We start from the raw sequence: 230686 nt of genomic DNA, 5'->3' as shown, positions 1-230686 counted from the left end.
CCCGTCCGAGGGGCCGTTCGCCCCGTGAGCATCCCCGCCGCTGCCCGGGGTCTGGATGTAGTAGCCACTGAGCCCGCCGGTGGGGTAGGAGGCGGTGACGACGCCGCGGGCCGTGACCGTCTGCCCGGCCATGGGGCTGGTGTCGCCGGTGCCCTGGATGTCCGCGATGGCGGTGGGGGCGACCGGGGTCGCCGAGGTGGGCGCCGGGGTGGGTGCTGAGGTGCCCGTGCCCGTGGCCGTGGGCTCGGGGGCGGGTGCATCCGCCACCGCATCGGGGGTGGGCGCCCCCGCGGCCCAGGCGGCGGCGGTGCGGGCGATCGACGCTCCTGGCCCGGCAGCCGCGCCGGTGGGCTGGGCATGGCGTCCGCGCAGCGCCTGTGGGGTCTGCGACCCACCGGAGGCGGTGATGCCGCGCCCGCCGGTGCTGCCGCCCACCTGCTCGAAGTCGACGAGGGCTCCGGTCGCATCGATGGCGAACGCGGATGGGCCGTAGGCACCATCGGCGGCCGAGCCCTCCTTGACCGTGTTGCTCACGGGCACCCGCACGGCCAGGGCTCCCGAGGGGCCCACCGCGGTGCCGGCCGGCAGCGTGGTGGTGTACGCCGGTGCCTGCACGCTCCCGCCGCGGGAGACGGAGCCCACCTGCCACCCGGAGAGGTCCGTGCCGGCGGGGGCCGCGAGCTCGATGAAGTCGGTGCTGTCGTCTCCCGCGTAGGCGATTTCGGAGATCTGGGCGGCGCCCTGCGCCACGGGGCCGGCGAGTGCTGCCGGGGCGAGGCACGGGGCGGCGATGAGGCCGGCGGCCGTCCCCGCCGCCGCGAGGGCCCGGGCTGTGGTCTGGGGGATCATGGCTTCCTCGGGGCTGGGGATCGGTGGACTGCCAGCGTATTCAGGAAGCGCTCAGGAAGTGTGGAGCGCTGGGCGCGAGCAGGTGAACAGCACTCGAATTGTGATGTCCCCCCTGGTCACGCGCGTGTTCTCGGAGGACGGGCAATGCTGTGATGCACGCGCTCCGTGTCCTCCTTGCCCCGTTTCCGTGCCCGCCCGGTCCGGCGGGCCGTCAGGCCGGCGCGGGCTTGATCTCCACCTCGACGAATGAGCACTCCGCGTCCGAGGCGTTGCGCACGTTGTGCGTGCTGCCCACCGGGCGCGTGTAGGACGCGCCGGGCACGAGGATGTTCTCCCCCGTCCCGTGCGGCGTGTCCACGTGGAGCGTGCCCGTGCTGGTGGGTACGACGACGTAGGGCAGCTCGTGGGTGTGCATGCCCGTCTGCGTGCCGGGCGGGAACCGCCACTCGGTCACGCGCACGCGCGTCGTGTCGATCTGCACGGTGGCGATCGCGGTGGTCTCCGTCGTGTCGTCCATGGGCCGAGCCTAATCGCGGTCAGCGTCGCCGCGCAGGCTGTCCGCGAGCGCGCGGAACTCCCGGCTGGGGTTGCCGAAGCGGTGCAGCGTCATCGACACCGCCTGCTCCTGGACGAAGTAGCGCTGCTCGACCCGCCCGGAGCCGGTGACCGCGTCGTCGAGGACCGCGACCTCCGGGCGCTGGGCCGCGGCGGTCCGGAGCTCCGGCTCGAGGTCGCCGAGCACGCGGATCCGCGCCCCCACCGTGTCGTCGAGGTCCCCGCGGGCCACCGCCGCAGCGAAGGTCCGTGCGTCCGCCGTCTCCGCGCGCACCGCGGCCTCGTCGACCCGGCGGGCGATCTCCGGGCGCTCGGCCGCGGCAGGCGAGAGCGAGACGAGCACCCGGGAGCCCACGGTCGCGGCGGCGTGGAGGGTGCGGGCCAGCGCATGGGCATCGGCGCCCTTGCCCACCCGCACCGTGACGGCGCGCGGCAGGTAGCGGAAGATGTTGGCCTCCGCGTGCAGGCCCGTCGGGTCGTGGGCGATCCCGAACTCGTGGGCCCACGCGCCCTCGTCATCGGCGTAGGCGGCGGCGAGCCAGGCGTCCGCGGCAGCCTCGGCATCGCCCGGACCAGCACCGGGGCGAGCCTGCTGGTCCCCACCGCCGCGCGCCTCGGCGCCCGCGCCGCCCGGCGCACCGGGCAGCGAGGCGTCGTGCCAGCTGCCGAACTGCATAAGGTAGTTCGGGCCGCCGGCCTTCGAACCCAGCCCGACGGAGGACTTCTTCCAACCGCCGAACGGCTGGCGGCCGACGATCGCACCGGTGATGCCGCGGTTGACGTAGGCGTTGCCCGCCTGGACGCGGTCCAGCCACTGCCGAACCTCGTCCGTGTCGAGCGAGTGGATGCCCGCCGTGAGCCCGTAGTCCACGGCGTTCTGCCACTCGAGGGCCTGCTCGAGGGACTGCGCGTGCATGATGCCCAGCACGGGGCCGAAGGCCTCGGTGAGGTGGAAGAACGAGCCCGGTGCCACGCCGGTGCGGATCCCCGGCGACCACAGCCGGCCCGTGTCGTCGAGCCGGCGGGGCTCGAGCAGCCACTCCTCGCCCGGCTCCAGGCGCGTGAGGGCCCGCTCGAGCTTGTCCGAGGGCTGCTCGGTCAGCGGGCCCACCGTGGCCCGCCCGTTGCGCGGCCAGTCGACGACGAGGGAGCGGGCGGCATCGACGAGCTGGCGGCGGTAGCGCTGCGAATCGCCCACCGAGCCCACGAGGATCGCCAGGGAGGCCGCGGAGCACTTCTGCCCCGCGTGGCCGAACGCGCTGGCCACGAGGTCGGCCACCGCCAGGTCGCGGTCCGCGGCGGGGGTGATAATGAGCGCGTTCTTGCCGGAGGTCTCCGCGTTCACGCGCAGCTCGGGGTTGAACTCCTGGAACAGGGCCGCGGTCTCCGAGGCACCGGTGAGCACGACCCGGTCCACTCCCGGGTGCGCGACGAGCGCGCGCCCCAGCTCCCCCTCGACCGGCGCCGCGAGCTGGAGGACCTCGCGGGGGACGCCCGCCTCCCACAGGCACGCGCAGATGAGGGCGGAGGCGTGCGGCGTGGGACTCGAGGGCTTGTGGATGACGGCCGCCCCCGCCGCGAGGGCCGCGACGGTGGAGCAGGTGGGGATCGCGATGGGGAAGTTCCACGGCGGCGTGACGAGCACGAGCGAATCGGGTTCGAACCGTGCCCCGGGGACGTCCTCGAGTGCGAGGCCGCGGTGGGCGTAGTAGCGGATGAAGTCGATCGCCTCGGAGATCTCGGCATCCGCCTGGAGCGGGGCCTTGCCGACCTCCGCGGCCACGGTCTGGAGGAACTCGCCGCGGCGGGCCGCGAACACCTCGGCGGCGCGCAGCAGGACCTCGCCCCGGGCACGGGCGCCCAGCGCACGCCAGTCCGCCGCAGCGGCCCGACCACGCTCCACCATGGCCGCGGCCTGCTCCGGGGAGTCGAGCGGCTCCGGCGCGGGACGCGAGTCCAGCCAGCCCGGGGTCAGCGCCTGCCCGAGGAGGTCGGAGATCCAGCGCTGGTTGGCGGGCAGGGAGGGATCCGTGTCCGGCTCGTTGCGGAAGTCCTCGAGTCCGTGCGCGGGCGGACGGGGCCCTGTCGCGGCCTGCGCGGCGCGGTCCTGCGTGCGATTGGGCTCGGGCGGCCGTTCGCCCTGGTCGCGCAGCGTGTCCGCGAGCTGGTCCACGGAGGCGCGGAAGGCGGCCTCCTCCTTGCGGAAGACGGCGTTGCCGTTGCGCAGCTCGAAGATGCCGGACATGAAGTTCTCCGGGGCGGAGTTCTCCTCGAGGCGACGGACCAGATAGCTGATCGCGACGTCGAACTCCTGTGGGCGCACGGCGGGCACGTAGAGCAGGAGGTCTCCCACATCGGCGCTGACCGCGGCGCTGTGCTCGGCGGCCATGCCGTGGAGCATCTCGAACTCGACGCGCTGGGAGACTCCGCGCTCGTCGGCCAGGAGGTGGGCGAACGCGATGTCGAAGAGGTTGTGGCCGGCCACGCCGAGCCGCAGGCCGCGCATGCGCTCCGGGCGCAGCAGCCAGGCGAGCACCCGCAGGTAGTTCGCGTCCGTCGACTGCTTGTCCGGCTCGGTGGTCAGCGGCCAGTCGGCGAGCTCCGCGTGCACCCGCTCCACTGCGAGGTTGGCGCCCTTGACGAGCCGCACCTTGATCCCGGCGCCGCCCGAGTCCGCGCGGCGGGCGGCGAACGCGGAGAGCCGCTGGACGGCGCCCAGTGCGTCGGGCAGGTAGGCCTGGATGACGATGCCCGCCTCCAGGCCCGCGAGCTCGGGCCGGTCCAGCAGCGCGGTGAACACGGCGATCGTGAGCTCCAGATCGCCGTACTCCTCCATGTCGAGGTTGATGAACTTCGTGCCCGCCGGGGCCTGCGCGGCCTCCCGGTAGAGGGGCAGGAGGCGCTCGACCACGTAGGCGACCGTGTCGTCGAAGGCCCACAGCGACAGCTGCGAGGCGACGGAGGAGACCTTGATGGAGACGTAGTCGACGTCATCGCGGGCCAGCAGCCGGTGGGTCTGGGCGAGGTGGTGATCGGCCTCGTCCTCGCCCAGGACGGCCTCGCCCAGGAGGTTGATGTTCAACCGGTGGCCCTCCGCGGTGAGCTGCGCGACGGCGGCGCCGAACGGCCGGTCGCGGGCGTCGACGACCATGTGGCCCACCATCTGGCGCAGGCGGCCGCGGGCCAGGGGCACGACGACGTCCGGGATGACCGGCGCCAGGGCGGCGCCGGCGCGGATCTGCGCGCGGTCGAGGGCGGGCAGGGCCGCTGGGGCCAGGTGGGCGATGTCCGTGAGGGCGGAGGCCGCCGCCCGGCTGTCCTCGGTGCGGATGACGCGGTCGACGAAACCCACCGTGAAGTTCAGCCCGCTCGGGTCGGTGAGCACGGCGGACAGGCGGTCTGCGGCGGCCGAGGCGGCACTCGCGTCCGCCGCGGAGCGGCGCAGCCAGCGCCGGACGAGGTCGACGGACCTGGTCGCGAGCGCGCCCAGGTCCGCGCCCGGCTGCCGGGGCCCGGGGCGCTGTTCCGGCTCGGGGCGCGGTGCGGGCACCGGGGCCGAGGCGCGGTTCGGCTCGGGGTCGCGCTCGTGTGCCTGCGTGGGGTGCTGGACCATGGTGTGCTCCTGAGCTGGGCGGCGCTGCCCGGGGTCGGTGCTTCGGTGCCCCTCAATCTACTCCGCGCGGGAGCCGCGGGCACGGACCGCGGCGGTGGCTCCGGCGACGCGATGTGCTTCCGGTGCCCGGCCGTGTGCGGTGGAAGCCTCCGCGGTGCCGCCCGCCACCGCTGGACCGGTCGGGTGCGGCACCGGATGCGGGCGGGGAGGGCGCGGTGCGGTGGGACTGCGCGCCGCGGGGTGCGGCGATGCGGGGTTCAGCGCTCGCCGCGCCGCCGGCGCTCCTCACGCTCCCAGCGCCGGCGCAGGCGGCGGCGGGCCTCGGGCCGGGCCCGTTCGATCTCCGGGGCGAAGGTCTCGCGGGTCATCTCCTTGAACCGGTCGCTGCGCTCGGCGAACTCCGCGCGGCTGGGACCGCGCTCCCACTGCCTGCCGAGCAGCGCCTCGGCGGCGGCCGGCACGGCCCAGGCTGCGCCGAGCGCGAGCCCCGCGGGCACCCCGCCGAGCATGAGCCAGCCCACGCCCACGGCCACGGCGGGCGGGAGGAGCACGTCGGGCAGCGCGTAGGCCCAGCCGCCCGGGGCCGAGTGCCCGGCGCGCAGCTGGGCCGGGCGCTCGGCCAGCGCGCCCGCTCACTCGCCGAGCAGCGCGGAGGCGATCACGGCCGCGATGAGGTCGGAGAGCTCGCGATGGCCCACCGCCGGCAGCAGGGTGGCGAGCCACACGAGCAGCAGGGCCACCGGCGCCTTGAGCCCGGCCAGGAAGACGCGGCCGGCCACGACGGCCCACAGCGGCGGGACCGGGCTGCGGGCGGGCCCGCTCCCGCCGTCGGGTGCGCCGCTCATGCGTCGGACCCCTCGGGGGCGGGCGCACGGTAGCCGCGCAGCCCCCACAGGGTGATGGCCGCGCCCACGACCAGCGCCCCGGCGCACCATGCCATGGTCGAGGAGAACGCGCGCGCGACGGCGGCCGGCTGCGCGTACAGCGCGCCGGAGAGGCCCACGAGCAGCGGCAGCGCCGCCACGGCGATGAGCCCCGCGGTGCGCGAGACGGCGTTGGACACGCCGCTGGCGATCCCGGAGTAGCGCTCCGGCGCCGCGGCCAGCGCGACCCCGGTCAGCGGGGACACGAGCAGCGACATGCCCAGGCCCTGCAGGAGCAGCGGCGGCAGCAGGTGGACGGGGTAGTCCGGCCGGGAGGGGGCGAATCCCAGCCAGAGGAACGCAGCCGCCACCGTGAGCATGCCGGCGACCATGGGACCGCGCGGGCCGCGGCGGTTCGCCACCCCGCCGAAGTAGCCGGAGAGCCCCAGCATGACGAGGGAGACGGGCACGGTCGCGGCCCCCGCGGCCAGGGGCGAATAGCCGGCCGTCGTCTGGAGGAACAGGGTGAGGAAGAGCCCGGCGCCGGTGAAGCCGGCGTAGACGAAGAGCGTGGCGAGGTTGACCGCGGAGAACGCACGGCTGGAGAAGATGCTCAGCGGAAGCATGGGATGGGCGCCGCGGCGCTCCGCGAGGACGAAGGCCACGGCCGCGAGCGCAGCCACCCCGGCGGCGGCGAGCACCCCGGTGCGCCCACCGGGCACACTTGCCGGGTCGCCCCAGCCGGTCAGCGCCCAGGTCAGGCCCGCCAGCGCCGTGGGCGCCAGGAGCATCCCGGGCACGTCGAGCCCGCCGGCGGCACCCTCGTCGCGGGTCTCCGGCGCCGGGCGCAGCAGCCACAGCACGAGGAGGGCCAGCGGGACGTTGATGAGGAAGCCCAGCCGCCAGTCGATGCTGACGAAGAAGCCGCCCACCACCGGGCCGGCCGCCGTGGCGGCGCCCAGCATGCCGCTCCACGCCCCGATCGCCCGCAGGCGGTCGCCCTGGGCGAAGCTCGACTGCAGGATCGCCAGGCTGCCGGGGGTCAGCAGGGCCGCCGCCACGCCCTGGACCAGCCGCGCCGCGATGAGCAGGCCCGCCGTGGGGGAGGCGGCCACGGCGGCCGAGGCGAGTGCGAACGCCCAGACGCCCCACACGTAGACGCGCTTGCGGCCCAGGCGGTCGCCCAGCGAGCCGCCCACGATGATGAGGCCCGCCAGCGTGAGCGTGTAGGCGTTGATGACCCACTGGAGCTGCGCGAGGCTCGCGTGCATGTCCTGCCCGATCCGCGGCAGCGCGACATTGGCGATCGTGCCGTCGAGGAAGACCATGCCGGACCCGGCCACGCACGCCGCGAGCAGCCGCCGGCCGGCGGCGCTGCTGAGGGTGAGGGGAGGGGCGGTCGGCACGCCGGCAGTCTACGCGGGCCGTGTCCGCGGTGGGGGCCGGAAGCCCGCGTGCTCGCTAGACTCCGAGCATGGCTGACGCACTGGTGCTCGTGGACATCCAGAACGACTTCTGCGAGGGAGGGGCGATGGGCGTCGACGGCGGCATCGGCGTCGCCGCGCGGGCCGGCGCGCACGCGCTCGCCCACCGCGGGGCGTACGCCCACATCGTCGCCACCGCCGACTGGCACATCGATCCCGGCGACCACTTCTCCGCCCAGCCGGACTTCGTCGATTCATGGCCCGTCCACTGCGTCGCGGATTCGCCGGGGGCCGAGCTGCGCCCCGAGCTGGGCCCCGCCGTCCCGCTCATCGAGGCGCTCTTCCGCAAGGGCGAGTACGAGGCCGCCTACTCCGGCTTCGAGGGCACCGCCGCGGACGGCTCCGGCCTCGCGGACTGGCTGCGCGAGCGCGGCGCCGCCTCGCTCGACGTGGCCGGGATCGCCACGGACTACTGCGTGCGGGCCACCGTGCTCGATGCCCTGCGCGCCGGGTTCGACGTCACCGTCCTCACCGACCTCGTGGCCGGCGTCGCCCCGGAGAGCGCGCGGCGCGCACTGGCGGAGATGGAGGCCGCCGGCGCGACGCTTGCCGAGGCCGGCGAGCGCGCTCAGGGGGAACCGGTGCGGGACGAGCCGGCGCAGGGGGAAGCCGCGCAGAAGACGGCCCAACAGGGGGCAGTCGAACAGGGGACGGCCGCGCAGAAGACGGCCCACCAGGGGCAAGCGGATCAGCCGCGCGGGAGCGCGAATCAGCCACGTCGAAAGGCAGGGGAATGAGCACACAGCACACGGCCGCAGGGGCACCGGGGGAGACCGGAGCGGATGGCGGCCCCGAGCGCGTGACGCTCTGGACGCCCTCGCCCGAGCGCGTCGAGGCCAGCGAGCTGCGCGCCTACCAGCGCTGGCTGCGCGAGACCCGCGGGGTGCGCACCGAGTCCTACCAGGACCTCCTCGACTGGTCGCTCGAGCACCTCGAGGACTTCTGGGAGTCCATCTGGGAGTACTTCGATGTCATCGGCACCCGCGGCGATGGCCCCGTGCTCACCGGCGACACCATGCCGGACGTCCGCTGGTTCCCCGGCGCCCGCGTGAACTACGCCCAGAACATCCTGCGCCGCGCGGCCACCCACCCGGACGACGAGGCCATCGTGGGCCTGCACGAGACGAGCCCGCGCGAGTCGCTCACCTGGGCGCAGCTCGAGGGCCGCGTGGGGGCCCTCGCCGCGTGGCTGCGGGCGCAGGGCGTGGGCCCCGGCGACACCGTGTGCGCGGTGCTGCCGAGCATTCCCGCCGCGGCCGAGGCGCTGCTGGCCTGCGCCTCGATCGGCGCGGTGTGGTCCGTGGTCGGCCCCGACTTCGGGGTGACGGGCATCGTCGACCGCTTCGCCCAGATCGAGCCCAAGGTCCTCATCACCGTCGACGGGTACGAGTTCAACGGCAAGCGCATCGACATGCGCGCCCAGTCCGCCCAGCTGCTCGAGGCGCTGCCGAGCGTGACCGCCCACCTGCTCGTCGATCAGCTGGGCGCGGTGCTCGACGCGCCGGCCACCGGTGAGCCGGCCGGCGCGGCACGGGGCGCCGATGCGCGCACCGCCGGGGCGCACACCGGAGCGCAGGCGGCTTCCGGGCCCGCGCCTCGGCTGCGGCCCACCGCGTACTCGCAGGTCATCGCGGTGCCGCAGGCCCCCGAGTACGAGGCGACCGAGTTCTCCCATCCGCTGTGGGTGCTCTACTCATCGGGGACCACGGGCAAGCCCAAGGGCATCGTCCACGGCCACGGCGGCATCGTGCTCGAATCGCTCAAGGCCAACCGGCTGCAGCAGGAGACGGTGCCCGGCGGACGGCACTACTCGGCGGTCGCGACGACCTGGGTCGTGTGGAACCTGCTCATCAACTCGCTGCTGTCGGGCACCACGATCGTCGTCTACGACGGCTCCCCGGTCTTCGGCGCCCCGGACAAGCAGTTCGAGATCTGCGGCAGCGAGCGGGTGACGAACTTCGGCACAGGGGCCGCGATCCTCACGCTCATCGAGCGCTCCGGGCTATCCCCGGATGCGCGGCACAACCTCTCGGCCCTGCGCTCCATCCTCTCGACGGGCTCGCCGCTGCCCGACTCCACGTGGGAGTGGGCGTATGCGCAGGTGGCCGACGACATCCACGTCGGCTCGGATTCCGGGGGCACGGACATCGCGACCGGCTTCATCGGCTCGAACCCCTTCGACCCGATCGTGCGCGGGGAGCTGCAGGGCGCCTACCTGGGTGTCGAGGCGGCCGCATTCGACTCGCACGGGCGGCCCGTCATCGACGAGGTGGGGGAATTCGTCGTCACGCGGCCCATGCCGTCCATGCCCGTCATGTTCTGGAACGACCCGGACGGCGAGCGCTACCGCAGCGCCTACTTCGACGTGTTCCCGGGGGTGTGGCGCCACGGGGACTGGGTGACGAAGCGGCCCGGCGGGCAGTACGTCATCCACGGGCGCTCGGATTCGACGATCAACCGCGGTGGCATCCGCATGGGCTCGGCGGACATCACCCAGGTGGTGGGCCGGGTGCCGGGCGTGCAGGCGTCGATGGTGATCGGCGCGGAGCTGGCCGACGGCGGCTACTACATGCCGCTGTTCGTCGTGCCCGCTCCCGGCGCCGAGGTCGACGAGGAGCTGCGGGGCTCGATCGTCGCGGCGATCCGCTCCGAGGTCTCGCCGCGCTATGTGCCCGACGAGATCATCGCGGCCCCGGCGGTGCCCGTGACCCGCACCGGCAAGCTGCTCGAGATCCCCATCAAGCGGGTGCTCCAGGGCGGCGACGCCGCAGGCGTCAACCGCGCCACCGCCGCGGATCCCCAGGTGCTCGACTGGTACGTGGACTTCGCGAGCGCCTATGCAGACCGCGGGGCCGAGCGCTAGCGTGGGGCCAGGCGCGCAGCCGCATCACCGCACCCGGTGAGACCACCGTTTCGGTGGGACCGAACAGATGAGGAGGACCGACATGGCAGAGGCCACGTCCATCAGCGTCAGCCGCACCATCGATGCCCCGGCCAAGGACATCTTCGACGTGCTCTCCAACCCGGAGCGCCACCGCGAGTTCGACGGCTCGGGCCAGATCGTCTCCGATGACCGCACCAACCGCATCCAGGCGGTGGGGGATGTGTTCACGATGAACATGAACGCCCCCCACATGGGCGGCGACTACAAGACGGAGAACCACGTCACCGGCTTCGGGCAGGACAAGATCCTCGCCTGGCAGACCGCGCCCGCCGGCCAGGAGCCCGCGGGGTGGGAGTGGGTGTGGGAGCTCGACTCCACGGGCCCCGACTCCACGGACGTCACGCTCACCTACGACTGGTCGAAGGTCGATGCGGCAACCGCGAAGAAGGTGAGCTTCCCGCTCATCCCGCGCGAGGCCCTCGAGGAGAGCCTCAAGATGCTCGCGGGGGCCGTCTCCGGCGCCTGAGCACGGGCCGCGTGCGCGCAGCGGGCAGACGCAGTGCGTGTGAGCCCGAGTGCGCGGTGGTGAGGTGAACGGCGGGAGGGCCCGGGACAGTGTCCCGGGCCCTCCCGCCGTGCTGTGCGCAGGCCGTGTGCGTGGCGCTGGCCGTGTCGAGAGTGTTGGCCGTGTGCTGGGCGCCGGGGCCAGTGATGCCGTGGCCCGGCTCAGTCCCGGCGCCTGCGTGCCGTGGCGAGGAGGAGCACCGCGCCCCCGCCGATGAGGATGAGCGCCCCGCCCGTGATGAGCTGCGCCTGAGTGCCTGTGCGCGGCAGACGGCTGGGCGCCTCGGGCGAGCCCGGCTGGGGCGCGGGCGCCTCGGAGACCGGGGGCTGAGGACCGGGCGCCTGGGGCCTCACCGGCGCGGTGGTCTCCGGAGCCGGTGCCGTGGTTGTGGCCGGGGCGGACGGAGACGGCGTCACCGGAGGCACAGTGGTGGGCGGCGCGGTGGTGGCAGGAGCTGTGGTCGCAGGTGCCTTCGTGGGAGCCGTGGTCGAGGGCGTCGGAGCGCGGTGGACGGTCTCGGCGGGGATGCCCCACTCCGACTGCCAGGCCTTCCAGCCCTCGCCGCCGTCGATGCGGACCACCCAGGTGGTCCAGCCGATGTCCACCGGTACGGGGCGCGTCGTGGCCCGCGCCGTGCCGTCCGTGCCGACCGTGACGTCGAAGGCCTGCGGCTCGCCGGGCGTGCCGGAGGCGCTGGCCGACTGCACGGGTGCGGTGTCCGTGCGGTACGGCGTCGCGGTGACCCGCAGCCGCGAGCCCGGCCGCGCACCCCGCACGGCGATCGCATCGGTGCTGGTGTTGGCCGTGTTGTCGAGTGCTGCGGTGGTCGTCGCCTGCGGTGTCCAGGGGACGAGGCCCGTCTCCTCGGCGATGCCGTGATCGGACTGCCAGGCGCGGATGCCGGGCGCCGGTGCGATCCGCTCGGTCCAGTACACCCAGCCGCGGTAGCCGCGGTCCAGTGCGAGGGAGGGTGAGTCCTGCGTTCCGTTCCCCACGCCCTTCGAGGTCACGGTGCCGATCTTCGCAGTGCCCTTCGCGGGCTGCTGGGTGCGCTGGGGCTTCGCGGGGCTTGCCCACAGGGTGTGCTCGACCGTGACGCGCTGGCCCTTCGCAAGGCCCGAGACCGTGAAGGCGTCGTGGAGCCGGGCGCCCGGCGCGGGCTCCGCGGTGCTGATGCGGGTGGTCACGCGGGGTTGCGAGGTCGCCGGGAGCCGGTGCTCGGCGCGGGCGGACACGGCCACGGGCGGGCCGGCCGTCACGATATTCTGCACCGTCGTTGAGCCGCGCCCGTGGGCCCGGTAGAGGCGCACCGCGTCCCCGGGCAGGTCCTTGGCGCGCGCACTCAGCGCGACCGTCGCGGCCTTCGTGCCCGTGTCCGGAGCGGTGAGCATGACCGTCACGGGCTTGGCCGCCGTGGTGATCGCCGCGGGGCCCTGCGCGCCGGTGGTGGAGAGCTCCACCCGGCGGCCGGGCAGCGGCGCCCCGGAGGCAGCGGTCAGCGAGATCGTCGCCGTCAGCTGCGTGCCGGCGGCACCCGCCTGGGTCTGCTCGCCGCCGGCCGCCGCAGCCAGGGGCACGGCGGGGCCGGGGCTGAGCCGCGGGACCGGGGCGAGGGCGACGCGGAGCCGGTAGGGCCCCGCCAGGCGCTTGGCATCGCGGGTGATCGCGGCGTACTGCTTGGCGGCGCCGGCGAAGTTCGCCCCGAGCGCGCTGGGCGCATGGACCTTCATGCGGTGCCGGTGCGGGATCTTCGCGTCGAGCTTGACGATGGCGGACAGCGCCGCCTGGACATCGGCCTTGCCGGAGTCCGAATGCGCGGCGAGTGCCCAGGCCGTGCGGGCGGTCCGGACGGTGGAGGGCTTCACCCCCGCGAAGTACTTGGGATAGGGCGTGAGCATGCCGGCGTCGATGCAGTAGGCATTGCGGTTGGCCAGGGAGCGATAGGACCCGTACCACGTGCGCTGCGCACCCTGGCGGTGCCAGTGGCCGGGGCCGAGGATCGTCTGCTCGTTGGCGCTGAGCGCCCGGCCGAGTTCGGCCGGAGCTCCGTAGGCGTCGACACCGGGGGCCTGCTCGGCGGCCGTGGGCTGCTGGGTCCCCGGATCCGGGGAGCCCGGAGCGGGCGTCCCCGGGGACCCGGGCGGCGCGGTGGCGCCGAGCGCCTGGGCCGGAGCGGCGAGCCAGACGAGCAGGGGTGCGAGGAGGAGGACGAGGACATAGGCGAGTGCTGTGCGTGTTTTCATGGCCACAGCCCAGCCGATCGTCAGACTCCGCGGCCGCGCGCTGCGCGATCTGTGGACGCAGCCCCGGTTTCCACAGCCCGGTGCTCGCCTTCGGGGCCGGGCTGTCCACAGCCGGTGCTCGCTCCCCCGCCCCCGTCACGGGGCCGCGTGCCCCGTCGCGCAGCCGCTTAGGCGGCGCCTCGGGGCGGTCAAACCGGTTGGTGGCCGCCGCGGCTCGCGGAGTAGAGTCGAGGCCGATGAGTGCGCGCCGCGCGTGCACGCCCGATGCGAGGTGAGGAGTGGCATGGCCCAGACGAAGGAGAACGTGGACGTAGTCCTGATCGGCGGCGGCGTCATGAGCGCCACGCTGGGCGCGATGCTCAGCGAGCTGCAGCCGGACTGGAGCATCCGCGTCTACGAGCGCCTCGACTACGTCGCGCGCGAGAGCTCGGACGCCTGGAACAACGCCGGCACCGGCCACTCGGCCCTCTGCGAGCTCAACTACTCCCCGGAGCTGCCGGACGGGAGCGTCGACATCTCGAAGGCGATCAACATCGCCGAGCAGTTCCACGTGACCCGCCAGTTCTGGTCCCACCTCGTCGACGAGGGCGTCATCGCGGACCCCACGACCTTCATCTCGCAGGTTCCCCACATCAGCTACGGCCGGGGGCAGAAGGGCCGCGACTACATCGAGAAGCGCTACCAGACGATGGTGCGCAACCCGCTGTTCAAGTCCATGGAATTCACGGACGATCCCGCCACGCAGGCGGACTGGCTGCCGCTCATGTTCGAGAACCGCGGCCCCGGCCAGGTCAACGGCCTGTCGCGCGTCGTCGAGGGCACGGACGTGGACTTCGGCTCGCTCACCCGCCAGCTGCTGCAGAACATCGCGAACAACGGTGCGCAGATCCACACGAACCACCAGGTCACGACGCTCAACCGCAACGCCGACGGCTGGAAGGTGGGCGTCAAGGACCACGGGAGCGGCGAGGCCTTCGACGTCGATGCCCGCTTCGTCTTCATCGGCGCCGGCGGCGGGGCGCTGCCGCTGCTGCAGAAGTCCGGCATCGCGGAGGCGCGCGGCTACGGCGGCTTCCCCATCTCCGGCATGTTCCTGCGCACCGCGAACCCGGAGCTCGTGGCCCGCCACAAGGCGAAGGTCTACGGCCAGGCCTCCGTGGGCGCCCCGCCCATGTCCGTGCCCCACCTCGACACCCGCGTCGTCAACGGCCGCGAGTACCTCATGTTCGGGCCGTTCGCCGGGTTCTCGCCCAAGTTCCTCAAGTCCGGCCGGTTCACGGACCTGCCGTTCAGCGTGCGGGGGAACAACCTGGGTGTCATGCTCAACGTGGCTAAGGACAACTTCGGCCTCGAGAAGTACCTCGTCGAGCAGCTCGCGGAGACGAAGAAGGGCCGCTTCTCCGCGCTGTCCGACTTCACTCCGGAGATCGACCCGCACGAGTGGGAGCTCATCACCGCGGGCCAGCGCGTCCAGGTGATGAAGCGCGACCCCCAGAAGGGCGGCGTGCTGGCGTTCGGCACCGAGCTCGTCTCCTCCGCCGACGGCTCGATCGCGGGCCTGCTGGGCGCCTCGCCCGGCGCCTCGACGGCCGCGCCCATCATGCTCAACCTCCTGGCCAAGTGCTTCCCCCAGCAGTACGTGCAGTGGGAGTCCAAGCTCAAGGGGATGGTTCCCTCGCTCGGCCGCAAGCTCGCCGACGACGAGACGCTCCTCGACGAGCTGGGCGAGTACACCGCCCGCACCCTGCGGATCGGCTGAGCCGCCCGCTGGCCGAGGGCCGGTTGCACGGGGCCGGACCGCGCGATGCCGCGCGGTCCGGCCCCGTGCGCGTTCCCAGGGCGCGCACGCGCGCATGTCCGGGCGATCTGCCATGCTTGGACCCACAGCGGCGGCCGGCAGAGGCCGCGCGCCCCGTCCCGCGCCCGCCGCGCCCGACTTCGAAGGACCCCGATGACCGACCAGCCCTGGCAGGACCCCCGCAGCCGCGCCCCGCAGCCGGGACAGTCGGAGGGCAGCTTCCGCTACCCCGCGCCCGAGGCGCCCGCCGGGGCCCAGCTGGGCGGCTCCGCCCCTGCCGCCCAGCCGTACGGCTCGGCTCCTGCCCCGCAGCAGCCGAACCGGCCGCAGCAGCCAAACCAGCCGTCGCAGGGCTCGGGTGCCGCGCCCGGAGCGGCCCAACCGCCCGTTCAGCAGCCGGGCTACGCCGCCCAGCAGCCGGGCTACGGCAGCCAACACCAGGGCTACGCGGCTCAGCAGCCCGGTTCCTCCACCCAGCAGCAGGCCTACGGCACCCAGCAGCCGGCCTACGGCACCCAGCAGCCGGCCTACGGCACCCAGCAGCCGGGCACGGGCAGCCAGCATGCCCCCCACCGCGGCGCCCCCCAGCCCGGCTACGGCTCGGCGCCCCAGGGCTCGGCACCCCATGGAGGGCCGGTGCAGGGAGCACCTGGCTACGGTGCGCCGGGCCCGGCCCCCCAGCAGTCGCGCCCCGGGTACCCCCAGGGCCCCGGCTTCCCGGGGGCGGGCACCGGCTCCCACCCGGGCACCGGCGCCCAGCAGCCGGCACCGGGCGGCTACCCGGAGCAGCGCGCGTATTCCCAGTCGCGGCTGCGGCCCAGCGTCACCCAGGAGATGCGCAGCCGCTCGCAGATCCACCAGCACAGCGGCGCCCAGCTCCAGGCCAGCTGGACCCAGCAGGCGACGAGCGCCATGCGCCGCGAGGACCCGACGAAGGGCGCGGACCTCGCCCGCCTCATCATCGGGATCGTCGTGTGCGCCGTGCTCGGCCTGGGGTTCCTCCTCATCCTGCTGCTCGGGGCCCTGAGCTTCCGGGGCGTGGGCGTCATCATCGTGCTGCTGTCCCTGCTGCCGCTGAGCGTCATCATCGGCATGGTCCTGTGGTTCGACCGGTGGAAGCCCCAGCCCAAGCTCATCCTGGGGCTGTGCGTCCTGTGGGGGGCGGTCGCCTCCGTCATCATCGTCTTCATCACCCAGCTCACCTCGATCTACGCGCTGGGCGCGTTCGGGATCGACGCGAGCGGCGACGTCGTGGGCGCAGTCGTCATGGCGCCCATCTTCGAGGAGGGCGCCAAGGGCATCTTCCTCGTCGCGCTGGTGCTCGGTGCGCGCAAGTACTTCGAGGGCCCCCTGGACGGCTGGATGTACGGCACGCTCATCGGCGCCGGGTTCGCCTTCACGGAGAACCTCCTCTACCTGGGCAGCGCCTACGACGACTACCAGAGCCAGGGCCTCATCCTCACGTTCGCCATGCGCTGCGTGGTCTCCCCGCTGCTGCACTCGACCTTCACGGGCATGGCCGGCATCGCGATCGGGCTGGCGGCCCGCCGCGGCTCGTGGTGGCTCACCGCGCTCATGTGGATTCCCGGCTACATCGTGGGGGCCTTCCTCCACGGGCTGTGGAACGGGGTGGCGACCGCGACTGATGACATCGACCCCTTGGCGAGCATCGCCATCACCCTGGTCTTCTCCGCCTGCGTCTCCGCGCTGTGGTTCGGCAGCGGGCTCTACCTGCGCCACGAGGAGACGAAGCAGACGCGCCTCATGCTGGGCGACTACGCGAACGCCGGCTGGCTCACCCACGCGGAGGTCGACATGCTCGGCACCTGGAAGGGCAGGCGCGCGGGGCGCCGCTGGGCCTCCCAGTTCCCCGGCGGCAAGACGGAGATGAAGGCCATGATCCGGGCGGCCGCCTCCCTGTCCTCCATCCGCGAGCGGATCCTGGGCGGAGTCGGCGGGCGCACGGAGATCGCGCGCGAGCGGTTCGAACTCGACGAGCTCACCCAGGCCCGCAGCCGGCTCATGGCGAGCGCGCGGATGCCGGCCCGCCGCCCGTGACCCTCATCGACGCCGTCCTCGCGCTGCTGGGGCTGCTCGCCCTCATCGCCGGCTGGCAGCAGCGGCTGACGGCGTCGGCGGGCACGCTCGTGGGCTTCGTCGCGGGTTTCCTGCTGGGCCGGCTGTGCGCCGTGCCGCTGGCGAACGCGGCGGTGGGCTGGGGCCTGCTGGGCGAGTCCGGCCGGCCCGGCATCGCGCTGGCCGTGCCGCTGGCGCTGGGCACGCTGCTCGCGGCCGCCGGTTGCGTGCTCGGCATCCGGCTGCGCCAGCGGATCACCAGCCGCCTGGGCCGCGGGCTCGATGCGAGCGCTGGCGCGCTCACCAGCGCGATCGCCTTCGTGCTCATCGTCTGGCTGGCCGCCGGCTGGGTCCGCACGACACCGCTCATCGCCCCCAACCGGTGGGCCGCGGAATCGGGGATCGTCGCGGCGCTCGACCGCGCTGCCCCCGTGGACTCCGCCCAGGCGCTGGGCTCGATCGGCACGGTGCTCGCCGACAGCGGGTTCCCGCAGGTCTTCAGCGGCCAGGCGGAGCGCATCCGCGACATCGGGGCACCCAACGAGGCGATGAACCGCGTGGGCCGCGCGGCCGAGGACTCGGTCGTGAAGATCACCACCGACACCACCGTGTGCAGCACGACGCAGGAGGGCTCCGGCTGGGTCTTCCGGCGGGGCTACGCGGCGACGAACGCGCACGTGGTGGCGGGCTCGCGGGGGCTGAGCGTCCAGGTGGGCGGCAAGGGCCGGCCCTATGCCGCGCACGTCGTGGGCTTCAGCGCCGCGAAGGACGTCGCGGTCCTGCGAGTGCCGGAGATGGGCGCCGAGCCGCTGGAGCTGGGCGGCCAGCTGCGCACGGGCTCCGATGCGGTTGTCGTGGGCTTCCCGGAGAACGGGCCCTACACGATCTCGCCGGCCCGCGTCCGCGAGGGCCTGCGGGCCCGCGGCCTCGACATCTACGACAAGGACTCCGTCGTGCGCGATGTCTATTCGCTGCGCGCGGTGGTGCGCCCCGGCAACTCGGGCGGCCCGCTCGTCGACGCGCGCGGCCGGGCGGCCGGGATGGTCTTCGCGAAGTCCGCCGCGGACGGCGATACGGGCTACGCGCTCACGCTCGGCGAGATCTCCGGCGTCCTCAAGGCCGCCGGGGGCACGGCGAAGACCGTGTCCACCGGCTCCTGCGCCGCCAGCTCGCAGTCCCACGCCCAGGGCTGAGCCGGGGCCGCCCGCAGCCCGTCTCCCAGGCCGCCCGCAGCCCAGGGGGCCCGCCGCAGGGCCTGCCCGAGGCCCGTTGCCCAGACCGCCCGCATCCCGCCGCACGGGCCGGGCTCGTGCCCGTCGAACCGGGCCGGTTCGTTCCGGGTCCTTGCCCCGCGCCCGAGGCGCCGGCGGGGCCGTGGCCGCCCCCGCCTCGGGCGCGTGCCGGCACGGCCTACGGCACGTCGAGGTAGCCGATGACCCCGCGGTGGTCCGAGGTGCCCTCGCCCATGACCGAGTCCCCGGTGGGCGTGAGGCCGCGCACGAGGATGTGGTCGAGGCGGACGAGGGGGAACTGCGCGGGCCACGTGAACCCGAAGCCCCCGCCCACCGCGCGCCGGGTGTCGGTGAGCTGGGAGGACAGCTCGGAGAAGTAGCGATCGGAGGAGCCCGCGTTGAAGTCGCCGGCGACGATGATGCGCTGCGAGCGATCGGCGCGCACCACCTCGGCGAGCTTGCTGAGCGCGGCATTGCGCAACGACTCCTGGCCCGGGCGCACGGAGGGCATGTGCACGGCGTAGAAGCGCACATCGCCCTCGTCGGTCTGAACGGTGGTGGCGAACGCCCGCGGCCACTGCAGGCCCAGGCCGATCTCCTCCGTGTCCTTGAGCGGCCACTTCGTCCACACCCCGACGGTGTCCGCGACGTGGGAGTGGGAGAACTTCCCGTCGAGGCGCTTCCTGATGATCTTGCCCGACAGCGATTCCAGCTCCTCGACGGCCACGATGTCCGGCTGGTGCTCCGTGAGCGCCTGGACCGTGGCCGTGGGCTGCGAGCCGCGGGCGCCCACGTTCTGGGTGGCGACGACGAGCCCGCTGTGCTCGGGGGCGTGGGCCGGGCGCAGATAGGCGCCGAACATCGCGGCCCAGACGATGGCCGGGACGAGCACGCCGATGATGCTGAGGACGGAGAAGCGGATGAGGCCCGCAAGGACGACGAGGACGATGAGGATCCACGTCCACGGCAGCGCTGACTCGACCACGAGGGCGATGCCCCGGCTCGTGGGCAGGAGGGAGTGGAGCAGGAGGAGGGCCGCGACGAGGGTGCCGGCGATGAGCACGGCAATGCCCTTGAGAGCGCGCTTCGGGGTTGCTGACATCGACGAGCAGTCTAGGCGCCGTACCTGATCCGCAGCTGACCGGGGACTGGCACTGCGCCCGCAGCCGCGCCCGGGCAGCCCCGCCCGCGCCACTCGCGGACGGGGCTCGGCGGCCTGCGGTCCCGGTGCCCCGCGGGCGGCGCCTCAGCGCAGGGCGGTGGCGCGCCAGATCTCGACGTCGGGGTGCTCGTCGAAGCGGTAGCCGGTGCCCCGGATGGTCCGCACGATCGCGGAGTGCGAGCCCAGCCGCTTGCGCAGGCGGCGGACGTGGACGTCGACCGTGCGCTCATCGGGCCGCTCGTCGCCGTGGCCCCACAGGGCGGTGATGAGGTCCTCGCGGCGCAGGGTCTCGCCCGGCCGCGAGACGAGCGTGGCGAGCAGGTCGAACTCCTTCGTCGTCACGGCGGCCAGCCGGCCGTCGACGTGGACCTCGCGGCGGGGGATGTCGATGCGCACGCTGGCCGGCTCCGGTTCCGCGGCGTCCTCGCGGTGGGACGGCGGGTGCACGCGGCTCGGGATGCGCGAGCGCACCGGGCCGTGGCGCCCGGCCGGGGTGCCGGCCGCGGCGGGGGAGCCCGAGGCGACGGCGCGCACGGCGTCGAGGTCGCGGTCCGGGCCCTCGGGCGCCAGGGCGATGATCGCCTGCGTCTCGGCCTGCCCGGCGAGCTGCTGTGCGAAGGCCTGCACGGCCTGGGCGACCGCCGTGAGGTTCGTGCCGTCGGCGGCGGCCTTCTCCTCGTCGAGTCCGATGTAGAGGACGATGCCCCGCGCGGCGCGCGGCGCGGGCTCGACGCCCGTCGGGCCGTAGGTGCGGGGGGCGGAGTTCGGATCGATCGAGGTCAAGCGCGGTCCCTGTCGTCGGGTGGCGGCGGCGCTGCGCGGGTGCGCGGCGCGGGCCGCGGCCCCGGCGGGGGGTGCGAACGGGGACTGGGGGTTCAGGCGGGGCTGGGGCATGTCGCTGGTCCTTCGAATGGGCGGGGCCGCTGGCGTTCGGGGCTCGTCCGCGACCGGGCGGCGAAGGCTAGGAGAGGTCGCGGACGCGGCGCATGGGCTGCGCGGGCTGCCGGGCGCACATTCGCGCCTCCAGGCGGCGACAGGGGATGGACATGACCGTCATTATTCTTCATCCGCGGCCCGCGGGCCAAGCGATTGCGGCCGTTCGCGACCGAATAAGGCGCAGTATGACGAAGTGTGACGCAGGCGGGGGCGCCGCGGAGCGCCTGCGCGGTGGGCGCCCGGCAGGCTCAGACGATGCCGTAGAGGCGGTCGCCCGCATCGCCCAGGCCGGGGACGATGTAGCCGTTCTCGTTGAGCCGCTCGTCGAGCGCAGCGGTGTGGACCGTCACCTCGGCGCGCCCGTCGAACTGGGCGCGCAGGTGCTCGACGCCCTCCGGCGCGCTCACCAGGCAGACCGCGGTGGCCTCCGAGGCGCCGCGGGCCAGGAGGAACTCGATGGCCATGGCGAGCGTGCCGCCCGTGGCGAGCATCGGGTCGATGACGAAGACCTGGCGGCCGGTGAGGTCTGCGGGCAGGCGCTCGGCATACGCGTGCGCCTCGAGCGTCTCCTCGTCGCGGATCATGCCCAGGAACCCCACCTCCGCGGTGGGCAGGATCTTCATCATGCCCTCGAGCATCCCCAGCCCGGCGCGCAGGATCGGCACGACGACGGGCCGCGGCGCGCTCATCGCCACCCCGGTCATGGGCCCCACCGGGGTGGTGATCCGGGTGTCCTTCACCCGCACGCACCGGGTCGCCTCGTAGGCCAGGAGCATGACGAGCTCGTCGGTGAGCTGGCGGAACCGCGCGGAGTCGGTGCGCTCGTCGCGCAGCACGGTGAGCTTGTGGGCGATGAGCGGGTGGTCTGCGACGCGGAGTTCCATACCCGGAAATCTACCCGATGGCCCGCCCCGCCCCGGCTGGTGCCCGCGCGCGTGCGCGGGTGACAATGGGGCCATGTCGTACTTCACCGCTGCCCTTGTCCACACCGACGACGGCTACCGGCCACTCGACCTCGAGATCGACGATGCGGAGACGATGGCGGACCTCGTCGAGCTCATCGACGCCGCCGGCGACGCCGAGCTGGGCGCGCTGGCCGTCATCGAGCACGAGGACGAGTGGTTCGCACTCGTGCGCGTGCTGCCCGAGGGGGAGGTGAAGGTCTTCCTCTCCGACATCGGGGCGGTTGCCGACTCGCCCTATGCCGAGCTCTTCGCCGACTACCTCGACTCGCAGCCCGACGCGTACGAGGGCGATCCCATGGAGGGCGAGGAGGACTACTCGAACGGTGACGAGGACGATGACGAGGAGGACGAGGCGGAGGAGGGCGCGACGATGCTCGAGCTCGACGACGACTCCGACTGGGGCGGTGACCCCGATATCTTCGCCGCCGAAGGGATCGCCGCCGACGAGCTCATCGAGCAGGTGCGCGAGCACGGCTCGGACCCCGCCCGCGTGGTCGCCCACGTGGGGGAGAAGGCCGGTTTCGCCGAGCAGCTCGAGGCCGCCCGCTGAGCGCCCCCGCCAGCGCCGGCGCCGCATTGCTGGAACACAGATGAACCGGCCCGAGGCGCCCGCGGGCCGGGCGTGGGCGCCCGCCATGGACGCGGCGCTCGAGGAGGCGCGGGCGTGCGCGGTCAGTGCCGACGTGCCCGTGGGCGCCGTCGTCGTGGACTCCGCCACGGGCCGGGTGCTCGGCCGCGGCCGCAATCGGCGCGAGGCCGATGGCGACCCCACCGCCCATGCGGAGGTGCTCGCCCTGCGCGCGGCGGCCGCCGGGCTGGGGCGCTGGCGCCTGGACGGCACCACCCTCGTCATCACGCTCGAGCCGTGTGCGATGTGCGCCGGGGCCGCGGCGGCCGCGCGAGTCGACCGGGTGGTCTTCGGCGCGTTCGACGACAAGGCGGGCGCCGCCGGCTCGATGTGGGACCTGCTGCGCGACCGTGCCGCCCTCCACCGGCCCGAGGTGCTCGCCGGCGTCCGCGCGGAGGCGGCCACCGCGCTGCTCGCGGAGTTCTTCGCGCAGCGCCGCTAGCCGGAGGCAGTCCGACCGCGCCGCGCACGTGCAGACAGCACGCGCATCGCGCCCCCGCGTCGCTCACCCGGCGGCCCCCTCATGAGCCGGAGTCCACCGCGCGTGGGCACCCCGGGGGATTTGGCGGCCGCCCGGGGGATCTGTAGACTCTTCCGCGGTAGCGTGTCCGAGCGGCCGAAGGTGCAACACTCGAAATGTTGTGTACGGTAACCCCGTACCGAGGGTTCAAATCCCTCCGCTACCGCCGAAATCCCGGGGCATCGGAATCGATGCCCCGGGATTCTTCTTCTCCGCCCGCCGCGAGTTCTCCGCCAGCCGCGAGCGGGTGGCGCTCAGCGCCGGGTGCTCACTCCTCGGCGAGCATGCCGTAGACCCGGCGGCGGGCCTCGTCGATGATTTCCGTGGCCGCCTTGATCTGCTCCTGATCGCCGCCGCGGACCACCTGGGCCACCGCCTGCGCGAGCTTGGCGCTGGCCTTGGGCAGCTCGCCGCCGAATCCGCGCCCGCCGCCGGCGGTCTCCCAGGGGGCGTCCTCGCCGGAGCGCGCCTCGGCCTCGGTGCGGCCCTCCTCGGTGAGCGAGTAGACCTTCTTGCCGCCGGTCTCGTCGGCGACGATGAGGCCCTCGTCGGCGAGCATCTGCAGGGTCGGGTAGACCGAGCCGGCGCTGGGCTTCCAGGCGCCCCCGCTGCGCTCCTCGAGCTCGCGGATGACCTGGTAGCCGTGCATGGGCTCCTCGCGCAGCAGCGCGAGGACGGCCTGGCGGACATCGCCGCGGCCCATCCGGCGCCCGCGCCCTCGGCCGCCCTGCATGCCGGTCATGCGGCGGAACATGGCCGCCATCGCGTTGGGGTCGAAACCGCCGCCGAACCCGCCGAATCCGGGCCCGCCCATGCCGCCGGGGCCTCCGTGGCCGTGCCGGCCGCCGGGCCCGCGCCGGCGGTCCTCGCGGTCGAATCGCTCGTCGCCGTGGGTGCGGGGCCCGTGGTCGGCGGGGCGGCCCTGGCGCCCGTGGAAGCGGTCGTCGCCGCTGTCGATGCCGTCCGTGCCGTCGAAGCCATCGGCGCCGTCGTCGTTGAAGTCGGGAAACATCGTGTGTCCTCTTCCTGTCTGGGTGTGTCTGCGTGTGCGTCCGCGCCAGTGGCGGCGGAACTGCGTGCGGTGTCGGACCGCTCGCCTCGGCTGCCGGGTGCTGGGTTCGGCCGGCTGTGCCTCGCGGCGCCGGGTGAAACGAAGCCCGCAAAGACTCTCGGCAACTAGTCGCAACTATATTGCGATATATCGCTGACTGTCAAGCGCGTAGAAGTCGCCCCGCGGATTCTGGCCCACTGCCGCCTGCACCGGGGAGGCCATCGCCCGGCCCTGCGCGGCTCGCCGCCCGCACCCCGGCGCCACACCGGGTGAGGAGCGGGAACCGGCCGAGGGCGGTCCGGTCGTAGGATGACCGGGTGCCGCGGCCCACCGGCCGCACGCGCCTCGGTAAGGGCGCCGCCGGCGCACGACGACAGGAGCGAACCGTGAGCGAACTGCCCAGCCAAGTCAACATCCCGGCGCCCGCCGCCCTCGCGGCCGCGCAGGAGAAGGCGATGCTCGACAAGGCGCTCAAGCCGTGGGGCCAGATGTTCCTCCTCGCCCTGTCCGGCGGCGCGTTCATCGCACTGGGCTTCGTCTTCTTCGTCTCCTCCCAGCAGGGACTCGGTTCGGACTTCCCGCTCGGCGTCGCCAAGGTGCTCGGCGGGCTCGTGTTCTCCGTGGGCCTCATGCTCGTCGTCGTCAGCGGCTCCGACCTGTTCACCGGCACAACGATGACGCTCATGCCGCTGCTGTCGAAGTCCCTGGGCACCGGCCGCTGGCTGGGCCACTGGGGCGTCTCGCTGGCGGGCAACCTCGTGGGCTCCGTGGGCGTGGCCCTGCTCATCCTGTGGTCCGGCACCCCGGAGTCGAACAAGGGCGCATGGGGCCTCGTCGTCATGAACACGAGCCTGACCAAGGTGACCCACACGTGGGGCCAGGCGTTCTTCCTGGGCGTGCTCGCGAACTTCGCGGTCTGCCTGGCGGTATGGCTGGCCACCTCCGGACGGTCGACCGCGGACAAGATCCTCGCCTGCCTGGGCCCGGTGGCGCTGTTCGTCGCCAGCGGGTTCGAGCACTCCGTGGCCAACATGTTCATGCTCCCCATGGGCCTGCTCATCAAGGACTTCGGCGGCGACGCGTTCTGGTCCTCCGAGGCGGTCGTCAAGGCCGGCAAGCACGTGGGCGACTACGACGCGCTGACCCTGGGCTCAGTGGTGGGCGACAATCTCATCCCCGTGATCCTCGGCAACATCGTCGGCGGCGGCATCCTCGTGGGCGGCTACTTCTGGGCCTGCTACATCGCCCCGGCGCGCAGAGCCGCGGCGGCGCAGTCGAGTGGGAGCGACGGGCCGGCGGCCGCGGGCGCCGCGCGCCCGGAGGGCGGGACCGCCGCCCGGTAGCCTCCCGCAGGCCCGCAGGCCCGCAGGCCCGCGGGCCCGCAGGTCCGCAGGCCCCGTGCGCAGACCCCTGAAGTGAACCCCGGCGCGCAGCCTCGCGGGCCCCTATGCCCAGTGCGCGTGCCCCGCCTGCCCGGCGCGCGTTTCGGATGGGAAGACGCGTGCGCCCCGCGCGCCTCGGCGGTGGTTGACTGAGCGGGCGGGGCGGGCGAATCCGCCGCCCGCGCAGACCCAGAACCCAGCTGAGGAGAGCACCGTGGCACAGATCGTCGGCCGGAGCCCGGAATGGTACGCCGCCTACAGCGGCCCCGACGTCAGCGCCGCCCACCTGCTGTGCGACCGCCACGACCCCGACACGACCGCCTTCACCTTCGTCGACGACGAGCTGGCCGTGACCGCCATGTCCTACGGCGAGCTGGCCGAGCGCTCCCGGCGGCTCGCCACGGACCTGGCGGCCCGCGGCGTCGTGGCCGGCCAGCGCGTGGGCGTGCTCATGACGAAGCGCCCCGAGCTCGTCGTGTCCCTCGTGGCGCTCGCCCGCCTGGGCGCCGTCTACGTGCCGCTGTTCACCGCGTTCGCGACCGCGGCGATCGACATGCGCATGCGCGCCTCCCAGGCGCGCCTCGTGCTCACCGAGCCCTCCCAGGAGGACAAGCTCGAGGGACTCGACTACCTCGACGTGCTCAGCGCGGGCCCCGAGTTCGACGCCGCGGAGACCCGGCCCGAGCCCTACCGCGACGATGCCGCGCTGGGCGGCGACGGACTGCTCCTCCAGCTCTTCACCTCGGGCACCACGGGCAAGCCCAAGGGCGTGCCCGTGCCCATCCGCGCGCTGGCGAGCTTCCAGGTCTACATGGAGGACAGCCTGGACGTCCGCCCCGACGACATCTTCTGGAACGCGGCGGACCCCGGCTGGGCCTACGGCCTGTACTACGGCGTCTGCGGCCCGCTCACCACCGGGCTGCCGAACATCCTGTACTCCGGGCGCTTCCGCCCCGCCTCCACCTACGAGGTCATGGAGGCCTGCGGCGTGACGAACTTCGCCGGCGCCCCGACGATCTACCGGGAGCTGTCGAAGTCCGGTGTCGAGCCGCACGTGCGCCTGCGCTGCGCGTCCTCGGCCGGCGAGCCGCTGACCGCGGACGTCAGCGTGTGGGCGCAGCGGGCGCTCGGCACCGAGGTGCGCGACCACTACGGGCAGACCGAGCTCGGCATGGTCATCTGCAACCAGTGGGCGGAGCCGTTCAAGCGCCCCGTCAAGCCCGATTCCATGGGCCGCGAGATCGCCGGCTATCGCGCGGACATCGTGGACGGGGGCATCGCGATCGACGTCGAGGGCAGCCCGCTGCTGTGGTTCGAGGGCTACGTCGGCGCCCCGGACAAGACCGCCGAGCGCTTCTCCGCGGACGGGCGCTGGTACCTCACCGGCGACACCGGGCGCCGCGACGAGGACGGCGACTTCTACTTCACCGCCCGCGACGACGACATCATCCTCATGGCCGGCTACCGGATCGGGCCCTTCGACGTGGAGAGCGTCCTCATCACCCACCCGGACGTCGTGGATGTGGCGGTCGTCGGCCGTCCCGACCCGGAGGGGATCCGCGGGGAGATCGCGGAGGCCTTCGTCGTCCTGGCCCCCGGCCGCGAGGCCTCGGACGAGCTGACCGCCGAGCTCAAGGATCGGGTCCGCGAGGGCTATTCGCACCACGCCTATCCGCGCCGCGTCCACTACGTCGACACGCTGCCCAAGACGCCCAGCGGCAAGCTCCAGCGCTACCTGCTGCGCCAGGGCGAGGACTGAGCGCACCCGCCGGGCCGGCCGGCCTCGCCCCTCCCGCGCCCGAGGTGCGGGCCGGGCCGCCCGCTGTCGCACCTCGGTCGCGGGGCGGGGGAGGGGCGGGCCGTGGACTCAGCCCCGCTGGGATCCGATGGCCGCGGCGAGGCGCCGGGCGCCCTCGCCCATGCGGCCGGTGGGGGTGCGGGAGAACGACAGGCGCAGCTGGCTGTGCGCGCCGGGGTCGGCGAAGAACGGGGCGCCGGGCACGAACGCCACTCCGGCGTCGATCGCTACGGGCGCGAGGAGCTTCGTGTCGACCCCGGGCACATCGAGCCAGGTGAAGAACCCGCCAGCGGGCCGGGTCCACGTCGCCATGGAGCCCACGTGCTCGTCGAGCGCGGCCATGAGCGCCTGGGCGCGGGTGCCGTAGGCCCGCTGCAGGTGCGGCAGCGCCCGGGCGTAGTGGCCCTCGCGCATGAGGGACTCCAGCATGCACTGGCCCAGCGCCCCCGCGCACTGGTCCGTGTTCGTCTTCGCCTGCGCCATCGCGTCGATGACCTGCGCGGGCCCCGCCGCCCAGCCCAGGCGCGTGCCCGGGCTGAACGTCTTGGAGAACGTGCCCACCTGGACGGTGACGTCCGGGCCGAGCTCGTAGATCGAGGGCAGCGTGGAGCCGTCGAACGCGAGGTCGCGGTAGGCGACGTCCTCGAGCACGAGCAGCCCCTCCGCCCGGGCGGTGTCGACGATTTCGCGGCGGCGCTCGGCCGACAGGAGCAGCCCCGAGGGGTTCTGGAAGTCGGGGATGACGTAGGCGAACTTGGGCTCGATCCCGCGGGCGCGCGCATCCGCGGCGGCCTCGGCGAGGGAAGCGGGGATGAGCCCGTGCTCGTCGTTGCGCATGGAGACGCACACCCCCTCATGGGAGCGGAAGACGCTGAAGGCGCCCAGGTAGCTGGGCGCCTCGACGAGCACACCGTCACCGGGGTCGAGCATGGCCTTGGAGATGAGCGTCATCGCATCCACCCCGCCGGAGGTGACGATGAGCTCGTCGTCGGCGGGGGTGCGGGACTGGGTGCGGGCGAAGTCGGCGCGCAGCGCCTCGCGCAGGCCGGGCAGGCCGCGGTTCGAGGCGTACTGGAGGGCGACCTCCGGCCGCGTCTCGATCGCCTTGGCGGCGAGCTCGGCGAGCAGTCGCGTGTCGAACAGCTCCGGGTCGGGGAAGCCGCCGGAGAAGTCGACGAGGTCGCCGCCGGAGCCTGCGAGGGCGAGGACCGCGGAGAGCTCGCTGGGGCCGGCCTGGGCGCGCTCGGCCAGCCGGCCGAACCAATCGGGAGTGCTCATGGCGCCATGCTAGGGGGCAGGTGAGCCATCGCGGGGCCGCTTCCGCGTGGTGGTACGGCCGATGCGGCGCGGTGGTCTCCGGCGCCGTCGGCCCGCTGAGCCCTCAGGCCCCGGAGGCCGGGGCGAGGTAACCGCGGGCGAAGCGGTCGAGGCCCGCGAACGCCCGCTCGACGGCGGCCGGGGCGGAGAGGAAGACGTCGTGGACCGCGCCGGGGATCCGCTCGATTGTCACGAGCGGTCCCAGGCCCACGGCGCGCCGGGCGATCGCCTCGACGTCGAGGATGATGTCCGCGCTGCCCATCGCCGCGTCGTAGCGCAGCCGGCGCAGGCTGCGCGCCGAGGTCTGCACGAGGACCGGCGCGTCGATGTCCAGACCGCGCTCCACCTGCCGGTGGCCCGCGAAGACCGCGCGCAGCCAGGCCGCGTGGACGGGAAACGACTGCGGGGGCTTGAGCGCCAGATCGTAGGGCGGCGCGCCGTGGTTCTGGCTCGCCGCCAGCGTGTAGTAGTTCGGCATCCGCACCGGCAGCGGCCCACGGGCCGCTGTGCGGCCGGCCGCGGTGCTGCCGGACCAGGCGCGGCCCGCAGCCGGGCGGCGGGTGCCCAGCAGCGGGCCCAGCAGCTTGCGCGCGGCGCTCGTGTACTGGAACTCCAGCCACGGGGCGTTGAGCACGAGCGCCGCGGTGGCCCCCGGGTGGCGGTGGGCCCACAGCGCGGCGGTCAGCCCGCTCGTCGAGTGGCCGGAGAGCACGAGGCGCGGCCCGGGGCCGGCGGTGTCCGCGTCCCGGTGCTCGGAGCGGATGATCGCCAGGGCCGCCGCGATCTCCTCGTCGTAGTCGGCGAGGTTCGCGATGTAACCGGGGCGCTGCGAGCGATCGGTAGGGTCCAGATTGCGCCCGTAGTCGCGCAGGTCGAGCGCGTAGAAGGCGGCCCCGCGCGCGGTCCAGAAGTCCGCGAGGTGGGCGTGGTACAAGTAGTCCGACCAGCCGTGCAGGTGCAGGACGGCGCAGCCGGCGGCCGGGGCCTGCGCACCCGCGGCCGGGGACGCAGGCGACCCGCCGGCGCCCGGCACCGCGCGCACGAGGGTCGCGCGCGCCCCGCCCGGCAGGGCGAGGCGGCGCTGCTCGAAGCCCGCGCCCAGGATATCCGGCTGCCAGCCTTCGGCGCCCGGCGGCGGGGTGTCTGCATGGGGCGTCATCGGGCCATTCAACCGCACCGGGTTGAGCGCGCGGTGGACGCCGGCGCGCGCCTCGGGAACAGCCGCGCAGACGCCGGCCCCGCCGGGCGCCTTCTGTGCGACCATGACTCCATGAGCCAGAATCTCCGCCTCCGCTCGGCACTGAGCGACACCCCCGCCTACGTGCCCGGCAAGCCCGCGGCGCCCGTCGCCGGGGTCACCGCGCACAAGCTGTCCTCGAACGAGAACCACCTGCCGCCCATGCCCGGGGTCATCGAGGCGATCGCCAAGGCCGCGGGCAATCCCGCCCTCTACCCGGATCCGGGCGCGCACCGCCTGACCACGGCGCTCGCCGCCCACCTGGGCGTGGAGCCGCACCAGCTGATCTTCGGCGCGGGGGCCTCGGAGACGCTCGCCGCGATCATCCACATCACGAGCGGGGAGGGCACGAACGTCGTCTACCCGTGGCCCTCGTTCGAGATGTACCCCCAGCTCATCAGCCTGTCCGGCGCACAGAAGCGCCCCGTGGAGCTGACCGGAAGCGCGGAGCACGACTTCGCCGCGATGGCCGCGGCCATCGACGACCAGACGAGCCTCGTGCTGCTGTGCAGTCCGAACAACCCCACGGGGCCCGCCATCGCGCAGGATGCCTTCGACGACTTCATGTACCGCGTGCCCTCGGACGTCATCGTCGTCCTCGACCAGGCCTACCTCGAATTCGTCACCGCCGAGAGCGCAGTGGACGGCCTCGATGCGCTCGAGCGCTACCCGAACCTCGTGCTCATCCGCACGTTCTCCAAGGCCCACGGGTTGGCCGGGCTGCGGGTGGGCTTCGCCGTCGCCTCGCCCACGATCATCCACGAGATGCGCAAGGCGATCGCGCCGTTCTCCGTCACGGACATGGCGCAGGCTGCCGCCGAGGAGTCCCTGGCCCGGGTGGCCGACGTCGAGGTCCGCGCCAAGGGGATCGCCGCCGCCCGCGACGAGCTCGCCGCCCGGCTGCGCGAGCTCGGCTTCGACATCCCCGACGCCCAGGGCAACTTCGTCTGGGTTCCCGCCGGCGCCCGCTCGGCCGACTTCGAGGCGGCCTGCCGCGAGGCCGGGCTCTCCGTGCGCAACCTGGGGTCCGGGGTTCGGGTGAGCATCGGCCCGGACGAGGCGATGGATCGCATCGTCGACGTCGCCCGCCGCTTCGGGGCACAGGAGTGAGCGCGGCCGCGCGCGCCGGCGCCGCGGATCGGCCGGGTGCGGACGGGACCGGGCACGCGGGCGAGCCCGCGGCCGCGCCCGGCGCGCGCCTCGGCGGTGCCGCGGTGGACCTCGCGCCGCTGCGGGAGGCGCTGAGCGCGGGCGCCGTCGTCGAGGACGCCGATGTCATCGCCGCCCACTCCGCCGACCACGCGCTGTTCTCCCCGGTGGGCACCGCGCGGGCGCTCGTGCGCGCGCACAGCATCGAGGACGTGCAGGCCACCCTCCGGTTCGCCCACGAGCACCGGATCCCGGTGGTGCCGCAGGGCTCGCGCACGGGCCTGTCCGGGGCCGCCAACGCCGTGGACGGCTGCCTGCTGCTCAGCCTCGCGAAGATGGACGCGATCGTCGGCATCGACCCGGCGGAGGGCACGTGCACCGTCCAGCCCGGCGTCATCAACCAGGCCCTCAAGGACGCGCTGGCCGACCACGGGCTGTCCTATCCGCCGGATCCGGGGTCGGTGGCGATCTCGAGCATCGGCGGCAACGTCGCGACGAACGCCGGCGGGCTGTGCTGCGTGAAGTACGGCGTCACCGCCGACTACGTGCGCCGCCTGCGCGTCGTGCTGGCAGACGGCTCGCTCGCCACCCTGGGCCGGCCCACCGCCAAGGGCGTGGCCGGACTGGGCCTCGCCCAGCTGTTCGTGGGCTCCGAGGGCACCCTGGGCGTCGTCGTCGAGGTGACCCTCGACGTCGTCCCGGCCCTGCCGCAGCCGCTCACCGCAATCGCCGTCTTCCCGGACAGCGTGAGCGCCGCCGGCACGGTCAGCGACTACATGACCTCCGGTGGGAAGCCCGCGCTCATGGAATTCATCGACGGCACCACGATCGGGATGATCAACGACTACGGCGACTTCGGGCTGCCGGCCGATGCCGGCGCCATGCTCATCGTGCAGGCCGACGGCGACGGCACCCTGTCCGCCGCGAGCGCGGAGCTCGAGGCGTTCGCCGCGGCCGCGCGCGCGAATGGAGCGTCCGAGGTCATGCACTCGGAGGACCCGCGCGACTCCGAGCTGCTCATCGCGGCGCGGCGGGCGGTCTCGCCGGCCTCGGAGAAGTACGCGGTGGCCCACGGGGGCGGCGTGCTCGTGGACGATGTGTGCGTGCCCCGCGAGCGGCTGCGGGAGATGTTCGCCGCGGTCGCCCGGGTCGATGCGCAGTTCCCTGACCTCACGGTCGGCACGTGCGCCCATGCGGGCGACGGCAACCTCCACCCGTCGATCTTCTTCGATGCGCAGGACCCGCATGCCGTCGCCGCCGCCGAGGAGGCGTTCGCCCTCATCATGGAGGCGGGCCTGGAACTCGGCGGGACCATCACCGGCGAGCACGGCGTGGGGGTGCTCAAGGCGGGCTGGCTGGCCCGCGAGCTTGACCCGGCAGCCCGCGCCCTGCACCTGGCGATCAAGCGCGCGGTTGACCCGCGCGGGATCCTCAACCCTGGCAAGATGCTCGCGCTGCTGGGGGAGTGACCGGGGGATTGAGCCCCCCGGGGCCGCGCGGGGAGCACCGCGCGGCCGCGCGGCGGGCCCCGCGGCCGGGCGCCGGCCCACGTGCCCCGGGCCTTCCGTAGACTGGCCCGGTGACTGAGACCCCCGCCGCGCCGGCCGCCCAGACGGCCGGCGGCCCCAGCGCCGATCGCCCGCACTTCGGCTTCGAGGTGGGCCGCCGCCTGGAGACGGGCGGGCGCACCGGCACCATCACCACCCCCCACGGGCAGATCCGGACGCCCGCCTTCATCCCCGTGGGCACGAAGGGCACCGTCAAGGCCGTGCGGCCAGACGAGATGGCGGAGCTGGGCGCCCAGGCGCTCCTCGCCAACGCCTACCACCTCTACCTGCAGCCGGGTGCTGACCTCATCGACGAGGCCGGCGGCCTGGGCGCGTTCATGAACTGGCCCGGCCCCACCTTCACGGACTCCGGCGGCTTCCAGGTCATGAGCCTGGGGGCCGGCTTCAAGAAGGTCATCTCGATGGAGGCGACCGGCGCGGTGGGCTCCGATGACGCGGTCGCACCGGGCAAGGAGCGGCGCAGCTTCGTCGACGAGGACGGGGTCGACTTCCGCTCCCACCTCGACGGCACGGTGCACCGCTTCACGCCCGAGGTGTCGATGCGCGTCCAGCACGAGCTGGGCGCGGACATCATGTTCGCCTTCGACGAGCTCACGACGCTCATGAACTCGCGCGGCTACCAGGAGGAGTCGCTCGAGCGCACTCGGCGCTGGGCGATCCGCTGCGTTGCGGAGCACGAGCGCCTCACCCGTGAGCGCGCCCACCGGCCCTACCAGGCGCTGTTCGGGGTGCTGCAGGGCGCGCAGTACGAGGACCTGCGGCGCAAGGCGGCGCGGGACCTGGGCGCCATGGACTTCGACGGGTTCGGGATCGGCGGAGCGCTGGAGAAGGAGAACCTCGGCACGATCGTCGGCTGGGTGTGCGAGGAGCTGCCCGAGGCCAAGCCCCGCCACCTGCTGGGCATCTCCGAACCGGACGACCTCTTCACCGCCATCCGCGCCGGCGCCGACACGTTCGACTGCGTCTCGCCCTCCCGCGTGGCGCGCAATGCGGCCGTCTACACCCGCGACGGCCGCTTCAACCTCTCCGCCGCCGCGCACCGCCGGAACTTCGGGCCCATCGACCCCGAGTGCGACTGCTACACGTGCCAGCACTACTCGCGGGCCTACCTGCGCCACCTCTACAAGGCCAAGGAGATGCTGTTCTCCACGCTGTGCACGATCCACAACGAGCGGTTCACCGTGAGCCTCGTCGACCGGATCCGCGCGGCGATGGAGGCGGGCGACCTCGATGCGCTCGAGGCCGAGACCCTGGGCCGCTACTACGCGCAGAAGACGGTCCGGTCCTAGGCACAGCGGCGAAGGGGCAGGGCGCGCGTCCCAGCAGGAGGAACTAAGCGCACCCCAGCAGAAGGAACAGAGCGCGCCCCAGCAGGCGACGCAGGGCGCGCCCGCCCAGCGAGCGAGCGGGTGACCTAGCCGCGGGCCCCGGGTGCGCCGGCCGCCGGGTGCGCCGTCCGCTCGTGCCGGGCCCAGGCGCGCTCGAGGGCCGGCCAGATGGCGTCGGCCCACACGCGGTAGCCGCGCTCGTTGGGGTGGAAGAAGTCCCCGCCCTGGTGGAGCAGGTATTGGAACGGCCAGAGCCCGCGCGTCGCGGTGTAGAGGTCCGCGAGCTCGAGGTCGTGGGCGCGGGCCAGCCGGACGATGACGGCATTGGCCGCGCGCACCTTCCGCTCCAGCCACGGCAGGCCGAAGCTCGGGATCGTCGCGACGACGGTGCCCGCGGGCAGCCGCGGGTAGAGGCGCTCGGCGGTCCACACGAAGCCCTCGAGCGTGAAGCGGCGGTCCGCGATGTCGTTGGCCCCGATGATGCACAGGACGAGGTCCGCCTCGGGCAGCCGCTCGAAGAGGGGCAGCTGGTGCTCCATGAGCAGCCAGGAGCTCGCCCCGGGCACGGCGACGTTGGATACCCGCACCTCGCACCCGGTCGCCGCGGCCAGCCGGGTCGCGAGCAGGCCCACGTAACCGGACTGGGGGTCGTTCGCGCCCACCCCCGCCGCAGCGGAGTCGCCCAGCACGCTCATGGCGATGGGCGCCTCGGCGGGTGCCGCCTGCGGCGGGTGCGCGACGAGCTCCCAGTAGCGCGGGAAGAGCCGCGATTGGATCTGCACCCGGGCAACTGAGGCGGCGTAGCCGAGCCCCGCGCCCAGCGCGATGCCGCCCAGCGCCGCGGCCCAGGACGCCGCCCGGTGGTGCCGGCGCGGGACCTGCGGACGATGCGAGGGGCGATGCGAGGCCCGCTCGCGGTGCGGGGCCCGCGGGCGCTGACCGGGTGCGCCGCTCACACCCGCGCCCCCTCCGCGATGCGCTCGCGGTCGATGTCCTCGGAGTAGGCGGGCTCGCGGGCCTTGAACACGCGGATGACCTGATAGGTCACGGGCATGAGGAGGATCTCGACCGCGCACTTGTAGACGAAGCCGACGATGACGTAGTTGACGAAGTCCATCCCCGGGATGATCCCGGCGAACGCGACGATGCAGAAGATGAGGGTGTCGGCGAACTCGCCCACGCCGGTCGAGGTGAGCAGGCGGACCCAGAGCCGGCCCTCGCCCATGCGGCGTTTGACCTTGACGAGCACGAGCGAGTTGAGCAGCTGGCCCACCACGTAGCCGCACAGGGAGGCGAGCGCGATCCGCGGCACGAAGCCCAGCACGGCGGCGAACGCCTCCTGGTTCTCATAGCCGGGCCCGGCGGGGCTCTTGATGACGAGGTAGAAGACGAGGGAGGCCAGGACCTGCATCGCGAAGCCCACGATGACGGCCTTGCGCGCGGCGGCGAAGCCGTAGACCTCGCTGATGACGTCGCCCAGGATGTAGGCGAATGGGAAGAGGAACGCGCCGCCGTCGGTGACGATGGGGCCGAAGCCGATCACCTTTGTCGCGCTGATGTTGGAGATGAGCAGGATGGAGCAGAAGACGGCGAGCACCACGGCGTAGTACCGGCCGTTGAGCGGAGCGAACTTCACGGGCGACAGGCGCGAGGCGCGCGCCGCCGGGCTGGGGGGCTGCGCCGAACCGCGGCTGCGGTCCGGCCGCCCAGATGCGGGGCGCTCGGGCGGGGTGGGGTGCTCAGGGACGCTCAACGTCGATCTCCTTGCCGTGGGTGAGGGCGAGCAGCTGCTCGTAGGTCAGGTCGACCATGGAATCGGGGGTGCCGCCGGCGGCCCAGAGGACGGGGAAGGCGGCGAGCGCGCGGTCGACGTAGGTGGCGACGGGCCGGGGGTGGCCGGTGGGCGCGACGCCCCCGATCACCTGGCCCGTGGCCTCCTTGACGAGCTGCGGGGTGGCGCGCTCCAGCGCGGCCAGCCCCAGCTGCTCGGCGACGAAGGCGGTGTCCACCCGGTGGGCGCCGGACGTCATGACGAGCACCGCGCTGGGCCTCGCCGCATCCTCGTGGGCCGCGGTGTCCGCGGCCCGGCGGGCGGCGAAGATCAGGGAGTTGGCGATCGCCCCCACCTCGACGCCCAGCTGTTCGGCGGCGGCCTGCGCCGTGGGCGTGTGGACGTCGAGGATCCGCACCCGCGAGTCGATCCCGGCCTCGCGCAGGGCCTGCTGAACCCGCTCATTGCGCGCGTGCATCAGCGCTCCCGCCCGTCGCGCGGGCGCTCCTCGCGCCGCTGGCCGTCGTCGGACTCGAACAGCGCGCCGAGGTCCGCGGTGCCCGCCCGGTCGATGTGCGCCGGCAGTTCGACCGGCCCCGTCCCGGGCCCCGTCGCGACACCGGGCTGCGGGCCCGTCGCGGGTCCGGTCGCGGGCGACTGCGAGGACCCCGAGGGGGCGGCCGGCATGCCGGCCGCGCCGGGCTGGGCACCGGGGCCGTCGGGCTGGGCCTCGGTCGCGGTGGCCCGGCCTCCGGCGCCGTCCGGCTGATCCGCGCCGCCGTCGACCACCGCGGCCTCGGGCCGCTCGCGCTCGGCCCGCGCGTCCGCGGTGCCGCCCGCCTCCGCCTCGTCCACATCCGAGGGCAGGGCGGCGGCATCGCCGAAGACCGCCTCGGGCCCCGGCGCCTGGGCGCGGTCGGCTGCGGGCGCGGGGCCCTCCTCCTCGTCCGGAACCGGCAGGCCGCGGCGGCGCAGGAGGGGCGCGATGCCCGGCTGGGCGCCGAAGAAGTCCTCGACCGCCGCCTCAAGGTCCACCGAGTAGCCCGGGGCCAAGAGGGCCTTGCGGAAGCGCTGCCCCGCCTCGTGATCGAGGCCCCCGTTGGCGGCGAACCACTCCTCGGCGTGTGCGGCGAGCACCTCGGACCACAGGTACGAGTAGTAACCGGCCGCATAGCCGTGGGAGAAGACGTGGGCGAAGTACGGCGAGCGGTAGCGCGGGGGCACCAGCGGGTCGAAGCCGGAGGCGGCGAGCACCTCGGACTCGAAGGAGAGCACCGCGTCGACCTGCTCACCGGACTCGAGCGAGTGCCAGCCCAGGTCCAGCAGGGCGGCGGCCAGGTACTCGACGGTCGCGAAGCCCTGGCCGAACGCCTGGGCGCGGGTGAGCCGGTCGACGATCTCGTCCGGAATGCCCTCGCCCGTCTCCACGTGCACCGCGTAGTTGGGCAGCACCTGGGGGTGGAACATCCACATCTCGTTGAGCTGCGAGGGGAACTCGACGTAGTCGCGGGGCACCGAGGTGCCGGCGCGGCTGGGGTAGGTCGAGTCCGCGAACAGCCCGTGGAGCACGTGGCCGAACTCGTGGAAGAGGGTGCGCACGCTGTCCGGGGCCAGCAGCGTGGGCTCCCCGGGGGCGGGCTTGGGCAGGTTGAGCGTGAGCGTGACGATCGGGTGCTCGCCGGTGTACCAGGCGCCGGGCACCAGCTGGTCCATCCACGCGCCGCCGCGCTTGGAGTCGCGCGCATACGGGTCCAGGCAGATGAGGCCCAGGGGCCGGCCGTTCTCCAGCGCCTCGATGACGCGCACGTCCGGGTGCCAGCCGCGCTGGTCGCTTGGCCGGAACTCGAGACCGTACAGCTGGCTCGCGGCGTAGAGGACGCCGTCGCCCAGCACCCGGTCGAACTCGAAGTACTTCGCGGCCGCGGCGACGTCGATGCCGAACTCGCGCTCGCCGTAGGCGCGCAGCAGGTGGGCGAGGTCGGCCTGCTCGATGCGCTTGATGCCGAGGTCCTCCCGGATGGCCGCGAGCTCGGCCGCCAGCTGCTCCTGGGCCGGTGCGAGCAGCCTCGTGAGCAGGGCCGAGGCGTCCTCGGGATCGCCGGCCAGCTGCTCGTCGATCGCGTAGCCCGCGTACGTGCGATAGCCCATGAGCCCCGCCAGGGCCGCGCGCAGCGCCGTGATGTCCGAGACGATGACGCGGGTGTCGTTGTCGTTGCCGCGCGAGCCCCGGGACAGCGAGGCGGTCATGAGCGCCTGGCGCGTGCGGGTGTCGGTGAGCTCGCACAGCGCGCTCTGCTGCGAGGTGCTCTGCAGGCCCAGCACCCACCCGGGCACGCCGCGGTCGGCGGCCCGCTGGGCGGCGGCGCCCAGCTCGACCGGGCTGAGCCCGGCCAGCGCCTGCGCGTCCTCCGGCGGCACGTGCAGCGCGGAGTCGTTCGTCTCCGCGAGCAGCACCTGGCCGAACTCCGTCTCGAGGCTGGACAGCTCGGCGCTGATCGTGGCGGCGGCCTGGCGCGACTCCTCGTCGAGCCGCGCGCCGGCGTGGACGAAGTCGGCGACCGTGAGCTCGTGGTGGCGTCGGTCCTCGGGCAGCAGGTCCACGAGCGAGACGGCCTCGAGGCGGGCGAACAGCTCCGGGCTGAGGAGCACGTCGAGCTCGGCGGCGTGGAGCTCGGCGTCGAGCTGGGCGTAGACCGGCTCGGCCTCCGGCGTTGCGAGCGCAGAGGAGTAGAGCCGCACGAGGGCGGCCAGCCGCAGGGCGGGATAGCGGGCCAGCTCGATCTGCAGGGTCGTGTTGTGGAATGTCGCGGGTGCCTCTGACGCGACGATGGCGGCAATGGCCTCGGCCTGCTGGGCCACCGCGCGCCGACCCGCGGCGCGCAGGTCCGTCGGGGCGATCGCGGCGAAGTCCGGGAGGGTCATGGCCGCGGGCTCCGCAATGGCCTGCCAGGCGGCATCGGCCGCGGGGTCGGCAACCGGCTCGGCGTCGTGCGCGGAGTCGGCACCGTGCGCGGGATCGGCCGCGGGTGCAGGCGGTGCTCCGGCGCCCTGGGGGTCGTGCGGCGCTGGCGTCTGGTCGGTTTCCACGGTGACTCCTTGGCGGTGCGGTGCGCACACGTGCGGGGCGCCGGCCGCGCCGGCCCGGCTGCGGCGGAATCGCGCGCGGTGCCGGTCGAGCGCAGGTGCGGGTGCCCGCCCGTGCGGTGCGGGGCCTCGCCAAGCGGATCGGAGGCGAGGACTATCGTGGTGCTGGTGTGCCGGATACAGGGGACGATGTGCAGTGAGTGAGGGCCGATGAGCGGGTTCGCGGGCTATCCCAAGGGCCACCCGATGACCCGCAGGATCGAGATCGGCCTGCTCATGGCCGGCCTCGCGACCTTCACCCTGCTGTACAACACTCAGGCCATTTTGCCGTACTTCGCACGCGACTACAGCATTTCGCCCGCCCAGGCCGCCCTTTCGGTCTCCGCGGCCACGGCGGGGCTGGCCGTCGGGCTCATCGTCGCGGTGCCCATCTCCGAGCGGCTCGGGCGCGTGCGGGTGATCCGCTGGTCGCTGGGCGGGGCGGCGGCGCTGGGCGCCCTCGCGGCCTTCATCGACGACTGGTCGCTCTTCCTCGTGGTGCGCTTCGCCATGGGCGTCGTGCTCGCGGGCCTGCCCGCCACGGCAGCCGTGTACCTGCGCGAGGAGATCGCCCCCGAGTACTCCACGTCCGCGACGGGCCTCTACATCTTCGGCACGACCCTGGGCGGCCTCACCGGCCGCATCGCCTCGTCCGGGGCGATCGAGCTCATGCACCGGCTGGGCCTGACGGGCGCGCTGGGACTCGACGCCTCGCACCTCGCGCTGCTGTTCACCGCGCTCATCGGCGTCGGGTGCGCGATCGCCTGCTGGCTCCTGCTGCCGGAGTCGCGCGGCTTCACCGTCCACCGGGACTCCCTGCGCGAGCTCGTCGCCAAGTTCGGCCGCGCCTTCCGCGATCCCGTGCTGCTGGGCCTCTACCTGCTGGGCGCCCTGGGCATGGGCACGTTCGTGGGCGCATTCAACGTGCTGGGCTTCCGCCTCGAGGCCGAGCCGTACCTGCTGTCCGTGGGCACCGTGGGCCTGCTCTACCTCGTCTACCCCGTGGCCGGCTACGGCGGGGCGCTGGCCAACCGGCTGGCCGATCGCACCTCGCTGCGCGCGGTCATCGTCTTCGGCCCCGTCCTGGCGCTGGCGGGGGTGGGCCTCATGGCCGCGCGGCCGCTGTGGGTCATCATCGCGGGCATGCTCGTGCTGGCCGTGGGGTTCTTCATCGTCCACTCGCTGGCCTCGGCGTGGGTGGCCACGCGCGCCAACGCGTCCGTGGGGGTGCCCGCCCAGGCCGCCTCCATGTACATGCTCTTCTACTACGGCGGCTCCTCCGTCAACGGCAATCTGGCGCCGCTCGCGTGGGAGGCGGGCGGCTGGCCCGCCGTGACGTGGCTGATCGGCGCGATGATGGCCGCCGCGCTCGTCATCGCGCTGCTGCTGGGCCGCTCCAAGCCGGTGGTGCGCTGAGGGGCTCGCCGCTGAGGGGATCGGCGCTGCGGCAGCGGGCAGCGGTGTGCGGACCGGGTGCGCGGACCGGGTGCGCGAGCCGGGTGCGCGGACCGGCGGTGGGGCAAGCCGCCCTGCCGCGCGGGACGCCTGCGGGGCCGGGCGCCGGATGCGCCTACACTGAGCGGGTGAGCAAGCTCCCTGGATCCCGCCGCGGCACCCTGGGCGGAGTCGTTCCCCCGCCCCCCGCCCGACGCCTGCAGGTTCCCGCGTTCTGGATGGCCTTCGTCGGCACGCTGGGCGTGGGACTGGGCCTCATGGTGATCAACGGGCTGTCGACGATCGCCTCCGTCATCACCTACGTCGGGGTGGCGCTGTTCCTCGCGCTCGGCCTCGACCCCGTCATCCAGTTCCTCGAGAAGCGGCACATCCGCCGCGGGCTCGCCACCGTGCTCACCCTCGTCGTCATGGTGCTGGCGGTGACGGGGGTCTTCCTGCTCATCGTCCCGCCGGTCGTCGCACAGATCCAGGCGTTCATCGGCAACCTGCCCGTGCTCATCAACGAGCTCGCCAACCGCGAATGGGTCAAGGACCTCGAGGCGCAGTTCGCGGGCTCGCTCGACCTCAACGCCCTCGTCTCGCAGGGCAGCCAGTGGGCCTCGGACCCGAAGAACATCCTGTCGCTGGGCGGCGGGGTGGTGGCGGTGGGCGCCGGCATCGCGAACTTCACCGCCGGGCTCATCATCGTCGTCATCCTCACGATCTACTTCACCGCCACGCTGCCCTCGATCAAGCGGGGGCTCTACCTGTTGGTGCCGCGCAGCCGTCGGGCCTTCACCGAGTCGGTCACGGAGGAGGTCACCCGGTCCGTGGGCCGCTACGTCTTCGGCCAGGTGCTGCTCGCCGCGATCAACGGCCTGCTGTCCTCGATCTTCCTCACGATCATCGGCTCGCCGCTGCCGGCGCTCCTCGCGTTCATCGCGTTCCTGGGCTCGCTCATCCCGCTGGTGGGCACGCTGTCCGGGTCCATCGTCATCGTGGCCTCGTGCCTGTTCGTCTCGCCGTCCATGGCGATCATCGCGGGCATCTACTACCTCATCTACATGCAGATCGAGGCCTACATCCTCAGCCCCCGAATCATGAACCAGGCCGTCAACGTGCCCGGCTCGATCGTCATCATCGCCGCGGCCGCCGGCGGCGGGCTGGGCGGCGTGCTCGGCGCGATCGTCGCCGTGCCGCTGGCCGCGAGCCTCCTCATCATCGTCCGGCGCGTCGTCATCCCCCACCAGCACAAGCGCTAGCTCCGCCGGGTCCTGCCCCTGGCGCCCGAGGCGGCACGGGCCGTCCCCGCGCGGGCACCGGGCCGGTCTGGCCCGGGCTGCCCGCTCGCCACCGGCCCGGGGGCGTTCCCTCCCCACCGGTCCGGCGGGGCCCGCTCCTCACCGTCCCGATGGGGTTCGCCGCCCCGTCGGCCCGATGGGCTCGCAGCCCCGGAGCGCCTCGGGCAGCGGGCCACGGGCGGAGCGCGGAGACCCTAGAGTGGTCCCATGAGCGACAACGCCGTCACCGAGCCCTATCCCGTCCCCGATCTGTCCGGCCTGCCGGCGGATGTCCTTGCCCGGATCCGCGCCGAGGGGGAGGCCTCCGGCTTCGTGCCGAACGTCTTCCTCACGCTAGCCCGGCGCCCCGCCGAGTTCCGCGCCTTCTTCGCCTACTACGACGCGCTCATGGGCAAGGAGGGCGGCGGGCTGACGAAGGCGGACCGGGAGATGATCGTGACCGCCACCTCGGCGGCCAACGACTGCCTCTACTGCGTCGTCGCCCACGGCGCGCTGCTGCGGCTGTTCGAGCGCGACCCCCACATCGCCGACCGGGTCGCGGTCAACTGGCGCAGCGCGGGCCTGCCCGCCCGCCAGCACGCGATGCTCGAGTTCGCCCTCAAGGTCTGCGAGCGGCCCGGCGAGGTGGGGGATGCGGACCGGGCGGCGCTGTACGAGCACGGCTTCGACGACGAGGACGCGTGGGACATCGCGGCGATCACGGGGTTCTTCGGCCTGTCCAACCGGGTGGCCACCGTGGCGAAGATGGCGCCCAACCCGCAGTTCTACCTGCTGGGGCGGGTGCCCAAGGACGTCTACGCGCAGCTGACGGCGCAGCCCCCGGTGCAGGACCCGCCCGCGGCCGGCTGAGCCGGGTCCGGCGCCCTGGGCAGCCGGCCGACCGACGAGCGGGCAGGCGGGCGCGTCGATCCCGCGCGGGCATCGCGGCCGCAGGCGCAGCGGCCGGCTCCCCGGGGCGCCGCAGGTGGCCCATTGGGCAGCCGCGCTGGCCCACGGCGAACCGCGGAACACCGTTGAGCCATGTCCGCTCCAGCGGTTAGGGTGTGACGCAAGCCGCATGAATGGCCCGGACCGGGCGTTCGCAACGGCCGTCAGCCGCGCGGAGCGCACGCACCGCGCGCCGGATCTCAATGAGGAGAATCATGGCAGTCTACGCACAGCCCGGCAGCCCGGACGCAAAGGTCAGCTTCAAGCCCCGCTACGAGAACTGGATCGGCGGCGAATGGACGCCGCCGACCAGCGGCAAGTACTTCGAGAACGTCAGTCCGGTCAACGGCAAGCCCTTCACCGAGGTCGCCCAGTCCAACGCGGACGACGTCGAGCTCGCCCTCGACGCGGCACACAAGGCCGCCCAGACGTGGACGAAGACGAGCGCCGCCGAGCGCGCCCTCATCCTCAACAAGATCGCGGACCGCATGGAGGACAACCTCGAGGCGCTCGCGGTGGCGGAGACGTGGGACAACGGCAAGCCCATCCGCGAGTGCCTCGCGGCGGACATTCCGCTGGCCATCGATCACTTCCGGTACTTCGCGGGCTGCATCCGCGCGCAGGAGGGCTCCCTCTCGCAGATCGACGACGAGACCGTTGCCTACCACTTCCTCGAGCCGCTGGGCGTCGTCGGCCAGATCATCCCGTGGAACTTCCCGCTGCTCATGGCGGTGTGGAAGCTCGCACCGGCGCTGGCGGCCGGCAACTGCGTGGTGCTCAAGCCCGCCGAGCAGACCCCCGCCTCGATCATGGTGCTCATCGAGATCATCGGCGATCTCCTGCCGCCCGGCGTCGTCAACGTCATCAACGGCTTCGGCGTCGAGGCCGGCAAGCCGCTGGCGTCGAACAAGCGCATCGCCAAGATCGCGTTCACCGGTGAGACGACCACCGGCCGCCTCATCATGCAGTACGCCTCGCAGAACCTCATCCCGGTGACGCTGGAGCTGGGCGGCAAGAGCCCGAACATCTTCTTCAACGACGTCGCACAGTCCGATGACAGCTACTACGACAAGGCGCTCGAGGGCTTCGCGATGTTCTCCCTCAACCAGGGTGAGGTGTGCACGTGCCCCTCGCGCGCACTCGTCCAGGAGGGGATCTTCGACGACTTCGTGGCCGCGGGCATCGAGCGCGTGCGCGCCACGAAGCAGGGCAACCCCCTCGACACGGACACGATGATCGGCGCGCAGGCGTCGAACGACCAGCTCGAGAAGATCAAGTCCTACCTCGACATCGGCAAGCAGGAGGGCGCCGAGGTGCTCATCGGCGGTGAGCAGGCCCACCTCGACGGGGACCTGGCCGATGGCTTCTACATCCAGCCCACCGTGTTCAAGGGCACGAACAGCATGCGGATCTTCCAGGAGGAGATCTTCGGCCCCGTGCTCGCGCTGACCTCGTTCACGAACTTCGAGGAGGCGATGAAGGTCGCCAACGACACCCTCTACGGACTGGGCGCAGGTGTGTGGAGCCGCAACGGCAACACGTGGTACCGCGCAGGCCGGGAGATCCAGGCCGGCCGCGTGTGGGTGAACAACTATCACTCGTACCCGGCCCACGCCGCGTTCGGCGGGTACAAGTCCTCGGGCATCGGGCGCGAGAACCACAAGATGATGCTCGACCACTACCAGCAGACCAAGAACATGCTGGTGAGCTACTCGGAGAGCAAGCTGGGCTTCTTCTGATGAGCGAGCAGGCACTCGACCGTCCGCTGGATTCGCAGCCCACCCTGGACGGTGAGACCGAGTCCCGGGTGGCGCTGACTCCGGCGGCGGTCGAGCTCCTGCGCGAACTCATCGGCCAGCACGGCCAGCTCATGTTCCACCAGTCCGGCGGGTGCTGCGATGGGTCCTCGCCCATGTGCTATCCGGCCGGTGAGTTCCTCACGAGCGACGCCGATGTGCTGCTGGGCCGTTTCACGCTGCCCGGTGTCGATGCCGAGCAGGCCGAGCTCGAATTCTGGATGTCCGCGGAGCAGTTCCGCTACTGGAAGCACACCCACCTGACGGTGGACGTGGTCAAGGGCCGCGGCTCGGGCTTCAGCGTGGAGTCGCCCACGGGCCAGCGGTTCCTCATCCGCTCACGGCTCGTCGGGTAGCCCGCACCGCCCCCCCCAGGGTGCGAGGGGGCGGGGGAGCCGCGGGGCGGGGGAGCCGGTGGTTCTCCCGCCCCGCTTGGTCCGCACCGCTCGGGCACGGATGAGGCGCTCGGGCACGGATGTGGCGCTCGGGCACGGATGTGGCGCTGGTGCACGGGAGCTCAGGCGCTGGCGTGGCGCCTCAGAGGCCGGCGCGCAGATCGAGAACCGCATGGCCTCACCGCCCGGGAGCCCCGCCACCGCTCACGCGCTGTAGGCGGCGTCGAAGAACTCGAGCTCCAAGCGGACGAAGCGATCCCACAGGCCAGCGGCTTTCGCGCGCTCCGCCTCGTCCAGGTCCGCGCCCACGCGGTCGAGCTCGTCGACGATGACCTGCACCCAGGCGCGGAAGTCCGCGCCGCGGTGCAGCTCGATCCAGCCCAGGTGCTCCGGTCGGCTGGGGTCGGCGAGCTCGCGCTCGCCCCAGTCCAGGTAGAGCCACTCGGCGACGGCCATGACGATGAGGCTGCGGACGTAGGAGTTGGCGTGCGCCGTGTCGAGCATGCCCTCGACCATCGCCGCCGAGGTTGCGGTCAGGGGGCCTCGGCGGCCCGCTCGGTCGACGAGCCGAGGGCCGCCAGGGCGCGTTCGAAGTAGCCGTCCTCGTCCGAGGCGAAGAAGCCCAGCTGGGCGGAGAAGCGCAGCTTGGGCTCCACGCGGTCGGCGTTGACGACGCACGAGGCGCACAGCGACAGGGCCGCATTGAAGAAGCGGTAGTCCTGCTCGAGGTAGTGGGCGAGCACCGCGTCGTCGATGCGGCCGTCGAACAGCTCCTCGACGAAGCGGTGGCCGATCGCCCGGTCCCAGGTGTCACTGGTGCGCTTGCGCAGTTGGGCGGCAAAGCCGCCCGGGGCGGTGGTGATGGTGGTGGCGGTGCTCATCGTCGACCTCCTTGCGGGGAGGGGTGCGGCACGGCCGGGCGCGTGGGGCCCTGCTTGACGACTTCCTCCGCCGGTGCTCACCGGATCAGGTTCGAAGGGTCTGCTGCCGCACTCTCAGCGCCCGCGATGGCGCTCCCCTGTCGTGGAGCCCACCCTAGCGCAGGTGGCGGGTGCGGTGGCCGGCGCACGGCTGAGGTGCGCGCACGGTCTACGTGCCCGGTCGGTGACATCGCTGGGGTGAACGTTCGGGTGCACGGGTCCCCCCCTCCCGGAACGCACGACCGCCCCGGCCGTCGTGGGCCGGGGCGGTGGGGTGCGTGCAGGGGGGAGGGGCTCAGCTCTTGATGGCCGAGAGCTTCTGCCACTGCTTCCAGCTGTACGTCCAATCGGAGACGTCGCCCGAATCCGGCGTGAGGGAGACCCGCGAGCCGGTGATGGAGACCGGGTCGCCGTACTTCGCGGAGGCGAAGTACTTCGCGGCCCGTGAGGTCGAGAGGTTGATGCAGCCGTGCGAGACGTTCGAGCTGCCCTGCACGCCCTCGGACCACGGCGCCGCGTGGACGAACTCGCCGTTGTTGTGGATGCGCACTGCCCACTGGACGGGCGTCGAGTAGCCGTAGCGCTCCGAGGTCATCGTGTAGTCGGCCGACTTCGACATGACGATGTGCTCGCCGTTGTAGGAGGGGGAGCTGGGCTTGCCGAGCGAGGCGGGCCAGTCCCACAGCTTCTTGCCGTCGCGCGTCACCGTCATCCGGTGCGTCTTGGCGCTGGCCTTGACGATCTGGGAGCGGCCGATCTTGAAGTCGAGCGTGACGTTCTTCTTGCCGTACGTCTCGTCCGAGGTCTGCACGCCCTTCATGGGCAGCTTGACCGTGACCTTCGAGTGGGCCGGCCAGTGCTCCTCAGTGCGGTAGTGGATGCTCGAGTGGCCGTCGTCATCGGGCAGCCAGCCCCAGGCGCCCGTGACGCTGCGCTTCTTGCCGTTGTTGTCCGTGACCTGGACCGTCATGCGGTTCTGGATCGAGGCACGGTACTTCTTGGGCACGATGCCGGAGAAGTTGACGATGACGGGCGCGGCGACGCCCACCGTGTCATCGTCGGCGATCTCCGTGAAGGTGCGGGTCGTCTCGCTGGAGGGCTCGGAGGTCTTGACGGTGCCGGTCTCCTCGTGGGACTGGCCGTCGTTGCCCTTGACCGTCGCCTTCCACTCATAGGTGGAGTTGCCGGCGACCGTGAAGTCCGAGGTCCACGTCGTGCCCTCCTCACCGGAGCCCGGGTCATCGGAGGCTCCCGCGCTGGGGGCCGCCGAGGCGCCCTCCGAGTTCTCATCGGAGGCGCCGGCCCCCTGCGAGGCGGACGCGGTCGAATCCGCGTCGCTGTCCTCGAGCTCCGAATCGGAGGTCGAGGAGCGGTTGGCGGCCGTGAAGCCCGCATTCTGGGCGCTGGGCGTCGCGGTAGTGTCCGCCTCGTCGGCGTCCGCGCCGCTGGACAGGGACCCCTTGTCGACGGGGATCTCCTTCTGCTTCGAGTCGGAGGCGCTCGCGGAGGCGAACGTGCCGTTCTCGACCCTGAGCGTCAGGTGCTGCCCGGCCTTGACCGTCTTGACCTCTTTGCCCTTGGCGTCGACGACGCTGATCGAGGGGCTGGCCTGCTCCGTGTTGGCGGAGCCGTTGTGCGAGGCGTTCTCGCCGGTGCCGGAACCGGAGGGGGTGCAGGCCGCGAGGAGCGCGGCGGAGGAGATGAGGGCGGTGGCAGCAAGAAGACGGCGGGACACGCGTGGCCTCTCTGTGGAGGATGTGGATGGCTTTCACAAAGGATACGGGCCCAATGTCAACGCGCGATGACGACGGGGACCGGCCTGTGGGAGTCCACGGGGATATTGGCTTGGAGGGGGGCGGTGACCAGGGGAGATCCCTGCAGCATTCGTTGCAGAATCGTGACACCTGCCGTCGGCGTGGGCGTGCCCGGGCAGAAAAGGACTCTTCGTGCACCCGCCAGAGCCTTCTTACCCTTGCTACCTTCCGGTCCTGGGGGATTCGCAGGGTGACGCCGCACGAAGAGCCGCTTCCATAGTAGGGCACCGGGGCGCGGGAGTGAAATCCCCGCGCCCCGGCGCCCAGCCCAGCGGACGGTGCCGCGGCGAGTGCGCGCAGTCCAGCGCGCACACCGCGGCGGGGGCGCTCAGTCGAGCGCGGCGACGATCGCGGCGTCGAAGGCCTCGAGGTCGGCCGGGGTGCGCGAGGTGATGAGATTGCCGTCGATGACGACCTCCGAGTCCTCCCACTTGGCGCCCGCGTTGACGAGGTCCACCTTGATGGAGCCCACACTCGTGAGCTTGCGCTCATGGGCGACCCCCGCCTCGGCGAGCAGCCACGGGGCGTGGCAGATCGCGGCGACCGGCTTCTGCGCCGCGAAGAACGCCTTGACGAACTCCACCGCCCGCGGGTCCCCGCGCAGCGCGTCCGCATTGAGCGTGCCGCCGGGCAGCACGAGCATGTCGTAGTCGCCGGCCGCTGCATCGGCCAGCGGCACATCGACGGCGAACTCCTCACCGCGGTCCCAGTCGCCTTTCATGGCCTGGAGGCTGCCGTCCGCGGGCGAGACGATCTGGGTGATCGCCCCCGCGGCATCGAGCGCCTCGCGGGGGCTCGTGAGCTCGGGCTGCTCGACTCCGCGGGTGACGAGGATTGCGACCTTCTTGCCTGCTGCCGACATGGCGTCTCCTTCTGTGCGTAGGTTCCGGGCCGCGCCGCGGCCGGCGCGCCCGTGGTCGGCGGATGCCGCTGCTCCAGCGGCCCCGTGCGCGGGGCCGGCGGGCGGGCACCCCGCCACCAGCGCAACGTGCGCGGACGGGCGGCGTATTCCGTGAGGTCCCCTTGCCCTCACGCGTCCCGCGCGGTGCCGGGCGGGTCCGCGGGACCGGCGGGCGGCTCGGGGGCGGGCCGGACGGCGATCCGGCGCAGGCGCAGGGCGGCGAGCCCGAACGCCGCGGCCAGGGCGAGCTGGACGAGGCTGACGACGCCGAAGGCGTGATCGGCGCCCAGCCGCGCGCTCAGGCCCTGGAAGGCGGAACCGAGAACGGCCACGCCCACCGCGATGCCCGTCTGCTGCATCGTCGACACGAGACCGCCGGTCAGACCCGCGATGCGCCTCGGCACCTCGGCCATGACGGTGGCAACGAGCGGCGCGAACTGCAGGGCCTGGCCGGCGCCCAGGACGACCCCGGGGAGCTGGAACCACAGCTCCCAGTGCGCGGGGGCCACCAGCGAGAGTGCGCCCACGCCCGCGAGCCCCAGTGCCTGCACGAGCGCCCCGAGCAGCAGGGCCTGGGGGCCGCCCAGGCGGGCGCTGATGCGGTGGGACAGCGCGGAGACGATGACGAAGGCGGTGGCGAAGGGGGCCAGGGTGAGGCCGGAGAGCCACGCCGGATCGCCGTGCGCCGACTGGGTGAGCAGTGCGAAGTTGTAGAGGAAGGCGCCGAAGCCCGCGAAGAAGACCGCGGCCATGATCATGCCCGCCGCGATCGCGGGGCTGCGCAGGACGCGGGGCGGCAGCAGCGGCTGGGCGCTGCGCGCCTCGGCGCGCCGCTGCTGGACGATGAGGGCGACGAGTGCGGCGACCGCCGCGGAGAGTGGGATGAGCGCGGCCGCGCCCCAGCCGGTGGACGGGCCGATCGCCAGGCCGGTGAGCAGCCCGCCCAGGGCGAGGGCGAGCAGTGCGGCCCCCGCGAAGTCGAGGCGGAGGCCCGGTTCCCCGGCGTCGGCCGGCAGCCGCAGCGCGGCCCACGCGCACACCCCGCACGCGGCCGCGAACACGGCGAACGCCAGGCGCCAGCCCCAGACGGGGCCGCCGAGCGAGGTGAGCGCACCGCCGATCACCTGCCCGCCCACGGTGCCCACCCCGGAGAACGCGCCGAACGCGCTGACGGCGCGCACGCGCGCCTGGCCCACGGCGCTGAGCTGGATGATCGAGAGGATCTGCGGCATCATCACCGCCGCCGCGAAGCCCTGCAGGGCGCGCGCCGCGATCGCCATGGGCACGTTCGCGGCGCCCGCGACGAGCAGCGAGGTCGCCAGCAGCCCCAGCATGCCCAGGATGAACAGGCGCTTGCGCCCGAAGCGGTCGCCGATCCGGCCGCAGAGCACGATCGCGGCCGCGAAGGCGGCGGCGTAGGCGCCCACGATGAGCGCGAGCTGCGCCGGGCCGGCGCCCAGGGCCGAGCGGATCTGGGGGGAGGTGATGTTGCCCAGGGAGAAGACGAAGGTCGCGAGGAACGCCGCGAGCTGCAGGGGCCACAGGCTCGGGGCCGGGCGCGGCTGCCTCGCACTCATGCGCGCCTCCTTCCGGTGGACTGGGGGACCGACCGGGGTGGGGTGTGGGGCGGGTCCGGGCTCCGGGTCGGCGGAGCGGTGGATGGAGCGGCTGGCGGCCGGTGCGCTGTGCGCGGCGCGGGCTTCGGTGTGCGTCATGGGGCCAGCCTGGGCGGTGCGCGGGCCCTGGGGGAGTGTCTGCCCATCCTGTCACCCGGAGCACCACCCTGGGGAGCGGTTCGCGGCGGCGGACGGGTCCTGCGGTGGGCACAATGGGCCCATGGCAGTCATCAGCCGGGCCGAACTGGCCGCCTTCCTGCGCAGCCGCCGCGATCGCCTCAGGCCCGAGGACGTGGGGCTGCCCCGCGGAGCCCGCCGGCGCGTGCCGGGTCTGCGCCGGGAGGAGGTGGCGGTGCTCGCGCACGTGGGCACCACCTGGTATGCGTGGCTGGAGCAGGGGCGCGACGTCCATCCGTCGGAGGAGGTGCTCGCCGCGATCGCCGATGCCCTCCTGCTGCGCTCCGAGGAGCGCGCCCACCTCTTCCGCCTGGCCGGCTACCCCGCGCGCGCCGCCTCTCCCGGTGTGGGCGCCATGGACGCGCGGCTGCGCGAGACGCTCGATGCGCTCTCCCCGCTGCCGGCGATGGTGGCCGATGCGCTGGGCTACTGGCACTCGTTCAACGCGGGCTACCGCTACCTCATCGCCGATGCCCATGCGCTCGTGGGATCCCCCGCGGATGCCAACTGCACGGTCCAGTCGCTGCGCAATCCCGCCTGGCGCCGGGCGCTGGCCGACGATCCCCACTACTGGCGGCTGCACGTGGCCAAGCTGCGCACGGCATTCGCCGAGGTGCCCGATGACCCGCGCTGGCCGGCGTTCCTCGAGCGCCTGCGCGAGTGGGAGGAGTTCGCCCAGGCCTGGGACTCCGGCGAGGTCATGCGCGAGGCCACCACGCGCAAGGTCTTCGACAACCCCTACGTCGGCCGCCTCGAGCTCTACGCCGTGGGGCTGGCAGTCATGGAGGACCGCCGGCTCACGCTCACGGTCTTCCAGCCGGCGGACGCGGTCACTCGGTCCCGCCTCGAGCACCTGGACGAGCTCATCCGCAGCGGTGCGATCGACGCCCTGGCCGCCCGTGCGCCGCGCCTGCGCGCCGTGTGAGCGCTGCTGGCCGTGCCTGTGCTGCTGGCCGTGACCCCGCCGCCGGCCGTCACCGCGTTGAGCTGGGCTGGACTCGAATGGACGGGGGTGGGCTGCGCCTGGGGCGGTCGCCGAGGCCGTGGCCCCGGGGGCGGGTCCGTAGGATGCGGGCATGGCCACCCCACGCGACTCGCGCGCCAGCGCAGGCGCCCGCCGCCTCGCGGACCTCGACCTCGGCGTGCTCTACGAGCGGCTGCTCGCCGCGCACGGCCCCCAGGACGACTGGTGGCCGGCCGAGTCCGCCTTCGAGCGCATGGTCTCCGCCATCCTCGTGCAGAACACCCGCTGGGAGAACGCCGCCGCGGCCATCTCGAACCTGCGCGAGGCCGGCCTCATGAGCCCGGAGGCGCTCGCGCAGGCCGATCCCGAGGCGCTGGCCGGCCCCGTGCGCCCCGCCGGCTTCATGACGGCGAAGTCCGCAGCCGTGCGGGGGCTCGCCGCGTGGGTGCGCGACGGAGAGCCCGAGGCGCTCGGCGATGAGGAGCTGCGAGCCCAGCTCCTCGCCCTGCGGGGCGTGGGGCCCGAGACCGCGGACGTCATCGCCCTCTACCGCTATGAGCGCCGCGCCTTCATCGCCGATGCCTACGCCCGCAGGCTGCTGGCCCGGTTCGACTACGCCGTGCCCGGCTCCTACGAGGCGACCCGCCGGCAGGTGCTGCCGGCCCTGGAGGCCTCGGCGCTGGGCGCGCGCGAGCTGGGCGAGCTCCACGGGCTCATCGTCGAGGAGGGCAAGGCGGACGCCCAGCGCTCCCAGGCGCGAGCGCGGCACAGCCCGACCGCGGCCGCGCGAGCGCGGTAGCGGCGGCGGGCGCGGTCAGGCGCGTCGGAGAGCGGGGAGGCGAGCGCGCTCAGGAGTGCGGCTGGGGCGGGCCTGCCGGCGCCTCGGGCCCGCGGTCCGGTGAGCGCTGATCGCACAGCGCGGCGCCGGTGGCCAGGGCGGGCAGTCCGCCCGGGCCGGTGGGCGCCAAGACGAGCACGATGCACACGAGCGCGAAGACCGCGGCCGCACCCGGCAGCGGAAGGGCCTGCCCGGCCAGGAGGATGAGCAGGTAGCCGCCGCTGCCGCACAGGAAGCGCAGGAGGCGGGCCGGCGGAGTCGCCATGCGGGGGCGGCGATAGGCCAGGCGCACCGTGAGGTCACCCGGTGTGGCGCCCGTGGCCAGGGTGGTCGCCAACCAGATCCCCGCCGTGGTGGCGAGCGCGATGGCCTCCGGCCAGTGGGCAAGCGCGAGGGCGCCTCTGTCCGCGCGGGCGAGCAGCTCGGCGCCCAGCCGCAGGCCCACCGTGAGGGCGGTGAGGATGAGCGTGCTGGCCAGCCAGTCGGAGAACATGCCGAGCAGGCGGCGGGGGCGCGTGACGGGGCGCGGCACCTCGGGCGCGGCATCGTTGGAGCCCCAGAGGCGGCGGGGGACCGCGAGCGCGAGGAGGGATCCCACCAGGGCGCCCGAGGTGTTCGTGAGCATGTCGTCGACGTCGAAGACGCGATAGGCGCAGTCGTAGAGGCCCCACACCCCGGTCAGCTGGGTGGTTTCGACGAGTGCGGAGATCGCCAGGCCCAGGGCGCCGGCGGTGAGGAGGCCGCGCCCGCCCAGGACGCGCACGAAGAACCCGAGCGGGACGAAGAGCAGCACGTTGAGCGCCAGCTGGAGGACGAGCGGGTTCGCCGCGAATGCCCGCAGGCCCCCGCCGGACTCCGCCCACGCCCGTGCGAGGTCCGCCGCGAACTGCCCCAGGTGCGTATTCGTCCCGGCGCAGCGCACGGCGTTCGGGGCGGGCAGCGGCAGGAGCGTGTAGGTCCAGATCGCCCAGAAGTACACGAGCGCCGCGCCCCACAGGAGCAGTCGGCCCAGCGACAGACCTCCCTGGCGGTGGTAGAGCCCCGCGACGATCGGCACGAAGAGCACGACGCCGGCCACGGCGCCCAGGGCGACCGCTGCGACAGCGGAGAGGACATGGGGGCTCATGGGGGAGGGGTCTCTTCTCTCGCGGGGAACCGGCAGGGAACGGGGCCGCGCGACGGTCCTGGTGCACGGCGCGTGTCAGCGTAGCCGAGGCGCGCGGCGGGGGGCCCGCGCGGGTGGTTGGGGATGCGTGAGGAAGGGACAGTCGGGCACGGGGGCCCCGGGTGGCAGTGGCCGCGGTCGGTGATTAGTCCGAAAAGCGGTTGGCATGTATTCTCTCGGATGTGCGTGCTGAGTCTCACAAGCACACTCCCCTCCGTCCCCCGAGTGAATGGCCTCCCATGACCCGCATCCTCCGCGCCCCGCGGCTGCTCGCCGCATTCGGCGCGCTCCTGGCGCTGTTCGCCAGCAGCCTTGTCCTCCTCGCCGCCGCACCCGCTCGCGCGGCCGACTGCGCCCCCGCCTCCGGCAGCACCGACATCTCCTCCGCCGCGTACGGCGATGACGACGTCACCCTGACGGGAGGTGTGGACTACACCTGGGGACAGGAGACGAAGCTGCACATCGACTTCGGCAAGAGCAAGAAGCTCGCGTCCGTGAAGACGGGCGACTACTTCACCTACACCCTGCCCGCGGACAGCGGGCTCGCCCCGCAGGTCGGAGGTGCCTCCTTCGACGTGACCGATCCGGCGCACGGCAACCAGGTCATCGCCTGCGCCGTCTTCGACGCCCAGGCACAGCAGCTCACCGTCGTCTTCAACGATGCAGCGGCCAAGCTCCAGGGCGTGCAGGGCTGGGTGGAGCTGCGCGTGCAGATCTTCCCCCTCGGTGAGGGCACCGAGGGGCCGCGGAAGATCCGGCTGACGCAGACCAAGACCCTCGACATCACGGTCCACCCCGGTCAGGGCCCCGGTGAGGGCTTCCACAAGGACGGCTGGCTGCGCGTCGGCCTCAAGGAACCGGCATTCAGCGCGGACCGCGCGATCGTGTGGCGCATCGCGTTCCCGCGCATGCAGGAGAGGCTGACGAACGTCGAGGTCACGGACGACTCCGAGGACACGAAGTGGTCCTTCAACTGCTCCTTCATCGATGTGTCGGCCGTTCAGGTGCTGGGGCCCAACCGGGCGTTCGAGCAGCGCGATCAGCCGATGAACGACGCGGAGAAGGCGATCGCGAAGACGGTCGAGGGAGCGTGCGAGGCCGAGCGGTTCCAGGCGAAGGTCCCGGAGATCCCCGCCGGGTACATGGTCATCTTCCCCGCGCTGTACGCCAGCGTGCAGATGCCCATGGGCGGCACGTACACGAACACGGCCGTGCTGACCGCGGACCAGTGGGACAAGCCCCTGACCACGGGGCACAAGGTCGACATGAGCGGCAACGGCGAGGGCTCGGGCGACTCGTCGACGCCGCCGGTGACCCCCACGACGACGGCTCCCGTGCCGACGACCACGGAGCCTGCGCCCACGACCCCCGCCACCACGCCGCCTGCGACGACGGCGCCCAGTGAGGCTCCGTCGCCGAACGCGAGCTCCACGCCGAGCGCGTCTGCGACGACGCAGCCCGCCCCCGGTCCGGGTGAGGCCCCAGATCCGGCGCCCGCACCCGCCCCGGGTGGCGACGACGACTCCCATGGCTCAGGTCAACTGCCGCGCACGGGTGCCGAGCTTGCCCTGGCAGTCGGCAGCGCTGCCGCGCTCATGGTGGTGGGAGCGGGGCTGCTGCTCGCCTCTCGCCGCAGGCGCCGCTGATTCGGCAAAAGCCGGGGCCTCGGGTAGAGTCTTGCGCGGAGGATTCGCCTAGCGGCCTATGGCGCACGCCTGGAACGCGTGTTGGGTTAACGCCCTCAGGGGTTCAAATCCCCTATCCTCCGCGGTGAAGACCCCCGCTTGCCCTTCGAGGGCAAGCGGGGGTCTCGCGTCTCCGGCTATGTCAGTGCCCCCTTGTATCGTCTGGGTCACTGGTGGATACTCACTCGGACGAGAGGTGGTGGTCATGATGACTCCAGTCGTGCCGGTGGTGCTGACGAAGCGCGAGGCGTGCCGGGAACTGGCTGAACTCCGTGAGCGGATCGGGGATGTCGGGGCTCTGCGGGAGCGCGGCGAGCGATTCGAGCTGAGTGCCGACGAACTTGTCGACTACGGCCGATTGCTCGATCTTGAGTTCCTCACCAGTGACTGACACCCCGGTGCTCGAAACCCAGGCGGCCCGGTTCGCGGGCGACCTGACTGCCACGGTGCAGGCGGTGTCGCCCGGGTGCTCCCCGTTTGCGGCCACGGCCGTTGCGGACGCCAATCGATTCGTCGTCTCGCAGACTCCTGCGCAGGGTGTTCCCCTTCGTGTTGGAGGCGAACCGCTGCTGACGCTGCTGGTGAGATTTCAGTGTGTGCTTGACGGTGTGGGCAGATTTCTTGCGGTCGAAAAGTCAGGGATTGCCGTCCACGCAGGTCAGCGCGCCAGTGGGGAACCGCTCTTCCGCTTCGAATACGACAGGCGCACCCACTCGGTGCCTGTTGCGCATATCCAGGTCCATGCCCACCGCGACGCGCTGAGCCACGTGCTGGCACGCGCGGGAAGCGGTACTCAGCGAGCCCGTCGACGAGCCGACAGCACCGGCATTCCAGCGCTCAGCCAGCTGCATTTCCCCGTCGGCGGACATCGATTTCGACCCTGCCTCGAAGACGTGTTGGAGATGCTCATCGATGAGTTCGGAATCGACGATGCCGGGGACGCCAAAGCGGCGCTGCGCGAGGGGCGTGAGCGGTGGCGGCATACGCAGACCCGCAGTGCCGTTCGCGACGACCCGGCAGAAGCGGCGATAGCCCTTCGCGAGCTTGGCTATGCGGTCCAGTGGTCTGGGGGCGGAGACGAGCCCGAACCTCAGCGGGAGCGACTGCAGGCACCTTGACCCTGCCCCCAGTGCCCCAGCGCGCTGACGGCCACGACCGGCGCGCCCGCTAGTCGAGCTTGAGGTCCTTCTTGTTCATGCCGGGGAAGATGAGCTGGTACCTGACCATGTCGCCCCTGTGGTCGATGAGCTTGACGGAGCCGAAGTACGTCTTGCCGTTCGCCGTCACATTGCACAGCGTGGAGCCGCGCCACGAGTTCACGTTCATCTTGCGCGTGCAGTCGACCTTCGAGACCTTCATCTCGAACTTGTTGACGAAGAGGTCCTTGAGATCGAACTCGAGTGACTTCTCCGGGATCGTGCCGTTGCCCTTCTTGTCGACCTTCATGGAGCCGTCGCTCGCCCACGAGGTCGTCTTCGCCGAGTCCTTGAACCGCTCGCTCACGTTCGTCGACGGTGTCGTGGGGGCGCTGCCGGAGCCGTCTGCACCACTGCTGGCCTCGGCTGTGGCACCCGTGCCACCGGCATCGGCTTCGCCGTCGGCCGCGCTCTGGTCCGCGCCGCCCTCCGCCGGCGCCGAGGCGGACTGCTGCTGGTCTCCCTGCTCGCCCTGGGACTCGCCCCCGCCGGAGCAGCCTGCCAGGCAGACGGTGAGGGCGGCGGCCGCGGCGACGAGCCGGGGCGGGCGAAGTGCTGTGCGAAGCGCGATCACGACGGTCTCCTTCAGGAATGGGACGCTCGGTTATCCGTACGGCATCACTCTGCCATGCCCGCCCACCCTTGAGGCGCCAACGGTGTGACGAGGCCGCCACACGGTGCGGGTGCGCCGTGCCCGGTGCTGAGATTGCTCCCGGGCGGCCACAGGGGCGTTGTTAGGATCGGCTTGGAGCCCGTCCGCCCGGACACCCGCCTCGCCTCCGCTTGCCGCACCCCCGGTCCGCGCGCCGCCCGCCGTGCAGCGCAGGCCCTCGACGAAGGATCCCCGCATGCCGGTCCCGCCCTCTTCCGCGCACCACACAGCAGCGCGTCAGGCGCCCGCGGATTCCGGGGGTGCCCCTGGCGCGGCTCGGGCCGCAGGAGGTCCGGCAGCGGAGCAGCGGGAAGCAGCATCCGAACGCGCCGGGCAGCGGGGCCGCGCGCGAGGTGCCGCGCCGGCCGGCACCTCGGCGGCGCGGGGACGCCTGGCGGGATTGCGCGACCGGACGACGGCAGCACTCGCGCCGCTCGGGGCGTTCCTTACCCGCTTCGCCCCGGCAGTCGCGGCGCTGACGGCCGCCGTGCTCTACGGTGCGCTGTCGATCCTCATGTGGGTCAACTACTACTCGCCCTCATGGGATCTGGGCATCTTCACCCAGCTCATGGACCAGTATTCGAAGCTCCAGGCGCCCATCGTCGACATCAAGGGCCCCGGCTACAACCTGCTGGGCGACCACTTCCACCCGATCCTCATCCTGCTCGCCCCCGTCTTCGCCGTCTTCCCCTCGGGCCTCACCCTCATGCTGTGCCAGACCGTGCTGTTCGCGGCCTCGGCCTGGCCCCTGACTTCCCTGGCCTTCGAGCGCCTGAGCACGAAGGGCGCGTGGCTGCTCAGCTTCGCCTACGTCTTCTCGTTCGGGCTGCTCAATGCCGTGACCGCCCAGTTCCACGAGATCGCCGTGGCGGTGCCGCTCATGGCATTCGGGCTCGTCTGGTGGATGCGCGGGCGGCGCATCGGAGCCGCGGTGGCCATCGGGCTGCTCGTGTTCTGCAAGGAGGACCTGGGGCTGACCGTCGCGATGTTCGGCGCCGTCGTCTGGCTCAAGGACCGCAGGGACTTCCGCTGGGCGCTGGGCTTCGCCGTCTGGGGCGTCATGTGGTTCCTCTACGCCGTCTTCGTCTTCATCCCCATGTTCAACACCGGCGGCGGCTACGACTACACGGACAACGTCACCCTGGCGCAGACCATCCGCGAGGGCCTGACGACCAAGCTCGGGACCGTGGGCTTCCTGGCCCTCACGGCCGGCGCCATCGGCCTCCGCTCGCCCTACATCCTCCTCATGCTCCCCACGCTGGCGTGGCGCTTCGCGGGCAACGTCGAGGGCTACTGGAACCTCAGCTTCCACTACTCGGCCGTCCTCATGCCGATCGCGGTGGTCGCTCTCGTCGATGCTGCCAAGCGCCGCCACCGGAACTTCGCGCCCCTGGTGGCGGCCATCACCGCCGTCGCGCTGCTGAGCCAGACGAGCATCCACCTGCTGTGGGACGCCGACCGGTACAAGGTCGACGGCGGACCCGCGGTCCAGGCGGCCAGCCGCTACGGCTCCGTGGGCACGGACCTCCACCTCCTCGCCTACCTCGCACCCAAGACGCACGTCTACTGGACGAGCACGCTGGGCGGAGTCCGCCCCGATGCGATCGCCCTGCGCCCGGACGACACGCACGAGCCCGTGGAGTCCTGGGCGGCGAAGAATCTGGGCGGAGACTGGAGGCTCGTCTACAGCGGCGGTGGCTACGAGGTCGTCGCCCGGCAGTCATAGCCACGGCAGTCACAGGCACGGACCGCGGGCAGCGCAGGGGTGATACCCGGGCCGCCCCTGGAAGGGGATTCGTCATGGCCGATCGGCACGACTCGCAGCGCCCAGCGCTCGGGGCACCGCACGACAACGCATCGGTGGCCGCCCGGCTGGGCGGTGAGCCGTTCGAGCTGCCGGCCCGCGGCCTCGCGTTCGCGGGCTATCGCGCCTCCCCGGGCACCGGAGTTCCTGGGGCCGCCGAGGCGCACTCACCCGCCGCTCCCCGAACCGCTGCCCCCGGGGTCGGAGCTCACGGCACCGGAGCTCACGGGGCCGCCGAGGCGCGGCCCGGCGCCGCGCTGCCGGTGCTCCTCGTCCACGGCTGGCCGGAGTTCGCGGCCGGGTGGGAGGCCACGGCCCGCGAACTGCTGGCAGCCGGTTACGAGGTGGCCGCCTACGATCAGCGCGGGTATTCTCCCGGCGCCCGCCCGGACGACGTGCGCGCCTACGACGTCGCGGAGCTCGTGGCGGACATGGCCGCCGTGGCCGAAGGACTGGGCTGGGAGCGGTTCCACCTGGTCGGCCACGACTGGGGCGGGATCGTCGGCTGGGCCTTCGCCGCGGTGCACCCGGAGCGCCTCGCGAGCTTCACCTCCGCGGCCTCGGCGCACCCCGAGGCGCACGGCCGCAGGATGGCCGAGGACCCGGATCAGCGCCGCCGCATGGAGTACATGCGCCGCATCCGCAGGGACCCCGCGGGGATGCGCGAGGCGCTCCTGGACGACGATGGTGCGCTCCTGCGCTCGTACTACCAGGGCGCGGTCCCAGCCGCGCTCGTCGACTCCTACGTCGAGCGGCTGAGCGAGCCCGGTGCGATGGACGCCGTACTGTCGTACTACCGCCAGTTCGGCGAGGGCGCGCCGATCGCATACCGGCCCATCACGGTGCCAGCGCTCTACCTCTGGGGCTCGCGGGACGCGGCCTTCACCCGGGGCGCGGCGGAGCTCACCGCGGACTACGTCGAGGGCCCCTACCGCTTCGTCGAGCTGACCGGGGCCACCCACTGGCTGCCCGAGGAAAAACCGGACGAGATCGCCGCGGCCGTGCTCGACTGGGCCTCGCGCCATCCCGACTGACGGGCGACCCGCGCCGACCGCACCGGCCCCGCCGCGTCACGATCGGGTGACGACTGGGCCGCCCCGCCGCCCGCGGGCCGTGCGCACTCCCCGCGAGGACTAGGGTGCTCATGATCGCAGCCCCGAATTCCGAAGGATCTCCCCTCATGCGCGTGCCACTGCTCTGCGCGGCCACCACGGCCGCCCTCGTCCTGGGCCTCGGCCTGCCGGCCACCGCCGCCGAACTCGGAGGCTCCGGTTCCGAACCGAGCGCCGCCCACTCCGCCGCCCCCCGCGAGTCGCAGGCGAGCGACTCGCACGCCTCGGAGCTGGCGTCCTCGGAGGCTGCGCAGACGAAGGGCGCACGGACCCCGCTGGCCACCACCGAGGCGAAGGCGCCGACGGCGCGTGCGAAGTCGGCGACCGCGCCCACGGCCACCGCCCGCGCGGTGAAGATCGACGCGAAGATCTCGGCGGCCGCCGCACGCGCCAAGCTCGGCGCCGCGAAGGGCGCCACCGCCTCCGTGAAGGGCGGGGTGCGCCAGAACTACGCCCGCGGCGCCGTCTTCCTCAAGAAGGGCGCGAAGACCGCCTACGCCGTGCGCTCCGGGATGCTGGGCCGCTACCGCTCCGCCGCCGGCCTGCCCACCGGCAACGAAGCCTGCCACGGCAAGAACTGGTGCACGCAGCCGTTCAGCGGCAGCCCCCGCACCCTGTCCTGGACCTCCGGGAAGATGCGCGTGTGCACCGGGCTGCGCAAGCGGGTCGAAGGGAAGAAGGCCTCGGCACTCCAGGTCATCGAGGTGGACCAGACGAGCACGCGCCACGCCAACGTCTACGCCTGCGTCCGCGATTCCAACGGCACCTACAAGCGCGACGGCGGTGCCTACGCGGGGCTCGTCGGCTAGACCGGCACTGCGGCGAAGAAGCGCGAGGGCGATGGGAAGACCCCGCGCGGTGTCTACTGGATGCGCGGCGGCTTCGGCACCAGCAAGAACCCGGGGCTCAAGCACCAGCGCTACACGAAGGTGACGAAGAAGACCGTCTGGGTCGACAGCTCCGCGTCGAAGTACTACAACACCATGCGGCCGTCCGGGAAGAGCGAGAAGCTCTACCAGCGCGGGCCCTACCGCCACGCCCAGGTGATCGGCTACAACGAGAAGCGCGCGAAGGGCAAGGGCTCCGCCATCTTCCTGCACCGGCGCACCAGCGCGTCGAACTACACGATGGGCTGCGTTGCCGTCTACGACTCCTCGCTCGTCAAGCTCATGAAGTGGCAGATCTCGAAGGACGTGCAGATCGCCATCCACGCCTGAGCGCGGGCGCGGCGGAGGTTCGAAGCGTGGCCGCCGCGGTGCTCGGGGGCCTGTGCGAGCGGCGCATTCGCACACAGTCCCCTGTCAGGAACCGGTCATAGCGTGGGCGGCAGAGGCGGTGACCCGCACCGCCGGAGGCAAGGAGTGAACATGGGACTCGACGACAAGTTCGACAACAAGGCCCAGGAGTTCGGCGGCCAGGCCAAGGACACCATCGGCAAGGCCACCGGCGACGAAGAGCTGCAGGCCGAGGGCAAGGGCGACAAGTTCTCCGCCAACGCCAAGCAGGCCGGCGAGAAGATCAAGGACGCCGGCAAGAAGATCGGCGAGGCGTTCGGCGGCGACAAGCACTGAGCCCCGCCACCAGCGCGCAGGCCCTGACGGCCTGACCGCAGCGGCGCCCCCTGCCCTCCGGCAGGGGGCGCCGCTGCGTCCCCGCCCTTGCGTGCCCCCTACGCCAGGAGGGTGGCGGCCGTGGTCGCCACCGCCTCGGCGACGGCCTCGCACTCCGGCGGCCCCACCTCACCGGTGAGGACGACGGGCGGGCAGGCCAGCGTCCAGCCCAGCCCGGTGGTGATCTGCTCCATGGCCCGCTCCGCGCCGGTCGTGTCCCAGCCGCCGTGGATCCAGTACGCCAGCGGCCGTCGCGCAGTCGCCTCCCTGACCTCGTAGTACGTCGTGTCGAAGAAGTGCTTGAGGGCCCCGGAGATGTAGCCGAAGTTCACGGTGGTGCCCAGCGCATAGGCATCGGCGGCCAGGACGTCCTCGGCGGTTGCCTCGAGGGCCGCGCGCTCGACGAGCTCCACGGACGCGAGCTCGTCGAGGTCGAAGACCCCGCGCGCCGCCTGGGCCAGAGACTGCGTGGCGCGGGTGGGGGAGTGGTGGACCATGAGCAGCTTCATGGCCCCACGCTAGCCGCCGTAGGCTGGGAACGGCAGAGTGCGGCCCGGCAGGGCCCGACGAGGGGAGTGCGCGGTGGCCGTCATCAAGGATCCGCTGCGCGGACTCGCCCGGCCCGCGCCCACCGCGAGCGACGCGCAGATCGCCGCCGCCCTCGCCGCCCGTCCAACAGGCGACTGGGCCGTCCTCACCGGTGCCGGCATGAGCACGGACTCCGGCATCCCCGATTACCGCGGCCCGGGCGCCCCGCCGCGCTCGCCCATGACGGGCCAGACGTTCCGCTCGGGGCAGGCCGCCCGCTCCCGCTACTGGGCGCGCAGCTTCCTGGGCTGGCCCCGCATCCGCGCCGCCCAGCCGAACGCCGCCCACCGTGCGCTGGCGCGCCTGTCCCCGCACGGAACCATCACCCAGAACGTCGACGGGCTGCACGAGACCGCGGGATCCGACCCGGTCATCGACCTGCACGGCCGGTTGGACCGCGTCATCTGCCTGCAATGCGGCGAGCTCTTCTCCCGCGACTGGCTCCAGGGGGAGCTGGACGCCCTCAACCCGGGCTTCCGGGCGGGCCTGTCCATCAGCCCGGAGGAGATCGAGACGGCACCCGACGGCGATGTCGCGCTCGAGGAGACCGCGGGCTTCGCCGTTCCGCCGTGCCCCGTGTGCGGCGGCATCCTCAAGCCCGATGTCGTGTTCTTCGGCGAGAGCGTGCCCGCGGAGCGCGCCGAGGCCGCGACGCGCCTGGCCGCCGGGGCGCACGGGCTCGTGGTGCTCGGCAGCTCGCTCGCCGTGCTCTCCGGGCTGCGCTTCGTGCGCTCGGCCGCCCGCGAGGGGCGCCCGGTCGTCATCGTCACCGACGGCCCCACCCGCGGTGATGCGCTCGCCGCCCACCGCTCCACCTCCCGGGTCGCGGACTTCCTGGCTGCGTGGGAGGCCGCCGTGGCCCCGTGAGCGGGGCCGGCGCGGCCACACGGCGGGCGGCGCGCGCCTCGGCGGTGAAGGGTGTGCCGGCACCCCGCGCGGCAGGCCGGTGGCCGCGGATGCGTCCGAGGCGGGGCGGGCGGCGACTGCGGATGCGTCCGAGGCGCGGCGGGCCGGCGATAGCGGATGCGCCCGAGGCGGGGCGGGCCGGCGACACCCCGGCGCGGGGGCTGACGGCGGGGCGCGGGCTCAGTACGCTGTGGCCATGACGAACTTCGCGCGTTCCGAACGTCTCGCCCTGGCCGCCGAACTCCGCTCAGCGGGCCCCGACGCGCCCACGCTGTGCGAGGGGTGGGACGCCAAGGACCTCGCCATCCACATCGTCATCCGCGATCGCTACCCGCTGTCGCTGCCCGGCAACGCCTTCCCGCAGTTCGCGGACAAGGTGCCCTGGCTCAGCGAGCGCAGCAAGAAGACCGCCGCCCACCTCGCGGAGCTGCCGTGGAACGAGATCGTCGGAATGGTGGCCGGCGGCCCGGGCATGCTCTCGCCCATGTCGCTCGAGCCCATCGACCACCTGGCCAACACGGCTGAGTTCTACGTCCACCACGAGGACGTGCGCCGGGCCGGCCGCGGCTTCGCCCCGCGCAATCTGCCCCACGAGTTCGAATCGCAGTGCTGGAAGATCGTCTCCGCGATCGCGAAGGCTCCTGGCGCCCACGCCGATGACCCGGTGGAATTCGTCGCGGACGGATTCGGCGAGGTGCACGCGGGCCCGCGCGATGCGGCGGCCACGGTGGTCTCGGGCAAGCCCTCCGAGCTGCTGCTCTACGCGTTCGGCCGCCGGGACAGGGCCAATGTGGAGGTCACGGCCCCGAAGAAGGGGTGAGGCGGAGACGCGCTGAGCCGCGGAGGCGCTGAGCCGGGGTGGGTCGGCGGCAACGGCCTACTGCTCCTGGTCTTCTGGAGGCTGGTTTTTGCCGGGAGACTCGGGATCGCTGGGGGTGCCGGGGCCGTTGCCGTCTGCGCCGCTGCCGCCGCCGCTGCGTTCGTCGTTGCCACCCCGTTCGCCGACGTCGCCGGGTCCGCCGGCATCGCCGCGGCGAAGGCTTCGCTCGTGGCTGCGGCGCTGCTCGTCCTCGCGGCGCTGGGCCTCCTCCGTCTCCATGCGCGCCATGCGCCCGCCGATGTGGCTGTCCGGCTTCGTCATGACCCGCCAGATGAGGAACGCGCCGCCGAAGAACGCCACCGCGAAGAACGCGATGACGATGAGGACGGCCAACAGCTGCGGTTCGGCCATCAGCGCGCCAGCCGCTTGCGGTCGAAGCGGTTCGGCCCCCGCGAGCGGAATGTGCCCAGGCCCATGCTGCCGCTCACGGCGATGAGGGGGCTGCCCGGGCGGGCGGCGGCAGCGGCATGCGAGCGGATCGAGCCCCAGCCGGCCGTGAGTCGATCCGTGTTCACACCCCAGGAGTCCGGGACCACGATGAGCAGGCCCCCCATGCCGGGCCGCACCTCCACCTCGATCGTCGGCACATCCGTGGGCGCTTCGAGGAAGTTCAGCTCGATGTTCGACCCCTTGGGGAACGCCTCGATGAAGGGCACTGGGGTCCAGCGCCCGCGCCGGCGCACCGCGCTCCAGGTCGCCTTCACGACGAGCGGGTCTGCCGGATCCCAGCCGGGGATGGCGGCGGTCGAATCGTGCATGTCTCACCTCCTGGGGGTGCGGGCGCTGCGGGCGCTGGGCTCATGGGAGCCGGCGGCGTAGGCGGCGGGCTGTTGGGCGCGGGCCCCGTCGCGCGCCTCGGCGCGGGGCCGTGACCCCACCCCAGCCCGGTGCCGTGGCCTCACCCCGCCGTGGGGCTGTGGCCTCAGGCTACGCCAGCGCCCTGCCCCGTGTCCGCGGTTCGTCGTAGGGTAGTCGCGTGCCCACAGCTCTGTATCGCCGCTACCGCCCGGACACCTTCGATGAGGTGATCGGGCAGGACCACGTAACCGGCCCGCTCAAGGCGGCGCTGGCCCATCAGCGCGCCAACCACGCGTACCTCTTCTCCGGCCCGCGCGGCTGCGGCAAGACGACCTCCGCACGGATCCTGGCGCGCTGCCTCAACTGCGCGCAGGGCCCCACGCCCACGCCGTGCGGTGAGTGCGAGAGCTGCCGCGACCTCGCCACCGGCGGCCCCGGCTCGCTCGACGTCGTGGAGATCGACGCGGCCAGCCACAACGGCGTCGACGACGCCCGCGATCTGCGTGAGCGCGCCGTGTACGCGCCGGCCCGCGACCGCTACAAGATCTTCATCCTCGACGAGGCCCACATGGTGACCCCGCAGGGCTTCAACGCGCTCCTCAAGCTCGTGGAGGAGCCACCGGAGCACGTGAAGTTCGTCTTCGCCACCACGGAGCCGGAGAAGGTCATCGGGACCATCCGCTCGCGCACGCACCACTACCCCTTCCGGCTCGTGCCCCCGGAGATTATGACCTCCTACCTGGACGAGCTCTGCCGCCGCGAGGACGTGCCGGTGGGCAAGGGCGTCCTGCCGCTCGTCGTGCGGGCCGGGGGCGGCTCCGTGCGCGATTCGCTGTCCGTGCTCGACCAGCTCATGGCGGGCGCGGGCGAGGAGGGCATCGACTACGCCACCGCCGTCGCGCTGCTGGGCTACACGCCGGAATCGCTCCTGGGCGACATCGTCGACGCGCTCTCCGCCGGCGACGGCGCCGCCGTCTACCGCGTCATCGACCGGGTCATCGAGTCCGGCCAGGACCCGCGCCGCTTCGTCGAGGACCTCCTCGAGCGCTTCCGCGACCTCATCGTCGTGGGCACCGCGCCCGAGCGCGCCGCCGCGCTCCTGCCGGAGGCACCCGCCGATCACGTCGAGCGCCTCGCCCAGCAGGCGCAGAGCCTGGGCGCCGCGGAGCTCTCCCGCGCGGCCGACCTGCTCAACGCCGGGCTCACGGAGATGACCGGGGCCACGTCCCCGCGCCTTCAGCTCGAGCTCATCTGCGCGCGCATCCTCCTGCCCTCCGTCGACGATCAGCGCCGCGGAGTGCTCTCGCGCCTCGACCGGATGGAGCGCCGGGTGGGCATGAGCGCCGCGGGCGCCGTGGCGCCCGGCGCGGCCGACACTGCTGCTTTACAGGCGGGCGCGGCTCCGACCGGCGCCGAGGCGCAGCCCGGCTCGGGCGTGCCAGGCGAGGCTGCCGGTGGCGGCTCGCGGCCCGCCGACGGCGCCGCACGCGGCGCCGTCCCGAGTGCGGCGGGCGCCCAGGGCACGGCGGGCGCCGCGCGCGGAGTCGACGACGACCTGGATGCCATGGCGGACTTCGCCGCGAGCGCCGAGTCCATGCTCGCCGACGAGGAGGCTGCCGAGGGCGCGCGGGACGAGAGTGCCTCCGGTGGTGACGGATCCGCGCACGGCTCCGGAACGCGCTCCGGCGCCCCCTCGGATGGCGGCGCGGCCGATGGCGCTTCCCAGACGCCCGCGGGCGCCGGGCAGGCTGGCGGCGCGCAGCACGATGCGAACCGCGCTTCGCTGGCGGACGCCGACCCCCGCACGGAGACCGAGGACCGTGTCGAGGCGGGCTCCCGAGGGCAGGCGGGCTCCGGTGCGAATGCCAGCGCCGCCGCGGCGCCCAGCAGCGCAGCGGATGGCGGGGCCCGGGGTGCCAGTGCCGAGGCTCCCTCCGGCAGCGCCGCTCAGCCCTCCGCGCCCGCCGGTCGCGGGGCCCGCGGGGATGACCCTGAGCGCGGCACCCACGGCCCGGGCGCGTCTCAGGCGCCGGGCCAGGACGGGAAGCCTGGCCAGGCCGGGGAGCGGAATCCCGCGCAGGCGCGGGCCGCGCAGCCCGCCGGCGCCGCGGCACAGCAGGCCGGCGTCGGGGAACAGCCGGATGCAGACCAGGCTGAACCTCACGGCGGTGGTGCTCAGACCCCCGGCAGTCAGGCTGCCGGCAGTCAGGCCGCCGGCAGTCAGGGTGCAGGCAGCCGGGCCTCCGGAACTCAGGCCCCCGGTGAGGCCTCCGCTCAGCAGACCGGCGGGCAGGAGATCGACGCGATCCGCCGCGCCTGGCCGAACGTGCTCGACGCGCTCGGCCAGCGCAGCCGCCTGGCCCGCGCCATCATCAGCTCGAACGCGGTGCCGCAGGGCTTCGCCGACGGCGCACTGCTCCTGGGCTTCAACAACGAGAGCGCCGCGGCGAACTTCAACCGCAACGGCAACGATGCGAAGCTCGCCGAGGCCATCGACGAGGTGCTCGGCATCCGGGCCGCCGTGCGCATCGGCGAGGTGGGCGCCGCGCTCGACACCTCCGCCATGGGCGGCGGGCAGGCCCCGCCGCCGCAGCGCGAGCACCGCCGCCCCTCGCAGCAGGAGTTCGAGGCCGTCGTGGGCAAGCGGGCCCAGGATCAGGAGCCCACGGACCGCGAGCGCTACTGGCAGGCCCCTCCCGAGGCGGGGCCGGGCGACTCCGGTGACGACGATGCGGAGGCAGAACCGCAGCCTCGCACTGATGTCCCAGCCGATGCGCCCGAGGAAGCCGAGCGGGCCGCCGAGGACATGCCGCGCGCCCCGCAGGACTTCGAGGATCCCTACGATCTGGACCAGCCCGCCGAGGCAGACGACGAACCGCGGGCCGACCAGCCGCCGGCCGACGATCTGCCCGCCGGAGCGCAGGCGGAGGGCCACGTCGGGTCCGACGAGGTGCTCGCCGGGGGAGCGGCGGCGGCCGGGCCCGCGGCCATGGACGAGGCGCGTGACGGTGTGCAGGTCGATGGCATGCCGCGCGGTGCTGCGCGCACCGATGCAGCGCCGACCGGGCCGACAGCGCCCGACTCGGCCACCGCCGGCACCACGACTTCCGGTGCGCCCGCCTCCGGCACAGCTGCCGCCGTTGCAGCGCCGACTGGGTCGACCGCGGGCGCGGAGGGCGAAGAAGGCGCCGGGCGCACCGAGGACGCTGGGGGCGCCGTCGCCGCGGAGGGCGCCGGTGACGCCGGCGAACACGCGGGAGCCAGCGACGCAGTGACCGATGTGCCGCCCGACCAGCGCGGTGTCGATCCGCGCGAGGCCGAGGAGGCCCGCGTGCGGGGCGAGCGAGCCGGTGAGAGCTCTGCGCATGAGACCGAGGCCCGGGGGGCGAGTGCCGATCGGCAGGCGGAGACCGCCGCGGGCTGGGGCGCCGTCGACATGCCCGGTGTCGTGGTGCCGCCCCCGCCGGACATCGACGAGCCCTACTACGACGACATCGAAACCGGCGGCATCGACCCCTACGAGGATCGGCAACCGCAGCCCGGTGAGCACCGCGCTGCCCCGGCTGCGGAGCCGGATTCCGGGCAGCCCGCCGCACGCCCCGATGACCACGCTGGGCCGGGTATGAGCGAGCCGGGCGCCCCGGGCAGCCCGGACGTCCCGGGGAGCGCGCGCAGCCCGGGCGACCCGGCTGCCCAGGATGAGGCCCTGGTGAGCGGGGAGGCGGAGCCCGCGGGCGCCTCGGCGGCGGAAGGCGCGCCCCACGGTGGTGGAGACCCGGGCGGCGAGGACGACGACCTCGACTTCTTGGGCGCCTACGCGGATCCCACGATCGCGTTCACCTCGAATGAGGGTTACGCCCAGCCGCAGGCCGCCGTGCCCCAGCAGCGCAGCGTGGCCGATGACATCGCCGCCCGGCGGGCAGCGCAGGCACAGCAGCCGCCCGACGGCGACTGGGGCTACGGCGATGCGCCGCCCCGGGGCGACTGGGCCCCGGATGCCGAGTACGGCGGAGGGCCCGGGAATGCAGGGCCGCAGCCGCGCGTTCCGGACCCGGCGGAGAACTACGACGACTACGACACCGCGGACGATCCCGAGCTCGCCGAGGCCCCCGAGTTCGGCGTGCCCGTGGTCGAGCGGCTGCTGGGCGGCCAGGTCCTGGAGGAATTCAGAGAATGAGCATGGTCTACGAGGGTGCGCTTGCCGATCTCGTCGAGGAGTTCGGCAAGCTGCCCGGGATCGGGCCGAAGTCCGCCCAGCGGCTCGCGTTCCACATCCTCCAGAGCCCGGAGCTCGACGTCTCCGCGCTCGCCCACGCGCTCACGGAGGTCAAGAAGCGCGTGCGCTTCTGCGAGACGTGCGGCAACGTCTCGGAGGAGGAGCAGTGCGCCGTGTGCAAGGACCCGCGGCGCGAGCAGAGCGTCATCTGCATCGTCGAGGAGCCCAAGGACGTCGTCGCGATCGAGCGCACTCGCGAGTACCGCGGGCTCTACCACGTGCTGGGCGGGGCGATCGATCCCATGGCGGGCGTGGGGCCCGACGATCTGCGGATCAAGGAGCTGCTGCCGCGGCTCGAATCGGGCACCGTGACCGAGTGCGTGATCGCCACCGATCCCAACCTTGAGGGCGAGGCGACCGCGACGTATCTCATCCGGCTCCTGTCCTCGCTGGGCGTGACGGTCTCGAAGCTCGCCTCCGGCCTGCCCGTGGGCGGCGACCTCGAATACGCCGACGAGGTCACGCTCGGCCGCGCCTTCCAGGGCCGCACCTCCGTCGCCTGAGATCGGGTGCAGCGCGGTGCGGTGCGACCGCCACCACGCGCCGCCACCACGAACCCTCCGACACGAACCTTCCGTCCCCCGGTGCCGCTGTGAAGCGGTGCCCTCCACAAAACGTGCCCTCCACACATCGGCGCCCTCGCGCAGACCGGTGCCGCGCACCGAGTCCACGCGCGAACCGGTTCCTGCCCGCGAATCGGCTCCGCGCAGCGCCTCGGCGCGCGAGCGGGGGTGATGCAGCCGATAGGCCCGCAAGAACCAGACGAACGAGCGCCTCCGCGGCGAGCCGACGTGATCCCGTGCCTCGCCGCGCGTCCTCCCTCCTCCTCAGCACCCAGACGCCCAACCCCTTGACTCCATATCGAAAGTCGATAAGACTATCGATAGTCGATATATCGACTATCGATACGCGTCGGGCGTGTCGAAGCCACGAGGAGGACGAGATGAGCCCGGAGAATCTGGCAGACAGCAGCGGCGCCGGCGAGCGGGGAGCCGCTCCCGGCGGACAGGGAAACGGCACCGCGGGCGGGTGTCCGCGCGCCGGCGGCCGCGGCGGACTCGAGATGTTCAGCCTGCTCGCCGTCGCCGCCCTGGTGGTCCATGCGGCGACCGGCCTCATCCGCGCGGTGACCTCGCACGAGCTCACCGTTGCCCTCGAGCGACCCGCCGGCGCCGCAGGGGGCATCTCCGGAGTCGAGGCCGCCCGCGCCGAGGGGGTGGTGACATTCGCCATCGGATTCGACCAACTGAGCGGCGCGTCGATCGCCACCGTGCTCGCCGCCCAGGCGTCCCTCCTCCTCGGAGGGCTCGTGGCCGGCTGGGCCGCGAGCCGGGCGATTGGCGCGATCGCAGCCGGCAGACCCCTGTCGGGCGGTGCCGCGCGCCGCGTGCTCACCGTCTTCTGGGCGACGGCCGCCACGGGGGCTGCGTACGGGCTGCTCCTCATGCTGGGCGGCAACCTCGTGACGCGCGATCTGGGGATCTTCGACCAGGGCTACGGCAACGGCGTCACCACCTGGGGGATCCTCGGCTGGATCGGCGTGCTGGGCCTCATCCAGGTGTTCTACCGGGCCCTGCGCCGCGGCGCGCAGGCCGAGGACGAGCTCGAAGGGGTGATCTGAGTGGGTGCCGGGGACGCACCGCTGAGCGTCGTCTGCCATCTCGACCGGCTCCTCGAGCGGCGCGGCATGACGCTCACCGAGCTCTCCGCGCAGGTGGGCGTCACCGTGGCCAACCTGTCGGTGCTGAAGAACAACCGGGCCAAGGCGATCCGCTACTCCACGCTGGCGGCCCTGTGCACGGCACTCGACTGCCGACCCGGTGACCTCTTCGACGTGGAGCCGGCCGCAGGTATTCCCTGAGGGGTGGCGGATCCCGTGCGGCGGGCCCGCCCACCACGCGCCCGAGGTGCGGGCCGGCAGACTCCGGCCCGCACCTCGGGCGCGTGGGAGACAGGCGCAGCCCGCCCACCGCGCTGGCGCGGTGGGGACAGGGATGCGGCGGCATGCCACCGCATGCCCCGCGGATGCGGCGGGGGAGACAGGCGGGGGTACCCATCACCCGGAGCCGGTGGGAGTCCGCACCTCGGGTGTGATGGGAGGCGGAGAGGGCGGCGGCATGCCGCCGCATGGCCCGCGGAGGAGGCGGGGAGACAGGCGCAGGTGCCCATCCACCCGTGGGCGGTGGGAGTCCGCGCCTCGGGCGCGGCGGTGAGCCACGGCAAGCCACTGCGGGCCGTGCGGAAGGAGCGGTGGTGCGCGAACCGCGAGCCCGCGACGGCACGCCGCCGCGAGGCCCCGGCCGGGCGGCCTTTAGACTGTGGCTGTGCGTCGGGACGCCCCGGCGCCGCCCGCGGCGCGCAGGCGCCCGGCGCGAGCACGCATCGTGGGAAAGCGAGCGCAGTGAGTCTAGTCGTCCAGAAGTTCGGCGGGTCCTCCGTCGCCGATGCCGCCTCCGTCAAGCGCGTCGCCAAGCGCATCGTCGAGTACCGCAAGACCGGGCACGACGTCGTCGTGGTCGTCTCCGCGATGGGCGACAGCACCGATGACCTCATCGACCTGGCGAAGGACGTCTCGCCCGTGCCGCCGGCGCGCGAGCTCGACATGCTCCTCACCGCCGGCGAGCGGATCTCCATGGCCGTCCTCGCCATGGCGATCGCGAACCTGGGGTTCCGCGCCCAGTCCTTCACCGGCTCCCAGGCCGGCGTCATCACCGACGAATCGCACGGCCGCGCGCGGATCATCGACGTCACTCCCGGGCGCATCCAGTCCGCCCTGGGCGAGGGCAACATCGCGATCGTCGCGGGCTTCCAGGGCGTCTCGCAGAACACGAAGAACATCACGACGCTGGGGCGCGGTGGCTCCGACACGACCGCGGTTGCGCTCGCCGCGGCCCTTGGGGCGGACGTGTGCGAGATATACACCGACGTCGACGGCGTCTTCACCGCGGACCCGCGGATCGTGCCCCCGGCCTCGCGCGTGCACAAGATCAGCTACGAGGAGATGCTGGAGATGGCGGCCTCCGGCGCCAAGATCCTCCACCTGCGCTCCGTCGAATACGCCCGCCGCTACGGCGTGCCGGTCCACGTGCGCTCGTCGTTCTCCCAGCACACGGGCACGTGGGTGACCGACGGCCCCATTCCCGCAGATTTCCGCACCACCGATGACAAGGACGACACGAGCATGGAACAGGCCATCATCTCCGGCGTCGCGCACGACCGCTCCGAGGCGAAGCTCACCGTGGTGGGCGTCCCCGACGTCCCCGGCAAGGCGGCCCGGATCTTCCAGGTGCTGTCCGGCCACGAGATCAACATCGACATGATCGTCCAGAACATCTCCACGCGCGACCCCGGCCGCACGGACATCTCCTTCACCCTGCCGATGGACGACGGTGCGAAGGCGATCGCCGGGCTCGAGGCGGCCAAGGAGGAGATCGGCTTCGACCATCTGCGCTACGACGACCAGATCGGCAAGCTCTCCGTCGTGGGCGCCGGCATGCGCTCGCACCCGGGCGTGACCGCGAACCTCTTCGACGCGCTGTCCAAGGCGCACATCAACATCGACATGATCTCCACCTCGGAGATCCGCATCAGCGTCGTCACCCGGGCCGAGCTGCTCGACGACGCAGTGCGCGCAGCCCATACCGCTTACGGCCTCGACAGCGACGAGTCCGAGGCGATCGTGTACGGAGGGACCGGACGATGAGCGGACTCAAAATCGGCGTCGTGGGGGCAACCGGCCAGGTGGGCCAGGTCATGCGCGACCTGCTCGCCGACGACCCCGGCTTCGACATCGAGCAGATCCGCTTCTTCGCCACCGCGCGATCTGCGGGCACCGAGCTCGACTTCAAGGGCCAGACAATCGTTGTCGAGGACACCGCCACCGCGGACCCGGCGGGCCTGGACGTCGCCCTGTTCTCCGCCGGCGGCGGCACCTCGCGCGAATACGCCCCGAAGTTCGCCGCGGCGGGCGTCACCGTCGTCGACAACTCCTCGGCCTGGCGCAGCGATCCGGAGGTCCCCCTTGTCGTCAGCGAGGTCAACCCGGACGCCCTCGACTCGATCCCCAAGGGCATCATCGCGAACCCCAACTGCACGACGATGGCCGCGATGCCCGTCCTCAAGCCGCTCGACGATGCTGCGGGCCTTGAGCGCCTCATGGTGAGCACGTACCAGGCCGTCTCCGGCTCCGGCATCAAGGGCGTCGACGAGCTCTACGGGCAGGCCAACACCGCCGCGCCCACGTCGAAGTCGCTGGTGCGCGACGGCTCCGCCGTGGCGTTCCCGCAGCCCCAGGTCTACACGGACCCCATCGCCTTCAACGTCCTGCCGCTGGCCGGCAGCCTCGTGGACGACGGGGAAGGCGAGACCGACGAGGAGAAGAAGCTGCGCAACGAGAGCCGCAAGATCCTGGGCCACCCGGATCTGCTCGTGGCGGGCACCTGCGTGCGCGTTCCCGTCTACTCCGGCCACTCGCTGTCCATCCACGCCGAGTTCGCCGACGAGATCACTGCGGACACCGCCGCCGAGGTGCTTGCCCAGGCCCCGGGCGTCGAGCTCGTCGATGTGCCCACCCCGCTCAAGGCTGCCGGGCGCAACCCGAGCCTCGTGGGGCGCATTCGCTCGGATCAGTCCGCGCCGGCAGGTCGGGGTCTCGTGCTCTTCGTCAGCAACGACAACCTGCGCAAGGGCGCGGCGCTCAACACGGTCCAGATCGCGAAGCTCCTGGCCGACCGCCGCTGAGACGGCGCGGGGGCGCGGTCGCGCGGGGCCCGGGCCGCTATTGGTGAGTGGTCGATGTCGTTCGGTTGCGCCGCCGCATGCCGTAGGAAAGTGACCTTTCGGCCGTTGGACTGCGAAGTTCGCGGGGCGCGGGGATTCGGGCCACCGGTGAGTGGTCGTTCCCGTTCGGTTGTGTCGGCGCTGACCGTACGAGGGTGACCTCTCAGCGTCGTGGCCACGGGATCAGTGCGGACCGGTTCGGCGTGGTCCGACCCGCAGCGGAGCGTGGCCGTTGGCGGGTGGCGCTTTCAGCGTCGTGGCAACCCGCTCGGAGCGGGGCGGGCGGGTTTGGTGTGGCCCGGTGCTGTGCAGTCCGGTGCGGTGCGGTGCAGCGCGGTCCGGGTCGGGGGGTGCCGGACGGCGCTTGGCGGTGAGCCGGCGGGGGCAGCCAGCGCCGCGAGTTTCCGGGCGGGGCCGTGTCCTCGCGCTATGCGCGCATGTGCATATAACCATTAGTGCACTCGGAAACCGCCGCGTAGCGTGCCTGCCAACGGCGGTCGGGCGGGCCTGGACTGGCCCGCCGCGGCCGATGGATGAAGCACCGGTGGGCGAGCGCGCCTCGGGCGCCGGAATACGATGAGCAGAGTGGGAGACGTGGCGATGATGCAGGGGCCGAGGGGACGGATGCGCAGCCTGGGGGCCGGAGCGGTCGCACTGGCGACTGCGGCGGTGCTGGCGGGCTGCGGCAGCGGCGGTGGAGCCGACTCCAACAGTGGGAAGCCGCGCGTGGTGACGTCGACGAACGTGTATGCCGACATCGCCTCGCAGATCGCCGGGGACAGGGCGGACGTCGAGGCGATCATCGACGACCCGAACAAGGACCCGCACGACTACGAGGCGAGCACGGCCGATCAGCTCAAGGTGTCCAAGGCCAGCATCGTCGTGGAGAACGGCGGCGGCTACGACTCGTTCATGGACTCGATGATGAAGTCTGCGGACTCCCATCCCGCCGTTGTGGACGCCGTGGCGGTCTCCGGCCTGCCGGGGGCCGAGGACGCCGCCGGCGATCACGACCACGACCATGGGGCGGAGGAGTCGCAGGGCGCCGCGGGAACGGAGAGCGCAGCCGCCGGTGACGAACACGACGAGGATCACGATGCCGACCACGCCGATCACGCGGACGACGAGCACGCGCACTCCGACCATGCCGAGGAGTCCAGCGAGGCCGAGGAATCCGGTGAGCACGACGCCCACGAGGGCCACGACCACGGCGAGTTCAACGAACACGTCTGGTACTCCGTGCCCACGATGATCAAGGTCGCGCACGCGATTGAGGACGAGCTCAAGGACAAGGCGCCGAATGACGCGCAGGCCTTCGAGGACAACACCTCCGCGCTCGTCAAGAAGCTCGACGGGCTCAACGACTCGATCGCGCAGGTGAAGAAGACGGCCCAGGGCAAGAAGGCCTCGGCCACGGAGCCTGTGCCGCTGTGGCTGTTCTCCGACATGGGGCTGGAGACGATCACCCCGGAGGAATTCCTCGAGGCGGTGGAGGAGGGCTCGGACGTGCCCCCGCTCGTGCTCAAGAAGGCCCAGCGGCAGATCTCGGACGGGCAGGTTGTCATACTGGGCTACAACACCCAGGCGACGAACACCCAGGCCGAACAGCTGAAGAAGTCCGCCGATGCGGCGGGCGTGGGCGTCGTCGACCTCACGGAGACGATGCCGCAGGGCGCGCACTACGACGAGTGGATGGGCGGGCGCATCGACGACATCGCGCAGAAGCTCGGGGCCGCGAAATAGGCCGAGCCGTGAGCCGCCGCATCACCACCGACCGCGGCAGCACCGCCAGCCACCGCACCACCGTATGACACACCGCACCGTTCGGAGAGGACCCGCCACGCACACCCATCCCGCCCCCGGCTCCGCCCCCGAGCCCATTCTGCGCATCCACGATGCGCAGCTGCGGTTCGGCCGGCGCGTCGTGTGGCACGGGCTCGACCTGGACGTGAGCCCCGGTGAGTTCATCGCCGTCCTGGGGCCCAACGGCTCCGGCAAGACGTCCCTGCTCAAAGTGCTGCTGGGCCAGAACCGGCTGCACTCGGGCAGCGCGGAGATCGCCGGGCACCCCGTGCGCAGCGGCAGCCGCGCCGTGGGCTACGTCCCCCAGCAGCGCGGCGTCGACCCGCAGACCCCGCTGCGCGCCCGCGACCTGGTGCGCCTGGGCATCGACGGGGACCGCTGGGGCCTGGGACTGCCCAGCCGGAAGATCACCGCGCAGGTCGATCGCCTGCTGGCCAGCGTGGGCGCGCTCGACTACGCGGATGCCCCGGTGGGCACCCTGTCCGGCGGCGAGCTACAGCGCCTGCGCCTGGCCCAGGCACTCGCCTCGGACCCGCGGGTGCTGCTGTGCGACGAGCCGCTGCTCAGCCTCGACATCACCCACCAGCACCTCGTGGCGAGGCTGCTCGACGAGCAGCGCCGCGAGCGCGACACCGCCATCCTCTTCGTCACACACGAGATCAACCCGATCCTGCCCTACGTCGATCGGGTCCTCTACATCGTGGGCGGGCACTTCCTCGTGGGGTGCCCGCACGAGGTCATCACGACCGCGGCCCTCACCCGGCTCTACGGCTACCCCGTGGAGGTCGTCGAGGCCGCGGGCCGCCTGCTCATCGTGGGCGGCGACGACGAGGGCGCGCACCACCCCGCGCAGGACGGAAGCGCCGCATGAGCGAGCAGGGCTCGACACAGGGCAAGCGCCCCGCACAGGGCAAGCACCCCGCCCATGGGATTCGCCGCGCGAGGGGGCAGGCATGAGCGAGCTGGGCGAGCTGTTCACGTTCGAGGACTACGGGGAGCTCCTGGGGCTCGTGGCCAACTCGATCCTCGCCGCCGCGCTGTTGGGCGTGGTGGGCGGCCTCGTCAGCGTCTTCGTCGTGGCGCGCGACATCCCCTTCGCCGTCCACGGCGTCTCCGAGCTCTCCTTCGCCGGTGCGGGCTTCGCCCTCCTCGTGGGCTGGGACGTCGTCACCGGGTCGATCGTGGGCTCGCTCATCGCGGCGCTCATCATCGGCCTGGGCGGCACGAAGGCCGGCCAGCGCAATGCCATCACCGGCGTCCTCATGCCGTTCGGCCTGGGCCTGGGCATCCTCTTCCTCGCGCTCTACGACGGTCGGGCGGCCAATAAGTTCGGCCTGCTCACCGGCCAGATCGTGGCGATCACGCCGGCGCAGCTGCGCCTGCTCGTCGTCTGCGCGGTCATCGTGCTCGCCGCGCTCGCCGTCATGTGGCGCCCGCTCATGTTCGCCAGCGTGGACGGCGAGGTCGCCCGCGCCCGAGGCGTGCCCGTGGGCGCGCTGTCCATCGCCTTCATGCTGGTGCTGGGGCTCGCCGTGGCCCTGTCCGTGCAGGTGGTGGGGGTGCTCCTGGTGCTCGCGCTGCTCGTGACGCCGGCCGCGGCGGCCTCCCAGGTCTCCGCGAATCCGTTCGTCGTCCCGGTGCTCTCCGTGGTCTTCGCCACCGTGTCCTCCGTGGGCGGCATCCTCATCGCCCTGGGTTCGCCAATCGTGCCGATCAGCCCCTTCGTCACGACGATCAGCTTCGCGATCTACCTGGTGTGCCGGGCGTGGGGTGCGCGGCGGATGCGGCGGCTGGGCCGCCAGCGCAGTCGCCGCGAGGCCACCCTGGACCGGCATCCGTCGCTGCGCGCGAGCTGAGCCCGGCGGCCCGCTGCGCATGTAGCCTGGGCGGATGACCGCTGCGAGGCCCTCGTCCCATCCCGCCCTGCGCCCTGCGCTCACCGCTGCGGGCGGCCTCGCCGCCGCCGGTGCCGCCGCTGGCGTGTGGGGCGCCGGCATCGAACCGCACCTGTTCACCGTCCGCCGCTTCGAGCTGCCCCTGCTGCCGGCCGGCCATCGCGACATCCGCGTCCTCCACGTCTCCGACCTCCACCTGGCGGCGTGGCAGCGCCACAAGATGGCCTGGGTTGCGCGGCTCAGGCGCCTCGAACCGGACTTCATCGTCAACACGGGCGACAACTTCGGGGGCCAGACCCTGCCGCAGGTGCTCCGGACCTTCGACGGCCTGCTCGACGTGCCCGGTGCCTTCGTGCTCGGATCGAACGACTACTACGGGCCGAGGTTCAAGAACCCGCTGCGCTACCTGACGAAGCCCTCGGAGGGCAGCAGCGGGCACGGGCGGCCCAACCTGCCGACGGCGCAGCTCGTGGCGGTGTTCGAGGACCGCGGGTGGGCGCGCCTGGACAACCGCAGCGCGCGGGTGAGCATCAACGGCACCCGGATCTCCCTGGCCGGACTGGGCGATGCCCACATCGGCCTCGATCGCCCCGGTCCGGCCGGCCCGGAGTTCGATCCCGCCGCCGAGCTGCGCCTGGGCGTCACCCACGCCCCCTACACGCGGGCGCTCGACCCGCTCGTCGACGCCGGCGCGCAGGCGCTGTTCGCCGGGCACACCCATGGCGGCCAGATCCGCATCCCGTTCTGGGGCGCCCCCGTGACGAACTGCGACCTGCCCCGCGACCAGGCGCGCGGGCTCGTGGACTACCGCGGCGTGCCGCTCGAGATCTCTGCGGGCCTGGGCTTCTCCGTCTTCGCCCCCGTGCGCTTCGCCAGCCCGCCCGAGGTCTCGCTCGTCACACTCACGGCCCCCTGAACCGCTTGGGCCCAGCCCGTCGAGCGGTCACGCCCCGCGTGCGGCCCGCCGGTATGCCCCCGCACGCGGGTTCGGCCCAGCCCCCCGCGCCCGAGGTGCGGGCCGCCCTGGGCAGGACCCCACCTCGGGCGCGGGCAGGGCAGCGGGCAGCACCGGCGCCCGGGCCCGCTGAGCCGCCCTGCGCCCAGCCTGCCGAGCCGCCGGGAAACCTCCTGCCGAGCCGTCGAGGGATCTCCTGCCGAGTCGCCTGGGGCACCGCCGGTGAGCACCCTGCGATGCACTCGGTGCTGTTGGCAGCCCCGTACTCGTGCTCGCCCCTCTCCACACGCCCGAGGCGCGGGTCGCAGGGTCGCGGCCCGCACCTGGGGCGCGGGGCCGGGGAACGCCGGGAGGGCAGGACGCGACGCGCCGGGCGCGGACCCGGGCGGAGGACGCGGATGCGGCGCTGAGCTGGGCGCTTGCCCTCCCTGGACGCGCCCTGGAAGCGGACTGCGGGCCCCGGCTTGGGCCCTTCAGTAGAATCGCCCCATGGTGTCTTCTGTCTCCGATGACCAGCCGACCGGTGTCAAGGCCTGGCTGCACTTCGTCGCCCTGAGCGTCGTGGCCGGCATTGTGGCCGCGGGCCTCGCAATCCCCGCGATGGGCGCCGCCTCTGTGGGCGCCGAGAACGCGGTGGGCGTGTTCAACTCGCTGCCGGCCGAGCTCGAGGAGCGGCCGCTGGCCCAGCAGTCGAAGATGCTCGCCTCTGACGGCTCGACGATCGCCACGTTCTACTGGCAGAACCGCAAGGAGGTGGGGATCGACAAGATCTCCCAGCCCATGCAGAACGCCACCGTGGCCGTCGAGGACTACCGGTTCTTCGAGCACGGCGGCGTGGACCTCCAGGGCATCGGCCGCGCGGTGCTGCACAACCTCGTCTCCGGCAACAAGCAGGGCGGTTCGACGCTGACCCAGCAGTACGTGAAGAACGTGCTGGCGGAGAACGCGCACGCCCAGGACGATGTGGCGGGCGTGGGCGCGGCCAAGGAGTCCGAGGGCACAGCGGGCTACGCCCGCAAGCTGCGCGAGGCGAAGCTGGCCGTGGCGGTGGAGAAGAAGTACCCCAAGAAAGAGATCCTCAACCGCTACATGAACATCAACAACTACTCGGGCTCGCCCAACGTCTACGGCGTCGAGGCGGCGGCCCAGCACTACTGGGGGATCCCCGCCTCGAAGATCAACGTCGCCCAGGCCGCCACCCTGGCGGGCATCGTGAAGAACCCCAGCGCCTACAACCCGGAGCGCAACGAGAAGCTCACCCTCGAGCGGCGCAACGTCGTCCTGGGCCTCATGCTCCAGCACGGCAAGATCGACCAGAAGCAGTACGACGCGGCGAAGAAGACGGGCCTGGGTCTCAAGATCCACAAGACGCCCAACGGCTGCTCCGACGCCGGCATCGACGGCTACTTCTGCGACTACGTCCAGAGCGTCATCCGCACCGACCCCGCCTTCGGCAAGTCCGAGGAGGAGCGCAAAACGCTCCTGCAGCGCGGTGGCCTCATCGTCAAGACGAGCCTGAACCCCAAGATCCAGAAGATCGCGGACAAGGCCGTGAAGAACCGGGTGCCCGTGGGCGACCCGTCGGGCGCGGGCCACTCCGCCGTCACGGTCGAGCCGGGCAGCGGCAAGGTCATCGCGATGGTGCAGAACCGCAAGTACTCGGTGACCGAGGGCAAGAAGAACGTCGACACCCAGCTCAACTACAACGTCGACCGCGCCCACAACGGCGCCAGCGGATTCCAGGTGGGCTCCACGTGGAAGCCGTTCGTGCTCGCCCAGTGGCTGAAGTCCGACCGCAAGCTCATGAGCACCGTCAACGCCTCGAAGCGGGAGTTCCCCGCCAGTTCGTGGAAGTACGAGGGCTGTCCCAACATGTCGGCCAACTGGTCGCCGAACAACGCGGGCGACGGTGAGGCGAGTTCGTCGATGACCGCGCTGGCCGCCACGAAGCAGTCGGTGAACACGGCGTTCGCCGCCATGGGCAACCAGCTCAACATGTGCGATATCGCCGGCACCGCCTCGGACCTGGGCGTGAAGTACGGCAGCGACCACCCGCTGGACTACGCGTTCAAGTACAAGCAGAAGGACGGCTCGACCTACGAGTCGCGCCCCGCGCTGGGCCCGTCGTCCATCCTGGGTGCGGCCGAGGTCGCCCCCATCGACATGGCCAGCGCGTTCGCGACGTTCGCCTCCGGCGGCACGTACTGCAAGCCCACCCCCATCGTGGAGATCACGCACCAGGAGAACGGCAAGAAGGTCGACATCCCCTCGGCCGACTGCAAGCGCGCACTCGACAAGGACGTGGCCAAGGGCGTGGCCTACGCGCTCACCCAGACGTTCAACGGCGGCACGACGAGCGGCCTGAGCATCGGCGTGCCCGCCGGCGCCAAGACCGGCACGACGAACTTCGAGGTGGGCTCCACGTGGCTCTCCGGTTTCACGAAGAAGCTCGCCACCTCCGTGTGGACCGGCGACCCCCGCGGTGTGCGCGACTGGCGCAAGAACGGCAAGGGCAAGGTCCAGGGCCGCATCTACGGCGCCACGATCTCCGGCAAGACCTGGCAGGCGATCATGAGCAAGGCCGTCAAGCACACCAAGGGCAACACCGGCTTCGCGTTCCCCTCGGCCGTCTACGGCGGCGGGGGCGGAGGCGGCAGCTCCTCCTCCAGCGGCTCGTACCGCCGCAGCGGCGGTGGGGGCGGCGGCTCCAACAACGGCGGCGGAGGCGGGGGCTCCAACAACGGCGGCGGCGGAGGCGGCGGCTCGAACAACGGCGGCGGCGGTGGCGGCGGCGACAACGGCGGCGAGGCGGGCCTGGGCGGCTGAGCCGCGCTGCGGTACGGTTCGCAGGAGACACCCGACGAGCGAAAGGACCGCCCATGCAGAAGTGGGAGTATGTCACCGTGCCCCTCATCGTCCACGCGACGAAGCAGATCCTCGACCAGTGGGGCGACGAGGGCTATGAGCTCGTCCAGGTGATCCCCGGCCCGGACAACAACGGGCTGGTCGCCTACCTCAAACGGCCCAAGGAGTGACATGACGCGCATCGAACAGGCACTGAGCCAGCAGGGCATCGAACTGCCCGAGACCGCCGCCCCCGTGGGCGCCTACGTCCCCGCCCTGCGCGTGGGGGAATTCATCTACACCTCCGGGCAGCTGCCCTTCGTCGACGGCCAGCTCGTGACGATCGGCCTGCTGGGCGACGAGGTGGACGTGGAGGGCGGCTACGACGCCGCGCGCACGGCCGCCATGAACGCGCTGGCCGCGGTCCGCTCGCTCACCGGTGACCTCGACCTCATCGAGCAGATCGTCAAGGTCACGGGCTTCGTGGCCTCGACGCCCTCGTTCACGGACCAGCCCAAGGTCATCAACGGCGCGTCCGAGTTCTTCGGCGAATTCTTCGGCAAGCGCGGCGAGCACGCCCGCTCCGCCGTGGGGGTGGCCGCGCTGCCCATGGGCTCGCCCGTGGAGATCGAGCTCATCGTCAAGGTCCGCTCGGACATCTGAGGCGCGGAGGCAACCGGGTGCGGCGCGGCCAGAGCCTGCGCTACGGGCGCGGTCCGCACGGGCGGGAGCTGCCCGTGTCGGACTCGCTCACACGCCTGCTCGAGCTGTTCGCCTCCGGCGACCGCCCGCCCAACCCCTCGCAGCCCATCTCCGCCTCCGGCGTCGTGTTGCTGCGCGACACCCCGGCCGGCATCCAGGTCTTCGTCACCCGCCAGTCCGACGCCCCGGGCATCGAGGACCGCAACCGGTGGTCGTTCCCCTTCGGCGAGATCAGCCCGGCGGATGCCCGTCGGCTTCCCATGGCGGGCTGGTCCGCGGAGAAGTGCGCGCGCACGCTGCGCATGGACAACACCACCCGCGCCATCGCGCACTATGCGGCCGCTGCGCGCGTGGCGCTGGAGAACCTGGGCATCGTCTTCGCCTGCGATGCCGAGGGCCGGCTCGTCTCCGAGTCCGACCTGCCGCTGCTCGACCAGACGCGCAGAAAGCTCTTTGCCCGCGAGGTCCGCCTGCCGCAGGCGCTGGACTACCGCGACCTCGCCATGCGGCCCGACCTGCTGCGGCCGTGGCTGCGCTGGATCAACACGCCCTGGCAGCTGCGCCGCTACGACCTCGTGTTCTTCGTGGCCGCCGTGCCCGCCGGCCAGGTCGTGGACTTCCGCTCGCCCAACGATTCGTGGGGCGGCTGGATGCTGCCGGCCGAGGTGCTGGGCTCCGCCGGGGACACCGCCGACCATATCTCCGCCTCCGCGCGGCTGCTGTGCGAGTCGATCGCCGAACTGCCCTCCGTGGGCGCCGCGATGGCCAAGATCCGCGACATCCGGCCGCTCGAGCCGGACGTGGTGCGCCACGACGGGCAGTGGTGGCTCAGCCTCGACCACCGGGCGGATCCCTCCGAGCGCGGCAGGCTGCGCGACGAGGAGCTGCTGAGCGCGGGGGCCGACGAGGTCGAGGCGAAGCCGCTCATGGCCGGCGACAGCTTCGAGCCCCTCGGCGTCGCGGAGGAGAGCCAGTGACTGCCGGTTCGTGCGAGGCAGTGGGCCGCCCCTCGTCACCGGCCCGAGGTGCGGTGCGGCCAGGTGCCACTGGGTGGTTCCGAGGCGCGGTGGGCCCGGCTGCCCCGTGGCGCCGGAGCCTGCGGGCTCGAGGCGCGTCGGCCCGGGTTGCCCCGGAGCGGCCCAGTTCGCGGCCCGGCTTGACGTGGTGCCGGCTCTGGCGCTGGCAATGCGCCCCCGCCCGTCCGTCCCAGAGCGAAGGAGCTCCCCATGCGCGTGCGCGCTGACAATCCGTCCCCCATGACCCTCGAGGGCACGAACACGTTCGTGCTCCACTCCGCGGACGGCGCCTCGGCCCTGCTCATCGATCCGGGCCCGGAGCTGCCCGCCCACCGCGCCGCCTTCCTGGCCGCGGTGGACGACCGGGAGCTTGTGGGCATCGTCCTCACCCACCGGCACGCCGATCACTCGGAGGCGCTCGCGACGGCCGACGAGTGGGCCCCCGGGGTGCCGGTGCACGCGGTGCTGCCGGAATTCGCGCGCCGTGCCGACACGCTGGTGGACGGGCAGCGGATCCGCTTCGGCGCCTCGGCGGCGGATGAGGTGGAGACCATCGCGACGCCTGGGCACACCTCGGACAGCATCAGCGTGCTCCACGGGCGCACGCTCTACTCAGGCGATACCGTCCTGGGTCGGGGCACCACCGTCGTGACGCACCCGGAGGGGTCGATCGCGGACTACCTGGCGAGCATCGAGCGCCTGCAGGGCTTCGTGGCGCAGGGGCGCATCGAGGTGATCGAGCCGGCGCACGGGCCCGTCGTCGAGGACCCGGGGGCGGTGCTCGCCCACTACCTGCAGCACCGGCGCGAGCGCCTGGAGCAGGTGCAGGCCGCCGTGGATGCCGGGGCGGACACGCCCGCCCAGGTCGCCGATGTCGTCTACGCCGAGGTGCCGGCGAACCTGCGCGGCGCGGTCGAGCAGATCGTGGCTGCGCAGCTGGAGTACCTGCGCCGGGGCTGACCGGTGGGCGCGGTTGCCGGCAGCCGGGTGGCGGGCGACGGGTGGCGGGCGGTGGGCCGCCGTCGCTGGTGGGCGGACGCGTGCCCGTGAACCAGCGAGAGGTCGTTCCCGTTCGCTTCCTCAGGCGAAAAGCGAACGGGAACGACCTCTCAGTGCGGGCGGGCCCGTGGGGGGCGCCCCAGCGCGGGCGGCCCCGGGCGGGCACCCGCGGCGTCGCTCAGGGCGCGCGGTCCGCGGGGGAGCGACGCCCAGTGCGGGCGCGGCTCTCAGTGGGCGCGGTGCTGCAGGCGCTCCAGGTCGAGGATGACGACGGAGCGGGCCTCGAGGCGGATCCAGCCGCGGGCGGCGAAGTCCGCCAGCGCCTTGTTCACCGTCTCGCGCGAGGCGCCCACGAGCTGGGCGAGCTCCTCCTGCGTGAGGTCGTGGGGCACGAGGACGCCGTCCGGGGCGGGCTTGCCGAAGCGCTCCTTGAGGTCGATGAGCGCCTTCGCCACGCGGCCGGGGACATCGGAGAACACGAGGTCGCCCACCGTCTCGTTCGTGCGGCGCAGGCGCAGGGCAAGCGCCTTGAGGAGGTTCATGGCCGCCTGCGGGCGGTCCTTGAGCCACGTGGTGAGGTCCTCGTGGCGCAGGCTGAGCAGCTCCGTCTGCGACACGGCGGTGACAGTGGAGGAGCGGGGGCCCGGATCGAAGAGCGCCAGCTCGCCGATGATCTCGCCGGGGCCCACCACGGAGAGCAGGGACTCGCGGCCGTCGACGGACTCGCGGCCCACCTTGAGCTTGCCGGTGGAGACGATGTAGAGCTCATCGCCGCTGTCGCCCTCGTGGAACAGGGCGGTGCCGCGGCGCAGGCTGCGCGGCTTCATGAACTTCAGCAGCGCACTCGTCGCCTCATCGTCCAGACCGGCGAATAGGGTGGCGTTGCGCACCACTTCGATGTCCACGGATACCTCCTGATTGCGATGACGGTCACTTCAATCTACCCTCTCGCGGGCAGTGAGCCCAGGCTCGCCACCCGCGAATCCACGCCGTTCGCCGCCCGCGAAACCCGCTGAGGAGGCCCGTCAGCGGTCGCGCGCCGGCACCCGGTGCACCGTCGTCGGCCCCCCGGCAGACCGGGGGCGGGCCAGGACCCACAGGACCCAGCGGTCGAAGGCCCTGCGGGATTCGTGGGCCCCTGCTGGCCCGGGCCGGGCGCCGGTGGGCACCCGCGCGCCCGTGTCGCCGGCGCAGCGCACCGCCGGTAAGGCGCGCGGGAGCCGCGGGAGCCCGGCGCTAAGGTGGGCGGGTGCGAAGCGTTGCGGAGAAGAGCGAGCGGAAGTTCGCCCACGAGACCCACCTGGGCCGGGTGCGCCGCGCCCGCCGGATCGATCGGGAGCTGGCGCGCATCTACCCGGACGCCCGCGCGGAGCTCGACTTCTCCAACGCCTTCGAGCTCCTCATCGCCACCGTCCTCTCCGCCCAGACCACGGACATCCGCGTCAACGAGGTCACCCCGGAGCTCTTCGCGGCCTACCCGGACGCCGCCGCGCTGGCCGATGCGCGCCTCGAGGACGTCGAGGCGATCATCCGCCCCACCGGCTTCTTCCGGGCCAAGGCGAAGAACATCGTGGGCCTGTCCCAGGCGCTCGTGGCCGACCACGGCGGCGAGGTGCCCGGTGAGCAGGCGGCTCTGGTCGCCCTGCCAGGGGTGGGGGTCAAGACCGCGAACGTCGTCCTGGGCAACGCCTTCGGCATCCCGGGCCTGACCATCGACACGCACGTGGGGCGACTGGCCCGGCGGCTGGGGTACACGCGTCAGACCGACCCGCTCAAGGTCGAGGCGGACCTCACCGAGCTCTTCGCCCGCCGCGACCTCACGATGGTCTCCCACCGGCTGATCTTCCACGGCCGCAGGATCTGCCACGCCAAGCGGCCGGCCTGCGGCGTCTGCCCGATATCCGCCCTGTGCCCCAGCTTCGGGATCGGCGAGCTCGATCCGGAGGCCGCCGCAGGGCTGCTGGGCTACGGCATGGCGGTGCCGCGATGAGCGCGCCCCGGCCCGCGACTCCCGGCGGGGCCGCGCCCGCAGATCCCGCCGCCGAGGCGCTGGCCGGCCTGGCGGCCTCCGGCTCCCTGGGCACGTGGCTGGAGCGCCGGCGCCCGCCGGCCGGCGCCGCGACCCGCGACGCCGCCGTGCTCATGCTCTTCGGGCGCGGACAGCCGCCGCGCACCTCGGCGGGCCGTGACGAGGTCGAGCGCCTCACGGACCTGGGCGCAGGCGACGTCGACGTCGTGCTGCTCCAGCGCGCCGCCACGCTGCGCTCGCACGCGGGCCAGGTGGCGTTCCCTGGTGGCAAGCGGGACCCGGAGGATGCCGACGCCGTGGCCGCAGCCCTGCGCGAGACCCACGAGGAGACCGGCGTCGAACCCGCCGCCATCGAGGTGCTCGGTCAGCTGGGCGCTCTCTACGTGCCCGCGAGCGGCTTCTGCGTGACGCCCGTGCTGGGCTGGGCCGGGACGGGGCACGAGGTGCGGGTCGTCGACGAGGCCGAATCCGCCTCGGTGTACCGGGTGGCGGTGGCCGACCTCGTGGCGCCCGCCAACCGCGGCACGTTCGCCGTGCCCGGCACCGGCTACGTCTCGCCCGTGTTCGACGCCGGGGTGCTGCGCGCGTGGGGCTTCACCGCGGGGCTCCTCGAGGGGGTCTTCGACGCGCTGGGCTGGGCCCGGCCCTGGGATCGCGAACGGCGCCTGGACGTGCGGTACTGACAGCGCCCGCCGGGACGCAACCAGCGCTGCCGGGGTGAAGCTGGCGCTGCCCCGTCGACCAGCGCTGCCCCGCTGACCGGCGTTGCCCCGCTGACGGCGATGCCGTCGTGACGGGGCGCACGGCGCCGAGCGGCGCGCGACAGCGAGCGGCTCGCCGCGCCGAGCGCCCGGTCGCACACACGGCGAGGGGGGCGAGGCCAACGGCCTCGCCCCCCTCGCGATGGAGCGCGTGCGGTGCTTGCGGGTGCCTCAGACGCGGGGGCCGGAGGGGTTCTTCACGGCCCGCTTGAGCGCCTCGAGCGCGGACTTGGCCCCGCCGATCGCACCGGTGGGCATGGGGTTGCCCTTCTTGAACAGCGGGATGGCGATGAGCACGAGGACCGCCGCGATGACGACGAGGATGCCGAAGACCAGCAGGAAGCTGCCCCACCAGGGCCAGCCCAGCGCCTCGTGGAAGACCGCGGAGATCGCGAAGATCACCATGAAGGAGGACAGGAAGAGCAGGAACAGGCCGGCGGCGGCAAGGCCCGCGCCGATGCCCAGGTTCTTCGCCCCGTAGGTGACCTCGGCCTTCGCGAGCGCCGCCTCCTCCTGGGCGAGTGCCTGCGAATCGGCCTTGATGTCAGCAACGAGCTGGGAGATGGACCGCTCGGGCATGTGAAAATCCTCCTGGTGAGGGCGTGCGGGGCAGTTGCGTACCTACAGATTATGCCCGACGCGGGCATCGGACCACCGAGGGCGGGGCGAAACCCCGCCCTCGGCGGCCCGCCGTGCCTCAGTCGTCCTTGCCCGCTCCCTGCTGGACGGACTGGCTGATGACGTCCATGACGGAGGCGTCCGCAAGCGTCGTGGCATCGCCCACCTGCTTGTTGTCCGCCACGTCCTTGAGCAGCCGGCGCATGATCTTGCCCGAGCGCGTCTTGGGCAGCTCGTCGACGATGTGCAGCCTCTTGGGCTTGGCGATCGCGCCGATCTCCTTGCCCACGTGCTGGCGCAGCTCCTCCACCGTCGAATCGTCTGGCTGCGCACTGCCGCGCAGGATGACGAAGGCGACGACGGACTGGCCGGAGGTCTCATCGGCGGCGCCCACGACGGCCGCCTCGGCGACCGCCGGGTGCGAGACGAGGGCGGATTCGATCTCCGCCGTGGACAGCCGGTGGCCGGAGACGTTCATGACGTCGTCCACGCGGCCCAGGAACCAGATGTCGCCGTCCTCGTCCCGGCGCGCGCCGTCGCCGGCGAAGTACATGTTCTCGAAGCGCGACCAGTAGGTCTCCTTGAACCGCTCCGGGTCCTTGTAGACGCCGCGCAGCATCGACGGCCACGGCTCCGTGACGACGAGGTAGCCCGCATCGGCGTTGCCCACGGGCTTGCCGTTGTCGTCCACGACGTCCACGCTCACGCCCGGGATGGGGCACTGGGACGAGCCGGGCTTGGTCTCCACGACGCCGGGCAGGGGGGCGATCATGTGCGCGCCGGTCTCCGTCTGCCACCAGGTGTCGACCACCGGGCAGCGGTCCCCGCCGATGACGCGGCGGTACCACATCCAGGCCTCGGGGTTGATGGGCTCGCCCACCGAGCCGAGCAGGCGCAGGCTGCTCAGGTCGTACTTCTGCGCGACCTCCTCGCCCCACTTCATGGACGTGCGGATGGCGGTGGGCGCCGCGTAGAGGATTGTCGCGCCGTACTTCTCGATGATCTCCCACCAGCGGCCCTGGTGCGGGGTGTCCGGGGTGCCCTCGTACATGACCTGGGTGACGCCGCAGGCCAGGGGGCCGTACGCCACGTAGGAGTGGCCGGTGATCCAGCCGACGTCCGCGGTGCACCAGAACACGTCTGTCTCCGGCTTGAGGTCGAAGACCGTCCGCATGGAGAACGCCACCTGCGTGAGGTAGCCGCCGGAGGTGTGGAGGATGCCCTTGGGCTTTCCGGTGGTGCCCGAGGTGTAGAGGATGAACAGCGGGTTCTCCGCCTCGAAGGCCTCCGGGGAGTGCTCGGGGGACTGGCGGCCCACGACGTCGGACCACCACTGGTCGCGGCCCTCCACCATGTCCGTGTCCTCGCCGGTGCGCTTGACGACGAGCACGTGGTCCACGGGGGTGTCGCCCGCGCTCAGCGCCTCGTCCACCGCGGGCTTGAGCGGGCTGGCCTTGCCCCGGCGGTACCCGCCGTCGGCCGTCACCACGACCCGCGCCTCGGCGTCCATGATGCGCGAGTGGAGCGCGTCGGAGGAGAAGCCGCCGAAGACCACGGAGTGCGCGGCGCCCAGGCGGGCGCAGGCGAGCATCGTGATGACCGCCTCCGGGATCATCGGCAGGTAGACGGCCACGCGGTCGCCGGCCTTGACCCCGAGCTCCGTGAGCGCATTGGCGGCCCGGCAGACCTCCTCGGTGAGCTCCTTGTAGGTGTAGGACCGCGTATCACCGGGCTCGCCCTCGAAGTGGATGGCCACGCGGTCGCCGTTGCCGGCCTCGACGTGGCGGTCCAGGCAGTTGTAGGCGACGTTGAGCGTGCCGTCGGCGAACCACTTGGCGAATGGGGGATTCGACCAGTCGAGGACCTCGGTGAAGTCCTTGTCCCAGGAGATGAGGTCGCGGGCCTGCTTCTCCCAGAATGCGAGGCGGTCCTCCTGGGCCTCCTCGTAGAGCTGGGCGGAGGCGTTCGCCTGCTGTGCGAACTCAGCGGGCGGCGCGAACGTCCGCTCCTCGTGCTGCAGGCTTTCCATGTTGTTCTGGGCCAAGGCGTCCTCCCGGCATCGTTGGTGGGAAACTCACCGGGGCAGGCGCACTCAGGGTCGCCAGCCCCGCTGTCAGCGACCCTATACCGAAACTTTCCACTCTGTAAGCGCGCCCGGCTCAGGAGATGAGATGATGGCGGGGAACGTCGCCCGCAGCCGCGCGCTCCGGGCCATGCACCCGACCACTGCCGGGGCCTTCCCAGGCGCTCGGCGAAGCGAAGGAGACTGAGCCGATGAGCACGCCGGATCCCGGACGCAATCCACATCCTCAGGGCGGGCACTCGGGTCCGCAGGCCGAGCAGGGCGGGCCGTTCGGCCCGCACGGCGGTGCCGGCCAGGAGCCGTTCGCCGCGGAACCCTACGGCCAGGGATCGCAGGGCCAGCAGGCCTACGGGCAGCCGGCGTCCGGCCAGCCGGCCCACGGTGAAGCGCAGGGCCAGCAGGCCTACGGGCACGAAGCGCGTGGGCAACAGGCCTATGGTCAGGGGCCCGCCGGACAGCAGCCCTATGGTCAGGGGCCCGATGGCCGGGATGCCCCGCGCGGTGAGTCCTCCCCGTGGGGTGCGGCGGCAGCTCAGGACGGCTTCGGCGGGCAGTCGGGCTTCGAGGGCGGCGCGACTGCCGGACAGCCCTCCTACGGCCGCCACGGACAGCCGAGCGCAGACGGGGCCCAGGACGCCCGAGGCGAGCACCGGGCCGATTTCGGCCAGCACGACTTCGGCCACCAGGATGAGGCGCCCCGGCCGGGCGGCTTCGCGCAGGGTCCCCAGCCCGGCGGCTTCGCACAGGGTCCGCAGGCCGGTGGTTTCGCGCAGGGCGCCCAGCCCGGCGGCTTCGCACAGGGTGACGGGTTCGCGCCGGCCCAGAGCTTTGGTGGAGGCACAGACCGGGGCATTGGCGACCAGCCGGGTTCGTCCGGCCGGCTCGCGGGTCAGAACAGCCCGAGTGAGCAGTTCCAGCAGCCGGGCCAGCACGATCAACACGGTCCGGACGCTCAGTTCGGCGGATTCGGCCAGGCCGAGCAGGTCGGACAGGCAGGGCAGTTCGATTCGGCGGCTCAGGTCGGTGGCGCGCAGTCCTCTCAGCAGGCGTGGGAACACGGCGGGCCCGCACCCCATCGTGACGGCGGCGCAGGAGGGCCCGAGGCGCCCCGCGCCGATGCCGCGCCCATGGGTTCCGCACCCGGGCAGTTCGGCTCCGCGGCGCAGTTCGGCGCCGGGTCGGGTCACTCCGGTTCCGCGCCGAGCGCGGTCGGCTCGGCGCCCGCCGCCTACGGCTCGGCTCCTGCCGGCTATGGTTCGGCTCCTGCCGGCTATGGCTCGGCGCCCTCGTCCTCCGGCTCGGCGCCCACCGGGGTCCCGGCCGCCCAGCCCGGCGCCGGGTCCGCGGGCCCCGGCTTCGACGGACCCGGGCCGCACGCGGGGCCGCAGGCGCGGTCCCAGGCGCTCGGCCACCCCGCCCCGGGCAAGGGCAGGCGGGGTATCCTCGGCCCGCTGACCGTGCGCGACCTGCTGCTCATTCTGGCGGGCGTCTTCGCCATCGTCGCGATGGCGACGCCCGTGCAGCGCATCTCGGTGCCGACACTCACGCTGGGCGATCCCGAGGCCACCGCCTCCGTGAGCCTGTGGGTCTGGCACTACGGGGCGCTCTACATGCTGTGGCTCGTGCTCGGCATGCTGCCCGTGCTCGCCGCGGCGGTCCTCACCGTGCTCAACAAGACGGTGGCGAGCTTCCCGCAGCGCATCGGCTCGTTCGGACCCGATCAGCTCATCTCCGCGCTGGCCGTCGTCGCAGCGGTCGCGAACGTCGTAATCTTCGCGACCACGGCGCCGCAGTTCCACGTGGGCGGCTATTTCGCGCTCGTGGGCGCGCTGCTCGCGGCCTTCGCCGGCGTCTTCACCATGATCCCGTTCCTCGGCGCCGAGTTCGCAGACCGCGCATCCGTGCCCGCCCACCCGAAGGCGGCCCCGGTCGCCAGGACCGGCACCGCGGCCGGCCAGGGGTCCCGCGGGGCCGTTGGCCATGCGGGTTCCGGACCGTCGGGCCCGCAGCAGGGCGGACCGGCATTCGGAGCGGCCCAGCCCGGTTTCGGTCAGTCCGAGGCCCACGCCGCTTCCCCCGCGGCTCAGACCGCCTCGCCCACGGCGGGAGCCGAGCCGGGTTACGGCGCGGACCGCTCGCACGATGCTGGGTTCGCCCAGTCCGCGCCCGCCGCCTCGCAGGGCGCTGAGCACCACCGGGACCAGCACCTGGGCCACGGTGCGCCCCAGGGCCCCGACCATCGGTCCGGTGAGGCCCGCGGTTTCCAGACCGGTGAGGCTCCTGGCTTCCAGCCCGAGCAGCAGAACACCGGGCCCGGATCCACCGGTTCCCACGCCTACGGCGCGGCCGCTTCCGGTGATGATGCGAACGGCGCCGCATCGTGGCAGGACGGCACCCACCGGGAAGCCGGCCGCTCGGAGTCCGGCGAGCGCCACGAGGCGCGGGGCGACTCGCCGTTCGCCTCGGGCTCCGGTCAGTTGGGCCCCGATGCCCAGGACGACGGCTCCCGCACCGACTCCCAGCACGACGCGCCCGAGCCCTTCGCCCAGCCCGAGCGCGCGGGCGAGGGCAGCGCCGGTCACGGCCTCGGCGATCCGGCCTCCGCGCAGGCCGATGCCGCTGGCGAGCCCCTGCCCCGCACCGAGTGGGCAGTGGGCGGGGCCGCCGCCGGCGCCGGTGTCGCGGGTGCCGCAGTGGGCTCGGCGTTCGCAGGCCCGGCCGAGGACCCCGATGCGACTCAGATCGCCCCGGCAATCCAGGACGGGTCAGACGATCCCGAAGCGACTCAGGCGGCGCCGGCTGCGGCCGAGGACTCGGACCGACCGACCGGTGAGCGTCCGCAGGACGACGGGCAGGACGACACCCAGGCGCTCAGCGATTCCGTCTTCGGCTTCCGCGAGGATGAGGTGGACGAGCAGCAGGTCTCCAGCGAGGAGCAGACGTACCTGGGCCGGCACAGCGCGCAGTCCCCCCGCTTCGCCCAGAACGAGCCCACGCAGTCGTTCCCGGCGGCGGGCGGTGCGTTCGGCTCCGCCTCGCAGCAGGCGGACGGTGGGGCCGCCGGCTGGGCGGGCCAGTCCGACTCCGCGCCGAGCCCGGCGCAGGACGGTGGGGGTGCGCAGCAGCCGGGGCAGCAGTCCGCCGCCGGTGGTGCACAGGCGACCGGGGAGAACCCGATGCGCGGGCGCCACGCCGCCGCGGACCGGGAGACGGCCGATCCGCACGAGCCCACGCAGCTCTTCCCGGCGTTTGGCTCGCAGGATTCACAGGCGGCGGAGCAGGGTTCGCGGCCGGAAGAGCAGGACTCACGGCCGGGGGCGCAGGATCGGTCCGCGCCGCAGGCCCAGAACGGGCCCGCGGAGGAGCCGCAGGCTCCGCGCCTGGACGCCTCGCAGGCGTTCTGGTTCGCCGTGCCGGAGTCCCGCCAGGCCGTTGACCCTCAGACCGGACAGCCGGTCTTCACGGTCACCACCGGCGAGTGGTTCCTGGCCCTGGCCGACCACGGCAACGCGTTTACGGTGCGCGACGCGGGCGGCCAGGAGGCAGTCCTGTTCAACATCGAGGGCATCCAGCGAGGCTGAGCCCGCACGGCCCCGCGGAGCAGCGGCCCGGCACCCCGGTCAGCACCGGGGTGCCGGGCCGCTGCCGTGTTCTGCCGCGCACCGGTGCCGGCGTCGGTGCCGCTGGGTCACAGGCGCACGCCCGCGAAGGTCACACCACCCGTGCCCTGCCGCGCTTCGTCCACAGGCAGTCCGCGCGGCGGTCGCGAGCCGCCCCGGCGGTGGTGGGGTGGGCGCATGTCGCGCATCGTCGTCCTCACCCAGCTGGCCAGCCTCGCCGAGCACTGTGCGGCACTGGCCGAGGGGATCGGCGTGCCGCTCGACGTGCGCGAACCGGGCGCCGGGGGCTGGCAGGACGCCGTGCTGGTCCTCGTGGGGGAGGACGTGGCACAGGCACCCACGACGGTGGGCGTGCCCACCGTCCTCATCGCCGCCGCCGATGATGCCGGTGCGGTCTGGGCGCACGCCGCCCGGCTGGGCGTCGACACGGTGGCGGTGCTGCCCGCCGGCGCGGAATGGCTGACCCAGCGGATGATCCAGGCCGTCGAGCCCCCGGGCACTCCGGCCAGCACGTGCGGCGTCGTCGCAGGCTCCGGGGGCGCCGGCGCCTCCGTCCTGGCGTGCGCCCTGGCCCGCCACGCCGCGGCTCAGGGGATCTCCACGGTGCTCCTCGACGCCGATCCCCTGGGGGGCGGGCTCGACCTGGTGCTCGGCTGCGAATCCGCGCAGGGCCTGCGCTGGCCCGCGCTCGCCGCCTCCCGGGGGCGGCTGCGCCCCTCGACGCTGCTCAACGCCCTGCCGCGGGCCGGTGACCTCGCGATCCTCTCGTGGGACCGCGAGGGGCGCGAGGAATTGGACGAGGAGGTCTTCGATGCCGTCCTCGCCGCAGCCCAGCAGGCCTTCGAATTCGTCGTCGTCGACGTGCCGCGGCACGCCTCGGCCGCCCGCGCCAGGGCCTGCCACCATGTCGCCCTCGTGACCCCCGCGCGCGTGCGCGCCGCCGTGGCCGCCGCCCGCGTGGCTCGCAGCCTCGAGGCCGTGAACTCGTCGCTGGGCCTCGTGGTGCGCGAAACCGGCCGCTCCGCCCTCGACCCCGAACTGCTCGCCCAGACCATCGGCATCGAACTGGTGGGCATGCTGCGCGACGACGCGGCGCTCGCCGAGCAGGTCGATCGCGGCGAGGGCATTCCGAGCGGGCGCACGCACGTGGGCCGATTCGCCGAGGAGCTGCTCGAGCGGGTGGGGCCGTGAGCACCGCGGGGCTGGGAACGCGGCGCTTCGGGGAGAGGGGGCTCGGCCCGCAGAGTGTCGGGCGCCAGTCCCCGGAGACGCAGGCGGCGGGGGCACCGGGCGCGGGCACCGCCGGTGGGCCGTGGCTGGACGCCGCCCTCGTGGCCGAGGTGCGCGGCCACCTGCTGGAGAACCCCGGCCCCGTGACGACCTCCGCGGTCGCGGCGGCCCTTCAGCGCAGCGGTCGCGTGCTGGGATCGGCCGCGCTCCTCGAGCTCGTCAAGCGGATCTCCGCCCAGCTCGCCGGGGCCGGGCCCCTCCAGCCGCTGCTCGACGCCCCGGGCGCCACCGATCTCTTCGTCAACGGACCCAGGGAGATCTGGACCGACCGGGGGCGGGGGATCGAGCCGGTGGACATCTCGTTGGGCACCGAGGCAGATGTGCGCGCGCTCGCGGTGCGCCTGGCGGCCCTGGGCGGGCGGCGGCTGGACGATTCCCAGCCGCTCGTCGACGTGCGCCTGCCTGACGGGGTGCGCCTCAACGCGGTGCTGCCGCCCCTGTCCGGGGAGCACACGGTCATGTCCTTCCGCGTGCCGCGCACCCGCGGCTTCCGCATGGAGGAGCTTGTCACCGGGGGCTTCATCACGCCGGCGGTCGCGGACCTGCTGCTGCGGGTCCTCCGGGCCCGGGCGAACTTCCTCATCTCCGGGGGCACCGGCTCGGGCAAGACCGTCCTCCTGGGGGCGCTGCTGGCAGAGGTCGACGACGCCCAGCGCCTGCTCATCGTCGAGGACTCCCGTGAGCTGCGCGTCGACCACCCCCACGTCGTCCAGCTGGCCGCACGCCAGACCAACATCGAGGGCGCCGGTGAGGTGTCCATGGCCGACCTCGTCCGCAACGCGCTGCGCATGCGGCCCGACCGGCTGGTAGTGGGCGAGTGCCGCGGAGCCGAGGTGCGCGACATGCTCACGGCCCTCAACACCGGACACGAGGGCGGCTGCGCCACCGTCCACGCCAACACCGCGGAATCCGTCCCCGCCCGCCTCGAGGCCCTCGGCGCTCTTGCCGGCATGTCCCCGGCGGCCGTCCACTCGCAGCTGGCCACGGCCATCGACGTGGTCATCCACGTGCGCAGGCACTCCGGTACCCGCGAGGTGTGCCAGGTCTGCCTGCCCGCGGTCTCTGCGAGCGGGCCCAGTGTCGCCCAGGTGTGGAGCGCGGAGGCCGGCTTCAGTGCGGAGAACCGCGCGCGGCTGGATGCGCTGCTGAGCACTCGGGCGGGGACGCCGTGAGCGCCCTCGCCCTGCTGGCGGGCTTGTTCGCGGGTGTGGGCTGGTGGGCGCTCACATGGTCCCCGGCAGCGCGGCGCCTGCGCGCCCTGAGCGCGGACCGGGCCCCGGATCGCAGGCGCATCCGTCGCCGAGCCGCAGACACGGGCCTCGAGGCGGTGGCAGCCGTGGACCGCTCCGTCGAACTCCTGCGGGCCGGGATCCCACCGGCCGGCGTCATGCAGCACCTGGCGGCCCTGCCCGGCGACGCGCGGCTCACGGAGGCGCTGGCGCGCAGCGGGCGCTCCCTGGAGCTGGGAGATTCGCCCCACACCGCGATCCGGCGCCACCTCGGTGGCGTGGATGCGGAGGCCGCCGAGGTGCTCGACGGCATGGCCGCCGTCTGGCACGTCGCGGAGACGGCCGGAGCGCCGGCCGCGGACATGCTCGCCCGTTATGCCGGGACCTGCCGCGAGCGCGCCGATTCCGCGCGCGAGCGCGCCGTTGCGCTCGCCGGTCCCGCGTCCACCGTGCGCGTGCTCACGTGGCTGCCGCTGCTCTCGCTGGGGCTGGCCATGCTCATCGGGGCCAACCCCGTGCGCCTGCTCGGCAGCGCACCGGGGCTCGTCTCCCTGTTGGGAGGCACCGCGCTGCTGCTGGCGGGCAGGGCGTGGATGCGCATCATGCTCCGCCGGGCGCAGTAGCACCGCTGCGTGCCGCAGGGAGTGGGAGGAGACTGCCATGCTGGTGTCGATCATCGCGGGAGGGCTCACCGGGCTTGCCGTGTGGCTGCTTGTCGCCGAGCCCTCGGGCCGCCTGCGCACCCTGCTGGGCAGAGCGGGCGAGCCCGCTTCGCCTGGCGCACGGCTGGGGCGCTCACGGCCGTCGTCCGCCGGCGCTGCGGCCCCGGGCCCCGCGCGGCGGGGGCACCGGGCGCGCGGAGCGCGCGCAAGCGACATCGACCTGCTCGCCTTCGACCTGGACCTCGCCGCGATCTGCCTGCAGGCGGGACTGCCCACGGAGCGTGCCCTCGAGCTCGCGGCGCAGGCGGGCGGCGATCGCGGCGGGCTGGGCAGGCTGGGCCGAGCGCTTGAGCTGGGCGGCGAGGACCCCGCCGACAGCGCCGAACGCGGCCGGGACGGCCCCTCGGCCACCGCCGAGGCGCTCGAGTCCGTTGCCGCGCTCATCGGCTTCTCGCGGGCCACAGGCGTCTCGCTGGCGCCGCTGCTGCGCGGATTGGCCTCCGATCTGCGGCGCACCGAGCACCGGCGCCGCCAGCTCGCCGCGGCCCGGCTGGGCGTGCAACTCGTCATCCCGCTGGGCGTGTGCATCCTGCCCGCCTTCATCCTCCTGGGCGTGGTGCCCGTGCTGCTCACCCTCGTGTCCGACATGGCGGGCCTGTTCCGATGAGCACCCGGTCACCGCACCCGCGCTGGGCGGGCCACCGCGCGAAGGTCACCGCTGCCGGTCACCGGCGCACCGGGGTCTGTGGATTGGGGCCACAGGGTCCACAGGATCCGCCGGCACCGCCCGCTGTGCCTCCGGCCGCGGCAGGCTCGGGGCATTCCCGCGGCGGCGGGTGCGGCCGGATCGGAAACTCAACCGACTCGGAACCGGACCGGACCGAACGGACGGGACCGGACGGATGGGCCGGGACCGGACCGGACGGACGGGACCAGAACCGGATCGGACGGAACCGGACGGGCGGGACCAGGACCGGACCGGGACCGGGACCGGACCGGGACCGGACCCGACGGACGGGACCGGACAGAACCGGAACGCGGTCAGTCCACGGTCGGCCTGGGGCCGGCCCACGGTGACCCGGTAGGGCACCGGCGCACCCGGGCCCGGGAATGCACCGCAGCACCACCCCCGGAGACGGTCTCCGGACCTCCGCTTCCGGCAATGACGCCGGGGCGGCGGTAGCAGCGACGAAGGAGAAGGCAATGGATACGAACACCGCAGAAACCGCGGGCACACCTGGTGCACCCGGTACACAGGTCACGGCAGCCGGCACAGGGGACGGAGACTGCGGGCAGGGCGCACTCGTGTGCGCTCGCAGCGGCCGGACCAGGCGCGGGCAGCTCGTGCGGTGGCACTGCGATCGCGGTGCCACAACCGCGGAGTACGCGATCACGACGCTGGCGGCCTGCGGGTTCGCCGCGCTGCTCGTCGTCATCCTCAAATCCGACGCGGTGCGCCAGCTCATCACCAAGGTGATCTCCACGGCGCTCGGCATGGGGCAGTGATGGCGGCCCACGACGGCGCCCCGCCCACCGGTGCCGCCCTCCCCCTGGGCACCGGTGCGCGGCGATGAGCAGGGCCCCCGCTCCCGCGGCCCGCCGCTCACGGTGGCGGCGCAGCCGGGTGTGTGCGCTCCCTGCCGCCGAACCCGGCGCCCGGGGCCGCACGCGCCTGCGCTGTGAGCGGGGCGCCGCCACGGCGGAGTTCGCCATGATGATGCCGGCACTCGTTGTCCTCATCCTGGTGGTCGTGGGGGCGGGAGCGATCGGGCTGACGCAGCTGCGGGCCTATGATGCGGCCCGAGCGGGGGCGCGTGAGGCGGCCCGGGGCGAACCCGCCCGCGATGTCGAGCAGGCGGCGCACAAGCGCGCGGGCTCGGCGGCGCGGGTCGAGATCTCGACGGCCGGCGAGTACACGGCCGTCAGCGTCGAGATCGGCTTGCCCGCTTCCCTCCGCTTCGTCATGCGCACGGTCAGCGCCCGGGCCGAGGCGCGCACCGAGGGGGCGGGATGAGCACCGGCGGCCCGCTGCGGTGCCGCCAGAGGCGGGGTGGCGGTGAGCGGGGTTCGACCACCGTGGTGGGGGTCGGGCTCATGGTCGGGGCCCTCGTGTTGGTGCTGGGGGTGGGCGTGGCCGGGCGCGCCTTCTTCGTCCATGCCCGCGCCGATGGCACGGCCGACCTCGCCGCGCTCGCCGCCGCCGACGCCGTGCGCGCCACCGCACCCGGTGAGCCCTGCGAGGTCGCCGCAGACCTGGTCAAGCGCCGTGGGCTCGCCCTGCGCGAGTGCATCGCGCGCGCTGATCTGGGCACCGTCAAGGTCGTGGTGGAGGCGAAGCCACCGGCCCCGCTGCCCGCTCTACGCGCCACGGCCGTGGCCGGCGGGCCGGAACCGGCGCCGTGAGCCACGCGGCCCGCTGCGGCGCCTGCGCCCGCGGCTCAGGCCAGCAGCGCGCGCAGCAGGCGCTGGGCCGCGTCCTTCTCCAGCGGCTCGTTGCCGTTGCCGCACTTGGGCGACTGCACGCACGCGGGGCAACCCGCCGCGCAACCACAGGAGGCAATGGCCTCGAGGGTGGCGCGCTGCCACTCGTCGAAGACGGCATAGCCGCGCTCGGCGAAGCCCGCCCCGCCGGCCTGGCCGTCGTAGACGAAGACCGTGGCGACGCCGGTGTCGGCGTGCACCGCGGTGGACACGCCGCCGATGTCCCAGCGGTCGCAGCCGGCGAACAGGGGCAGCAGGCCGATCGAGGCGTGCTCGGCGGCATGCACGGCACCGGGCACATCGGCCCGCCCCACACCCGCGGCCTCGAGGACGTCCGCGGGCGCGGTCCACCACACCGCCTGGGTGCGCAGCGTGCGCGCGGGCAGCTCCAGCGGGTACTCGCCCAGGCGCACCCCGCTGCCCTTCTGGCGCATCGCGTACGCCACGACCTGGTCCGTCACCTCGACCGTGCCGGTGTGCACCCGCCCACCGGAGGGCAGGCCGCGCGAGGTGTCCGTGGACTCGATGCGGATCTCCTTGACCGCCCGCGCCTGGGTCGTGTAGTCGACGGCCTTGCGCTCGACCATCGCGAGCCGGGCCTCGAGGTCGAGCTCGCTGACGACGTAGGAGATCCCCTGGTGCAGGTACACCGCCCCCGGATGGATCTGCATGTGCGCCCCGGCATCGTCGATGGTGCCGAGCAGCGTGCCCGTGGCCTGCTCGACGATGCGCACCTGCGCCTCGCCGTCGCCGCGGATGTCCGTGAGCGCGGCGGCCGATTCGCCCTTCGCCCAGTACCAGCCGTGGGGGCGGCGGCGCAGCATCCTCGCGGCCGTGAGCGACTCGACGACGGAGGCGGCGGTGGGTCCGAACCGGGCGAGATCGGCCTCGGTGAGGGGCGCCTCGGCGGCGGCGGCGCACAGGTGGCCGCCCAGCACGTACGGATTGGAGGGATCGATGACCCCGGCGTCCACGGGCGCCCCGAAGACGGACTCGGGATGGTGGACCACGAAGGTGTCCAGCGGATCGTCGCGGGCGATGAGCACCGCGATCCACGGCCGGCCCGCGCGCCCGGCACGGCCGGCCTGCTGCCACAGCGAGGCCAGCGTGCCCGGCCAGCCCAGCATGACAACCGAGTCGAGCCCGGCGATGTCGATGCCGAGCTCCAGCGCGTTCGTCGAGGCGACCGTGCGCAGTTTCCCGCTGCGCAGGCCGGTCTCGAGCAGGCGCCGCTCCTCCGGCAGGTAGCCGCCCCGGTAGGCGGCGATCGACTTCCTCAGCTCCGGTTCGACCTCCGCGACGTTGTCGCGCACGGCATCGGCGAGCGCCTCGGCGCCACGGCGGGAGGCGATGAACGCGATCGAGCGGTAGCCCGCGCAGGTGGTGTCGGCCAGGATGTCCGCGGCCTCGCTGATCGTGGAGCGGCGCGCCGGGGCCAACCCATTGGCATCGGCAACGGCTCCCGCCTCTCCCTGTTGGCCGGGGGCGTCTCCGCCCTCACGCCCTGCGGCACCACCCCCTGCAGCGCCGACCCCTGCAGCGCCGCCCTCTGTCTCGCCACCCGTCGCACCACTCGTCGCGTCAACGCCTGCGGGGGCGGGGGCCACCAGCGCGGAGTCGCCGAAGGGATCGGGCGCGACGCCCAGGGCGGTCAGCGCGCTGTCGGCCCACGGATCGGCCTGCGCGTCGGCGAGCAGGGCGCGCGCCGCCTCGGCGCCGGCGCCCGCACCGCCCGCACCGGGCCGCCCGTCGACCGGTCCGCTCGTGTCACCCGGGGCATCTGCCGCGTCGAGCGCGCCCGGCTCCGAACCGGGCAGCGGCGGGGGCTCCCACAGGAGGAACCGGCCCGGGGCGCGCGGCGAGGTGTCCTGGGTGATCGCGGTCGCGGGCCGCCCGGTGAAGCGCGCGAACGCCGCGGCGGGGTCGGCCATAGTCGCCGAGGCCCCGATGACGACCGGCTGCGCCCCGTAGTGCTCGGCCACGCGCAGCAGTCGGCGCACGATGAGCGCCACGTGCGAGCCGAACACGCCCCGGTAGCGGTGCGCCTCGTCGACGACGATGTAGCGCAGGGACTTCAGCCAGCGGGAGAACCGCGGATGGCCGGGCAGGATGCCGCGGTGGAGCATGTCCGGATTCGTGAAGACGAGGTTCGCGTGCTGGCGCGCCCAGTCCTTGTCCGCCTTCGAGGTGTCGCCGTCGTAGCTGCCCGGCCGCAGTCCGCGCAGGGGCAGGGCGCGGACCTTGCCGAACTGGTCATGGGCCAGCGCCTTCGTGGGCGAGAGGTACAGTGCGGTGGCCTGCCTGCTCGGGACCTCCTCGCGGGTGGTCGCGATCGCGTGGAGGATGGGCAGCAGGAAGCCCAGCGACTTCCCCGAGGCGGTGCCGGTGGACAGGATGACGTCCTCGCCGGTGTGCGCGGCATCGGCGGCGGCCGCCTGATGCACCCACGGGGCGTCGACCCCGGTGGCGCGCAGGGCCTCGACGACGTCCGGGCTCAGCCAGGCGGGCCACGGTGCGTGCTCCCCGGGCCGGCCGGGGATGTCCTCGACGTGGGTGATGCGATCGGCGCGCTGGCCGTAGCCGGAGAGCAGGTCGAACAGCGCGGAATCGGACATGGACTCCATTGTCCCACCCGGGCCCGGTGCGCGGCGGCCTCGCGAGTGCGCTGTGAGCAGACAGCCGGCTGGCCGGCTCGCCGGCTCGCCGCGCCTGTGGGCGGTCACCCGTAGGCTGAGTGCCGTGAGCGCACAGAACATCCCCGCCGGCCTGCCCCGCCTGGCCCCCGAGCACCTGACCGCCCTGCGCGAGGCGCTCGTGGACGCCGGTTTCTCCGAGTCCGGCCTGCGCGAGCTGTGGGGCGAGGCCGCCGATGCGGCCCTGGCCCGCAACGACGCCGCCCCGGCCCGCTGGGCGCTGCGCCGCTGCGCACCCCCGGCGGCTCGGTCCGCCGATGCCGGTGCATCTGCGGCGGCTCAGCCCACCGCCGGTGCCGCGCGGCTCCCGGCCGCCGAGCCCGCTGCCCGTGCCGCGCAGTCCCCAGCCGACGAGCCCAGCGCCGGTGCCGCACAGCCCGCGGACGCGCTGGCAGTCCTCGCCCGCCTCTTCGTCCTCGCCGAACCCGTGGCGCAGGCCGAGCTCACCGCCGCCCTGGGTGCCGAGCTGACCGCCGCGCTCGAGGCCGGTGGGCTGCTGCGCACCGCTCCCGGCCCGGGTGCGGAGCCAACCGTCAACCCGCACACGGATGCCCCGAACACGGGCTTTCCGAACACGGACGACCCGAGCGCTGACGCCCCAACCACCGGTGCCCCGCACACGGGCGCCCCGGCCCACCTCGGTGAGCAGAAGGACACGGACCCTGCCCACACCTCGGCGGCCCCCGGCGTGCGGACCGCCGGAGAGGGGCGCCTGCTCGCCTCGACCCTCGAGCTGCGCCCCTTCGACATCCCGGTGGGCGTGCCGCGCGGCTTCCGGCCGGGTGACGGCACCGTCTTCCTCCTCTCCGACCACGGCACCCTCAACAGCCCGGACCCCGTCGCCGGGGACTTCGTGCTGGGCCTGGGCGGGGCGGGTCGGACCCTCGCGGTGATCACGCCGCGCGCCCGGACGGGCGTCGCCGCAGACCTCGGGTGCGGGTGTGGCATCCAGGCCCTGCTGCTGGCCCGCCACTGCGGCCACGTCATCGCCACGGACGTCTCCGAGCGCGCGCTCGCCCTCACCGGCCTCAACGCCGAGCTCAACGGCGCGGCCAACATCGAGACCCGCCTGGGCTCCCTCTTCGACCCCATCGAGGAGGCCGTCGACCTGCTCGTGTCCAACCCGCCCTTCGTCATCACCCCGCAGGGCGCCACGGCCGCCCTTTCCTACCGCGACGGCGGGATGTCCGGTGACGCGCTCGTCCGCGCCCTCGTCGCCGGCGCGCCCGAGGTGCTGGGGCCCGACGGGCACGCCTGCTTCCTCCTCAACTGGGAAGTCGGAAGCTCGGAGCTCGGTGGAGTTCGGAGCACCCCGGAGGCGTGGGCGGCGGATCCGCACACCTCGGCCATGGTCATCGAGCGCGAGCGGGTGGACCCGGCCCGCTACGCGGAGACCTGGATCCGCGACGGGGGCGTGGCCCGCGCCTCGGCGCGCTGGGAGGCGGACACCGCCGCCTGGCTCGATGACTTCGCCGCGCGCGGCGTCACCGCAATCGCGTTCGGCTGGATGCGCCTGCACCGCGTTGACGCAGCGCCGCCGGCCCGCAACCATACGGTGGCCGGCGGCACCGGCGACAACCCCGCCGGTCTCGCCGCGCACCTCGATACCCGGCTCGCGCTGCTCGAGTGGCTGGCCGGCGCATCCGACGCCGAGGTGGCCGCCGCCTCGTTCGTGCGCGCCGGTGACGTCGTGGAGGTCCGCCGGTTCGTGCCCGGCGAGGAAGCACCGGCCCACCTCGCGCTCGAGCAGGGCGCGGGCCTCGCCCAGTCGTTTGCCGCCGATGCCGCGCTCGCGGGCTTCCTCGGCGTGGCCGATGGGACGCTGACCTTGGACGCGACCGCCCAAGCACTCGCCGAGCTGCTCGGTGCGGACCCCGCCGCGCTGCGCGCCCAGCTCATCGCCCAGGTCCGGGAGCTCGTGCCGGCCGGCTTCGCCTATCCCCAGGCCTGACCGGCCGCGCCGCGGTCCTGTGAGAGCATGTGCCCACGAGCCGCGTCCGGACCGGGTGCTAGATTCTCAAGGAGCCCGCACCGGGATGAGCGCTCGTGACCGGCAGCGCGCCGCGGCCAGCCCCGCGCCGCGCGCCCGGTGCCCGCACATCCCCGGATGGGCACGCAATCGTCGAAAGGAACGCAGTGGCATCGTCTGCTGGCACCCCCCGCCGCCTCGTCATCGTGGAGTCGCCCACGAAGGCGCGCACGATCGTCGGCTACCTGGGCGATGACTACGACGTCGAGGCCTCGGTGGGCCACATCCGCGACCTGCCCACCCCCTCCGAGCTGCCCGCGGACATGAAGAAGGGCCCGTTCGGCAAGTTCGCCGTCGACGTGGACAACGGTTTCGAGCCCTACTACCGGATCGACCCCGGCAAGAAGAAGAAGGTCGCGGAGCTGCGCAAGCTGCTCAAGGACGCCGACGAGCTCTACCTCGCCACCGATGAGGACCGCGAGGGCGAGGCCATCGCGTGGCACCTCCAGCAGGTGCTCAAGCCCAAGATCCCCGTCAAGCGGATGGTCTTCCACGAGATCACCCCGGAGGCGATCGCCCGCGCCCTGGAAAACACCCGCGAGCTCGACATCGACCTGGTCGACGCCCAGGAGACCCGCCGCATCCTCGACCGGCTCTACGGTTACGAGGTCTCGCCCGTGCTGTGGCGCAAGGTGCGCGCCGGCCTGTCCGCCGGGCGCGTGCAGTCCGTGGCCACCCGCCTCGTCGTCGAGCGCGAGCGCGAGCGCATGGCGTTCGTCTCCGCCGACTACTGGGACCTCGACCTCGCGCTCGCCGTGCCCGGGGGAGCGGGCAGCTTCGCCGCCCGCCTCGCAAGCTACCACGGCACGCGCGTGGCCTCCGGCCGCGACTTCGACGACCGCGGCCAGCTGAAGAAGGGCTCCGACGTCGTCGTCCTCGACGAGGCCACGGCGACGAGCCTGGCCAACCAGCTCAACACCTCGGCGAAGGACTCGCTCGAGGTCACGGGCCTCGAGACGAAGCCGTACTCGCGCCGGCCCGCGGCCCCCTTCACCACCTCGACGCTCCAGCAGGAGGCCGGGCGCAAGCTGCGCATGAGCTCGCGCCAGGCGATGCGGGTGGCGCAGTCGCTCTACGAGAATGGCTACATCACCTACATGCGCACCGACTCGCCGGCGCTGTCGTCGCAGGCGATCGGGGCGGCGCGCGCGCAGATCTCCGAGCTCTACGGGCCCGAGTACGTGCCGAGCTCGCCGCGCATGTACTCCTCGAAGCAGAAGTCCGCGCAGGAGGCCCACGAGGCGATCCGGCCATCGGGCGATTCGTTCCGCACGCCGGCCCAGGTGTCCTCCCAGCTGCGCGGGGACGAGTACAAGCTCTACGACCTCATCTGGAAGCGCACCGTCGCCTCCCAGATGGCCGATGCCAAGGGCAGCACCGCGACCATGCGCATCACTGCGGACCTGGGCGAGGGCAAGGACGCGGGCTTCACCGCCTCGGGCACCGTCATCACGTTCCGCGGATTCCTGGCCGCCTACGAGGAGGGCCGCGACGCCGAGCGTTACGACAGCGGCTCCGACGAGTCGCGCCTGCCCGACGTCAAGGAGGGCCAGCCCCTCACCGTCGCCTCCGCGGAGGCCGACGGCCACGTCACCTCCCCGCCGCCGCGCTTCACCGAGGCCAGCCTCGTCAAGCGGCTCGAGGAGCTGGGCATCGGCCGCCCGTCGACGTACGCGGCGATCATCTCGACCATCCAGGACCGCGGCTACGTGACCAACCGCGGCTCGGCACTCGTGCCCAGCTGGCTGGCGTTCTCCGTGGTCAGGCTGCTCGAGGAGCACTTCGGCTCGCTCGTGGACTACCAGTTCACCGCGGGGCTCGAGGGCGACCTCGACCAGATCGCAGGCGGCTCCCTGGGCCGCACCGACTGGCTCAACGGCTTCTACTTCGGCGGTGAGGGCGGCACCGGCCTCAAGCCCACCGTGGACGACCTGGGCGAGATCGACGCCCGCGAGGTCAACACGATCCGGATCGCCGACGGCATCGACCTGCGCGTGGGCCGCTTCGGGCCCTACCTCGAGGTCGCAGGCGCCGAGGGGGAGGACCCCAAGCGCGTGTCCGTGCCAGAGGACCTTGCCCCGGACGAGCTGACCGCGGACAAGGCCCGCGAGCTCATCGAGAGCCAGGGCGACGGCGACCGCGAACTCGGGACGGACCCGGAGTCCGGCCACACGATCGTCGCGAAGACGGGCCGGTTCGGCCCCTACGTCACCGAGGTGCTGCCCGAGGACGAGGCAAAGCCCACCCGCGGCAAGGCCAAGCCCAAGCCGCGCACCGGTTCGCTGCTGAAGTCGATGGACCTCGCCACGGTCACGCTCGAGGACGCCCTCAAGCTGCTCAACCTCCCCCGCGAGGTGGGCACCTCGGAGGACGGCACCGTCATCACCGCGCAGAACGGCCGCTACGGCCCGTATCTGAAGAAGGGCACGGACTCGCGCTCGCTGGAGACCGAGGACCAGATCTTCACGATCACGCTCGAAGAGGCGGAGAAGATCTACGCCCAGCCCAAGCAGCGCGGGCGGCGCGCGGCCACCCCGCCGCTCAAGGAGCTGGGGGAGGACCCGCAGTCGAAGAAGCCGGTCGTCGTCAAGGACGGCAGGTTCGGGCCCTACGTCACGGACGGCGAGACGAACGCCACCCTGCGCAAGGACGACGACGTCGAGACCCTCACGCCCGCCCGCGGGTTCGAGCTGCTCGCGGAGAAGCGCGCGAAGGGCCCGGCGAAGAAGAAGCCGGCGGCGAAGAAGGCCCCGGCCAAGAAGGCTCCCGCGAAGAAGACGACGGCCGCGAAGACCACTGCCGCCAAGACCACTGCCGCCAAGAAGACGACGGCAGCGAAGAAGACGACGGCTGGAAAGACGACGACGGCTGGAAAGACGACGGCTGCGAAGAAGGCTGGTCCGAAGACCCCGTGAGGGCGGGCGGCCCAGCGCGGACAGCCGCCGGGCCGCGCGTGCCCGCCCGGTTGGGGGTGTGCGCCCTGCTGGGGGCGTGCCCACGCGGCTCGGCGCGCAGGCTCGGTTGGGGGTGTGCGCCTAGAGCCGCTGGGCCTCGCTGTACGGCGCGCACGCGGCGACCTCGGCGGCGGTGACGTCGCCGGGCAGCAGCCTGTAGCGGGCCTCGTACGCGTCGAGGAACGCGTCCTGGACGGCGGCTGTCTCGATACCGGGACACGCCTCGCTGATCGACCCGCCGGTCGCGGGATCCCAGTCGACGCCGAGCGCGGCCTCGATGTCGGTGAGCGCCGCGCGGATGGGGTCGGGGTCGCCCACGATGACGGACGAGGAGAACAGCCAGCCCGACTTCGTCACGCGCTGGGCGGTGCCGATCGCCTTGATCCGCCCGGCGACGTTGACGCTGTACTCGCCGGGGCAGTATTCGCCGGGAACTTCGCCCACGCGCGCATCGATGCCGATGGCCCGCAGCGCATCCGCGTAGAGCCGGCCGAAGTCCGCGAAGCGCGCCTGGGTCCCGCCCAGGAACTGGGCGGCCGGCTCGATGTGGTCGATGACGAGGCTCTCCTCGTGGTAGACGGCCACGCGACCGCCCAGCGTGCGCAGGGCGGGGGTGAAGCCGTGCGCGCGGGCGGCCTCGACCGCGGCGGGAAAACCGGGCAGGAAGCGATCGCGGGCGCCGAAGACCGCCGTGGGCCGAGGCCGGTAGATCCGCAGCGTGGGCCCGCGGCGCCCGGCGCGCACCTCGTCGAGGAGCACGCGCGCCAGGGACAGGGCCGTGAGGGGGTCGTGCGAACCGGCTGGCAGGAGCGTGAGCTCCGCCGCGGTGCCCGGTGCCGCTGCCGCCTCGCCCATGCTGGCAGTCTAAGCGGGCTGCGGCCCCGGGGCAGGCCTCGGGGGCGGTTGCCGAGCCGCTTTCGCCGCAGGCTGTCGGGCTGGTTTCGCGGCAGGGTACGGGCCGCCGGCTCACCGGTTCGCTACCCGCCGAGCCGCCGGGCCGTCACGGCCTTCGCCGCCGGGCCCCGCCCTCCGGGCCCCTGCTCACCGGGCAGCCAGCTCACCGGGCCCTGGCTCACCCGACCGTGTTGACTCGGCCCGGCTCTCTGGGCACCCCGCTCATCGGGCCACCGGGCAGGGCGGCAGGGCAGCCCCCGGCCCGCCGGGGCCGCGCTCAACGACCCCTCGGCGCCCGCGGCTGCCCAGCGCCGTGTCAGCGCCGGGCAGTAGTGTGGGCGGCGTGACGAACGAGACCGATCGCATCCCGATTCCCGCCCCGCCGCGCGGCGTGCTGGGCCACAGCCTCATGGAGGCCGCGGCCTGGCTCACGGCGCTGGCCACGGCCGCGCTGACCTTCGCGGCGGCGGGCACGGCGGGGCTGACCGCGAGCATGCCGGCGGCCGCCTTCGCGGCCGTGACGAAGCAGCAGCGGGCGGGCAACTTCGACATGCGGCTGGGAATCGCGGGCCTCATCGTCGTGGCAGCGCTCATCGTGGCGGGCCTGCTGGTGCCCGCCGGGGCGGCCGGCCGACTCGCCGCCGCGCTGCGCTCGAAGCTGCTCGTGGGCGCGGCCGTCGCGAGCGCCGGCTGCGCCGCCGTGTTCGTCTTCGCCCCGGCGGTGTGGTGGGGATGGCTCACCGCCCTATTCCTGGGCGCGTTCGTCTGCCTCGCCAGCGCACACGCCCCCGCGCTGCACGCCAAGCCGTGGCGGCTGGCCGGCATCGCCTCCGGCCTGCTCGTCTTCATCCTCTACGCCGTCCAGATCGAGGCCGGGGCGGCCGCGGGCACGGCTGCGCTGCGCTGGATGCTCCTCGTCGCCGCCATCGCACTCATCGCGGGTGCGGTCCTCGTCTTCGTCTCACCGCTCGACATGGGCGGTCAGCCCCCGGAAACTGAGACCGCGGGCCGCAGCGCCCGCAGCGTCCGCGCACCCGCGCAGGTCGCACGGCCCTGGGCGTGCACGCTGCTGTTCGCACTGTTCGGCGCCCTGTTCGCGCTCGCGGTGCCGGTGGTCGCCGACTACGGGTTCGGCGAGGCGGCGTTCGCCCTCATCGTCACCGCTGCGCTCGTGGGCTGGGCCGCCGGGTTCGAGGCGGGCCCCACGTTCGCACCGGGCATGTCGCGCCCGCGCCTGACCGCCTTCGCCCTCGTCGCCGCGGCACTGCTCACCATCGGGGTGGGCCTGCTCTCCGAGCTCTCCGGCAAGGCCGTGCTCACCGCCGTCGCCGCGTTCTGCGTGGGGGTGGGCGTGCGCGCGCAGGACTACGCGTTCTCCCGCCGCATGGGGGTCGGCGCCGGAGTGGGCGCCGCGCTGCTCATCGCCTTCTTCGCCCCCACTTCGGCCATCATGGTGAGCCCGGCAACCGAATGGGTCATCACCACCACGGGCCTCGCCTACTCCCTCGTCGGAACCGCGGGCCTCATCGCGGGCATCGTGGCCGTCTTCGTCTTCCCCCCGCAGGGCGCCCAGGGACTGGGCGTGGACCTCGTCCACGCGTTCCGCACGCCCCAGGGCACCGCCGCCGAGGCGCCGCACGCGGACGCTGTTGGTCCGGGCGCCACTGAGCCCGTGTCCGGTCCCGGACGGCCGGGCGCGAGCAGCTCCGAGTCGGGTGAGCGCACCGCCTCGGCGCAGTCGGGTCCGCAGTCCAGTGCCGCGGCGCCGCGGCGTTCCTCGGGGCTCGTCGCCGCGGTCGACGCGCCGGCGCGCATGTCCGATACCGGACTGTTCATCGCGTTCGAGGGCCCGGACGGGTCCGGCAAGTCCACTCAGGCGCTGCTCCTGCGCGAGTGGCTCGACGGGCGCGGCCGGGGCCGCGCGGTCGTCACGCGGGAACCGGGCGGCACGGACGTGGGCCGGGCCATCCGCGCCGTGCTGCTCGACGGGGAGGCAACCGCGCCGCGGGCCGAGGCCCTGCTCTTCGCCGCCGATCGCGCCCAGCACGCCGCGCAGCTCGTGTGCCCCGCGCTGGACGGCGGCGGGATCGTCATCACCGACCGCTACATCGACTCCTCGCTCGCCTACCAGGCCGCCGGCCGCGCCCTGGGGGAGGAAGAGGTGCTCGCCCTCTCGCGCTGGGCCACGCGCGGGCTCGTGCCCCACCTCACCGTCGTCCTCGACATCGCCCCGGAAGCGGCCGCGGCGCGCACCGCGGCGCGCGGTGAGGAGAACCACCTCGACGCCCAGGACGCCCAGTTCCGCACGCGGGTGCGCCAGAAGTTCCTCGCCCTCGCACAGGCCCAGCCGGACCGCTACGTCGTCGTCGATGCCGATGCGCCGCAGCACATCGTCGCCAAGCGCGTCGCCGAGGCGCTCGAGGAGACCCTGAGCCGGCGCGGCTTCGCCGGGCCGCCGCGCGCCGAGCGCTTCGGCACCGGGCGCGGCGGCGCCCCCGCCGGCGAGCAGCAGAAAGACCGCGGGGAACCGCGCGCGCCGCTCCAGCCGCTGCCCCCGCGTGCGCCCCACACCGCAGGGAACCAGCACGACACCGGTGCGGCTGCCGCCGAGCCGCGCGTCTCAGGCCCCGGTGCCGAGACTGACGGCGAGGAGGCGACGACCGTCCTGCCGGGGCCGCGCCGCGAACCCGGGGAAGAAGCCACGACCGTCCTGCACAGTGAGCCCGGCGGCCGCGGCGCGCCCGGCGGCCACGGCGCGCCCGGCCAACACGACGGTCACGGTGGCGCACCGGGCGAGGCTGAGAGCACCGAGGACGCTGCCACCACCGTGCTGAGCGGACCGCGGACCCGTGGCGCCGGTGACGCAGGCGAGGAGCCCACGACGGTGCTGTCGGGTCCGGAGGCTCCGAAAGCCGCGGATCCCGCGGACGCCGAGGCCCAGGACCGTGCCCACCTCGCGCGGCCGGTCAACCGCGACAAGCTGCGCGCGCAGGCGGAGATCGAGCGGCGCGCCCGCGAGCGGCTGCGCCAGGCGCGCCTGGACGCTGCCCGCGGGTCGGGCGGCGCTCAGCCCGGCAGCACCGCTCGGCAGCCTGGGAGCCCTGCCGGACAGCCCGGGGACCGCGCCGCGCAGCCTCGGAGCCCGGGTGGGCACGCCGTTGAACGACCCGCGGGGGAGCGGTTCGGTCGAACCGCTGAGCGTCCCGAGCCCGGTGGCCGCGGTGAGCGCCTCGAGCACAGCGGGAGCCACGAGCAGGGGGAGCACCCCGGCAACGGTGAGCGCCCAGAGCACGGAGGGCGGCGGTGAGCGTCTGGGACGAGCTCGTCGGCCAAGACGAGGCGGTGGCGCGGTTGCGCGCGGCTGCCTCGGGCACGGGCGACGGGGCCGCGATGACGCACGCGTGGCTCCTCACCGGCCCGCCCGGCTCCGGTCGCTCGAACGCCGCCCGCGCGTTCGCGGCGGCCCTGCTGAGCGAGGACCACGGTGAGGCCATGAGCCCGGCCGCGGCCCGCGCGCTGAGTGGCACCCACGAGTCCATGACGATCATGTCGACGCAGAAGTCGCTCATCACCATCGACGAGGTGCGCGAGCTCGTCTCCCAGGCCCAGAGCGCGCCCGTGAACGCGCCCTGGCGCGTCATGATCATCGAGGACGCGGACCGGATGGCGGAGCGGACTTCCAATGTCCTGCTCAAGGCGATCGAGGAGCCGCCCCCGGCCACCGTCTGGATCCTGTGCGCGCCCAGTCCGCAGGACGTGCTCATGACGATCCGCTCGCGCTGCCGCAACGTGAATCTGCGGATCCCGCCTGCCCAGGCGATCGCCTCGCTGCTGGTCTCGCGCGACGGCGTCGACGAGGCGCGTGCCGAGTGGGCCGCGGCGGCCGCCCAGAACCACATCGGGCGCGCGCGGTTCCTCGCCACGAACGAGGAGGCCGCGCAGCAGCGCGAGCGCACGCTCGAGATCCCCGACCGGCTGACCTCGGTGGGTTCGACCGTGCGGCTGGCCGCGCGCACGCTCGACGCCGCCACCGAGCGCGCGGAGGCGCGGACGAAGGAGCGCAACGCCCGCGAGCGGGCGGCGCTGCTCGCGACCTTGGGCGTCGAACCGGGCAAAACGCCGCCGCCGGCGCTGCGCTCCCAGGTCAAGCGGCTGGAGGAGGAGCAGAAGCGCAAGGACTCGCGGGCGCGGGGCGACGAGCTCGACGCGATGCTCTTGGAGCTCCTCTCGCTCTACCGCGATGTCCTGCTGTGCCAGTTCGGCGTGGACGGCGGTTGGATCAACGCCCACGACGACGCGCGCATCCGGACGATCGCCGGGCAGACGGACGCCCCCACGACGCTCAAGCGCATCGACGTGCTCAGTCAGGCGCGGCGCCGGCTGCAGACCAACACGGCCCCGCTGCTCGTGCTCGAGTCCGCCTTCATCGGGCTGTCCAACCCCTGGCTCTCCGCCGACTGAGCACCGCGGGCGCCTGGGCCCGAGTCGCCATGTGCGGGCGGCGCGCGGCGGTCGACAGTGCTCGCCAGGCGGGGAGCGCGGTGGGGCGGGGTACGCGATGGGACGGGGTTGAGCCCGTGCCGCGGGCTCAGGAATGCCCGGGGCGTTCCGGGACGGGTCCCGTGGTGGTCTGGCGGCGGCCCGGCATGAGGAGCGCCAGGACGATGGCGACCGCGCTGAGCACCGCGGCGACGAGGAACGCCGCGCGCACCCCCGGCAGCAGCTGCTCGCCCTGCGGTTGTGCCGTGCCGCTGGCGGCGCTGGCCGCGAACTGCATGACGGCCACGAGGAGCGCGGTGCCGGCCGCCGCGGCAACCTGCTGCAGGGTCGAGAGGATCGCCGAGCCGTGGGAGTACAGGTGCATGGGCAGCGGGTTGAGCGATGCGGTGAAGACCGGGGTGAAGATGCAGGCGAGCGCCAGGTTGAAGCCCAGGACGAGGACGACGAGGAGCCAGACGGGAGTCTGGGCGCCCAGGAACGTGAGCGCCACGAGGACTGCGGCCATGACGACGGCGCCGGTCACGGTGAGCGGCCGGGCCCCGAACCGGTCGAAGATCCGCCCCACGAGCGGTCCCGCCAGGCCCATTGCCAGGCCGCCGGGCAGCAGCACCAAGCCCGTGGTGATCGAGTCGAGCCCGCGCACCGACTGCATGTACATGGGCAGGACGATGACCACGCCGAACATCGCGAGCATCGACACCGACAGCAGCCCCACGGAGACCCGGAAGTCCCGGTAGCGGAACGTCCGCAGGTCCAGCAGCGGCGCCGAGGTGCGCTGCAGGCGGACCTGGCGCACCGCGAAGAGGCCCACGAGGGCCGCCCCCGCGACGAGCGCGGCGATGCTCCAGCCTCGGCCGCCCGCACCGCCGGCCTCGCCCAGTGAGGACAGGCCGTAGACGAGGCCAGCGAAGCCGGGGGCGCTCAGCGCGAGCGAGAGGGGGTCGAGCCGTTCGTCACCGCGGTCCGCGCTGTTGCGCAGCCGCGCGATGCCCAAGATGGTCGCGGCGATGGCGAACGGCAGCACGAAGATGAAGAGGAAGCACCAGTGGAAGTGCGCGAGCAGCAGCCCGGAGACGGTGGGCCCCAGCGCCGGCGCCACGGCGATGACGATCGTGACATTGCCCATGACGGCCCCGCGGCGGGAGACCGGCACGAGTGTGAGCACGGTGGTCATGAGCAGCGGGAGCATGATGGCCGAGCCGAAGCCCTGGACGATCCGCCCCGTGAGCAGCAGCCCGAAACCGGGCGCCACGGCGGCGAGCAGCGTGCCCAGGGTGAACGCGCACATCGCCAGCGCGAAGGCGCCCCGGGTGCCCAGGCGCCCGATGATGAAGCCGGTCGTGGGGATGACGACGGCCATGGTGAGCATGAATCCGGTCGTCACCCACTGGACCACCGTGGCGTCCACACCCAGGCTCGCGATGAGGTGGGGGAGGGCGACGTTGAGGATCGTCTCGTTGAGGATGACGACGAAGGCAGCGCAGAGCAGGACGACGATGGTGAGCACGGCCCCGGCCGGCAGCTCTTCGCGACCGGAGCCCTCCGGCGCGGAGACGGCCGGGTCGGCACCGCCGGGTGTCTGCGCGTGCGCGCGCTCGGAGGGAGAAGACGATGAAGACACGTGGCCCCTTGGCATGAGGAGGGTGGCGGCTACGGTGGGGGCCCGGGCTCAGAGCCGGACCGCGGCCCGAGCGCTGGCGCGCGGGCCGCTCGATCATATCAGCGGCCCGCAGCCGCCAGCAGCGGCCGCCACCGTGCCGGCCGGTGCCCCCGAGCGACCGCCGACATCGGGCCCCGGTGCGCGGTTCGCCACCGCTCGCGCGGTCAGTCGTCGAGGTCGACGGCGGTGCCCGCCCCGCCGAAAGCCCCCGCACCGCCGTAGGGCCCGCCGACGCCCTCACCGGTGCCCGGACTGGGGCTCGCGCCAGGACCCGCGGCGTCGCGACTGGCACCGGCAGCGGCGGACCGCGGCGCCTCGGCGGCGGACTCCGGGGGCGGTTCGCTGAGGAGCTGGCCCACCAGGTCGCAGACGAGCTCGACGCGCGGCCGGATCCACTGGGCGATCGCGTGCTCGTTCTCAGCGTGCGAGCCCCCGCCCACGGTGCCCAGGCCGTCCAGGGTGGGCACGCCGATACCGGCGGTGAAGTTGCCGTCCGAGCCACCGCCCACGCCGATCGAGCGCAGCGGCGGGTGGCCCAGGCGCGAGGCGATGCGCTGGGCGCGCGCGTAGAGGCCCAGCGACATGCTCGTCTCCATGGGCGGGCGGTTGATGCCGCCGTGGAGCACCAGCTTGGCACCCCGATGGACGGGAGTGAGGGCACGCAGCGCGGCGTCGACGCGCCGCTGCTCGGCGGCGGACTTGGCGCGCGAGTCGATGCTGACCCGCGCCTCGGCGGGCACGGTGTTCGTCGTTGTGCCCGAGGTCATGGCCGTCGGCACCACGGAGGTGCCGGCCTTCGCATCGCCCAGCTGGGCGACGGCCAGGACCTGGTGGGCGACCTCGGCGGTGGCGTTGATCCCCTTCTCCGGCTCGACGCCGGCGTGGGAGGCGCGGCCGCGCACCTCGAGCTCGTAGATGGCCACGCCCTTGCGCGCGATCTTCACCGCTCCCTGCGGGCCGCCGCTCTCGAACACGAGAGCGGCGGCTGCGCCGCGCGACTCTTCTTCGATGATGGGCCGCGAGGTGATGGAGCCGAACTCCTCGTCGGCGGTGATGAGCAGGCTCACGCCGTCCAGGTCGCCGCGGCGCTCGCGCAGGCGGGCCAGCGCGTGGATGGCGATGAGCGCCCCGCCCTTCATGTCGTCCGTGCCGGGGCCGCGGATGATGCCGTCGTGCTCCGAGTAGGGGAAGTGCTCGAGGGTGCCCGCGGGCCAGACGGTGTCGTGGTGGCCGATGAGGACGACGCGCCGCGGTCCTGAGCCGAAGCGCCACAGGAGATGGGGGTAGCCCTCGGCGGTGATGATCTCCGGTGGCTCGCCCAGCAGTCGCTCGCCGATCGTGGAGAACTGGATGGCGGAGCGCTCGAGCGCCGCCTGGTCGCTCGTGGGGGACTCGCATTCGACGAGCTGCCGCAGCTCCGCGAGGAACGCATCCAGATCGAAGCTCATCGAGTGACTCTCCTCCTTGTGCGACGGCCGCGGTGCGCCGCGTGCGACGCGGCGGCCCGTGTGCGCACCGTGGTTGCTGTTGCTGTTGCTGTTGCTGTTGCTGTGGCGGTTGTGGCCGTTGTAGCGGCTGTGGTCGCGGTGACTGCGGCTCGCGGGCGGGTGGCTCGCGAAGCCCGGTCGGTTCCCCTTCACCTTAGCGTTCACCCGGGTGGCGAGGCCGCTCGGGAGGGTGCGCAGTCCCGCGCCGACCGCCCGGACTGGCGCGCCGTGCCGCTTTGATTCCCCCGCTCGGATTGACTACAGTTGTGCCGGTTGCCTCCTTAGCTCAGTCGGCAGAGCGTCTTACTCGTAATAAGAAGGTCGCCGGTTCGATTCCGGCAGGAGGCTCGCATGCGAGGCCCCGTCACCGCCCGGTGACGGGGCCTCGCCCGTTGTGGGGCTCTGCGGGTCGGTGCGCGGTGGCGTGGGACGTGGCGCTTGCGTGATGTCGTGGCCGTGGGACGTCGTGGAGCAGCTGCGGGATCGGGTCCGTGGGGGCGAGTCTTCACCTGTTTCGCCGTTGAGCATCGAGTGAAGACTTTGACGCCGCAGCAGCACGGTTTCGGCCGAATGGTCTTCACCCCCTCGCGCGGCTGAAATCAGGAGAAGACTTTCTTCCCGGCAGTCCGCTGCGTACTCCGACCGCGCGACAACTGCCCGTGCTGCGCGGCGACTGCCCCTGCTATGCGTGCGCGCAGCACCCCCCGCGACGATCGATCGCACGCATCACCCGCCGACCCGCGACTACCATCGACCCGTCGCCCTGCGATCTTGGTTCCCCTCACCCCCCGGTGCTCCCCGCTCTTACCACCCTCACCGCCGCCGTCGGCCCGTCAGCCCCGTTGCCATCGCATCACCTCGCCCGCGCGGTACCGCCGCACGGGTTTTGTGCATACGATCACAGTGGGACCGCGCTCGGCCGCAGTGTGCGGCATCCCGGCACCGAACACGCGACACGGAGGAGTAGGGACATGCACTTCACAGGCGATGTGGTCGTCGGCGTCGACGGCTCCGAGTCCTCCGCACAGGCGGCAGCATGGGCGCTCACGGAGCTGGTGCGCGGACGGGTGGACGCCGGTGCCGCCCTCGTCCTCACGGCCGTCGTCCGCGATGGGGCCCAGGACGGCGAGGCGGTCAAGCGAGAGAAGCTGGCAGCCCTGCGCGAGCGCCTCGAGGCACTGAGCGATGACGTCGAGATCCGCGAGCAGGTGATGCACGGGGACCCCGCCGAGCAGCTCGCCGCCGCCGGTGAGGACGCCGCCCTCCTCGTCATCGGACCGCACGGGTCGAAGAATCCCGCCGCCGGTCGGATCGGCACGACCAGCCGCGGGCTGCCCGGGCACGCGCTGTGCCCGGCGGCCATCCAGCGCGGTGAGGGCGATGAGTTCGCCAGCGCGGATTCCCATCCCACGAGCGGCCGCGGGGTGGTCGTGGGGCTCGACACCTCGGACTATGCGGGTGTGGCGGCGCTCGACGCCGCCTCCTATGCCATGGACTCGGGCGAGGAGCTCACGGTGATCGTCGGCGTCGACGCGCTGGGGGATGCGGAGGCCATCCGCGCCCAGACCGAGTTCGACCTCACGTGGCTGCGCTCGGAGTTCCCCGGGCTCACCGTCCGCGCGGACTACCGGCCCGGTGACCCGGCCCAGATCCTCGCCGAGGCGGGGGCCGGGGCGGACCTGCTCGTCATCGGCAAGCGCGGGCTGGGCCGCTTCGCCGGGATGTCCGTGCAGCTAGGCCGCACAAGCGCGCAGGTCCTCGACGAGGCCCAGGTCACCGTGCTGCTCGTGCCCTTCCGCGACGACGAGCGGCTGGGCCGCCGTCGCCTCGTGGACTGACGACCGCCCCCAAAAAACCGACTGGATGGCCGCTGCGGCCAGGCAATCGAATGCGGTCCGGTTAAGCGTGCGGCCCAGCCGGGTTTGCGGTGCGGTCACGCGTACGGCGGGCTGTGAGCACGGGGCGGTGAGACCTCCGAACGCTCAAGTACCCACACGCCCAGCGCCCCGGTTCTCCGGCCGTGCACTCGCCCAGCCATCTGGCTGACCGCCCAGTCGGCCTCCCAGGCGTTCGGCCGGCAACCCACCCGCTTCCCGACCATCCAACCACCCGCCCGACGGGCCTCCTGGCCGCGCGCCGGCTACCCGCCTACCCCGCCTCCCGGCTACGCCCCCACCGCACTCCAACCTCCGAGGCGTCCCGCAGCCTGGCCCCGCAGACGACGATGCCGACCCCGCCTCCTGGCGGGACCGGCAGCGGCGGGGTCGGCTCGGCTCAGCGCTTGCGGGTCGGCACGAACGACGTCGAGCAGGTCCAGGTCGACTTGCCCTTCTTGGCGACCACCTGCACGGGCACCCGGCGGCCGACCGTGCCGCCGCCCACGTTGAAGTGCAGCAGCGCCTTGCCCTTCTTGCTGGCCTTGGCGCGCTTGCCGGTGGAGGTGGTCTTGTACTTGGCCACCGCGCTGACCGTCACCTTGGCGGGCACCTTCGACACGCGGACCACGAGGTTCTGGCCGCGGTGCGGGCGGGAGTTGCTGACCGAGGCCGAGCAGTGGTGGCGCGAGGCAGCCTCGGCGGGGGCGGTAGCGACGACGGCGGAGCCCGCGACGAGCGCGATCGCGGCGGCCGTGGAGGTCAGCGCGGTGCGCAGGGTCTTGGCGGCAGGGAGCATGGCGGTCCTGTTCGGTAGGGGCCGTCGTCGGAAATCCGTGATCTTCCGCGCTCGCGCACATGCGGGCGTGGGCCCGCTGTGCGAATGCGTGCGTAGTGAGAAGCGAAAGCGCCGACACTGGCTGAGTGGATGCTGCGGCACCGGCGCCGAGCAGATTGAGCATACAGGAAATTCGGAGAATCGGCGTACCCGAAGTTCGGGGTACCTGCGATTCCACCCCTCGGGCTCAAAGAACCGTGCGAATACGGTGCGACCGGGCCCTGGCGCTTGCGGCGCCCTCGGGTGCGCGGCACGGTGGAGGGGATGTCTGAACTGCGCGCACTTCCCGATCTGCCCGAATCGCACACCCCCTCCCGGAGAGGCACCGTGCCCGGTGCCGTAACAAGGGCCGCGCCGGACACCGCCCCCGGTGCCGGCGCCCCCGGTACAGTGCCCAGAGACGCGGCCCCGGCCATCACGGCCCCGGCCCCGGCCATCGCCGCCCCGGCCGCCACTGCCCGCCGCAGTGCCGCCGGCGCCTCGCTCGCCGGTGAGCCCGCCCACGCATCCCTCGCCGGAGAGCCCGCCGTCGCGTCCCCCGTCCACGCATCCCCCGCCGCGGAGCCCGCCGCCGCGGGACCCGCCGCCGCGGAGCGCGCCGCCGAGCCCCTCGTCTGGTACGTCAGCTATGGCTCGAACATGGCGCGCGACCGCCTGGCCTGCTACATCCGCGGCGGCCGCCCCTCCGGCGCGCTCATCGCCTACGATGGCGCCCGCGACCCGGCCCCGCCCCGCGCGGAGATGGGCGTCGAGCTGCCCGGGCGCCTGTACTTCGCCGGTGAGTCGCGGGTGTGGGGCGGCGGCATGGCGTTCTACGACCACGATGTGCCCGGTCCCACGCCGGCCAAGGCCTACCTGGTGACCGCCGGCCAGTTCGCGGACATCGCCGCGCAGGAGATGCACCGCGTGCCGGATCCGCAGGACCCCATTGAAGAGGTCGTCGTCGGCATGGAGGAGGGTGCGCGGCACGCCGCCGGCCCCGGCCGCTACGAAACGGTCATCGATGTGGGCCACCGCGACGGGCTGCCGATGCTCACCTTCACGGCGCCGGACGGCCTCGGGGCCGTCGAGCACACGACCCCTACCTCGGGGTACCTCGCGATGCTGCGCGTCGGTCTGCGCGAGGCGCACGGTTGGGACGACGGTGCGATCGCCGCGCACCTGGCCGACCGGATCGCCGCGTGAGCCCTTCGGCGGGGAGCACCGGCAGCCACGCCCTCACCAGCCACGCCCTCACCAGCTGCCGCCTCCGGTAAGCCCAGCCCCGGCAGCGCGGCTGCTACACCCACCCCCAGCAGTGGGACCACCCCGCAACCGCTCCCTCGGAAGGCGGCCACATGAAGATCGCGGTACTCGGCTCGACGGGGCTCATGGGCGCGAAGGCCGTCCGCGAGCTCGAGAGCCGCGGGCACGAGGTCGCCGGCCTCCATCGCTCGAACGGCGCCGATGCGCTGACCGGCGCTGGGCTGCGCGAGGCGTTCGCGGGCGTCGATGCGGTGGTCGACTGCCTCAACCGCATGAGCCTGAGCCCGCGCGCGTCCACCGCCTACTTCAGCGCCACGGCGCACAACGTCAGCGCTGCCGCTCGGGGCGCCGGAGTGGGGCGCATCGTGTGCCTGAGCATCGCCGGCGCCTCTGACCCGGCGGTGTACCGCTGGTTCGGGCACTACCGCGGCAAGGCCGCGCAGGAGGCCGCCTACCTGAGCGCCGGCGCCCCGGTCGCCTTCGTCCGCTCCGCCCAGTGGTTCGAGTTTCCCGCGCTGCTCGCCGGCATGACGGCGGTGGGCCCGCTCGCCCTGCTGCCCACGATGCGCGTCGCCCCGGTCGCCTCCGACACGGTGGCCCGCCTGCTCGCGGACACCGCCACCGCCGAGGCGCCCGCCGGTGCGGTTTTCGTGCGCGGGCCGCGCGTGGGCACCGTCGCATCCTTCGCCCGCGAGCAGCTGCGCGCCTGCGGCCGGCTGGGGGAGACGGGGGTCCGCGCCGTGGTGCAGGCGCCCTACCTGGGACCGGGAATCGCTTGCGGAGGGCTCGTGCCGCACGGGGGAATCGTCGACGATGCGCGCTTCGAGGTGTGGTTGAACCGCTGATCCGCAGCCCGCGCCTACGCCCGGCCGGCACGCGCGAGCGCACGGCCGCGGCCTCCACCACCCGCTCGGAGCCGATCCGCCGGCTGGGACCTCGCGGTCCGCAGCCGTAGGCGCCGGCCCACACAGTGTCTACGCTGTGGGGATGGACGCAACGAAGCTCCCCCCGCCCACCACCGTGACCGTCACGGGCGCTGCCGGCGCGATCGGCTACGCGCTCGTCTTCCGGATCGCCTCCGGCCAGCTGCTGGGGCCCGATGTGCCGGTGCGCCTGCGCCTGCTCGAGGTGCCCGCCGCGCTCGAGGCGGCAGCCGGCACCGCGCTCGAGCTCGCCGACTGCGCGTTCCCCCTGCTCACGGACGTCGACGTGACCGACGATGCGCGAGTCGCCTTCGACGGCGCAGGCGTGGCGCTGCTCGTGGGCGCCAAGCCGCGCGCCGCCGGCATGGAGCGCGGTGACCTGCTCGAGGCCAACGGCGGGATCTTCGGTCCGCAGGGGCGGGCGATCAACGACTGCGCGGCGGACGACGTGCGCGTGCTCGTCGTGGGCAATCCCGCGAACACCAACGCCCTCATCGCCGCCGCCCACGCGCCGGATGTGCCGCCGCAGCGGTTCACCGCGCTCACCCGCCTCGACCAGAACCGCGCCATCGCCCAGGTCGCGGAGCACCTGTCCGTGCCGGTGACCGCGGTGCAGGGCATCACGATCTGGGGCAATCACTCCGCCACCCAGTTCCCGGACCTCTCGCAGGCGACGGTGCAGGTGGACGGGGCAGTGCGGCGGGTGCTCGACTGCGTCGACCGCGCCTGGTACGTCGACGAGTTCATCCCGCGCGTCGCCAAGCGCGGCGCGGAGATCATCAAGGTGCGCGGCGCGTCCTCGGCCGCCTCGGCGGCCAATGCGGCACTCGACCACGTCCGCGACTGGGTGGGCGGCACGGGGCCGGAGTGGACCTCGGCGGCGGTGGTGTCCGATGGCTCCTACGGCGTCCCCGAGGCGCTCATCAGCAGCTTCCCCGTGCGCTCGAGCGGGGGCGACTGGGAGATCGTGCAGGGCCTCGACGTCGATGATTTCGCGCGCCAGCGCATCGCGGCCTCGGTGGCCGAGCTTGAGGAGGAGCGCGCGGCCGTGGGGGCGCTGGGGCTGCTCTGAGAGGGCTGGCCCCTGCCCTTGACCCTGCCACGGTGTCAGGGTCTTTGCTGAGCTCTGGAGGTGGTCGTATGACCGAGGAGAACCGACTGGCCCGGGCCCTGAGCCAGGCACCGGCGTCGCTGCGCCTGCGGGCCGCCCTGCAGGCCGGGGTTGTGCCGCGCGACGAGCAGATCGCCGTGCTCGTGCGGCGCTGTGCTGTCGAGGACGATTTCTACGTGCGCGACATGCTGACCTGGGCATTGACCAGGCACACCCGCGAACGGGTGCTGGAGGCCGTGGTGGGCGAACTCGATGCGGCCCAGCCGCAGGCGCGGGCGCAGGCCCTGCACACGCTCTCGAAGCTCCGGGACCCGAGTGCGTGGCTCGCCGTGATGGACGGCCACCTGTGCGATCCAAACCCCGATGTCGCGGCTGCCGCCTGGCGCGCGGCCGTGGCGTTGGCCCCCGGCGCGGAGGCGCCCAGGCTGGGGCGCGTGCTCCTGGGGCAGTTCGAGCGCTCGGATGGCCCGCTGCTCAGGAGCCTGGCACGCGCCCTGGCAGCCCTTGGCGAGGCAGCGGCCGCGTCCCTGCGCGCGGCTGCGACGACCCCCGCACGTGCGCGCTTCGTCGAGGAAGTCGAACGGATCCGGGAGGATCCCGCGGCGGGGTTCGGCGAGGCGCTGGCAGCGGCCATGCGGCTGCGGACACTGGGTAGCGCGGATCACGCTCGCCCGCACACGGCAGCGAGCGCCGAGGACGAAGGCGGCCATGCTCATCGGTGAGCTATCCCGCCGCAGCGGGGTCAGCGTGCGCATGCTGCGGCACTACGAGGCCAAAGGGTTACTCACCCCGGAGGGCCGCAGTGCCGCCGGCTACCGCCAGTACGGCGACCCGCAGGCCGCGCAGGTCGCGGAGATCGAAGCGCTGCGGGCGCTGGGACTCTCACTCGACGAGGTGGGGCTGGCGCGCGAGGCGCTGCTCGCCCCCGCCGAGGTGCTCGGGGTGCTGTGTGCCGAATCGCGGCGCCGAGCGGAGGCTGAGCAGCGTCTGCAGCGCCGCCTCGAGCAGATCGCGGCGGCGGGACCCACCGTCTGGGACGATGTGCTCGCCGCGGCGCGCGCAGTCGATCGCCTGGTGTCGGTTGATTCCAGTGAGCGTGTCCGCGCGCTGCTGGGAGCCGATGCCGCGCACGAAATGCCCACCGGTGCGCTCGCCGAGGCGCTGGCTGCCGAGGCCGATCCCAACGTGGCCGGTGCGATTGCCTGGCAGATGGCCCGCCGCGGCCCTTCGGCGCTCGAGGCCCTGCGGACGATGGCCACGCTGCCGACCCCGGCGGCCCGGCTGAGGGCCGTGCGAGTGCTCGCCGGCATGGAAGGCGAGGACGCCGCCGCGGCCCTCGCCGGGTTCGTCGACGATCCCGTGTCGAGTGTGCGCGCAACGGCCGTGCTCGCGCTGGCGCGGCGCGGCGACGCCGCAGTGGTTGGCGACCTCGTTGATCTGGTGTGCCGGGGTCGCCAGGATGTCGAGGCGGGGGAGGCGCTCGAGGTGCTCGCGGCGGTGGGCGCCACTGCACGGGCGGCCACCGCAGAGTTTGCCGCGCGCTGGGGCGGCGCCGACGTGCCGGTGCGCCGCCGGATCGTGCAGGCGCTCGTGGATCTGCCGGGGGAAGAGGCGCAGGCGCTGCTGCGCGTGGCGGCCGCAGACTCGGCGCAGGCGGTGTCGGCGACCGCGCGCTTCGCCATTCGGTACCGGGGTTGAGCGTCGGGACTGAGCGCCGCGCCGCAGCCTTCGGCCCTGCCAGTTAACACCGCGCCGGCTCCTCCACCCCCAGGGCCGCGAGTGCCGCGCCGCGCAGTTGCTCCTCGATCGCCTCGGCAGGCTGACGGCCCGTCATGTAATGCGTGGAGTTGAGCATGCCGAAGACCGCGTGCACGCGCACCGTCGCCTGGGCCTCGCTCAGCGCCGGGTGGACCGCACGCACCACGCTCACCCAGCGCGCCACGTAGGAGCGCTGGAGCCGGCGCACGCGGCGGCGGTCGTCCTCCGGCAGGGCGGAGAAGTCGCGGTCCTGGATGCGGATGAGCTCCGGCTCGCCCAGCGCGAACGCCAGGTGGAACTCGACGAGCGCGCGCAGTGTCTGCTCGGGCCCGGAGTCGGCCGACGTGTTATCGGTGCTCGCTGGCCCTGCCGCCGGCTGCGCGTCGCCCCCCGCCAGCTCCCTGCCCGCAGGCCGCGCACCGTCGGCTGATTGCTCTCCGTGCCCCGGGTGCTCGTCGTTTGCCACGTGCGCCCCGTCCACCAGCTGCGCCCCGTCCACCAACTGCGCCCCGCGCGCGTCGAGGCGCTGCGAGATTCCCACGAGCAGCTCGACGAGCAGCGCCTCCTTCGACGCGAAGTGGCGGTAGACCGCCGGCCCGGAGACGCCCGCGCCCTTGCCGATCTGCTCGATCGACACGGCCGCGAAGCCCTGAGCGGCGAACAGCTCCTTCGCGGCGGCCACGATCGCCGCGCGCCGCTGCGCCTTCGCCGCCTGCCGCGGGGTCAGCGAGGACTCACGGGGGTCGGCGTCTCCGGCGTTTCCTGCCGCTTCCGGCACGCCTGCGCTGCCAGGGCCGCGCGCTTCGCTTCTGTCTGCACCCCGGCCCGGCGCCTGAGTACCCGACTGCACACGCGTCTCCGTGCCTGCCGCCGCCTGGCCATCTGTCAACATGTGATCGCCCACCGACGCCCGGCCATCGCCCTGCGCCTCCGCGCCCGCCCAGGCGATCGACCCCGGCCTCGCCCCGGCTCCCGCGTCCTCATCCGCTCGCGCGTCCTCACTCGCCCGCGCATACTCGCCCGCCCCCGCACCCGAGGCGCGGGCCGGCGCCCGCTCGGCCCGCACCTCGGGCGCGGGGGCGGCGCTGTTGTCCGACTGCTGCATGTCGTCTACAGTAGCAACTAAGTTAATCGCCGTTAACCGAAATTCGCGCACCCGGCCGCCCGTGCGGCACGGCCCGCGCACCGCGATCCACCCCCGGCAGCGCAGCATGCGCGCTGGTCAGCCGGGTGGGTTGCCCCGGACCACGTGGGAGAGAAGTCGATGAAGACCCTCGGGACGCCGCCGGATCCTGCCGTCGCGCAGGAGCGCCGCGCCGCGCACGAAGCGCTGGCCGAAGAGCTGCGCCGCCGCACCGCGCAGACCGCGCTGGGCGGCTCGGAGTCCGCCCGCAGGCGGCACACGGACCGCGGCAAGATGCTCCCGCGGGAGCGCCTCGAGCACCTGCTCGATCCCGGCACGCCCTTCCTCGAGCTCTCCGCGCTGGCCGCCAACGGCATGTACGACGACGCCTCGCCCGGTGCCGGCATCATCACCGGCCTGGGGGTCGTGGCCGGGCGGCTGTGCGTCATCGTCGTCAACGACGCCACGGTCAAGGGCGGCACGTACTACCCCATGACGGTGAAGAAGCACCTGCGCGCGCAGGAGGTGGCCAAGGACAACCGGCTGCCCTGCATCTACCTCGTCGACTCGGGCGGGGCGAACCTGCCCAACCAGGACGACGTGTTCCCCGACCGCGAGCACTTCGGGCGCATCTTCTACAACCAGGCGACGCTGTCGTCTGCGGGGATCCCGCAGCTCGCGGCGGTCATGGGCTCGTGCACCGCGGGCGGCGCCTACGTCCCCGCGATGGCGGACGAGTCCATCATCGTCAACAACGAGGGCACGATCTTCCTGGGCGGCCCGCCGCTGGTCAAGGCCGCCACCGGTGAGGAGGTCACCGCCGAGGAGCTGGGCGGCGGAGCGCTGCACTCGCGGGTCTCCGGCGTCACGGACCACCTGGCCGCCAACGACGAGCACGCGCTGGAGATCATGCGCGACATCGTCACGACCCTGGCCCCGCCGGCCGCGCCCAGCTGGGAGCGCCGCGAGCCGGCCGAGCCCGCCCGCGACCCCGCCGAGCTCACCTCGGTGGTCCCCGCGGACCTGCGCACGCCGTTTGACGTGCGCGAGGTCATCGCGCGCATCGTCGACGGCTCGCTCTTCCACGAGTTCAAGGCCGAGTACGGTACGAGCCTCGTCACCGGCTTCGCCCACATCGACGGCCACCCCGTGGGCATCGTCGCCAACAACGGCGTGCTCTTCGGCGAATCCGCCATGAAGGGCGCCCACTTCATCGAGCTGTGCGACCAGCGCGACACCCCGCTCGTGTTCCTCCAGAACATCACCGGCTTCATGGTGGGCCGCGACTACGAGGCCGGCGGCATCGCCAAGCACGGCGCCAAGATGGTCAACGCCGTCGCCACGGCCCGCGTGCCCAAGTTCACCGTGGTGATCGGCGGCTCGTACGGCGCCGGCAACTACTCGATGTGCGGCCGCGCCTACTCGCCGCGCTTCCTGTGGATGTGGCCCAGCAGCCGCATCTCCGTCATGGGCGGCGAACAGGCCGCCAGCGTGCTCGCCACCGTCAAGCGCGACCAGATCGAGGCCCGCGGCGGCGACTGGTCGGCAGACGAGGAGGCCGAGTTCAAGGCCCCCGTCCTCCAGCAGTACGAGGACCAGGGCAACCCGTACTACTCGACCGCGCGGCTGTGGGACGACGGGATTATCGAGCCCGCCGACACCCGCCGCGTGCTCGCGCTGGCCCTCGAGGCCGCCCGCCATGCGCCCCTGTCCCGCCCGCTCGACGCGCCGGGCAACGGCGTCTTCAGGATGTGATCGCCATGTTCGACAAGGTCCTCATCGCCAACCGCGGCGAGATCGCACTGCGCGTCATGCGCACGTGCGCGCGCCTGGGCATCGCCACCGTTGCCGTGTACTCGGATGCGGACGCCGATGCCGCCCACGTGCGCGCCGCTGACCAGGCCGTGCGCCTGGGCCCGGCCGCCGCCTCGGAGTCCTACCTGTCCATCGACCGGGTCATCGCCGCGGCCCGCGAGACCGGTGCCCAGGCCATCCACCCCGGCTACGGGTTCCTGTCGGAGAATGCGGCCTTCGCCGCCGCGTGCGAGGAGGCGGGCATCGTCTTCCTGGGCCCCACCGCGGATGCCATCCGCACGATGGGCGACAAGATCACCGCCAAGCAGGCCGTCGCCAAGCGCGGCGTGCCGCTGGTCCCCGGCATCGCCGAGCCCGGCCTCACCGACGAGCGGCTCATCGCCGCCTCGGCCGACATCGGCTTCCCCATCCTCATCAAGCCCTCCGCCGGCGGCGGCGGCAAGGGCATGCACGCGGTCTTCGAGGCCGCCGAGCTGCCCGAGGCGCTGGCCGCGGCCCGCCGTGAGGCCGCCAGCTCGTTCGGCGACGACACGCTCTTCCTCGAGCGCCTCGTCGCCACCCCGCGCCACATCGAGGTGCAGGTGCTCGCCGACGAGCACGGCAACGTCGTCCACCTGGGCGAACGCGAGTGCTCGCTGCAGCGCCGCCACCAGAAGGTCATCGAGGAGGCGCCCTCGGCACTGCTCGACGAGGCCACTCGCGCGCGGATCGGCGAGGCGGCGGTGCAGACGGCGAAGTCCGTGGGCTACCGCGGTGCCGGCACGGTGGAATTCATCGTCTCCGCCGACCAGCCCGATGAGTTCTTCTTCATGGAGATGAATACCCGCCTGCAGGTGGAGCACCCCGTGACGGAGGAGGTCACCGGGGTGGACCTCGTCGAGTGGATGCTGCGCATCGGCGCCGGCGCGGAGCTGGGCCTCGCCCAGGACGACATCGCCCTGACCGGCCACGCCGTCGAGGCCCGCATCTACGCCGAGGACCCCGCCCGCGGCTTCCTGCCCACCGGCGGCACGGCGCTCGACGTCGAGTTCCCGGCGGGCGAGGGCATCCGCGTGGACGCCGGCCTGGAGGCCGGCCAGCGCGTGGCCAGCGACTACGACCCCATGATCGCCAAGCTCATCGCGTTCGGCCCGGACCGTGCGACCGCGCTCGCCCGCCTCGAGTGGGCGCTGGGCCGCTCCGCCGTGCCGGGCATCACGACGAACATCGACTTCCTGCGCACGCTCATCGGCCGCGACGACGTGCGCGCAGGCGACCTCGACACGGGGCTCATCGACCGGATGGATCCCGCGGACCTGGCCCATGAGCCGGGGGAGGCGGACATCCAGTTCGCCGCGGGCGCGGTCGTCGCCACCCTGGGCCGCGCCGGAGCCGATGCGAGCGAGGACGGGCCGCTGCTCGTCGAGTTCGCCGGCGACGACGCATCGGCCTGGGGCGCCTGGGACGGCTGGCGCTCGGCGCGCCCCGAGCGAGCGCGCACCGTGCCGCTGAGCTGGGGCGGCGAGCGCCGCGAGGTCGTGCACGCGTTCCCGCGCCTGGCCGGCAACGGCCTGGACTGGACGCTGCGCCTGGCCGGCGTGGACGAGCGCGCCCGGCTGTGGGCCGACTCCGCCACCCGCACGCTGTGGGTGGCCAGCGAGCGCGGCGTCTACTCGTTCTCCCGTCCGCAGGCCGATTCCACGCTCGACCCGTCCGCGGCGGGCGCGGAGATCACCGCGCCCATGCCGGGCTCGGTCATCGAGCTGCGCGCCGCCGACGGCGACGAGGTGGCGGCCGGCGATCCGGTCGTCGTCGTCGAGGCGATGAAGATGGAGCACGTGCTGCGCGCGCCCGTCGACGGCATCGTCCACGTGCTCGCCGCCGCCGGCGCCCAGGTGGCCCTCGACGAGGTGCTCGCCACCGTCGTCGCCGCCGATGCCGCGGCCCCCGCGGCCGAACACGCAGCCGGCGAGACCGGCGTGGCCGATGCGGCCGGCACCGCCGGCTGAGGCGCCTCGGCGAACCCCACAGACACTCCAACCGAATCCGCACCCGCCCACAGGAGGCCCACGATGTTCACCCCCGGAATGCTGCCCGACGAGTACGAGGACCTGCGCACGTCCGTCGCGAAGTTCGCCGACGACGAGGTCGCCCCGGTCAGCGCCGAGGCCGACCGCAAGCACGAGTTCCTCTATGCCCAGGTGGCGAAGATGGGCGAGATGGGCCTGTTCGGACTGCCGTTCGACGAGGAGTACGGCGGCATGGGCGGGGACTACTTCGCGCTGTGCCTGGCGATCGAGGAGATCGCCCGCGTCAACCAGTCGCTGGCCATCACCCTCGAGGCGGGCGTCTCGCTGGGCGCCATGCCCATCTACCGGTTCGGCACGGAGGAGCAGAAGCGCGAGTGGCTGCCCCAGGTGATCGACGGCAAGGGCCTCGCCGCGTTCGGCCTGACGGAGCCGGAGGCGGGCTCGGATGCCGGCGGCACCAAGACCCGCGCCAGGCTCGAGGACGGCCAGTGGACCGTCAACGGCTCGAAGTGCTTCATCACGAACTCCGGCACGGACATCACGAAGCTCGTCACCGCCACCGCGGTCACCGGCACGCGCACCGGCAAGGACGGTACGGAGAAGCCGGAGATCTCCACGATCATGATCCCCACGGGCACGCCGGGCTTCACGGCCGAGCCCGCCTACGACAAGGTGGGCTGGAACTCCTCGGACACGCACCCGCTCACGTTCGACGGCGTGCAGGTGCCGGAGGGCAACCTGCTGGGCGAGCGCGGCCGCGGGTACGCGAACTTCCTGCGCATCCTGGACGAGGGCCGCATCGCGGTCGCCGCGCTGAGCGTGGGCGCCGCGCAGGGCTGCGTGGACGAGTCCGTGCGCTACTCCAAGGAGCGCCGCACGTTCGGCCACCCCATCAAGGACTACCAGGGGATCTCGTTCAAGATCGCCCGCATGGAGGCCCGCGTCGTGGCCGCCCGCGCCGCCTACTACCTGGCGGCCTCGCGCATGATCGCCGGGCTGCCCTTCAAGAAGGAGGCGGCGATCGCGAAGCTGGTCGCCGGCGACGCCGCGATGGACAACGCCCGCGATGCCACGCAGGTCTTCGGCGGCTACGGCTTCATGAACGAGTACCTCGTGGCCCGCCACTACCGCGATTCGAAGATCCTCGAGGTGGGGGAGGGCACCACCGAGGTCCAGCTCATGCTCATCGCCCGCGAACTGGGCATCTGAGCCCCCCGCGCCCGGGCGCGGAACTCTGAGGGAGCCCGGGGCTCACGGGCTCCGAACACGGCTGCGGCGGGCCGGCCGGGAGCAGCAACGCGAGGCATCGCGTTGGGCTCCCGGCCGGCCCGCCGTCTGCGTGGGGCGGTGGTGCCGGCTGGCGGTCAGTCGCGCTCGGCGCGCTTCCGGCGCCGGGTCAGCGCCACAAGCCCGCCGCCCAGGCCCACGGCCGCGGCCGCGGCAGCGAGCGCCGCGCCCAGCTCCGCACCGGTGCGCGGCAGCTTGCCGGGCCCGCTGCCGTTGTCGTCGTCGCCGTCGTCCCCGGGCTTGGGGGCCGGTGCGGGGGCGCTGGTCGTGGGGGCACTCGCCGTGGGGGACTGGCTGGGCTCCTCCGTGGGCGCCGGGCCCGAGGTGCGGCTGGGTGCGGGCGCCGGTGCCGAGTCCGAGGGGCTCGGGGCGGGCGACGTCGGCGTGGGGGCGGCCTCCGTGACGACGGAGGCCCGCGACTGGCCCGGCTCCACCTTCACGACCGTGCCGTCCTTGCTCAGCGTGACCTTCGAGCTGGTCGCGGCGGGCAGGTCGATGCGCTGCCAGCCCTTCGAGCTCGCATCGAACAGGTAGCCCGAATCGATCTCCGTGGCCGCGAGCACCTCCCGGCGCTGGTCCTCATTGAGCGTGGGGAACGCCGAGGTGAGGAGCGCGGGCGCCTGGGCGGGCACCTCGGGCGCGGCGCCGGCCTTGCCCACCTTGGCGAAGCCGTAGGTCATGCGCGAGCGGAAGGCGGTGAGCGCGGAGGCGCGGTCCGTGACAGGCTTCTTCGAGACCTCGTCCACGGCGGGGTTCGCGTAGCCCTTGGCGCCCGCAGCCCCCGTCTTGTCGATGCAGGATTCGAGGTCGGAGCCCAGGTCATCGGCCTTGCAGCGCTTGGCGAGGTAGGCCTGCAGCTCGGACTGCGCGGGCTTGATCGTGTCCTCCGGGTACGTGCCGTCGGAGAAGATCTGCGCCATCTTCATGTGGCTGAGGATCCGGCCGCCCATGATGTCCATGGGATAGTGCACACCCAGGACCACGCGGTTGTTGCCGGCCTCGGAGGAGCGTGTGAGCACCTCGGGGGCGAGCTGCGGGACGAGCATCGAGAGCTCGAGGCCCACCTGGTACGCATACGTCGTGTGGCCCGACGGGAACGCCTGCGAATGCGAGGCAACCATGCCGTCGTAGAGGGCCGTGTGGGACTTCTTCGTCTCCGGGTCCGTCCAGTCCGCGACCTTCTTGATGCCGAGCTTCTTCTCGAGGCCGCGCAGATCGTTCTTGCCGTCCAGCGAGCGGTCGTCCATGAAGGGGCGGGGGTAGTTGAAGTGCTTCTTCGCGTCGCCCGTGCTCGCGGCCTTGCCGGCGGCCTGGATCGCCTTGCTCGTCTCCGCGAGCGAGCCGTCCTCGAGGCCCTCCGCGAAGTACTTGCCCAGCACCGGGCCTAGGGAATCCGGCAGGGTCTGCTTCCAGTCCTCGTCCGCGTCGATGAGCGCGCGGTGCTGCTGGGCCTCGTCTGCCGCGTTGTTGATGGCCACGAGCGTACGGTCGTTCTGGCCGAGCATGGAGGTGCCCTCCTGCGTGACGCTGCCGCGGAACGCGGTGCCCGCCGGATCGGCCTTGTCGTAGGGCGCGGGGGTCCAGTAGGACTCGAACTCGCTGAGCGCGGCGATCGAGGGGTCTGTCTCGGCGGCCTGGGCGGGTGAGGCCAGCGCGGGGCCGGCCGCGAGGGCGAGGGCCGCGAGTGCGGCGGCGGCCGGGAGCGTGCGGCGCGCGGCGCGGGCAGTGGCTGCGGCGGGAGCGACGGGGCTGCTGGGCTGGGCGGGAGAGGCGTTCATCGTGTCCTTCTGCTGGGGCGGAGTGCGACCGGAGAGCGGTGCGTTCGGTGGACTTCGCGAACGTATCGGCCCCGTGCGAACGACCGGTTAACCGCGGTTGAACTGGGCGGATGGAGGTGCGTCGCCGGGTGGTTCGGACGTGGTGGGGTGGGGGATTGTGGAGTCGGCGGAAGGGTGTGGTTCAGGGTGAGGCCTCCCAATCCGGGCACGTTGATGCTTGGAGGCTTGGGAAGAGGAGTCCCGAGGCGCGCTCTCGTTGCGGGGGTCGCACGTTGTCCCCGTTGGCGCGGGGACCACGTGAGGTGCGGTGGAGACGTGGCCGTATGGAGCGGCTCATGTTCGCTTAGTGCGGGGATCACGACTACCCCGCCGAGGGCCTCGTCAAGGTCCGGGTTCATCCCCGCTGCCACGCGGAGCACTGTCTTTCGTGGGGTGCTTCGGGGCTGCTGTTACTGCTTGTTGGCTGTGCTCAGTGGGGACTGATGCACGATCAGGTGTCAGCTTGGTTTAGGCCGCCAGGGTGACGGTCGGGTTCATGATGGTCTCGTATTCGATGGGGGTCAATCGGCCCAGGCGGGCCTGACGCCGGCGGCGGTGGTAGGTCCGTTCGATCCAGGTAATGATCGCGATCCGGAGTTCCTCACGGGTGCGCCAACGGCGCCGGTCCAGGACGTTCTTCTGGAGTAGCGAGAAGAAGGATTCCATCGCCGCGTTATCACCGGCAGCACCGACTTGGCCCATGGATCCGATGAGGTGATGCTGGTTCAGGGCGTGGACGAACTTCCGGGATCGAAACTGCTTGGGCTCAATCGGTCGTTGCAACACCGTGTTGTTGAAGCGAGCGTAACTGCTCCTCGAAGACTTCCGCGGGAGTGCGCCAGTTCAGGCTTTTCCGTGGCCGGTTGTTGAGCGCGAGAGCGACGGCTTCGAGGTCCTCGGCCGACCACCGCGAGAGGTCCGTGCCCTTCGGGAAGTACTGACGCAGCAACCCGTTTGTGTTCTCGTTCGTCGGCCGCTGCCAGGGCGAGTGGGGGTCGGCGAAGAACACCTTCGTGCCCGTCTCAAGCGCGAACTGGGCATGCGCAGAAAGCTCCTTGCCGCGATCCCAGGTGAGTGTCTTGCGAAGCTGTTCTGGAAGCTTGGTCATGGTCGCGACGAGAGCAGCATTCATCGCGACGGCGCCGTAGCCTCCCAGTGCAGGACCGTTCTTCACATATGGGTTCTCGCCCCAGCCCTCCAGGCGGGGCAGGTGCACCAGCAGAGTCGAGCGGCTCTTGCGCTCGACGACAGTGCCGATCGCCGATCGGCCCGTTCCGATGATCAGATCCCCCTCCCAGTGCCCAGGAACGGCGCGGTCCGCCGCCTCCGCAGGACGTTCGGAGAACACGACATCGGCGGTGACATGCCCTTGCGGACGGTTCTGCGCTCGAGCTCGTGGCTGCCGGAGTGCGCGACCGGTTCGCAGGCAGGTGACGAGTTCGCGTTTGAGCGCGCCACGGCCCTGGATGAACAGCGACTGGTAGATCGCCTCGTGGCTGATGCGCATGGACTCATCATCCGGGAAGTCGACCTTGAGGCGGTGTGAGATCTGCTCCGGGCTCCACGCGATCGCCCACCGCCGGTCCTGCCGATGTGGCTTGTTCCGCCCCTTCCATGCCAGCGGCTCAGGGCCGACGACCACGCTGCCATCGGGTCGGCGGACGTTGCCGGCGAGACGGTCCTGGACGTACTCGCGCAGCCTAGCGTTGGTCACCAACTTCGCCTTCTTCGGCCGCTTCGCCGCCTGCTGCGCCTTCCACTGCGCCACCAGCGCCCGGTATTCCTGCTTGCCGCTGCGCGTAGCGGCATTGCGGCGCAGCTCGCGGGAGATCGTTCCCGGGTCGCGGCCGATCCTGCGGGCGATCTCACGCACGCCGAGCTGCTTGGCGCGGAGAAGCGCGATCTCCTCGCGTTCCTCGAAGGACAGATAACGACCTGTGGGCGGGGCGAGGCTGATCGGCGGCATGCCGCCAGCGTGACGAAACCAACGGGTCCCGACCGGCACAGACACGCCCACCGTCAGCGCCGCTTCGGCGGAGGTGATACCCGTCGCGATCAGACGCCAGAACTGCCGTTGCACCTCCCGCGAAGGCTCAGGCCGCCCGGGCGAGCGCATCGGCGGACGCAACGCCCGATCCGCACGCCACTGCCGACGCGCACTCACGGGCACTTCGCTGGTCTTCTTGCTCCAATCCGCCGTCACCATCGTTGAACACCTCTCGATCGAGGTGTTGCGACAACCAGTTGAATCCGCCCTGCGACCCGCGGTCTGAGTGAACAATGCAGCCAGCAACGTCGCCGCGCCGCGTTGCCGCGTTGGCCAGGGCGTTCACCGCCAAGCGGGCCTTCATCCGGTCACTCATGGAGTAGCCGACGATCCGGCCGGAGAAGGCGTCCTTGATCGCGCAGAGGTAGAGCTTGCCCTCATCAGTCCAGTGCTCGGTGATGTCGGTCAGCCAGAGCTCGTTGACGTCATCGGCAGTGAAGTCCCTCTGGACGAGGTCATCGTGGACAGGCGGTCCCGGACGTTTCCCGTTCTTGGCGCGCTTCTTCCCGAAAACGGACCACCACTGGTTGTCGTGGCAGATCCGCCACGCGGTCCGCTCGCACATGACCTCACCAGCCTCAGCGGCTTCGCCGGCGAGGAATCGGTACCCGAACTCCGGGTCGTCGCGGTGAGCGTCCAATAGCGCGTTGGCTCGATAGGCCTCGACCAGCTCGGCCTCGGTGACCTGCTGTTTGCGCCAGCGGTAGTAGGGCTGGCGAGAGAGCTTTAGGACCCGCAAGGACACCGCAACGGGGATCCCGTCGGCGGCGAGCTCGCTCACGAGCGGGTAGAGGATTTTCCCGGCAGATTCGCCTGGGACAGGTATGCAGCAGCACGGCGGAGCACCTCGTTCTCCTGCTCCAGCAGCCGGTTCCGGCGTCGGAGCTCGCGCAGCTCGGTGGAATCCTCACGGGTCTTCCCAGGCCGGTTGCCGTCCTCGACGTCCGCTTGGCGCATCCAATTCGTCAGGCAGGACTCGGAGATCCCGAAGTCCTTCGCGATCACGGAGAGCTTCTGGCCGGGTTCACGGTTCCTCGCGACGCGGACGACGTCCTCACGGAACTCTTGGGGATAGGGAGCGGGCATGGCGCACATCCTTCCCTGCAACGCCGCACGGCGCCACAGATCATGTGACACCTGATCGTGCATCAGTCCCGTGTGGTTCTCTGGCGGTTCGTGGTGTTTCGGTAGGTCGGTGTGTGGTGTGGTGCGGGCACCTGCGGCGTCCGCTGTGCGGCCGCGCCCTGGGTGTGCTTCCCCTCGGGAGTTTTCTCCCTCCCTGGTCTTCTGGGGGCCGCAATGAGACTAGAGCCTGTCGCTCCCCTGGCGGTGGGCTCCACTCACCGCCGGCCGCGCGCGCCGCGCCGGCGCCGAGCGGACACGAACCACGCGGTGCCGGTGCTGACGACCGAGGCGACAGCGAACGTCCACACGCACGCAGGCGTGCTGGCAGAGGCAGAGACAGCCGCGAGGGCAGCCCCCAGGGAAATGTAGATATACGGGCTGGTCAAGCGCTTCTCCTTACCTGTGACACTCGTAGGCGACACCTGGCGGGGACGCCGCCGCGGCTGCTCACTCATCCTATCCTCGCTGGGCTGCAGCGTTTCGCGGTTTGTTCTTTCGCGGGTGACCGGGCGAGGCCGGCTCTGCAAATACAGCGCGATCACCTCACGCCGCCACCTAGGCATGCAACCGATCATTGCAGCCGACTCAGGCAGGGCTGAACTTGTAAGGCTCGAAGAATCCTTCACCCCTGCGGCGCAACAACCTTCCCCGACCCCAGACAGTGCTCAGCCGCGGTACACAGCCGCCCGAGCAATCAGTACGGCGACCCCCACCACGCTGGCACCCGCCGACAGGGCAGTCAGCCACACCGGCGCAACGTACGACTTCGTGGCAGCAAACCCCAGCGACACACCCGAGAGGACCATTAGTGGCCCGCTCACGCGTTCCATAGCTCCACCCATTCGGTACTTCGGCGGTCTGCGGGCCGGAGCAACGTGGTTTTGCTCCGAGCCGGCCGCCTCGTCCGTGGGGTCATCCCCGCTGGCGCGGGGACCACCACTTGTACTGCGGCGATGAGTCGCTAGAGATGGGCTCATCCCCGCTGGCGCGGGGACCACACGTTGCTGTACTTCGGGGCGACGACGTGGACGGGCTCATTCCCGCTGGCGCGGGGACCACATGCGGCGGACCTGCGCGACCTTCGCGCCGTAGGGCTCATCCCCGCTGGCGCGGGGACCACACCTCGGCCTTGTTGCCGGCGTACTTGGCCGGCGGCTCATCCCCGCTGGCGCGGGGACCACTCGTCGGTGGCCGCGAGGACGGACTGCGGGTCGGGCTCATCCCCGCTGGCGCGGGGACCACCACTTGAGGTATCCGCGGGTGCCCGGCTTCGGGGGCTCATCCCCGCTGGCGCGGGGACCACGATGGCGGGCCCGGCCGGGTCGAGGTCCTGGTCGGCTCATCCCCGCTGGCGCGGGGACCACTAGGCCCGACAGGTCCGGGGTTGTCTCAGTCGGGGCTCATCCCCGCTGGCGCGGGGACCACGGTGACTACATCATCCGCGGGGTGCAGGGCGAGGGCTCATCCCCGCTGGCGCGGGGACCACGTCGAGCAGGACACGTACCTCTTCCACGACTGGGGCTCATCCCCGCTGGCGCGGGGACCACGTCGAGCAGGACACGTACCTCTTCCACGACTGGGGCTCATCCCCGCTGGCGCGGGGACCACACGTGGGGGTTGGCCCCGTTGTAGCGGCGCCACGGCTCATCCCCGCTGGCGCGGGGACCACATCACGAGGCTGCCGGGCCCGAGCTTGTGCTTCGGCTCATCCCCGCTGGCGCGGGGACCACAGCGGGTGGAAGACCCTGACGGTGGATGCGGCGGGCTCATCCCCGCTGGCGCGGGGACCACCCCACATCGCCCTTCGGCAGCGTGAGGTTGAGCGGCTCATCCCCGCTGGCGCGGGGACCACCTGCGCGAGCCCGACGCACCCCACGGCTCGAGGGGCTCATCCCCGCTGGCGCGGGGACCACATACGAGCCTCCCCCGGCTTCCACGAGGTGGCGGGCTCATCCCCGCTGGCGCGGGGACCACTACGGGCCCACCACGGCGAAGGTTGCCCGGCAGGGCTCATCCCCGCTGGCGCGGGGATCACCAGATGCCTTTCACTAGGGCTAGGGTCTGGTCGGGCTCATCCCCGCTGGCGCGGGGACCACATCTCGAGGCCGCGGGCTTCCTTCGTGCGGGCGGGCTCATCCCCGCTGGCGCGGGGACCACTTGTAGATGATCATCGCCGGCGGGTGATCTGCGGGCTCATCCCCGCTGGCGCGGGGACCACGGGCCGCACCTTTCGGGGTGCGGCCCCCTCTTCGGCTCATCCCCGCTGGCGCGGGGACCACGATCAACCGGCTCGACGCGACGTTCCGCCTCGCGGCTCATCCCCGCTGGCGCGGGGACCACGTGATCGCCATGCGGATGAGCGTGTCCATGTTGGGCTCATCCCCGCTGGCGCGGGGACCACGGGGAGCGCATGATCATCCACACCGCCCACCTGGGCTCATCCCCGCTGGCGCGGGGACCACGCACTGCTCAACGCCATCGCCGACGTCGGGGACGGCTCATCCCCGCTGGCGCGGGGACCACTTCGAGGCCAGCGTCACGCCGGTGATGGCGGCCGGCTCATCCCCGCTGGCGCGGGGACCACTCCGCGCCGCCATCAACGGAGAGGACTGGCTCGGGGCTCATCCCCGCTGGCGCGGGGACCACCGCCGGCAAGCAGCTCGCGGTGCTCGGGTCGCAGGGCTCATCCCCGCTGGCGCGGGGACCACCTCGACGCTCGCGCCGAGGCCGACCCGCTGGTCGGCTCATCCCCGCTGGCGCGGGGACCACTTCAGCCAGTCCCAGACGGCCTGAGCCGCCTGCGGCTCATCCCCGCTGGCGCGGGGACCACGTCGCGGCCGTGGACTCGGCGGTTCGCAAGGCGGGCTCATCCCCGCTGGCGCGGGGACCACTATACGGATGACCCCGATGCGTGGTACAAGGCGGGCTCATCCCCGCTGGCGCGGGGACCACCCTTAATCATCTTGCCGTCGAGTTCGCCAACCGGGCTCATCCCCGCTGGCGCGGGGACCACTTCCAGGCGTTCTCCCACGCTCTGTGCTCGCGGGGCTCATCCCCGCTGGCGCGGGGACCACACCGGGACAGGCTCGCCGGGAGTCCCGTACCGGGGCTCATCCCCGCTGGCGCGGGGACCACACACGCGGTGGCGGCGAGGTCGGAGGCTGTCTCGGCTCATCCCCGCTGGCGCGGGGACCACGAAGGACGGCGCGCAGCGCGTCGCGGAACTGGCGGCTCATCCCCGCTGGCGCGGGGACCACCGCCGTCACACGCTTCTGCGCCGAGTTCACACGCGGCTCATCCCCGCTGGCGCGGGGACCACCCACTTCCACCGCGGGGGAGCGAAGGGCGCACGGGCTCATCCCCGCTGGCGCGGGGACCACACCACTGAGAAGGGTCGCGCCAACCAGTCGGCGGGCTCATCCCCGCTGGCGCGGGGACCACTCGAGCAACGTCGCTGCCGCGGCGGGCGCCTGGGGCTCATCCCCGCTGGCGCGGGGACCACTCCAGCTTGCCGTTGGCCTTGTCGAGCTGCTTGGGCTCATCCCCGCTGGCGCGGGGACCACACCGAGCCCACCTCCCGACTGCGGGCCGAGATGGGCTCATCCCCGCTGGCGCGGGGACCACCATTCCGCTCTGTGGCCGAGGCCAACGCCCTCAGGCTCATCCCCGCTGGCGCGGGGACCACGCCCAGCTCGTTAAAGCCAGCGTTGAGCCCTCGGGCTCATCCCCGCTGGCGCGGGGACCACTCTTGATGTTGGGTAGGGATACCGGCGCCATGGGGCTCATCCCCGCTGGCGCGGGGACCACTCGGTGTTGCACAGCTCGAGGGCGAACGGGCCGGGCTCATCCCCGCTGGCGCGGGGACCACCTCGATGTCACCACGGAGACGTTGTTCACGTTCAGGCTCATCCCCGCTGGCGCGGGGACCACTTCGTCGCCCCAGAGATCGCCAGCGTGGCGACCGGCTCATCCCCGCTGGCGCGGGGACCACCCGAACGGTCCATTCGCCCTTCTCGGGCTTGCAGGGCTCATCCCCGCTGGCGCGGGGACCACCCATGCTCTTGGCCTGCTCGGTGAGAGCGTTCTGGCTCATCCCCGCTGGCGCGGGGACCACACCATCGACGGCAAGCCCGCCCACGATTCAACGGGCTCATCCCCGCTGGCGCGGGGACCACGAGGGCCAGCTCAAGCCCCTGGCGTCGATGGGCGGCTCATCCCCGCTGGCGCGGGGACCACTCGTTCTGTGCCTTGCCCGTGGACGCCACCTTGGGCTCATCCCCGCTGGCGCGGGGACCACCGCCTGAACCAGAACATGTCCGTCGTCCAGCACGGCTCATCCCCGCTGGCGCGGGGACCACAAGGGCCGCAAGTAGTTCAGATGTAGTCGTTCGGGCTCATCCCCGCTGGCGCGGGGACCACTAAGCAATAAGAAGTAGCGCAAATGGAGTCGTCGGCTCATCCCCGCTGGCGCGGGGACCACCCGAACTCCGGGCGAGCGTCCCCCATCTCCTTCGGCTCATCCCCGCTGGCGCGGGGACCACTCTGCGATCCCCCAGGCGCAGGCGATGCCCGCGGGCTCATCCCCGCTGGCGCGGGGACCACGGCCTCGAAGACGGCAGCGCTCTCGCGGACCAGGGCTCATCCCCGCTGGCGCGGGGACCACTCGTGGAGAAGGCGACGCTCACAATCAACCCGCGGCTCATCCCCGCTGGCGCGGGGACCACTGGGCAACTTCGCGCGTGGAGAGTGGGGGCGTGGGCTCATCCCCGCTGGCGCGGGGACCACGGTGTACTCAGTCATGGTCGTTCCTTTCGGTTGGGCTCATCCCCGCTGGCGCGGGGACCACCAGGTCAAGTCCATCAACGACATGACGGAGGGCGGCTCATCCCCGCTGGCGCGGGGACCACGCACGTCTCCGCGGTACGGATCGCCCGGCTTAGGGCTCATCCCCGCTGGCGCGGGGACCACTAGTCCGCCTGCGACTCACCCATATCCGCACGAGGCTCATCCCCGCTGGCGCGGGGACCACGCCGAGATCGTCAGTGATGCACTGCTCGAACAGGGCTCATCCCCGCTGGCGCGGGGACCACGGACTCTCCGGCGCATACAGTGCCGTGGACCGGGGCTCATCCCCGCTGGCGCGGGGACCACGTCAGGTGTGAGGGTCAGGAAAGGGGTTGGGGGGGCTCATCCCCGCTGGCGCGGGGACCACACGCCGTCGCGGTGCCCGGCGAGGTAGGCGGTGGGCTCATCCCCGCTGGCGCGGGGACCACACATTCTCGACGGCGAGCCGGGTCTGTCCTTCCGGCTCATCCCCGCTGGCGCGGGGACCACACCTACAACACCGACTTCAACGCCGTCCACTGCGGCTCATCCCCGCTGGCGCGGGGACCACTCTTGCTCACCAGGAACTTTAACCTCTTGCTCTGAGTTCCGAGTGCAACTTGCGTCTGCCGTTTTAGGGTCGAGTTGGCGGCTCAAGGCTGTCCGCCGCTCTTGCCTCCGGCTCGACATCGAACTGCGGCGGACGTCGGGCTGCCTGTTGTGCGCGAGCTTTGCTCCAACCGGTTCGCCGTGGCGTGGCGGTAGTGTCTGCCGGTCTGCGCATCAGTGTGAGACCGTCGAAATCGGCAGGCACCCATGCGGATCTGTGAACGCGGAACTCGAGTCGCTGCTCGTTGCCGGCCGTCGTCACCAATACGGCGCGTCCCTCTTTACAGAGGGCGACCGTTCGTTCCCAGACGAGTTCCCTGATCCGGGCGGAGGGGTTGCCGACGAACACCCCGGGGCTGATCTCCGCGAGCCATTTCGTCAGATCGCCTCTGAGCCCGGGTGGCACCGCAGTCAACACGAGCGTCATCATCTGACATCCTCCGAAGCCCAGTTCATACCCGCTGTCACGCGCTCGAACTCAGACCAGAGCACGAGGTCAGCATCAACAAGCTCGTCCGACACGGGCTCGTTCAGCACGGAAAAGATCGCCTCGACCAGTCGGGGCATCAGCCTGATTCCCACCATCCTGTCGCGCACAAGTCGGCGCACGGCGACGGCGGGATCATCTCCTGAGTCGGACGCTGCCTGTACCGCATCGAACGCTGCGGGGATGGACACCTCGGCCTTGAAGAGATCGGCAACGTCGTAGACAAACGAACGATCCGTGCCACTGTGGACCACACCTAGCGAAGGAATGCACCCCAACGACACGATCGCCGCGTGCGCAACGCCGTAGAGGGCCGCACTTGCTGCCGTTAGCGCGCGGTTGATGTCATCGCCTGCCTCGAAATCGTCCGGAGAATACTGCCGCCGGGACCATTGCACCCCGGTGCGCTGCGCCTCGGCGGTGTAGATCCGCTTCATGCGCACACCCTCACGGCCCCGGAGCTGATGCATTGTCAGACCACTGACGTCCTCGCCCGGAAACCGGAGCGCATACATTTTCCGGGCGGACTGAAGTCGCCTCCGTTGATTCGAGACAACTGCTGCCTGCACTTCGGCCATGCGCGATGACTTCGCCAGCGGGCGCCCACAGGCGTAGAAGCGCACGCCCCGTTCACCGACCCACACCACGGTCACTCCGGAATCTCCCAACACGCTCATCGCGGCATGCGTTGTGCGAGTGCCCGGCCCCAGCAGCAGACTGGAGAGCGCGGCCGTGGGAACGTGGACGGTTCCTCGCTCGTCGGTGATCGTCAGCGCATTGGCGTCCCTGTGCACGGTGCAGTGCTCACAGTAGAGAAACGACAGCCGGTTCCGCACAGTCGCAAGTTCCGACCGCACGGGTGGCGGTGTGCCCTTCACCACAGCGGTTCACTCAGGGCGGGCAAGCGTGAGCATCCCACACCCGTAGGCCTTGGCCCGCCCGATCCCGTGGGTGAGCGCGTGTCGAAGCGCCTGAGTGTCGGTGACCTGCAAAGCCCCCTCGAAACGTGCGGTGCGCAGGTGGATGCGTCGCCGCCCGCCATCCTTCCTGAAGCTCAGGTCGTTCCGCTCGGTGACTCGGACTCGCGGACCATTGTCGCTGTCGACGGTGAACCCTGCCGCTTCCGCGCGTGCCGTGAACCACGCGGTCTGCTGGGAAACTGTCACGTGCGGCACCACACGTCCCCGAGTGCCGCGTTCCGTGGCAAGTGCGCGCACAGGGTTGCCGCGCAGCGCAAACCCCCACTCCTGGCCGACGCGCAGCCTGTCAAGGAACGGTGTGTAGTCGGCAATCTCCGGTGGCCTGCTGGGCCACCCCAGCTGCTCACCCAGATGCTCAGCATCAGGCTCTTCTGGCCCCACGATGTACAGCGTCACCTCATGTGACTGCGGCCGCTGGTCAAGCCGCCACAGAATGCGTGCGGCGGTGGAATCGATATCGGGAGGAAATGCGGAGCGGACGGCCGCGTGGAGCGCTTGAGGATTGGACAGCAGCTCCCGCGCCTGGCGTTTCTGCGGATTCACAAGAATCCTCGTGAGGGTGATCACGCGGAGATCACCGCCTCGAAGAACGGGTCACGGCTCGCTGTTCCCGTCGGATTGTCGATCGATGCGTACCGCTCGTCTTCGACAACCGTGCGCCAGTCGTACTTCCGGAACTCCTGGCTGTAGGACACGGGCACATCGCGCACCGCCACCCCGCGGGAGGCCTCGCCCGGTTTCGCATCCCGGAAGATCGGCAATGTGATGTGTTGAGGTCGGCGACGCTGATGGTGCGCTGTGGCGTGCCATTTCTCCTCGACCAGGGCCGTGATTGCATCGGTTGACTTGATGCCGATGACCAGGTCTCTGTTCGCGGGACACGAACGGCGCCCTAGGAATAGCGGGTAGACGGGCCGCTCCAGCGCAGCCTTGAGCGATTCCACGGTGACGCGCTCAGCCGCTTCGATCGCGACGACGAAGACAGCGTCGGTGAGGTAGTAGCGAGAGACGAGGTTTGTCTTCCCGCTGCGGTCCTCGGCGGTCTGGTAGTCGCGCAGCACCTCTCCCGGGGCATCGACGCGAACGGCGAAGGAGAGCCGCGCCAGGTCCTCCAAGTCGGCTTCCCGGCTTCTGCCCTGCGCAGCCGCGATCAAGCCCAGCACACCGGACTTCGTAGGCTGCGGTCGGGTATCGCGGCGCTTCTGCCGGCTATCTGCGCCCCACGACTGCATGGGGCCTTTCAACTTGAGCAGCAGCGTTGCCGTCACCGGTCCTCTCCCTCCGTCGCGAGCTGCTCGAGGGTCGCTGTCACCTGCGGGGCGAGTTCCTGCAGGGTGGTTCGGGTGCCCACTGCGGCAAACGGCTTGACCAAATTGTCGGCGCCGATGACGAAGGCGGCGGTGGGGGCGAATCCGAAGCACGTGGAGGCGTTCTTCGCCTCTTCGGCGAGCTTCTCAGCGGCCTTCACCCGTCGGCCGGAGGTCTCGTCGGCAGCGATTGGCTCCTCGAACGCGTTCACGAAGGAGACCGAGCGCTCATTGCGCACAGTGACGTAGACCAGCTCGGGCAGGGTGCTGTTGGCAAACGTGTTCTGCTTCCCTGTCGGCAGCGAGACCACGAAGCTGCGCAGGAATGCCACCGCGGCCTGGCGGGCCGCCTCGCTGTCGCCCAGGGTCTCCGCCAGCGAGGTGAGGTTCACGGATGCGAAGCGGTAGAGGGTCGAGGACATCATCTGGATCGTGCCGATCATGCCGGCACCCGTTTCCTCGGCTTCGCTGGCAACGTCGTCGACCGCCGTGAAGTAGTCGAATTCGGGCTCGGACTCGTGCACGCCCAAGGCGTGGGCCACCTGCACCGAGGCGTCGACGTTGTAGTCCGGCGCTTCCGCGACCATGCGGCCGAACATCGCGATATCGATGCTGTGGTCCGTATCGAAGACGCGGTCCGCGTCCTTCTTCGTCGGCTTCGCCCCCTCTGCGGAGATGACCAATTCAGCGGCTGCGCGCAGCTGGCGTCGGCTGAGGAAGAGCAGCGACCCCGTTTCCAGGTGCGACTCGCGCCCCTCGGATTCCCGCGTGGGCTTGAGCTTCATCTTCGCCGCGGTGTACAGCCCCTCCACCGCCTCCTCTGCGGCTTCCTTGGTCCATTCCTCGCCTGCTTCGGCCGTGAGGCGAAGCACCTCGGCGACGACGAGGTCGAAGCTGCGCTTGGTGCGGACCCCGACCACCTCTTCGCCCAGGGAGTTCTTGAAGTCCTGCCGGATAGCGCGTTTCCACGCCTGTGAGGAGACACGCTGGCGAGGAACGCCGCCGAAGACGGCGGTCTTCGGGGCGCCGGTGTCATCGCGGTTGATGTTGCTGGGCGGCAGAGTCTGCAGCGCGTGGATATCGATGAAGAGTGACATGGGTGTGTGCCTTTCGGTAGTGGGGGTGAATGCGGTCAGGATTGGGCGGGAGTGGGGGGCGCGGAGCGGGAATGCTGGAGCTGATTGGCAAGGTCCCGTCCCCACTGAAGGAGGACCGTCTGGCGCCGGCTTCCCCCCAGGCTGCGCAGATCCCCGGCAAAACGTCCGTAGTCCAGGGCAATGCTCTCCGTGCGCAGCAGCGAAATCAGCGAGCGAGCATGCTGGAGCCGGCTCCGTTCGGTGCGGGCAAGCTGCAGAGCGTCGAAGCGCGGCTTGAGCGACTGCGACGAGCGCTTCGACATGAGCAGGCCCAATGCCGTGCCGAGGCTGCGCTTCTCCGTGTGCATGGGGGCTGTCGCAGACTGCATGTGCCAGGCGAAGAGTGTCAGGGCCGCGAACGCGGCGGATTCGGACGGCGTGGGAGCGTCGCCACTGCCCTGCTCCTTGGCAGAGAGCGGCGGTGTGAGCGCCGCGAGCACAGAATGGAGCAGCATGGGCTCATCGGCTGCACGGCGGCCGGCGGCTCTGCGCAGGCCGGCGAGGAAGGCGCGCGCCTCGGCTTGTTCGCTCCGGTCGCGCTGGCCCAGGTAGCTGGCCTGCAAGCGGGCGGCCGTGCCGAACAGTGACTGCGTCAGGTTCGGTTTGGCTGCGTCATCGACTGCACCCGTATCCGCGCCCGGGGTGCCAGGGTCGTCCTGCTGCACCGCAGCCGGGCTCGGTGAAGGGGTGGTTTCTGTCATGATCAACCTCAATTCGTCTGCTGGGGTGAAGGGCTGGCAAAAGCAGAGTGTTCCGGGGCGAGAGGCAGCTCGCTAGTGAGTCGCTTGCGGAGGGCGCGCATGGCCGTTGCCGCGGACACGACTCGCTCGGAGGTATCGGTGGCGATCACGCGTCCGATGAGCGCTCGGGGGCCGGCGCCCGCTGCCTGCACCGTTGCACGATCGAGCACCTCCTTCGTGACGTGTCGCTGCCAATCGACGCACGCGGCCTCCACCGTTTCGTCGGATTCCGGGCGGAGCTTCCGTACCCAGTCACGGAAATCCGGCTCCAGCGAGGCAAGAAGCGATTCGGTGGGATCGGGCTGGAAGGCGTAGTCTCCGCCAGCGGCCAACAGGAGGTCGCCGCCGAATTGCCCCAAACAGGTCGCAGCCTTGAGTGCCGCCCGGGCTGCGGCGACGACGTCGGAGCGCACCGCGGCGAAGTCCGCTTCGAATAACCGTGGGGAGACATCGAGGTGGGCATCGACGCTGGCGGCGTGGGTGGAATCCTGTGGTCCGTAGGAAGCGGAGACGAGTCGCACGCGGATATCTCCGAAGTCATCGCTGATGTCTTCGGAGTCGTCGCCAAGGGCGTCGAGCACCACAGGGCGCTTGGGGGCGTGCTCGCCCTTGCCAAGAGCGAACTCGCCCTCCGGCAGGATGAGCGGCTCCAGAGACTTCCACATCGTGCGCTCGACCGGGTACGGCAGCGGATAGTAGACCACCTTTCCGCCCACGGACTTGTTCTTGCTCCAGCGGTAGGGAGTCATCGGATCGGCGAATACGTTGGCCCCCGCGTCGGGGATGCGATCTCCGTTGCTCACCAATACGGCGCGCACGTTCTCGGAGTCGTGGAACAGGCGAATCCGCCGTGATTGCCAGGTGGCGATGTCCGCAGCGCCGGCAGGCACCTCGACGGGACGTGCCATGGACGTATCTGGTGGGCGCTCCCAGACGGGACGATCTGCCTCATCGGCGAGCAGCACCGCCCTGGGTGTGTTGAGCACCAAGGTTTCGCGCAGCGTGCGGCCCTCGACGATCGTGCCCCCTGTCATGCCGGACCATCCCACGCCGATGGGATAGCCACGGCCGCCCTTGACCCGGGGGTCGCCGAGGGCACCCGACTTGATGCCCGAGGGATCGTAGGCGTGCGTGTGCACGGTCCACCGGGCCGCTTCGGCGAAGCTGATGGACTCGCGTCCCTCGCCGTCGCGCAAAGTGAAGAAGTCATTCTCCGCATCGGGGACGATGCGGCTCACCGGTGAGACGGCCCCACTGGGCGTCGCCAAGTCCGCGACCTGCATGAAAGGTGCGGTGGGGTGGAGCAGATCGAAACGCGGCGCGAATTCGGCGACGTAGTCCAGCACTCGCCCGTCGGCCGTGCCGCTGCGGGCCTCGTTGAGTGCCTCGCGTCGCCAGGCCGTGAAACGGAACGTGCCGGAGACGTCCGCCTCGGTTCGCCTGTGAGCGCGCCAGAAGATCGCGAGGAGCGTGCGCAGCACGGCGTAGTCCTGGGTGGGCGATTCTCCGCAGACGGCGATGAGGGTCCCGTCGTCTTCGAAGACATCGCGGATCGACACGGCCACGATGCTGTCGTCGCGGCGACGGCAAAGCACCCAGGGCTCGTCGAGGAGTGAGAATGCGCGGTCAGTCATGGCCCTGCTTTCGTGATGGACGGCGGTGGCTGGGAGTCGCTGTGCGTGTCGTCGCGGGCGGCGGTCGTCGCGGCGGCGGACGTGGAGGCGGGGGAGTTCCGGCGCTGATCGTGGTGCAGGCCGAGGACCGGCGAGTACGCGAGCGGTACCCCGTCGACGCAGCCGCGCAGTTCAGCGTCGAGGAAGAGGGCGAGCTCACCCCGCAGCAGGCGGCTTTCCCTCCAACCGGAGGGGGTGCGTGTCTCGAGGTGCTTCACGACCTGTTCGAAGCGCTCGGGGTCGCGGGAGAAGAGCAGTGGGAGTCTGACGGTGCTGCGTGCCAGTGCGAACGCGGCACGCGAGGGGGGTTCTGCGTCTCCGACGAGGGCGGCCTCTCCGGCACCATCGAGCCAGGGCAACGGCCGGTAGAACGAGGGGTCGCCTATTGCCAGGACCACCTCGATCGACGGGTCGGTGTCCCGGACCTGAGCCGCACCCTGCGCGGCGCCGCCGGGAGAATCGATTGCGGCATGCTGGCGGGTGAACTGATCGTCCAGACTCTCGGAGCCCACTGGCGGGGGAAACATGAAGCTGCGCGAGCGCCGTTCCGCGGCGCAGTTGCGCGCCTCGAAATCCTGGTCCGCGGCATGCATGGCATCCGCCCACCCGGGTGGGGCGGGCAGGTCCGGCGCATAGGCGAGGCGTGTGAGGCGTGGGACAGCGGCCGGCCGCAGCACGCCCGTCTCCCAGCCCTCTGCTTCGATCACCGCCGCGGACCGCAGCAGCGCCGCTCGGCCGTAGACCGCCTCACAGGCACGGGGAAACACCGGCGGTGACGCGGTCCAGTCCGCACCTCGCAGCAGTGCCCGAGGTGCGCGCAAGCGCTCGGGCCTGTCCGTGGCGGGCCGCTCGTGGCGGTGCAGCCTGCCGATGCGCTGGAGCAGGATATCCATGGGCGCGACGTCGGAGACAAGCAGGTCGACGTCGATGTCGAGGCTCTGCTCGGCGACCTGCGTGGCCACGATGATGCGGGTGTGTGGGCGCTTGCCGTCTCTGTGGGCATGCGGGCCCAAGAGCTCCCGGAGCTCGGCTTCCTTCTTCACCCGATCCACCGCCGCGAATGCGGAATGATGGAGTTCGCACTGCTCTGGATGGGCTGCGGCCAGCACCTCGAACGCGTCCTGGGCGCGGCTGACGGTGTTGCAGATGACGAGGGCACAACCGCCGTCTGCGAGTTCCTCGCCCAGGCAGGAGACGAGGGCGGTCAGGTCATCGGGGAGCCGTCCGAGCCTGATGCGCGTTTCAGGCTGTTCCGAGCGGGCAGGATATTCGGCGATGCCGGAGGCATCGACGTGGGTGACGAGTGGGTAGGGTGCGGCGCCGTCGATGACAGGAGCCTCGCTGGCCGCAGTCGGCTGCCCGAGCTGGCCGCCGTAGGCGCCGCAGAGCCGGCGTTTGAGCTCGGGCGTCAGCGTGGCGGACAGGAGGACGGTTGGAATGCCGTACCGACCCAGCCATTCGAGGGTGCGCAGCAGATAGGCATTCGTGTAGGCGTCGAAGCTATGCACTTCATCGAGGATGACGACCTTGCCTGCCAGTGCCACGTGCCGGAGCATGGAGTGCTTCCCCTGGAGGACTGCGAAGAGCACCTGGTCGATCGTTGCCACGCAGAAGTTCGACAGCAGGCCCTTCTTCCTGCCGGACATCCACTCGCTGGCGATGACGTCGCCGTGTTCGGCGCCGACGCCCTGGGGCGCTGCCGGGGATGAGCCTGCGTGGCGCAGGATGCTGAAGTCGGCATTGAGTGCGCTCTTCGAGTGGGCGAGGAACATCGACGTGATCTCGCTGGTGGGAGTCGCTTCCTGTGCCCAGCCGAGGACTCGGCGAAAGAGTCCATCGGCCGTGGCCATGGTGGGAGCCGCGAAGATCGCCCCGCCGGCCCCCGTGACCGCCGCGAGCGCCTCGGCGGCACCGAGCGCGGCCTCGGTCTTCCCTTCACCGGTCCCGGCCTCGATGACGAGGAGGGCGGCGCCAGTGCCGGCGCTCGCACAGTCGACCGCTGTGCGCTGGACGTCGCGCGGGGAGTGCGCAGCCAGGGCGGGGAACCGCCGGGCCAGCAGCGCGTCCGCGTCGGTCACTGCGTCGGGGGCCCACGGCGCAGTGAGGTCGACGGCATCGAGTTCGTCGCCCCTGCGGGTTGGCTGTTCGCCAGGTGGGCACAGGGGGAAATAGTCCACGCAGGAGGCGATCCAGTCGGCCATGATGACGATGCCGGTGAGCAGATTCTGCGCCGGGCCGAAGAGCGGCCGGTCCAGTCGCCGGAGCACGTCGTAGATGCCGCTCTTGGCGGCGCATTCCCCCAACAGGAAGTCCTGGGCTTCGCGCCAGGCTACAGGGTAGGAGTCCACGGCGCGCTGGGCTGCGCGCCGCAGGCCGGGGGATGATGGCCGCCCGTGGTGGGCATCATGGACGGCGGCCAGGCTGCGCGCGGTCTCCGGATCGACGTCATGTTCGCGCAGCCACCGCTGCACGATGACCCGTGAGGCGAGACCGTGCGGGAAGCGCTCGAGGCCCGCCTCCAGTCGAGGCATGCGAAGCGGTAGGCCAGCGTCCTCGAGGCGGCTGCGGAAGGCGGCGTGTTCCGGGCGTTCGCCAATCTGCAGCTGGAAGGATAGGGTCGCCTTACCTGCATCGTGGGTGGCCGCCATCCACGTCGTCAGCGCGGCAGCGTCGTCGTCGCTCAGGCCGGTCAGCCGGCAGATGGTGGCGCGCGCTTGCCGCGGTAGCCATCCGCTCCAGAGGGCCTGGGTGGTCTGCAGCGAGTCGGCCATGTGCTGGTGCAGAGGCAGCCAGTGGTCGCCTCCGCGGCGGTCGGTCTTCGCCCAGAGTGCCGCGGCGCGACGGTGCACGGCCTCGTCTGTCACCGCGGTTCCGTGCACGAATGCTCCCGATGTCTGCGATTGTGGTGATGGCGACGCTACGGTGACTTCGGTCACGCGTCAACCCTTAAAAATCCCAAAACAAACATTTCGAAATTTTGGATCTTGCTCGCGAGGACCCGCCATGGAACCATCGGCTCGTCAGTGCCCTGCCGGCCAGGGGTGAGCCCTGTTTGTTTTGGGATCTTGCAGTGTGATCCGCGTAGCGGAAGGGTTGGTTGCTGCCGCCGTGCTTTCGGGCCGGTGGCAGCAACCACGTTCCGCCGCTGGATTCTGCCGATGCCCCGGGTTCTGCGTATCCGGTTCGCGGCGGGGGATTGATTTGCCCCCGGGCCCGCGCACGACGATGCTGCATGTGTGCATACGGGGCCGATAGGGCGATGTGCAGTGATGCGCCCACCTCGCCAAGGTCAGCATCGGTGCCAGCTCGTGGGGGATACGCTGGCGTTCAGCCAGGCTGAGCGTGATGCTTCGTGTTCAAGCCCAGGCTGCCTCCAGAACTTCTCGCTGCGCCCGCATCACCGAGCAAGGAAGCCGCACTCATGCAACTCCTCATCGACACGCTGCCCACGTGGGTGGCGATCGTCATCATCGTCGTGGACTACGCGATCAAGATCGCCGCGATCGGCATCGTCCCGGAGAACCGCCGGCCCGGTTCGTCGACCGGCTGGCTCATGCTCATCCTCTTCCTGCCGGTCGTCGGCATCCCCGCGTTCCTCATCTTCGGCAGCCCCTACGTGAACAACCGGCGCTGCCGCATCCAGGCGGAGGCGAACGAGATGCTCAAGAACGGCACCGACGACGTGCCGGACTGGCCGAAGACGCTCGACCCGCCGGAGCACATCGGCTCGCTCATCCGCCTCAATCGCAACCTCACGTTCCTGCCCATGGTCGATGGCCTCAACCACGGCGTGACGATGAACTACGAGGACAGCATTCAGCGCATGGCCGACATCGTCAACGACGCCGAGGAGTACGTGCACGCGGAGATCTACATCTGCGCCTGGGACGGCACGACGGATGTCTTCTTCCGCGCGCTGGTCGACGCGGCGGCCCGCGGGGTCACGGTCCGCCTCATGTTCGACCACCTGGGCTCGCGCAAGTACCCCGGCTTCAAGCGCCTGGGCAGGAAGCTCACCGAGGCCGGCATCGACTGGCACCTCATGCTCCCGTTCCAGCCGCTCAAGGGCCGCATGCGCCGCGTGGACCTGCGCAACCACCGCAAGCTCGTCGTCGTCGACGGCCGGCGGGCGGTCATGGGCTCGCAGAACATGATCGACTCGACGTACCTGGCGAAGAAGAACATCCGGATCGGCCGCCACTGGAACGACATCACGGTAGAGCTCACGGGGCAGATCGTCACGGAGCTCGAGGCGGTCTTCGCCACCGACTGGTACTCCGAGGCCAACGAGGAGATCGGCATCCAGGAGTACAGGATGCCCGAGGACGAGGACCCGGAGCTGGGCGGGGCGGAGAACGCGCTCCAGCTCGTGCCCTCCGGCCCCGGGTTCAAGACCGAGCCCAACCTGCGGTTCTTCACCGCCATGGTCAACGCGGCGCAGCACCGGGTGCGCATCGTCAGCCCGTACTTCGTGCCCGATGAGTCCATGCTCGCCGCCGTCATCACCGCAGCCCACCGGGACGTCCGCGTCGAGCTCTACGTGGGCGAGCAGGCGGACCAATTCCTCGTCGACCACGCGCAGTCCTCGTACTACGAGATGCTGCTGGACGCCGGCGTCCACATCCTGCGCTACCCCAAGCCCGCCGTGCTCCACACGAAGTGCTTCACGATCGACGACACCTACGGCGTCATGGGGTCATCGAACATGGACATGCGCTCGTTCGGCCTCAACTACGAGATCTCGCTCTTCGCGATGGACGGCGACATCGTGCCCGCCCTCACCGAGGTCATCGACACCTACGCGGCCAAGAGCACCGAGCTCACGCGGGCCGAATGGGAGCAGCGCTCCCTGGGCCGGCGGTACGTGGACTCGGTCTGCCGCCTCACCTCCGCGCTCATGTGAGCCGCCGCCGAGGCGCGCCCAGCCGGCCGTGGCCGCGCCCCGGTAGTGGAGAGGTGGGCGCGGACATGACCTGGCCTGCGGTGCTGACGACCTCCTGGATCGTCTTCGAGTACATCGTCAAGATCATCGCGGTGGGCGTGGTGCCGGACAACCGGAAGCCGGGCTCCGCGGCCGGCTGGCTCATGCTCATCCTGTTCCTGCCGATCGTGGGCGTGCCGCTCTTCCTCATCCTGGGCAGCCCGTACATCGATTGTCCGCGCGAGCGCATCCAGCGCGAGGCCAACAAGCTCCTGGCCAAGGGCACGAAGCAGGTGCCGGACTACCCGGCGGCGCTCGAGCCCAGCGCGGCGCTCGCCTCGGTCATCGGGCTCGATCGGCGCCTGACGTACCTGCCCATGGTCGACGGGGACAACGAGGGCGTCCTCATGTCCGACGCCGAATCGCTTGCGCGCATGGTCCGCCTCGTCGAGGGCGCGCAGCGCTACGTCCACTGCGAGATCTACATCATGGCCTGGGATGAGACGACGAACGCCTTCTTCGAGGCGTGCGCCGCGGCCGTGCGCCGCGGGGTCAGGGTCCGCGTCATGATGGATCACCTGGGCTCCCGGAAGTACCCCGGTTTCAAGCACCTGGGCCGGCGGCTGAGCGAGGCCGGCATCGAATGGCACCTCATGCTCCCCTTCCTCCCGCTCAAGGGCAAGATCCGCCGCCCGGATCTGCGCAACCACCGCAAGCTGCTCGTCGTGGACGGGAAGTACGGCGTGATGGGCTCGCAGAACATGATCACCCCGGACTACGAGTCGAAGAAGAACGACGAGGTGGGCCGCCGCTGGCACGACGTGACCGTCGAGCTGACGGGCCAGATCGTCATGGAGCTCGAGGCGGTCTTCGAAACCGACTGGTACACGGAGTCCGGCGAGGAGCTGGACTACCTCGTCTACCGGATGCCCGACGAGCCCGCGCCCCCACTGGGCGGCAAGACCAACGCGTTCCAGCTCGTGCCCTCCGGCCCCGGGTTCCACACGGCGCCCAACCTGCGCCTGTACACCTCGCTCATCGGCATGGCGACGAAGCACGTGCGCATGGTCAGCCCCTACTTCGTGCCCTCGGAGTCGTTCCTCGATGCGATCACCACCGCCTGCTACCGGGGCGTCCGGTTCGACCTCTACCTCTGCTCGTCGGACCAGTACGTCGTCGGGCGGGCGCAGGAGTCGTACTACGAGGCGCTGCTCGAGGCCGGCGTCATCATCCACGAGTACCCCAAGCCGGAGCTGCTGCACACCAAGTGCTTCACGATCGACGGCACCTATGCGGTGATGGGCTCGGCGAACATGGACATGCGCTCGTTCGGGCTGAATTACGAGATCAGCCTGCTCTCCGCGCGCGGGAACATGCTCGACCAGATCGAGCAGGTCATCGACTCCTACGACGCGAAGAGCAGCCTGCTCGACCTCGAGCAGTGGCGGCGCCGGCCGTGGACCCGCAAGTACATGGAGTCCGTCTGCCGCCTGTCATCGGCGCTCATGTGAGCGCCGGGCACAGGCCGGTCTGAGCCGCCTCAGCGGGACTTCGCGTCTTCCGTGTCTTCGCCCTGGTCCTTGTCCTTGCTGTTGACTGCCTTGCCGCCCTCGTCCCCGCCGCCGTCTCCGTTGCCGCCGGCCTGCTTCTTCCCATCGCCGGAGGCGCTGTGGTCGAGCAGCTCGCTCACGCCGTCGATGATGCGGTTCGGGCGGAACGGGTAGGCGAGCACGTCCTCGCGCTCGCTGATGCCCGAGAGCACGAGGATCGTGTAGAGCCCGCCCTCCATGCCCGCGACGATGTCCGTGTCCATCCGGTCGCCGATCATCGCGGTGGTCTTCGAGTGCGCGCCGATTCGGTTGAGCGCCGAGCGGAACATCATGGGGTTCGGCTTGCCGACGACGTAGGGCTCGCGGCCAGTGGCCTTCGTGATGAGGGCCGTGATGGCCCCGGTTGCGGGCAGCACGCCCTCGGGGCTGGGGCCCGTGGCATCGGGGTTCGTCGCGATGAAGCGGGCCCCGCCCCGGATGAGGCGGATGGCCTTCGTGATCGCCTCGAACGAGTAGTTGTGCGTCTCGCCCACGACGACGAAATCGGGGGAGGCCTCGGTCATGATGAACCCCGCCTCGTGCATCGCGGTGGTGAGCCCCACCTCGCCCACGACGTAGGCGGACCCACCGTCCACCTGGTCGGCGAGGAACTGGGCGGTCGCCAGCGCCGAGGTCCAGATCCGGTCCTCGGGCACGTTGAGTCCCGACCGGCGCAGGCGGGCGGCAAGATCGCGGGCGGTGTAGATCGAGTTGTTCGTCAGGACGAGGTAGGGCGTCTCGTCCCTGTTCCACTGCTCCAAAAGCTCCGCGGCACCCGGCAGCGCCTCGTTTTCGCGCACGAGCACGCCGTCCATGTCCGTCAGCCAGCATTCGATTTCGGGTGTCTCCGCCATGGGGCCCACTGTAGTCGCGGGGCTGGGGCCGCACTCGCCCTCGTAGTGCGGTGCACTCGCGCTCACCGCGCACCGCAGGACGGGTCAGAGCACCCCTGGTGCCGGGGCGGGCGCGCCACTACGCTCGGGACATGAAGATCACCAAGCAGAAGGTCGTGCTGGACGCCGCCGACCTCGAAGGCATCGCGGCCTTCTGGTCCGACCTGACGGGCAAGCCCATCACCCACCGGGATGTGGACTGGCGGGAGATCGCCATCGACGACACCTGGGCAATCGCCATCCAGCTCGCCCCGGACCACGAGCCCCCGGAGTGGCCCAACGGCCGCCCGCAGCAGATCCACCTCGACCTCTACGTCGACGATGTGGATGCGGCGCAGAAGGAGGTCCTGGAACTGGGCGGCCGGATCCTCGACGAGCAGCTCGACGATCCCGATGGGGGCTTCGTCGTCTACGCCGATCCCGCCGGCCACCCGTTCTGCCTCTGCAAGTAGGGCCAAGCGCGGCGAACTGCGCCGGTTGTAGGCCGCGGATGCGCGCGTGAACGCGGCGTCCCTGGCGGTGCACCTTGGTGGTGGCGGATCCGTCACGCGTGCGCGTCTTCGGCCCGGCGCTCCCGACGTGGATGCCGCGGGCAGCAGCTCGAACCGAGCCGCAGGCACTCAGTACACGCGGAACGTTCCGCGTGCCGCCTTCTGAGTACCGCCGTTCTGGCTGACGACGACGATGTACGTTCCCTTGCTCAGGTTGCGGCCTCGGCGGTCATAGCTGTGACCCCAGTACTTGAGCTTGACGGTGGCCTTGCCGGAAGCGGACGCACGAACGGTGCTCGAGCTGAGGTTCGCGTCGCACGACCGTGCCCTGTCCGAGGCGGCGTCCACCCGGGCTCTCTTCTTCAGGCCCGTGAGTCGGATCTTCATCCCATGCCGCGCCAGCTGGCTGCGCGAGATGCGCTTGTGGGCCGGCTTTGCCTTGACGCGTGATGCTCGCGAGGACTCGGCGCTCACGCGCGTGAAGGTGACCGTGCTCTGGGCACTGGCGCTGTACGCGCACCCGTAGTTCGCGCGCACGGCAGGCGGCGCGGACACGGTGCGAGCCGTTGCGCTGGTCTGGGCCGAGGCTCTCGGGGCTGCACTCGCGGGGGCGGAGAACCCGGTGAAAGCCGTGCCGGCGACGGCGAGTGCCGCGAGGGCGGCGGGGATGCTGAGGCGTGCGCGCATGATGACTGCTTTCACGGTGTGGGAGGGGGGAGCGATACGCCTCGAATATTAGTCCATTTTCGGTCAACCGAAGCACCAATCTCCGTAGGCGCTGAGCCTCGCCCGCGGCCCGCACCCTGTGGTGCGCACGCCCGCCGGCGCGTTCAGGGCGCTCGCTCCTGACCGCGGCCCGCGCCTCCCGCTACCTCCCCGCGGCGTACCCCTGTGCGCCGCGCGGATTCGCCGCCGCGCTCAGCTGCCCGGTCTCCGGGTCCCGCGTGACGACGGAGAGCCGGCCCAGGTCCCAGTCGCCCACCTGCGTTACCGCGTGCCCGCGCGCCCGCAGACCCGCGATGACCTCCTCGCCCAACCGGTCCTCGACCACCGCGCCGGCCGGCTCCCAGACCCGCGGATAGAACGACGACGGCATGGCCGTGGTGTGCAGCGCCGGCGCATCGATCGCCTCCTGCGGCTCGTACCCGCCCACCAGCAGCCGCAGCACGAGCAGCAGCTGCCACTGGTCCTGCTGGTCACCGCCGGGCGTGCCCAGCGCCATGATGGGCACGCCGCCCTTGGAGACGAGGGTGGGCGAGAGCGTGGTGCGCGGCCGTGTGCCCGGCTCCAGAGCGGACGGCGAGTCCGCGTCCAACCACGTCATCTGCAGCCGGGTGCCCAGGCAGAAACCCAGGCCGGGAATGGTGGGGGAGGACTGCAGCCACCCGCCGGACGGCGTCGCGGCGATCATGTTGCCCCACCGGTCCACGACGTCCAGATGGCACGTGTCACCGCGATGGGTCCCATCGGCCGAGGTCTCATCGGCCCCGTCCCCGCGCTGGCGGGTGGGCTCGCCGACGCCCAGGTGGGCGCCGGACGCCGCGCCGCCTGCCTCCCACTGCGCGCGGGTGAGCAGCGGAGGCGCGAACCCGCCGGGCGCCTCTGCGGCGGAATCCCCGCCAGCACTGCCCGCACCGGCGCTCGGTCCCGCCTTCCCGCGAGGACGCGTCCCGGGGCGGAATGCCGCGCTCGCCTTCTCGCCGATCAGCTCGCGGCGGGTGGCCGCATACTCCTCCGACAGCAGCCAGTCCAGCAGCTGCGGATCGCGGCCGTGGGCATCGCCGTAGTGGGCCTCGCGGTCGGCCAGCGCCAGCGTGAGCGCCTCGAGGACCGTGTGCGCGCCCAGCTCGGTGGAGGGATCCAGGTGCTCGTCGTCGAAGCCGTCGAGGATCCGCAGGGCCTGCAGCAGCACAGGCCCCTGCCCCCACGGCCCGATCTTCGCGATCTCGTACCCGCGGAACTCGATGCTCACCGGGGCCTCGAACCGGGCCTGCTCACCGGCGAGGTCCTCACGGCCCACAACGCCGGCATACTCACCGCCGTCGGCGTGCATGTGCGGTTCGCGCACGAACTCGGCGATCTCCTGGGCGACGCGGCCGGTGCGCCACTCGGTGCGCGCGGCTGCAATGCGCTCGGCGCGGGTGGGCAGGCCTTCCCCTGTGGCGACGAGCTCGCGCAGCACCTGCGCGTAGGCGGGGTTTCCCACGACCTCACCGGCCTCCGGGACCCGTCCGCCGGGCATCCACTGCTCGGCCGAGGTGGGCCAGTGCTCGGCGAAGAGCGCGCGCACGCGCTCGATCGTCGCTGCCACATTGGCCACGATGGGGTGGCCCTCCTGGGCGTAGTGGATGGCGTAGGCGAGCACGTCACCCAGCTCCCACGTGCCGTGCTCGGCCAGCAGGAGCAGCCACGCGTCGACCGCCGCGGGCACGGCCGCCGCCAGGGCGCCCGCGCCGGGCACCTCGGCCAGGCCGAGCCCCGCGTAGTGGGCGATCGTGGCGCCTGCCGGCGCGGCGCCCTGGCCCATGAGGACGGTGGGAGCCGGCGCCGAGGCGGTGGCGAAGATCCCCGTCATGTCCCCACCCGGCCCATTGAGGTGGGGTTCGACGACGTGCAGGACGAAGGCCGAGGCCACGGCCGCGTCGAACGCGTTGCCACCGCGCTCCAGCACGGCCTGGCCGCTGGCCGTCGCCAGCCAGTGCGTGGACGCAGTCATCCCGAAGTCACCGCGCAGCGTGGGGCGCGTCGTGAAGTCCGGTGGGGCGGTGAACGGCATGGGGAGTCCTCTCGGGGCGTGGGGTGGGCGGTCCGCGGCGCGTGGAGGGTGTGGGCCCGCCCACCCCGACGCTATCGCGGCCCCGGCCCGGGTGGAAGGACGGCCGATCCACCGCACGCCCGAGGCCCTGACGCGCGCCCTGCCGGCCCGACCCCAGAGTCCGGACCTGCGCCCACGGTGGCCCGGATCGCCGTATCGTGGCAGGCCAGGAGGGATTCGATGGCGAGGGAACCGCGCAGGCCGCGCCTGCGCAGCACCGCGCGCCAGCCCGGGAGGTACTGGACGATCGTGTCGACGCACACGATGAACGACTTCCAGGCCGGGGCGGTTGCCGCGATGCTGCCGTACTTCGTCTCCGAGCAGCACTACACCTACGCCGCGGCGGCCGGGCTCACGACGGCCTCGACCGCGCTGTCGGCCGTCTCCCAGCCGGTGTTCGGGTGGCTGAGCGACCGCTTCGGCCTGCGCTGGTTCACGCTCGTCGGCATGCTCGTCGCCGCGCTGGGCGTGGCGCTGACCGGATGGACGGCCGGGAACTACTGGGTGACGTGGGCGCTCATCGCGATCGCCGGGCTGGGCGCCGCCGCCTTCCATCCGCCGGCCTCCGTGGCCGCGAAGCTCACCGGTGGCAGCCCCAACCGTGCGATGAGCACGTTCGCCACCGGCGGCAACCTGGGCATGGCGATCGCCCCCGTCGGGGTGGGCCTGACCGTGGGCCTCCTGGGGCTGCGCGCCACCCCGCTCCTGCTCCTGCCCACGTTCGCCATCGCCCTGCTCTACCTGCGCGTCGAGCGTCGCTCCCGCGCCGCCGAGGCGAGTGCCACCGCCCGCCCGAGTGGCGCCTGGGGTGCGGGGCCCGGTGCGACCGCGCCCGCCGGCGAGCCGGAGCCGGCGGACCCGGGAGCCGGAGAGGGATCCGCACCGCTGCGCGCGACGCTTGAGCCGGAGCCGGAGCCGGAGCCGGAGCCTGAACCCGCGCCGGGACCTGCACCGGCGCCGGGGCCGACCGGTGGGAGCACGGCCATCGGGCTGCCCGTCGACCTCTGGCGCCCGTTCGCGGTGCTCCTGTGTGCCATCTCGCTGTGGTCGCTCTCCTACATCGGCACGCGGTCGTTCATCGCACTGCGGGCCATCGAGGTCTACGGCGTGGACGACAACGCGGGGACCCTGCTGCTGGGCGTCTATTCGGCCGCCGGGGCACTCGGCACATTCTGCGGTGGCTTCCTTGCCGACCGGTTCGGCCGCCTGCGGGTGCTGCCGGTGGGCTATCTGAGCAGCGCCGCACTCACACTGCTCTTCCTCGTCATGCCCACGTTCCCCCTGGCCGTCGTCGTGGCGGGAGCCCTGGGCTTCTGCCTGTTCATGCCGTTCTCCCTGCACACGACGCTGTCGCACACCTACCTGCCGCGCCACCTGGCCACCGCCAGTGGAGCCACCCTCGGCATGTCGATGACGGTGGGCGGGCTCTTTACCCCGGTCTTCGGGGCGATCGCGGACCGGTCCTCGGAGCCCGTGAACTTCTGGGGCTTCGCCGGCGCGCTCGTCGCGGGGGCGGGAGTGCTGCTCACGCTGCGCGAGCGGCGGGCGTGAGGCCCCGGGCGCGGGCACGCGCAGCCGTCGTGCCGCATGCAATCACCGACCCGGTGCGCAACCGCCGCCCCGGACGCGCGCCGCTGATCCGACGCACACCGCGGATGCGCAGCCGCGAATGCACTGCCTCGGCCGTGCGCCCCGAAGGCGCGTTGCAGGAGCGCCGGCGCCGGCCCTTCGCGACGGCCCGCCCCGTAGACTCTCAGTGAGGCGCACCTGAGCGACCGCGTGCGGGCCCCAGGGCCCGCGCCCAGCCCAGCGCGCCGGCAGCAGCCGCGAACCGAAGGGAGCGCCCGTGCCGATCGCCGGCAGGATCCTCGACCTCGCCCACGAGCATCCCGACCAGCCCGCAATCGTCGCGCCCGGCCCCGGCGGCACCGCGCGGACCATTTCCTACGGCGAGCTCGTCGCGGACTCCCGGCACACGATGGGCACGGTCCGCGCGCTGCTGGCAGACCTGGAAGCGCAGACCCAGCCCGCACCCGCCTCCGCCCCCGAGGCGCAGGGCCTGCCCATCGTCGCCACGAGCCTGGACAGCGCCTTCGACGCCGCCCGCATCTTCGCGGGCCTGGCAGGCTATCCGGTAGTCTCCGCGACCATCGACCCGCGCTGGCCGCTCGAACACCAGGTGGGCGTCATCGCCGCAACCGGCATCGCGGTGGTCGTGAGCGACAGCGCCGCGCTGGCCGCCGTCCTACGCGAGCGCGGCTGGACCGGCGCGATCGTCACCGGCGCGCGGTTCGCGGAGCTGGGCCGCGCCTCGGCGCCGGCACCGGCCCCCACCCGGCGCGAGGGTCCCGAGCCGTTCCTCATGCTCTTCTCCTCGGGCACGACGGACAACCCCAAGGCGTTCATCAAGACCCGCTACCAGTACCGGGAGAACTTCGCGGTCTCCAGCGCCTACCTGGAACCGCTGCCCGGCGTGCACACCCTCGCCCCGGGCCCGGTCTCCTACAGCCTCACGCTCTATGCGCTCGTCGAGTGCCTGGCCTCCGGCGGCACCGCCCACCTGGCCGACGGGCTCGACGCCGCGGGCCTGGGCGCGCGGATCCGCAGCGAGGCGATCACCCGCGTGGTCGCCGTGCCCGCGCTCGTCCAGGCCCTCATCGTCGCCGCGCGGCGCACCCCGGAGGACTTCGCGGGCCTCGACCTCGTCGTCACCGGCGGGGCCAACCTGCCGGCCGCCCTGCGCGACGGGCTGGCCGCCGCCCTGCCGGGCGTGCGGATCGTCAGCTACTACGGGGCCGCGGAGATCGGCTTCATCGGCGACAGCCGCGGGGGAGACGGCACCCTCATCAGCCTCTACACCGGCATCGAGGCACAGGTCCGCGATTCCGAGGGCGCGCCGCTGCCGCCCGGGGAGCTGGGCACGCTCTTCATCCGCGCCCGCGCCTGCTCCGCGGGCTACGTGACCGGCACCGCCCGGGCCCGGCTGCGCGGCCCCGACGGCTGGGCGAGCGTGGGCGATCAGGCGCGCCTCGTCGCCGTGGACGCGGCCGAGGCGGGTGCGGCGGCTGTGGGCGGCGGTCATGGGCCCGCCGGCGCCGAATCGGGTGCCCGCGCGCCCAAGGCGCCCCGCATCAGCCTGGCCGGGCGGGCCGGTGACATCGTCGTGACGGGCGGGCACAAGGTCGCCCTGCCGGAGGTGGAGCGCGCCTTCGACGGCATGCCCGGTCTGGGCGCCGGCTGCGCCATCGGCCTGCCGAGCGATTCGCTGGGCACCCTCGTGGCCTACGCCGTCGAGGGCCCGGTGGGCAGCGTCCCCGCCAAGGCGGAGCTGCGCGCCTGGGCCGAGCCGCGCCTCGCCCCCCAGTTCGCGCCGCGCCGGTACTACCGGGTGGGCCGGCTGCCGCGCACCGTGGGCGGGAAGATCCGCCGCGAGGAGGCCGCACGGCTCCTCGCGCTCGCTGGCAACGAGGCCGATCCGCCCGGGGCAGCCGAGGCGGGTGCCGCCCGCGGCAGCCGGCCGGAGGCATCTGCGGTTGAGTCCCTGGGGGGAGTGGAGCGGCTGTGAGCGGTGCACCGGAGCGGGTCGTCATCACCGGAATGGGGGCCATCACCCCCTCGGGCCTGAGCGCTGCCGCGCTCTGGGAGTCCGTGGCGGCCGGGCGCAGCGCCGTCGACGTCCTCGCAGGCGACGAGTTCGCTCAGCTGCCCGTGCGGATCGGCGGCCAGGTGCGCGGCTTCGACGCCGCATCGGTGCTGCCGCGCAGCCTGGCGCGCAGGCTCAGCCCCGTGCAGCACTGGGCGCTCGCCGCCGCGGACGAGGCGCTCGCACAGGCGGGAGCGCTGCCCGGCGGTGAGGCGGTTGCTGGGGGCGCCTCGGCAACCGCGAACACCCAGGCTGGCGCTCTGCCCTGGGACCCCCAGCGGTTCTCCGTCATCGCCGCCACGGGCTCCGGCCCCGTCGACGCGATGCAGGCCGCGCAGCGTGCTCTGACCGAGTCGGGCCCGCGCGGGGTGCCGCTGACCCTGGCGATCTACGGTGCCCCGGACGCCGCGGCGGCCCTGCTCAGCCACCGCTACGGGGCCCACGGCGATGCTCGGGCCGTGTGCGCCACGTGCGCGTCGTCGGCCATCGGCCTGGGAGAGGGGCTGCGCGCCATCCGCCACGGCTACGCGGATGCGGTGCTCGTGGTGGGCATGGAGGACTGCCTGGGACCGGTCAACCTCGCCTCGAACGCGAACATGCGCGCGCTCGCCGCGGGCTACGAGGACGATCCGCACGCCGCGAGCCGGCCCTTCGACGCCGGGCGCACCGGCTTCGCCATGGCCCAGGGCGCTGCGGCGCTCCTCCTCGAATCGGCCTCCGCCGCCCGGGCCCGAGGGGCCAGCCCGCTGGCCGAGCTCGCCGGCTTCGGCGCGGCCAGCGACGCCCATCACCCCACGGCCCCGCATCCGCAGGGCCGCGGCGCGGCCCAGGCGATGCGCGCCTGCCTGGCCGACGCCGGCCTCGGCCCAGCCGATGTCGACCACATCAGCGCGCACGGCACCGGTACCCCCGCAGGCGATGCCGCGGAGATCGCCGCGCTCGACGCGGTCTTCGGACAGCGCGGCCGCACGATCCCCCTCACCGCGCCCAAGTCCGCGACCGGCCACCTGCTGGGCGCCTCGGGTGCGGTCGAGGCGATCATCGCCGTCGGCTCGCTGCGCACCGGCCTCATCCCGCCCACACTCAACCTCGACGATCCCGATTTCCCGGACTGGGACATCGTGACCGAGCCCCGGCAGACGACGGTGGGCACCGTGCTGTCGAACTCGTTCGGCTTCGGCGGGCACAACGGGTCCGTGGTGCTGCGGGCGCTCGAATGAGGCGCGCGCAGCCGACCGCTCGGCTCCTCCGCGTGGCCGCTGCCCCGATCCGGAGCCCGGCCCCTGAGGCGCAGCCCCGAGCCCTGTTCCGCAGCCCTGCCCCGCCCAACCCGAAGGAGTGCACCCCATGACCGACCGCGAGACCCGCTTCCGCGAGATCGCCGAGCGCTACCTGCCCGAGGAGGCGCTGCGGACCATCCGCGCCCGCGCCGCGCGCCACGATGCGGAGAACTCGTTTGCCGCCGATGACCTCGCCGACCTGCGCGAGCTGGGCTACCTCACCGTCTTCGTCCCGGCGGAGTTCGGCGGCCCCGGCCTCACGCTCAACGAGGTGGCCCGGCTCCAGCAGCGGCTGGCGACCGCCGCGCCTGCCACGGCGCTTGCGGTGAACATGCACCTCATGTGCACCGGCGTCGTGCGCGCCCTGCACGAGCGCGGCGACACCTCGCTCGACTGGGTCTTCGAGGACGCGCTGGCCGGGGAGGTCTTCGCGTTCGGGATCTCCGAGCCCAACAACGACTGGGTGCTCCAGGGCTCGAACACCCGGGCCGTGCCGACCGACGACGGCGGCTACCTGCTGAGCGGCGTGAAGATCTTCACCTCGCTGACCCCCGCCTGGACCCGGCTCATCGTCCACGCCCGCGACGACTCGGACCCGAGCGCCCCCATGATCGTCTACGGGTTCCTCGACCGCGATGCCGGCGGCATCGAGCCCTCCGACGACTGGGACGTGCTGGGCATGCGCGCCTCCCACAGCCGCGCCACCGTGCTCACCGAGGCGCCCATGCGCCCCGAGCGCGTCTCCCGCCGCATCCCCGACGGGCCGAACCCGGACCCGCTGACGTTTGCGATCACCGCGAACTTCCAGCTGCTCGTGGGCGCCGTCTACGCGGGGGTGGCCAAGCGCGCGCTCGACCTGGCCGCGCAGGCGCTGGGGGAGCGCAGCTCCGCCAAGCGCGGTGTGACGCTGGCCGAGGTGCCGGAGTTCCGCGTCCGGTTGGCCGACGCCCACCGGACGTACCTGGGCGCGGCCGCGCAGCTCGACGCCTACACCCGCGACTTCGACGAGCGGGCCGACCACGGTGCCGGCTGGCCGCTGCGCCTTGTCTCCGCCCGGTTGGCCGCCGGTGAGGCCGCGCGCTCCTGCGCGGACGCCGCGCTCCAGTGTGCGGGGGGCCGCGCGTTCTCCAACGCCAGCGAGCTCGCCCGCCTCTACCGCGACGCCGCGGCGAGCATCTTCCACCCGCCGGGCGCCGATGCCGCGCGCCCCATGTTCGCCGCCGCCCTCCTCGACGACTGAGCGCGGCCCGCTCGACGGGCTACGATCGGGGCGAGCGGGCTCTCCGCGGGCACCCGATGCCCACCAGGCCTCCAAGCTGGGCGGGCGACCGCCCACAGCGGTCAGCCGTCACAGCGGAGACCCACCTACAGCGGACATCCATGCAAAGGAGCAGCACATGTCGCGAAGCCAGGACGGCGCCGGCGAGCAGGCCACGGGCAAGGTGATCGAGCAGCGCGGGCTGTGGCTCGACGAGATGGAGGTGGGCACCGTCTACCGGCACGCCCCCGGCCGGACGATCACGGAGGCGGACAACACGTGGTTCACGGCGGTGACCATGAATACGCAGGCCCTCCACCTCGACGCCGCGTTCGCTGCGGGAGAGCCGTTTGGCCAGCGCCTCGTGAACTCGATGTTCACGCTGGCCACCCTCATCGGCCTGTCCGTCAGCCAGCTGACGCAGGGCACGATCGTGGGCAACCTGGGCTTCTCCGAGGTCGCCTTCCCCAAGCCGCTCTTCCACGGCGACACGCTCTACGCGGAGACGACCATCCTCGACAAGCGCGAGTCGAAGTCGCGACCCGGGCAGGGAATCGTCACGCTCGAGCACATCGGGCGCAATCAGCACGGCGACGTGGTCGCGAAGGCGGTGCGCCAGACCATGGTCTTCACCTCGGACCATGCCGAGCGCGAGGCCGCGAGCCAGGCCGAGCCAGCGAACTGACCGCGCCCGCTCAAAGCGCAAGGCACCTGGCCGCGAACCGCGGAAACCGGCTTTCGAAGCGCTCGAAACTGCGGTTTCGACTTCATTACGACTGGCGTTTCGCCTGACCCGAGCAGTGCTGCCGGCCCGCTCGGGGCGGTAGCGTGACTGCCATCACCCGGCCGACCGCAGGCCGCGGCAAGCGCGCTGGCGCCCTTGCCCGCCGACCGCCGGTGGCGCCGAGACCGCGCACCGCCCCCATTCCGTGATCGCCCCGCAGCGACCGTCCTCTCTAGGAGCCCGCCGTGCCCACCTTCACTCCAGCCGTCGATGCGGTGGGCGGCAGCGTTGCCCTCTCCGCGCTCGTCGGCCTCATCCCGCTGGTGACGTTCTTCATCCTGCTGGCCGTCGTCCGCCTCAAGGCCCACACGGCCGGGCTGTGCGCGCTCGTCGTCGCGCTCATCATCGCCGTCATCGCCTTCCACATGCCGGTGGGCTACGCGCTCATGTCCGCGATCGAGGGCGGCGCGTTCGGCATCCACCCCGTGCTCTGGATCGTCGTCATGGCGATCTGGCTCTACCAGGTCACGGTCGTGTCCGGGCGCTTCCAGGACCTGCGCTCCATCTTCAACGTCGTGGGCCACGGCGACCTGCGCGTCCAGGCGATGCTCATCGCGTTCTGCTTCGGCGGGCTGCTCGAGGCGCTCGCCGGCTTCGGCGCGCCCGTCGCCATCACCGCCACCATGGTCATGGCGCTGGGCGTCAAGCCGCTGCGCGCGGCCGCCGTCGTCCTCGTCGCCAACACCGCGCCCGTCGCCTACGGCGCGGTGGCGACGCCCATCACCACCGCAGGCAAGCTCACCGAGATCGACCCGGCCCTCATCGGCGCCCTCGTGGGCCGCCAGGCGCCCATCCTCGCGTGCGTCGTGCCGCTCATCCTGCTGTTCCTCGTCGACGGCCGCCGGGCGGTCAAGGACCTCTGGCCGCTGGCCCTCGTCGTGGGCTTCGGCTTCGCGATCGCCCAGTTCCTCGCCTCGAACTTCTTCTCCTACGAGCTCACCGACATCGTCGCCTCGCTCGTGGGCCTGCTCGCCGCCATGGCGTTCATGGCCGTGTGGAAGCCGCGCGGTGCGGAGGAGGCCCGGGTGCGCCTGGACGCGCCGGAGCCCCCGCCGGCCGAGCGCCTGGGCGGCCAGCGCATCTTCCTGGCCCTGCTGCCCTACCTGCTCGTCATCGTCGTCTTCACCATCGCCAAGGTCATCAAGCCGGTCGCCGCCGCGCTGGCCTCCACGGACATCAAGGTGGCCTGGCCCGTGCTCTCGCAGGTCCTCGTCGACTCGGCCGGCAAGCCCGTGTCGTCGACGAGCTACTCGATCCAGTGGCTGTCCTCGCCCGGTTCGCTGCTGGCGATCTCCGCGATCATCGTCGCGGCCGTCTACGCCCTCAACTCCTCCGGCGGCCGCTTCCCGGTGACGTTCGGCGCAGGACTCGCGGAGTTCCCCAAGACCGTCTACCGGATGCGCTGGGCGGGCCTGACCGTCATCCTCGTGCTCTCCCTGGCCTACGTCATGAACCAGTCCGGCCAGACCGTCTCGATCGGCGTGTGGCTGGCCGGCACGGGCGTCCTCTACCCGTTCCTCTCGCCGATCCTCGGCTGGATCGGCACGGCGGTCACCGGGTCCGACACCTCGGCCAACGCGCTGTTCGCCAAGCTGCAGCAGACCGCGGCCGGCAACGTCCACGTCGACCCGGCGCTCATGGTGGCCGCGAACACCTCCGGCGGCGTGGTGGGCAAGCTCATCAGCCCGCAGAACCTGGCGATCGCCGCGACGGCCGCGGAGATGCCCGGCCAGGAGTCGCAGATCCTCCGCACTGTGGTCGGCTGGTCCGTGGGCCTGTTGCTCATCCTCTGCCTCCTCGTGTTCCTCCAGACCACGCCGGTGCTCGGCTGGATGACCGTCCACCTGTGAGGCGGGCGGCCGGCCCGTGCCCGGCCGACTCGCGCTATCGTCGAAGGCGCAGCACCGCGGTGCTGCGCCTTCGGTGCGCCGTGCGCCGAATCCCACGCCCGAAGGAGTGCCGCGATGACCTTTGAGTTCCGCCCCGCCTGGCTGTTCGTCCCCGGTGACCGGCCCGATCGCTACGCCAAGGCCGCCGAGCGCGCCGATATCGTCATCGTCGACCTCGAGGACGCCGTGGCGCCCGCTGACAAGGAGGCAGCGCGCCGGGCGCTGGCCGACAACGCCGCCTCCGAGACCCCGCTCGACCCCGACCGGACGGTCGTGCGCGTCAATGCAGCGGACTCCGAGCACTTCGCGGCCGATCTCGCGGCGCTGCGGGCGCTGCCCTACACCCACGTCATGCTGCCCAAGGCGGAGTCCGCCGCCGGGCCCCGGGCACTCGACGGGTTCTCCGTCATCGCGCTCATCGAGACGGCGAAGGGCGCGCTGGGCGCGGCGGAAGTCGCCGCGCAGGACAGCGTCGTGGGCCTCATGTGGGGCGCCGAGGACCTCATCGCGGACCTGGGCGGCGGCTCCTCGCGGGGCCCGGACGGTGCCTACCGCGCCGTCGCCACCCACGTGCGCTCGATGGCCCTGCTGGCCGGCAAGGCGCACGGCGTGTTCGTGCTCGACTCGATCTGGGCGGCCATCAAGGACCTCGACGGCCTGCGCGCGGAAGCGGTGGACGCCGTGGAGTCCGGCTTCGACGGCAAGGTCTCCATCCACCCCTCCCACGTGCCGGTGGTCCGCGAGGCGTTCGCCCCCACCGCCGAGCAGGCCGCGTGGGCGCGCGGGGCGATCGCCGCCTCGCAGGGCGCCGCCGGGGCCTTCCAGTACGAGGGCGCGATGATCGACGAGCCGCTGCTCAAGCAGGCCCGCCGGATCGTCGAGCGCATCCCGGCCGACGGCGCGTGAGCGCGGCGGGCGCGCGCGGCGCGGATGGTGCGGACGGCGGCACGGGCCCGGGCCGTGGCGCGGGTCCGAGTGCGCGGTCTGCGCGCTCGGTGCGCGCACAGGTCGAGGCCGCATTGGCCGCCGCCGAGGCAGGCGATGGCACGGCGCCCATCGTCGAGGCCGGCGACCCCGTCCTGCGCACCCCCGCGGTTGAGTTCGACGGGCAGGTCGACGACGACGACCTCGCGCGCCTCATCGCCGCCATGCGCGCCACGATGCGCGCGGCCCCCGGGGTGGGCCTCGCCGCCCCGCAGGTGGGCATCGGTCTGCGCCTGGCCGTCCTCGAGGACGCGGCGCAGGTGCGCGACGACGTCGCCCGGGCGCGCGAGCGCACCCCCACTGCATTCGAGGTGCTCATCAACCCGCGCTACGAGGCCGTGGGGCACGAGACAGCCGCCTTCTACGAGGGCTGCCTGTCCGTGCCGGGCTACCAGGCCGTCGTGGAGCGCCCGCGCCGGCTGATGCTGCGCGCGCAGGACGCGACGGGCCGGGCCACCGACCGCGAAGTGCACGGCTGGGCCGCGCGGATCGCGGCGCACGAGACGGATCACCTGGACGGCGTCCTCTGCCTGGACCGCGCCCAGCTGCGCTCGCTGGCCACCCACGAGCACGTGGCGCGCCTGTGGCCGCAGCCGACCGCTCAGCGCGCGGCGCAGCCGCTGGGCTTCGACCTGCCGCCCGGGGCGAGTCTCTAGGGCGCACGGCCGAACGCGCCGGCGGCTGCGCGCGCATTCTCACTGAGCGATAATCCATTGCCCGGGGTGACCGGCATCACGGAGGATGGGGCGCTAACCGCGGCCGCGCTCGCCACCCCGAACCCGCCTCGGCGCCCCTCGCATCACCCGTGCACCACCCGAACCGGCGGGCAGCGTCGCCCGCCTGAGGAGAACACGTCAATGACGACACCCGTTCAGACCGGCGCCGCGCGCGCCTGGATCGTCGCCCTGTGCTGGCTGACGGTCATGTTCGAAGGCTTCGACATCGTGGCGCTGGGCGCCACGATCCCAATTCTCACCCATCCCGAGCTCGGCCACATGGACCTCACCGTGGCCAACATGACCTTCGTGTCCACCGTCTCGCTCGTCGGTGTGGGCGTGGGCGCGGCGCTCATCGGGCCCATCGCCGACCGCTTCGGCCGGCGCCTGCCGCTGCTGGCCTGCGTGGCGCTCTTCTCCGTCTTCACGCTCATCTTCCCGCTCATGCCCAACTGGGAGCTCATGGGCCTCGTGCGCTTCGTCGCGGGCCTGGGCCTGGGCGGCTGCATGCCCGTGGCCGTGTCGATCATGCAGGAGTCCGCGCCGCAGGGCCGCCGCGCCCATGCCTCCACCGTCACGATGACCGGCTATCACGCCGGCGCCGTGCTCGCCTCGCTCGGGGCGCTGGCCGTGCACACGGACTGGCACCTGCTCTTCTACGCGGGCGGCGCCCTCGGGCTCCTCTCGCTGCCGTTCATGGCCTGGAAGCTGCCGGAGACGCACCCGGCAGCGGCACGGGCCGGCGCCGCGGCGGCGCACACCCCGGCCTACCGCCTGCGCGACCTGTTCACGGACGGCCGCGCCCGCATCACCGTGGGCCTGTGGACGGGAGCCTTCATGGGCCTGCTGCTCGTCTACGGCCTCAACACGTGGCTGCCGAAGCTCATGGAGAAGGCCGGCTACAACATCTCCAGCTCGCTCGTCATGCTCTTCGTCCTCAACGTGGGCGCCATCATCGGCCTCCTCGTGGGCGGGAGGGTCGCCGACTCCCGCGGGGTCAAGGGCACGATCCTCGTGTGGTTCGGCGCCGCGGCGGTGCTCCTGGCCCTCCTGTCGATCCGCATCTCCAGCGAGCTGGGCCTCAACGCCGTCATCCTCGTCACCGGCGTCTTCGTCTTCTCCGCGCAGGTGCTCGTCTACGGGTTCGTGGGCTACCTCTACCCCCGCGACATGATCGCGACCGGCATGGGCTTCACCTCCGGCGTGGGCCGGCTGGGCGCCATTGTGGGCCCGTGGGTGACCGGCTCGCTCGTCAACGCCGGCCTGGGCTACCCGTTCGGGTTCTACTTCTTCGCCCTCGTCGCCGTGCTGGGCTTCATCGCCGTCCTCTTCATCCCCAAGCCGCGGGCCAACACCGCCGCGGTGCTGCACGCGGAGGTCGAGGCGCAGGCCCGGGGCGAGGCGCCAGCTCACGCGTCCGCGCAGCCGGAGGGTGCGGGGCCCGAGGCGCGGGCCGGGCAGCCGTGAGCGAACGCGATCCGCTGACCCCGGGTCGGGAGGCCGCAGGACCCGACGGCGCGGCAGCCGCGGGTTTCGACGGCGCGGCAGCCGCCGCGGGGCCGGTGCGCCCCGCGGCCCTGCCCGCTGCGGCACTGGCGGACCGCACGGTCCTCGAATCGGCCGTCGAGGTGCTGCGCGCGCACGGGCTCACCACGATCTTCGGCAACCCCGGTTCGAACGAGCTGCCGTTCCTGGCCGCGCTGCCGGAGGACTTCGACTACGTGCTGGGCCTGCAGGAGGCGGTGGTGCTCGGCATGGCCGACGGGTATGCGCAGGCCAGTGGGCGGCCCGTCCTCGTCAACCTGCACGCCGCCTCCGGCACTGGAAACGCGATGGGCGCGCTGACGAATGCGCACTACGCCCACTCACCGCTCGTCGTCATCGCGGGCCAGCAGGTCCGCGCGACGGTGGGCCAGGAGGCGATGCTGGCCAACGCGGACGCGGCCCTGCTCACCCGGCCGCTGACGAAAGAGGCCGCCGAGCCGCTCAGCGCGCAGGACGTGCCGCGCGCCATCGCCCAGGCCGCGCTCGCCGCCGCCACCGCGCCCGCTGGGCCGGTCTACCTCTCGATCCCCTACGACGACTGGTCGCAGCCGGCACTCGCCTCGGATTCGCTGCTGCCGCGGCGGCGGGTCCGCAGCGCTGGGGCGCTGGGCCCCGAGCTGGCCGCGGAGCTGGCCGAGCGCCTCGCCGGGTGGTCCCGGCCCGTCCTCGTGCTGGGCCCGGATGCGGACACCCCCGCCGCGCGGGAGCGCACGCAGGCCCTTGCCGAGGCGCTGGGCGCCCCGGTGTGGACGGCGCCCTCCGCGCCGCGGCTGCCCTTCCCCACAGACCACCCGCACTACCGCGGAGTGCTGCCGCCGGGCATCGAGTCCGTGCGCGCACGACTGGCCGACCACGACGGCGTGCTCGTCATCGGCGCGCCCGTCATGCGCTACCACCGCTGGGAGCCCGCCGCCTACCTCGAACCGGGCACGGACGTCCTCCAGCTCACCGTCGACCCCGGTGAGGCGGTGCGCGCGCCCTACGGCGACGCGATCGTCTGCGACCTGGCGGAGGCGACCGCCCAGTTGGCTGCGGCCGTAGGCACCCATTCCGGCGGCAGCACCGGGCGCCAGCCGGCACCGGGACCGGAGTCCGCGGCCCGGTCCGCGCCTCGGGACCCGGAGGAGCCGGCGGTGCCTGGCGCGCCGCTGACCGGCGCGGCCGTCATCGACGTGCTCAACGAGCGGGCGCGGGCGGACATCGCCTACGTCAACGAGGCGACGACGCTCGACGTGCTCGCCCCGGACCGGCTCCTCGTCACCCGGGCGGGGCAGTACATGTTCCCGGCCTCCGGCGGCCTGGGCTTCGGCATGGCCGCCGCTGTGGGAGCGGCGCTCGCGCGCCCGGACGACACCGTCGTGGGGATCATCGGCGACGGCAGCGCACACTACGCCATCACGGCGCTCTACACCGCGGCACAGCGGGCCACCCGCACCGTCTTCGTCATCGTGGACAACGCCTCCTACGGTGCGCTGCGCGGCTTCGCTCGCGCGCTGCGCGCCGAACGGGCGCCGGGGCTCGACCTGCCCGGCCTCGACCTCGCGGCGATCGCGCGCGGGTACGGCGTGCCCGCGGAGGTCGTCACCACGCGCGAAGCCCTGCGCGAGGCCTACGGCCGGGCGCTCGAGGCGGGCGGCCCGGTGGTCATCGTGGCGAAGGTATCGCCCTAGCCGCACCGACCCGCACGGCCCCGCTCGGGCCCGCAGGCTCCGCCGGCCCCGCGGACGCGCGGCTGCCGCAGAGCCCCACCCGCCGCGCACAGCGCACTGCGCGCCGCGCACAGCACATCGCGCACCATCCGAACCGAACGCAGCCCCACCCCTACGGAGGAGACACCATGGCACTGCTCGATCCCGCCACCTGGGAGAACAAGATCGCCGCGGACGGCTGGCAGACAGGGGGCGGCGGTGTGCTCGATGTCGTCGAACCCGCCACCGGCCACGTGCTCGGCCACGTGGGCCTCGCCACCGCCGACGACGCCTACGCCGCGGCCCGCCGCGCCGCGGTCGCCCAGCGCGAATGGGCGGCCGCGCCGCCGGAGGCGAGGGCCGCCGTCCTGCGCCGGGCCGGCCTGCTCTTCGAGGAGCACGCGGAGGAGATCCAGCGCTGGATCGTGCGCGAATCGGGGGCCATCGAGCCCAAGGCACAGCTCGAGACGCACACGGCGGCCAGCGAGTGCTTCGATGCCTCGGGCCTGCCGCACCTGGGGCAGGGGGAGGTGCTGCCCAGCGACGAGGCGCGCTGGTCATTCGCCCGCCGGCGCCCGGTGGGCGTGGTCTCCGTCATCGCGCCGTTCAACTTCCCCCTCATCCTCTCCATTCGCGCCGTGGCCCCCGCGCTGGCCTGCGGCAACGCGGTGCTGCTCAAACCGGACCCGCGCACCGCCGTCTCCGGCGGCGTCGTGCTGCAGCGCGTCTTCGAGGAGGCGGGACTGCCCGCGGGCCTGCTCCAGACGCTGCCGGGCGGTGCCGAGGTGGGAGCCGCGGTGGTGGACGCCCCGGAGGTGGGCCTCATCGCGTTCACCGGGTCCACCGCCGCCGGCCGGAGGATCGGCGAGGCGGCCGGCCGCCTTCTCAAGCCCGCCCACCTGGAGTTGGGCGGCAACAACGCGCTCATCGTGCTGCCGGGTGCGGACCTCGACAGGGCGGTCTCCGCGGCCGCGTTCGGCTCCTTCATGCACCAGGGCCAGATCTGCATGACGACGGGGCGCCACCTGGTCCACGAATCGCTCTTCGACGACTACGTCGAGGCGCTGGCGGACAAGGCGAAGAACCTGCCGGTGGGCGACCCGCACACCGAGCCGGTGGCGCTCGGACCCCTCATCGACGAGCAGCAGGCGGCCCACGCTCAGGAGCTCGTCGACGATGCGGTCGACTCCGGGGCGTGCGTGGCCGCCGGGGGCTCGCGCAGCGGCCTGCTGTTCGAGCCCACCGTGCTCACCGACCTCACCCCGGACACCCGCGCCTGGAAGGAGGAGATCTTCGGCCCCGTGGCACCGGTGATGTCGTACGCGACGCTCGACGAGGCCGTGGACCTCGCCAACGCCTGCGAGTACGGACTCTCGATCGGCATCCTGGGACCCGTGGGCGAGGCGATGAAGGCCGCCGACCGGCTGGACTCCGGCAAGGTCCACATCAACGAGCAGACGGTCTCGGACGAGTCCGCGGCACCGTTCGGGGGCACGAAGGACTCGGGCAACGGCACGCGGATCGGGGGCATGCACAACAACCTCGAGACCTTCACCGAGGTCCAGTGGCTCACCGTCCGGCCGGAGATCGCGGACTACCCGTTCTGAGCACCCGGGCAGGCGCCGTCGCGCTCGCCCGCCCACTGGGCGGCCAGGCGGACCGCGGCATCGGCGCCGCCCCAGCCGGCATAGTCCCCGACCCGCTCGAGCACGTCGAAGGCCAGCCCGCCCACCGTGGGCGTGCAGAAGTGCAGGAGCTCGCCCCCGGCGTCGCGGTCGTAGAGGATGCCGAGTTCCCGCCAGCGGCCCAGGACCGCCTCGGAGAGGCCGAAGCGGGCGGCGAGGTCCGCGTAGTAGTTGGCCGGGATGGCCAGCGGTTCGACGCCCGCGTCGCGTGCGGCGCGCGCCGCGGCCAGCGCGTCGGGTACGCGCAGGGCGAGGCGGTCGGGGAATGCGGCGGACCCGAGGGCGGGCGGGAGCAGGTCGAGCACCCACCGCGTGCCGCGCCGGGGTGACTCGAGCGCCTGCGCGGTCACGAGCCCGCGGAGGGTGGCCACATCCTGGGGCGCCGCGCGTTCGAGCCGCAGCGCGGATTCGAGCAGCAGCGCCGTGGCCTCGAACGCATCCCGGGATTCCGCAAACCCCACGTGGTCGAATCCCGCCCTCGCGCTGGGGCCGCACCCCAGGCGTGCCGCTGAGTCCTCCGCCGCGCCGAACCCGCGGGTCCAGCCCGCCAGACCCGGGTCGACGAAGGCCAGGCGTCGCGAGCCCGCCCACACGCCGGGCAGACCGCCCGTGCCGCCGTTGGCGCGCGGGGTGGGGGCGGCGCCCAGTTCCCGGGCCCGGCGCTGGGCGCGCTCCGCATCAGCGACGACCACCGCCACCGAGGCGATGCGCGTGCCGCCGTCCGCGCGCGGCGAGACCACGATGCGTGCCTCACCGGGCGGGGTCTCACCGGGTGGGGTCTTAGAGGGTCGGGTCTCAGCGGGTACCCCGGGCTCGGCCGCGGTCCCGGACCCGGACCCGGCCTCGGTCGCCGTTCGGGCCCCGGCGCCGGCTGACTCACCGGGGCCGCGGAACAGCAGCTGCGAGGAGCGGGGGTGGCGCCCCACGAGCGCGAACCCGAGGCCGGCGAGCACCGCCGCCAGCGCATCGGGCCGGTCGGTGACGAGCTCGACGTGGTCGAGCGCCTCGACGGGCTCGATCGCCTCGAGCCCGCTCAGCAGCGCGCGCAGCTCGGGGTCGAGCCGCACGTCAGCGCGGGCGCGCTGCTGGAGCCAGCGCAGCGAGCGGGCGGCATCGACCGCGGTGATCCGGGGGTCGGCCTGGCGGAAGGCATCGTTGAAGACCTCGAGGGAGAGCGGCCCGCGGTAGCCGGTGCGCAGCAGGCGCACCGTGAAGTCGACGAGGTCGAAGGCGCCCTCACCGGGGAACACGCGGTGGTGGCGCGACCAGGCCAGGACCTCCATGCCCTGCGGCCGCCCGTCGGCCAGCTGGACGAAGAAGATCCGCTCGCCCGGAATGTCCTCGATGCCGGACGGGTCGTCGCCGCGGGAGAGGATGTGGAACGAATCGAGGCACACGCCTACAGCGGGATGGTCCGCGGCCCGCACGAGCTCCCAGCTGTGCCGGTACGTGTTCACGTGGGTGCCCCAGGCCAGTGCCTCGTAGGCGATGCGCTTGCCGTGCGCGGCGGCCAGGTCGCCCGCCCGGCGCAGCTGGGAGGCGATGACGGCATCGTCGGCCACCGGCGCCTCGCCCGCGTTCGAGCACACGAGCAGCGTGTCGATTCCGAGCTCGTCCATGAGCGCGAGCTTCGCCTCGAGGCGGTCCAGGTTCGCCTCGAACGCGGTCTCGCCCACTCCCTCGAGGTCAGGGAAGGGCTGGTAGAGGTCCAGGCGCAGGCCCAGCCGCTCCGCGCGCTCGCGCACCTGGGCCGGGCTCAGGGCGCAGACCACCAGGTCCTGCTCGAACAGCTCCACACCGTCGAACCCGGCAGCGGCGCACGCCTCGAGCTTCTCCTCGAGCGTGCCGGACACGCATACGGTGGCAATCGAGGTCCTCATCGCGTCTCCCTCGCGTGGGCTTCCGGGCGGCGGTGGCCGGGCCGGCCCGGACGCCGTGCGGCGCTTGGCCGCTGCTGCGCCGCGGTGGCCGCGGACGCTTCCCCCGGCATCGTCGCACAGCCGGCGGACCCGGCGCCCGCCGAGGGCAGCTCGACCAAGGGCAGCTCGGACGGGGGCGAGGCTCCACGGCGGCACGGGCCTGCCCTCCTGGCGGCGAGCCCCTGGGGGCCCACGCGGAATATCCGCACGGACCCGCCGGTTGCCGCCCACATGAAGACTCTGACGCTGGCCGCGGGCTGCTTCTGGTGCCTCGAGGCCGTCTACAGCATGACCCGCGGCGTGGAGAGCGTGGTCTCCGGCTACACCGGCGGGCACACGCCGCAGCCGGACTACTACTCGGTGTGCTCGGGCACCACGGGGCACGCGGAGGCCATGCAGGTGACGTTCGACCCGGAGGTCATCCCGGAGGACGTGATCCTGGGCATCTTCTTCACCACCCACGACCCCACGAGCCTCAACCGGCAGGGCAACGACGTGGGCACCCAGTACCGCTCCGCGATGTTCTACCGCGATGAGCAGGAGAAGGAGTACTTCGCCGCGCAGATCGAGAAGTGGCAGGAGCTCTTCAGCCGGCCCATCGTCACGACGCTGGAGCCGCTGGGCGAGTTCTTCCCCGCCGAGCCGGTCCACCAGCAGTTCTACGACAACAACCCCGGCAACGGCTACTGCACGTTCATCATCGACCCGAAGGTCGCCAAGGCACGCCGGCAGTGGGCAGAATGGGTGGCGTGACTGTGAACCCAGCGAACCCCGCCGCCGCCGGTGCACACGGCGCGTCCAGTGAAGACGCCGCTGCCCGCGCCGGCCGGGCGGCCGGGCCGGGCCTCAAGGGCTCGGACCGGCCCCGCGGGAGCGCGCGCGCCAGCGCTCCGGCGCACTTCGACGATCCGGTGCTCGACTCGATGGCCCGCCGCCGGTCGATCTCCTCCGTGGGCCCGGGCGCCCCCAGCGATGAGGAGCTCAAGGAGCTGCTGGCCGCCGTGACCCCCGTGGCCGACCACAAGGCGCTGCGCCCCTGGCGCCTCATCACCCTGCGCGGCGACGATCGCCTGCGCCTGGGCGAGGCCCTCGACGAAGCATCCGGCACGCAGCGCGAGCTGGGTGAGATCAACCGCAAGCCCCTGCGCTCGGATCTCCTCATCGCGGTGGTCGCCACGCTCACCGACCACCCGAAGGTGCCCGCCTGGGAGCAGCTGGCCACCGCGGCCGGCGCGGCCCACCTGCTCGAGCTCGCGCTGTGGCAGGCCGGCTGGGGCGTCATGTGGCGCTCGGGGCTCGCCACCGACGCCGAGCCCGTGCGCGCCGCCCACGGCCTCGCCGCGGACGAGCAGCTGCTGGGCTGGCTCTATGTGGGCTCGGTGGACGACTACTTCAAGAAGAAGCTCGCGCAGTCCAATCGGCCCCCGCTCGATCCGGAGCAGTTCCTCAGCCGGTTCGGCGAGTGAGCCCGGCGGGCCGGGCCCGCGAGGCCGGCACGCCGCGCGCGACTCGGGGGGCGTCTCCCGCCCCGCCCATTCCCGCGGACATCTGGGTGCTCGTAGGGGCTGCGTTCATCGTCGCGATCGGCTACGGCATCGTCGCGCCGGTGCTGCCGCAGTTCGCGGAGTCCTTCGGCCTGGGCGTGACCGCCTCGTCGATCGTCGTGAGCGCCTTCGCGTTCTTCCGGCTCGTCTCCGCCCCCGCGGGCGGCCGGTTCGTCAACCGGTTCGGCGAGCGCCCCGTCTACGTCATCGGCCTCCTCATCGTCGCCGCCTCGACGTTCGCCGTAGCGCTCTCGCAGTCCTACTGGCAGCTCCTGCTGTTCCGCGGCCTGGGCGGCCTGGGCTCGACGATGTTCACGGTCTCCGCGATGGCGCTCATCGTGCGCATGTCGCCGCCGCGGGCCCGCGCGCGCAGCACCGGGCTCTACGCCACGTCGTTCCTGCTGGGCAACATCGCAGGCCCGGTGCTGGGCGGCTTCATGGCGGGCCTGGGCATGCGGGTGCCGTTCGTCATCTACGCCGTGGGCCTCGTCATCGCAGCAGCCGTCGTGCGCCTCAAGCTCGGCAGCGCGGGCGCCAGGCCGGTGGCCGCGTCCGGCACCGGGGACGGTGCCGCCCCCACGGCCGCTGCGCCGCCCGCCGCCGAGGCGCACGCCGGCACCGCGCCGGCCTCACCCGCCGCCGGCGGCCAGGGGGCCGCGGCCGAGCGCGCGGGGGAGGAGGCGCCCGCGGTGGGCGCGGCGGGCTCGACCCGCGCCTCGGCGGCCGAACCGGATCGCGCCTCGGCGGCTGGTCCCGAGCCCGGGGACCCGGGCGGGGCCAGAGCCGCGGAACAGGCCGGTGCGAGCACGCCCATGCGCTTCCGCGAGGCGTGGCGGGAGTCGGGCTACCGGGCCGCGCTGTTCGGCGGGATGGCCAACGGGTGGGCCTCGATGGGCATCCGCGTGGCGGTCTACCCGCTGTTCGCCCTGCACGTGCTGGGCGTGGGCGCGGCCGAGGCCGGCTGGGCGCTGACCGTCTTCGCGCTCGGCAACGCGGTCGCCGTGACAAGCGTGGGCCGCTTCGCCGACATCTACGGCCGCAAGCCGTTCATCGTCACGGGCTTCGCGGTGCTGGGTCTGGCGACCATTGTGCTGGGCTACTGGGAGTCGCTCACGGTCTTCCTCGTGCTCTCCGCCGTGGCCGGTGTGGGCGCCGGCCTGCTCAATCCCGCGCAGCAGGCGGCGGTGGCCGATGTCATCGGCTCCGAGAGGGCGGGGGGCAAGGTGCTCTCGCGGTTCCAGATGGCGATGGACACCGGCGCCATCTTCGGCCCGATCATCGCGGGCTGGCTCGCGGACGCGTTCGGCTACTCGATCGCGTTCGCCGCCTCGGGCGCGCTGGCGCTGCTCGCGGGCCTGTTCTGGCTCACGGCCCGCGAAACGCTGCCGCCCGCGGAAGCGCCGGAATCGGACTGAGGGTCCGTATACTCGCATCCGTGTGCAGGCTCCGGGCGAACCGGCGCTGACTTCCCCCAAGCACAAGGAGCCACCTCGTGGAACTCGATCGCCGCGCCCTGCTGCGCCTGTCCTCCGGCACGGGCCTCGCAGCGGTCGTGACCGCCGCCCTCCCGTTTGCCCTGCCCGGTGCCGCACCGGCCGCCGCCGCTGCTGCCCGGGGAGCCGTGGGCGTCCGCCAGCTGCGCGGCATGTGGGTGGCCAGCGTGGGGAACATGGACTGGCCCATGGCCCAGGGGCTCTCCGCCGCCCAGCAGAAGAAGCAGTTCACCACGCTGCTCGACCTGGCACAGGGCCTGCACCTCAACGCCATCGTCAGCCAGGTGAGGCCGGCCGCGGACACGTTCTGGCCGTCCAAGCTGGAGCCGTGGTCGCAGTACCTCACCGGCGTCCCGGGCCGCAGCCCCGGGTATGACCCGCTGCAGTTCCAGATCGCCCAGACGCACGCCCGGGGCATGGAATTCCACGCGTGGATCAACCCGTTCCGGGTGTCCACCCAGTCCAAGCTCAGCGCGCTGTCCAAGGGCCACCCCGCCCGCAAGCACCCGGACTGGGTCTACGAGTTCAACGGAGGGCTGTACTACAACCCGGGCATCCCCGCCGTGCGCGCCCACGTGAGCGCCGTGGTCATGGAGATCGTGGCCCACTACGACATCGACGCCATCCACTTCGACGACTACTTCTACCCCTACCCGGTGGACGGGAAGAAGGTCGCGGATGCGAAGGCGCACGCCGCCCACGGCAAGGGGGCGTCGCTGGGCAGCTGGCGACGCGCGAACATCGACGCGTTCGTCAAGGGCATGGGCGAGCAGATCCACCGCAAGAAGCCGGCGGTGAAATTCGGGATCAGCCCGTTCGGCATCTGGCGCAACCGCAGCTCGGACAGGAACGGCTCGAAGACCGGCGGCACGGAGTCCTACTCGGCGAACTACGCGGACACCCGGAAGTGGGTGAAGAGCGGGTGGGTCGACTACATCGCCCCGCAGCTCTACTGGGCAAACGGCGACCGCGCCGCGGACTACGCCACGCTCGCCGCGTGGTGGGCCGACGTCGTCAAGGGCACCAAGGTGTCCCTGTACATCGGCCAGGCGGCCTACAAGGTCAGCGGCGGTGAGTTCCGCAAGGCCGGTGAGCTGGCCGCCCACGTTGCCCAGGACGCGAAGATCCCGCAGATCACGGGCGAGCTGCTGTTCAGCGCGCAGGACGTCAAGCGCGATCCGAAGGGCGCGATCGGCACGCTGCGCTCGGGCGCGTTCGCGCTGCCGGCGCTGCCGCCGGTCAACCGCGCCCGAGGCGGCCGAGCCCCCGTTGCCCCGGCCGGTGTGCGCGCGGCCGCGCAGGGGTCTGCCGTGAAGGTCAGCTGGACGGGCGGAAATGCCACGTGGTTCGCCATCTGGCGCACGAAGGGCCGCGCGGTGACCGCCGCGGACACCGCGGATGCCCGCAACCTGGTCGCGGTGGTGCACTCGACGGGCCGGGGTGTCAACGCCTTCTCCGACCGCCACCCGGCCAAGGGCGGGCAGTACGCGGTCACCGGCTATGACCGGCTGTGGAACCAAAGCGGCCTGGGCTCGCCCACCGCCGCCAAGCGCCGTGCCGCAGCGGCGGGCGGGGCACGCGACGGCGGAACGACCATGAGCGGCGGGGCTGATTCGCAGGCGCCGTCGCTGAGCGGGGGCGTGAGCCAGCCGTAACCGGTGACCGCATGCGGAAGGGGCGGGATGCACGTGGTGTGCATCCCGCCCCTTCCGCATGCGCAGCGTGGGGGACTCGGCCTCAGCCGGTCACCTCACCCTGCGGTGGGCTCAGCCGCGGCGGCGACGAGCCATGAGCACCATGCCCGCGCCAAGGGCCAGCAGACCCGCGGCGGTGCCGAGTGCAATGCCGACGGTGGCGCCGGTGCGCGGCAGGTGGCCGTTGTCGTTGTCGTCGTTGCTGCCGTTGTTGTCATCGTCGTTGCCGTCGTCACCGGGGTCCGGGGCATCGTCGGAGACAACGCTGAACGTCGACTCGAGCGTCTTCGCGCCACCGGCCTTGGCGTCCTGCGCCGCGGCCTTGCCGACGGTGCCGCCCGCATTGGGCTGCTCCGCCTCGGTGAAGTCGGCGGTCACACCGTAGGTGCCCAGGTAGACATCCTTGTTCTGGGCCGAGGTGAGGCCCCAGACGCGGGTGGTCGCGTTGCCGCTCTCGTCAGCGGTCACCGTCTCCTTCTTGGCGGTGACGCCCTTCTTCTTGATGGAGAAGCTCACCTTGGTGCCGGGCTCGGCGCCCATGACCGAGGCCTCGACGCCCACGGACTTGTCCTTGTCGCCATCGCCGACGAACTTCGAGAGGGCGATGCGGCGCGGATCGATCTGCAGCGTCGAGGGCTCCGGATCGGCCGGGTTGCTCGACGTGGGAGCCGGCGAGGACGGCGTGCCGGAGGTGGTCTGCGTCGGGGCCGGGGTGGTGGGATCCTCGGTGGCGGTCTGCGACGGTGCCGGGGTGGTCGGCGCTCCCGTGGCCGTCTGCGACGGTGCCGGCTCCTCCTTCTTCTTTACCGTGTACGTCACCTCGAGGGGCTCGGACACGGTGTACTTGCTCGTGAGGTACAGCGTGCCCGTGTGGTCGTCTTCGGTCTCAGACCCCTTGAAGGACCAAGCGTCACCGTCGACAGCGACCTCGGTGGTCTTGCCGTCCTCGACGAAGGTGCCACCGGTGAAACCGGTCGCGCCGGTGCCGGAGACGGTGCCGCCGGGCTCGATGGTCGTCGCGGCTGCCTTCGCGGCCGTCTTGGCTCCCTGAGCCGGGGTCTTCGCGACGTTGATGCGGGTCTTGTTGCCCGCCTGATCGAGGGCGTTCTCCAGGTCAGTGGTCCAGCTGAATTCCGGCCCCTCTGACCCATCTGCTTTCCGCAGGTTGCCGCCGCCGGAAAGCACGCCGACGGCGTTGTTGTCAGCGTCGATGTATGCGCCGCCCGAATCGCCGTGGTCGGAATGCGCAGTCGACATGAATCCGTACACTCGCCGGCCTTCGATGTTCATCCACCCGCCGGTTGCGGTGATCTCCGCAGTGTTCTCCCGCACGTTGCCATCGGTCGTGCCGGTGGTCCGACCACTGCGGTGGATCTTTTCGCCCGCTTTGGCGACTGCCACACCGTTGACCTTCCACGTGGAGCTGAGCAGGTCATCTGCTGCTGCGCCCGCCGCATCCCATTTGGTGACGACGTTCGACGACTTCGCGCCCGCCTTCAGGTCGATGATCGAGTAGTCCGTGTTCTCTTTGCCACCGGCACCGATGACCCCGGTGTCAGTGGTGTCCGGTTCGGTCTGGCCGACGGCTCCGAACTGATACTTGCTCACGGTCCCGGTATACCCGCCCTGCAGGAGTGCGGGGGTATGGCTGTTGGCAGTCTTGCCATGGACAGCGTCATCGTTGCTCGGCTGCGAGGCGAAGATGTTCATGCGCTTTCCCGACACCCCGGGTGACTCGGGGTCCTTGGGATCTGCCGATTCGTTCGTGCAGTGGCCGGCCGAAACGGCTTGCGGAGTGAATGTCGCGCTCAGGGCGGAGAAGCCGATCGAGCACAGGCCGGCAGCACCCTCGACCGTTGCCGTGGAATCTGAGATGTAGCCACCGCCGCCTACAACGGTCGCGGGGTCAGCAGCGCGTGCCGAAGGCAGCCCATCGAGCAGTATGACCTTCGCATCCGCATCGTCGACGAGCGTCTTCGTCTTGGCCTCGAGCTTGGCAAGCGCCTTCGCCTCAGTCTTCGCGTTGACGAACACCACGGCCTTGCCGTCGGCGCCCTTGGCGAAGCCCTGGACGTCATCGTCCTGAGGGGCCTGCACGGCCAATCGAGCGGTGGCCTTGGCGACTGCGGCGGCCTGCGAGGGAGTGGCCACGGCGACACCGCCGAAGGCCAAGACGGCGGCTGCACCAAGCGAGGTGTAGCGCAGGGAGCGGGAGTGGCTCCTGAAGATTCTTCTCCGTGTCGCGCACCGCAGGACGCGGCGCTCGGACGAGTGCCCGACGGGGAAGTCTCAGGCTGTGACGGGGATGACTCTTCCAGCCGGAAGGGGGCCGGTCAACATTTGATAACTTTTGGTCATTCGGGTTTCGACTTCAACCACATGGGACGCGGAGCCGACGGGTCCGGCGCCCCTACGCGTGGGAGCTGGTATTCGCACTGGTCACGGGTGGTCAAGCCGCCGGTCGCCGGCTCGCCGCCTCCGCGGCCGAGAACGAAGCACCGCGTTGCCCGCCCGGAGACCTCGCTGGCCGAAGATAACGATTTTATGAACTCGGCGCTGCCGTCGGCTCACCTTCGTACTCGAGGGTGCCCAGCTTCTTGTCCCCCGAGTAGGCCGTGAGCTGGTCCCCACCGAGCTCCACCCGGGTCACGTCCTTGAGCCAGGAGTCGACACCCACGCAGGCGCGCCGCGTCGATGCGTACATGCCGAGCTTCGCCCCCTCGTCGGTCTTCTCGTAGCTCGTGAAGATGCCGTTGCACCCGTCGGTCCCCTCGACCCGGCCGTCGGCGGTGAACGTCAGGTGAGGGTGGCCCTTCTCATCCGATCCCCACGTGCCGACGATGCTGCGGGGCTCCTGCGTGGTGGGCTGCTGTGACGATTCCACGGTGGCTCCGTTCTGTCCGCAGCCGGTCAGCAGCGCTGCGGCCGCGATGAGTCCGGCGAACGTCGTTGTCAGTGTGCGCTTCATGGTCGGTTCCCTCCGATGATCCGCGCCCCCGCGGGCGGCCCGGGCAGGTACCCGGAGACGTCTGAGGGGCACGGAGTCGAAACTCCGTGCCCCTCAGCTTAGCGGCGCCTCCTGGAGGCTGCCTGACCGTCGTGCCGTGCTACGGCACCCGCGCTTAGCGCTGGGCGCGGCGGCGGACCGTCAGGACCAGGCCCGCGCCCAGCGCCAGGAGGCCGGCGGCGGCAGCGAGTGCCACGCCCACCTCGGAGCCGGTGCGGGGCAGGTCGCCGTTGCCCTTGTTGCCGTCGTCGTTGCCGCCGCCCTTGCCCTGGTCATCGGCGACGACCTTGAACGAGGAGCTCAGCGACGTGGAGGCCTGCGCCGACGCCGTGGTCTTCGCCTTCGCGCCTGCCGACTCGAAGCTCGCCTTGACGTCGTACTTGCCCAGGTAGACCTTCTTGTCGGTGGCGCTCGCCAGGCCCCACACGCGGGTGGAGACGGTGCCGTCCTTGGCGACGGTGGCCGTCTCCTTCTTCGCGGAGATGCCGTCCTTCGACGTGGTGATGGTGGCCTTGCTGCCGGGCTTGGCGCCGGTCAGCGCGATGGTCACGCCCACCTTCTTGTCCTTGTCGCCGTTGCCCACGAACTTGTCCAGGCCGATGGTGCGCGGCTGGACGGCCAGCTTGGCCTGGGCCGGCGCGGGGGTCGTGGAGGTGGGCTTCTTCGAAGGCGACTTGGACGGGGACTTCGTGGGGGCCGGCGTGCTGGGCTCCGGCTTCGGGTCCTCGGCCAGCTTGCTGGTGATGTACTTGACGGTAGTGCCACGGGTGACCGTGTACTTCGTCGTCAGGTAGACCTTGCCGGTGACGGTGCCCTCGGTCTTCTCGGCCGTGAACGACCACTTGTCGCCCTTGACCTCGACCTTGTGCTTCTTGCCCTTCGAGTCGACGAAGGTGCCGCCGGTGAAGCCGGTGGCGCCGGTGCCGGAGACCTTGCCGCCGGGCTTGATCGAGCCCTCGGGGGCAGCTGGCTTGGGTGCCGGGGTCTGCGTGGCCGGGGCGGAGCCCGACGGCGTCGCGGAGGCCGAATCCGTGGCGGTGGGCGCCGCGGTGGTCGGCGCCGCCGTGGTGGGCTTCGGGCTCGCGGGCAGCTTGCCGGACGGCGTCTTGTAGCCGATCGTCTTGGCGACGAGGACGCGCGTCTTGTTCTTCATCTGGTTGAGATCGTTGGTGAGGTCCGACGCGAAGGAGAACTCGGTGGTCTTCTTCCCCTCCTTGACCGTGCCGCCGCCGGAGAGCACGCCCAGTGCCTGGCCCTTGGTGTTGACGTACGAGCCGCCCGAATCTCCCTCATCGCTGTGCGCGTTCGTGCCGAAGCCGTAGACGATGCGGTTGGAGACGTTCGCCCAGCCGTTCGTCATCGTGACCTTGCCGGACTGCGAGCCCGTGGTGCGGCCGCTGCGGGTGATCTTCTCACCGCTCTTGGCGGTGGCGACTCCGCTTACGGAGGTCGACTTGCTCAGCAGGTCGTCCTTCTTCGCGTCGGCCGTGTTCCACTTGGTGACCTTGGGGGCCAGCTTCGTGTTCTTGGCCAGGTCGATGAGGGAGTAGTCGGTGTTCGCCTTCTTGGCGTCCGAATCCTTGGGGTGGAAGTCGGCCTTCGTCTGACCCGGCTTGCCGAAGCGCCAGTCGACGACCTTGCCGCGGTAGCCGTTGGGGGCGACGACGGCTTTGTTGTTGCCGGTGACGACCTTCTGGCTGCTCGGCGTGACCTCGCCCACGTTGAGCGCCTTGCCCGCCGTGATGTCGTGCTCCTTGGAGCCCGGGATGAGCGCGCCTTCCACGCTCGTGCAGTGCCCGGCGGAGATGGCCTGCGGGCCGAAGCTCGCGGCGCTGAGCGCGGAGAAGCCGATCGAGCACAGGCCAGTGGCGCTGTTGCCCTGGCCGGCACCATAGCCGCTGCCGCCCAGCACGGTGCCGATCGAAGCGGCGCGCGCCTCGAGCGGCTTGGCGAGCTCGATCGTCTTGATCTTGTTCTCATCGACGAGCTGCGCGGACTTCGCAGACAGCTGGGTGCCGGCGACCTTGAGCACGACGGGCTTGCCGTCGGCGCCCTGGCCGAAGCCCTGGACCTTGGCGTCCTGCTGGAGGACGGCCTCCGCCTCCGCCTTCACCTTGGCGAAGGAGGCGGTCGCCTGCGAGGGCTTGGCCTGGGGCTTCTGGTCGGACTTCGGGGCCTCGCTCGGGGCGGCCGAGGCGGCGGGGGCGGCCACGGCCACTCCTCCGAAGCCCAGGACGGCCGCAGCGCCGAGGGAGGTGAAGCGCTGTGCGCGGGTTGCGCTCATCGGGTGTCTCTCCGGTTTCTGCATCCTCAGCGGATGCTTTGGGACTGTCGAAGCGGCGCCTCCGGCTCGGAGCCGGGGCGACAAGCCCTTCCGACACTTCCAGGGGGTGGCGCACAGGTCAAGTTCAGATAACTTTTGGTCATTTTGTTTACGTGCCGGTCAGGTCCGCGGCCCACTCGCTACGAAAAGCGCGTGATTCACCCCTGGTGAGCACGGTGAAAGGGAGCGCCCTGCCGCTGGGGGCGGGCGCAGGCGCTGAGCCTGCACGTAACGAAACTGACGTATTCGCCGTCCGTCCCGGCTCGCGCTCAGCGCGCGGACCGCATCGCGGCCATGACCTTGACGTGCGAGCTGTCGCGCGGGTCCAGGCCCAGGACCAGCGAGTCGTACTCCCGCGAGCCCTTGCCGTAGAGCGCCACGCGTCCGTCCGCATCGAAGTGGAAGCCCCAGCCGTACTTCTGCGCGAGGTCGGATGAGCGCAGACACGGCTGGCCCTTCGCGAAGAACTCCTCGCGCGCCGCCGGCCGCTCGTCCTCGGGGATGCCGTTGCGGTCGGCCCAGACGGTGAAGACGATGTCGTCGGAGGTGAACCGGTAGGGCGCGTCCGCGAGCAGCTCGTAGGTGCGCCGCGCAACCGTGGGCGTCTCGCGCTCCGGGGGCACGGTGGGCCCCGGAGCGGGGGAGTCGGGTGCCACGCCGATGAAGGTGTTGGTGTAGTTCGTGGTGTGCTCGGCCATGAGCCCCAGGGTAGCCGCGCCGCGGCCCCGCCAGCGGACCGGACTCAGCCGGCCGGCCGAACCCAGAGCGCGGCGGCGATCGCCGCGGGCACTGGGGAGCCCTGCGATCCCGCGGACGTGCAGACCGCCCCGTCGGCTCCCACCTCCACGCGCGCACCCGGGGTGATGCCGGCCTTCGCGGCGGCCGCGAGGACCTCCGGGTCCGCATCGGAGACCCGCACCACCTCGAAGGCCTGGGGACCGCTCGCCTGCGCCAGCGCCACCGTGCCCGCATCGCGGTGGGTGCGGCCGCTGGCGTCCGGGATCGGGTCGCCGTGCGGATCGTGGGTGGGCCGGCCGAGCAGCGCATCGATGCGCGCGGTGAAGTCGTCGGAGACCGCGTGCTCGAGCCGCTCGGCCTCGTCGTGCACCTCGTCCCAGCCATAGCCCAGCCGCTCGACGAGGAAGGTCTCGATGAGCCGGTGCCGGCGCACCATCTGGACCGCCAGCGCGCGGCCGGCGGCGGTGAGCTCGACGGGGCGGTACGGCGTGTACGCGACGAGGCCCATGCCCGCCAGCCGCTTGACCGTGTCCGTCACGCTGGCCGGGCTCGTCCCGAACTTCTCCGCCAGGCCCTTCGCGCTGATGGGCGCCTGGCCCCACTCCGTCGTCGACCAGATCGTCTTGAGGTAGTCCTGCGCCACCGGCGTGAGCGAATCGACGTCGCGTGCCTCCGGCCGCTGCTCTGCCTCGCGCTCCCTCTTGCCCACGGGCTCACCCTAGCGGCACGCAGGCGCCCGCGCCCGAGGTACGGGCAGGGGTCCGGGCTGGCCCGCACCTCGGGCGCGGGCGGCAGAAGGGTGCGGGCAGCAGGCGGGTGCGGACTGGGTCGAACTCGCTGGCTGGCCGGCGCTCACCCGGTGAGTGCCAGGGGGCCAACCCGCCCGGTGGGCGGGACCGGCTATGCCTGCCCCGTGACGGTGAGGACGACGAGCGCGGCGTTGAGGGCGATGATGAGCGCGCACGCCGCCCACCCCAGCCAGCGGATGAGGCGCGGGCTGGCGAATTCGCCCATGAGGTCGCGGCGGGAGGTGTAGGCGATGAGCGGGATGATGGCGAACGGGATGCCCAGGCTCAGCAGCACCTGGCTGAGCACGAGCGCCAGCGTGGGGTCGAAGCCCACGGCCAGGATTGCGAGCGCCGGGAGGAGCGTGACCGCGCGGCGGGCCAGCAGGGGCACGTTCACGTGGAGCAGGCCGCCCATGATCGCGGAGCCCGCATAGGCGCCCACGGAGGTGGAGGCCAGCCCGGAGGCCAGCAGCCCCACCGCGAACGCGACGCCGATCGCGGGGCCCAGCGCGTGCGCGATGGCGGCGTGGGCACCGGCGATCGTGTCCGTGCCCTCCACGCCGGGCAGGCTCGCGGCGGCCAGCAGCAGCATCGCGATGTTCACCGAGCCCGCGACGACGAGCGCCACCAGCACGTCGGCGCGGGTGCCCGCCAGGATGCGCCGGATGAGCGGGCGCGGCAGGTCCGAGCCGAACCGGTCGCGGGTGAGCGAGGAGTGCAGGTAGACCGCGTGGGGCATGACGGTGGCGCCCAGCATGGACGCGGCCAGCAGCACCGACTTCGAGCCCTCGAAGCGCGGGGCCAGACCGCCGGCCACCCCGCCCCAGTCCGGGGGGCTGAAGAAGAGGCCCGCGACGAAGCCCACGACGATGACGAGGAGCAGCCCGCTGATGAGGCGCTCGAACCAGCGCTGGCCGAACCGGTTCTGCGTGGCCAGCAGGAGCATGGAGACCGCGCCCACGATCAGCCCGCCCACCACGAGCGGCAGGCCGAAGAGGATCTGCAGTGCGATCGCCCCGCCCACCACCTCGGCGATGTCCGTGGCCGCGGCGACGATCTCCGCCTGGCCCCAGAACAGCAGGCGCGGGCCCCGGCGCAGGCGCTCGCCCAGCAGCTGCGGCAGCGAGCGGCCCGTCACGATGCCCAGCTTGGCCGAGAGGTACTGGACGAGCATCGCGATGACGTTGGCCGCCACGAGCACCCAGACGAGCAGGTAGCCGAACTCCGCGCCCGCGCTGAGGTTCGCCGCGACGTTGCCGGGGTCCACATAGGCGATCGCGGCCACGAAGGCGGGGCCCATGAGCGCCACGAGCGGGCTGGCCGGCGGCTTGGTGCGCGCCGTCGGATCCTGGCCGCGGGGGGTGCTGGGTGGTCGGACTGCCATGGGCTGCCTCCTTCGCGTCGTGTGGTGTGCGGGGCGGTGCGGGCACGGTTGCCGCGCCGTCGGTGAAATTTAAGGTAGCTTAAATTTTGGCAGCGGACCAATCAGTGCGCGCTCATGCGTCGCGCTCTGCCCTGCGTTCGTGCGCTGTGCTCCTCGCTGCGGGAACGCGCCTGCGCGCCGCGGCCGGCCGGGGAACCCGCCGCCCAGAAGTGAGGCTTGCCCCACCCCACCGGACCGCGGCGGACACCTAGGATGGTCGCAATCGCGGCCGCCGCTGGGCGCTCGCCCCGCTTCCCGGAAGGCCCCACGTGAATCTCCTCGCCCGCCTGAGCCTGAAGAACCGCGCGCTCATCGCGCTGATCTCCCTGTGCGCGGTGGTGTTCGGGGTCATCGCGGCGGGCTCGCTCAAGCAGGAGCTCTTCCCCCAGTTCGAGCTGCCTCAGGCGATCGTCACCACCCAGTACCAGGGAGCCTCGCCGCAGTCCGTCGAGCGCGAGGTCACCGATCCCCTCGAGCAGGCGCTCAACGGGGTCCAGGACGTCGAGTCGGTGAAGTCGACCTCGTCGACCGGCAGCTCGCAGATCACCGTCGAGACGAAGTACGGCACGAGCTCCGATGACGTCGTCCGCGAACTCCAGCGCGCCGTCTCCGAGGTGGAGCCCCAGCTGCCCGACGACGTCACGCCCACCGTCTTCGCCGGCAGCGTCGATCAGTTCCCCGTCGTCGTCATGTCCGTCAACGGCGCGGACGCGAACACGGACAAGCTGGCAGAGCAGCTCGACGACGTGGCCGTGCCCGCGTTCAAGAAGCTCGACGGGGTGCGCGGGGCCGCCGTCTCCGGTGAGAACGTCAAGCAGGTCAACATCCGCGTGCGCCTGGACGACGCGGAGGACAAGGGCGTCTCCGTCGACCAGATCGCCTCCCTGCTCCAGGCCAACGGGGTGCCCACCTCCGCCGGCGACCTCAAGGACGGCGACGACGAGGCTCCGGTCGAGGTGGGCAAGCGGCTGTCGAAGCTCGACGACCTCAAGAAGCTCACCCTCACCGGTGAGGACGGGCAGGTCCGGCTGTCCAGCGTCGCCGACGTGACCCTGGCGAACGCACCGGTCACCAGCATCTCCCGCACGAACGGCAAGGCCTCGCTGACGCTGGCCGTGACGAAGAAGCCGGACGCCAACACCGTCGACGTCGCCCATGCCGTCCAGGACGCGCTGCCGGACGTGCAGGCGAAGATGGGCGGCGACACCCACTTCACCGTCCTCTTCGATCAGGCGCCGTTCATCGAGCAGTCGATTCACGACCTCGTGACCGAGGGGCTGCTGGGCCTCGCATTCGCCGTCGTCATCATCCTCGTGTTCCTCTTCAGCGTGCGCGCCACGCTCATCACGGCGATCTCCATCCCGCTGTCCCTGCTCATCACGCTCATCGGCCTGTGGCAGGGCGGGTACAGCCTCAACATGCTCACGCTGTCCGCGCTGACGATCTCGATCGGCCGCGTCGTGGACGACTCGATCGTCGTCATCGAGGCGATCCGCCGCAGGCACGCGCTGGGCGGGTCGAAGTTCGGCAACATCCTGGCCGCCGTGGGCGAGGTCGCCGGGGCCATCACCGCCTCGACACTCACGACGATCGCGGTGTTCCTGCCGCTCGTCTTCGTCTCCGGCCAGACGGGCGAGCTGTTCAGGCCCTTCGCCCTCACCGTCACGATCGCGCTGGCCTCCTCGCTGCTCGTGGCCCTGACGATCGTGCCCGTCCTGGCCTACTGGTTCCTGCGCGCCCGGGAGTCGCGCGTGCGCCTGAGCCGCGCGCAGAAAAGGGAGATCCGCCGCGATCGGGCCGCGGGCCTGGCGCAGTGGCGCGCCGAGCGCCGGGCTGCGAAGAAGGCGGGCAGGCGCCGCCGGGGCCGGGGTGCGCACTCCGCGGGCTCGGCTCCGCTGGGCGCGGCCGCAGCCGGTGCGCCGGGAGCGACCGCCGCCGAGGCGCGGGCCGGGTCCGCTGCCCCCACCGGCTCCCATGCGCTGGGCGTGGGCGACCCGGACGCCACGCAGGAGATGCCCGCTGCGGTCGAACCGAACGCAGCGGCCGCCGGCCCCGCCCCCGCCGGCAGGACCGCCGGCATGGTCACCGGCCCGGCGCCGGCAGGCATGACCGCGGACGGCGGGGGAGCCGGTCCGCACGCCGAGGACGGTGCGCAGGACGCCGCCCAGGTCGACGAACTGGCCAGCCTGCACTCACCCGTCACCCGCCTCCAGCGGACGTACACGCCGATCATCGGCTGGACGACCCGCCACCCCGTCATCACGCTGGTCGCCGCGGTCGTCGTCCTCGTGCTGACGTTCTCCATGACCCCGCTGCTCAAGACCGAGCTGCTGGGCGACACCGGTCAGGACACGCTGCAGGTGCAGCAGAAGTTCGCCCCGGGCACGGACATCGAGGGCGCCTCGCAGACGGCGAAGAAGGTCGAGGATGTGCTCGCCGCCGACGACGCGGTCAAGGACTACCAGTTCTCCGTGGGCGGCTCCGGATTCGAAGGCGGCGGCAGCTCCAGCGGCGGGCTGACCGGCAGCTACATCCTCAACCTCCACGACGGTGCGCGGAGCGCGGAGGTCTCCGAGGAGCTGCAGAGGAAGTTCGACGCGCTGCGCGGCGCCGGCGACGTCGAGGTGCAGGCCGGCCAGCAGTCGCCGGGCGGCTCCACGATCGACGTGACGCTCACGGCCAACGACGCGAAGGCGCTCACCACCGGTGCGGAGGCGTTGGCGAAGGCGCTCAAGGGCAAGGACGGCATCCAGCAGGTCACCGACGACCAGGAGGCCGTGCAGAAGATCATCGAGGTCGACATCGACCACAGGAAGGCCGGGAAGAAGGGCCTGACCGAGTCGCAGATCGGCCAGTACGTCGCCCGCGCCATGGACGGCCAGAACATCGGCTCCGTGACCTTCGACGACGTCAGCCACAAGGTCTACCTCTTCCAGCGTGAGGCGAAGACGGTCAAGGAGCTCAAGGAGCTGAAGATCCCATACACGGCCGGCGGTGCGGGTGCCGGCGCGGCGGGCGCCGGAGCCGCGGGCGGCGGGACCAGCGGGTCGGCCGGAGGCGCTGCGAGCGGCGGTTCCGCCGCCGGTGCGGGCGCCGCAGGATCGGGTGCTGCCGGTGCGGGCGCCGCCGGAGCGGGTGCGGCCGGAGCCGTCGGACAGGCCGCCCGCGTGCCCTCCGCGGACGGTCGGGCAGGATCCGGTGCGGCGGGCACCACCGGGGCGGGCGCAGCGCCGCCCGCGGAGGCTGGCGCAGCGCCGCGCGCGGAGACCGCGGTGCTCGAGCGCACCTCGGCCGCGGTCTGGGAGCCGGGCGGCTCCTCGGCGGTGGCCGCCATGGCCAACCGGAGCCCGCAGCCCAGCTCCTCGCTGGGCGGGCAGACGCAGCCCCCCGGCCAGCCCGAGCAGCCCGCGCCGAGCCAGCCGGCGCCCAGCCGGCAGCCCCAGCAGCCCGCGCCCAGCCAGCAGCCCCAGGCGCCCGCGCATACGCAGCAGCCCCAGCTGCCGCAGGCGCCGGCTCAGCCGCGGGTCCCGGCCCAGAACCCGGGCGGGCAGGACTCGGGGGCCGGGTCGGCCGCAGCGGAGCAGAAGACGGTGCGGCTGAAGAACGTCGCAGCAGTGCGCCAGGTGACGACCGCCCCGGTCATCGCCCACTCGGATGGGCAGCGCGCCGCGACCGTGAGCGTGACGCCGGCCGGTGACAACCTGGGCGCCGTGACGAAGACGGTGCAGGACGCGGTGGACGCCGCGGACCTGCCGCAGGGGGTCACCGCCAGCCTGGGCGGCGCGTCGCAGGAGCAGCAGGACTCGTTCCAGCAGCTGGGCCTGGCAATGCTCGCGGCTATCCTCATCGTCTTCGTCATCCTCGTGGCGACGTTCAAGTCCCTCATCCAGCCGTTCATCCTGCTCGTCTCCATCCCGTTCGCCGCAACCGGCTCGATCGGGCTGCTCGTGGCCACGGGCACGCCACTGGGGCTCACGGCGATGATCGGGCTGCTCATGCTCATCGGCATCGTCGTGACGAACGCGATCGTGCTCATCGACCTCATCAACAGCTTCCGCCGGCGGGGCGTGGAGCTGCAGACCGCCGTGGTCCAAGGGGCCAGGCTGCGCTACCGGCCCATCATCATGACCGCGCTGGCCACGATCTTCGCGCTCACCCCCATGGCGCTCGGCCTCACGGGCGGTGGGGTCTTCATCTCCAAGCCCCTGGCGATCGTGGTCATCGGCGGCCTCGTGACCTCCACGCTGCTCACGCTGATCCTCGTGCCGGTGCTCTACCAGCTCATCGAGGGTGCCCAGGAGCGCCGCGCGGCCAAGCGGCGCATCGCCGCCCAGGCGCGTGGGCGCGTCATCGACGCCGCCGAGGCGCACGCTGCCGGAGCGGGCGCCGAATCGGGCGGTGTGGGCGCGGGTGCGACCGCGCCAGGCGGCGCGGGCGCAGACACGGCCGGGGCGGGCCGTGCGGACGGCCCGGACGGCCGGCCGTGAGCGACGGCGCTCCGGGCCGGGGAAAACGACCGGAGCGGCGGCCCGGGAATCCCCCGGAGACCCCACCCGGGGATCCGTTGGCTGGGCCGCAGGACACCTCGCCTGGGAACCCGCCCGTCAACCCGCGGCAGCCCTCTCCTGCCGACCCGCCTGGGAACCCGCCCGCCAACCCGCCTGAGAACCCGCCGTCGAACTCCTCGGGCGGGGGAAGGACGGCGGCCGGGCCTGCGCCTCGGCGGCGGTGGGGCGTGGAGCTCGTCCTCGTCGCCGCGCTGTCGCTGGGCCAGTCCGCGGTCTATGCGGCGGTGCGGCTCGCCGATGTGCTCAGCCGCGGCCCGCTGTCCCAGGCGCAGTCGAAGCTCAACACCTCGCAGTCGCCCCGGCCGTGGTTCGACCTCGTCTACCAGCTCCTCGACATCGGCTTCGCACTCGTGCCGGTCGGCCTCGTCCTCTACCTCATGTCGCTCGACCGCACCCTGCCGGGGCCCGTGCGGGGCCGGGAAGCAGGCAGAGGATCGCGGGCCGAATCCAGCGTCGTGCCGCGGGCAGGGGCACGGGCCGAGGCGCGGAGAGAGCCGTCCAGCAGCCCCGCCACCGCGGCGGCTGCGGGGGCGCAGCCCCCGGTCCTCGCCGCGCCGTGCGCGCGGATGGGCTTCGACTTGCGCCGCCCGTGGGGTGATCTGTGGCGCGGTGCGGTGCTGTTCCTCGTCATCGGCGTGGGGACCCTGGGGGTCTACGCCGCGGGCCGCGCGCTGGGGCTCACCGCGCAGGTGCAGCCGGCGAACCTGGGCTCGTACTGGTGGACGGTGACCGTGCTGCTGCTCGCCGCTGTGAAGAACGGCATCCTCGAGGAGGTGCTGCTCCTGGGCTTCGGCGCCGACCGGCTGGCTCGTCTGGGCGCGCGGCCCTGGCTCATCGTCGTGGGGCTCGCGGTCTTCCGCGGCAGCTACCACCTGTACCAGGGGATCGGGCCGTTCGCGGGCAACGTCGCCATGGGCCTGCTCTTCGGATGGCTGTTCCTGCGCGGCCGGTGCGGGGAGGCGTGCGGCACCGGGGACGGGCGGGCGCCGCGCGGCTTCGGGCGCGTCATGCCGTTCGTCCTCGCCCACACGCTCATCGATGCGGTGGGCTTCCTGGCCCCGGGCATCCTCGCGGCCATCGACCCCCGCTGAGCCGCCGGGTCACGGAGCGGACCAGCCGGGCGGGGCGAGCGGAAGGCCAGAGGCCCGAGCGGATCGTGACGATCCGCCCGGGCCTCTGGCCTTCCGGGGGTGCCGCGCAGCCGGTGACGCACGTGCACGTGCAGCTGTGGGATCGGTGCACGCGCGAGAGCGGGTGCCGGGGCCGGCGCGGGGCAGGCGAACCGGCTGGTCGCGGGCGGGCGCTCCTGCCGCAGCAGTGCCCCCGGTCGCAGCGCCCTGCCGCCTCGACGCCCCGCGGTCTCGGGGCTCCTGCCGCAGCAGTGCCCTGCCGCCGCAGCGCCCCTCGGCCTCAGTGCTCCTCGGTCTCCGTCGAGTCCGTGAAGCTGCGCAGGCCGATCGCGCCCAGCACCACCACGATGACGGCGAGGATCGCGAAGGAGATCTGCTGGGAGTGGACGAACCCGGCCACCGTCGCCGCATCCCACGCCCCCTGCGGCAGGCTGCTGCCCACCACGGCGGCCATGACGGTGCCCACGATCGCAACGCCCACGGCATTGCCCAGCTCCTGCGCGGTGTCGTTCATCGCGGAGCCGATCGAGGTGTGGGTCTCCGGCAGCGCGCCCAGCAGGGCGACGGCGCCGGTCGTCATGATGGTGCGCATCCCCGCGGTCATGATGAGCATCGCGATCGCGCACCAGATGAACCCGTGGCCCACGGCGTAGATCCACACGAGCAGGCTGATGAGGACCAGGGCGGTGCCGCCGGTGGCGGTCCTGCGATGGCCGTACTTCGCGACCGCGCGGTCGACGAACGGCCCGGCCAGCAGCATGCCGGCGACGAACGGCAGGTTGGCGAGCCCGGCCTGGAAGGCCGACCAGCCCCAGGCGAACTGGTAGAGCTGGGTGGAGACGAACATGACGCCCACCATCGCCATCATGACACCGGTCTGCAGGATCGCCGAGCCGCGCACCGTGGGCAGCGCCAGGAGCTTGAGGTCGAGCATGGGGTGCATCGCGGTGCGCTCGCGCCACACGAAGCCCACGAGCGCCGCGATCCCGCCGGCCGTGACGCCCAGCGTGATGGGCGAGGTCCAGCCGTTGTCCACTCCGGAGGTGAACGAGTAGAGCAGCAGGCCCAGGGCCGCGACGGACAGGAGCGCGCCGGGGATGTCGGCCCCGCCCGGACGGCGGTCGGCCGGGTCGTCGCGGTCGACGCCGAAGCGCACGCCCAGCCACGCGATCGCGGCGATCGGGGCGTTGAGGACCAGGAGCGCCTGCCAGGGCCAGCTGGCGATTGCGAGGCCGGCCAGTGTGGGGCCGACCGCGAAGCCGATCATCGAGACGACCATGATGAGGCCGATCGCCTTGGTCCGCAGGTCGTCGCGGTCGAAGAGGCGGAAGATGAGCGACATCGTCAGCGGTGCGATGAGGGCGGCGAAGGCGCCGGAGACCGCGCGCACCGCGATGAGCTGGGCCGGGTTGCTCACAAGCAGCACGGCGAGCCCCGAGGCCCCGAACAGGGCCAGGCCCACGAGCAGCGTGCGCCGGCGGCCGAGCATGTCGCCCAGCGTTCCGCCCACCATGAGCAGGCCGCCGAACGTCAGCGAGTAGGCGCCCACGATCCACTGGAGGTCCGTGGGGGAGGCGCTCAGATCGCGGCCGATCGTGGGCAGCGCGATGTTGAGGATGGAATTGTCGACCATTTCGACGAGCATCGTCAGGCACAGGCCGATGAGGGCGGGCAGGGCCGCGCGCATGCTCTGCGGCTTCGCGGAGCTGCGGGCGGTGGCCGCGGTGGTGGTGGAGGGGGTCATGGCGTTCCTTCCGGGAGATCCCAGTGGGTGAACCGCGTTCGTATGGAACACTGTTCGAAGTGTCGAACCGTGTTCGAGAATAGAACGCTGTTTGATCCAGCGCAAGTCCCTGCGTAGATTCGTCCTATGGCCCCAGACACATCGCCCTCCCAGCCCCGCCGCCGAGGCGCGGGCAGGCAGGCGCGCCAGCGCGCCTCGCTCTCCCTCGAGCAGATCGTCGCCACCGCGATCGCCACCCTTGATCGCGACGGCGCGGAGAAGCTCACGCTGCGCAGCCTCGCCGCGGAGCTGGGCAGCGGGGTGGCGAGCCTGTACTGGTACGCCTCCGGCAAGGAGGAGCTCATGGGGATCGTCGCCGATGAGCTGCTGGGCCGCGCGCTCGCACAGGTCGACCGCCTTGCTGCCGACGGGCGGGAGGCGCCCCCGGAGTTCGCCGCGCACCCGGCCCCGGCCGCGGATCGCCAGACCAGCGCCGCAAGCGCACGGGGGCTCATCCGCCTGCGGCGCATGGTGCTGTGCCTGTTCGTCCAGATGATCGAGCATCGCTGGCTCGCGGGCCAGCTGGTCAAGGCGGGCCCGGACCAGGAGAACTCGCTGATGTTCTGGGAGCGGATCGGACAGGTGCTCCAGGGCATGGAGCTCACGGTCGACCAGCAGTTCCATGCCTCGATTGCGGTGGTGAACTACGCCTCGGGCATGGGCGTGGAGATCTCCCAGACTGCCCGCGACCGGGCGGAGATGGACGATCCGGCCGCGATGTTCACGGCCCAGGTGGAGGAGTGGGAGTCCCTGAGCGAGGAGCGCTTCCCGTTCGTCCGCTCGATCATCGGCGCGTTCGTGCAGTTCGACGACGCCTCGGAATTCATCGCGGGCCTCGACCTGCTGCTGGCCGGCATCGAGCGCCAGACCTGGGCGGACCGGTAGCCGGCGAGGGGCCCGTACTGCGATCGGGCGGAACTGCGCCCGTGCGGCGGTGAGGGCGCCGTCGTCGGGCCAGCGCGGAGCGCAGCGGTTGCGGGGCTCGTGCCGCCTGGGGGACGGTCGGTGGCCGACCCGGCCGGCGCCTCGGTGCCAGGGGAGCAGCGGCTGCCGGGAGGAACGGGCGCCGGGAAGAGGTCCGTCAGATGACGACGGTGCCCTGCGGGGTCTCGAACGTCACGGACATGAGGCCCGGGATGCCGTTCGGGGCGTCCCAGTCGATCCCGACCTCCGGGATGGGCTTGGGATCGTCCGTGTCGAGCCACTCGCGCAGCCGCTGGCGCGAGCCCGCGATCTGCAGCGATGCGATCGACACCGGCTGCTCGGCGGGGCGCTGCGAGGGGTGCTGGGCGCGCGGGGAGATCCAGTGGATGAAGAAGGGCAGCTGCGGATCGGCGATGAGGCCCTTGATGCCGATCTGCTTCCACAGCAACTCGTCGGCGCCCTCCGGGGTCCGGTTGCCGTCGACGGCGCGGCGCTCGAGCCGCTCCTCGATGGGGTCGAGGTCGTCGACCCGCACACACCAGCCCATCCAGCCGCCGCCCAGCTCCGAGCGGGCGCGCACCGCCTGGCCGAACGGGGTGGACAGCGCCGCCGGGTGCTCGAGGGGCTCGACGACCTCGAGGTAGTGCTCGCCGGTGAGCGGGAAGATGAGGTTGCGGGTGCCGAAGCGCGGGTGCACGCCCCCGTTGTACGGGGTGATCTTCAGGGCGTCGGCGATGCGCTCGGCCGCGGCCTCGTAGCCGTCGGGGCCGCTTGCGAAGGAGACGTGATCGAGCTGCATGCCTGCACCCTCGCACATCGCCCGGAGCGGGGAGAATGAGGCGACGCTTAGTTATGGGCGCACCGGGCGACGATGATGCAGGTCACAGCGTGCGAACCGCGGAACCCGCCGACGAGCGCAGGCTGCCCGCATTCCCAGCCCGGCAGCCCAGCGGGCCGCACGGCGGGAATGCGGGCAGTCGGCGCGCCCCAGCGCCCCAGCGCACCTCGGTGCGGGCGACGCTGAGAGCGGCGGGTGCTCAGTGCTCGTTCTTGAAGCGCTCGATCGACTCGTTGATGATGCGCTCGGCGTCCTCGCGGCCGCCCCAGTCCGAGCCCTTGACGAACTTGTTGGGCTCGAGGTCCTTGTAGTGGACGAAGAAGTGCTCGATCGCGTCGAGCACGTCCTGGTCGACGTCCTTGACGTCCTGGATCTTGTCGAAGCGCGGATCGCCGCCCAGCACGGCGAGGACCTTGTCGTCGCCGCCGGCCTCGTCGGTCATGTGGAAGACGCCCACGGGGCGCGCATCGACGAGGCAGCCGGGGAACACTGGCTCGGTGAGCAGCACGAGCACGTCGAGCGGATCGCCGTCCTCGCCCAGGGTATCCTCGAAGTAGCCGTAGTCGGTGGGGTAGGCCATCGACGTGAAGAGGTAGCGGTCGAGCTTGACGCGCCCCGTCTCGTGGTCGACCTCGTACTTGTTGCGCGAGCCGCGCGGGATCTCGATCGTAGCCAGAAGCTCCATGGTGCTCCTCCTGTGTGCGTGGGCGGTCAGTGCAGTGCCGGTCGCCGTCCTGCGGCCGCGGTGCGCGGCGGGCTGACCCGGGACGCGCGGCCCCGGTCCGGCTCGGTCCTGTGCGGCGGGCGGCACGGGCCGCCGCCGCCCAGGCGACTGTCCTAGCATAGTGACAGTCGCCGCCGGGCCCGGCGGCGGCATGGGCGCCCAGTCCGGCGGCACGCCGCGCGCAGCCCGGGCAGATCCGCAGGGGGAATGTGAACGGCAACGGCTTCAACAGCGAGGAGCAGCCGCTGCGCTCCCGCGAGCGCCCGCGCCAGCGCGGCCGCCGCGCACGCCGCCGCAAGGGCCGGCTGGCGGTGCCGCTGACCGCGGGCATCGTGGTGCTGGGGCTCGTGGGCTACGGCGTCGCCGACGCCTACGACACCGTGCCGGGCTTCCTCACCACCGCACCGGAGCAGGTCATCGACCCGCTGCCCGAACCGGTCGCCCACGCCGGCAGTGCGAGCGCGGGCAAGCGGCTCGACGCCGACGCCCCCGTGCCCGCGAACATCGCGGACCGGCTGGACAGTGCGCTGGCGGCCAAGGGGCTCAAGGGCAAGGTGGGCGCCGAGGTCCGCGACGCCGTCACCGGCGACGTCCTCTACTCCGAGGGCGCACAGCGCCAGCGCACCCCCGCCTCCGTGACGAAGGCGCTCACCGCCGCCGCTGCCCTGGGCAGGCTGGGCGCCCAGTCGACGTTCACCACGAGCGCGGCCCTCTCCCAGTCCGGCGGCACGCCCACCCTGTCCCTCGTGGGCGGCGGCGATGTGCTCCTGGGCGCCGGCGCCTCCCAGCCGGACCAGATCTCCGGGCGCGCCGGCCTGGGCACGCTCGCCGCCTCCACTGCCGCTGCCCTCAAGGACAAGGGCGTGGACTCCGTGCGGCTGAGCGCCGACCTGAGCCGCTATGCGAAACCGGACTTCAACGCGGGCTGGCAGCGGGCGGACATCGCCGCCGGCTACATCGCGCCGATCGGCCCCCTCATGATCGATGCTGCCCGCACCCGCCCCGTGCGCAACGCCCCCCGCGAAGCCGACCCGGCGGCCGTGGCGCTCGACGCCTTCGCGACCGCCCTGGAGAAGCAGGGCATCGACGTCGCGCAGGCCAAGCCCGCGCAGGCGGCGCAGGATTCGCAGACCCTCGCCTCCGTGCAGTCCGCGCCGCTGGCCGACGTGCTGCGCTACGCGCTCCTGGAGAGCGACAACGTCGTCTCGGAGGTCATGGGCCACGAGGTGGCCATCTCGATGGGCGCCGAGCCCTCGGAGGACGGGGCGCCCCAGGCGGTCCTCGACGCGCTGGCCGGCATGAAGCTCGACACGGGCTCCATCAGCCTCAAGGACACCTCCGGCCTCAACTACGGCAACCGGATCTCCCCGCACGACCTGGCCGGTGTGCTGCGCCAGGCCGCCGCGGCCGACGGCGACCTGTCGCTGCTCGTGCCGAACATGCCCGTGGGCGGCCTGTCCGGCACCCTTGCCGATCGCTTCCGCGACGCGGGCTCAAAGGCGGCCGCCGGCCGGGTGAGCGCCAAGACGGGCACCCTGTCCACGGTGTCCTCCCTGGCGGGCACCGTGCTCACCGACGACGGGCGGCTGCTCGTCTTCGCGCTCATGGCCGACGGGCTGCCCGCCGGCAGCGCGCAGTCCGCGCGGGCGGTGCTCGACCGCACCGTGTCCTCGCTCTCGCAGTGCGGCTGCTCGTGACGGCGCCCCCCGCACCGGGCGCGGCCGCGCCCGCCGGCCTCATCGACGTCGCCGAGGCGGTGCGCACCGTCCGCGAGCTCGCGCCGGCGGGGGAGCTGCCGGCGCCCGAGCAGGCGCGCGCGCTCGTGCGCGAGCTGCGCGCTGCCGCCGGCACCGCGGAGGGCCTCGTCTTCGAGGTCATGGCGCTGCCGCCGGCCACGGAGGCGCAGGCGCGCCGCGCCATGGCGGCCGGCTCGGTTGCCATTGTGGACCGGTTGGGCTGGGCCGAGGCGAACGCGCGCACCTTCGCCCAGCTGGCCGCGGAGCTCGAACCGCTGGTCGCGCGGCCGCAGGGTTCGGGCCTCGGCCGCCTGGCCGGGCGGCTGCCCGGTGCGCGCCGGGCCTCGCAGCTCCTCGCCCGGCGCACCGCCTCCGCCCAGACCGGGGCGGTGCTCGCGATCCTCTCCGGGCGCGTGCTGGGCCAGTTCGATCCCTTCGGCGCCGAGGGCCGCCTGCTGCTCGTGGCGCCCAACGTCTACCGCATCGAGCGCGCGCTGCGCGCTGTGCCCCGCGACTTCCGGCTGTGGGTGGCGCTGCACGAGCAGACCCACCGCGCGCAGTTCGCCGCCGCGCCCTGGCTCCGGGCGCACCTGCGGGAGCTGCTCGCGCAGTTCGCCGCCGGTGCGGATCCCGACTACCGGCGGTTGGGCGCCGTGCTGCGCCGCCTGCCCGACGCGCTGCGCCGCCGCGCGTCGCTCATCGACGTCACCGCCGACCCTGCCCAGCAGCGCGTGCTCGACCGCGTCACGGCGGTGATGAGCCTGCTTGAGGGCCACGCCGACGTCGTCATGGACGCCGTGGGGCCCGGTGTCATCCCGACGGTCGCGGACATCCGCCGGGCCTTCGACACCCGGAGGGCCGACGCCGGCGGGGTGCGCGGCGCCGTCGCGGACCTCCTGGGGCTCACGGCGAAGCTGCGGCAGTACGAGCGCGGCGCGGTGTTCGTGCGCGCCGTCGTCGCCGCGCGCGGCCACACCGGCCTGGCGCGCGTCTGGGAGGGCCCCGACCTCCTGCCCGCGCCCGAGGAGATCGCAGACCCCGACCGCTGGCTGGCCCGCGTGCCGGCGCACGGGTGAGCCCCGGCCCGGCCGGGCCGCCCAGTGCGCGGCCGGACCCGGCACCGGGCGGGGACGCCGACCCGGCCCCGGAGCCCGCAGCGCCCGCGGCGCCTGAGCCCGGCGCACCGGAGCCCGTTGTCCCCAAGTCCGTGGCCCCGGAGCCCGGTGTCCCAGCGCCAGCGCCCGCGGTGCCCGCAGACCCGGTGCGCGCGGCTCCGACGGCCGCCGCGCGCCGGCCCCGCCTGGACGCGGACACGGCCGCCATTCGCGCTGCCGTGCGCGCCGCCCTCCCGCCCGAGCCCCACGCGCTCATCGTCGCCGTCTCCGGCGGTGCGGACTCGATGGCGCTCGCTGCCGCCTGCGCTCACGTGGGGCGGGCCAGCGGCCACGCCTTCACCGCGGTCACGGTCGACCACGGCCTGCAGGAGGGCTCCGCCGCCATCGCCGCGCGCGCGGTGGCGGCGGTGCAGGCCCTCGGCCTGCCGGCCCGGACCGTGCGGGTGGATGTCGCGCGCACCGGCGGGCCCGAGGCCGCGGCCCGCCGCGCGCGCTACGCCGCGCTGGAGGCCGCGCGGGCGGACCTCGGCGCGCGCGCCGTCCTCACCGCGCACACGCTCGACGACCAGGCCGAGACCGTGCTCCTGGGCCTGGCCCGCGGCTCGGGTGCCCGCTCGCTGGCCGGCATGCGCCCGGTCGCCGGAACCGTGTGGCGCCCGCTCCTGGGCATCGAGCGCGCCCAGACTCGCGCCTCGTGCGCGGCGCAGGGCGTGCCCGTGTGGGAGGACCCGCACAATGCCGACCCCGCCTTCGCTCGGGTCCGCGCCCGCCGCACGGTCCTGCCCGTCCTCGAGGCGGAGCTGGGCCCCGGCATCGCCCGGGCGCTGGCCCGCAGCGCCGCCCAGCTCGCCGCGGACTCCGATGAGCTCGAGGCACAGGCGGCCGAGGCGCTGGCCCGGTGCGCGCACGGCGCCCGGCTCTCACCCGAGGCGGCGGGACTGCCGCCGGCCCTGCGGACCCGCGTGCTGCGGGCCTGGCTGCGCACCGCGGGGGGCGGCGGCCAGGAGCTCGGCCACGCCCACGTGCAGCGCGCGGACGCGCTGCTGACGGGTGCGCGCACCGGCGCCGTCTCCGTGCCCATCGCCCGCCGTGCCGTGCGCACCCCGAACGGGGGCCTCGCGCTCCTCCCGGCACCGCACCCCCGCTGAGCGCGGCGGGCGCACAGCCCGCGAACCCGCTGGGAGCCCCGTGTGAGGGGGTGCGGATATGCTGAGGGGGCCCGCCCGCGCGGCAGCGCGGCCACCAGCGAAGGAAGGCTCCCCGTGGATCAACAAGACCTGGGCACGGACATCGAGAAGGTCCTGGTCGCAGAGGCCCAGATCAAGCACCGCCTGACGGAGCTGGCCGCGGACATCGACCGCGACTACGCGGGCGAGGACCTGCTCATCGTGGGCGTCCTCAAGGGCGCCGTCATGGTCATGGCCGATCTGGCCCGGGCGCTGCACAGCCCCGTCCGGATGGACTGGATGGCCGTGTCCTCCTACGGCTCCGGCACGAAGTCCTCCGGCGTCGTGCGGATCCTCAAGGACCTCGACACGGACCTCAAGGACCAGCACGTCCTCATCGTCGAGGACATCATCGACTCCGGCCTGACCCTGTCGTGGCTGCTGGCCAACCTCAAGTCCCGCGGCGCGGCCTCGGTCGAGATCTGCACGATGCTGCGCAAGCCGGAGGCCGCGAAGGTCGAGATCGACGTGCGCTACGTGGGCTTCGAGGTGCCCAACGAGTTCGTCGTGGGCTACGGTCTGGACTACGCGGAGAAGTACCGCAACGTGCCCTTCGTCGCGACCCTCGCCCCCCACGTCTACAGCTGAGCCGCCCGCCGGCGCCCTTCCGGGCGGCCGCGCACACCCGGCGCGCAGAATGCACTGCGCGTCCCGCACCGCCCTGAGAGGACCCATGGCCGATCCGCAGAACAGCCGGCCCGACGGCACCCCGCCCGCCGGCCGGAAGCCCGAGCCGCAGGACCCCAAGCGGTCCGCCGGCAAGAAGCCCGACGGCAAGGGCGACGGCAAGAAGCCGGACTTCAAGAAGATCGCCAAGGGCCCGCTCTTCTGGGCCGTGCTCGCCATCGTCGTCGTCTCGATCGGCCTGCTGCTGCTCTCCGGCGGCGGCTTCCAGCGCGTCGACACGGAGCAGGGCATGACGCTGCTGAAGGAGAAGAAGGTCGAGCAGGCCAAGATCGTCGACAGCGATCAGCGGGTGGACCTCGTCCTCAAGGACGACTTCTCCTATGAGGACCACGACTACGGCAAGAAGGTCCAGTTCTACTACGTGGCCCCGCGCGGCGACGACGTCGTCAAGGCCGTCGACTCGGCGCAGCCGGACAAGGGCTACACGGACGAGGTGCCCAAGCGCTCGTGGCTGGGCTCGCTGCTCATCAACCTCATCCCGTTCGTCATCATCGGCGCCGTCTTCTGGTTCCTGCTCTCCCAGATGGGCGGGGGCGGCCGCGGCGGGATCATGAACTTCGGCCGGTCGAAAGCCAAGCTCGTCAACAAGGAGAACCCGGACGTGACGTTCAAGGACGTCGCGGGGGTGGACGAGGCGCTCGAGGAGCTCGAGGAGATCAAGGAGTTCCTCTCCGAGCCCAAGAAGTTCGTCGACGTGGGCGCCAAGATCCCCAAGGGCGTCCTGCTCTACGGCTCGCCCGGCACCGGCAAGACCCTGCTGGCCAAGGCCGTCGCCGGCGAGGCCGGGGTGCCGTTCTACTCGATCTCCGGCTCCGACTTCGTCGAGATGTACGTGGGCGTGGGCGCCTCCCGCGTGCGCGACCTGTTCGAGCAGGCGAAGAACAACTCGCCGTGCATCATCTTCATCGACGAGATCGACGCGGTGGGCCGCCAGCGCGGCGCCGGCATGGGCGGCGGCAACGACGAGCGCGAGCAGACGCTCAACCAGCTGCTCGTGGAGATGGACGGCTTCGACGACTCGACGAACGTCATCCTCATCGCCGCCACCAACCGGCCCGACGTGCTCGACCCCGCGCTGCTGCGCCCGGGCCGCTTCGACCGCCAGATCCACGTCGAGGTCCCGGACATGAAGGGCCGCCTGCACATCCTGCGCGTCCACTCCCGCAACAAGCCGCTGGCCGACGACGTGGACCTGCAGCAGATCGCCAAGCGCACACCGGGCTTCTCCGGCGCGGACCTGGCCAATGTGCTCAACGAGGCCGCCCTGCTCACCGCGCGCTACAACCACCACGTCATCGACTCGGCGATCCTGGACGAGGCGATCGATCGCGTCATCGCGGGCCCGCAGAAGCGCACCCGCCTCATGCGGGACAAGGAGCGCCTCGTCACCGCCTACCACGAGGGCGGCCACGCCCTCGTCGCCGCGACCATGAACGACACGGACCCGGTCACGAAGATCACGATCCTGCCGCGCGGGCGCGCCCTGGGCTACACGATGGTGCTCCCGGTGGAGGACAAGTACTCGACCACGCGCAACGAGCTGCTCGACCAGCTCGCCTACGCTATGGGCGGGCGCGTCGCGGAGGAGCTCGTGTTCCACGACCCCACCACCGGCGCCAGCAACGACATCGAGAAGGCCACGGACACCGCGCGCAAGATGGTCACCGAGTACGGCATGACAAACAGCGTGGGCATGGTCAAGCTGGGCGACGGCTCCTCCGAGCCCTTCGCGGGCCGCTCCATGGGCCACGAGAACTCCTACTCGGATGAGACGCTGCGCAAGGTCGACACGGAAGTGCGCACGCTCATCGACACCGCCCACTCGGACGCGTACTGGGCGCTGACGACCAACCGCGACATCCTCGACCGGCTCGCCTATGAGCTGCTGGAGAAGGAGACGCTCGACCAGGCGCAGATCGCGGAGATCTTCGCCGATGTCGTCAAGGCCCCCCGGCGCGAGGTGTGGCTGGCCAACGAGAAGCAGCCCGTCTCCACCCGCGGACCCATCACCCCGCCCAAGCGCAGCGCAGATGTGCGCGTTGAGCCCGGCGAGGTCCCCGAGTGGGGCGGCGGCACGGACACCGGTGCCGGCGGCACCGGCTGGGCCGGCGATCCGACCGGTGGCCAGCAGGGCCAGCCCGGCCAGCAGGGGGACCCAGGGCAGCAGGGCCAGCAGGGCCAGTCCGGCCAGTCCGGTGCGGGGGAGGGCCACGGCGGCCAGCCCGGCGCCTCGGGCCCGGGTGTCTCCGGCGGCGTGCCCGGCAGCGAGCACCCCGGCCAGGGCGGCCCCCAGGGCCCGTCCCAGCCCGGCCCCGGCGGTCCCGTGCCCCCGCACGCGCACCCCGGCCACGACCCGCAGCCGCCGGCCTCCGGGCCGGGGCAGCAGCCCGATCCGGGCCTGCCGGGCCAGCCCCCGGCCAGCCCCGGGGACGGCGGTCCTGCGCAGGGCGGCCCCCAGGGGCCGCTGACCGACGGCGACGGCCCCCAGCGCCCCGGGATCTGACGTGGTCGACCAGCCCCGCATCGAGGCCGCGGTCCGCGAGATCCTCGCCGCGATCGGCGAGGACCCGGACCGCGACGGCCTCCTCGACACCCCCGCCCGGGTGGCGCGCGCCTACGAGGAGCTCTTCGCGGGCGTCGAGCGCACGCCGGGCGAGGTGCTCGGCACGACGTTCGACGTCGGCTACGACGAGATCGTCCTCGTGCGCGACATCGAGATGTTCTCCACGTGCGAGCACCACCTGCTGCCCTTCCACGGCTCGGCGCACGTGGGCTACATCCCCGGGCCCGAGGGGCGGGTCACCGGCCTGTCCAAGCTCGCCCGGCTCGTCGAGGTCTTCTCCAAGCGCCCCCAGGTCCAGGAGCGCCTCACCGAGCAGATCGCGGACGCGCTCGTCGAGCACCTCAGCCCCAGCGGCGTCATCGTCGTCATCGAGGCCGAGCACCTGTGCATGTCCATGCGCGGGGTGCAGCGCCCCGGCGCCGTGACCATGACCTCGGCCGTGCGCGGCCAGCTGCGCAACGCGGCCACCCGGTCCGAGGCGATGAGCCTGATCCTCAAGCGGTGAGGCGGAGGTGAGCATGCGCACGCAGATCATGGGAGTGCTCAACGTGACCCCGGATTCGTTCTCCGACGGGGGGCGCTACTTCGACGCCGCGGCCGCGGTGGACCACGGCCGCGCGCTGCTCGCGGCCGGCGCGGACCTTATCGACGTGGGCGGCGAGTCCACGCGGCCAGGCGCCGTGCGCGTGCCCGCGGAGGAGGAGATCCGCCGCGTGGTCCCCGTCATCGAGCGCCTGGCCGCCGACGGCGCCCTCATCAGCGTCGACACGATGCACGCGGCGACCGCCCGCGCCGCCGTGCAGGCCGGCGCGGCCATCATCAACGATGTCTCCGCCGGCCTCAGCGAGCCGGAGATGCTGCGGGTGGCCGCGGACACGGGCGTGGACCTGGTCCTCATGCACTGGCGCGGCCACCTGGTGGCCGGGGCCCACTACACCTATGACGACGTCGTCGCCGATGTCCGGCGCGAGCTGGCGGGCCGCATCGACGCCGCGCTGCGCGCAGGGGTGGCCGCCGCGCGGATCATCGTGGACCCGGGATTGGGGTTCGCCAAGAACGCCGAGCACAACTGGCAGCTGCTCGCCGGCATCGACGCGTTCGCGGACATGGGCTGCCGCCTGCTCGTCGCCGCGTCCCGCAAGCGCTTCCTCGCCTCCCTCATCAGCCCGCAGGACCCCCAGGCGGCCACGGAGGCGGAGCGCGATGCGGCGACCGCGGCCATCACCGCCGTCTCCGCCCGCGCCGGGGCATGGGCCGTGCGCGTGCACGAGCCCCGCTCCTCCCGGATCGCCGCCGCGGTCGTCCACGCCATCGACACGGCGCAGGAGGGGCGATGAGCGAGGGCATCCGGCTGACCGGGCTGCGGGTGCGCGGCCGCCACGGCGTCTTCGACTTCGAGAAGCGCGACGGCCAGGACTTCCTCGTCGACCTCCACGTGCGCGCGGACACCTCGGCCGCGCAGCGCAGCGACGACCTGGCCGACACCGTCGACTACGGGGCGCTGGCCGAGCGTGCCGCCGCGATCGTCGCCGGGCCGCCCTTCGACCTCATCGAGGCGCTGGCGGCCGCGATCGCCGAGGACCTGCTGGCCGAGTGCGACGACGTGGAGGTCACCGTCCACAAGCCGCAGGCGCCCATCGAGCGGGCCTTCGCCGACGTCTCCGTCACGGTCCGCCGGCGCCGCGCTGCCGGCGCAGCATCCTGTGCGAGCGCCGCGGACCGGCCCGGCGCGGCCGTGCTGTCGCTGGGCTCGAACGTGGGCGACCCCGCGGGCGCCATCGAGGCCGCGCTCACTGCCCTGGACCGCCATCCCCGGCTGCGCGTCCTCGCCCGCTCCGGGCTCTACGCCACCGCGCCGCAGGGAGGGGTCGAGCAGCCGGACTTCGTCAATACGGCCGCGCTCGTCGCCGCGGAGATGCCCGCCCGCGAGCTCCTGCGGGTCTGCCAGGGCATCGAGCTGGCGCTCGGCCGCACCCGCGAGGTCCGCTGGGGCCCGCGCACTCTCGACATCGACCTCGTGCGCTTCACCCCCGAGGCGCCGGCCCCTACTGCTGCCCGGGCCCGGGGCCTCGTGCCCGAGGCGCCGGCCCCCGCCCCCGCCGCTGCCGGGCCCGCGGGGGCGAGCGCCGACCTTGCCGACCCCGGCCACGCCGCCGGCCGCGCTGACGGCTCCATGTCTGGGCCCATCAGCGGCTCCATGGCCGAGTCCATCGACGTCGACGGCCCAGGGTCCCACAACGCCACCGCCACGTCTGCCGCCGCCACGCCTGCCGTCGACGCCGGTGTCGATGCCCCGGAAGCCGAGCTCGCCTCGGCCGACCCCGAGCTCCTCCTGCCGCACCCGCGCGCCCACGACCGCGCGTTCGTGCTCGTGCCCTGGCTCGAGCTTCGCCCGCACGCGGCCCTCGCCGTGCCCGGCCGCGGCGAGGTGCCCGCCGCCGTGCTCGCCTCCGAACTCGCAGGCCAGGGCGTGCGCCGCCTGCCCGACGGGGAGGCCGGGGCATGAAGCGCACCCAGTATCCGACCCTGGTCTCGTGGGGAGTCGTCGGTCTCATCGCCTCGGCGGCGTTCTCGTTCGTCTGGGAGCGCTACGGCGGCGAGCTGCCCGGCGTTCCCTGGCCCGCGATCCTCGGCATGCTGCTGCTCTCGATCGTCCTCGTGGCGCTGGGCTGGCCCATCAAGAAGTGGAACGACGGCGACCGCACCGCGGAGATCGACCCGCTGCGCGCGGCGCGCGTGGCGATGATGGCCAAGGCAGCCGCGGTCACCGGCGCGGCGCTGACCGGCTGGTACGGCGGGCAGGTGGCCTATCTGCTCGTGAGCGCCGGCGGGGTGCGCGCCGCGACCGGCTTCGGGATGCTCGTCGCCGTGGCCACCGCGGCCCTCCTCATGGTCGTGGGGCTCGTCGTCGAATACTTCTGCCAGCTGCCCCCGGATGACCCGTCAGGAGCCGAGCCCGCATGAGCGAACCCGCAGCCCCCGCCTCGCCCCCCGAGGCTTCGACCCTCGGCGCCCCCGTCGAGCCCCGCCTGGAGCCCGTGAGCCCCCGCCTCGCGGGCCTGCGGCTGACGGAGATGGGGCTCACGATGGCGGCGGTGGCCGTGGCCGCGGGGATCGCCGCGTTCGCCGTCTTCCGCTTCCCGCTGTGGCTCACCGCCGCGGCCGCGGTCGTCTGGCTGCTCGCAGCCTGCTGGTGGGGCGCCGTCATCGTCCGCCAGGTCAAGCACCTGGGCTACGCCCAGCGCGAGTCGGACCTGCTCATCGAGCGCGGGATCCTCATCCGCTCCTCCACGGTGGTGCCCTACGGCCGCCTGCAGTTCGTCGACGTGGTCGCGGGCCCCCTCGACCGCGCCTTCGGGCTGGCCAACGTCAAGCTGCACACCGCCTCGGCCGGCTCCGACGCGGTCATCCCCGGGCTGCCGCACGAGCGCGCCCGTGCGCTGCGCGAGGCCCTGGCGGCGCGGGGCGAGGCCCACCTGGCGGGCCTGTGAGCGCGCCGGGCAGCACGGGCGCCGAGCCCCCTTCGAGCGGCCCGCCCGCCGATGGCGCTGGTGCCGCCGGTGCCGGAGCCGGCGACGGCTGGCGGCGCGTCCACCCGCTCACCCCGTTCCTGCGCACGGGCATCGTGCTCATCGCGTTCGCGGGCATTGTGGCCGCGCAGGCGCGCGAGCTCATCGAGGACGCCGTGCGGCGGGGCGTGACCGGCGGGGACGAGGACGACCCCTCGGGCCTGTTGGGCGCGGCGGCCGCCCACCCCGGCTACGTCGGCCTGGGCGCGCTCGGGCTCCTCGTGCTCATCGGCATCGTCGTGGGCCTCAACTGGCTGTCCTGGCGCGCCATGGGCTACCGCATCGACGCGGACGCCGTGCGCCTGCGCCAGGGCGTGATCGCCCGGCGCCAGCGCGAGGCGCGCCTGGACCGCGTGCAGTCGATCGACGTGCGGCAGCCGTTCGTCCCCCGCCTCCTGGGCCTCGCGGTGCTGCGCTTCGACGTGGCCGGCGGCAAGGGCTCCGCGGTGGACATCGGCTACATCTCCCGCGCCACCGCCGAATCGCTGCGCGCCACCATGCTCGAGCGCGTGCGCTCGGCCAAGTCCGCGCGCACGTCCAGCGCGGGCGGTGCCGCCCCCGCGGAACCGGGGCGCTCGCCGCTGGCCCCCGGCGGCGCGCCAGCCCAGGCGCGCCCCGGCTCTCCCGACGCCGCCCCCGGCGCCTACCGCCCGCACACCGCCGCCGAGGCGCCAGCGGCCGGCGCCGCGCGCCTCGGCGGCGGTGCGGGGGAGGGCGCGGCTCCCGCGGGCGCTTCGCACGCAGACGGCCACGCCGCCCCGGCGGCCGACGCAGGGCCGGCGGCGCGCCGGGGCTCGGCGCGGCCCGGCGCCCCGCGGGGCCTGCGGGTGCTCGAGGCGCTGCGCGGCACGGCTCACTCCGTCCTCGACGACGCGGCGGCGACCCTGGGCGAGGCCGTGGCGCCCTACACCGCGGATCCGAGCCTCGATGCGCAGGGCAGAATCGTGCGGGTGCCGCTGCACCGGGTGCTGCTGGCGCGCGCGCTCTCCGCCGGCACACTGGTGCTGCTGCTCGCCCTCGGCGCGATGGTCGTCGCGAGCATCGTCCTGTTCGCCCTCGTGGGCCCAGGGGCGGGCCTGAGCGTCCTGTTCGCCGGCGCCTTCCCCGTCCTCGCGGGGCTGTTCGGCTACGTGAAGTCCGCGCTGGACCTCGCGAACTTCTCCGTGGCGCTCAGCCCCGACGGCCTCGTCCTCACCCGCGGCCTCCTGTCCACCACGCGGCGCGTCATCCCGCTCGACCGGATCCAGGCCGTCCGGCTGCGCCAGGGCCTGCTGTGGCGGCCCACGGGGTGGTGGGCCATCGACTTCAACTTCGCGGCCGCCGGCGAGGACGGCGAGTCCGCGGGCAGCGTGCTGCTGCCGGTGGGCTCGGCCCGCCAGGCGCTCACGCTGCTGGGCCTCGTGCTGCCGGACCCCGGGACGGGCGCGCTGCGCGCCCAGGACGGCGCGCCCGTGACGGGCGGCGAGGTGATGCGCGCGGCCATGGGCGCCGGCCGCACCGGCGCCGGGGCCGCGCCTGCCGGGGCGCTGTTCGCCGGCCAGCCCGACCGCTCGAAGTGGCTGGACCCGCTCGCCTACCGCTGCGGCCTGCGCCTGGTCACCCAGACGATGACCGTCATCCGCCGCGGCGTGCTCACCCGCTCGGTCGTGTGCGTGCCGCACGCCCGCGTGCAGTCGCTCGCCCAGCGCACCGGGCCCCTCCAGCGGGCGCTCGGCCTGTCCTCGCTCGCGCTGCACTCCACCGCGGGGCCGGTGGCGCCGCGGCTGCCGCACCTGGGCGCGCAGGAGGCCCGCGCCCTCCTCTTCGAGCTCGCGGCGATCACCCGCAGGGCGCGCACCGCCATGGACGCGGCCTGATGGCCGCGCGGCACCGCGCGGCGCGTCCCACCCCGGAAGGAGACCCGGCATGAACCACGAGGACGAGACCCGCCTGGGCATCGGAATCATCGGCACCGGCAGGGTGGGCGCCGTTCTGGGCAGCGCGCTGCGCGCCGCGGGCCACGCGATCGTCGGCACCACCGCCACCTCGGAGGCGAGCCTGGACCGGGCCGAGGCGATGCTGCCCGGCGTGCCCGTGCTCGACATCGAGACCGTGGTGGAGCGCGCCGAGCTCGTCCTCTTCACCGTCAAGGACGACGTCCTCGAAGAGCTCGTGGCGGGCCTGGCCCGGCTGGGTCGCTTCAAGCCCGGCCAGATCGTCCTCCACTGCGCCGGCCGCTTCGGCACCGAGGTGCTCGCCCCCGCCGCGGCCGCCGGCGCGATCGTGCTGGCGCTCCACCCGTCGCTGTCGTTCACCGGCACGAGCATGGACCTGCCGCGCCTGCGCCAGGCGACGATCGCGGTGACCGGTGCCAAGGCCGTCCTGCCCATCGGCCAGGCGCTCGTCGTGGAGATCGGCGCGGAGCCCGTCCTCGTGGCGGAGGCGGACAGGGCGCTCTACCACGCGGCCATCGCCCATGCGGCCAATCACACCGTTGTCGTGCTCTCCCAGGCCCTCGAGCTGCTCACCTCGCTGGGAGCGGAGGATCCCGCCCGCATCCTTCGCGCGCTCGTCGAGGCGAGCGTGGCGAACACGCTGCAGTCCGGCCCCTCCGCGCTCACCGGGCCCGTGAGCCGCGGCGACGTGGAGACCGTCCGGGCGCACCTGGACGCCCTCGACGAGTATGCGCTGAGCGCCGGCAGCACGGAGGTGCGCACCGCCTACGCGGCGCTCGCCCGGGCGACCGCCTCCCGAGCGCTGGCCAACGGGACGATCGACGAGGCCACCGCCGCGCGCATCATCGACGCGCTGGAGTGAGCGGGCCCGGCCCACCGCGATTCCGGGCCCGCGGCGACCGGGCGGTAGTCTGAGCCCATGCCGAAGAACGCCGCTCCCGGCCCCGCCGCGCCCGAAGACGACCACCTCGATCCCGAGCAGCTGCGCATCCGCAAGGACAAGCGCGCCCGCCTGCTCGCCTCCGGCACCGAGGCCTACCCCGTGTCCGTGGCCCGGACCCACACGATCGCCCAGGTGCGCGAGGCCCATCCGGACCTCGAGGCCGGCGAGGAGACCGAGGACATCGTCGGCATCGCCGGGCGCGTCGTCTTCCAGCGCAACACCGGCAAGCTGTGCTTCGTCACCCTCCAGTCCGGCGACGGGACCCGCATCCAGGGCATGCTCTCGCTGGCCGAGGTGGGCCAGGAGCGCCTGGACGCGTGGAAGTCCGATGTGGACCTGGGCGACCACGTGTTCCTGCACGGGCGCGTCATCATGTCCAAGCGCGGCGAGCTGTCCGTCATGGCCGACGAGTGGGCCTTCGCCGCGAAGGCACTGCGCCCCCTGCCGGCGCTGCACACGGAGCTCAACGAGGAGACGCGCGTGCGCCAGCGCTATGTCGACCTCATCACCCGGCCCGAGGCGCGCGAGACCGTGCGCGTGCGCGCCGCCGTCATGGCCTCGCTGCGCACCACGTTCGCGCGCGCGGGCTTCATGGAGCTCGAGACGCCCATGCTCCAGACCATCCCCTCCGGCGCCGCGGCACGGCCCTTCTCCACGCACATGAACGCCTTCGATATGGAGGTCTTCCTCCGCATCGCGCCGGAGCTCTACCTCAAGCGCGCCGTGGTGGGCGGGCTCGAGAACGTCTACGAGATCAACCGCAATTTCCGCAACGAGGGCGCCGATTCGACGCACTCGCCGGAATTCGCGATGGTCGAGGCATATCAGGCGTATGGCGATTACCGCTCGATCGCGGCGCTGACGAAAGAGCTCATCCAGAATGCGGCGCGCGAGGCCACCGGCTCCACGCTCGTGACGCTGGCCGACGGCACCGAATACGATTTCGGCGGCGAATGGGCCGTCATCAGCATGTACGATTCGCTGTCCGAGAAATCGGGTGCGCAGGTGACGCCGCAGACCACCGTCGAGGAGCTCGAGGAGATCGCGCAGCGCCACGGCGCGGACCTGGGCGGCGTCTTCCGCTCCCACGGCAAGTACGTCGAGGAGCTGTGGGAGCACTTCCACAAGGACGAGCTGTGGGCGCCCACCTTCGTCACCGACTTCCCCGTCGACACCTCCCCACTCACCCGCGAGCACCGGGACAAGCCGGGCGTCGTGGAGAAGTGGGACCTCTACGTGCGCGGGTTCGAGCTGGGCACCGGCTACTCCGAGCTCGTGGACCCCGTCATCCAGCGCGAGCGCTTCGCCGCGCAGTCGCGCGATGCCGACTCCGGCGACGACGAGGCGATGCGCCTGGACGAGGATTTCCTCACGGCAATGGAATTCGGAATGCCGCCCAGCGGCGGAATGGGCATGGGCATTGATCGGCTGCTCATGGCGATCACCGGATTGGGCGTGCGGGAAACGATTCTCTTCCCGCTCGTCAAACCGCTCGAAGACTGACAATTCCCTTAGTCCCGATATTTTCTCCATGCGTTAGGGTGAGGCAGTGGAATACGTCAAAGTCCTTCTCCCGTCGCTCGTCGTGGGCCTTCTGTTCTGGTATGTGCTGCGCGCAATACTGCGAGCCGATTCCACCGAGCGCAGGGAAATGGACCGCTATTACGCACAGCTCGATGAGCGCGAGCCGCATGCCCGCGCCGGGGAAGCCGCACCGCAGGCGACCGTCGGGCAGGACCGCCCCGAGACTTCTGGAGGAACCCATGGCACGAGAGACAAAGGTCGTCCTGACTGACGACATCGACGGCACGGATGCGGCGGAGACCGTGAGCTTCGCCCTCGACCAGACCGCCTACGAGATCGAGCTCTCCAGCGAGAACGCGCAGAAGCTGCGCGACGTGCTGGCGCCCTACACCGCGAAGGCCCGCCGCGTGGCCGGCGGCGGCCGCACCGTGCGCCGCTCCGCAGGCGGCGGCGCGAACTCCTCGAAGGTGACCGCGAAGATCCGCACGTGGGCCAAGGAGAACGGCTACGACGTCTCCGACCGCGGCCGGATCTCCTACCCCATCGTCGAGGCCTACCGCGCCGCGCACCAGAACTGAGCGCCGCGGCCCCGCCCGGACGGCGCGCACCCGCGCCTGCCCGGGTGGCCGGCCGGCGCCTCGGGCGCGGTGGGCACGGACCCGGCGGTGACCCGCTTCCGCGCCCGCGCGGAACCCGCCCGCGGCGGGCGCAGACCGCCGCCCTTTCGCCATCAGCCGAACCCTTTCGGCTGATGGCGAAACTGCAATAAATCGCCCTCCCGCCTGGTTATGGTGCTAGAAATCTTCAGTCATCAGGAGGGCAAATGTTCGAGCGGTTCACGGATCGTGCCCGACGCGTCGTCGTACTGGCGCAGGAGGAGGCCAAGCTCCTCAAGCACAACTACATCGGCACCGAGCACATCCTGCTCGGCCTCGTCCACGAGGGCGAGGGCATCGCCGCCAAGGCTCTGGAGGGAATGGGAATCTCCCTCGAGCAGGTGCGCGAACAGGTCACCGAGATCATCGGCCAGGGCCAGCAGGCCCCCAGCGGCCACATCCCGTTCACCCCGAGGGCCAAGAAGGTCCTCGAGCTCAGCCTGCGCGAGGCGCTGCAGCTGGGCCACACCTACATCGGCACCGAGCACATCCTGCTCGGCCTCATCCGCGAGGGCGAGGGCGTCGCCGCCCAGGTCCTCGTCAAGCTCGGCGCGGACCTCTCGCGGGTCCGCCAGGAGGTCATCAAGCTGATCTCCGGCTACCAGGGCAAGGAGCCGGCCTCGACCGGCGCCCGCGAGGAGGGCACGCCGTCCGGCTCGCTCGTCCTCGACCAGTTCGGCCGCAACCTCACCGCGGCGGCGCGCGAGGGCGACCTCGACCCCGTCGTCGGCCGCGAGCTCCAGATGGAGCGCGTCATGCAGGTGCTCTCGCGCCGCACGAAGAACAACCCCGTCCTCATCGGCGAGCCCGGCGTCGGCAAGACCGCCGTCGTCGAGGGCCTGGCGCGCAAGATCGTCGCCAACGAGGTGCCCGAGACGCTCAAGGACAAGCAGCTCTACACGCTGGACCTGGGCTCCCTCGTGGCGGGCTCGCGCTACCGCGGCGACTTCGAGGAGCGCCTGAAGAAGGTGCTCAAGGAGATCCGCACGCGCGGCGACATCATCCTCTTCATCGACGAGATCCACACGCTCGTGGGCGCCGGTGCGGCGGAGGGCGCGATCGACGCCGCCTCGATCCTCAAGCCCATGCTGGCCCGCGGCGAGCTGCAGACGATCGGCGCCACGACGCTCGATGAGTACCGCAAGAACATCGAGAAGGACGCCGCGCTCGAGCGCCGCTTCCAGCCCATCCAGGTGCCGGAGCCGTCCGCCGCGGATGCGATCGAGATTCTCAAGGGCCTGCGCGACCAGTACGAGTCGCACCACAAGGTCACGATCACGGACGCCGCGGTCGCCGCCGCCGTCAACCTCTCCGATCGCTACATCAACGACCGGTTCCTGCCGGACAAGGCGATCGACCTCATCGACGAGGCGGGGGCGAAGCTGCGCATCTCGCGCCTGTCCGCGCCGCCGGAGATCAAGGAGTACGAGGAGAAGATCCTCGACGCGCGCCACCGCAAGGAGGCCGCGATCGACAAGCAGGACTTCGAGCTCGCCGCCGAGGAGCGCAAGGCGGAGATGACGCTGACCGAGCAGAAGGAGGAGGCGGAGAAGGCCTGGCGCACCGGCACCAAGTCCGGCTCCGCGATCGTCGACGAGGAGCTCATCGCCGATGTGCTCGCGTCCTCGACGGGCATCCCGATCTTCAAGCTCACCGAGGAGGAGTCCTCGCGCCTGCTGCGGATGGAGGACGAGCTGCACAAGCGGATCATCGGCCAGGAGGATGCGGTCAAGCAGATCTCCCGGGCCATCCGCCGCACGCGCGCGGGCCTCAAGGACCCCAAGCGGCCCTCCGGCTCCTTCATCTTCGCCGGGCCCACGGGCGTGGGCAAGACGGAGCTGGCCAAGGCGCTCGCGGAGTTCCTATTCGGCGACGAGGACGCGCTCATCTCCCTCGACATGAGCGAGTACTCGGAGAAGCACACCGTCTCCCGCCTCTTCGGCTCGCCCCCCGGGTACGTGGGCTACGAGGAGGGCGGCCAGCTCACGGAGAAGGTGCGCCGCAAGCCGTTCTCCGTCGTGCTCTTCGACGAGGTGGAGAAGGCCCACGCGGACATCTTCAACTCGCTGCTGCAGATCCTGGAGGACGGTCGCCTGACCGATTCGCAGGGCCGTGAGGTGGACTTCAAGAACACCATCATCATCATGACCACCAACCTGGGCACCCGCGACATCAACCGCGGCACGCCCATGGGCTTCCAGGTCGAGGGCGATTCGGAGACCAGCTACGAGCGCATGAAGCAGCGGGTCAACGAGGAGCTCAAGCAGCACTTCCGCCCCGAGTTCCTCAACCGCGTGGACGACACGATCGTCTTCCCGCAGCTGGCGAAGCCGGAGATCATCAAGATCGTCGACCTCTTCGTCAAGCGGCTCGATGAGCGCATGGCCGACCAGGCGATGCGCATCGAGCTGACCCAGGGGGCCAAGGACGCGCTGGCCGACCGCGGCTACGATCCCGTGCTGGGCGCCCGCCCGCTGCGCCGGACCATCCAGCACGACATCGAGGACCAGCTCTCCGAGCGGATCCTGTTCAACGAGCTGCACTCCGGCCAGACGGTCTACGTCGACGTCGAGGGCTCCGGGCAGGACGCGGTGTTCACGTTCAAGGGCGTGGACGACGAGCGGATCCCGGTGACGGTGGGAGCCGCGAGCGAGGAGTCCGAGGACTCCTCGGGCGCGATCCCCGAGGCGGGGCTGGCCAACCAGGCCGCCTCCGAGTCCGGCGGCTCCGGTCCCGGCTCGGCCGGTGCGGCCGAACTCGGCGCGGCCGAGGCCGGCGCCCCGGCCGACACGGAGGACTGAGGCCGGGCGCCGGGCCGGCCCCGGCGCGCGAGCCGAACAGCCGCAGGGGGCGGCGGACCCACACGGGTCCGCCGCCCCCTGTGCGTGCCCGGGTGCAGACACCCCTGCCGCAGCGGCGGGTGCGTGAGAGTATGTGCCCATGTCAGCCCCCGATGCCACGCCCGCCAGCGCTCCCGCCGCCGCAGCGCCCGGTGGCTCCGTGGACGCCAGCTCGACTGCCTCGGCCGCCCACTTCGCGCTGCGCAGCCTCCCGAGTGGCCTGCACATGCGGCGTGCGCGCACCGCGGACGTCGCGCAGATCCGCGCGCTCGTCGAGCCCCTCATCCGGCAGCGCATCCTCACGCCCAAGGAGCAGGTCAACTACTACGAGTTCCTGCAGGAGTACCAGCTCGTCGTCGACGTGCTGCCCGACGGCTCCGAGCGGGTCGTGGGCTGCGCGGCCCTCCACGTGCTGTGGGACGACCTCGCCGAGGCCCGCACCGTCGCCACCGACCCCACCTACCGGCGCCGCGGGATCGGCCGCGCGCTCATCGAGCAGCTCATCGCCGATGCTCGGGCGATCGGCGTCACGCGCCTGTTCTGCCTGACGTTCGAGACCCGCTTCTTCGGCTCACTGGGGTTCGCGGAGATCTCCGGCACCCCCGTCTCGCCGGACGTCTACGTCGAGCTCCTGCGCTCCCACGACGAGGGCACCGCGGAGTTCCTCGACCTCGCCCGCGTCAAGCCCAACACCCTGGGCAACACCCGGATGCTCAAGCACCTCTAGGCACCGGCCCCGCGCGGCCGTGCTCGTGGTGCTGGCCCTCACGGCCCCGTGCCCGAGGCGCCCGGCCCGGGCGCCCACCCCGGCCGGGGTGTGCGGCGGGCGTGCGCAGTGCGGTGCCGTGACGAGGCGGCTGCCCCGCGTCAGGGCAGGCACAGCTCCCCGGCCGTGCCGCGCACGGCGAGCCCATCGGAGACGAGATCGCCGGCCAGGCGCTGCACGCGCTCGCCGTCGCCCAGCTCGCGCACGCGCAGCACGGCCGCGCGCACCGGGTCCGGGAGGCCGTCGAGCGCCTCGGCATCCAACTGGGCCGTGGGAGCGGTGAGCAGCGCCTCGGGCACCCCGGTGCGCGCACCGCCCGGCGCGTCGCTGCTGCCGGCAGGCCCCTTCCCCGCTGCGCCGCTGCCTGCTTCGCTTGCGTGGGCCTCGCGCAGCACGCGCATGATCGCCCCGCGCAGCTGGCGGTCGGTGCCCTCCCAGGCCTGCGCCCTCTTCTGCTGGGCGGCCGGGTCCGCGGGCCGCCCTGCGGCCAGCCACGCGCAGTGCGCGGCGACGGGGCACCGCTCGCATGCGGGGGAGCGGGAGGTGCACACGAGGGCTCCGAGTTCCATGGCGCCGGCATTGAACTCGACGTGGGCGCGGTCGGGCACGAGTGCTCCGGCCCAGCGCGCCTCGGCCTTCGACAGCGCGGCGGACGGGTGCGCGCGGCCGGCGAAGACGCGGCCGAGCACCCGGCGCACATTCACGTCGAGCACCGCGGTGCGCCGGCCGTAGGCGAACGAGGCGACCGCGGCCGCGGTGTACACGCCCACGCCCGGCAGGGCCAGGAGGGCGGCCTCGTCGCGCGGCAGCTCGCCGCCCCAGTCCCGCGCGACGGTGCGGGCGCACTCCTGCAGCCGCAGCGCGCGGCGGGGATAGCCCAGGGAGTCCCAGGCCAGCAGCACCTCGGCGGGGGAGGCGGCGGCAAGATCGGCCGGCTCGGGCCACGCGGCCATCCACGCACTCCACCGGGGCGCCACGCGGGACATGGGGGTCTGCTGGGACATCACCTCGGAGACGAGCACACCCCAGGGCGTCGTGCCGGGCCGCCGCCACGGCAGATCGCGGGCCGCGTCCGCGAACCAGGCGATGATCGCGCGCTGGACCTCGGCGAGGGTGCGCGGGTCCGCCGCGGGCGGGCTCGGCGCGCGCTGCGCGCGGGCTGAAGTCTGGGAGGTGGCCTCGGTCCGGTGTGTCATCGGGTGAAGTATCGGCTGCGCGCTCTAAGCTCGGACCGATGTCTCCTTCCACGTACGATCGCAGGCCTGCAGCCCCCCATTCCGGCGGGCAGCGGGGCCTATCCGCGCACCGCCGACTGCCCGCGGAAGTCTACCGCAGGCGCCGCCTGACGGTCCTGGGGCTGGCGGTGGTCGTCATCGTCCTCTTCATCATCGGGATCGTGCTGCTCGCGCAGGCGCTCAGCGGGGGCCGGGCGCAGCCGGCCGCCCAGTCCGGCGGGGGCGGCGAACCGGCCCCGGCCGCCGCAACGACCCAGAGCGCGGCGGGCCCCACGGACGCCGAGGCAAGCGGCAGCTGCCCCACCGACTCGATCTCCGTGGCCGCCAAGACGGACAAGAAGGCCTACCAGGTGGGCGACAGCGCCAAGCTGCAGCTGACGGTCAAGAACGGCAACGACAAGGACTGCTCGATCGAGGTGGGCTCCGCCGCCCAGAACTACATCGTCCAGCGCGATGGCAAGACGGTGTGGGCGAGCCAGTACTGCGCCGCCGGGGGAGCGAAGGACGTGAAGAACTTCGCGGCCGGCTCGGAGAAGAAGGCGACCGTCGCCTGGGACATGGTGCCCGCCGACGACACGTGCAAGAAGACCGCCGATGCGCTCGAGCCCGGCACCTACCAGCTCATCACGCAGCTCGGGGAGGTCAAGAGCCAGGCCGCGGACTTCACCGTCGAGGGCGATGCGAAGCCCACGGCGAGCGCCACGACGAAGAAGGACTGAGCCCGAGGCCGCGGCCCACCGCGCCAGGCGCCTCCGATAGCACCGCGCCGGGCGGTTCCGGCACCGCCGGGCCACGCGGCTCCGTGGCCAGTGCGCTAGGCGGCTCCGGAGCCGGCGGGCGCCGCGGCCGGCGCGCCGCCCTCCGGCTCGGCGCCGGCGGGCAGCACCGCGGCAATCGCATCGTGGACCGTGTCGCATTCGCGCACGCGCATGCCCGCGGGAACCGTCACGTTCTCCAGCGCCCCGCGCGCCACGACCGCGTTCGTCACGCCCAGCCGCGCCGCCTCCGCCAGCCGCTGGCCAACCCCCGGCACCTGGCGGATCTCCCCGGACAGGCTGATCTCCCCGATCGCCACGAGGCGCGAGTAGAGCGGGGTGTCCGCCGCGGCGGAGGCCAGGGCGAGGCACACGGCGAGGTCGCTGGCGGGCTCGCCCACCTTCACCCCGCCCACCGTTGCCACGAACACATCGTGCTTGCCCAGGCCCGTGTGCTTGGACAGGACGGCGATGATCATGGACACGCGGCTGGCGTCGACGCCGCTGACCGTGCGCCGCGGCGCACCGGCCCCCGCCTGGTCGACGAGCGACTGCACCTCGATGACCATGGGCCGCCTGCCCTCCTGGGCCACGGACAGGCACGTGCCCGCCGCCTTCGAGTTCGACCGGGAGAGGAACAGTCCGGAGGGATCGGAGAGCCCCGTGATGCCGTCCTCGTTCATGTCGAAGCAGCCCACCTCGTCCGTGGGGCCGAACCGGTTCTTCACCGCGCGCAGCAGGCGCAACCGCGAGTGGCGCTCGCCCTCGAACGAGCACACGACGTCCACGAGGTGCTCGAGCAGGCGGGGGCCGGCGACGCTGCCGTCCTTCGTGATGTGGCCGACGAGCACCGTGGGCAGCGCGCGGTCCTTGGCCGCGCGGATGAGCGCTGCCGCGACCTCGCGCACCTGGGTGACGCCGCCGGGCACCCCGTCCACCTGCGCCGAGGAGAGGGTCTGGACGGAGTCGACGATGAGGAAGTCCGGGTGCTCGGCCTCGATAAGGCCGAGCACCGTGCCCAGGTCCGTCTCCGCGGCCAGCAGCAGGCGGTCCTCGAGGGCCCCGATCCGCTGGGCGCGCAGGCGCACCTGGCCCGCCGATTCCTCGCCCGTCACATAGAGGACGGTGGAGCCGCCGCGGGCGGTGCGGGCCGCGACGTCGAGCAGCAGCGTCGACTTGCCGACGCCGGGCTCGCCGGCCAGCAGCACGACGGCGCCGGGGACGAGGCCGCCGCCGAGCACCCGGTCGAGCTCGCCGATGCCGGTGGGCCGGGCGACGGCCGTGCCGGGGTCGATGCCGGTGATGGCCTTCGCGCGGCGACCGGCGGTGGGCTTGGCCGCCTTCGTCTTGATGGCCGTGGCCCCACCGGAGCCCTCCTCGAGCGTGCCCCACTCGCCGCACTGGGGGCACTTGCCCAGCCATTTGGGGCTCGAGTATCCGCAGGCGGTGCACGTGTAGGCCATGGGGCAAGAGTCTCATAGGGCACGGACACGGCCGGTGCGCCTGCACCGGCCGTGCCCGTGCCCGTGGTGGGCGCAGTGGATGTGCGCTCCCGTGGGCGGCCGCGGAGGCCCGCCCGCGGGTCCGCCGGGCTCAGCGCGCCGTCGCCGAGGCGTCGGCCGGGCGCTCGGTCGCGCCGGGCTCGCCGGTGGCGCGGTCCGCGGCGCGGCCGCCGGCCGGGCGGCCCTCGGAGCGCGCGGCCGCGGAGTCGAGCCGGCGGGCGCGCGGCCGGGCGAACAGCGCGTCGACGGCGATCCGGCCCGGCCCGGTCAGCGCCAGGGCGATGCCCGCGGCGGCCAGGAGGAGGACGAACTCGTAGCCGCCGTCGGCCGCGTAGAAGCCCTGGGAGCCGTGCACGGTGACGATCGCGCCCACCGCGACGAGCGCGGTGACGATGCCCGCCACGCGGGTCAGGGCGCCCAGGATGAGCAGGGCACCGGCCGCGACCTCGGCGAACGGCAGGATCGCGCCCATGGCGGAGGCCGCCGGGACGCCCATGCCCGCGAGCATCTCCTGCACGCCGGGGATGGAGACGGACAGCAGCTTCTGCAGGCCGTGGGCGATCATGATGACGCCGGCTGCGAGGCGGAGGACCAGGATTCCGATGTCGTGAGTCATGCCTCCACCCTGGCAGACTCATGGTTGCCACTTCAACCACTTCACCGGCCTCGCCCTCGAATGTAGGAAGGATCACCTGACCGATTGCCGAATGCCCGGCCGCCGCCCGTGGCTACGATGAAGCCATGACCTCTGCGAACCGCTGGCGAATGATGATCGAGAACGACCCGGAGCACTCCCACCGCTACGCCCAGCGGTGGAAGGACATGGCCGCCGCGGGCCACGATCTGGGCGGGGAGGCCCGGTTCCTCGACGCGATGGCCCAGCGCGGCAGCCGGATCTTCGATGCCGGCTGCGGCACGGGGCGCGTGGGCGGCCTGCTCGCCGCCGCCGGACACGACGTGGTGGGCGTCGACCTCGATCCCTATCTCATCGCGCAGGCCCAGCGGGACTTCCCGACCGCCAGCTGGAGCGTGGGCGACCTCGAGGCGCTCGATCCGCAGGCCTACGGGGCGCCCTTCCACATCGTGTTCTCCGCCGGCAACGTCCTGGGCTTCCTCGACCCGGAGCTGCGCCCGGGCGCCGTCGCGCGCATGGCCGCGCTGCTGGCCCCCGGGGGACGGCTCGTCACCGGGTTCGGTGCCGGCCGCGGCTACGCATTCGAGGACTTCCTGCACGACCAGCGGGCCGCCGGGCTTGCCATCGACCTCACCCTGTCCACCTGGGACCTGCGCCCCTTCGCCCCCGATGCGGGCTTCCTCGTCTGCGTCGCAAGCCGCCCCGAGGGCTCCGTGGCGCCCGCGGCGCAGGCATCCACGGCACAGGCACCCACGGCACAGGCGGGCGAGGACTCATCCGAGCGCCCGCCGCTGTCCCGGGAGGCCGGGGCCCCCGCCGGCCGTCGGCTGCTGTGAGGCCCCGGTGGTCAGGCCGCTGAACACCGCCGCGCTCGCGCGGGCGACGGGGATGGGCTGGGAGGACATCGTCGCCGTGCTGGAGGCCGCGGGCGGTTCGCGGTTGGATCACGGGCAGCTCGTGGCCGTTGCGGCCGCCGCGTTCGCCGGCCGCGTGGACAATCCTGGCTGGTGGGCGCAGGCGGCGGCCCTGGGCTTCGAGCAGCGGATCGGCCGGCGCCTGCCCGGCCAGCGCGCCGACGGCACCTTCTCCGCGACCGCCTCGCGCACCGTCGCGCTCGACCGCGCCGCGGCCTACGAGCGCGTAGTCGGCCACCTCGGCGCGCACCCCGGTACGATCGCCGGGCACCCCCTGAGCGGGCCGCCGCGCACCTCGCGCACCGCCCAGCGCAGCTTCTGGCGCGCCGACCTCGAGCGCGGCGAGCGCATCGAGCTGGGGGTCGCCGCCGCCGCGCCGCTGGCCGCGAGCCCGCAGGCGGCGCGCGCCCTGGTGACGGCCGGCGCGGAGAAGGTCCCGGACCCCGCCGCCGCCGAGGCCTGGCGCGCGGACCTCCGGGCGCTGCTGGCGGGCATCTTCGGCTGAGCGGCGCGGCCGCTCAGCCCCGGCGCTGCTGCTCGTACTCGCGCTGCCAGTCCTCGGGCGTGCGCTGCAGGGCGCGCATGTGCCGGCGGGCGAGGTCCATGAACGTCCGGGTGGCGGGGGAGAGCTCGGCATCGATGCGGGTGATGAACGCGAACTGCTCGACGAAGGGCGGCTCCACCGGCGCCCAGGTGACCCGCTCACCCACGCGGTGGGCGCGCAGGACGAGCGAGGAGGCCAGCGTGTCGCCCACGCCCTCGGCGCACAGCTCGAGCGCCGCATCCATGAACTCGACCTCGATGTAGGGCCGGATCCGCACGCCGGCCGACTGGGCGAGCACATCGAGCCGGCGCCGCATCGGGTCGTCGTGCCGGAAGCGCGCCTCGGAGAGCACGAGGCGGCGCTCGGACAGCTGCGCCGGCGTCACAGGCTCCTCCGTGTGGGCGGGCTCGGCGCTCACGCAGACGACGATGTCGGTGAGGACCGGCTCGGAGACCGTGAGCCCGTGGGCGTCGATGGGCAGCGAGACCAGCCCGGCCTCCAGGTCGCCCTCGCGCACGGCCTGCGCCACCTCGGACGAGTTGAGCCCCACGATCTCGATCTGGACGTCGGGGTGAAGGCGGGAGAAGTCGACGATGAGCGGGGTGAGCAGGTAGCGGTGCGCGCTGCTGAACGTGCCGAACGACACCGTCCCGCCCAGCAGGGCGCTGGCCTGGTGCGCGGCGGCGGTGACCGCCTCGGCCGCGGCGAGCGCGGCCCTGGCGCGCGGGACGAGCTCGCCGGCCCACGTCCGTGAGATGCCATCCTGCCCGGCGGCGTCGTGCCCCGCACGCCGCTGGGGCGGCGAGCCGATGTCGCGGAGGTCTCCGGCATGATCGCCTACCTCGCGGGCCCCGACTCGGCCTTCGTGACCGGCGCCCACCTCGTCATCGACGGCGGCTTCGAGGCCGGCTGAGCGGCGCCCGAGGCGCTGGCCGGCACCCGGCCGGCCCGCGCCTCGGCCGCGGCGGGGCCCGGGGGAGCGCGGTGACGGGGGCCACCGCGGGTTGCTGCCACGGAAGACTTCACGCATCCTGGTAGACGGCCGTTTTCGTCCCCAACCCCGCAAAGGACCCGATGACACAGGGCAGAGAACCCTCCTCGTCGCCAGCCGACCCGCAGCCCGCGGGCGCGCACGCCGCACCCGGCTCCGCCGCCTCCGACGCGCCGGCGCCCGGCGAGGCCCCCACCGCCTTCTCCGACGCGCCCTCGACGGCGGTCGACCCCCGCGAGGAGCCCACAGCGGCCTCCCTCGAGGAGCGCCTGGGCCACGCCGACCGCTACGACTTCGTCGACCCGCTCGATCCCGACCGCCGCGAGGTCGAGCCCATCGACGACAGTGCCTCGGACGACGAGATCACCGACCAGCTGCGCGAACAGGGCGTGAAGATCGGCCGCGGCGGCGTCACCCCCGCCGTGTTCTACCCGGCGATCGGCATCGTCGTCCTCGTGACCGCGCTCGCCATGGTCTTCCCGGACGGCACGGGCGCGGTGCTCGAGTCCATCCAGGGCTGGATCGTGGCGGACCTGGGCTGGTTCTACATGCTCACGATCGGCATCCTCATCGGCTTCGCCGTGTTCTTCGGCGTCTCGAAGTACGGCCGGATCCGCCTGGGCCGCGACGGCGAGAAACCGGAGTTCGGCCTCCTGTCCTGGTTCGCCATGCTGTTCGCCGCGGGCATGGGGATCGGCCTCGTGTTCTTCGGCGTCGCCGAGCCGCTCACCTACATGACCTCGGACCCCAAGCCGGGCACCGAGGGGCCGCCGTCCGCGCTGGCGGAGCAGGGCCTCGCCCAGACGTTCATCCACTGGGGCCTGCACCCCTGGGCCTGCTACGCGATCATCGGCCTCGCGCTGGCCTACGGGATCCACCGCCGCGGCCGGCCCGTGTCGATCCGCTGGGCGCTCGAGCCGCTCTTCGGCGAGCGCATCAAGGGCTGGCTGGGAGACACCGTGGACGTCATCGCGGTGCTCGGCACGCTCTTCGGCGTGGCCACCTCGCTGGGCCTCGGCGTCCAGCAGATCGCCGCCGGCGTGCAGTCGATCGGCATCATCGGCGAGGTCAACAACACGATCCTCGTCGTCCTCATCGTCATCATCACGCTGCTCGCCACCACCTCGGTCGTCACCGGCCTGGGCGCGGGCATCAAGTGGCTGTCGAACATCAACCTGTCCGTGGCGGGCCTGCTGCTCATCTCGCTCATCATCATGGGCCCCACGGTCTTCCTGTTCCGCGAGATGATCCAGGCGTTCGGGCTCTACCTGGCCAACTTCTTCCAGATGACGTTCGACACCGCGGCCTACACGGGCGAGGAGGGCCAGACCTGGGCCTCGTCCTGGACGATCTTCTACTGGGGCTGGTGGATCTCCTGGGCGCCGTTCGTGGGCGTGTTCATCGCGCGCATCTCCCGCGGCCGCACCATCCGCGAGTTCATCGCCGGCGTCCTGCTGGTGCCCACGATGGTCAGCTTCGTGTGGTTCTCCGTGCTGGGCGGCATCGCGATCCACCGCCAGCTCACGCAGGGCGACCTGTGGCACGAGGGCGGCGAGGCGATCGTGCCGGAGAAGGCGCTGTTCACCGTGCTCAGCGACCTGCCGGCGGGCCCCGTGCTCTCTGTCGTCGCGATCCTGCTCGTGGCGATCTTCTTCATCACCTCCTCGGACTCCGGCTCACTCGTCGTGGACATGCTCTCCTCCGGCGGGCACCCGAACCCGCCGCTGTGGTCGCGCGTCGTGTGGGCCTTCCTCGAGGGCCTCGTCGCGATCGCGCTGCTGCTGTCGAACGGGCTGACCTCGCTGCAGGCGGGCTCGCTCATCACGGCGCTGCCGTTCAGCGTGATCCTCCTGCTCATGGCGTTCGCGACGCTCAAGACGCTCAAGCTCGACCACGCGATGGTGGAGGAGCAGAAGCTCCTCCACCGCGCGGAGGCGATCAGCGAGCACATCACGGACAGCATGGCCGACCGCGTCACCGGCCACGTCAACGAGCAGTTCGCCGGCGAGTGGGGCGAGGTGCTCGACGACCGGATCGACTACCGGATCTCGCGCACCCGCGCCGGCCGCGTGGACGGCGGGCGCGGGCGCACCGCGACGGGCGAGCAGCCCGCCGTGGCCGACCCGGATGCCGCGCGCAAGCGCGGCGGGAAGCCGCCCCGCAAGGGCTGAGGCAGCCCGCCTCGCGCGCAGGGGCCCGGTCGATCCACTCGGATCGGCCGGGCCCCTGCGCGCGTGCGCTGGCGGGGCAGCGGTGCTGCCCTGGCGCACCGACCGCTGCAGACCGTCCGCCGCGCCGCGCCGCGGCTCCCGGCGCTTTGACCCCGGCCGCGCCGGCCGCCGCGCCGGCCGCCGCGCCGGCCGCCGCGCTGGCCACTGCGTTCGGATCCCGGTTCGCCGGGCTCCTCCGCGCGCCGGCGCTAGGCGGCCCCCTCGGCAACCCAGCCGCCCCTCGGCGAAACCCAGCCGGCCCTTAGGTGAAGATGAGGTTCCAGGCGCCCGTCGCGACCGCCGCCGTGATGGCGGCGGCGGCCATCGCCGCGCTGCAGGCGATGAGCACCGCATCGCGCCCGCCCAGGCGCGAGGTGCGCGACCAGGTCCGCCCGGCGGTGCCGAAGGCACGGCCCTCCATGGCCATCGCGAGCCGTGTGCCCCGCCGGATCGCCTGGACGAGCAGGGCGAACGAGACGGGGAAGAACGCTGCGAGCTTCGCGAACGGCCCGGCGCCGCCCACGCCGCGGGCGCGGCGGGCCATCTGGAGGGTCGCCAGCTCGGCGGCGAAGAGTCCCACGAGGCGGGAGGCGGCCAGCGAGGCGAGCACGAACCGCTCGGGCAGCCGGCAGATCTGGACGAGCGAGTCCGCCAGCTCCGTCGAGTCGATGGACGCGGCGAGCAGCACGCACGGGAGCACGAGGTCGATCGTGCGCAGCGCCACGGCGAGCCCGGCCAGCAGCGAGCCGGTGGAGAACACGACCGGGCCCAGCTGCAGGAGCACGGTGCCGGACTTCTCCGAGAGCAGGGCGGTGCCGTAGCCGGCGCCCAGCGCGATGAGGGGGATGAACCACAGCCGCCTGGCGAGCACGGCCGCGCGCACGCCGGCCAGCGGCGCGGTGAGGGCGATGAGCGCGAGCATGAGCGAGGCGGAGACGATGTCGATGCTGAGCACGACCCCGAACGTGAGGACGGCCATCGCGATGATCTTGCCCACCGGATTGCAGCGGGTGACCCAGGTCCGGCGCGCCACGGGCAGCAGCGCGGCGACGGGGGGCGCCGCGGCGGGCTCGCTGCGGATGACGATGTCGCTCATCGCACCTCCTGCGGGCGCGGGGCCGGGGCGAACGCGCAGCGGCGCGCGCCCACCGCGGTGAGGAACTCCTCGTCGTGGCTGACTGCGAGGAGCGCACCGCCCGCGTCGACCTGGTCGCCCAGCAGCTCGGCGAGGCCGCGCCACGTGCGCGCGTCCTGGCCGAAGGTGGGCTCGTCGACGATGAGCACGGGCGGCTGCGCGGCGAGCATGCACGCCACGGACAGCCGCCGCTTCTCCCCACCGGAGAGCGTCTGCGGGTGGGCGGGGGCCAGGGCCTCCATCCGCAGCCGGGCGAGCAGCTCGTCCGCGCGGGCGGCGGCGATCTCCTCGCCCAGCCCGGCGCGCAGCGGCCCGAACTCCAGTTCCGCGCGCACGCTCGCCGCGATGAACTGGTGCTCGGGCTCCTGGAACACCGTGCCGATCCGGCTGACGAGCTCCTGGGCGCTCCAGCCGTGCGGCGCGCTGCCCCGGGGCCGGCCGGTGCCGGCGGCCAGCAGCGCGGGCTGCGCCCGGAGGGTCCCGGCCAGCGGCGGCAGCAGGCCGGCGAGGGTGAGCGCCGTCGTGGACTTGCCGGCGCCGTTGGGGCCGACGAAGCCGGTGGCGGTGCTCGCGCGGATGTCGAGGTCGATGCCCGCGGCCGTGAGCGCTCGCCCGCGCCCGGTTCCGAGCCCCCGCGCGCTCAGCAGCTCCTCACCGCCCGCGGCGCGCGCCCGCGGGGCGGGCAGGGGCAGGTCGGGCAGCCACAGGCCCGCGTCGAGCAGGGCCGGGCGCAGGCCGGCATCGGCCAGCACCGCCCGCGGCGGGCCATCGGCCAGCACGCCCTCGGGGCCCAGCACGACGACCCGGTCGACGTGGTCGGCCCAGATCTCCACGCGGTGCTCGACGACGAGCATCGTGGCTCCGGTCCGGGCCTGCGCGGCGAGCACGGCATCGCGGACAACGGTCACGGCAGCGGGGTCGAGGTTGGCGGTGGGCTCGTCCAAGACGATGACGTCCGGGGCCATGGCGATGACCCCGGCGATGGCGAGCCGCTGCTTCTGCCCGCCGGACAGGGCCTGCGTGGAGCGCTCCGGCGGCAGGGTCAGGCCCACGAGGTCGAGTGCGGCGGCGGCCCGGTGCGGGATGTCGGCGGCCGGGACGCGCAGGTTCTCCATCCCGAACGCCACGTCCGCGCCGATCGTTGCGAGGATGACCTGCGAGTCGGGGTCCTGGAGCACCAGGCCGGTGCGCCCGGCCGAGGGGTCGGGCTCTTGCCCGCCCACGAGCAGCTCGCCCTCCTGGTAGCCGGACTCGGCCGGCAGCACGCCGGCCAGGGCGTGGAGGAACGTCGACTTGCCCGCCCCCGAGGCGCCCGCGAGCAGCACGCGCTGGCCCGCGGGGACCTCGAGGTCGATGTGGGCGAGGGCCGCCCGCTTCCGGCCGGCGTGGCGCCAGCCGAAGTCGCGGGCGAGGATGTCCGCGGGCATCAGACCTCGCGGTTGGACCGTCCGGCGGCGAACGCGGAGAGCGCGCCGGTCTTCGCGACGGCCTTCATCGCCAGCCACGACACCAGGCCGGCGATGAGGGCACCGGAGATCGTCGTGGCGATGAAGAACACGACCTTCCACATGGTCGCCCATTCCGCGTAGTAGATGATCGCCTCGTGGATGCCCAGGGCCAGGCCGGCCAGTGCCCCGGACAGCAGGCCGACGGGCAGCGTGAAGCGGCGGTAGGCGAAGAGCGCGAAGGCGAGCTCCGCTCCGGCGCCCTGGAGCAGGCCGGAGAAGACGGCGCCCAGGCCGAACTGCGAGCCGAGGGCCGCCTCGATGACCGCGGCGAGCAGCTCGCAGAACAGGGCCGCGCCCGGCTTGCGGATGATGAGCCCGGCCAGCGGGCCGGCGATCACCCAGCCGCCGGTCAGCAGGCCGCCGGCCGGCGGGAACGCGGCGAACGGCACCTGCATGACCGACCACGAGGCCGACCACAGGGTGAAGATGAGGCCGCACGCGACGGCGAGGACGGCGGCGACGACGATGTCGACGACCCGCCACGCATAGGCCGGGCGGGCGCGGCGGTCGGATGTCGGTGCGGTCATGAAGATCCTCCTTATGGCAAGGAGGGGTGAAGAGACTCGACTTCCTTCGGCGGTATGAGCCGCATCAGGTTCGAGGGTCTGCGCGCTGCGCACTCTCAGCGCCCCTGACGGCGCTCCCCTGTCGTGGGGCCCAGACTACACAATCCGCAGGACTCTGGGGAGATTCCCAGCCGCGCCCGGGCCGAGGTGCCGCGCGCAGGCGCACCGGCCCGCGCCTCGGGCGCGGGGGAGGGGCTACGGGAGGAGGCCCAGGTGGGCGAGCGCGGCCTTGACGACGTGCTGCTGGCCGTGGGAGAGCTCGGAGAGCGTCTCGCGGCGCAGCGCCTCGGCGGGCGTGAGCCAGTCGAGGCTCAGGGCGTCCTGGCGGGGCGTGCACTCGCCCTGGACCGGCACGATGTAGCACAGCGCGATCGCGTGCTGGCGGGGGTCGAAGAACTTCGACTCGCCCTCGGTGGGGAAGTACTCGGCCACGTGGAAGGGGGTCAGCGAGGGCGGCAGCAGCGGCAGCGCGAGCGGGCCCAGGTCCTTCTCGCAGTGGCGGGTGAGCGCGCGGCGCAGCGGCTCGTGGAAGCGAACGCGCCCGCCCACGATCTCGCGGCCGAGAGTCCCGTCGGCCATGGTGCGCAGCAGCAGGCCCACCCGCTCGGGGGCGCCGCTGTCGCCCAGCTGCACGGGGACCGCGTTGACGTAGGCGATGGGCAGCCGGCGGCGCAGCTGCGCGATCTCGTCCGGTTCGAGCCAGTTGTCGTCGTAGTCCAGGGCTGTCCGCGTCATGGAGTCATCGTGACACATCGGGGCCCTCCGGCGAGCGCGGCGGGAGGGGGACGATGGCCGCCGCGGGCCATCCCGGGCGCCCCGCCCTTGGCCGCTGCCGCGCGGTGAAGTACCTTGATGTCAAGATATTTCCGGGCCGGTGGGGCGCGCTGCGCCGGCGGGCCGGAGGTTAGAGTGGTGGCGAAGTGCGCCACCGCACACTGTCGACGTTGACACGAAGGAGAGCGTCCGTGATCGATCACGAAGTCCGCACCTACAAGAGCTCCGAGAAGCTGGCGCGCGAAGACCAGCTCGCCCACAAGATCGCCTCGGTGGCCGCGGATCCGGTCCCCGTGGACCCGCAGGTCTCCGAGATGGTGGTCAACCGGGTCATCGACAACGCCGCCGTCGCCGCCGCCTCGGTGCGCCGCAAGGCCCCCACCCACGCCCGCGAGCAGGCCCTGCCGCATGCGCTCACCCCCGGCTCCACGGTGTTCGGCGAGGCCCTGAGCACGACGATCTCCCCCGAGTGGGCCGCATTCGCCAACGGCGTGGCGGTGCGCGAACTCGACTTCCACGACACGTTCCTCGCCAAGGAGTACTCGCACCCCGGCGACAACATCCCGCCCATGATCGCGGTCGCCCAGCACCTGGGCGTCGGCGGGGCGGACCTCATCAACGGGATCGCCACCGGCTACGAGATCCAGATCGACCTGGCCAAGGGCATCTCGCTGCACGAGCACAAGATCGACCACGTCGCCCACCTCGGGCCCTCGGTGGCCGCCGGCCTGGGCGCCATGCTCCACCTGCCGGTCGACGTCACCTACCAGGCGATCGGCCAGGCGCTGCACGTCACCACCGCCACCCGCCAGTCGCGCAAGGGCGAGATCTCCTCGTGGAAGGCCCACGCCCCGGCGTTCGCCGGCAAGATGGCGATCGAGGCCGTCGACCGCGCGATGCGCGGCGAGGGCTCGCCGAGCCCCATCTACGAGGGCGAGGACGGCGTCATCGCCTGGATCCTCTCCGGACCGGACGCCCGCTACACGGTGCCGCTGCCCGGTGCCGGCGAGGCCAAGCGCGCGATCCTCGACTCCTACACGAAGGAGCACTCCGCGGAGTACCAGGCGCAGGCGCTCATCGACCTCGCGCGCAGGATGGGCGCGCAGATCGCGGACAAGTCCACGATCAAGAAGATCACCATCCACACCTCGCACCACACGCACAACGTCATCGGCACCGGCGCCGAGGATCCGCAGAAGATGGACCCGAAGGCCAGCCGCGAGACGCTCGACCACTCGATCATGTACATCTTCGCCGTCGCGATGGAGGACGAGGGCTGGCACCACGAGCGCTCCTACGCCCCCGAGCGCGCCGGCCGGCCGGAGACCGTCGAGCTGTGGCACAAGATCGAGACGCGCGAGGACCCGGAGTGGACCCGCCGCTACCACTCGACCGATCCGGACGAGATGGCCTTCGGCGGCCGCGTGGAGATCGAGTTCGAGGACGGCTCGACGCTCGTCGACGAGCTGGCCGTGGCCGATGCCCACCCGCTGGGCGCCCGGCCCTTCGCGCGGGAGAACTACGTGGAGAAGTTCCGCACGCTCTCCGAGGGCATCGTGAGCGAGGCCGAGCAGAACCGCTTCCTCGACCTCGCCCAGAACCTCGAGCAGCTGGGCGCCGACGACATCCGCCAGCTCAGCTTCGTCGTCGAGGGCCTGGGCCACTCGGGCTCGAAGGGGATCTTCTGATGCTCGGGGCCACCGCCACCGCGCACGAGCGCCGGGTGCGCTTCCGCGAGCTGCTCGCCGCCGATGCGATCGCCCAGTTCCCGGGCGCGATCAACCCGATCAACGCCCAGCTCATCGAGCAGGAGGGCTTCGAGGGCGTCTACATCTCCGGCGGCGCCTTCTCCGCCGCGCAGGGCCTGCCGGACATCGGCCTGACCACGCTGACGGAGGTCGCCGACCACGGCCGGGCGATCGCGCGGGTGACGAACCTGCCCACGTTCATCGACGCGGACACGGGCTGGGGCGAGGCGATGAACGTCGCCCGCACCGTCCAGGAGTTCGAGGACGCCGGGCTCTCCGGCATGCACCTCGAGGACCAGGTCAACCCCAAGCGCTGCGGCCACCTGGACGGCAAGGAGGTGGTGAGCCGCGCCGAGATGGTCAAGCGGGTCTCCGCCGCCGTCAAGGGCCGCCGCGACGACGCATTCGTCATCAGCGCCCGCACGGACGCCCGGGCGGGCGAGGGACTCCAGGCCGCGATCGATCGGGCCAAGGCCTACGTCGATGCCGGCGCGGATCTCATCTTCCCCGAGGCGATGCGCGACCTGGGCGAGTTCGAGACGTTCGCCAACGCCGTCGGCGCGCCGATCCTGGCGAACATGACGGAGTTCGGCAAGAGCGAGCTCTTCACGACGCAGCAGCTCGCCGATGCGGGGGTGTCGATGGTCATCTACCCCGTCACCACCCTGCGCATCGCCATGGGCGCGATCAAGCGCGGGCTGGCCACGATCCGCTCGGAGGGGACGCAGGCCTCGCTCGTCGAGGGCATGCAGACCCGCGCGGACCTCTACGACACGATCGACTACAACGCGTACAACGACTTCGACGCGAGCATCTTCAACTTCTCTCAGGAGGGCCACCAGTGAGCGAGCAGGACATCAAGAAGGGCCTCGCCGGCGTCGTCGTCGACACGACCGCCGTCTCGAAGGTCGTCCAGGAGACGAACTCCCTGACCTACCGCGGCTACCCCGTCCAGGAGCTCGCCGCCGCGT

Annotated in this window: 183 protein-coding genes, 3 tRNA genes, 1 other RNA gene, 1 pseudogene, 1 CRISPR repeat array and 2 riboswitches (2 of these 191 running past the window's edge); of the genes and pseudogenes, 117 read left to right on the top strand and 71 right to left on the bottom strand. The window is 72.7% G+C overall.

Annotation, left to right across the window (positions count from 1 at the left end; all coding sequences use genetic code 11):
- From BRM1_RS08040 to BRM1_RS08015, 6 genes are all read right to left on the bottom strand, one after another.
- Positions 1 to 849, bottom strand: the beginning of a protein-coding gene (locus BRM1_RS08040) for an ExeM/NucH family extracellular endonuclease (RefSeq protein ID WP_268525053.1). The gene continues 1995 nt to the left of window position 1, outside the view; 849 of the gene's 2844 nt are visible here — the first part of the coding sequence; it begins with the start codon at positions 847 to 849; its stop codon lies off the left edge, out of view.
- A 211-nt stretch (positions 850 to 1060) separates the two neighbouring features.
- Positions 1061 to 1366: a cupin domain-containing protein gene (locus BRM1_RS08035; protein ID WP_268525052.1), complete on the bottom strand. Its 306-nt coding sequence runs from the start codon at positions 1364 to 1366 to the stop codon at positions 1061 to 1063.
- A gap of 9 nt (positions 1367 to 1375) precedes the next feature.
- Positions 1376 to 5017 (bottom strand): proline dehydrogenase family protein, encoded by a 3642-nt coding sequence (locus tag BRM1_RS08030; RefSeq protein WP_268525051.1) that lies wholly within the window; start codon positions 5015 to 5017, stop codon positions 1376 to 1378.
- Between the two features lie 257 nt (positions 5018 to 5274).
- Positions 5275 to 5568, bottom strand: coding sequence for a hypothetical protein (locus BRM1_RS08025; protein WP_268525050.1), 294 nt, complete (start codon positions 5566 to 5568; stop codon positions 5275 to 5277).
- 81 nt (positions 5569 to 5649) lie between these two features.
- Positions 5650 to 5862, bottom strand: a complete 213-nt coding sequence (locus BRM1_RS08020) for a hypothetical protein (protein ID WP_268525049.1) — start codon at positions 5860 to 5862, stop codon at positions 5650 to 5652.
- Positions 5859 to 7286, bottom strand: a complete 1428-nt coding sequence (locus tag BRM1_RS08015; protein WP_268525048.1) for an MFS transporter — start codon at positions 7284 to 7286, stop codon at positions 5859 to 5861. Before BRM1_RS08015 ends, BRM1_RS08020 begins: the two co-directional genes overlap by 4 nt.
- 68 nt (positions 7287 to 7354) lie before the next feature.
- On the opposite strand from BRM1_RS08015, the gene BRM1_RS08010 reads away from it, so the two are divergent.
- The 3 genes from BRM1_RS08010 (at position 7355) to BRM1_RS08000 (ending at position 10774) form a co-directional block, all read left to right on the top strand.
- A complete protein-coding gene (locus tag BRM1_RS08010) occupies positions 7355 to 8101 on the top strand; it encodes an isochorismatase family protein (RefSeq protein ID WP_326956654.1) in 747 nt (248 codons plus the stop codon).
- Positions 8098 to 10227, top strand: a complete 2130-nt coding sequence (locus tag BRM1_RS08005) for an acetoacetate--CoA ligase (RefSeq protein WP_268525047.1) — start codon at positions 8098 to 8100, stop codon at positions 10225 to 10227. The genes BRM1_RS08010 and BRM1_RS08005 overlap by 4 nt, the downstream gene beginning before the upstream one ends.
- An 82-nt stretch (positions 10228 to 10309) precedes the next feature.
- Positions 10310 to 10774 carry an SRPBCC family protein gene (locus BRM1_RS08000; protein WP_268525046.1) on the top strand — a complete coding sequence of 155 codons (465 nt, stop codon included), beginning with the start codon at positions 10310 to 10312 and terminating at the stop codon, positions 10772 to 10774.
- 200 nt (positions 10775 to 10974) lie between these two features.
- Here BRM1_RS08000 and BRM1_RS07995 read toward each other — a convergent pair whose 3' ends face one another.
- Positions 10975 to 13056 (bottom strand): hypothetical protein, encoded by a 2082-nt coding sequence (locus BRM1_RS07995; RefSeq protein ID WP_268525045.1) that lies wholly within the window; start codon positions 13054 to 13056, stop codon positions 10975 to 10977.
- Between the two features lie 283 nt (positions 13057 to 13339).
- On the opposite strand from BRM1_RS07995, the gene BRM1_RS07990 reads away from it, so the two are divergent.
- The 3 genes from BRM1_RS07990 to BRM1_RS07975 all read left to right on the top strand — a co-directional run bounded on the left by BRM1_RS07990 (position 13340) and on the right by BRM1_RS07975 (position 18123).
- Positions 13340 to 14815: a malate:quinone oxidoreductase gene (locus tag BRM1_RS07990; RefSeq protein WP_160953295.1), complete on the top strand. Its 1476-nt coding sequence runs from the start codon at positions 13340 to 13342 to the stop codon at positions 14813 to 14815.
- Positions 14816 to 15007: 192 nt separating this feature from the next.
- The gene (locus BRM1_RS13980; protein WP_326956651.1) at positions 15008 to 16912 is read left to right on the top strand and encodes a PrsW family glutamic-type intramembrane protease; all 1905 of its coding nucleotides are present in this window, start codon (positions 15008 to 15010) and stop codon (positions 16910 to 16912) included.
- Positions 16909 to 18123, top strand: a complete 1215-nt coding sequence (locus BRM1_RS07975) for a MarP family serine protease (RefSeq protein WP_268525044.1) — start codon at positions 16909 to 16911, stop codon at positions 18121 to 18123. Before BRM1_RS13980 ends, BRM1_RS07975 begins: the two co-directional genes overlap by 4 nt.
- 217 nt (positions 18124 to 18340) lie before the next feature.
- Here the strand turns inward: BRM1_RS07975 and BRM1_RS07970 are convergent, their stop codons facing one another.
- The 3 genes from BRM1_RS07970 to upp form a co-directional block, all read right to left on the bottom strand.
- Positions 18341 to 19264 (bottom strand): endonuclease/exonuclease/phosphatase family protein, encoded by a 924-nt coding sequence (locus BRM1_RS07970; RefSeq protein ID WP_160953297.1) that lies wholly within the window; start codon positions 19262 to 19264, stop codon positions 18341 to 18343.
- Between the two features lie 144 nt (positions 19265 to 19408).
- On the bottom strand, positions 19409 to 20218 hold the full coding sequence (locus BRM1_RS07965) for a winged helix-turn-helix domain-containing protein (protein ID WP_268525043.1): 810 nt from the start codon (positions 20216 to 20218) through the stop codon (positions 19409 to 19411).
- A 290-nt stretch (positions 20219 to 20508) separates the two neighbouring features.
- Complete coding sequence (gene upp / locus BRM1_RS07960; RefSeq protein WP_268525041.1) at positions 20509 to 21144, bottom strand: uracil phosphoribosyltransferase; 636 nt, start codon at positions 21142 to 21144, stop codon at positions 20509 to 20511.
- 73 nt (positions 21145 to 21217) lie between these two features.
- Between upp and BRM1_RS07955 the strand changes: the two genes are divergently transcribed.
- The 3 genes from BRM1_RS07955 to BRM1_RS07945 all read left to right on the top strand — a co-directional run bounded on the left by BRM1_RS07955 (position 21218) and on the right by BRM1_RS07945 (position 22539).
- Positions 21218 to 21775, top strand: a complete 558-nt coding sequence (locus BRM1_RS07955) for a tRNA adenosine deaminase-associated protein (protein WP_160953300.1) — start codon at positions 21218 to 21220, stop codon at positions 21773 to 21775.
- A gap of 85 nt (positions 21776 to 21860) precedes the next feature.
- Positions 21861 to 22295 (top strand): nucleoside deaminase, encoded by a 435-nt coding sequence (locus BRM1_RS07950; protein ID WP_160953304.1) that lies wholly within the window; start codon positions 21861 to 21863, stop codon positions 22293 to 22295.
- A gap of 156 nt (positions 22296 to 22451) precedes the next feature.
- Positions 22452 to 22539 (top strand) — tRNA-Ser (locus BRM1_RS07945).
- Positions 22540 to 22641: 102 nt separating this feature from the next.
- Here the strand turns inward: BRM1_RS07945 and BRM1_RS07940 are convergent.
- Positions 22642 to 23385, bottom strand: coding sequence for a PadR family transcriptional regulator (locus tag BRM1_RS07940; protein WP_442864208.1), 744 nt, complete (start codon positions 23383 to 23385; stop codon positions 22642 to 22644).
- Positions 23386 to 23810: 425 nt separating this feature from the next.
- On the opposite strand from BRM1_RS07940, the gene BRM1_RS07935 reads away from it, so the two are divergent.
- Positions 23811 to 24767, top strand: a complete 957-nt coding sequence (locus tag BRM1_RS07935; protein WP_268525038.1) for a formate/nitrite family transporter — start codon at positions 23811 to 23813, stop codon at positions 24765 to 24767.
- 253 nt (positions 24768 to 25020) lie between these two features.
- Complete coding sequence (locus tag BRM1_RS07930) at positions 25021 to 26565, top strand: AMP-binding protein (RefSeq protein WP_268525036.1); 1545 nt, start codon at positions 25021 to 25023, stop codon at positions 26563 to 26565.
- A 108-nt stretch (positions 26566 to 26673) separates the two neighbouring features.
- Here BRM1_RS07930 and BRM1_RS07925 read toward each other — a convergent pair whose 3' ends face one another.
- Together BRM1_RS07925 and BRM1_RS07920 are read right to left on the bottom strand one after the other, a co-directional pair.
- Positions 26674 to 27882, bottom strand: a complete 1209-nt coding sequence (locus BRM1_RS07925) for an aminotransferase-like domain-containing protein (RefSeq protein ID WP_268525034.1) — start codon at positions 27880 to 27882, stop codon at positions 26674 to 26676.
- Between the two features lie 103 nt (positions 27883 to 27985).
- On the bottom strand, positions 27986 to 29185 hold the full coding sequence (locus BRM1_RS07920) for an alpha/beta hydrolase (protein ID WP_268525032.1): 1200 nt from the start codon (positions 29183 to 29185) through the stop codon (positions 27986 to 27988).
- A gap of 6 nt (positions 29186 to 29191) precedes the next feature.
- Here BRM1_RS07920 and BRM1_RS07915 point away from each other — a divergent pair, with 6 nt between their 5' ends.
- The 3 genes from BRM1_RS07915 (at position 29192) to tgt (ending at position 33164) form a co-directional block, all read left to right on the top strand.
- Positions 29192 to 30268 carry a histidinol-phosphate transaminase gene (locus BRM1_RS07915; RefSeq protein WP_268525030.1) on the top strand — a complete coding sequence of 359 codons (1077 nt, stop codon included), beginning with the start codon at positions 29192 to 29194 and terminating at the stop codon, positions 30266 to 30268.
- A 104-nt stretch (positions 30269 to 30372) separates the two neighbouring features.
- Entirely contained in the window at positions 30373 to 31776 is a 1404-nt protein-coding gene (locus tag BRM1_RS07910; protein WP_268529779.1) for an FAD-binding oxidoreductase, read from the top strand.
- A 110-nt stretch (positions 31777 to 31886) separates the two neighbouring features.
- Positions 31887 to 33164, top strand: a complete 1278-nt coding sequence (gene tgt, locus BRM1_RS07905) for a tRNA guanosine(34) transglycosylase Tgt (RefSeq protein ID WP_160954330.1) — start codon at positions 31887 to 31889, stop codon at positions 33162 to 33164.
- Between the two features lie 125 nt (positions 33165 to 33289).
- On the opposite strand, the gene BRM1_RS07900 is transcribed toward tgt, so the two are convergent.
- The 4 genes from BRM1_RS07900 to BRM1_RS07885 are packed head-to-tail and all read right to left on the bottom strand — an operon-like array spanning position 33290 to position 38061.
- Positions 33290 to 34159, bottom strand: a complete 870-nt coding sequence (locus BRM1_RS07900) for an SGNH/GDSL hydrolase family protein (protein ID WP_268525027.1) — start codon at positions 34157 to 34159, stop codon at positions 33290 to 33292.
- A complete protein-coding gene (locus BRM1_RS07895; RefSeq protein WP_442864206.1) occupies positions 34156 to 34956 on the bottom strand; it encodes a queuosine precursor transporter in 801 nt (266 codons plus the stop codon). The genes BRM1_RS07900 and BRM1_RS07895 overlap by 4 nt, the downstream gene beginning before the upstream one ends.
- Positions 34943 to 35452 carry a YbaK/EbsC family protein gene (locus tag BRM1_RS07890; protein ID WP_160954328.1) on the bottom strand — a complete coding sequence of 170 codons (510 nt, stop codon included), beginning with the start codon at positions 35450 to 35452 and terminating at the stop codon, positions 34943 to 34945. Before BRM1_RS07890 ends, BRM1_RS07895 begins: the two co-directional genes overlap by 14 nt.
- Entirely contained in the window at positions 35452 to 38061 is a 2610-nt protein-coding gene (locus BRM1_RS07885; RefSeq protein ID WP_268525024.1) for a M3 family metallopeptidase, read from the bottom strand. Before BRM1_RS07885 ends, BRM1_RS07890 begins: the two co-directional genes overlap by 1 nt.
- A gap of 207 nt (positions 38062 to 38268) precedes the next feature.
- Here BRM1_RS07885 and BRM1_RS07880 point away from each other — a divergent pair, with 207 nt between their 5' ends.
- From BRM1_RS07880 to BRM1_RS07860, 5 genes are all read left to right on the top strand, one after another.
- A complete protein-coding gene (locus BRM1_RS07880) occupies positions 38269 to 39513 on the top strand; it encodes an MFS transporter (RefSeq protein WP_268525022.1) in 1245 nt (414 codons plus the stop codon).
- A 167-nt stretch (positions 39514 to 39680) separates the two neighbouring features.
- The gene (locus BRM1_RS07875) at positions 39681 to 40793 is read left to right on the top strand and encodes an AI-2E family transporter (protein ID WP_268525020.1); all 1113 of its coding nucleotides are present in this window, start codon (positions 39681 to 39683) and stop codon (positions 40791 to 40793) included.
- Positions 40794 to 41039: 246 nt separating this feature from the next.
- A complete protein-coding gene (locus BRM1_RS07870) occupies positions 41040 to 41681 on the top strand; it encodes a peroxidase-related enzyme (RefSeq protein ID WP_268525019.1) in 642 nt (213 codons plus the stop codon).
- Between the two features lie 293 nt (positions 41682 to 41974).
- Complete coding sequence (exaC, locus tag BRM1_RS07865; RefSeq protein WP_160952639.1) at positions 41975 to 43498, top strand: acetaldehyde dehydrogenase ExaC; 1524 nt, start codon at positions 41975 to 41977, stop codon at positions 43496 to 43498.
- Entirely contained in the window at positions 43498 to 43911 is a 414-nt protein-coding gene (locus BRM1_RS07860; RefSeq protein ID WP_160952640.1) for a DUF779 domain-containing protein, read from the top strand. The genes exaC and BRM1_RS07860 overlap by 1 nt, the downstream gene beginning before the upstream one ends.
- Positions 43912 to 44154: 243 nt before the next feature.
- Here BRM1_RS07860 and BRM1_RS07855 read toward each other — a convergent pair whose 3' ends face one another.
- The 6 genes from BRM1_RS07855 to BRM1_RS07830 form a co-directional block, all read right to left on the bottom strand.
- On the bottom strand, positions 44155 to 44466 hold the full coding sequence (locus BRM1_RS07855) for a hypothetical protein (RefSeq protein ID WP_268525015.1): 312 nt from the start codon (positions 44464 to 44466) through the stop codon (positions 44155 to 44157).
- A gap of 17 nt (positions 44467 to 44483) precedes the next feature.
- The gene (locus tag BRM1_RS07850; RefSeq protein ID WP_268525014.1) at positions 44484 to 44831 is read right to left on the bottom strand and encodes a hypothetical protein; all 348 of its coding nucleotides are present in this window, start codon (positions 44829 to 44831) and stop codon (positions 44484 to 44486) included.
- Positions 44832 to 44876: 45 nt separating this feature from the next.
- Positions 44877 to 44980: riboswitch (TPP riboswitch) on the bottom strand.
- 185 nt (positions 44981 to 45165) lie between these two features.
- Positions 45166 to 46605, bottom strand: a complete 1440-nt coding sequence (locus BRM1_RS07845; protein WP_268525012.1) for a L,D-transpeptidase — start codon at positions 46603 to 46605, stop codon at positions 45166 to 45168.
- A gap of 197 nt (positions 46606 to 46802) precedes the next feature.
- An RNA gene (ffs, locus tag BRM1_RS07840) (signal recognition particle sRNA small type) lies at positions 46803 to 46897 on the bottom strand.
- 115 nt (positions 46898 to 47012) lie between these two features.
- On the bottom strand, positions 47013 to 47546 hold the full coding sequence (locus tag BRM1_RS07835) for a type 1 glutamine amidotransferase domain-containing protein (protein WP_160952643.1): 534 nt from the start codon (positions 47544 to 47546) through the stop codon (positions 47013 to 47015).
- 167 nt (positions 47547 to 47713) lie between these two features.
- The gene (locus BRM1_RS07830; protein WP_268525010.1) at positions 47714 to 49162 is read right to left on the bottom strand and encodes an MFS transporter; all 1449 of its coding nucleotides are present in this window, start codon (positions 49160 to 49162) and stop codon (positions 47714 to 47716) included.
- Positions 49163 to 49421: 259 nt separating this feature from the next.
- Here BRM1_RS07830 and BRM1_RS07825 point away from each other — a divergent pair, with 259 nt between their 5' ends.
- Positions 49422 to 50303, top strand: a complete 882-nt coding sequence (locus BRM1_RS07825) for a helix-turn-helix transcriptional regulator (RefSeq protein ID WP_268525008.1) — start codon at positions 49422 to 49424, stop codon at positions 50301 to 50303.
- A 151-nt stretch (positions 50304 to 50454) separates the two neighbouring features.
- Positions 50455 to 51141: an endonuclease III domain-containing protein gene (locus BRM1_RS07820; protein WP_268525007.1), complete on the top strand. Its 687-nt coding sequence runs from the start codon at positions 50455 to 50457 to the stop codon at positions 51139 to 51141.
- Positions 51142 to 51190: 49 nt separating this feature from the next.
- Here BRM1_RS07820 and BRM1_RS07815 read toward each other — a convergent pair whose 3' ends face one another.
- Positions 51191 to 52306, bottom strand: a complete 1116-nt coding sequence (locus tag BRM1_RS07815) for a VanZ family protein (protein WP_268525005.1) — start codon at positions 52304 to 52306, stop codon at positions 51191 to 51193.
- Positions 52307 to 52584: 278 nt separating this feature from the next.
- On the opposite strand from BRM1_RS07815, the gene BRM1_RS07810 reads away from it, so the two are divergent.
- The 4 genes from BRM1_RS07810 to BRM1_RS07795 all read left to right on the top strand — a co-directional run bounded on the left by BRM1_RS07810 (position 52585) and on the right by BRM1_RS07795 (position 55148).
- Positions 52585 to 53991, top strand: coding sequence for an Ig-like domain-containing protein (locus tag BRM1_RS07810; protein ID WP_268525004.1), 1407 nt, complete (start codon positions 52585 to 52587; stop codon positions 53989 to 53991).
- A 37-nt stretch (positions 53992 to 54028) separates the two neighbouring features.
- A tRNA-Ser gene (locus tag BRM1_RS07805) sits at positions 54029 to 54113 on the top strand.
- Positions 54114 to 54235: 122 nt separating this feature from the next.
- The gene (locus BRM1_RS07800; protein WP_160952649.1) at positions 54236 to 54421 is read left to right on the top strand and encodes a hypothetical protein; all 186 of its coding nucleotides are present in this window, start codon (positions 54236 to 54238) and stop codon (positions 54419 to 54421) included.
- A gap of 7 nt (positions 54422 to 54428) precedes the next feature.
- Positions 54429 to 55148: a hypothetical protein gene (locus tag BRM1_RS07795; protein WP_160952650.1), complete on the top strand. Its 720-nt coding sequence runs from the start codon at positions 54429 to 54431 to the stop codon at positions 55146 to 55148.
- 49 nt (positions 55149 to 55197) lie between these two features.
- On the opposite strand, the gene BRM1_RS07790 is transcribed toward BRM1_RS07795, so the two are convergent.
- Complete coding sequence (locus tag BRM1_RS07790; RefSeq protein WP_160952651.1) at positions 55198 to 55800, bottom strand: hypothetical protein; 603 nt, start codon at positions 55798 to 55800, stop codon at positions 55198 to 55200.
- A gap of 478 nt (positions 55801 to 56278) precedes the next feature.
- Here BRM1_RS07790 and BRM1_RS07785 point away from each other — a divergent pair, with 478 nt between their 5' ends.
- The 5 genes from BRM1_RS07785 (at position 56279) to BRM1_RS07765 (ending at position 60365) form a co-directional block, all read left to right on the top strand.
- On the top strand, positions 56279 to 57604 hold the full coding sequence (locus BRM1_RS07785) for a DUF2079 domain-containing protein (RefSeq protein WP_235936280.1): 1326 nt from the start codon (positions 56279 to 56281) through the stop codon (positions 57602 to 57604).
- A 74-nt stretch (positions 57605 to 57678) separates the two neighbouring features.
- Positions 57679 to 58716, top strand: a complete 1038-nt coding sequence (locus BRM1_RS07780) for an alpha/beta fold hydrolase (RefSeq protein WP_268524999.1) — start codon at positions 57679 to 57681, stop codon at positions 58714 to 58716.
- A gap of 146 nt (positions 58717 to 58862) precedes the next feature.
- Entirely contained in the window at positions 58863 to 59603 is a 741-nt protein-coding gene (locus tag BRM1_RS07775) for a hypothetical protein (RefSeq protein ID WP_268524997.1), read from the top strand.
- A 60-nt stretch (positions 59604 to 59663) separates the two neighbouring features.
- Positions 59664 to 60011, top strand: coding sequence for a hypothetical protein (locus BRM1_RS07770; RefSeq protein WP_268524995.1), 348 nt, complete (start codon positions 59664 to 59666; stop codon positions 60009 to 60011).
- A gap of 150 nt (positions 60012 to 60161) precedes the next feature.
- On the top strand, positions 60162 to 60365 hold the full coding sequence (locus BRM1_RS07765; protein ID WP_160952654.1) for a CsbD family protein: 204 nt from the start codon (positions 60162 to 60164) through the stop codon (positions 60363 to 60365).
- Positions 60366 to 60463: 98 nt separating this feature from the next.
- Here the strand turns inward: BRM1_RS07765 and BRM1_RS07760 are convergent, their stop codons facing one another.
- A complete protein-coding gene (locus BRM1_RS07760; RefSeq protein WP_160952655.1) occupies positions 60464 to 60913 on the bottom strand; it encodes a flavodoxin family protein in 450 nt (149 codons plus the stop codon).
- Positions 60914 to 60986: 73 nt separating this feature from the next.
- Between BRM1_RS07760 and BRM1_RS07755 the strand changes: the two genes are divergently transcribed.
- A complete protein-coding gene (locus BRM1_RS07755; RefSeq protein ID WP_268524991.1) occupies positions 60987 to 61859 on the top strand; it encodes a Sir2 family NAD-dependent protein deacetylase in 873 nt (290 codons plus the stop codon).
- 235 nt (positions 61860 to 62094) lie between these two features.
- Positions 62095 to 62718 carry a TIGR03085 family metal-binding protein gene (locus BRM1_RS07750; protein WP_268524990.1) on the top strand — a complete coding sequence of 208 codons (624 nt, stop codon included), beginning with the start codon at positions 62095 to 62097 and terminating at the stop codon, positions 62716 to 62718.
- A gap of 57 nt (positions 62719 to 62775) precedes the next feature.
- On the opposite strand, the gene BRM1_RS07745 is transcribed toward BRM1_RS07750, so the two are convergent.
- Positions 62776 to 63129, bottom strand: coding sequence for a hypothetical protein (locus BRM1_RS07745; protein ID WP_268524988.1), 354 nt, complete (start codon positions 63127 to 63129; stop codon positions 62776 to 62778).
- Positions 63129 to 63536 (bottom strand): hypothetical protein, encoded by a 408-nt coding sequence (locus BRM1_RS07740; protein WP_268524987.1) that lies wholly within the window; start codon positions 63534 to 63536, stop codon positions 63129 to 63131. The genes BRM1_RS07745 and BRM1_RS07740 overlap by 1 nt, the downstream gene beginning before the upstream one ends.
- Before the next feature lie 218 nt (positions 63537 to 63754).
- On the opposite strand from BRM1_RS07740, the gene BRM1_RS07735 reads away from it, so the two are divergent.
- From BRM1_RS07735 to BRM1_RS07665, 15 genes are all read left to right on the top strand, one after another.
- A complete protein-coding gene (locus tag BRM1_RS07735; protein WP_268524986.1) occupies positions 63755 to 67753 on the top strand; it encodes a DNA polymerase III subunit gamma and tau in 3999 nt (1332 codons plus the stop codon).
- On the top strand, positions 67750 to 68355 hold the full coding sequence (gene recR, locus BRM1_RS07730; RefSeq protein ID WP_160952660.1) for a recombination mediator RecR: 606 nt from the start codon (positions 67750 to 67752) through the stop codon (positions 68353 to 68355). Before BRM1_RS07735 ends, recR begins: the two co-directional genes overlap by 4 nt.
- A gap of 440 nt (positions 68356 to 68795) precedes the next feature.
- On the top strand, positions 68796 to 69473 hold the full coding sequence (locus tag BRM1_RS07725; protein ID WP_268524984.1) for a hypothetical protein: 678 nt from the start codon (positions 68796 to 68798) through the stop codon (positions 69471 to 69473).
- Positions 69474 to 69713 (top strand): helix-turn-helix domain-containing protein, encoded by a 240-nt coding sequence (locus tag BRM1_RS07720; protein ID WP_442864201.1) that lies wholly within the window; start codon positions 69474 to 69476, stop codon positions 69711 to 69713.
- Between the two features lie 540 nt (positions 69714 to 70253).
- Complete coding sequence (locus BRM1_RS07715) at positions 70254 to 71555, top strand: aspartate kinase (RefSeq protein WP_268524982.1); 1302 nt, start codon at positions 70254 to 70256, stop codon at positions 71553 to 71555.
- Positions 71552 to 72592 (top strand): aspartate-semialdehyde dehydrogenase, encoded by a 1041-nt coding sequence (locus BRM1_RS07710; RefSeq protein WP_160952663.1) that lies wholly within the window; start codon positions 71552 to 71554, stop codon positions 72590 to 72592. The genes BRM1_RS07715 and BRM1_RS07710 overlap by 4 nt, the downstream gene beginning before the upstream one ends.
- 615 nt (positions 72593 to 73207) lie before the next feature.
- Positions 73208 to 74374: a metal ABC transporter solute-binding protein, Zn/Mn family gene (locus tag BRM1_RS07705; RefSeq protein WP_268524979.1), complete on the top strand. Its 1167-nt coding sequence runs from the start codon at positions 73208 to 73210 to the stop codon at positions 74372 to 74374.
- Between the two features lie 64 nt (positions 74375 to 74438).
- On the top strand, positions 74439 to 75305 hold the full coding sequence (locus tag BRM1_RS07700; RefSeq protein WP_160952664.1) for a metal ABC transporter ATP-binding protein: 867 nt from the start codon (positions 74439 to 74441) through the stop codon (positions 75303 to 75305).
- A gap of 82 nt (positions 75306 to 75387) precedes the next feature.
- On the top strand, positions 75388 to 76290 hold the full coding sequence (locus tag BRM1_RS07695) for a metal ABC transporter permease (protein WP_268524977.1): 903 nt from the start codon (positions 75388 to 75390) through the stop codon (positions 76288 to 76290).
- A gap of 34 nt (positions 76291 to 76324) precedes the next feature.
- Complete coding sequence (locus tag BRM1_RS07690) at positions 76325 to 77245, top strand: metallophosphoesterase (protein WP_268524975.1); 921 nt, start codon at positions 76325 to 76327, stop codon at positions 77243 to 77245.
- A 528-nt stretch (positions 77246 to 77773) separates the two neighbouring features.
- Complete coding sequence (locus BRM1_RS07685) at positions 77774 to 80110, top strand: transglycosylase domain-containing protein (protein ID WP_268524973.1); 2337 nt, start codon at positions 77774 to 77776, stop codon at positions 80108 to 80110.
- Positions 80111 to 80163: 53 nt separating this feature from the next.
- Positions 80164 to 80319 carry a hypothetical protein gene (locus BRM1_RS07680; protein WP_202410804.1) on the top strand — a complete coding sequence of 52 codons (156 nt, stop codon included), beginning with the start codon at positions 80164 to 80166 and terminating at the stop codon, positions 80317 to 80319.
- Position 80320: 1 nt separating this feature from the next.
- Entirely contained in the window at positions 80321 to 80791 is a 471-nt protein-coding gene (locus tag BRM1_RS07675; RefSeq protein WP_160952668.1) for a RidA family protein, read from the top strand.
- Between the two features lie 74 nt (positions 80792 to 80865).
- On the top strand, positions 80866 to 81807 hold the full coding sequence (locus tag BRM1_RS07670) for a hypothetical protein (protein ID WP_268524971.1): 942 nt from the start codon (positions 80866 to 80868) through the stop codon (positions 81805 to 81807).
- A gap of 249 nt (positions 81808 to 82056) precedes the next feature.
- A complete protein-coding gene (locus tag BRM1_RS07665) occupies positions 82057 to 82806 on the top strand; it encodes an MBL fold metallo-hydrolase (protein ID WP_268524969.1) in 750 nt (249 codons plus the stop codon).
- 266 nt (positions 82807 to 83072) lie between these two features.
- Here BRM1_RS07665 and BRM1_RS07660 read toward each other — a convergent pair whose 3' ends face one another.
- Complete coding sequence (locus tag BRM1_RS07660; RefSeq protein ID WP_160952671.1) at positions 83073 to 83750, bottom strand: Crp/Fnr family transcriptional regulator; 678 nt, start codon at positions 83748 to 83750, stop codon at positions 83073 to 83075.
- Between the two features lie 344 nt (positions 83751 to 84094).
- Between BRM1_RS07660 and nth the strand changes: the two genes are divergently transcribed.
- Together nth and BRM1_RS07650 are read left to right on the top strand one after the other, a co-directional pair.
- Positions 84095 to 84835, top strand: coding sequence for an endonuclease III (nth, locus tag BRM1_RS07655; protein ID WP_160952672.1), 741 nt, complete (start codon positions 84095 to 84097; stop codon positions 84833 to 84835).
- Positions 84832 to 85557, top strand: a complete 726-nt coding sequence (locus BRM1_RS07650; RefSeq protein ID WP_160952673.1) for an NUDIX hydrolase — start codon at positions 84832 to 84834, stop codon at positions 85555 to 85557. The genes nth and BRM1_RS07650 overlap by 4 nt, the downstream gene beginning before the upstream one ends.
- Positions 85558 to 85806: 249 nt before the next feature.
- On the opposite strand, the gene BRM1_RS07645 is transcribed toward BRM1_RS07650, so the two are convergent.
- Complete coding sequence (locus tag BRM1_RS07645; protein WP_160952674.1) at positions 85807 to 86214, bottom strand: phage holin family protein; 408 nt, start codon at positions 86212 to 86214, stop codon at positions 85807 to 85809.
- A 118-nt stretch (positions 86215 to 86332) separates the two neighbouring features.
- A complete protein-coding gene (gene acs, locus BRM1_RS07640; protein ID WP_160952675.1) occupies positions 86333 to 88282 on the bottom strand; it encodes an acetate--CoA ligase in 1950 nt (649 codons plus the stop codon).
- A gap of 245 nt (positions 88283 to 88527) precedes the next feature.
- On the opposite strand from acs, the gene BRM1_RS07635 reads away from it, so the two are divergent.
- From BRM1_RS07635 to BRM1_RS07600, 8 genes are all read left to right on the top strand, one after another.
- Positions 88528 to 91917, top strand: a complete 3390-nt coding sequence (locus BRM1_RS07635) for a hypothetical protein (protein ID WP_268524961.1) — start codon at positions 88528 to 88530, stop codon at positions 91915 to 91917.
- Positions 91918 to 92133: 216 nt separating this feature from the next.
- Positions 92134 to 93147: a septum site-determining protein Ssd gene (gene ssd, locus BRM1_RS07630; protein WP_202410805.1), complete on the top strand. Its 1014-nt coding sequence runs from the start codon at positions 92134 to 92136 to the stop codon at positions 93145 to 93147.
- Complete coding sequence (locus BRM1_RS07625; RefSeq protein ID WP_407925004.1) at positions 93144 to 94418, top strand: TadA family conjugal transfer-associated ATPase; 1275 nt, start codon at positions 93144 to 93146, stop codon at positions 94416 to 94418. Before ssd ends, BRM1_RS07625 begins: the two co-directional genes overlap by 4 nt.
- A complete protein-coding gene (locus BRM1_RS07620; protein ID WP_160952677.1) occupies positions 94415 to 95098 on the top strand; it encodes a type II secretion system F family protein in 684 nt (227 codons plus the stop codon). Before BRM1_RS07625 ends, BRM1_RS07620 begins: the two co-directional genes overlap by 4 nt.
- Before the next feature lie 37 nt (positions 95099 to 95135).
- Positions 95136 to 95804 (top strand): type II secretion system F family protein, encoded by a 669-nt coding sequence (locus BRM1_RS07615; protein ID WP_268524955.1) that lies wholly within the window; start codon positions 95136 to 95138, stop codon positions 95802 to 95804.
- Between the two features lie 638 nt (positions 95805 to 96442).
- Complete coding sequence (locus BRM1_RS07610) at positions 96443 to 96643, top strand: DUF4244 domain-containing protein (RefSeq protein ID WP_268524953.1); 201 nt, start codon at positions 96443 to 96445, stop codon at positions 96641 to 96643.
- Positions 96644 to 96848: 205 nt separating this feature from the next.
- On the top strand, positions 96849 to 97151 hold the full coding sequence (locus BRM1_RS07605) for a TadE family type IV pilus minor pilin (RefSeq protein WP_235936283.1): 303 nt from the start codon (positions 96849 to 96851) through the stop codon (positions 97149 to 97151).
- A gap of 65 nt (positions 97152 to 97216) precedes the next feature.
- Positions 97217 to 97540 carry an Rv3654c family TadE-like protein gene (locus BRM1_RS07600; protein ID WP_268524951.1) on the top strand — a complete coding sequence of 108 codons (324 nt, stop codon included), beginning with the start codon at positions 97217 to 97219 and terminating at the stop codon, positions 97538 to 97540.
- 35 nt (positions 97541 to 97575) lie between these two features.
- On the opposite strand, the gene BRM1_RS07595 is transcribed toward BRM1_RS07600, so the two are convergent.
- A complete protein-coding gene (locus BRM1_RS07595) occupies positions 97576 to 100233 on the bottom strand; it encodes a DEAD/DEAH box helicase (protein ID WP_268524949.1) in 2658 nt (885 codons plus the stop codon).
- 124 nt (positions 100234 to 100357) lie between these two features.
- Here BRM1_RS07595 and BRM1_RS07590 point away from each other — a divergent pair, with 124 nt between their 5' ends.
- Both BRM1_RS07590 and topA read left to right on the top strand, forming a co-directional pair.
- Entirely contained in the window at positions 100358 to 102262 is a 1905-nt protein-coding gene (locus BRM1_RS07590; RefSeq protein WP_268524948.1) for a class I SAM-dependent methyltransferase, read from the top strand.
- 185 nt (positions 102263 to 102447) lie between these two features.
- Positions 102448 to 105255, top strand: a complete 2808-nt coding sequence (gene topA / locus BRM1_RS07585; protein WP_268524946.1) for a type I DNA topoisomerase — start codon at positions 102448 to 102450, stop codon at positions 105253 to 105255.
- Positions 105256 to 105375: 120 nt separating this feature from the next.
- On the opposite strand, the gene BRM1_RS07580 is transcribed toward topA, so the two are convergent.
- Positions 105376 to 106149: a lipoate--protein ligase family protein gene (locus tag BRM1_RS07580; RefSeq protein WP_160953624.1), complete on the bottom strand. Its 774-nt coding sequence runs from the start codon at positions 106147 to 106149 to the stop codon at positions 105376 to 105378.
- 382 nt (positions 106150 to 106531) lie between these two features.
- On the opposite strand from BRM1_RS07580, the gene tmk reads away from it, so the two are divergent.
- A complete protein-coding gene (gene tmk, locus BRM1_RS07575) occupies positions 106532 to 109495 on the top strand; it encodes a dTMP kinase (RefSeq protein WP_160953623.1) in 2964 nt (987 codons plus the stop codon).
- Positions 109492 to 110649: a DNA polymerase III subunit delta' gene (locus tag BRM1_RS07570; protein ID WP_160953622.1), complete on the top strand. Its 1158-nt coding sequence runs from the start codon at positions 109492 to 109494 to the stop codon at positions 110647 to 110649. Before tmk ends, BRM1_RS07570 begins: the two co-directional genes overlap by 4 nt.
- A gap of 127 nt (positions 110650 to 110776) precedes the next feature.
- Here the strand turns inward: BRM1_RS07570 and BRM1_RS07565 are convergent, their stop codons facing one another.
- A complete protein-coding gene (locus BRM1_RS07565) occupies positions 110777 to 112324 on the bottom strand; it encodes an MDR family MFS transporter (RefSeq protein ID WP_442864198.1) in 1548 nt (515 codons plus the stop codon).
- Between the two features lie 188 nt (positions 112325 to 112512).
- Positions 112513 to 113796 carry a M20 family metallopeptidase gene (locus BRM1_RS07560; RefSeq protein ID WP_160953620.1) on the bottom strand — a complete coding sequence of 428 codons (1284 nt, stop codon included), beginning with the start codon at positions 113794 to 113796 and terminating at the stop codon, positions 112513 to 112515.
- Between the two features lie 314 nt (positions 113797 to 114110).
- On the opposite strand from BRM1_RS07560, the gene BRM1_RS07555 reads away from it, so the two are divergent.
- Positions 114111 to 114183 (top strand) — tRNA-Thr (locus BRM1_RS07555).
- Positions 114184 to 114806: 623 nt separating this feature from the next.
- Positions 114807 to 115673 (top strand): universal stress protein, encoded by an 867-nt coding sequence (locus BRM1_RS07550; RefSeq protein ID WP_268524939.1) that lies wholly within the window; start codon positions 114807 to 114809, stop codon positions 115671 to 115673.
- Between the two features lie 436 nt (positions 115674 to 116109).
- Here BRM1_RS07550 and BRM1_RS07545 read toward each other — a convergent pair whose 3' ends face one another.
- Positions 116110 to 116508: a hypothetical protein gene (locus BRM1_RS07545; RefSeq protein WP_268524937.1), complete on the bottom strand. Its 399-nt coding sequence runs from the start codon at positions 116506 to 116508 to the stop codon at positions 116110 to 116112.
- A gap of 429 nt (positions 116509 to 116937) precedes the next feature.
- On the opposite strand from BRM1_RS07545, the gene BRM1_RS07540 reads away from it, so the two are divergent.
- From BRM1_RS07540 to BRM1_RS07520, 5 genes are all read left to right on the top strand, one after another.
- Complete coding sequence (locus BRM1_RS07540; protein ID WP_268524935.1) at positions 116938 to 117732, top strand: histone deacetylase; 795 nt, start codon at positions 116938 to 116940, stop codon at positions 117730 to 117732.
- 152 nt (positions 117733 to 117884) lie between these two features.
- On the top strand, positions 117885 to 118637 hold the full coding sequence (locus BRM1_RS07535) for an SDR family oxidoreductase (RefSeq protein ID WP_268524933.1): 753 nt from the start codon (positions 117885 to 117887) through the stop codon (positions 118635 to 118637).
- Positions 118638 to 118779: 142 nt separating this feature from the next.
- Positions 118780 to 119787 carry a malate dehydrogenase gene (locus BRM1_RS07530; RefSeq protein ID WP_268524931.1) on the top strand — a complete coding sequence of 336 codons (1008 nt, stop codon included), beginning with the start codon at positions 118780 to 118782 and terminating at the stop codon, positions 119785 to 119787.
- 68 nt (positions 119788 to 119855) lie between these two features.
- The gene (locus BRM1_RS07525; protein WP_202410987.1) at positions 119856 to 120548 is read left to right on the top strand and encodes a HEAT repeat domain-containing protein; all 693 of its coding nucleotides are present in this window, start codon (positions 119856 to 119858) and stop codon (positions 120546 to 120548) included.
- Positions 120535 to 121524, top strand: a complete 990-nt coding sequence (locus BRM1_RS07520) for a HEAT repeat domain-containing protein (protein WP_268524926.1) — start codon at positions 120535 to 120537, stop codon at positions 121522 to 121524. The genes BRM1_RS07525 and BRM1_RS07520 overlap by 14 nt, the downstream gene beginning before the upstream one ends.
- Positions 121525 to 121567: 43 nt before the next feature.
- Here BRM1_RS07520 and BRM1_RS13975 read toward each other — a convergent pair whose 3' ends face one another.
- Complete coding sequence (locus BRM1_RS13975) at positions 121568 to 122689, bottom strand: TetR/AcrR family transcriptional regulator (protein ID WP_326956616.1); 1122 nt, start codon at positions 122687 to 122689, stop codon at positions 121568 to 121570.
- A gap of 159 nt (positions 122690 to 122848) precedes the next feature.
- Between BRM1_RS13975 and BRM1_RS07505 the strand changes: the two genes are divergently transcribed.
- The 3 genes from BRM1_RS07505 to BRM1_RS07495 all read left to right on the top strand — a co-directional run bounded on the left by BRM1_RS07505 (position 122849) and on the right by BRM1_RS07495 (position 127740).
- Positions 122849 to 124462 carry a carboxyl transferase domain-containing protein gene (locus tag BRM1_RS07505; protein WP_268524924.1) on the top strand — a complete coding sequence of 538 codons (1614 nt, stop codon included), beginning with the start codon at positions 122849 to 122851 and terminating at the stop codon, positions 124460 to 124462.
- A gap of 5 nt (positions 124463 to 124467) precedes the next feature.
- A complete protein-coding gene (locus BRM1_RS07500; RefSeq protein WP_268524921.1) occupies positions 124468 to 126510 on the top strand; it encodes an acetyl/propionyl/methylcrotonyl-CoA carboxylase subunit alpha in 2043 nt (680 codons plus the stop codon).
- A 63-nt stretch (positions 126511 to 126573) separates the two neighbouring features.
- Positions 126574 to 127740, top strand: coding sequence for an acyl-CoA dehydrogenase family protein (locus BRM1_RS07495; protein WP_268524919.1), 1167 nt, complete (start codon positions 126574 to 126576; stop codon positions 127738 to 127740).
- Between the two features lie 155 nt (positions 127741 to 127895).
- Here the strand turns inward: BRM1_RS07495 and BRM1_RS07490 are convergent, their stop codons facing one another.
- The 13 genes and pseudogenes from BRM1_RS07490 to cas3 form a co-directional block, all read right to left on the bottom strand.
- Positions 127896 to 129596 (bottom strand): phosphatase PAP2 family protein, encoded by a 1701-nt coding sequence (locus BRM1_RS07490; RefSeq protein ID WP_268524918.1) that lies wholly within the window; start codon positions 129594 to 129596, stop codon positions 127896 to 127898.
- A gap of 507 nt (positions 129597 to 130103) precedes the next feature.
- Positions 130104 to 130394, bottom strand: a pseudogene (locus tag BRM1_RS07485) (IS3 family transposase); the annotation flags it as partial.
- Positions 130395 to 130401: 7 nt separating this feature from the next.
- Positions 130402 to 131751, bottom strand: coding sequence for an IS30 family transposase (locus tag BRM1_RS07480; RefSeq protein ID WP_442864352.1), 1350 nt, complete (start codon positions 131749 to 131751; stop codon positions 130402 to 130404).
- Positions 131729 to 132463, bottom strand: coding sequence for a DDE-type integrase/transposase/recombinase (locus BRM1_RS07475; RefSeq protein ID WP_268524916.1), 735 nt, complete (start codon positions 132461 to 132463; stop codon positions 131729 to 131731). Before BRM1_RS07475 ends, BRM1_RS07480 begins: the two co-directional genes overlap by 23 nt.
- The gene (locus BRM1_RS07470; protein WP_202411138.1) at positions 132460 to 132768 is read right to left on the bottom strand and encodes a transposase; all 309 of its coding nucleotides are present in this window, start codon (positions 132766 to 132768) and stop codon (positions 132460 to 132462) included. The genes BRM1_RS07475 and BRM1_RS07470 overlap by 4 nt, the downstream gene beginning before the upstream one ends.
- Before the next feature lie 948 nt (positions 132769 to 133716).
- Positions 133717 to 138202: a CRISPR direct-repeat array (repeat unit 28 nt; unit sequence GGCTCATCCCCGCTGGCGCGGGGACCAC).
- A gap of 63 nt (positions 138203 to 138265) precedes the next feature.
- Complete coding sequence (gene cas2e, locus BRM1_RS07465; protein WP_268524910.1) at positions 138266 to 138670, bottom strand: type I-E CRISPR-associated endoribonuclease Cas2e; 405 nt, start codon at positions 138668 to 138670, stop codon at positions 138266 to 138268.
- The gene (gene cas1e, locus BRM1_RS07460; RefSeq protein WP_268524908.1) at positions 138667 to 139521 is read right to left on the bottom strand and encodes a type I-E CRISPR-associated endonuclease Cas1e; all 855 of its coding nucleotides are present in this window, start codon (positions 139519 to 139521) and stop codon (positions 138667 to 138669) included. Before cas1e ends, cas2e begins: the two co-directional genes overlap by 4 nt.
- 93 nt (positions 139522 to 139614) lie before the next feature.
- Entirely contained in the window at positions 139615 to 140274 is a 660-nt protein-coding gene (cas6e, locus tag BRM1_RS07455; RefSeq protein WP_268524907.1) for a type I-E CRISPR-associated protein Cas6/Cse3/CasE, read from the bottom strand.
- Positions 140271 to 140975, bottom strand: a complete 705-nt coding sequence (cas5e, locus tag BRM1_RS07450) for a type I-E CRISPR-associated protein Cas5/CasD (protein ID WP_268524905.1) — start codon at positions 140973 to 140975, stop codon at positions 140271 to 140273. Before cas5e ends, cas6e begins: the two co-directional genes overlap by 4 nt.
- Positions 140972 to 142111, bottom strand: a complete 1140-nt coding sequence (gene cas7e, locus BRM1_RS07445) for a type I-E CRISPR-associated protein Cas7/Cse4/CasC (protein WP_268524903.1) — start codon at positions 142109 to 142111, stop codon at positions 140972 to 140974. Before cas7e ends, cas5e begins: the two co-directional genes overlap by 4 nt.
- Positions 142112 to 142146: 35 nt before the next feature.
- Entirely contained in the window at positions 142147 to 142851 is a 705-nt protein-coding gene (gene casB / locus BRM1_RS07440) for a type I-E CRISPR-associated protein Cse2/CasB (protein ID WP_268524901.1), read from the bottom strand.
- 8 nt (positions 142852 to 142859) lie between these two features.
- A complete protein-coding gene (gene casA / locus BRM1_RS07435; protein WP_268524900.1) occupies positions 142860 to 144524 on the bottom strand; it encodes a type I-E CRISPR-associated protein Cse1/CasA in 1665 nt (554 codons plus the stop codon).
- Entirely contained in the window at positions 144521 to 147499 is a 2979-nt protein-coding gene (gene cas3 / locus BRM1_RS07430; protein ID WP_268524897.1) for a CRISPR-associated helicase Cas3', read from the bottom strand. Before cas3 ends, casA begins: the two co-directional genes overlap by 4 nt.
- A 485-nt stretch (positions 147500 to 147984) precedes the next feature.
- Here cas3 and cls point away from each other — a divergent pair, with 485 nt between their 5' ends.
- The gene (gene cls / locus BRM1_RS07425; protein ID WP_268524895.1) at positions 147985 to 149466 is read left to right on the top strand and encodes a cardiolipin synthase; all 1482 of its coding nucleotides are present in this window, start codon (positions 147985 to 147987) and stop codon (positions 149464 to 149466) included.
- 65 nt (positions 149467 to 149531) lie between these two features.
- A complete protein-coding gene (locus BRM1_RS07420) occupies positions 149532 to 150995 on the top strand; it encodes a phospholipase D-like domain-containing protein (protein WP_268524893.1) in 1464 nt (487 codons plus the stop codon).
- A gap of 29 nt (positions 150996 to 151024) precedes the next feature.
- On the opposite strand, the gene BRM1_RS07415 is transcribed toward BRM1_RS07420, so the two are convergent.
- A complete protein-coding gene (locus BRM1_RS07415; RefSeq protein WP_268524891.1) occupies positions 151025 to 151927 on the bottom strand; it encodes an HAD-IIA family hydrolase in 903 nt (300 codons plus the stop codon).
- 131 nt (positions 151928 to 152058) lie between these two features.
- On the opposite strand from BRM1_RS07415, the gene BRM1_RS07410 reads away from it, so the two are divergent.
- The gene (locus tag BRM1_RS07410; protein ID WP_268524889.1) at positions 152059 to 152418 is read left to right on the top strand and encodes a VOC family protein; all 360 of its coding nucleotides are present in this window, start codon (positions 152059 to 152061) and stop codon (positions 152416 to 152418) included.
- Positions 152419 to 152586: 168 nt separating this feature from the next.
- Here BRM1_RS07410 and BRM1_RS07405 read toward each other — a convergent pair whose 3' ends face one another.
- Entirely contained in the window at positions 152587 to 153144 is a 558-nt protein-coding gene (locus BRM1_RS07405; RefSeq protein WP_268524887.1) for a hypothetical protein, read from the bottom strand.
- A 181-nt stretch (positions 153145 to 153325) separates the two neighbouring features.
- On the bottom strand, positions 153326 to 155233 hold the full coding sequence (locus BRM1_RS07400; protein WP_268524886.1) for a gamma-glutamyltransferase family protein: 1908 nt from the start codon (positions 155231 to 155233) through the stop codon (positions 153326 to 153328).
- A gap of 219 nt (positions 155234 to 155452) precedes the next feature.
- On the opposite strand from BRM1_RS07400, the gene BRM1_RS07395 reads away from it, so the two are divergent.
- The 11 genes from BRM1_RS07395 (at position 155453) to BRM1_RS07345 (ending at position 170666) form a co-directional block, all read left to right on the top strand.
- Entirely contained in the window at positions 155453 to 156823 is a 1371-nt protein-coding gene (locus BRM1_RS07395; protein ID WP_268524885.1) for an MFS transporter, read from the top strand.
- Between the two features lie 295 nt (positions 156824 to 157118).
- Positions 157119 to 158837, top strand: coding sequence for a class I adenylate-forming enzyme family protein (locus BRM1_RS07390; RefSeq protein ID WP_268524883.1), 1719 nt, complete (start codon positions 157119 to 157121; stop codon positions 158835 to 158837).
- A 32-nt stretch (positions 158838 to 158869) separates the two neighbouring features.
- Positions 158870 to 160135: a beta-ketoacyl-[acyl-carrier-protein] synthase family protein gene (locus BRM1_RS07385; protein ID WP_202410978.1), complete on the top strand. Its 1266-nt coding sequence runs from the start codon at positions 158870 to 158872 to the stop codon at positions 160133 to 160135.
- A 127-nt stretch (positions 160136 to 160262) separates the two neighbouring features.
- Complete coding sequence (locus BRM1_RS07380) at positions 160263 to 161435, top strand: acyl-CoA dehydrogenase family protein (RefSeq protein WP_268524880.1); 1173 nt, start codon at positions 160263 to 160265, stop codon at positions 161433 to 161435.
- A 157-nt stretch (positions 161436 to 161592) separates the two neighbouring features.
- Positions 161593 to 162138, top strand: a complete 546-nt coding sequence (locus BRM1_RS07375) for a MaoC family dehydratase (RefSeq protein WP_268524878.1) — start codon at positions 161593 to 161595, stop codon at positions 162136 to 162138.
- A 284-nt stretch (positions 162139 to 162422) separates the two neighbouring features.
- Positions 162423 to 164087 (top strand): L-lactate permease, encoded by a 1665-nt coding sequence (locus BRM1_RS07370; protein WP_160953583.1) that lies wholly within the window; start codon positions 162423 to 162425, stop codon positions 164085 to 164087.
- A 114-nt stretch (positions 164088 to 164201) separates the two neighbouring features.
- Positions 164202 to 165032 carry an HpcH/HpaI aldolase/citrate lyase family protein gene (locus tag BRM1_RS07365; protein WP_268524875.1) on the top strand — a complete coding sequence of 277 codons (831 nt, stop codon included), beginning with the start codon at positions 164202 to 164204 and terminating at the stop codon, positions 165030 to 165032.
- 89 nt (positions 165033 to 165121) lie between these two features.
- Positions 165122 to 165766, top strand: a complete 645-nt coding sequence (locus BRM1_RS07360) for a peptide deformylase (RefSeq protein ID WP_268524874.1) — start codon at positions 165122 to 165124, stop codon at positions 165764 to 165766.
- A 201-nt stretch (positions 165767 to 165967) separates the two neighbouring features.
- Entirely contained in the window at positions 165968 to 167293 is a 1326-nt protein-coding gene (locus BRM1_RS07355) for an MFS transporter (RefSeq protein WP_268524873.1), read from the top strand.
- A complete protein-coding gene (gene mdlC / locus BRM1_RS07350; protein ID WP_268524871.1) occupies positions 167290 to 169041 on the top strand; it encodes a benzoylformate decarboxylase in 1752 nt (583 codons plus the stop codon). The genes BRM1_RS07355 and mdlC overlap by 4 nt, the downstream gene beginning before the upstream one ends.
- 167 nt (positions 169042 to 169208) lie before the next feature.
- Positions 169209 to 170666, top strand: coding sequence for a benzaldehyde dehydrogenase (locus BRM1_RS07345; RefSeq protein ID WP_268524869.1), 1458 nt, complete (start codon positions 169209 to 169211; stop codon positions 170664 to 170666).
- On the opposite strand, the gene BRM1_RS13970 is transcribed toward BRM1_RS07345, so the two are convergent.
- Entirely contained in the window at positions 170654 to 172624 is a 1971-nt protein-coding gene (locus BRM1_RS13970) for a sugar phosphate isomerase/epimerase and 4-hydroxyphenylpyruvate domain-containing protein (RefSeq protein ID WP_326956600.1), read from the bottom strand. The genes BRM1_RS07345 and BRM1_RS13970 overlap by 13 nt on opposite strands.
- 270 nt (positions 172625 to 172894) lie before the next feature.
- Between BRM1_RS13970 and msrA the strand changes: the two genes are divergently transcribed.
- The 4 genes from msrA (at position 172895) to BRM1_RS07320 (ending at position 177355) form a co-directional block, all read left to right on the top strand.
- Positions 172895 to 173416 (top strand): peptide-methionine (S)-S-oxide reductase MsrA, encoded by a 522-nt coding sequence (msrA, locus tag BRM1_RS07335; protein ID WP_160953587.1) that lies wholly within the window; start codon positions 172895 to 172897, stop codon positions 173414 to 173416.
- Positions 173413 to 174129 carry a nitroreductase family protein gene (locus BRM1_RS07330; RefSeq protein WP_326956597.1) on the top strand — a complete coding sequence of 239 codons (717 nt, stop codon included), beginning with the start codon at positions 173413 to 173415 and terminating at the stop codon, positions 174127 to 174129. The genes msrA and BRM1_RS07330 overlap by 4 nt, the downstream gene beginning before the upstream one ends.
- Positions 174130 to 174209: 80 nt before the next feature.
- On the top strand, positions 174210 to 175622 hold the full coding sequence (locus BRM1_RS07325) for an MFS transporter (protein ID WP_442864354.1): 1413 nt from the start codon (positions 174210 to 174212) through the stop codon (positions 175620 to 175622).
- A gap of 77 nt (positions 175623 to 175699) precedes the next feature.
- Complete coding sequence (locus BRM1_RS07320) at positions 175700 to 177355, top strand: glycoside hydrolase family 10 protein (protein ID WP_268524864.1); 1656 nt, start codon at positions 175700 to 175702, stop codon at positions 177353 to 177355.
- Positions 177356 to 177466: 111 nt separating this feature from the next.
- Here BRM1_RS07320 and BRM1_RS07315 read toward each other — a convergent pair whose 3' ends face one another.
- The 6 genes from BRM1_RS07315 to BRM1_RS07290 all read right to left on the bottom strand — a co-directional run bounded on the left by BRM1_RS07315 (position 177467) and on the right by BRM1_RS07290 (position 185634).
- Positions 177467 to 179545 carry an LPXTG cell wall anchor domain-containing protein gene (locus tag BRM1_RS07315; protein WP_268524862.1) on the bottom strand — a complete coding sequence of 693 codons (2079 nt, stop codon included), beginning with the start codon at positions 179543 to 179545 and terminating at the stop codon, positions 177467 to 177469.
- Between the two features lie 391 nt (positions 179546 to 179936).
- Positions 179937 to 180362 (bottom strand): META domain-containing protein, encoded by a 426-nt coding sequence (locus BRM1_RS07310; RefSeq protein ID WP_268524860.1) that lies wholly within the window; start codon positions 180360 to 180362, stop codon positions 179937 to 179939.
- A 154-nt stretch (positions 180363 to 180516) separates the two neighbouring features.
- Positions 180517 to 182685 (bottom strand): S1 family peptidase, encoded by a 2169-nt coding sequence (locus tag BRM1_RS07305; protein WP_268524858.1) that lies wholly within the window; start codon positions 182683 to 182685, stop codon positions 180517 to 180519.
- Positions 182686 to 182993: 308 nt separating this feature from the next.
- Entirely contained in the window at positions 182994 to 183422 is a 429-nt protein-coding gene (locus tag BRM1_RS07300; protein ID WP_268524856.1) for a DUF6157 family protein, read from the bottom strand.
- 44 nt (positions 183423 to 183466) lie between these two features.
- On the bottom strand, positions 183467 to 184171 hold the full coding sequence (locus tag BRM1_RS07295; protein WP_268524854.1) for a metal-dependent transcriptional regulator: 705 nt from the start codon (positions 184169 to 184171) through the stop codon (positions 183467 to 183469).
- 191 nt (positions 184172 to 184362) lie between these two features.
- Complete coding sequence (locus tag BRM1_RS07290) at positions 184363 to 185634, bottom strand: Nramp family divalent metal transporter (protein WP_442864194.1); 1272 nt, start codon at positions 185632 to 185634, stop codon at positions 184363 to 184365.
- Between the two features lie 308 nt (positions 185635 to 185942).
- Here BRM1_RS07290 and BRM1_RS07285 point away from each other — a divergent pair, with 308 nt between their 5' ends.
- The gene (locus tag BRM1_RS07285; RefSeq protein WP_268524852.1) at positions 185943 to 190160 is read left to right on the top strand and encodes an efflux RND transporter permease subunit; all 4218 of its coding nucleotides are present in this window, start codon (positions 185943 to 185945) and stop codon (positions 190158 to 190160) included.
- Positions 190161 to 190408: 248 nt separating this feature from the next.
- Positions 190409 to 191332, top strand: a complete 924-nt coding sequence (locus BRM1_RS07280) for a CPBP family intramembrane glutamic endopeptidase (protein ID WP_268524849.1) — start codon at positions 190409 to 190411, stop codon at positions 191330 to 191332.
- A gap of 319 nt (positions 191333 to 191651) precedes the next feature.
- Here BRM1_RS07280 and BRM1_RS07275 read toward each other — a convergent pair whose 3' ends face one another.
- Entirely contained in the window at positions 191652 to 193115 is a 1464-nt protein-coding gene (locus tag BRM1_RS07275; protein ID WP_268524847.1) for an MFS transporter, read from the bottom strand.
- A 126-nt stretch (positions 193116 to 193241) separates the two neighbouring features.
- Here BRM1_RS07275 and BRM1_RS07270 point away from each other — a divergent pair, with 126 nt between their 5' ends.
- Positions 193242 to 194039 (top strand): TetR/AcrR family transcriptional regulator, encoded by a 798-nt coding sequence (locus tag BRM1_RS07270; RefSeq protein WP_160953815.1) that lies wholly within the window; start codon positions 193242 to 193244, stop codon positions 194037 to 194039.
- A 196-nt stretch (positions 194040 to 194235) separates the two neighbouring features.
- Here the strand turns inward: BRM1_RS07270 and BRM1_RS07265 are convergent, their stop codons facing one another.
- Both BRM1_RS07265 and BRM1_RS07260 read right to left on the bottom strand, forming a co-directional pair.
- On the bottom strand, positions 194236 to 194877 hold the full coding sequence (locus BRM1_RS07265) for a VOC family protein (protein ID WP_268524844.1): 642 nt from the start codon (positions 194875 to 194877) through the stop codon (positions 194236 to 194238).
- A gap of 238 nt (positions 194878 to 195115) precedes the next feature.
- Complete coding sequence (locus BRM1_RS07260; protein WP_160953817.1) at positions 195116 to 195601, bottom strand: inorganic diphosphatase; 486 nt, start codon at positions 195599 to 195601, stop codon at positions 195116 to 195118.
- 248 nt (positions 195602 to 195849) lie between these two features.
- Between BRM1_RS07260 and dacB the strand changes: the two genes are divergently transcribed.
- The 17 genes from dacB to BRM1_RS07175 all read left to right on the top strand — a co-directional run bounded on the left by dacB (position 195850) and on the right by BRM1_RS07175 (position 215160).
- Positions 195850 to 197337 carry a D-alanyl-D-alanine carboxypeptidase/D-alanyl-D-alanine endopeptidase gene (gene dacB, locus BRM1_RS07255; protein ID WP_268524841.1) on the top strand — a complete coding sequence of 496 codons (1488 nt, stop codon included), beginning with the start codon at positions 195850 to 195852 and terminating at the stop codon, positions 197335 to 197337.
- Complete coding sequence (locus tag BRM1_RS07250) at positions 197334 to 198452, top strand: zinc-dependent metalloprotease (protein ID WP_268524839.1); 1119 nt, start codon at positions 197334 to 197336, stop codon at positions 198450 to 198452. The genes dacB and BRM1_RS07250 overlap by 4 nt, the downstream gene beginning before the upstream one ends.
- Before the next feature lie 185 nt (positions 198453 to 198637).
- Entirely contained in the window at positions 198638 to 199639 is a 1002-nt protein-coding gene (tilS, locus tag BRM1_RS07245) for a tRNA lysidine(34) synthetase TilS (RefSeq protein ID WP_442864353.1), read from the top strand.
- A gap of 114 nt (positions 199640 to 199753) precedes the next feature.
- Positions 199754 to 200305: a hypoxanthine phosphoribosyltransferase gene (gene hpt, locus BRM1_RS07240; RefSeq protein WP_160954267.1), complete on the top strand. Its 552-nt coding sequence runs from the start codon at positions 199754 to 199756 to the stop codon at positions 200303 to 200305.
- Positions 200306 to 200390: 85 nt separating this feature from the next.
- Positions 200391 to 202907: an ATP-dependent zinc metalloprotease FtsH gene (gene ftsH, locus BRM1_RS07235; RefSeq protein ID WP_326956589.1), complete on the top strand. Its 2517-nt coding sequence runs from the start codon at positions 200391 to 200393 to the stop codon at positions 202905 to 202907.
- 1 nt (position 202908) lies between these two features.
- Positions 202909 to 203472 carry a GTP cyclohydrolase I FolE gene (gene folE, locus BRM1_RS07230; RefSeq protein ID WP_160954268.1) on the top strand — a complete coding sequence of 188 codons (564 nt, stop codon included), beginning with the start codon at positions 202909 to 202911 and terminating at the stop codon, positions 203470 to 203472.
- Between the two features lie 13 nt (positions 203473 to 203485).
- On the top strand, positions 203486 to 204304 hold the full coding sequence (gene folP / locus BRM1_RS07225; RefSeq protein WP_268524837.1) for a dihydropteroate synthase: 819 nt from the start codon (positions 203486 to 203488) through the stop codon (positions 204302 to 204304).
- Positions 204301 to 205473, top strand: coding sequence for a 2-amino-4-hydroxy-6-hydroxymethyldihydropteridine diphosphokinase (gene folK / locus BRM1_RS07220; RefSeq protein WP_268524835.1), 1173 nt, complete (start codon positions 204301 to 204303; stop codon positions 205471 to 205473). The genes folP and folK overlap by 4 nt, the downstream gene beginning before the upstream one ends.
- Positions 205470 to 205931 carry a DUF3180 domain-containing protein gene (locus BRM1_RS07215; RefSeq protein ID WP_160954271.1) on the top strand — a complete coding sequence of 154 codons (462 nt, stop codon included), beginning with the start codon at positions 205470 to 205472 and terminating at the stop codon, positions 205929 to 205931. Before folK ends, BRM1_RS07215 begins: the two co-directional genes overlap by 4 nt.
- A complete protein-coding gene (locus tag BRM1_RS07210; protein WP_268524834.1) occupies positions 205928 to 206458 on the top strand; it encodes a PH domain-containing protein in 531 nt (176 codons plus the stop codon). The genes BRM1_RS07215 and BRM1_RS07210 overlap by 4 nt, the downstream gene beginning before the upstream one ends.
- Complete coding sequence (locus BRM1_RS07205) at positions 206455 to 208392, top strand: PH domain-containing protein (RefSeq protein WP_268524832.1); 1938 nt, start codon at positions 206455 to 206457, stop codon at positions 208390 to 208392. The genes BRM1_RS07210 and BRM1_RS07205 overlap by 4 nt, the downstream gene beginning before the upstream one ends.
- Before the next feature lie 49 nt (positions 208393 to 208441).
- A complete protein-coding gene (locus tag BRM1_RS07200; RefSeq protein ID WP_268524830.1) occupies positions 208442 to 209332 on the top strand; it encodes a Rossmann-like and DUF2520 domain-containing protein in 891 nt (296 codons plus the stop codon).
- Positions 209333 to 209389: 57 nt separating this feature from the next.
- On the top strand, positions 209390 to 210916 hold the full coding sequence (gene lysS, locus BRM1_RS07195; RefSeq protein WP_268524828.1) for a lysine--tRNA ligase: 1527 nt from the start codon (positions 209390 to 209392) through the stop codon (positions 210914 to 210916).
- A 46-nt stretch (positions 210917 to 210962) separates the two neighbouring features.
- Positions 210963 to 211208 (top strand): hypothetical protein, encoded by a 246-nt coding sequence (locus BRM1_RS07190; RefSeq protein ID WP_268524826.1) that lies wholly within the window; start codon positions 210963 to 210965, stop codon positions 211206 to 211208.
- A complete protein-coding gene (locus BRM1_RS07185; protein ID WP_268524824.1) occupies positions 211177 to 211515 on the top strand; it encodes a histone-like nucleoid-structuring protein Lsr2 in 339 nt (112 codons plus the stop codon). The genes BRM1_RS07190 and BRM1_RS07185 overlap by 32 nt, the downstream gene beginning before the upstream one ends.
- 245 nt (positions 211516 to 211760) lie before the next feature.
- Complete coding sequence (locus tag BRM1_RS07180) at positions 211761 to 214394, top strand: ATP-dependent Clp protease ATP-binding subunit (protein ID WP_268524822.1); 2634 nt, start codon at positions 211761 to 211763, stop codon at positions 214392 to 214394.
- A gap of 265 nt (positions 214395 to 214659) precedes the next feature.
- Positions 214660 to 215160 (top strand): amino-acid N-acetyltransferase, encoded by a 501-nt coding sequence (locus BRM1_RS07175; RefSeq protein WP_235936539.1) that lies wholly within the window; start codon positions 214660 to 214662, stop codon positions 215158 to 215160.
- Between the two features lie 140 nt (positions 215161 to 215300).
- On the opposite strand, the gene BRM1_RS07170 is transcribed toward BRM1_RS07175, so the two are convergent.
- Complete coding sequence (locus BRM1_RS07170) at positions 215301 to 216395, bottom strand: A/G-specific adenine glycosylase (protein WP_268524820.1); 1095 nt, start codon at positions 216393 to 216395, stop codon at positions 215301 to 215303.
- 38 nt (positions 216396 to 216433) lie between these two features.
- Between BRM1_RS07170 and BRM1_RS07165 the strand changes: the two genes are divergently transcribed.
- Positions 216434 to 217153 carry a hypothetical protein gene (locus BRM1_RS07165; protein ID WP_268524818.1) on the top strand — a complete coding sequence of 240 codons (720 nt, stop codon included), beginning with the start codon at positions 216434 to 216436 and terminating at the stop codon, positions 217151 to 217153.
- Between the two features lie 95 nt (positions 217154 to 217248).
- Here BRM1_RS07165 and radA read toward each other — a convergent pair whose 3' ends face one another.
- Positions 217249 to 218652, bottom strand: coding sequence for a DNA repair protein RadA (gene radA, locus BRM1_RS07160; RefSeq protein ID WP_268524816.1), 1404 nt, complete (start codon positions 218650 to 218652; stop codon positions 217249 to 217251).
- A 130-nt stretch (positions 218653 to 218782) separates the two neighbouring features.
- The gene (locus tag BRM1_RS07155) at positions 218783 to 219307 is read right to left on the bottom strand and encodes a DoxX family protein (protein WP_268524815.1); all 525 of its coding nucleotides are present in this window, start codon (positions 219305 to 219307) and stop codon (positions 218783 to 218785) included.
- Positions 219308 to 219432: 125 nt separating this feature from the next.
- Between BRM1_RS07155 and BRM1_RS07150 the strand changes: the two genes are divergently transcribed.
- Both BRM1_RS07150 and BRM1_RS07145 read left to right on the top strand, forming a co-directional pair.
- Entirely contained in the window at positions 219433 to 220161 is a 729-nt protein-coding gene (locus tag BRM1_RS07150) for a class I SAM-dependent methyltransferase (RefSeq protein WP_326956582.1), read from the top strand.
- A gap of 7 nt (positions 220162 to 220168) precedes the next feature.
- Complete coding sequence (locus BRM1_RS07145; RefSeq protein ID WP_268524812.1) at positions 220169 to 220744, top strand: hypothetical protein; 576 nt, start codon at positions 220169 to 220171, stop codon at positions 220742 to 220744.
- A gap of 13 nt (positions 220745 to 220757) precedes the next feature.
- Here BRM1_RS07145 and BRM1_RS07140 read toward each other — a convergent pair whose 3' ends face one another.
- Complete coding sequence (locus BRM1_RS07140) at positions 220758 to 221429, bottom strand: LysR family transcriptional regulator substrate-binding protein (RefSeq protein WP_268524811.1); 672 nt, start codon at positions 221427 to 221429, stop codon at positions 220758 to 220760.
- Positions 221430 to 221561: 132 nt separating this feature from the next.
- Here BRM1_RS07140 and BRM1_RS07135 point away from each other — a divergent pair, with 132 nt between their 5' ends.
- Together BRM1_RS07135 and BRM1_RS07130 are read left to right on the top strand one after the other, a co-directional pair.
- Positions 221562 to 221696 carry an SDR family oxidoreductase gene (locus BRM1_RS07135; RefSeq protein ID WP_268524809.1) on the top strand — a complete coding sequence of 45 codons (135 nt, stop codon included), beginning with the start codon at positions 221562 to 221564 and terminating at the stop codon, positions 221694 to 221696.
- A 161-nt stretch (positions 221697 to 221857) separates the two neighbouring features.
- Positions 221858 to 223945, top strand: a complete 2088-nt coding sequence (locus tag BRM1_RS07130; protein WP_268524807.1) for a BCCT family transporter — start codon at positions 221858 to 221860, stop codon at positions 223943 to 223945.
- 301 nt (positions 223946 to 224246) lie between these two features.
- Here BRM1_RS07130 and BRM1_RS07125 read toward each other — a convergent pair whose 3' ends face one another.
- From BRM1_RS07125 to BRM1_RS07110, 4 genes are all read right to left on the bottom strand, one after another.
- Positions 224247 to 225080, bottom strand: coding sequence for an energy-coupling factor transporter transmembrane component T family protein (locus BRM1_RS07125; protein ID WP_268524805.1), 834 nt, complete (start codon positions 225078 to 225080; stop codon positions 224247 to 224249).
- Positions 225077 to 226546, bottom strand: a complete 1470-nt coding sequence (locus tag BRM1_RS07120; RefSeq protein WP_268524803.1) for an ABC transporter ATP-binding protein — start codon at positions 226544 to 226546, stop codon at positions 225077 to 225079. Before BRM1_RS07120 ends, BRM1_RS07125 begins: the two co-directional genes overlap by 4 nt.
- Positions 226546 to 227154: an ECF transporter S component gene (locus tag BRM1_RS07115; protein ID WP_268524802.1), complete on the bottom strand. Its 609-nt coding sequence runs from the start codon at positions 227152 to 227154 to the stop codon at positions 226546 to 226548. Before BRM1_RS07115 ends, BRM1_RS07120 begins: the two co-directional genes overlap by 1 nt.
- 24 nt (positions 227155 to 227178) lie before the next feature.
- Positions 227179 to 227284: riboswitch (TPP riboswitch) on the bottom strand.
- Positions 227285 to 227388: 104 nt separating this feature from the next.
- Positions 227389 to 227928: a DUF4916 domain-containing protein gene (locus BRM1_RS07110; RefSeq protein ID WP_268524801.1), complete on the bottom strand. Its 540-nt coding sequence runs from the start codon at positions 227926 to 227928 to the stop codon at positions 227389 to 227391.
- A 230-nt stretch (positions 227929 to 228158) separates the two neighbouring features.
- On the opposite strand from BRM1_RS07110, the gene BRM1_RS07105 reads away from it, so the two are divergent.
- The 3 genes in view from BRM1_RS07105 to BRM1_RS07095 are tightly spaced (each overlapping or abutting the next) and all read left to right on the top strand, a layout consistent with a single transcriptional unit that may run on beyond the window.
- The gene (locus BRM1_RS07105) at positions 228159 to 229655 is read left to right on the top strand and encodes an MmgE/PrpD family protein (RefSeq protein ID WP_268524799.1); all 1497 of its coding nucleotides are present in this window, start codon (positions 228159 to 228161) and stop codon (positions 229653 to 229655) included.
- Complete coding sequence (gene prpB, locus BRM1_RS07100; protein WP_268524798.1) at positions 229655 to 230560, top strand: methylisocitrate lyase; 906 nt, start codon at positions 229655 to 229657, stop codon at positions 230558 to 230560. Before BRM1_RS07105 ends, prpB begins: the two co-directional genes overlap by 1 nt.
- Positions 230557 to 230686, top strand: the 5' end (the start) of a protein-coding gene (locus BRM1_RS07095; protein WP_160953352.1) for a bifunctional 2-methylcitrate synthase/citrate synthase. It continues 995 nt past the right edge of the window; the window shows 130 of its 1125 coding nt (coding positions 1–130); it begins with the start codon at positions 230557 to 230559; the stop codon falls past the right edge of the window. The genes prpB and BRM1_RS07095 overlap by 4 nt, the downstream gene beginning before the upstream one ends.

The organism is Brevibacterium sp. BRM-1 (assembly GCF_026802075.1).
In the GTDB taxonomy this organism is placed as follows: domain Bacteria; phylum Actinomycetota; class Actinomycetes; order Actinomycetales; family Brevibacteriaceae; genus Brevibacterium; species Brevibacterium rongguiense.
Note: the sequence above shows the minus strand (reverse complement) of the source record. Positions and strands in the feature narration are given on the sequence as shown.

Coding starts and splice junctions, on each gene's coding strand:
- BRM1_RS07705 (WP_268524979.1), top strand. CDS start 73,208: ATGAGCAGAGTGGGAGACGTGGCGATGATGCAGGGGCCGAGGGGACGG.
- BRM1_RS07380 (WP_268524880.1), top strand. CDS start 160,263: ATGACCGACCGCGAGACCCGCTTCCGCGAGATCGCCGAGCGCTACCTG.
- BRM1_RS07915 (WP_268525030.1), top strand. CDS start 29,192: ATGAGCCAGAATCTCCGCCTCCGCTCGGCACTGAGCGACACCCCCGCC.
- BRM1_RS07780 (WP_268524999.1), top strand. CDS start 57,679: ATGGCCGATCGGCACGACTCGCAGCGCCCAGCGCTCGGGGCACCGCAC.
- BRM1_RS07775 (WP_268524997.1), top strand. CDS start 58,863: ATGCGCGTGCCACTGCTCTGCGCGGCCACCACGGCCGCCCTCGTCCTG.
- BRM1_RS07115 (WP_268524802.1), bottom strand. CDS start 227,154: ATGACCGCACCGACATCCGACCGCCGCGCCCGCCCGGCCTATGCGTGG.
- msrA (WP_160953587.1), top strand. CDS start 172,895: ATGAAGACTCTGACGCTGGCCGCGGGCTGCTTCTGGTGCCTCGAGGCC.
- acs (WP_160952675.1), bottom strand. CDS start 88,282: ATGGAAAGCCTGCAGCACGAGGAGCGGACGTTCGCGCCGCCCGCTGAG.
- BRM1_RS07215 (WP_160954271.1), top strand. CDS start 205,470: ATGAAGCGCACCCAGTATCCGACCCTGGTCTCGTGGGGAGTCGTCGGT.
- BRM1_RS07835 (WP_160952643.1), bottom strand. CDS start 47,546: ATGTCGGCAGCAGGCAAGAAGGTCGCAATCCTCGTCACCCGCGGAGTC.
- BRM1_RS07645 (WP_160952674.1), bottom strand. CDS start 86,214: ATGCCCGAGCGGTCCATCTCCCAGCTCGTTGCTGACATCAAGGCCGAT.
- BRM1_RS07130 (WP_268524807.1), top strand. CDS start 221,858: ATGACACAGGGCAGAGAACCCTCCTCGTCGCCAGCCGACCCGCAGCCC.
- BRM1_RS08030 (WP_268525051.1), bottom strand. CDS start 5,017: ATGGTCCAGCACCCCACGCAGGCACACGAGCGCGACCCCGAGCCGAAC.
- exaC (WP_160952639.1), top strand. CDS start 41,975: ATGGCAGTCTACGCACAGCCCGGCAGCCCGGACGCAAAGGTCAGCTTC.
- BRM1_RS07675 (WP_160952668.1), top strand. CDS start 80,321: ATGACGCGCATCGAACAGGCACTGAGCCAGCAGGGCATCGAACTGCCC.
- upp (WP_268525041.1), bottom strand. CDS start 21,144: ATGGAACTCCGCGTCGCAGACCACCCGCTCATCGCCCACAAGCTCACC.
- BRM1_RS07850 (WP_268525014.1), bottom strand. CDS start 44,831: ATGAGCACCGCCACCACCATCACCACCGCCCCGGGCGGCTTTGCCGCC.
- BRM1_RS07700 (WP_160952664.1), top strand. CDS start 74,439: ATGACACACCGCACCGTTCGGAGAGGACCCGCCACGCACACCCATCCC.
- BRM1_RS07605 (WP_235936283.1), top strand. CDS start 96,849: ATGATGATGCCGGCACTCGTTGTCCTCATCCTGGTGGTCGTGGGGGCG.
- BRM1_RS07535 (WP_268524933.1), top strand. CDS start 117,885: ATGAAGATCGCGGTACTCGGCTCGACGGGGCTCATGGGCGCGAAGGCC.
- BRM1_RS07825 (WP_268525008.1), top strand. CDS start 49,422: ATGGCAGTCATCAGCCGGGCCGAACTGGCCGCCTTCCTGCGCAGCCGC.
- ssd (WP_202410805.1), top strand. CDS start 92,134: ATGTCGCGCATCGTCGTCCTCACCCAGCTGGCCAGCCTCGCCGAGCAC.
- BRM1_RS07740 (WP_268524987.1), bottom strand. CDS start 63,536: ATGCACGATTCGACCGCCGCCATCCCCGGCTGGGATCCGGCAGACCCG.
- BRM1_RS07500 (WP_268524921.1), top strand. CDS start 124,468: ATGTTCGACAAGGTCCTCATCGCCAACCGCGGCGAGATCGCACTGCGC.
- BRM1_RS07995 (WP_268525045.1), bottom strand. CDS start 13,056: ATGAAAACACGCACAGCACTCGCCTATGTCCTCGTCCTCCTCCTCGCA.
- BRM1_RS07990 (WP_160953295.1), top strand. CDS start 13,340: ATGGCCCAGACGAAGGAGAACGTGGACGTAGTCCTGATCGGCGGCGGC.
- BRM1_RS07490 (WP_268524918.1), bottom strand. CDS start 129,596: ATGAACGCCTCTCCCGCCCAGCCCAGCAGCCCCGTCGCTCCCGCCGCA.
- BRM1_RS07565 (WP_442864198.1), bottom strand. CDS start 112,324: ATGCCAAGGGGCCACGTGTCTTCATCGTCTTCTCCCTCCGAGCGCGCG.
- folP (WP_268524837.1), top strand. CDS start 203,486: ATGCGCACGCAGATCATGGGAGTGCTCAACGTGACCCCGGATTCGTTC.
- BRM1_RS07815 (WP_268525005.1), bottom strand. CDS start 52,306: ATGAGCCCCCATGTCCTCTCCGCTGTCGCAGCGGTCGCCCTGGGCGCC.
- BRM1_RS07300 (WP_268524856.1), bottom strand. CDS start 183,422: ATGGCCGAGCACACCACGAACTACACCAACACCTTCATCGGCGTGGCA.
- BRM1_RS08020 (WP_268525049.1), bottom strand. CDS start 5,862: ATGAGCGGCGCACCCGACGGCGGGAGCGGGCCCGCCCGCAGCCCGGTC.
- BRM1_RS07870 (WP_268525019.1), top strand. CDS start 41,040: ATGAGCGACAACGCCGTCACCGAGCCCTATCCCGTCCCCGATCTGTCC.
- cas7e (WP_268524903.1), bottom strand. CDS start 142,111: ATGTCACTCTTCATCGATATCCACGCGCTGCAGACTCTGCCGCCCAGC.
- BRM1_RS07395 (WP_268524885.1), top strand. CDS start 155,453: ATGGCGAGGGAACCGCGCAGGCCGCGCCTGCGCAGCACCGCGCGCCAG.
- BRM1_RS07965 (WP_268525043.1), bottom strand. CDS start 20,218: ATGCCCCAGCCCCGCCTGAACCCCCAGTCCCCGTTCGCACCCCCCGCC.
- cas2e (WP_268524910.1), bottom strand. CDS start 138,670: ATGATGACGCTCGTGTTGACTGCGGTGCCACCCGGGCTCAGAGGCGAT.
- BRM1_RS07165 (WP_268524818.1), top strand. CDS start 216,434: ATGTCTCCTTCCACGTACGATCGCAGGCCTGCAGCCCCCCATTCCGGC.
- BRM1_RS07550 (WP_268524939.1), top strand. CDS start 114,807: ATGCACTTCACAGGCGATGTGGTCGTCGGCGTCGACGGCTCCGAGTCC.
- BRM1_RS13975 (WP_326956616.1), bottom strand. CDS start 122,689: ATGCAGCAGTCGGACAACAGCGCCGCCCCCGCGCCCGAGGTGCGGGCC.
- BRM1_RS07750 (WP_268524990.1), top strand. CDS start 62,095: ATGACGAACTTCGCGCGTTCCGAACGTCTCGCCCTGGCCGCCGAACTC.
- BRM1_RS07290 (WP_442864194.1), bottom strand. CDS start 185,634: ATGGCAGTCCGACCACCCAGCACCCCCCGCGGCCAGGATCCGACGGCG.
- BRM1_RS07680 (WP_202410804.1), top strand. CDS start 80,164: ATGCAGAAGTGGGAGTATGTCACCGTGCCCCTCATCGTCCACGCGACG.
- lysS (WP_268524828.1), top strand. CDS start 209,390: ATGCCGAAGAACGCCGCTCCCGGCCCCGCCGCGCCCGAAGACGACCAC.
- prpB (WP_268524798.1), top strand. CDS start 229,655: ATGCTCGGGGCCACCGCCACCGCGCACGAGCGCCGGGTGCGCTTCCGC.
- BRM1_RS07200 (WP_268524830.1), top strand. CDS start 208,442: ATGAACCACGAGGACGAGACCCGCCTGGGCATCGGAATCATCGGCACC.
- BRM1_RS07855 (WP_268525015.1), bottom strand. CDS start 44,466: ATGGTCGAGGGCATGCTCGACACGGCGCACGCCAACTCCTACGTCCGC.
- BRM1_RS07690 (WP_268524975.1), top strand. CDS start 76,325: ATGACCGCTGCGAGGCCCTCGTCCCATCCCGCCCTGCGCCCTGCGCTC.
- BRM1_RS07760 (WP_160952655.1), bottom strand. CDS start 60,913: ATGAAGCTGCTCATGGTCCACCACTCCCCCACCCGCGCCACGCAGTCT.
- BRM1_RS07800 (WP_160952649.1), top strand. CDS start 54,236: ATGATGACTCCAGTCGTGCCGGTGGTGCTGACGAAGCGCGAGGCGTGC.
- BRM1_RS07150 (WP_326956582.1), top strand. CDS start 219,433: ATGACCTCTGCGAACCGCTGGCGAATGATGATCGAGAACGACCCGGAG.
- BRM1_RS08035 (WP_268525052.1), bottom strand. CDS start 1,366: ATGGACGACACGACGGAGACCACCGCGATCGCCACCGTGCAGATCGAC.
- BRM1_RS07925 (WP_268525034.1), bottom strand. CDS start 27,882: ATGAGCACTCCCGATTGGTTCGGCCGGCTGGCCGAGCGCGCCCAGGCC.
- BRM1_RS07470 (WP_202411138.1), bottom strand. CDS start 132,768: ATGCCCGCTCCCTATCCCCAAGAGTTCCGTGAGGACGTCGTCCGCGTC.
- cls (WP_268524895.1), top strand. CDS start 147,985: ATGCAACTCCTCATCGACACGCTGCCCACGTGGGTGGCGATCGTCATC.
- folK (WP_268524835.1), top strand. CDS start 204,301: ATGAGCGAGGGCATCCGGCTGACCGGGCTGCGGGTGCGCGGCCGCCAC.
- BRM1_RS08000 (WP_268525046.1), top strand. CDS start 10,310: ATGGCAGAGGCCACGTCCATCAGCGTCAGCCGCACCATCGATGCCCCG.
- BRM1_RS07665 (WP_268524969.1), top strand. CDS start 82,057: ATGCGCGTGCGCGCTGACAATCCGTCCCCCATGACCCTCGAGGGCACG.
- BRM1_RS07375 (WP_268524878.1), top strand. CDS start 161,593: ATGTCGCGAAGCCAGGACGGCGCCGGCGAGCAGGCCACGGGCAAGGTG.
- BRM1_RS07745 (WP_268524988.1), bottom strand. CDS start 63,129: ATGGCCGAACCGCAGCTGTTGGCCGTCCTCATCGTCATCGCGTTCTTC.
- BRM1_RS07345 (WP_268524869.1), top strand. CDS start 169,209: ATGGCACTGCTCGATCCCGCCACCTGGGAGAACAAGATCGCCGCGGAC.
- BRM1_RS07950 (WP_160953304.1), top strand. CDS start 21,861: ATGGACGCGGCGCTCGAGGAGGCGCGGGCGTGCGCGGTCAGTGCCGAC.
- BRM1_RS07880 (WP_268525022.1), top strand. CDS start 38,269: ATGAGCGGGTTCGCGGGCTATCCCAAGGGCCACCCGATGACCCGCAGG.
- BRM1_RS07180 (WP_268524822.1), top strand. CDS start 211,761: ATGTTCGAGCGGTTCACGGATCGTGCCCGACGCGTCGTCGTACTGGCG.
- BRM1_RS07860 (WP_160952640.1), top strand. CDS start 43,498: ATGAGCGAGCAGGCACTCGACCGTCCGCTGGATTCGCAGCCCACCCTG.
- BRM1_RS07615 (WP_268524955.1), top strand. CDS start 95,136: ATGCTGGTGTCGATCATCGCGGGAGGGCTCACCGGGCTTGCCGTGTGG.
- BRM1_RS07410 (WP_268524889.1), top strand. CDS start 152,059: ATGAAGATCACCAAGCAGAAGGTCGTGCTGGACGCCGCCGACCTCGAA.
- BRM1_RS07310 (WP_268524860.1), bottom strand. CDS start 180,362: ATGAAGCGCACACTGACAACGACGTTCGCCGGACTCATCGCGGCCGCA.
- BRM1_RS07400 (WP_268524886.1), bottom strand. CDS start 155,233: ATGCCGTTCACCGCCCCACCGGACTTCACGACGCGCCCCACGCTGCGC.
- BRM1_RS07420 (WP_268524893.1), top strand. CDS start 149,532: ATGACCTGGCCTGCGGTGCTGACGACCTCCTGGATCGTCTTCGAGTAC.
- BRM1_RS07110 (WP_268524801.1), bottom strand. CDS start 227,928: ATGACGCGGACAGCCCTGGACTACGACGACAACTGGCTCGAACCGGAC.
- BRM1_RS07725 (WP_268524984.1), top strand. CDS start 68,796: ATGAGCCCGGAGAATCTGGCAGACAGCAGCGGCGCCGGCGAGCGGGGA.
- BRM1_RS07270 (WP_160953815.1), top strand. CDS start 193,242: ATGGCCCCAGACACATCGCCCTCCCAGCCCCGCCGCCGAGGCGCGGGC.
- BRM1_RS07580 (WP_160953624.1), bottom strand. CDS start 106,149: ATGGGCGAGGCGGCAGCGGCACCGGGCACCGCGGCGGAGCTCACGCTC.
- BRM1_RS07260 (WP_160953817.1), bottom strand. CDS start 195,601: ATGGAGCTTCTGGCTACGATCGAGATCCCGCGCGGCTCGCGCAACAAG.
- casA (WP_268524900.1), bottom strand. CDS start 144,524: ATGACTGACCGCGCATTCTCACTCCTCGACGAGCCCTGGGTGCTTTGC.
- BRM1_RS07530 (WP_268524931.1), top strand. CDS start 118,780: ATGGACGCAACGAAGCTCCCCCCGCCCACCACCGTGACCGTCACGGGC.
- BRM1_RS07560 (WP_160953620.1), bottom strand. CDS start 113,796: ATGAGCTTCGATCTGGATGCGTTCCTCGCGGAGCTGCGGCAGCTCGTC.
- BRM1_RS07685 (WP_268524973.1), top strand. CDS start 77,774: ATGGTGTCTTCTGTCTCCGATGACCAGCCGACCGGTGTCAAGGCCTGG.
- BRM1_RS07890 (WP_160954328.1), bottom strand. CDS start 35,452: ATGCACGCGCGCAATGAGCGGGTTCAGCAGGCCCTGCGCGAGGCCGGG.
- recR (WP_160952660.1), top strand. CDS start 67,750: ATGAGCATGGTCTACGAGGGTGCGCTTGCCGATCTCGTCGAGGAGTTC.
- BRM1_RS07185 (WP_268524824.1), top strand. CDS start 211,177: ATGGCACGAGAGACAAAGGTCGTCCTGACTGACGACATCGACGGCACG.
- BRM1_RS07175 (WP_235936539.1), top strand. CDS start 214,660: ATGCGGCGTGCGCGCACCGCGGACGTCGCGCAGATCCGCGCGCTCGTC.
- BRM1_RS07650 (WP_160952673.1), top strand. CDS start 84,832: ATGAGCGCGCCCCGGCCCGCGACTCCCGGCGGGGCCGCGCCCGCAGAT.
- BRM1_RS08005 (WP_268525047.1), top strand. CDS start 8,098: ATGAGCACACAGCACACGGCCGCAGGGGCACCGGGGGAGACCGGAGCG.
- BRM1_RS07765 (WP_160952654.1), top strand. CDS start 60,162: ATGGGACTCGACGACAAGTTCGACAACAAGGCCCAGGAGTTCGGCGGC.
- BRM1_RS13970 (WP_326956600.1), bottom strand. CDS start 172,624: ATGAGGACCTCGATTGCCACCGTATGCGTGTCCGGCACGCTCGAGGAG.
- BRM1_RS07520 (WP_268524926.1), top strand. CDS start 120,535: ATGCTCATCGGTGAGCTATCCCGCCGCAGCGGGGTCAGCGTGCGCATG.
- BRM1_RS07305 (WP_268524858.1), bottom strand. CDS start 182,685: ATGAGCGCAACCCGCGCACAGCGCTTCACCTCCCTCGGCGCTGCGGCC.
- BRM1_RS07710 (WP_160952663.1), top strand. CDS start 71,552: ATGAGCGGACTCAAAATCGGCGTCGTGGGGGCAACCGGCCAGGTGGGC.
- BRM1_RS07830 (WP_268525010.1), bottom strand. CDS start 49,162: ATGAGTGCGAGGCAGCCGCGCCCGGCCCCGAGCCTGTGGCCCCTGCAG.
- BRM1_RS07545 (WP_268524937.1), bottom strand. CDS start 116,508: ATGCTCCCTGCCGCCAAGACCCTGCGCACCGCGCTGACCTCCACGGCC.
- BRM1_RS07820 (WP_268525007.1), top strand. CDS start 50,455: ATGGCCACCCCACGCGACTCGCGCGCCAGCGCAGGCGCCCGCCGCCTC.
- BRM1_RS07355 (WP_268524873.1), top strand. CDS start 165,968: ATGACGACACCCGTTCAGACCGGCGCCGCGCGCGCCTGGATCGTCGCC.
- BRM1_RS07595 (WP_268524949.1), bottom strand. CDS start 100,233: ATGTCCGATTCCGCGCTGTTCGACCTGCTCTCCGGCTACGGCCAGCGC.
- BRM1_RS07170 (WP_268524820.1), bottom strand. CDS start 216,395: ATGACACACCGGACCGAGGCCACCTCCCAGACTTCAGCCCGCGCGCAG.
- BRM1_RS07525 (WP_202410987.1), top strand. CDS start 119,856: ATGACCGAGGAGAACCGACTGGCCCGGGCCCTGAGCCAGGCACCGGCG.
- BRM1_RS07405 (WP_268524887.1), bottom strand. CDS start 153,144: ATGCGCGCACGCCTCAGCATCCCCGCCGCCCTCGCGGCACTCGCCGTC.
- BRM1_RS07770 (WP_268524995.1), top strand. CDS start 59,664: ATGCGCGGCGGCTTCGGCACCAGCAAGAACCCGGGGCTCAAGCACCAG.
- BRM1_RS07695 (WP_268524977.1), top strand. CDS start 75,388: ATGAGCGAGCTGGGCGAGCTGTTCACGTTCGAGGACTACGGGGAGCTC.
- BRM1_RS07120 (WP_268524803.1), bottom strand. CDS start 226,546: ATGCCCGCGGACATCCTCGCCCGCGACTTCGGCTGGCGCCACGCCGGC.
- BRM1_RS07810 (WP_268525004.1), top strand. CDS start 52,585: ATGACCCGCATCCTCCGCGCCCCGCGGCTGCTCGCCGCATTCGGCGCG.
- BRM1_RS07505 (WP_268524924.1), top strand. CDS start 122,849: ATGAAGACCCTCGGGACGCCGCCGGATCCTGCCGTCGCGCAGGAGCGC.
- BRM1_RS07920 (WP_268525032.1), bottom strand. CDS start 29,185: ATGGTCGCACAGAAGGCGCCCGGCGGGGCCGGCGTCTGCGCGGCTGTT.
- BRM1_RS07385 (WP_202410978.1), top strand. CDS start 158,870: ATGGGGGCCATCACCCCCTCGGGCCTGAGCGCTGCCGCGCTCTGGGAG.
- BRM1_RS07495 (WP_268524919.1), top strand. CDS start 126,574: ATGTTCACCCCCGGAATGCTGCCCGACGAGTACGAGGACCTGCGCACG.
- casB (WP_268524901.1), bottom strand. CDS start 142,851: ATGACAGAAACCACCCCTTCACCGAGCCCGGCTGCGGTGCAGCAGGAC.
- BRM1_RS07970 (WP_160953297.1), bottom strand. CDS start 19,264: ATGTCAGCAACCCCGAAGCGCGCTCTCAAGGGCATTGCCGTGCTCATC.
- BRM1_RS07210 (WP_268524834.1), top strand. CDS start 205,928: ATGAGCGAACCCGCAGCCCCCGCCTCGCCCCCCGAGGCTTCGACCCTC.
- BRM1_RS07940 (WP_442864208.1), bottom strand. CDS start 23,385: ATGTTTCCCGACTTCAACGACGACGGCGCCGATGGCTTCGACGGCACG.
- BRM1_RS07635 (WP_268524961.1), top strand. CDS start 88,528: ATGAGCACGCCGGATCCCGGACGCAATCCACATCCTCAGGGCGGGCAC.
- BRM1_RS07265 (WP_268524844.1), bottom strand. CDS start 194,877: ATGCAGCTCGATCACGTCTCCTTCGCAAGCGGCCCCGACGGCTACGAG.
- BRM1_RS07125 (WP_268524805.1), bottom strand. CDS start 225,080: ATGAGCGACATCGTCATCCGCAGCGAGCCCGCCGCGGCGCCCCCCGTC.
- BRM1_RS07275 (WP_268524847.1), bottom strand. CDS start 193,115: ATGACCCCCTCCACCACCACCGCGGCCACCGCCCGCAGCTCCGCGAAG.
- ftsH (WP_326956589.1), top strand. CDS start 200,391: ATGGCCGATCCGCAGAACAGCCGGCCCGACGGCACCCCGCCCGCCGGC.
- BRM1_RS07415 (WP_268524891.1), bottom strand. CDS start 151,927: ATGGCGGAGACACCCGAAATCGAATGCTGGCTGACGGACATGGACGGC.
- BRM1_RS08010 (WP_326956654.1), top strand. CDS start 7,355: ATGGCTGACGCACTGGTGCTCGTGGACATCCAGAACGACTTCTGCGAG.
- BRM1_RS07155 (WP_268524815.1), bottom strand. CDS start 219,307: ATGACTCACGACATCGGAATCCTGGTCCTCCGCCTCGCAGCCGGCGTC.
- BRM1_RS07480 (WP_442864352.1), bottom strand. CDS start 131,751: ATGCGCTCGCCCGGGCGGCCTGAGCCTTCGCGGGAGGTGCAACGGCAG.
- radA (WP_268524816.1), bottom strand. CDS start 218,652: ATGGCCTACACGTGCACCGCCTGCGGATACTCGAGCCCCAAATGGCTG.
- BRM1_RS13980 (WP_326956651.1), top strand. CDS start 15,008: ATGACCGACCAGCCCTGGCAGGACCCCCGCAGCCGCGCCCCGCAGCCG.
- BRM1_RS07365 (WP_268524875.1), top strand. CDS start 164,202: ATGACCTTTGAGTTCCGCCCCGCCTGGCTGTTCGTCCCCGGTGACCGG.
- BRM1_RS07955 (WP_160953300.1), top strand. CDS start 21,218: ATGTCGTACTTCACCGCTGCCCTTGTCCACACCGACGACGGCTACCGG.